A 230,686-nucleotide genomic window follows, 5' to 3' on the forward strand; every position below is an offset into this window, starting at 1 on the left:
TTGTGCTGTTATGCTGGCTGACAGCACTCGTAATCTGGGCAGCAGGAGGCGCACAGTGGTGGAATTAGACTGTGAACAGCATGGAACTGAAATACGGGATATTGTGTTTATCCGTCATGGTACAACGTCTTGGAATGTTGAAAAAAGATATCTCGGACATACCGATATCGGTCTTCTGCCGGATGCAGAGCGGGAACTGGCTTCGCTTCGCGAGTCGATCAGCGCGATCACTTGGGATGCGCTGTATTGCAGTGATCTGCTGCGCTGCCGTCAGACCATGCAACGAATCGCGCCTGTGCAAGCAGGACAAGCACAGCTTGATCCGCGTCTGCGTGAGATTGATTTTGGGCAATGGGAAGGGCTGACTTACGATCAGCTCAAGGACAACCCGCACTACCGGGATTGGATTGATGCACCGCAGGATGTGACGCCACCGGGCGGCGAGCCTTGGCAGGCTTTTACTGCGAGGATTGACTCCTTTCTGACGGATTGCCTGTTGTCCGCTTCGCCAGAGGTATATTCCGGAGAAAATATGGTTCCGGCGATAGCCGTGGTTACCCATGGCGGCGTAATTCGTTATGCGGTATCACGTCTCATACCGGAACTGGGATTCTGGGACACACAGGTTATTCCGGGGCAAGCGATTAAGGTTCGGCTGGAAAAAAGCAAAAACAGCTGGGTATCAAGCAGGGTGTCTTTTCCATGAATCGGGTTGTAAGGATGTGCAATATAACCTATAATCACAACAGAAGTGTGACTTCAGCATGGATACATCTTTGGTTATGCACATAAGTGCTAACGGATGCGATATGCTCACTTGAATGGTTACAATATCAGCGACCACGGGTCCCGTGTGCATGTATCAAATGTCATCGATTTTTATGAGCGATGAACGGCACAACGGGTGAAATAGGGAAGCCGGTGTGAATCCGGCACGGTCCCGCCACTGTAAATCAGGACGAGTAGTCCTGTAAGTCAGGTTACCTGCCCTGGACGTACAAACCGGTGTTCCTTCGAGGAAAGGACAGCGTTTCGGGCAGTTCTATGCGCATGTACAGTGGTTACGCTGAAGATGTGCAGATCGCCATATGCGAGACGTCATCCCTGATCCTGGCGTAAGGATCGGGGATTTTTTTGTTCATATAGGATGAACCGAAATATTCACACGTAACGAAGAGTGCAGAACCAATCTGGAGAAGCGTAGCGCTCGCCTTTATCCCCGGATTTTCACGTTAATAAGAGAGAATCAAAAAAAATCTGGGGATAACAGCGATCGGAAGATGGTACTGCAATCGTAGTGGCCTAGTGTGGTTTTCTAGGGTCATTTTATTTAGGAACACAAATTCAGGGGAAACGGTCAGGATCACTACTTAAGAGAGAACATAGAGAAGGGGAGAATGAACAACATGAATATCAAAAATTGGAAAAACGTAGCGTCACTGCTGAGTGCAGCGGCACTCGCACTGGCTTTGGCCGGATGTGGCAACGCAACAACTAACGAGGGCACAGGTGCTTCACAGCAGCCGGCACAGGAGCAATCCCAAGGCCAGGAGCAGACGGATCTCAAAACACAATATCCACTGACGGTAACCGATGCGACGGGTGAATCCTTTACGTTTGAGCAAGCGCCAGCCAAAATCGTATCCGTATCCCCGGCAGAAACCGAAACGCTGTTCGCACTCGGGCTGGACGAGCAGATTGTAGGGGTATCCGACTATGATGATTATCCTGAAGCCGCAACAACCAAAGCGAAAATGGGCGGCGTCTCGAAGCCAAACGAAGAGTCTATCATTGCTGCTGAAGCAGACATCGTATTTACAGGTATCTCAATGAGCGAAGATGCCGTGAAAAAGCTGCGTGAACTGGGTATCACCATTTTTAAAACCGATCCCAAATCGGTAGACGATGTAATGAACAACATCGAAACGTTTGGCAAAATCACGGATCATCAGGAGCAGGCACAGGAGCTCATCACCAAGATGAAACAGGATGTGGCGGACGTAACTGAAGCGGTGAAGGCTGTTAAGCCGGAAGAGAAGAAAAATGTTTACGTTGAATTCTCCCCAGGTTGGACGGTAGGTAAAGGTGAGTTCATGGACGAACTGATCACTGTTGCCGGTGGGATCAACGTTGCTTCCGACCTGGAAGGTTGGAATGAAATTAACGAAGAGAACATTATTGCTTCCAATCCGGATGTGATTTTGTACGCGAACGATGTCATTGATGAAAACTCCAAAACATTGGATCAAATCATCAAAGAGCGCAGCGGCTGGGATCAAATTACAGCTGTGAAAGACGACGCAGTCATTGGCCTGGATGCCAACCTGCTGAGCCGTCCGGGACCACGCGTAACGGAAGGTTTGAAAGCTGTAGCCAAAGCGATCTATCCTGATCTGTTCCAATGAGTAAAAAGCTGGCAGTGTACGGAACAGCCGGAATTCTGCTGCTTGTGCTGACCGTGCTGATCTGTACGGGCATCGGTTCGGTGGCTCTGCCTGTCCGTGACATTGCAGGCATTCTGCTTCATCACATGCCATGGATCGGAGACTGGATCACGCCCGACTGGAGTACGTCAGCCGAGCAGATTATATGGAAGGTTCGTTTCCCGCGCGTGCTGCTTGCCGTGCTTGTGGGTGCATCGCTGGCAATCGCCGGAGCGGGATTTCAAGGGGTTCTTCGTAACCCGCTGGCAGATCCGTTTACCCTGGGCGTATCGTCCGGTGCATCGGTGGGGGCAGCTTTTCTGATTTTCTTCGGATTGCAGTACGCACTGATCGGAATCTGGACCTTGCCGCTTGTTGCGTTTCTGACGGGCGTACTCACGTTGTGGTTTGTACTTGCCCTGGCTCGTGAAGGGCGCAAAATACCGACGCACAGCCTGATTCTGGCTGGTGTGGTGATGCAAAGTTTTCTGGGAGCGGTGGTCTCCTTCCTGTCGACCATGTCGAAACAGACGATTAATGAAATTATATACTGGACGATGGGAAGTCTGGCTCTGCGTGGGTGGTCGTATACGGCCATCCTTTTCCCGTATTTTCTGCTGGGCCTGATTTTCCTCTGGAGCCGTGCACGTTCATTGAATGTCCTTGCTCTGGGGGAACGGCAGGCTGCGCATATTGGGGTTGGAGTCGATCGGCTGAAGTTGTCCGTGCTTGCTGTGGGAACACTTCTTACCGCAGGAGCGGTCTCCGTATCCGGCGTTATTGGATTCGTTGGATTGGTGATTCCGCATATTCTTCGGCTGCTTGTGGGGCCTGACTATCGATTGCTGGTACCCTTGTCCGCCATTGGTGGAGCCATCTTCATGGTATGGGCTGATACGATTGCCCGCTCCTTGCTGGCACCGACCGAAATTCCGCTGGGTGTGGTGACGGCCTTTGTCGGTGCGCCTTTCTTCGCGTATTTGCTGCATCGGAACAAAAAGCTGCGAAAAGGGGTGATGCCATGAGTACGAGCATGGGTACAACCATGGATACAAGTGTTACCCCAGGAAAGCCGCTGATCGAGGTCGCGGGTGCAGATAAAATGTACGGTGACCACCGAGCCCTGCATGATGTGGACTGGCGTGTCACGGAAGGGGAATGGTGGGGTGTCGTTGGTCCAAACGGAAGCGGGAAATCAACGCTGCTCCAGCTCATCGCCGGAACGGAACAGCCCAATGCAGGCAGCATCCGGATTGCAGGGCGGGAGATTACCTCTTACAGTCGCAAAGACCTGTCACGTATGATTGCGGTATTGCAGCAGGACGGTCTGCCTGCCATTTCCTATCCCGTCAGGGATGTTGTGGAGATGGGGCGTTATCCTTATCAGAATTGGCTGGGCAGGGAAACCTCCGATGGGGCGGCAGTGGTAGACCGGGTCCTGGAAGAACTGGGCTTAACCGAAATGGCCGACAGGCCGCTGGATGCACTCAGCGGAGGACAGAGACAGCGGGTGGCACTCGCCAAAGTCATGGCACAGGAACCCAAGCTGTTATTGCTGGATGAACCGACGACTTTTCTGGATATCCGATATCAATTGCAATTCATGGAGCTGTTATCTTCCTGGCGCCAAAAAAACAAGATCACGATTGTGGCTGTGCTGCACGATCTGAACCTGGCTGCGCAATTTTGTGACCACATTCTGGCTCTTCGTGAGGGTATGTGTGTAAGCAGTGGGACACCGCAGTCGTTGATGACGGAAGAAAACATTCGGGATATTTTCCGGGTGAACCCAGCCATGGTGAATCATCCCGATCATGGTCTGCCGCAATTATTGCTGCGGCGGGAACAAGAATGAACGAAAAGGGGCAACCCCATATTTTGATGAAGGAAGTGCTGGCGGTATGAATAATGAACAGGTGTTGGAACAGTTAATTGGTCGGATCGTGGGTCCCAATGAAGAAGTTGCTGCAGAAGCCTCGGCGCATGTGGATGCATTGACAAAACCGCCCGGCAGTCTGGGCAAACTGGAACAGCTGGTTATTCGTCTTGCGGGGATAACCGGAGAGGCCCGGCCGTCCCTGGATCGCAGAGCTGTTATCGTTATGGCTGCCGATCATGGCGTGGTTGCGGAAGGCATCAGCGTTTTCCCGGCAGAAGTAACGCCGCAGATGGTCCATAACTTTCTCGCTGGAGGAGCGGCAGTCAATGTTCTGGCTCGTCATGCAGGCGCAGATGTCATCTGTGTGGACATTGGTGTGAATGCCGATCTGGAACATCCGGATCTGGTCTCCCGCAAAGTACGCAAAGGAACTGCCAACATGGCTCAAGGTGCAGCCATGAGTCGTGATGAAGCAATCCAGGCCATTCTTGCCGGGGCTGAGGTTGTGGCTGCTGAGGTTGCCAAGGGAACCAAGTTGTTCGTAACCGGGGAAATGGGAATCGGCAATACCACAGCGAGTGCTGCGGTCATGTGTGCCTTAACCGGGACAGCACCTGCTTCAGCGGTTGGCCGCGGAACCGGTATCGACGATGCAGGTCTGCAGCGCAAGGCTGCCGTGGTCAGCCGGGCACTGAGCGTGAATGCACCGGATGCAGACGATGCATTGGACGTGCTCGGCAAAGTGGGCGGATTGGAAATTGCCGGACTGACAGGTGTCATTCTCGCAGCTGCAGCCCATGGCTGCCCTGTTGTTGTGGATGGATTTATCTCCACTGCAGCGGCGCTGATTGCAAGACAGCTTGCTCCGGTCAGTGTGGAGTATATGATCGCTTCCCATACTTCACATGAAAGTGGACATGCCGCACTTCTGCGCGAACTTGGACTCAAACCGATGCTGGATCTGGACATGCGGCTGGGTGAGGGAACCGGAGGCGTGCTCAGCCTTCATTTAATTGATGCAGCTTGTCGTATATTGAACGAAATGGCCACATTCGCAAGCGCTGGCGTATCGGACGGCTCGAATGAGACTGGACGTACGGATGACTCATCGACAGCTGCCTCGGAGGTTCGGGGAGAGGTATCTCCATGAGTGTGCTTGTAACGGGCGGGGCGAGGAGCGGCAAAAGCTCCTTCGCCGAGCGTCTCTGCATGCAGCGTTCCTCCGAAGCCTGGTATGTGGCAACCGCGCAGGCATATGACGATGAGATGCGCGAGCGGATCCGCCTGCATCAGAACCAACGGGATGAAGCAGGGTACCTGTGGCACACGGTGGAGGAACCGCTGGCATTGCCTGAACTTATCACACGTATGGGAGAATCCCACACAGGAACGTCTGCACCAACCATTTTGGTGGATTGTCTGACACTCTGGTTAACGAATGTACTGCTTACACATGAGCATGAGCCTGAACAGGTTGTTTTGGAACATATGAATGCACTGGTATCTGCCATTGAGTCCTATCCCGGACTGCTTGTACTGGTTACGAATGAAGTGGGTGACGGTATCGTACCTGAGTATGCATTAGGCAGAAGGTATCGGGATCTGGCGGGTATATTGAATCAGCGGATCGCAGCTATTTGCCGTGAGGTGTTTCTGGTGACTGTGGGGATTGCCATTGAGCTGAAAAGCAAGGAGTATCGCTTATGAGTATTGACGGAAACGACAGCCAGCATGACCGGGAGAACACGAATGGTGAGGAAAACATGAATCAGGTGAATCAGGCTCCAGCTCAGGATACAGGTAAGGTAGGTAGTCTTGATCAAAAACATGCAGCTGCGGCCGCTTTTCAATTTTTGTCCCGTTTCCCGGTAAAAATGCAGATCGACTTCGTCCCGCCATTGCTGCGGGAGAGCGTGGTGTATTACCCGCTGGTCGGGGCGGCTATAGGTTTATGTGTCTGGCTCATTGGCGCGATAACAGGTGCACTGCTGCCATCGTTTCCGGCGGCCGTGTTGACCTTGACCCTGTGGGTATGGCTCACTGGCGGGCTGCATCTGGATGGCTGGATGGATACAGCGGATGGTCTGCTCAGCTATCGTACCCGAGAGCGGATGCTGGAGATTATGAAAGACAGCCGCGTCGGAGCAATGGGCGTGATCGCCTGCGTGCTGCTGCTTATGATGAAAGCGGCATTAATCGCTGATTTTATTGCACGTGGCAGCTGGCTGTATGGAGCACTGCTGATTTTGCCTATGATCTGGAGCCGCTGGTTCATGGTATACGCCATTTCGGCTTGGCCGAATGCCCGGGGAGACGATGGACTTGCAGTCCTGTTCAAGGGCCTTGGTGAACGGAAGGAAGTCCAGCGAGCACGAAGCTCCGCGATTGGGTTGACGATCCTGGCGGCCGTCATTACACTTGCCGCCGTGTGGATCTTCGAGCCGGACACCAGCATGGTTGGAGCGCTGGCTATAGAGAGTGGGCTGGGGACATTACCTTGGTGGCTGTACCCTATTGCGGCTGTGATTTTTGTACCGCTGGCTGCCTATCTCATCGGCAGGTTCGTTGCCGGACGCATCAGCGAAAGGCTGGGCGGGCTCACAGGAGATACATACGGTGCAATGAATGAGCTGCTGGAAGCCGCTCTGCTGACGGTGTTAAGTCTGCTGCAGGGATTGTTTTTGCTATAGGGAACGAACGGAACGAGTATGTGGAGCATAACACTGAGAGATGAGTGAGGTGAAGGAACGTGCAGGATACGCCTGTAGGGCAAGCGGCAGTATTGATGCTGCAAGGCACGGCATCGGATGTGGGGAAGAGCGTCATTACAACGGCGCTATGCCGGATATTCAAGCAGGACGGCTTCAGACCGGCCCCGTTTAAATCACAGAATATGGCACTGAACTCCTACGTAACCGAAGATGGCAAGGAGATTGGCAGAGCTCAGGGAGCGCAGGCAGAAGCGTGCGGTATTGAAGCGACAACGGATATGAATCCAATTTTGATCAAGCCTGTGCGGGATATGCACTCGCAGATTGTGGTGCACGGTGTGCCTTTTGCCCAGATGAGTGCTTCGGACTATCGTCAGCATTTCCTGCCGGAAGCCAAGAAGACAGTAATGGCTGCGCTGAACCGGCTGCGTGAGACGTATGATATGGTGCTGATGGAAGGTGCAGGCAGTCCGGCCGAGATCAACCTGAAGGATCGGGACATCGTCAATATGAATCTGGCAGGCTGGGCGGATGCGCCAGTCATTCTCATCTCGGATATTGATCGCGGAGGTGTGTTTGCTTCCATTGTAGGTACACTTGAACTGTTGGAGCCGCATGAGGTCCAGCGTGTAAAAGGATTTATCATTAACAAATTCCGCGGTGATCTGTCCCTGCTGCAGCCTGGACTGGATTGGCTGGAAGAGCGGACAGGCATCCCCGTATTGGGTGTACTGCCTTACATAAGAGATATTCAAATTGAAGCCGAAGATTCCGTAGTGCTGGACTCCATGCGCCATGGTAAATCAGGGAAACAGGAGCTGGATCTTGCTGTTATTCGTTATCCGCGGATCTCGAATTTTACGGATTTTGACTCGCTTTCCCGCGAACCGGATGTTAATGTGCGGTATGTGACTTCGCCGGAGGAACTGGGACAGCCGGATGCCATTTTGCTGCCGGGTACGAAGGATACGATTGGTGATCTGGAATTCCTGAGAGCGTCGGGTCTGGAGCAGGCCATTGCCAGTCAGACCGAACGCGATCATGTGCAGCTTGTGGGCATTTGCGGTGGATACCAGATGCTTGGGAAGCATCTGAAGGACCCATTTGCAGTGGAGGCCAATCAGGTTCAGGAAGCCCGAGGTCTGGGTTGGCTGCCGCTGTCTACGACTTTTCTGCAGCATAAGCAGACGGTAAGAGCTTCAGGGCGTGTACAGCAGCAGCATCCTATTCGTCTACATGGTGAGCGGGATTCGGTTGAATTCATGCCTGTGAACGGGTACGAGATTCATATGGGCGTGACCGAATGCCATGATCCGAAGCAAGTGTCTGGACTGTTTGAGATCGCACATCCCGGTGGCCAGCCATTTCAGGAAGGATGGGGGACGGTAGATGGAAAAGTATGGGGAACCTACTTGCATGGTCTGTTTGAAAGTGACCAGTTTCGCCGTACATGGCTTAATGGCCTTCGGGAAAAGAAAGGACTCGTTCCGCTTCAGGAAACCTATAGTGCTCATGAACGGAAGGAAATGGAGTTTGACCGAGTAGCGGAATCTCTGCGCTCTTCACTGGACATGAAGCGGGTATACGAAATTATGGGTGTCCAGGCCCCGTATCAACCGTAAATGAAAGACGTATAGGGACGTACTATGACCGCAATTTTAATAAGTAACAGAATACCCCCATGTATAACCACAGTACCGGAAACCGGTATGCTGTTATGCATGGGGGTATTTGAATGTCTTTGGTTTAATTGTGGTTCACATGTGGGAATGATGGTTTAATGTTATACCTGGCTGGCTTATTTTAATTGATTTTGAACTTCTTCATGGCAGACTGGAGCTCCATGGCTTGTTCATGCAGATGGCGGACGGTATCCGAGTGGGAATCCATCTCACTCAGCTGATGCTCGGCAGTCGAAGCGATCTGCTGCATGCTCTCCCGCGATCTGGAGGTAATCTGTGCGGTTTCTTCAACAGATGCACTGACTTCCTCTGCACCTGCAGAGACTTCCTCTGTCGAAGCCGATACAGTCTGGATGGTCAGATTGACGTTTTGGATTAATTCGTTAAGCTGCTGGAAAGCTGTTCCTGCCTGCTGAACCACATGGGTACCTGACCCAATTTCCTCTGTTACCCGGTTCATGGCACTCACCGAACGTTCAGCATCCTCACGAATGGTTCCGAGATAATCGGCAATTTCCTCCGTAGCTGTCTTGGATTGCTCCGCCAGTTTGCGTACTTCACCTGCTACAACAGCAAACCCGCGGCCATGTTCCCCAGCACGTGCTGCTTCAATGGAAGCATTAAGTGAAAGCATGTTGATCTGTTTTGTGATCTCAAAAATGGATGTAACAATGGTTCCTATCGCGATCGAACGTTCGTTCATCGTTTCAACATAACGCAGCGACTCGCTTGCGGTCTGACCAACGCGTTCCATCTGTTGAACAGCATCCTGCGCCAGACGGTTACCGTTGACGGCTTCATTCGCAGCTTCACCGATCTGTTCCGATACTTCGGCAGAGGAAGAAGCGATATGCATAATGCCCTGTGTAATTTCTTCCATGGCGCGTGCATTCTCGGCAGCGCTCGACGCGATGGTTATACTGCCTTTCTCGGCGTCTTCCGCAGAGCGGCTGGAGTTTTTGACCATACCGGACATCGACTCAACCCGTTTTAACAGATCATCAGAGCCTTCAACCACTTCATTGGAGGTGGACAATGCGCGGCTGATCATTTCTTTCAAATTGAGGGTCATGCTCTGGAAACTTGCTGCGAGTTGTGCGATCTCGTCCTTGCCCTTAATCTGAAGCTCGGCAGTCAGATCGCCTTGGGAAATCTTTTTACTATGTTGTACAAGCTGGATGATTGGTTTGGTTACTCTTTTGATCATGCTGGTGGAGATGAGCCAGCCAAGCACAAAGACCAATGCTGTGATACCCAGGCATAACCAGAAGATCTGGACATTTTTGTCCTGAATAAACTGGGCATCCATACTTACGGCCATGATCATGTTACTGCCAGCGATCGGAATAAAGGCTGCTTTATGTACGCCGAAGGAATCGGAATAGACTTCACTGATGACCATTTCTTTTGTCTCGACAGCCGTATTCATCGCGGACTGGACACTGATTTCATCTCCGGCTATCATTTCTGAGGCAGCATTCGCAATGACAACGGTGGCTTTACCTTCCTCGATGGATACCACGTAAGACGCATCGAGATTATGTTCTTTTGCTTTTTCAGCCAAATAGGATTCGACAGTCAGTGCGGCACCTTCAGCACCTGCCCCGCCACTTTGCACCTGCAAGATCTTGGAGGCTGAAATGTTTTTGTATATATCCTGAATAGACGTGTTTAGGACTTTGTCGAACTGCGGGAGCACGTAACTCTGCATGATATTCATGGACACAGCATAGAAACTGATACTAAACAACAGGGAGGCCACCAGCAGAACGAGGAACAGCGTGCCTCTGATTTTGCCGGCCACCGTACGATTACGAAACATAGGATCATCCTTTCACGTCATGTTCATTAACATTTGTCGCTTTTCCGTCCCTTAAGACTATGTACCAACGAAGAAAGGCCTAATTTTCACGTTGAGAAATCTTGGGAATAAGCGGATATACCTATATTACAAAATTAACCGGGGGTTGAATACAATAATTTTCATTAAACGGTGAATTTTTTTCAGAAATCCATGAATTTATTACATGCTTATTACATAATATCAATTAATACCTACCAGAATAGTTTGTTATATGATATATTGTTCAATATCGCTTCAAGCGAGTAGAAAAACCGATCAATCGGTATGCACATTTTGAGGAGGATTTACGAAATGGATACTTTTCTAGTCATTCTGAACGTAGTGATTATGCTCGTTCTTCTTGGCGTCCTGTATTGGATGCAAAAGAAACATATTTCCTTTACGAAGCGAGTATTCGCGGGTCTGGGAATCGGGGTTGTGTACGGCGTCATTCTTCAACTGATTTACTCTTCTAATTCCGACATTGTTACCAAGTCTGTTGATTGGTTTAATCTTGTCGGTTCGGGATATGTTCGATTGTTACAGATGGTCGTAATTCCACTGATCATGGTTTCCATTATTTCAGCTATCATGAATTTGAAAGGCAAGCAAAACCTCGGCAAAATGAGCTTTTCCATCATTGCGATTTTGCTCATTACGACTGCCATTGCCGCAAGTGTAAGTATCGTAACAAGTCTGAGCTTCAACCTGACTTCGATTGAGATCGAAGGTGGAGACAGAGAGCTCGCACAGGTACAGAAGGTCGAGGAACGTCTCGTTGATGTACAGGATCAGACGATTCCTCAGCAGGTGCTGGAATTTATTCCTTCGAATCCATTTGCAGACATGACCGGGGAACGCCGTTCGTCCACACTTGCTGTCGTTATATTCTCGGCGTTTATCGGTGTAGCAGTCCTTGGACTGGATCGCAAAAAGCCACAGCAGGCTGAAACATTCCGAAGCATGGTGAATGCGGTATATGCTGTAGTCATGCGGATTGTAACGTTGGTGCTCAGGCTGACGCCATATGGTATTCTGGCGCTCATTACGAAAGTAACGGCGACAACGAATCCGGAAGAGATCCTGAAGCTGATCAAGTTCGTCATTGCTTCCTACGTTGCGTTGATTGTGATGTTTATCATCCACCTGATTATTATCGCACTGTTTGGTTTCAATCCGCTGACGTATGTGAAAAAGGTTTTGCCAACGCTGGTATTTGCCTTCACTTCCCGTTCAAGTGCGGCTACAATCCCGCTTAACGTGGAGACACAGACGAAGAAACTTGGCGTATCGGATGGTATTGCGAACCTGTCGGCAAGCTTTGGGGCTACTATTGGTCAAAACGGCTGCGCCGGGATCTATCCGGCCATGCTGGCGGTCATGATTGCTCCTACGGTCGGCATCGATCCGATGAGCTGGGATTTCATCATTACCCTGATCCTGGTTGTCATGATCAGTTCCTTCGGTGTAGCTGGTGTAGGTGGCGGGGCAACCTTCGCTTCCCTGATCGTGTTGTCCACGATGAATCTGCCGGTTGCACTGGTAGGCCTGCTGATCTCGGTTGAGCCGCTGATCGACATGGGTCGTACGGCGCTGAACGTGAACGATTCAATGACGGCTGGTCTCGTATCCAGTAAAATTCTGAAAGAGAATGATCAGGATACATTCAATGATCAAAGCCGTGATCTGGATTCTGCGGTTCAAGCGTAACCCGGAATCAAATAAGCATATGGCTTATGAGCAGCAACAAGCCAGAATTAGCCGCCCTACGGGTTAACCCGTAGGGCGGCTTTTTGTATAAGACCAACAGATTGACGTTATTTAGTGCTGTTCAAAGGAAGGGAAATGTGATAGAGTATTCATGTTTTGGCCCGGTGCCAGACCGCGGTTCGTAACCATCCCGCGTAATCAAAACTAGGAAGGCAGTGTATGTGTTTATGTTTAATTTGGGTTGGGGAGCGCTTTTCGTTCTCGTAACGTATGGTTTTTTCCTATTGTGTTACCGCCTGTTCGGTAAAAAGGGTCTGTATGCCTGGATTGGTGTGGCTACGGTGATAGCCAACATTCAGGTGACCAAAACGATAGATATTATGGGGATCGTATTGACACTCGGCAACACGATGTATGTCAGCATGTATCTGACCAGTGATCTTCTCAATGAGAAGTACGGATCGGGTGAAGCGCGGAAGGCCGTATGGTTCGGATTTTTCACGCTGATCATGACGACGGTATTGATGCAGATGGTCATATTCTTTGAACCGGCACCAACGGACTTTGCTCAGGATTCCATGAAAACGTTGTTCGGTCTGCTGCCACGTCTGGCACTCGGAAGTCTGACAGCTTATTTCATTAGCCAATTCCTGGATGTGCGACTGTTCAGCATGCTGCGGAAGATGGCACCTGGACGCAATCAGTTATGGATCCGCACGAACGGCAGCTCGATCGTCAGTTCCTTTGTAGATACATTGGTGTTCTGCACGATTGCATTTGCTTTCATCTATCCATGGGATGTTTGGCTCGAAATCTTCCTGACAACGTACATTATCAAATTCGTGTTGACCGCGGTGGGTACGCCGTTTCTATATGCAGCGCGCAATTTTAAAATCAAGGATGAAGCCTAGTCAGGTTTAGTCTGCATTCGTAATCATAAGCAGTTGACTGCAAATAAAAAAGCTTGATAACGAAAATGACCCGCACAGCCACATGTTATGGCTAAGCGGGTCATTTTTAATTTCATACATGTAAGATTAATCCGTCAAAATTTGCAGCTCTTTTGGATAGGAAGTCAGCACCTCGACGCCGTTTTCTGTTACGAGAACATCGTCTTCAATTCGAACTCCGCCTGCACCCGTATAGATCCCTGGTTCAATTGTGAACACGGTGCCTTCCTGCAGAGTATCCATGTTCTGTCCGTGCAGAGAAGGGTACTCATGCACATCAATGCCCATCCCATGCCCCACGCGGTGCAGGAAACGCTCGCCGTATCCGGCGTCTTCCGTCACTTGACGTGCTGCACGATCAATATCGGCACAAGCCACGCCTGGCTTCACCGCACGGATGGCAGCTTCGTTTGCGGCAAGCACCGTGTTATAAATGGTCTTCAATTCAGGTGAAATGTCACCAAACGCAAATGTACGCGTAATATCAGATGCATACCCTGCAGCGTATACGCCCATATCGAACATCAACAAGTCGCCATGCTGCAGTTTGCGTTCACCCGGTGTACCATGCGGCAGACCTGTCTTGGGTCCGGTAAGCACCATGGTATCGAAGGAAGGGCCATCTGCACCCAGTTTCTTCATCTGATATTCCATTTCAGCTACCAGTTCAATCTCGGTAACACCTGTGCGTACATGAGACAGTCCCTGGCGAAGGGTCTCTTCAATGAGATGAATGGCATGGCGGATGCGGGCGACTTCGTCCGGTGTCTTCTTCACGCGCAGAGTGCGGAGCAGAGGACCGACATCTTCAAAGTTGACAGCACCCAGAGCAGCAGTCAGCTGCTCGTAACGCGCAACGGTGACGTATTCTTTTTCAAGGCCCATCCGGCCCAGACGTCCCTTATAACGTTCGAACAATGCATAGGGATTGTCGGTATCGGAATGAGTCGCGATATTGGTTACCGAGGAGGCCGCCGCAGCAGCTTCAGCATCCAGGGCAGGAACAATCAGCAAAGGTTCTTCGCCACGGGCGAGAACAAGACCGAGAAAACGTTCATGCGGGTTGCTTGCAAAACCGGTTAAATAGTAGATATGTTTCGGATCTGTAATCAGCATGGCGTCCAATCCTTGTGCAGACAGATCAGCTTCCAGACGGGATAAAGGGCTTTGATTCATGAGTGTATACGTCCACCTTTCAGTTCGTTCTATCCTTCTATTATAGAAGAATATTGAAAAATGCCAAAGGGGAAGGGCATGAGACCTGTATCGAATGCCGCCAATTTTCCGTTTAGGCGAGTGGAGGGAGGGGTAAATACAGGGCGAAACGACGTTGAGATAGTTAGCCGATCCCGATATAAGATACAGATACCGATGCAAATGCAAATACCGATACTGATACTGATACTGAGATCAGTTATCCTTGAACATACCGCAGCAGCATTTGGCAGATTCGAATTTGTTTATTGAATGTATGCCCAAACAATGCTCCATTACACTCCATCCAATAGAAGGAGATGAAAAGATGAATAACCGACTAAGTGTTCCGCTATACGCTTCGCTGTTAAGTATGTCTCTGCTGGCGGCCTGTACATCAGGCGATCCATCCACAGAATCTCAGCAGGTGTCACAAGGGCAAGGGATGGGTCAGGGACAGGCGGCTAGTGGAGGCAATAACAATACGAATACCGATGAGGGAGGTACGCAGGAAAATGCGGTCATCCCGTATCAGGCCTCGGTTTTGGTGACTGGACTGAATGCACCGTGGGAACTGGTGAGTGTGCCGGATGGACGGATGTTTGTTACGGAGCGTCCCGGAACCATTCGTGTTATTAAGGATGGAGAATTGCAAACTGAACCGCTCATTGCGTTTGAGGCTCCGTTCAATGAAGAGGGCGAAGGGGGATTGCTGGGCTTGGCTGCTGATCCGGACTTTGAGAATAACGGTTATCTCTACGCCTACCATTCCTATCTTGAAGGAGACGGGATTGCGAATCGGATATTGCGTTTGAAGGTGAATGAGAATGAAGCTGTGATCGACAAGGAGCTGCTGGGCAACATTCCAGGCGGGACGAATCATAACGGAGGCCGGATCAAAATTGGCCCGGACAACATGCTCTATATTACGACAGGTGAACGTTATGAACCGGAACTGGCACAGGACCAGGGCAGCTTGGGTGGCAAAATATTGCGGATTGGTCTCGATGGATCGATCCCTGAAGACAACCCGTGGCCGAACTCCCCCGTATACAGCATGGGACATCGGAATGCGCAGGGTCTTGCATGGAATCCGGATAACAAGTACCTTTATGCCACCGAGCATGGCCAGCGTAACTATGATGAGATTAACCGGATCGAAGCAGGTGAGAACTATGGCTGGCCTGAAGTTGAAGGGGACGAGGATGACAATGCTACCTATCAGGCCCCAATTGCTCATAGTGGTGACGATACATGGGCACCATCGGGTTTAGCTTTTATAGAGGAAGGACCGTGGGCGGGTTCACTGCTTGCGGCTAACCTGAGAGGCGAGCAATTGCTGCATATTACTCTGTCCAAGGATGGTACACAAGTGGAGAAGGTAGAACCTGTTTTTGAAGAGGAGTGGGGACGCATTCGTAACGTAACTGGCGGAGAAGACGGGAAATTATATATCCTGACGAACAATCGGGACGGACGCGGAACCCCGCGGGATGGGGATGACCAACTCATTGTGCTTACGCCAGAGAGCTGAGCTGTGTGTGGGAATTGTTCAATATTGAAGTTGTACCCATGCGTCTAATAGAACGCAGCCCGTTCGTTAAAATAGATAAAAGGGGCGTCCCGCCATGTCTATGGCTTTGGGACTGCCCCTTGATTTCTTTTATTATGAAAGCAGCATCAGATCATAGCCGTCAATTAATCCGCGCTCTCCGCAAGTTTGGCGATATGTTCAGCTGGTTCCTTCGTGTATTCTCCGCCGTGGTAACAGAGCACTTTGTTCAGTTTCAGGCCGGTCAGCCTTTTCAAACTTCTCAGCGCTTCAGGCATGTCCGGTGTTGCAGGTGGCGCAGGCCCAACCAGCTCATCGTCCACGACACGAAGTGCGTCAGCGGCAAGCAGGAATTGTGATTCACGGAAGTACAGGCAGATATGTCCCGGCGTGTGTCCCGGTGTATGGATGACCTGAATTCCGCCTTGAAGAGGCAGCATGTCCCCATCTTCCAGAATTCTGCTGATTTCAATCTCAGGCAGCTGGGAAAGGAGCTGATCGGCTTGCGCAAGCACTGGTGCGGGCAGCAGGGCTCTGCGTTCAGCTGTGAACTTTATCAAAGGCTTTTCACCTTTAATATAGGGAACTTCATCCGCATGTGCCCAGACCTCGAGTCCAGGTATCGCATCCAGAAGAGCGCCCAGATTACCGATATGGTCAATGTCCTGATGTGTCAAAATGATGCGTTTGACATCAGCCAGCTGTACGCCTTCCTGCTCCAGTGCGGACTCCAGACCGGCAAATTGGCCAATCATGCCTGTGTCCACGAGGGTGATGCCGTCTTCATCGCGAAGCATGACAGGGTAGATGGGGTTGTCTCCCGAAGGTGTGGGAATGCTGAGATGCAGCACCGTTAGGTCAGTTGTCTGATGATTCATAGGTTTCCGGATCAAGTCCGGTCCACCTCCTTTTAAATGTTTGGTAGGCGATTTTATTCAGGACGAAGATATTTTAAGTGTTTTCTGTACCTCTTGATTGTATCCAGCATGGCTTCAAAAGTTTGTTCTTCCTTCATGTCTTCCTTGACGATGGAGGCAAACGTAAAGTTTTCATGAATGAGCCTGTTCCTCGCCTGGAAGACCTGACTGAGAGCATGAGCCATGTTTTCCTTTCCGGATTTAAGAGTGATTTGTTGTTTGGTTAATTCAGCCTGGATCATCTCCATATTGGAGCGTGCACGGTAAGCAGGAATTTTCATCAGCTCGGTCGAATTAAAGCTTTTTTGATAGACGTTTTGATACAGCTGATTTAACATTTGTTCCATAATGGAGCATAACTCAATGACGAGTGAGGCGTATCTGCGATTTTTTCGTTGATCCGATTGTGATGAATCGAGTTTCTGTCCAATATCATGATACTCTTGTTCCAGTACTGCGATTTCAAGCTTTGCTTCTTTTTTGATCTTTTTAAAATCTTCTTTGGTGAGCATGCCTGTCCTCCCATCTAAACCGAGATATGATTACTCCATTATCTCATATTGTTACACGGAGTGCCTCTTTTCCATGGGGGCAGGATTGTGACTGTTATTCCATATTCGAACCCCAGGTTCAGAAGGGAAGGATCTGATGTCCATGAAAACAGCGATTGTAACAGGAGCAAATTCCGGCATGGGGCTCGCGACCACCATTCAACTTGCAAGGCAAGGGTACAGGGTCATTATGGCCTGTCGCAGCGAGAAGCGTGGACAGCAGGCCCTGCAGGATGCTTTGCGCGATTCCGGTTCTAACGCGATTGAACTGATACTGTGTGATTTGGGTTCAATCAAGAGCATCCGCCAATTTGCCCAAGCCTTCCGGGAACGATATAACACGCTAGATGTCCTGGTGAATAATGCTGGTGTGGTGATGCTGAAAAGACAGGAGACCTCGGATGGATTTGAACAGAGCATTGGCATTAACCATCTGGGTCATTTCCTGCTCACATTGCTCTTAATAGAGCCTTTGAAAGCTGCGGAGCAGGGACGAATCGTGAACGTGTCATCCGGTGCGTACAAAGCAGGCAAGATCCACTTTGACGACCCGCATCTGCACAAAGGCTATAATCCGATCAAAAGCTATGCGCAGTCCAAGCTCGCCAACGTGCTGTTCACCCGTGCTCTGGCCCGTAGAGTGGCGAGCAGCCGAGTCACGGTGAACTGCCTGCATCCAGGTGCGGTGGGCACAAGCATTGGTGTGGATCGCCATACCGGCTTTGGCACGCGTATCATGGCCTTTGTTGGCAAGCTTCCATTTTTCCTGTCTCCCGAGGACGGGGCACAAACGGCCATCTATCTGGCGACAAGTCCGGAGGTAGAGAAGTTGACAGGACGCTACTTTTATCAAAAGAAAGAGCAGAAGCTAAAAGCACATGCGATGGACGATGCTGTGGCTGAACGTTTCTGGACATGGAGCGAGCAGCAGGTTGGACTGAAGCCTGATGAGAAATTGTAATGGGCCAAAGCTGAAGTGCAGCACTGTGCTTCACTTCGGCAAATGACCCAAAATGGCGATTCACGTCAAGTCCAATGACGGATACCGTCAGGCTTTTGCTTTCACGGTCTGCTGTATCTGCCGGATAAATGCCTCAATGCTCTGGATGCCTTGATCTCCCTGACCGCATGCGCGGACAGAGGCGGATAAGGCATTTTTCTCATTTTCACCAAGTACGAGCGAGTAAGGCACTTTCTCCATCTGTGCTCCACGGATTTTGTACCCGAGCTTCTCGCTGCGCAGATCTGTTTCGACCCGGATTCCGGCTGCTCGCAGCTGACTCTGCACCTGCAGAGCATAGTCCACATAGTGATCGGAAACAGGCAGCAGCTTCACCTGCACCGGGGCAAGCCAGAGCGGAAATGCTCCTGCATAGTGTTCAGTCAGAATGCCAATGAAGCGATCGATTGAGCCATAGATGGCGCGATGAATCACGACAGGACGGTGTTTCAGGCTGTCCTCGCCAACATAAGTGAGATCGAATTTCTCCGGCATTTGAAAATCAAGCTGAATTGTTCCGCACTGCCAGCTGCGTTTTAGCGCATCAAGAATATGGAAGTCAATTTTCGGCCCGTAAAAGGCACCGTCTCCTTCATTAATGCGGTATTTCACACCGCGCCGATCCAGCACATTTTGCAGTGCACGTTCTGCCTGATCCCACAGTTCCTCCGATCCCATGGAATCTTCGGGACGAGTGGACAGCTCAATTGTGTATTCGAATCCAAAGATATCGTACATGCGCCCAATCAGGGATATTGCCTGGTTGATCTCATCCTCAATCTGTTCTGGCATGACATAGAGGTGAGCATCGTCCTGACAAAATGTCCGTACCCGCATCATGCCATTCAGTGCGCCCGAGAATTCATGGCGATGGACTTGACCGAATTCCATCATGCGGATGGGAAGCTCGCGATAGGAATGCAGTGTATTTTTGAAAATGAGCATATGACCTGGGCAGTTCATTGGCTTCAGTGCAAATGTAGCGTCGTCTACCTCTGAGAAATACATATTGTCCTTATAGTGCTCCCAATGACCGGATTGCTCCCACAGGCGATTGTTCATCATTAGAGGAGTGCGAACCTCCTGGTAACCTTCCTGCAGCTGCAGCTCGCGTGAGAATTGCTCCAGCTCTGTACGAATAGTCATGCCTTTGGGAAGATAGAAGGGCATGCCCGGTGCTTCCTCCGAAAACATGAACAGATCCAGTTCTTTGCCCAGTTTGCGGTGATCCCGTTTCTTCGCTTCCTCCAGCAGATGCAGATGTTCGTCCAGCTGGGCTTTGCTTGGGAAGGCAGTACCATAGATTCGCTGCAGCATTTTATTATCCGAATTGCCCCGCCAGTAGGCCCCTGCAACATTTAGCAGCTTGAAGGCTTTAATCCGTCCAGTGGATGGAAGATGGGGACCCCTGCACAGATCGAAAAACTCCCCTTGATCATAGATCGACAGTTCCGCATCCTGCGGCAAATCACGAATCAGCTCAAGTTTATAGGGGTCCTGAATCTCTTCGAACAGGCGAAGGGCTTCCTCACGGCTAACCACCCGGCGGCTAATCTTCACATTTTCCTGCACAATCTTGTTCATTTCCCGCTCGATGGCAGCCAGGTCACTAATGGACAAGGCATGCTCCAGATCCACATCGTAATAAAAGCCGTCTTCGATAACGGGGCCGATCCCCAGTTTAACTTGCTCCGCACCATAAATGCGTTTCAATGCCTGTGCAAGGACATGCGCTGTACTGTGGCGATAACGCTTCAAGCCTTCCTCGCTGTCCAGTGTAACGATGACAAGTTCACAGTTCCGTTCCAGTGCCATATCGAGATCCACGTTTACGCCGTCCACAATGCCTCCGATAGCCTGCTTGCCCAAGCTAGTGCTGATGGACGAGGCGACTTCTCCGACAGTAATGCCTGACTCGTAAGAACGAACTGCTTCGCCTTGAAGGCGAATTTCAATGGGGTTACCTTGTTGATTACTCATGCGAACCACTCTCCAATGTTTAAGTTTGAAGCGCAAAAAACACCCGTCCCGGAAAAGGGACGAGTGCGCTCAGCTCGTGGTTCCACCCTAATTTGGTTATGAATACCTCCTGTCGGCCAGCCGCCGAAAACAGAAAACATCATAACCCTCATTGGGATCCGTTATCGTGGATCAGACGGTGAGCTCTACTGACAACCAAGTTGGACGTCCATGGGAAGTCTGACCGGCTGGGGTTCGAGGCCACGGCTGCAGAGGGGTAATTCCGGTCCGTTCGCTGAAGAAGGTTTCACCAATCCCTTCTCTCTCTGGGCAGCACGCAAACGAAATCATGTCTCTGGTCATCGCCATATATACAAAGTTAATGTCATTCAAATTGGATTGAAAATGAACTCAAGGTCCATATCAATATATTGGAACAGGTGTTATTGAGTGTCGATTATATAGACTGAAAATGAAAAGGTCAAGCGGATATTTTTTAGACTTTGTCAGAATGACGGTCCCATATTAGGCGAATGACGGTTCCCTTCCCCAAAGCGGATTGAACCTCAATCCGGCCCTTCATGGCTTCAATCAGCCCTTTGGTTACCGCCATGCCGAGACCTGATCCGACATCGGATGTAGCGGTATCCGTGCCGCGATAGTATCGTTCGAACAGCTTCCATACGGTCTCCGGGTCCATCCCTCGTCCATCATCGGCAAATTGGACACAGAAATCACCTGTCTGCTCACCTGATTGTACACTTACGACGAGGGTAGTATTCGGTGGATTATGCAGCAGGGCGTTGGCGGTGAGATTATCCACGATTCGTTCAAATGATGGAATATGCACATGACCGTTCACCGGAACTGGGGCAGGTTGAAACGTGATGCGACCTCCCCCATAAGCAGGGTTGCGTTCGGCGCGGTGAACAAGATCCTCCAGTAGCGTATTTACGTCTGTTTGTTCCACGGGCGGCTGGTATCCACCGCTGCGCAGCCGATATGTCATGGCCAGATCGTTCACCAGCCGGTCCATGTACATGGACTTATCCAGCATAATGCCTGCGAATTCCCTCACTTCATCAGATGTCCAGTTGTATTTCTCTGCTTCAAGCATGTGCGCATAACCCTGAATGGAGGACAGAGGTGTCTTGAGGTCATGTGTGATTCCGGCGATCCATTCCTCGCGTAAGGACTCGGTCTGCTTGCGGAGTTCTTCATCACGTTTGAGTGTACTCGACAACGTCTGGATGGATCGCAATACTTCCGCATAGACCCGATATTTTTGACGCCATTTTCCGTTTCCCTTCTGGCTGCGTGGCTTGCCTCGAGGACCTGTCGGTTCCTCGTAGTGCCCGCGTTCGAGCCGCTGCAGCCATTGGAGCATATGCAGCATGGGATAGCCAAAACGGTTGGCATACCAGAGCGCAAGCAGCACAAGCAGGGTGATGATGGATATCAGAAGTGCAATTAGTGCAGGGCCGAATATAAAACGATAAGGGTTCTCATTTACCACAGCCGGGTTGCGGGCAAGCGGAACACTCAGCATCCAGGTAGACTGGTTCTGTTCATCATAGATGGTCACTGTAGTCATTCCATACCTGGTAGGGTATCGCGTACGCAAAATCAGGTCCTGAATGCTGTAGCTGTCTGGCGTGCCCATGGCGGGTTCATTGAACGAAGCAAGCACGCGTCCCTGTTGATCCAAAATTAGCAGATATGCGTCCGCCGAGCGAATAACTTCCTGCAGCTCTGATTGAAGCACAAGCTTGTCATTTGCATAACTACCGCCGCTGAAGGTTTGCTCCAGCATCGTTACGGCCTGATTGCTCTCCCCATATAACAGGGTGAAGTTGATTCCGTTTCTTTCCCGGATCAGCATGTAGAGTTGATAGGGGAAGGGCTTTCTCCCTTCCCAATAGGATATAAGCTCTCCGGGGTTATAGTGGTTCGGGACATCGGAAGGAGTGTGAAAAGCATCCACCACATGGCCTTGTTCATCGAGAACCTGAAGCCAACCGTTGTTCTCTTCTACACGCTTAAGCAGCTCTGGGTCATATCGAACCGTGCCATCGGGCAAAATCTCTGCCGTACTGATCAGTTGTTCGAGCCCCACAGAAGCAAAATCTTCAACAAGGCTGGCCTCATTCAGCTGCTGGATGACCCAATAGGCGATACCTCCGCCGAGCACCAAAATCAGGATTACAGCTCCGGCAAGTAGGCCGATGAAGCGTGTCATCAATCTGCGCCGTATACTCATTCGCCGGACTCCATATCGGACGGAATGAGTTTATATCCCAGACCGCGGACATTCACCAGCAGCTCAGGTCTCGAGGGATCGGCCTCAATGCGCTCACGAATCCGGTGGATATGAACCATGACGGTGTTGTCGTCGCTGATGGATTCCGATCCCCAGACCCGCTCATACAATTCGGATTTGGTGAAGATTCGATTGGGGTGTTTGCAGAAAAAGAGCAGCAGCTGATAAACCAGCGCCGGACAGCTGACCACCTGACCTTCTACCCGGAGTTCACCGGCTTGCTCCAATACTTGAAAACGACCGTAATCATAGACGCCTTCCTGCGGTGTAGCGGATGACGGAGTTACGTCATGGAGTGAGGGCAATCTGTTCGCTGCGGTCTGTTTAGGCAAATAACGTTTCAGCAGTGATTTAATCCGGGCGACCACTTCCAATGGATTAAAAGGTTTGACTACATAATCATCTCCGCCAACCGCGAAGCCGGTCAGTTTGTCATAATCGGTTGTTTTGGCGGTTAAAAAAAGAATGGGGGCATCCGTCAATTGACGCAGAAAAGGACAGATTTCCAGCCCGCTTCTGCCAGGAAGCATGACGTCCAGCACGATGCAATGATAGGTTTTGTTTTCGCATGCGCTAATCGCATCTTCTCCCGTGGTGACCGTGTCAATGTCTATGAACTGCTCTTTGAGCAGTACCGTTTTTAACATATGTAAAATCGCCTGTTCATCATCCACAAGCAGGATTGAAACTTCATTCATGACGTAAAAGATCCTCCCTGATTTTTAGGTGTAAATTGACCGTTCGTATGATCATTTCTATTGGTCTATCAGGTTTATCATACCATTCAGAAGGGCTGTGCAGTGTGCGGGCAACCTTAACAGAATCTTAATTATGAAGCGCAGACCTCCTCAGAGTTATGGTAGACGTAAGATGAGGTTAGGCGAAGGATAAGATTGATTCTGTACACTTAACTGGAAAGATATCGTTCTACAAGAAGGAGTGCAGGGAAGTGAACAGATTCAATAAGAAGAGTGACCAGCAGGATATGACGTTAATGCAGGGAAAGTACACTACGAAATCAGGATATGCTGTGCATGAAAAACTAAGGAGCAGGAGAGGCTGGCAGCTGCTTGTAGCAGCCATTGGATCGTGTGTAATACTATCTGCCTGCGGGAATTCGGAATCATCCAGCCAGGCGGAGCAACCATCGGCAGAACAAACAGCGGATGCAGCTCCAGCGGGAGCGGACACCAATCAGGAAGAGACTACGGCTGCCAAGGAGGGCGCGATGATTACACCTGACAATTTTATTGATACCTTAATGCATGGTTCGAAGGAGGACATATATAATCAGATGAGTCCGGAGCTCAAAGACACGTTAACACTGGAACAGTTCAAGGCGTCTGCGGACAGCTTCCTGGAAGGGGTCAATTCTTGGGATCCGGTTGTGGAAGTCAACCTGAATAACCTGTCTGAGCATTCCTGGAGAGATGAGACGGGAACCAAGGGGATTCAAGCTTATTTTACCGAAGAACATCAGATTGCCGGCCTATTGATCCAACCCCTTGAAAGGCATGAGGAGACGGACAAGAAGCTTACCAAAACCGAATTTCAGTTTCCTGTGAAGGGCGAATGGTTTGTGTTCTGGGGAGGAAACGATGTGATGTCCAACTATCATTATGCGCATGAAACGCAGCGTTACGCATTGGACATCGTTCGAACGCAGGAAAATTCAAGTTATCAAGGGGAGGCCACGGCGAACGAAAACTATTACGCTTTTGGTGAGCCGCTCTATGCTGCTGCTGATGGGAAGGTCGTCGAGATCAAAAACGACATTCCCGATAACACGCCTGGAGTGATGAATGCCGAAGAACCAGCAGGAAATTTTGTGGTCATTGATCATGGCAGTGGGGAATACAGCATCACGGCACATATCAAGGAAGGCAGTGTAGCGGTCAAAAAAGGGGATAAAGTCAAGCAAGGTGATCTGATTGGTGAGCTTGGAAATTCCGGTAACTCCAGTGAAGCCCACCTGCACTTTCAAGTCTCGGACGGACCTGATCTATTCACTTCCCGTTCGCTCCAAATCCGTTGGGCAGATCCGAGTCAGGTGCTAACGCGAGGAAATGTTTTTCAGGGACTTCCTGAATAGCCAAGTAAGTTTTATTGGCTGGATACATGGATGCGGTTAGCCAAGAGTTGAAATTGGAAGCATAAGTTAATTTTGAGTCCTGATAGAACGCAAAATGATCATTCAATTAGACAGTCGGCGAATTTCGTCGGCTGTCTTTGCGTTTAGCCAACGGTAGGTTAGTTTATAAGACGATCTCAACGTACCGAGAAACTTACATTAAAAAGTACATCTCTGTGCTAATCCAAATGGAACTAGAAACGAAGAAACGACAGCGTCTTGTAGAGAGATTGTCGTTTTTCACTAAAACTCTAAACTTGTATAATTTCTGCTATCTGTTCTTTTACTTGTACATCACATAATCCACCGTGATAACAAACGATGGATATAAGATCGAGATCGACGTACTTGTTCAGCGAGAGCCGTGCTGTATTCATATCAGGTGTAGTCGGTGCATGAATACCCCCTAGTTTTCCGTTTACACTGTACATGGAATCCCCAGCAATAAGAGTTTTACTTTCCCTCAGGTAAAAACTGAGATTGCCTGGTGTATGTCCAGGGGTGTGGATGACGCGGATTCCCCCGCAAAACGGTAGTTCCTGACCATCTGTTAAGGTTTTGTGTACCTTGCCCTTTGGAGGATTGACCAAATGACCATCTTTCAAGAGAGGCAGCTCCCCCTGAATATAAGGCTTATCCAATTCGTGTGCATAAACCCTAAATTCGCTACCACACGCCTGCATAATTTCTGGAAGATTTCCTATATGATCGAGATCCTGATGACTCAATATTACAGCTTTTAATTTGTCTAACGAGACACCAGCCTTCTTCATTGCCATACGTAAATCCTCGAATTGACCTGGAAAACCCGTATCTATTAGAATAGTCATTTCTTGGTCCTTAAGAAGAATGGGGTGTATGACATTCCCTTGGTAGTCCAGACGAAGCATTTCGATTCCCTTTGCAATTTCCATAAAGATTAGTCCTCCGTAGAATGAATTTTTAAATAAAGTATCTTCTTTCTGTAAACGATCCAGATCCGTATAAAGATACGGGGAATGATGCCATCACTTACTACTTTTATGGATTTAAATGCGTAGTAGGTGACACGCCTTAGTAAGTACTCCAAAAGATGATGGGACAGTATGAGATTTTCTCAAGTGAAGAACCGTTTGAGTAGGAGAAACGCAATGTTAAGCCTATCATCAATTAAAAAAGAAGTGGTGACCCAAGATTGGCAAGCAAAATCAAAGCAGCCCGCAGCGAAGGTATTCGCGGGGCTGCCATGTCTGTTGTGGTTAAAAGTTATAATCAATGCCTTCTCCAGCGCCTGTGCGGGCGTTTACGTATACGTGAGAAACACCTGCGATCCCTGTGACGGGAAATGTGTATACAAGCTTATTGTTGTGGATCTCCAGCTTTGGCTTACCCGAGACGTTTACTTTTGGGCCAAGCTTCGAGTAGGCTTGCTCCGCTGTCAGCTTCGGGTGAATGGGGAAGGTTTTATTGTAATGGGAAAAATAATTAGACGCATCAAAGCTCTTCAACACACCGGTATGGCGATCAAATTGCCATACGACTTTCATCTGCGGAATGGAAACTTGCTCCCGAACCGGAATATACGTGAGATAAATGGAGGTTTCTTTTATCTCTTTGGCTACTAATGTCAGACGTTCGTCAGACCAGCGAGCCATCCAGGTGTCCGCAACCGCAACAGCCTGCTTTAAGTCCATGGATTGCTCCACAGCTTCTTCTTTGGGGATCGAGCCGTGGCTTGTCACTTGGAGCACGTGTCCGCTTTTACTCAGTGTTGCAATATAGGAGCTGGTTTGTTTTCCATCGGTGTCCGATAACTTGAAATCCATGACTTCTCCGAATTGGGGGCTGCTCCCGCCGGAGACCATGTGGACGATTTGCTTACCTGCCCCTTTATTCCAAGCCTCGCCCATGAAGATTTTCGCTTTGGCAGCAAGCTCCGTAGCCTTATAAGTGGTTTCACCGGCGAAAACGGTTCCTGGCTTCGGAGGTATGTAAGGATTCTGGTTATACAGGAACTCGTTAAAGGCCTTATTGCCGTACGTGGAGACCGAGTCAAGTTGAGACAAGGCCACTTCCATCGCGGTCGATATCTGTTGTATATCTGATAAAGAGGAATTAACAGCTTTCTCTCTCATCTGATCGAGATACGGCAGGGCGGTCCTCGCGAATGTTCTCATACGCTGAATTTGTTCTAATTGATCCGGGTTGAGCGACCTTCCCTTCTCGCTGGCTGGATAGGCCAAGTAGCGGCTGCCTTCCGTGATAAACGACTCATATGACCAAGATTGAAAGTTCATTGTAACGGATCCGATCCTTACATATTGTAAGATAAAATTGGCATTTTCAATGGCAGATTGAAGTGCTGCTTGCCGATCTGCAATCGTAGATGCCGCAAGGGACTCCGCAAGCGCATAGTCAAAATCGCGCAAGTAGAAAGATTGCATATGTGACCAGTACTGCGTATTGCGCTGTTGCTGCTGCTCCCATTGCCGTTTATTCTGATGCTCTGTATAACTGAAATACGTGCCCGCTAATGTCGTCAAGCAAAGCAAGCCAATGATGGATTTGGTGCGAACGTTCATGTCTTTTAAAGCTCCCGTCTTTGTCTTCAGAATGCTTATCCACTTTAACAAAGATGAGAACACAGTTTAATGAGTAAATATTGCCAATTCAAAATGGCTACCTGTTAGGCTAATTCTGCACGTGGTATCTAGTGATTCACTCATATTGGACAATGAATGGAGGGTCTATGTACGAGCTGACTTATAAAAATCGGCTTGATCTACAAAAGAAAAGCAGGGCAACCGATATATATATGCTGCACCTAATCTTCACTTGCAACGGAAGAGTGGCATTATAACATCTCATGGAGGTCATCTGCTTGAAATTGCACAAAAAAGCGTCTTTATTTTTATCTGTTCTTCTGTTATCACCTATGGTATTGCCAACGACGAGTATCTACAATTTTAATGGGTCGGGAAACATTGCCTTTGCGGCTGAACCACAGGCTAATTCAATCTATATTATAGGACCAGGTGTATTTTCACCTAATCGTGAGTTACAACTGACTGCGAACGGTATGATGAGCGATAGCAGCATTACAGATATCAGTTCAACGGCTACTTGGAATTCTGACAACGAAGCAGTTGCTACTGTATCCCCAGGAGGAATTGTGACGGGGGTAACGGAGGGTAAGGCCAATATTACTGCATCACGTGATGGGAAAGTTTCTAGTACGTTCCCTGTCACAGTAACTTGGGCAACATACCAAAAGTTACAAGATACCAAGGATGCATTAGAACTACCATTTACCGGTGGTCAAACTGAGGATAATGTTACTTCAAAAATCAATTTACCTACTCAAATGGAGAATGTATTTTTGTCATGGTCTTCATCTGAACCAACGATTATTGCAAACGACGGTAACGTCAAACGTCCTCCATATGTTGGTGGAGATAAGCAGGTTACGCTTACGGCTACACTTCGAGCTGGAAGTGAAGCTCCAGTAACGAAGGAGTTTATCCTTAACGTTGTTAAAGCAGAACCTACACCAGAGGATAAGCTTCGTGAAGCTTTAGATGAGTTGCGGATTACTTATTATTATGGAGACACGGCCGAAGGGGTTAGAAGTTCAGAGGTAGGCTTACCTATTGGAGGGAAATATGGATCGTCCATATCTTGGGTATCAAGCGACCCTTCCATCATTAGTTCCGGCGGTAGAGTGTATCGGACGCTAGATGATATGGATCATGTAGTTAAATTGACTGGAAGAGTATATGTGGATGGTGTTTTTGAAACTCGTGATTTCTTCGTTAATGTTAGGTATATAAATAGAGATAAAATGATTACTTCGTTCGCTCTTGATGAGCATGTTGGAGTTATAGATGAAGATAACAAGACAATTACGTTCGATATACCTCGGGGTGCATCTGACAAATCCATGATTGTTACGTATACTGCAAAAGGATTACAGGTTCTCGATAATGGTATTATGATGACTAGTGGAGTATATAAACTATATCCATTCTTCGTTAAAAATTACAGTGTCACTGTTACAGATGAAATGCTGAATCCTGTACACTACAAGTTGGTATTTACAGGCGAATCTACAACACCAGGACCGACGCCAGTGCCAGCACCAACGCCAGCACCAGTGCCAACGCCAGTGCCATCACCAGTGCCAACGCCAACGCCATCACCAACGCCAACGCCAGCACCAACGCCATCACCATTGCCGACGCCAGCGCCATCACCAGCGCCGACGCCAACGCCATCACCATTGCCAGCACCTTCACCAACGCCAACACCAGTGCCGTCACCGACGCCAACACCAGTGCCGTCACCGATACCGGCACCGATACCGGCACCAACGCCGGTACCTACACCAACGCCGGTACCTACACCGACGACAACCGATAGTGGTTTTAACAAAGATATATTTAAGCCTGGAACTAGTGCTACTCAAATTCTAGAATCAAAAATTAACGATGCTTTAAAAAATCAAGGTAACGTGTTTAAACCGATTGATATTAAAAATCATTGGGCCGAACAAACCATTGATATTTTCACTAAGTTGAACATTATTAAAGGCTATGAAGACAAGACGATCCGACCTAATCAGGACATGTCCCGCGGAGAGTTCGTAGGAATACTGTCCCGCATTTTTGATGTTGGTGGAACCAAGCAAGTTGCTCTAAAAGATATTAAAGGTCATTGGGCCGAAGACGCCATTGTGCAGTTTACGCAAGCGGGTATTATTCGTGGAAACGGCAATGGAACATTCAAACCAAACAAGGCAATTACACGTGAAGAGATGGCCGTGATTCTATCCAAGATCGTTGATTTTCAAGGGGTAACCCAAAACAAGATGGATAATTCCAATCCGATTCAAATGGTAGCACAAGCGGGTGTTATTCAAGGTAATGGGAATGGGGACCTCAATGCTAAGGGCACAGCCTCAAGAGCGGAAGCATTGCAACTCATCCTTAACACCTTAAAGCTAAACTCCAAAATTAAAACGATGCTTGAACTTTTATAATTAAATTAAGAAGGACAAAAGGCGCCTCGATTAGTAGGCGCTTTTTTGTATTCTTCAATTAACGAGCAGGATAGCGTATCGCCTTTTATTTGATTGCTAGTCGTCGATGGAACTCGCCCAACCAATTGGGCGTACACATAGGGAACTTCATCGTTTGACTACCTTTATTTATATAGTATATTCATGCTGGCAATGGATAACGCTTAAGGTTAAATATATGTTACGCGGGAGGTATCGTTTCTTGAAATTTGAACTAGGGCGTTGCTTACTGAATGAACGTTTGAAGGAATCCGGAAAGTCAGCGGAATGGCTGGCAATAGACTTACTTTTTAAACCGGAACGAGTTTACGACTTTATTGAAAACAAAAGAGTGATGCCACTCAAAGTTGCCATATCGATCGCCGATTCCATTGGTTGTGATGTTCGTGACTTGTATGAATTAATTCCGAACGATATTGAAGTACAGGGAGTCTAATCGAATAAGTGGCAGGTCGCATTAAAGCTACAAATGTGATTCATGAACCTAACGAAAAAAAACAGGGTCAAAATAACAAAAAAAAGCAACCGCTCAATAAATAAACTGCACCTCATATGTTAGACATAACTAACCATGGGGTGCAGTTCATTAGTTATATCCGGCTGCTATTTATAGCAAAGTAATTGTGGATCAATTTATTATTTGATCTTAATACGATAATAGTAGTCTTCGGTCATTTGCTTTATAACGTCCTCACGCTTCATTTTAACGCTGTATGGAAGACGGTTTTTATCCCCGATGATGAAATCCTTATATGTACCAGCTTTGGTATTAAGCAATTTCGTTTCACTTGTTAGCACCGTATGGTCTTTAGTGAGCGTTTCCATCACGATGACTGGTGGTCTTGATACGTCTTTGGTCAGCGTATAGGTAAAGTCCAGATTGATGCCGCCTAGGAAGGACTTGCTATCCATGGAAGTAATATAATCATAGTTTGCCTCTGTGGTCAGGATTTCAACTGCATCGTTCTTAACAAGAGGGTAATCTTCTTCCGGATTTTTAATGGAAATCGTATTGTTTGCTCCATCCCACTTTACTTCATAACCAAGTGACTCACCGACCAGCCGAATCGGTACATAGGTTTTTCCATTATAGGAAATTGGAGCTTCTGAAGGCGTCCCGATCACTCGGCCCTCCAAGAGCATCATAATTTGCGGAGACAACTGGGCAGTAATCTGACTTCCCGCTGCCCAAACAGTAGTAGGAATAAGCAGTCCAGCTGCCAGGATCAGGCTCGTTTTCCATCGTTTCTTCATATGTATCCTCCTTGTTACATGTAGTAATATCTTATATTTTGGAGGGACGGTCATAGGAGTAGAAGAGACTTTTTCCCTAATTACGCTGAGAAAAACCGCGAACAGGACTAGTTAATGTCGAATGAAGGCGGAAAATTGTATCAATATTCTAATTTTGTACAAATGTTATTTACAATAATTAGAAACATATGTTCTAATGGTGGTATTCCTTTTCTAACTGGAGTATTTCTTCGTGTGACACAGAACGGGATTGTGTTTGTTGTCCGTGTTGGATAATAAATGTATTCAAGTCATTAAAGGAGGCAAATAGGATGAATAATAAATTATTAAGGGTAGGAACTACGTATATCCCGGTTTCAAATGTAGAACTTTCTTCTCAATGGTATGTAGACAAATTGGAGGCAGAGTTAAACTACAAAGACGAAGACAAAGCCATTCTTAATTTTGCCAACCAGAGTATTTTCCTTATCAGATCTAAAGAAGATCAAAGCTCCAATTTTATTGATGTAAACGGAGTTGAGCGTTTTTCTATCACTTTTGAAGTGAATGGAATACAGGCTCTAGAAGCAATACATAAAGATTTTAGTGATAAACATATTAGAGTGGGGGCAGTTGAAAACAGAGGTCATTCCGGAAGGAATTTTGTTTTCTTTGATTTGGATGGTAATCAATTTGATGTATGGAGTGAACTAAGTCCAATTTTCAAAGAGAAATACCTTCCTTCGCAATAGAGAAGACTGCTCACATAGGAATGTTTGGGGGATGACGCCTGCTTCCCTTCTCCGTTATAATATTCGTCATACTGGAGTTTGATCTGGAACAATGGGGGAGTAGACATGAAGCTGGATGGTGTACAGATTGAATATGCATCTCGGGAGGACTTGCCAAGGATTGTGGAAATTTATAACTCCACAATTGAGAGCCGGATGGTGACAGCAGATCTGGAGCCGGTGACGGTAGAGCAGCGCATTCCGTGGTTTGAAGAGCATTCGCCGGACCATCGTCCGCTCTGGGTGATGAGGCATGAAGGACAAGTTGTGGCCTGGGCCAGCTTGAGCTCATTTTACGGGCGTCCTGCATACAACGGCACAGTGGAAGTGAGTGTGTACGTTGATCAGCAATGCCGGGGAATCGGGGCTGGGGGACGCTTGCTGAACACGATTTTTGCTGCCTGTCCTGCGCTGGGAATTACGACGATCCTGGGATTTGTCTTTGGACATAATGAACCAAGTCTTGGTTTGCTGCGTAAGCATGGCTTCGAGCAATGGGGGTACTTTCCGGAAGTGGCTGTGTTGGACGGCGTAAACCGAGATTTGGCGATTCTGGGCAGAAAAATAACGTAAATTTGCTGTAACTAGGCCATGAGCTATGATCAGGATCAATTGCTAATGAACCCTGCTAACTGAAAACCTCCAATTCACGTTGACGTGGATTGGAGGTTTTTTTATGTTCTATTTTGGATGTGAATCGTTCTTATAACCCAAGCTTCTGCAGGATCTCCCTGATTTGTCCGAGATGGCGCTCTTCGTGATAGCTTGTAAAATTAATCCACTGAGCAATCCGGTGCCGAAACGAAATGCGGAAACTTGAACTTAAGCATAGAGGATTGGAATGGAAATTGCGAATGTGAGCAAATGGACATTGTTAAACGAACTTATTAAAACAGAAATAAAGCCGTTCATCAGGAACGACCTGTTTAGAAAAACAGCGATCTCCAAAAAAAGATTGACGGGTAGACCACGGCAAACTATAATCGGTAACAAGTAACTTGATATGTGAGGAGTCCTGACATGATATGTTAGTAATCGACGAGGTATATCACCATACAGCATTGCAAATATCATCGTCCGATTTATTGTACCTTATCGAACGGCTGAAGGTCAAAAAAGAAAATGAGATTGAAACTCTCAAACATAAAATTGAACAATTTGAGCAAAAGAAGCGTGCGGAAGAAGTGGCCTATCAATCTATGTCGACGGTACGCAAGTGGTTTGCAGGACGTCCTGCTTCTCATCACCAGGCGGTGGAGTATATGGTTCAGGTGAAGGAACGTTTTCGCAAGATGGAGCAGATCCGCCGCCGCATTCGTGAGTTGGATCGGATCGTTGAACGAATTGAGCACCCTCACAGCAAGGAAAGGGACGAGATCGAGCTTCCGCCCGATACGATCCGTGAGATCAGACAGCTTAGTGAAACGGAGGATGTACAAGCATGACTTTGGAGACGTTAAGCTCCGGGATCGATACGGTCTGGGTTGTACTGAGCGCGGCCATGATATTATTGATGGAGGGTGGATTCGCCCTGCTGGAGGCCGGGTTTGTACGCTATAAAAATAGTGTGAACATTATTATGAAGGTTTTTGCCGACATTACGATAGGCACATTACTGTTTTATGCCGTCGGATTCGGCTTGATGTACGGTTCTGATGCCGGAGGTTTTGCTGGGGTTACGGGATTTTTCCTGAATGGCGATTTGTCTCATATCGATGTGCCTGTATCGCTTGAAACGTTTTGGCTGTTCCAGGCTGCGTTCACGATTGCTGTAATATCCATCGTGTCAGGTGCTGTGGCTGAACGGATCAACTTCCGGGCCTATCTTTTGTACATCATCTTGATGACTGCGATTATATACCCAATTGGTGGTCACTGGGCATGGGGCGGCGGCTGGCTCAGTAAGCTGGGCATGCAGGATTTTGCCGGATCGGCTGTCATTCATGCGCTCGGCGGGTTCTCGGCCTTGGCTGCAGCGATCATTATCGGTCCACGCAAAGGCAAATACACTCCACATGGCGTAAGTGCGATTGCCCTTCCGAGCAACCTGCCGCTTGCCTCTGTAGGTGCATTTCTGCTGTGGTTTGGCTGGTTCGGTTTCAATGCAGGGAGCACGCTGAGTGCCACCGATGCTAGAATTGGTCATATTGCATTAGTCACCATGTTATCGGCTGCCTCGGGTGGAGCGGTTACGCTGTTATACACGCTGTTCCGCTTCAAGCGTTCAGATGCGCCATCGGTCATTAATGGGTCCCTTGCTGGTCTGGTCGGCATTACCGCAGGCTGTGCTTTTGTAGGCGATGTTGCTGCGATATTTATCGGGGCGGTTTCCGGACTGCTCATGATGGCAGCAACGAATTGGCTTGACCGTCGTCAGATCGATGATCCGGTCGGTGCTTTCCCGGTCCATGCTGCATCCGGGGTGTGGGGCACGATTGCCGTAGGGCTGTTTGCCACAGATGGTGGATTATTCATGGGTGGCGGATGGAGGCTGCTCGGTGTTCAGGCACTTGGGCTCGCTGCGCTTGTCATCTGGGGCTTTGTCATGACATGGCTCGGACTGAAGCTCATTGGCAAAATGGTTCCGGTTCGTTCCACGGAAGAAGAGGAAGAACTGGGACTGGATATTAGCTACCATGGTGTGATGGCTGCGCATCAGGCTCATGAGTTTCTTGATGGCGAAGAGCACATTCGGGCATTCCAGCGTGATCCGTCCGATCGGATTCGTTAAGAAAGGTAGGGGTTAAGAGACTGACAGATGCTTCTGTGGGTCTCTTTTTTTAACCTCAAGCAGGGAAAGAAGTCGGGACGGAAGAATATACAGGTGTGAACGTGAATATGTCTCACCATAGATGTATTGGCTGAAGGAGAGGATCTGAATGATTAAACCTGAACAATGTGAACGTCTGACCAGAAAAGCCCGCAAGACGCTTGAGGAGTATGGATTGGGCACTGCCGCTGATTTATTGGTGTCCTCAAGCCGCTGGGGGATCCGGCTTGATGTATCGACACTCGATGAATACCGCCGAACGGGAAATTCACGTGTGGGAGGGAATCCGGACCTGCCTGAGCACATCCAATGGCCCCTGACACAGGAGGGTGTGCCGATGACTTTTCTTGCCCAACTGAATCTCGTGGACTTGCTTCCTTATACCCCGAATGATGGACGCGTGAGCTTGCCTGAGCGAGGGATGCTGTACTTTTTCATCGGAGTGGATGAGCCAGCTTATAATATTGAACACCATGTGATCTATGAACCCGATTCTCATAACTTGACTAGACGTGAGCCTGACGGTGATACCGCTCTGGAAACAGAATTGGTTGCACATGCCGTAACGGTACTGCCTAATCTGGAGTTTCCTACATACGCTTACGTTGATGCCCAGGCGCTGAATGCATTATCTGTACAGCAGACGGGCGAGAACGACACTGCAGACCCGGAAGGTGGGCTGTATGAACGATATCTTGAATTTGAATCGGACTGGAATCACCCGAGTACCCAAAACTGGGGTGGCATGTTTGGATACCCTGACGGTCAACACCCGGATGCAGAGCATCAAGCCCTGTTACAGATCGTGCTCGGAGAGGAATACGAGTATGATGAACAAAAGTGTGAAAACAAACTGACCGCACATTATGGTGGAGATCCGGAACGTACACGGCAGGAACTTGATGATACCTTGCTGCTTCTGAAAATAGATACTCACGATGCCATCGGCTTTCAATGGTGGGACTGCGGGGAACTGCAATTCTTCATTCGTAAATCTGACTTGTTTGCCGGAAGGTTCGATCAAACGTATTGTTCGTTATACTCGAGTTAAGGCCCGGTTTGAACGTATATAAGCAACAAAACGTCCCTGATTCCGTCTATATGATGGAGGAGGGACTTTTTTTGTTCGTGAATGTTGGTTTTGGTGCATAGCTTGTTTATATATATAGGGGGTATGATCTTGGTTGAAACACGATCATATGTTCTGTATAATGGGATGAAAAGGAAGTGGTATCGGGTGATTCAATCCGCATTTAAACATATTGATGTGGCTGTGACGTCATTGATAGATATCTGTGATCAGCTGTCCGAACAGGATTTGACGTTGACTCCAATTGAGGGCGAGCCCCCGGTTGGTGAACTGCTCTCTCATCTGTCGATGATCTGTCGTGCGGATGTGTACATATCGGAAGGGGCATCGGAAGAGGAGATGGCTTCGTTTTACGAAGAAAATCAACCCCAAACCCTAAGTGAGATCAAGCAGGCACTGATTGAGAATCAGATGTATCTGTATCAACGGTACAGGCAGTTCAATACAGAGGAACTGCTTAAGGTGACTGATTCCTACTGGGGAGCATCCTATAGTCGTCTGGAGTGGCTGCTCGAGATTATGGGGCATGTTTATCATGACAGAGGACAATTGTATACGATGCTAACCTTAACGGGAAGAGAGACGAAGGTCCCATTGCTTAAATAGTTAACATATTGATATTCTCGGTGCTGCCTGAAGGAGTATCGATCTGATAGAATACATAGAAGCGTACAATCCGGTTCAGGCCAAGGTTAAAGGAGCAACTGACTGACGATACTATTCGTTAACAACGGAGGCTCAGGGTTGAAACAGAATCTTACATATCATGCGTTAATAGAAATGCTTCAGAACGTTCCTGAGTTGCCTCAGGCAACGGAGATCGAGCCTATTTTGAAGGGATAAAGAAGCTGGGATTCGCTGCCCAAAGCTGGGCCTATTTGCATCTGAGACGAGCATTCCATATTCGATGGGACAGATCCAGAGTTACTTTGGTGGTGGCGAGCCCGACGAGCTGTTCTGGAGGTTGTATTCTCTGTACACTGCAATGGCACTTGTGTCTTCCATGGTGTGGATTCAGCAGGTGAAGCCGGAAGAGACGGATGATATGGTGGACAAGATTGAGCTTGTCCGGGAAAATCATGATGATTTTCGCAGATTCATTCCCCGGTGGTATAATTTGAAGAATCAATGATTCATGGAATCGAAAGGAATAATGCCGTGGCACAGCCAGCTACCATTCTGCTTGTGGATGACGAGCAGGATATTATTAAACTGATGGAGATTTATTTTGGCAATGAAGGTTACCGGGTTCTTACGGCGAGTGACGGGATCGAGGCGCTTGAACAATTGAAGCAAGAGCCGATCGATCTGATTATCCTGGATGTCATGATGCCGAATATGGATGGGATTGAAGCTTGCATGAAGATTAGGGAAGAGCAGAAGATGCCGATCATTATGCTCTCCGCCAAAAGCATGGATATCGATAAAATAACGGGGCTGAGCATCGGTGCAGATGACTATGTGACCAAGCCGTTTAATCCCCTTGAACTCGTCGCCAGGGCCAAATCCCAGCTTCGCAGGTACCATACGTTTAATGAAGGGCGGGAGCAAAAGGAGCATGAGTGGGTTATCGATGATCTCGTCATTAATACCGATACGCATGAAGTCTGGGTGGATGAGCAGCCTGTTCGTCTGACTCCCCGTGAGTTTGCCGTGCTGGAGCTGCTTGCACGTCATCAAGGCTCTGTTTTAAGCATGGAGCAGATTTACAGACAGGTGTGGAAAGAAGAATTTATGGAATCGAATAATACGGTGATGGTTCATATCCGGAAGATTCGGGAGAAGATCGAAATCGACAGCAAACATCCGAAATTTATTCAAACGGTGTGGGGCGTAGGCTATAAAATGATTAAACCATAACAATAATACATTAACACAACGCCACAATAGATAAGCAGTTAAAGCGTATTCGCAGGGAGTCATGAAGATGAATTCAAAGTTAATTCATACGGTCCGTTGGAAATTTATCTATGCATTTCTGCTGAGTGGGGTTCTGACGGCGGCTATTCTGTATGGTGGCGGCAAGGTTGTGCAATCCATCTTGGCAGCCCAGGCTTATCCCAATTACTCCATTCCGGCCAGGGCAGTCCGGTGGCTGATTAACCATATTGGTTCTGTTCCGCTGATGATTATGATCGGCGTACTTGCTTTTGTGCTGTTCTTTTTCCTGTTTACACGCAGGGTGATGCTGGTCCTGGATGAGATTACGGCTGGAATTCAGGAAGTGGCCAAAGGCGAATTGGCTCATCGGATCGAAGTGAAGACCTCGGATGAATTTGGTGTTGTTGCTTCCAGCATCAATCAGATGGCCGAGCAATTACAGCAGTCACTGCAGGAAGAGCGAAATGCGGTAGCTGCCAAAAATGATCTGATCACGGGGATCTCTCACGATCTGAGAACGCCGCTGACTTCCATTCTTGGTTTTCTGGAGTACATCGAGAAGGACAGGTATCAGGACGAGATTGAGATGCGTTATTACGTCAGCATTGCATATGAGAAATCATTAACATTAAGGAAGCTGATCGACGATTTGTTTGAATATACACGAGTCAGTGGTGGAAGCCTCCCATTGTCTCTGACACCTCTCAATCTGAATCCGTTCCTGATGCAGCTGGCCGAAGAGTTTGCTCCAATGCTGGAAGAAGCGGGCATGACGTACAAATTCATTGGCGGTCAAGTGCCGCTGTGGATTATGGCAGCTCCGGGTGAGCTTGTCCGTGCGTACGAGAATCTGTTCAGCAATGCGATCCGGTATGGGGCGCAGGGAAAAGTGGTGGAAATTGCACTGTCCCTTGATCAGGGAGAAGCCGTGTTACGTATCAGTAATTATGGTGAACCCATTCCGGCACAGGATCTGCCCCGTTTATTTGAAAGGTTCTATCGGGTCGACAAATCCCGCTCACGCGACACGGGTGGAACGGGGCTTGGCCTGGCCATTGCAAAATCCATGATAGAATTGCATCATGGCAGTATAGCTGCATACAGCGAGAACGGCAGAACGGATTTTGTGACCCGTTTCCCGCTGGCCCCTGCTTCCGTTCACCATGATGCGGAGGAATGGTAACAGGTAACAGAAGCGGCGTTTGTTAAGAAAATGATAAGGAGTTGACCACTTCCTTATTAAGAAGTATTCGGTAAGCTTAACCTCAATCCACAGAGGATCTACACAATGGAGGAGGAGACCGAATATGAGAGGTTCATTACGTACAGTCAGATCAAGATACATATACATTTGTGGAGCAAGTGCGCTGCTTAGCGCCGTGCTCCTGTTTGTCGTTTCCCACATGTCACGTTTTGCTTACCATCACATCTGGTCTGAATCGACATGGGTGACTCGTTTCATCCACTGGGGAATCAACCATGTCGGAACAAGGCCGCTCATGATATTAATCGGAGGAGCCTTTTTTGCCTTGTTTTTCTGGATTCGTTCCCAAAAAATCTCGGATGATATGAACCGGATTGCAGCAGGAACACAAGAGTTGGCCTTGGGACAGGTGCCGGCTCCGATTGAGGTGTTAAATGGTGGAGAGCTGAGACAGATTGCCGTCAATCTGAATGAAATTGCGCATCGCATGCACGCGGGGAAGTTACGGGATCATGAAGGTTTGGCACAACTGTCCGGGAATATTCCAAGTCTGAGTCAGCTTTCTGAAGAGTTGCCGGAAGGAGAACGATTGGAGTGGGGTTCCATGCAAGCTGATCTGCCGATCAAGCTCACGCTGTACGGCGTTCGTTCAGCTCTGGAGGAGATTATGGGAGGACACTGTCGGGACGAAGCGGAGAATCAGCATTGGGTTAGGCTGGCCTATGAACAGACATTGCTGTTACAGCATGCGCTTGAGTCCGTGCATCTGAAATCACAGGAATATCCTGTTTCAGGAGAGCAGGCAGGCAAGGAGCAGGAATGTTGAGATTTCGGATTAAGCAGGGAATCTATCGAGTATTTGATGTATCGGTGGTTATCGTTGTTTTATTCGTCATGGGTTGTATCTATATCGTTACTTACGGCGAAGCTGTGCTCCGCAATAATCCGGAGGTGATAACAAAAGTCTCTTCGACGGTTATTAAAGATGCGGCGGGAGCTGAAATTACAAGATTGCGTACGCAGTCCAAAGGGTTCACAGAATATGCGGACCTGGAGGACATGCCGGATTTGTTGGTACAGGCGTTCTTGGCTACGGAAGATCGCCGCTTTTATGATCATGACGGGTTGGATTATATCGGTATTGGCCGGGCCGTCGCGCAGGATGTCATTCACATGGATTGGAGTCAGGGAGGAAGCTCCATTACACAGCAGTTAGCCAGAAACCTATATTTAAACGGAGAGAAAACGCTGGTACGCAAGGTGAATGAAATGTCGATTGCCCTTTCCCTTGAAAAGAGATTTAACAAGGATGAACTGCTGGAGATGTATCTGAATCATATCTATATGGGACGTCAGCAGTATGGTGTGAAAGCAGCTGCCTGGCGCTACTTCGGCAATGAAGATCTGCATCAGCTTGAACTATGGCAGATTGCTACCTTGGCGGGAATTCCAAAGGGACCTTCCATATACAATCCGGTGGATGATTATGAACGGTCCAAGCAAAGGCGATCCGTCATCCTTACGCTGATGCATGAACAGGGACTTGTTACCAAAGGGCAAATGCTGGAAGCGCGCCAGGTAGACTACACGCCGCCTGCAGCAGGCATGTCTGCTGCAGGCGAATATAATAAGCCGGATTATAGATCTGCGGTCGATGCCGTGATGCAGGAAGCCGCTCGTCTCACGGGCAAGCGTGAAACAGAGATTCAATCCGCCGGTTGGACTATTCACACTGGTCTCAACAGTCAGGCACAGCGTGCCATGGAGGAGACATTCCGTGAAACTTCGCGGTTTACGGACGATCGTGAAGACCAACAAGTACAGGCGAGTATGGTCATTGTGGATCAGCATAATGGTGAAGTGAAAGCGATGATGGGTGGACGTGACCCTGTGACAGGTGGCATCAACCGGGCAATCAAGGATGCCAGGCAGCCCGGTTCGGCATTTAAGCCTATTATTGCGTACGGCCCGGCTCTGGAATCCGGACGCTTCAGCCCGGAAAGCATGTTACCTGACAAACGAATATCCTATGGCAGCTATCAACCTAGCAATTTGGGAGGACAGTACAGAGGTTCAGTCAGCATGTCGCTGGCACTTCAGAAGTCCTTTAATGCCCCGGCAGTATGGCTGCTTAATCAGACAGGGCTGGAAGCAGCACATGTGTTTGCTGGCAGGTTAGGAATTGAACTGGGTCAGGAAGATCTCAACCTCTCGATTGCACTGGGAGGCGTACATAAGGGGATATCCCCGCTCAAAATGGCCCAGGCCTATTCCGTATTTGCCAATGATGGCAAGTACAATACGGCACATCTGATTCGTGAGATTACGGACGCAGATGGACAGATCATTTATGCGCATAAACCGGAAAACAAGCAAGTGATTGCATCCAGTACAGCGAATGCCATGACGAAGATGCTACGAAATGTGGTCAGCCAGGGAACAGGCAGTCGGGCGCAGCTGAGCCATGATCAGGTAGCGGGAAAAACGGGGACGACACAGGCAGCTGTGCCTGGAGTCGGGAGAGACGGTAATCGGGATCTGTGGTTTGTCGGATACACGAGCAAGTGGACTGCAGCCGTCTGGATGGGGTTTGACCATACGGATGCGGAACATTACATGCGCTCGGGCAGTGGAAACGCGGCAGATCTGTTCGCAACGGTAATGAGACGTGCGGCACAATAGGGCCGGAGATGTTCTGTTTTTTCAACGCTGGCAATACAAAATATGGATTATAAGGTATAATGTACGTTTTACATGTTTGAAAGGAGGATGAGATGGGAGATAGAGAAAGAATGACCCAGGTCGATACAAGTTCACTGTTTTCTGAACCGGGAACCAGAGTGGAGCTGCCTGGGATTTCCGGATTGGGTGGATGGCTCATTTTAATTCAGATTGGCTTATTTGCTTCGCTGCTGCTTCTGATCGTGGATTTGTCCCAGGTCGCTGTTATTATGGATCCGGCAAAATGGGGACTGATCAGCGATACTGAAAAGGATCTGTATTATCAAGTCATGAACCCGCTCCTGTGGTTTGGCATCATAAGTAACGTCATTCTTCTGATCATTGTCATTGTAAACCTGGTTCTGTTGTATATGAAAAAAAGGCAGTTTCCCCGCATGATGATCACGCTGTACATTGCTAACGTGCTTGCCGGGATCGGAACATGGATCATGATTGGACAGGCCGAGATTCCAGGAGCGCTAAACGGGTTTGATACCACACCAGCACGGAATTTAACCATACGATCCATACTGACATGCTGTATCTTTATTCCGTATTTTCTGAAATCAGTGCGGGTGAAGAATACGTTCGTAAAGTAATAGGATTAGCAAAAGACATACAGCCCCAAACAATGGCATGCTAAAAGGCCCGTTATGGTTCAGGTTTATCCTGCACGTAACGGGCTTTCTTAGTGAACGTCTGATGTATGAGAAGGAACGTAATTCATTATGATTTTGCCCTTAACGCCCTAGGCAAGCGGCGTATCATCTGATTCAGAACTTCAGACAACACCAGCCCGACAGCGATGGCCCCGGATAACATTAACGCCTTGGCAGCCATCTCCATGGCTGCACTGTAGTCATTTTGCACAAAGCTGCGCATGGCGTTGTACGCGAGACCACCAGGGACCAGTGGAATGATGCCAGCAACGCTGAAGATAATGACCGGTGCCCGGAACAGGCGGGAGAACATCTGGCTGATGACACCCACAGCAATGGTAGCTGCAAGCGTAGCGGGAACGGCATCTGCCGCGTATTCGAGCACAACATAGATAAGCCAGCCGATCATGCCAACGAAGCCGCCGTGAAGCAGCATGCGGCGTGGTGCATTAAATATAATTCCAAACGCAGCCGAAGCGACAAAGCTGGTCAGAGCCTGTTCTATAAAATGAAGCATAACCTGCATTCCTCCGTCTTACGTAAAAAGTGAAAATACAACCGCAATGCCTGTACCAATGGCAAACGCAGTCAGAAACGCCTCGGCTCCCTTGGATAACCCGGACACCAGATGCCCGGCCATCAGGTCACGCACAGCGTTGGTAATCAGGAGTCCTGGCACCAGAGGCATGACCGAGCCGATAATGATCTTGTCGCGTTCATGTCCTGCACCAATCGCGACAAGTAGAAAGGCCAGCAAACCAATGACAAAGGCTGCGCTCAGCTCCGCGAAAAACTTGACCAGCACAAGTCGGTGAAAAACAATGACTGCGGCATAACCGATACCCCCGCAGATCACGGCAGGCAGGAAGTCGTCCCAGCCCCCGCCGAACATAATGGTAAAACAGCCGCTCGAAAGTGCCGCAGCAAGGAGTTTTACACGTGCAGAATAGGAAGAGGGCTTGCCTTCAATCTGCAATAACAGGTCGTGCGCTTCCTGGACGGTTAATTCCCCTTGTCCTATGCGACGGGAGACGGCATTTACCTCGGACACCTTATCCAGATCCGTTGTGCGCTCAGAGATGCGGATCAGCTTGGCCGGTTCGGTCGCATCCACCGAGAAAAAGATGCCTGTCGGCACAACATAGCTATGTGAATGGGGGAGCCCCAGGGCGGCGGCCATCCGTTTCATCGTATCTTCCACACGGTAGGTTTCACCACCGCTTTGCAGCATGATTTTACCTGCCAACAAGCAGATGGCAATCACGCGGGACTGTTCTGTCGTATTCTTTTCAGTGATCTCCGTCCCCGTCTGAGCTGGGGGTGGAGGATCATGAGGGATGTATTTCAACGGGATCCTGCTCCGTTTCATATGAGATAAGGCCTGGGGCCGACACCATTGTATCATATTTCACACGTAAACACGGAAACATACCGCATGAGCACATAAAGTCATACACCGTTTACCCCATTCATTTTTGAAAAGAGCTTGTTCCAGCGCCAAAAAGGCCACGTTTCCAATACCTGAAGGGTACAGGAGCGAGGCCTTTGGTATGATATACGCTCCAGGTTACATTAACAGGGTAATGACCAGCAGCTCATACAGCACGAGGGGCAGAATGGTCGGTCCAAACAACGCGCGTGGCTCAGGATATCCATGCATCGGCGTAACCTGAAGATACAGAATTCCCCGATCTGCGCTGATGATGACCCCTTCCCATACCTGACCATCGATATTTTGGACCTGTACTTTCTGGCCCACATACTGCCGGGCTGTATGATGAAGCATATTCCGCACACTTTGTACGGATTGGAGCATCGGTTGATTGGCCTGATAAACGACGCGTGCGGACGGTGTGGATGTGGATTCAGACATGGTGCACAACCCTTCCTCGAAATAAGTTCTTACTTCAAGGTATGCATCTGCCTACAAAAGGTGATTACACCATTGACCTCTGAAGTGTTCCACTATCTTGCGCCGGAGAAAAAACCGCTAACGATAATTCGCTAGCGGTCAAGTAATCATACAATAGAAATAAGAGTTATCCGGAATATATGTCTACAATGAAGTATTACTTCAATTTCTCTAAGGACTCTTTAATAGCTGGACTCAGACTGTAAGTCTTTAAAATGGTTTCGATTGCTTCTGCTCGTGTTGCTCCGCTGTTCGGGTCAAACGTCTGCTCATTTTTACCCTCGAAGATTCCCAGAGCAGCTGCCTTCTTGATGGCATCTGCACCAAATGCCCCATCCAAATCCGTAAATTGTACATTGGATGTATCGATGTTTAGGATGAGTGAATTCAAAACACGTGTGATGATCAGGGCCATCTCCTGACGAGAAATGGTTTGTTCCGGACGGAGCGTACCGTCCTCGTATCCGTTCAGTACTCCAACAGATACCAGCTTTTTGAGGTTATTGGTGGACCAGCGATTATTAATGTCACTGAATCCTGCGAAATCCTCTTCATTAAGTGTTACTTTACGTGATGCCATATCTACAAAAGCACGATCAATCATTGCTGCAAATTCAGCACGAGTGATTTGTTCATCAGGCTCAAATCCACCATTAGGATATCCTTTGATAACGCCCAGTTTGGTCAGTTTTTCAATGGACGGAAACGCCCAGTGTTGTTGAACATCACCAAAATGTAGTGTTACGAAGGCACCACCTTTGCTGATGATCTCAGCCGTCTTAGCCTCCACACCAGCGATTACATTGCTATCTGCATTAACAACCCGGGTTCTGAAAATATCGTTAGGGTCTTGGTAATCCTCGGATTTTTCTGGTGTACTTGGTTGCTCCGATACTGGAGTTTCTGGTGTAGTTGTATCTTCCGGTTTTGGATCAACAGACACCGTTGGCGTTGTTACTGTACCAGTCGATGAACCGGATGTTGTGCTATTGTCACTGCTAGGAACGGATGGCGGACTGGATGGCGTTGTACCACCACCACTATCAGTACCATTTCCATTGCTTCCTTTGACAACTTGGACCATAACTTCAGAGGTACTATCAGCTACACCGTGTCTGGCATCCCCGAAATATTTAGCGGTAATGGGGTGATCTCCGATACTTAGATCGCTTGTTGTGAAATATGCTTTTGCCACACCGTTAGCCACACCATCCGGCCACATGGCAAGTGTAGCTAATTCTGTATCTCCATCCATAAGGACTACGGATCCAGCAATATCCCGGGATATTTGCGGGTTTGTTTCTGTCTTAACGTAAAAAGTCACCGGGTTTCCAAATTGGGATGGATTCAGGTAACTCGTAACCTTCGTTACCGTTGGATGTTCTGATGGAGACGTTGCTGTAGTTGATATCGTTTGAGTTAGCGGGGCTGAGGTACTGCCCTTAAATTGACTGTCCCCACTATACTCCGCAGTAATCTGATGGTCACCAGCACTAAGGTTTCTTACTGAGAAAAATGCTAGATCAGGTTTAGTCACGTCAGTGCCTAGTGTGGCGGTACCTAATACTGTATCGCCTTCCTTAAATGTTATCGTGCCTGTCGGAGTTTCGTAAGTATCCATATAATTTCTACTTACTGTCGCCATAAACGACACAGGCTCTCCTTCTGAGGCCGGGTTACGCGTGCTTTCAATATTAACGGACGTATTAACTAGATTTTCACTACCGTCTGGAGGGGATGTACTTTCACCATTTGGCGGTGTTGGTGTACTTGCACCACTTCCCTCTACAACTTGGATCATAATCTCAGAGGTACTATCAGCTACACCGTGTCTTGTGTCACCGTAATATTTAGCGGTAATGGGGTGATTTCCGATACTTAGATCACTTGTTGTATATGATGCTCTTGCGTGACCGTTAGAAACCCCTTTTGGCGACATCGGAAGCGTAGCTAGTTCAGTCTCACCATCCATGAGGACTACGGTGCCTGAAATATCTTTGTATATTTGTGGATCTGTTTTTGTACTTACGTCAAAAGTCACCGAGTTTCCAAATTGAGATGGATTCAGGTAACTGGTAACCACCGTTACACTTGGATGTTCTGAAGGAGATGCAGCTGCAGGGGATACCGTCTGTGTAATTGGATCAGAAATACTGCCGCTATAATTGCTGTCCCCACTGTATTCAGCTGTAATTTGATGTTCTCCAGCACTAAGGTTTTTCACGGAAATAAGCGCTTTACTAGGAATCGAATCATTTACTACATTTGCACTACCAATGAGGTTATCTCCATCCTTGAATGTTACCGTACCTGTTGGATCAGCATAAACATTAGACGTACCCTTCTTAATTACCGCCATAAACGTAACAGGATCAGTTTCTGAGGCCGGGTTACGTGTGCTCTGAATAGTAATGGAAGTACTAACAAGTGAGACACTTTCGCCTGGAGGAGTTGTGCCTTCTTCTGCGTAAACAGCAGTGGCAGAAGTAAACATCAAGGCGGTTACTAGCAAAGCGCTGACCTTTTTCTTGAACTTAAAGAACATATGCATGACTTCCCCTTCAAAATTTTAGTAGTGATCTGTGATCATGGAGTAATACAGGGTCACAGAAACAACAAAAGTAATATCGTCAGAATTTGTCGAAACTTTAATGTTTTTGTCGGAATATCGCATAACAATCTGTATTCAACCTTTTTTTGTTGGCCAACTGGGCCGTACCTGGTTACTTCTACTTAAATATAAAAATAAGGCCATTGACGGCATGGAGTATGCGGTCAATGACCTGTGCGGATGTGGATTCAGATAAGGTGTACATTCCTTACTCGAAATAAGTTCTTTCAGATCAGCATCAGCCCACAAAAAATGATTACACAAACGACATCTGAAGTGTCCCGCGTCCGGCCTGATAACCAACTCTGCCCAGTGCTCCATTCACAAAAGTGAGCTGCGGCGGAATGTGACCGAGGTCCACATCGTACAATACAGGGACATCCAGATCACCCAGTGCCGAGGACAGGGCATCGGTGAAGTTGAAATCTCCGGTATCTGAGTAACCCGCTGGTCTGCCGAACAAGAAGCCTTGCACTCCCGCAAACCAGCCGGCCTGCCTCATCTGCCACAAATGGCGATAGATATCCCCAGCATTCATCTCACAGCTCTCCATATACCAGATCGTGCCCTCATCTGCACAATACTGATCCAGGTACGATGCAACCGGAGCGTAGGGGGTTCCGATCAGGCAGGTGATCGTATCCATGCAGCCGCCAATGAGTCGCCCCGAGAACGTAACAGGGGAGTTCGCATCATCGGGTTGACCGAGTTGTTTCCAGCGGGAAGGGGTATCCAGGTTAAATCCGGGTAACTCTCTTTTCCAGGCCGATTGGTAATGAGTGGAGGAGGATTGCGTGAGTTGCCCTCCTTGCCCAGTCTGTAATACATCCATCCAGCGGGCGGTCACAGGATCAAGCTTGTTGGATCTGAGGTCCACGTAATTGGTGCCATGTGCTGTAGCTGTGCCTGTGAGCAGGGTATAGGCGAATAAAAAGGTGCTGATGTCCGAATAGCCCAAGACCCATTTCGGTGGTAACGTCCGAAGAGCTTCCCAATCCAGCAGGGGCAGGATATCCATCAGGAACTCCCCGCCCCACGGCGGGATGATGGCTTGAATCCCCGGATCATGGAAAAAGGCATTCATCTCTTCGGCACGGTTCTCTTTGGACGAACTTACACATTTCATATTTTGCCGCAGCCAGCGGCTCTCCTGAACGTGGAAACCAAGCTGTTTCATATTGCGCTTGCTCTCCTCTAAATAATGATGCAGGGATTGCTCCACACCACTGGACGGTGCAGCCACCCCAATAATGTCTCCCGGAGCAAGCGGCTGAGGATAGCGGATTGAACGGGTATTCATGTGTAAGCCTCCGTTTCTGGTGAAATATTACCCTAAACTTATATGTTTCTATTATATGGAATACTTCTGTTTATCACAGTCACTATTTAGCGATTAATTGTCTAACGGAATCTCAAGGGAAAAAGGTGCTTTGACTTTCATCGGATACGTGCTCAACTTCATTTGCAGATCGCCTTTCATTTTGGCTCCGTTTTCGACAGTAGAGTGGACGCTTGTAATCCCTGAAGAATCCACATCTTCAGTACGCCAACTGGAGGATGGAACTTCATAAGTCTTGCCGACCTCATCCTTTATTTCCGTAAAAGCCAGAGTGAACCCGCCATTGATGTCTGGAACAGAGAACTCCAGAATCCGGTCTTTGCCCACAACCTCGCTTCCCATAAACTTTATAGTAGAAGGACCTCCCGTTATGCGGCCGGATTCCAAATTAAGGGTGAAATCCAGTTCATCTTTTTCCAATCCGGAAAGGCCAGAACCCTGTAAAGTCAGCTTCTTCGGAATGGAGAAATACATACTCTCAAAGTAGATGGAACGTTCGTCATCGCCACCCATCGTTGTGTCTGTTCTCCATGCACGCCCTTGCTCATCAACCAATTGAAGATCGCTAAGCCCAAATACCTTTTTGGTATTCTTCGGATCAAATGTCACATCAAGCACGAGACGAGTCGGGTAAAGCGTAGCCTGTTTCACCTCAATACGCTGTCCATCTACCGTTAAGGTTTGATTCACTGGCAGGACTTTTTTCATGCCTTTGGTTAAATTCTTGTCTACCGGTAATGTCACCTTCCACTCACCAGACTGTGCTTTATCTCTGGGTTTGAACACTACACTCAACTCTTCAGGAGGCGAAGCTTCATCGGTAAAGATAACATCAATATAATTTTCATAGATATTCATGTCAGAAATCTCTCCAGGAGAAAAATAACTAAATGCGACAGGAAGATTTTTACCATTCTCATCAAGCAAATCGATATCATACTCACCCTTCTCGAGAGCTTTCATGCCTTTCATTGTATAAAAAATAACCATGCGTGACTCGTCGGTGATAATACCGTCAATGGTCACGGAAGCACCGTCATGTTCATCGGTGATACCAACCTTTTGCAGCAGGGACTGATCAATCGCCATCTGTAAGCCTTTATCCTGGCGAATCATACTGACGATACCTTCCATCCCAGGCCATTGTTCCACAAAGGACGCGAAGGCGGGGGAAACGCGGATACATCCGGTAAACAGCAGGATAATGGCCGCTGTCGAGATGGAGCTCATGTACCAGCGCACCCGCGATCTGCGCCTGCGGGCAGCTTGGCGGATTCCGGTCTGCACAGACTGATGCACAGCAGCGTCCGGTACCGGGATGGCATTGTATTCCACTTTGCGTCCATTCAGACGTTGTTCCAGTTCTTCAAATGGCTTCTGTTCATCGGTCATGATTCATGCATCTCCTTTCGATTCTAGTTGATCACGGAGCTGTCCAAGCGTCCGGTGAAGTCGGGATTTCACTGTACCGGTGGGGATTTCGAGAATCTCAGCGGTTTCAGTCAAGGAGAAACCTTCGAAATAGCTCAGAATGATAATCTGCTTGCAATCCCGGTCCAGTGCAGAGACAGCGGCGGCAAGATCCGGGTCCGCGGGTCGATCCCAACTGCTCGGCCCATGCATCTCCGTGACGGGGCTATACCGATTCTTGCGTTTGCGTTCGTCTGCACAGTAGTTAAGCAGGATGCGGATTAGCCAGGTGCCGAAGTATGAGGGCTCTTTAAGTTTTTTTAGTTTGCGGTATGCTCTATAGGTAGTCTCCTGTATGGCTTCCAGCGCATCGCCTTCGTTGTGGAGATAGGCGTAAGCGATCCGATATAGTCGGCTCTGATGCATCTCCATCAAGGCCGCAAAAGCCTCGGCATCCCCTTTTTGTGCGGCAACGGTGAGCTCTGTAGGGGTCACATGGGGCCTCCTTTCATGGCTGCGTTTCGTATTAGACCGTGTAAGAGGCCGATCGGTTCTTGTTTTTCAAAAAAATATGTATGCAATTGCCCAATTTCTCGTGCAGAGGCATTTAAACGAATACCAAACAACCGTCAGGACGTCTCTTGTACTCCAAGAAAATCCTGACGGTTGTCCATGTTGTTTCACAATGTATTCATTCATTATTGCTGTTTCGCCGCAGCCGCTTCTTGCAGGCAAGAAGCTGTAGAAGTGTTGCCACGTTCAAGTGCAATCTCCAGTGCGGTCTGACCCGCCGAATTCAGCGCGTTCGGGTCGGCATCATGCTGGAGCAGCAGGTGGATCAGTTCAGCCTGATCCGTATGGAATGCTGCGGAGTGGAGTGCATTCTGCCCATCACTATCCAGAATAGTCGTGGATGCTCCATGTTCCAGCAACAGGCGGATCACCTCGGGAGAACGCTCTCCTGCAAGCGATGCATGGAGTGCCGTGTTGGAAGGAATAAAAGAAATCCTGGAATGGGAAATGGCGTTTACTTCGGCTCCATGCTCCAGAAGAACACGTACCACGTCTGCTTGTCCATAATGTGAGGCATATCCCAGCGGGGTGAGCCCATCTTCATTTTCTGTGTTTGCCAGCTCGGGTAGGGAAGCAAGCAGAGATTGCGTATTCGCCACGTCTCCATGCTGTGCTGCCTGAAATAGTGCCTGAATTGATTCGGATTGTTTCATACGAATAACCTCCATTCTAATCCTCAAAATAAAGTCGCTTGGCTGCTTCTAGACCGGGAACGGCAAAACAGGCAAGGGGAGAAGGCAGATCATCCAGCGGGAACCAGCCGATTTCGCCAATCGCTCCGCCTTCTTCCAGGTTCCGGGCGATGCCGGAGATTACCTGGGCCGAGTAGAGGACCGATATCCAATGCTCGTCTCGTTCCGGGCGAATCGTCTCTGCAGTGCAGAGCAGGTTGTCGATGGCAACGTCCAAATCGACTTCTTCCTTAATCTCCCGAATGACCGCCGTCTCCAGTGATTCGTAAGGATCGACTTTCCCCCCAGGAATACTCCACGTGTATTGTTCCGGCTCACGATTGCGCCACACCAGAAGTACTTCGTTGCGTTCATTCAGGATGACGGCCCCTACACCAATCCGAGGTTGATCGGAAGAAGCTGCAACAGTTAGCGTAGACGCTGCATATTCGGATTTCTGTTTCGCTGATGTTGATGTGGATTGAAACGACAGCGGAAGTCCGGTCCGAGCTGCCCACTCCTCAGCCAAAATGCTCATCGAAATCAGGTCATAATGAGTTCCGTCCCGCAATACAGCGGACCGCTGCCGACCTTCCTCCCGGAATCCGGCTTTCAGATACGCCCGTCTGGCGGCTTCATTGTATTCGATCACTTCCAGCGCAATCCGGTTCAAGTTCAGCTCGTGAAAGCCATACCGAATAATGAGAGCGAGCGCATCACTCCCGTATCCCTGCCCACGATCCTTATCTTCACCAATCCCGATGGCAAGACGAGCCGAACGGTTATTCCATTCAATTCGGTATAGAGCGGTAAAACCAATAAATCGATTGTCCTCCAGCGTTCGCAGCGCAAATTCAAACCCATTGTCTCTTCGGACAGCAGATGAACCTGTCTCATCCGGGGTTAGCGGAACCGCAATGTCTGTATCCAGGTTGCGCAAATATTCGTAATTGTCCGTGTAACGTGCCAGACGCATGCAATCTTCCGGGCATGGGGCGGCGAGCCGGACTTTGGAGCCGTGAAAAGCATTGAAATGACGTGGAGCCATGCTGCGTGCACCTCTTTTGATTTATCATTTATTTTTTGGTTGTGTGATCTGAAAATGTCTCGTAATGTCATTATACTATGGATACCGGCCATCTGCCGAAAGACAGCAAAAAGGCTCTGCCGACCAGAGTGTCAGCAAAGCCCTGTTGTGGGGCACAAAGCCCGGTTATTATACTACAACGAATTGGTATCCTGTACAGAAGGGCGGTTTATATTTTTACCATAATAAATCTCGTCCATCTCCAGCTTCAGCCACTCCGTAATTTCATGCTGTTCAGCTCTGCTCAATTTCTCCTTGGTATAACCAAAGAGATAGTTGTCGAGATCAAACGCCTTCAGCTTGCATTTTGTATGGAAAATATTTTCCTGATACACGTTCACATCAATCATGTCGAAGCCGTTCTTGATCTCATCCGGAATATAATTCTGGATCGAACCGATCTCGTGGTCAATAAACAGCTTGCGTCCGCTCGTATCCCGCGTGAAGCCGCGTACCCGATAATCCATGATCATGATATCCGTATCAAACGAATGAATCAGATAATTCAGCGCCTTGAGCGGTGAGATTTCCCCACACGTAGAGACGTCGATATCCGCACGGAAGGTACTGATCCCTTCACTCGGGTGGAATTCGGGATACGTATGCACGGTGATATGGCTTTTGTCGAGCTGCATAACGACGTTGTCCGGGAGCGGGCCCGGGGATTCCTCGAAGGATTCCTCAGGTACCTCCACAATCGGTCCTTCCGAGACGAGCATCGTCACACTTGCTCCTTGGGGCACATAATCCTGCTGGGCAATATTCAGCACATGGGCACCGATGATATCAGCTACATTTTTCAGAATTTTGCTCAACCGGTCTGCATTGTACTGTTCATCGATATATTCAATATAAGCTTCCCGTTCTTCTTTGGTTTTGGTATAGCAGATATCGTACATGTTGAAGCTCAGCGACTTGGTCAGGTTGTTGAATCCATGCAGTTGAATGCGCTGCTCTGGCGTTAATGTCATGGCTGCAGTTCCCCTTTATCCATACGACATGGTAATCGCAGTTTTAATACTACTTATACCCAACCTGCCTCGAAAAAAAACATAAGTCCGGATTCAGCTTAATTAGCCGCCGTCAGAACGACGAGTCTTCATATTCACTTACACTGTTCATCCGCTCATCTTCGGCAATCGACTGAATATCCTCTGAAGTGACGCTGATGATGGTGTAATCCTCATTTTGCTGTTTTTTCACGGCTTTTTCCTTCATAAAACGGGGACTGCCTTCCGCGGCGTCTTCATCGTAAACCAGCAGGATACCATCACTTTTGCGCAGCAGCAGGTCATCCCGGGCAGTAAATTGCCATGGGCCGATATAAGGCTGCCGGCTTACCGCTCCGTAGTAATCCACACCCTGGAGAATGGTGCGATAATATTCCTGTTTATCTTCCTTCCACTGTTCCTCGGGGTTCTGAAAAGCCGTAATAATAGACAGCTTCAGATGTGGATACGTCTTCTTCAGCTCAAGTACCACTTCGCAGGCCCACAGGTCCACGCCATATTGCCCAGGCGTCAGCACCCATTCCAGCCCATCCTCCACAAGCGGCGTGAGGCGGGAGGAAATGGCCTTTTTGATGAAAGGAATTCCTTCATGTTTCTGTCCGAAAATCTGCAGTTCATGTGCACGATATCCGGTAATCAACAGGTTTTTCAATGTGGGTTCCTCCTTTCAGCAGGGCTTGTCTTCCTGAATCGATCCAAGAAACAAGGATTACTTCGCCGGCTGCGCATCCGTGCGGAAAGGGTACAGGAATTGTTTCGGTATCTCAGTCTCGAATTTCATGAGTTCATCCGTTGTGGGATGAATGAACGATAGCACGCGTGCATGGAGTCCAAGACGTCCAAGTGTTTTGGTGCGTGAACCATATTTTTTGTCACCTGCAATCGGATGACCGAGATCCTCCATGTGCACACGAATCTGGTTTTTGCGGCCGGTCTCCAGACGAACCTCGAGCAGGGAGAATTCACGATTGGATTGCAGTCGTTTGTAGTGTGTAATGGCATGCTGTCCATCATTGGGGCGTGGACTGGAATACATCTTCATGGTTTTGCTTTCCTTCAGCCACGAGGAGATGGTGCCCACGGGCTTGGCTACCTGGCCTTCGACGAGCGCCACGTAAACACGCTCCTGCACCTTATCTTTCCAATTGTCCTGCAGGTGATGCTTCACTTCCTCACTCTTTGCAAACATCATGACACCGGATGTATCGCGGTCGAGTCTGTGCACAACAAAAATCCGGTTCCGCGAATCCGTGCGGCGTACATGTTCGGTCAGCTGACGATACGCGGTAAGCTCATCACTGCGATCGGCCGCAATGGACAGCAGTCCGGCTTCCTTGCGAATAACAATGATATCATCGTCTTCATGCAGAATCGTAACTCCTGTCAGAGTAGGGGCGGCTACGGCGCCTTCCTTGCTGATCGATACGATCTGCCCCGGCGTCAGCGCATGGTTGAACTTGGTAACCACCTTCTGATCGACGGAAACTTGTCCGCGGCCCAAAATGGATTTGACGGCATTCCGGCCTGATTTCAAATGCTCGAGCAGGAAGTTCAACAGTTCATCCGGTTCCGTTACTTTATATTGGCGGAGTGGCTCCTGCTTGCGGTAATGGGCATTGCCTGCGCGTTTGGGTGAACCGCCTGAATGCTTGGGCTTGGCAGCCCCTGCAGACTTGGTTGAAAAATCTCGTTCTGGCTTCTGGGAGCGTGCTGCCGAAGCACCAGCTTGCCCTTTACCCTTGGCCGAAGGACGGCCTGTTGATCGTTTGCGTTTATTCATGAATACTAATCTCCTTCTGAACAGCCTGTACCGCTTGTGTGCATACGATCCGTTCATTTCGTTATGCAGTTCAATATACCATTAACCGGGGGCAAATAAAAATAGGTGGATCGAATCTGTTATGCATCCAAGCGAGCGAGAATCGAGTTTCATAGAATAACGTATCCCATAGCATTGGAGGTGTTACTCATGGGTGTATTCCTGGATATGAGAACTTCGATGAACTCGGGAACTGTAGGACAGCCCGGTTTATCCCTGGGTCCATCCCCGGATGCGTTCGGATCGATTGGCCTTCAGACCCTTGGTGTTCCGAATCCCATTATCACCTTGAATGGCACGGTTGGCGTAACCGGAGAACTTGGAGATACATTCGTTGTGGAAATCGTACGCGGTCACTTTTACGATCCATTCTTTGTAATCTATCGGGCTGAAGGCACGATTGGGCAGAACGGCGGGGCTGAATTCCACACGTTTACAGCACAGGATCTGTCACCGCCACCTGCTCTGGAAAGTGTATATACTTCGTTTATTTCCGGGGTGTCTACGGCAGTACGTACCGGACCAGAAATGTTCTATGGCATTGCAGCAACGACATAGATTTATTGGCATTCATTCATCCGAAAGCAGAGCGTCAGAAGAATGATTTACTGAACCAGCAGAGTTTGCGACATACCCGGAACAGACAAGTGTTGAGAAACAGGTTTGGCGCTCCAGGAAGGATTCCTCCGATTCAGATGTACAATGAGAAGCAAAAATCCCGGCTCCATGAGTCCGGGATTTTTGCTGTAGGTGCGTATGAGGTTAACATGTTGATCCGTCAGGTGCCATGCTCCTCCAGATCAGTTGGCACGGCCTTTGAGAATGATGTTATTGGCTTTGCCAAAGTCAATGGCGACTTTCCCGGCCAGTGCAGCTGTACGTTCAGCAAGCACAACCGCATTGACCCCACAGCAGAAGAGAGCCACATCGAAGGCATCCCGATTCGTTTGAATCCACTGAAGGGTTTCGTTCATTTGATCCCAGCTGTCAAAAGGCAGTGTGGCTGCAATATTCAGATGATAGGGCTCCTGAACAAGCATATTATGCAGCGCCTCAAGCTCACGGGTAACTAGCAGGACCCGTTTGCCTGCGAGCATTCCCCAGAAGCGTGGCATCTGGGCCAGTTCCCGATTCACACATGCATGGCAAGTGAGGGGGGGAGAGATGCCGAAATGCGCGAACAGCATATCGGTCAGCGGCCGTTTGAGGTGATCCGGGGCTTTAATTGAACTGTCACCGTAGGGAAGAACCCCTACGATATCCGCCCGCTGCAAGGAAGCGGCCACCTCATCCCGAAGCTGCAGGTTGGGAAGACGAAGCCCTTTTTGACCCAGATTCGCCTTGATGGCCCATCGCTCGAGCAGAACCTGCTCCGTCGTCCAGACGGTCTCCTGGGACATGACAATATTTTCGCCGTCGCCCACACGGACAAGAGAGAAGGGACGCTGTTCTCTTAGCGCCGCTTCGAGTTGATCTAACACACCATCAATTTCAAGATAGTTCGAATTCATAGCAGCATGCGGACCTCCTTTGAAAATTCAGGTTTCTCTATTCTATGTTCGTGCTTTGCCAGCGTGTTGTACGTTCAACCCGAAGAACCAATCTTGGGATGTATATCAATCTATTTATATAAGAACCAGTGCAAGCGTCCGTACCGGTTCTATCTTCCTTTCATACGCTATAGAGTCGACTGCCAAAAACTATGAAAGCGATCCGAGCTCCTGTGAACGAAGATTGGCAGATTCGGATGAGGAGGAATGTGATGTCCAGGAAAGTCGTGATTGAAATCAATTTCAACAACTATGGGATGGACCCACAGCGATTGACGAGAGAATGGCTGGAGCGGCGAATGGGTATTTTTCGCACCTTTACATTGCACTGTCTTAAAGCACAAACGAATCAGGATTTCCTGACGGTGGTGAAGCTGTCCAAAGAGTCGGGAGAACTGATGCAGGAGATTCTGGCGGAACAGGAGCCGCTGCCTGCCAACATTCGTTTTGGGACGAATATCGAGAGCGTGCGGGCGATTTTGGCATTTGCCGAAGGAGCGGAGCACATTTATATTGCCCGTCTGGATTCGGATGATCTGTACCACCGGACCTTTGTACAGCAGCTCTATGATGTGCAGCCACAGCCGCAGACGATGGCACTTATCAACCAGAACGGATATCTGTGGGACAGCGTCAATAACGAGATGGCACCGACGTTTCATCGTTCTCCGCAATTTTATGTCTACTTATACAAAACGGACGAGTACGCAGCAGGGTACCGCGTGAAGCTTCCAGGCAGAGGTACACATGGCAATGTCATTGACTTGCCCCATGAGCTGCTTGCTTCCCGGAATTATGTCAATATTGTTCATTCAAACAACACTTCGGTTAAAAAGGTACCGCCAAAAGACCGGTTAAGCCGGGACGAGATGGTACAGGTCTTACGCGAATTCATGATCTGATCAGGGAGGGATTCATCCATGATTAAAGGACAAACAATTCTGATCACTGGAGGAACAGGCTCCTGGGGTCAAAAGCTGACTGAGGTGCTGTTGGAACAGGACCCGGCCGAGATTCGCATCCTGTCCCGTAATGAATACGCCCAGATTACCATGGAGCGGGATTTCGGCCATGATGCGCGTCTGCGTTTTCTCATCGGGGATATTCGGGATTACCGGGCAGTGGAGGATGCGTGCAGGGGAGTGGATGTCCTCTTTCATCTGGCTGCACTGAAACATGTTCCGGTATGCGAGGACCAGCCGGACGAAGCATTTAAAACAAATGTCATCGGCACGCAGAATATTATTCGGGCTGCAATTCGCATGCAGATTCCCAAAGTCATCGATGTCTCGACCGATAAGGCGGTTGATCCGATTAATGTCTACGGTATGACGAAGGCTCTGGGTGAAAAAATGATGATCCGTGCCAATTGGCTGAGTGAACGTACCCGGTTTGTCTGCATCCGGGGTGGCAATGTGCTGGGTACAAGCGGCAGTGTGGTGCCATTATTCCGGCGACAGATTGATGAGGGCAAGATGCTGACAATTACCGATAAGGGTATGACCCGCTTTTTCCTGACCCGTACGGAAGCCATTCACTTGCTGCTTAAGGCGGCTGAGGCTGCGGTGGGCGGAGAGACGTTTGTGATGAAAATGAAAGCCTGCAAAATGACGGATCTGGCATCGGTCATGCTGGAACAGGCCGGACGCCCGGCAGGCGATTACAAGATAACAGGGATACGTCCAGGCGAGAAATTGCATGAAGTGCTGATCTCGCCCTTCGAGGCGCCGCGCACATACAAGTATGATGAACAATATTATGTGATTCTGCCGCAGGAACCGGACAAGCGCCTGGCAGATCCGTACAGCAGCCTGACACGTGTGACCTTCTCGGAATATCGTTCAGACAGTGCCGTGATGAACCGGCAAGCGATTGCCCAGTTTTTGCGTGCAGGCGGCTATATCGACTAATCAAAGGGAGGCGGAGCGTTTGGAGGTGGAACATATGCAAGACAGGATAAACAGCCGCTCCCTGAAAGCCGCCGTGATTGGTCTCGGCTATGTCGGACTGCCCATGGCGGTGGAGATGGCACAGGCGGGTTATCGTGTTCATGGGATCGATATTGATGAATTCAAGGTGGCGAGGTTGCGCAAGGGTGATTCGTATGTCATCGGGATCGAAGATGAGGCCATACAAACGCTTACCGAAGCCGGCTTGTTTGCAGCCGGTACAGATTATGCCGCAGTAGCGCAGGCAAATGTCATTGTCATCTGTGTACCCACGCCGCTGACGATGGATCACCAGCCGGATATTTCCTATATTGCGGCGGCAGTGGATGGCATGACTCCTTATTTGCAGGAGGGAAGCCTGGTTATTTTGGAAAGCACGACATACCCCGGCACAACCGAGGAGCGAGTGAAGCAGCCGATCGAAGCAGCCACAGGCTGGGCTGCAGGCGAGCAGTTTTATGTCTGTTATTCTCCCGAACGGGTGGACCCGGGCAGTGTCAACTACAGTGTAAAAAACACCCCGAAAATTATCGGAGGCTCGACCCCCGCCTGCCTATCCTATGGTAAAGCATTCTACGGCTCGTTCCTGAGCGAGATCGTTCCGGTCAGTTCAACGACCGTGGCTGAAACGGCAAAGTTGTTCGAGAACACGTTTCGCAGTGTGAACATTGCGCTGGTAAATGAGCTGACTCCTGCCTGTGAACAAATGGGTGTGAGCATCTGGGAAGTGCTGAATGCGGCTGCGACCAAGCCGTTTGGGTATATGCCGTTCTATCCCGGTCCAGGCATCGGCGGCCACTGTATTCCTATTGATCCGATCTATCTATCCTGGGCTGCAAGCCGTCAGGGATCGGATCTGCAATTCATCACGCTGGCGGACGCGACCAATCGGAAAATGCCGGAGCGTGTGGCCCAGCGTGCAGCAGCACTGCTGGAACAGAGCGGAACACCGATTCAGGGGGCACGCATAGTACTGGCAGGCATGGCTTACAAAAAGGATATCGACGACCTGCGCGAATCGCCAGCCCTGGATGTCTTCCGGCTGCTGAGCGCAGCAGGTGCAGAGGTCGTTTTCACGGATCCGATGGTGTCGGTCTTCCGCAAGGATGACGATACAGTGCTTCAGTCCCAGCCAGCAGTACCGGGCTTGTGGACGTGGGCCGATCTGGTGATCATCACAACCGACCACTCGGGCTTCAATTATCAGGAGATGGCGGACCATGCGAAGCTTATTTTTGATACACGCAATGCAACTGCCGGATGCCACGGGGGGAACATTGTGGTGCTTGGGCAGCCTAATCGACGTGATGCAGCAGCTGTGCAAAGTGTCCAGGAAGTGAATGATGTGCTAGTGGAACTAGAGGAACAACATGAACAGATGACGCAGAACGTAGAGCAAGCTCATGAGGTAGCAAAAGAAGAAGAAGTAGAAGTAGAAGTAGAAGAAGTCAAACATCAAGAGAAATCGGGGGATACCCATGGCGAATCATGATCGGGTGAGCGAACGTTATTATGGCGAGATTAACTCGGAAGAATCCCATGAAGCGACCAGGACCCGCATCCACTGGATGTGCCGCGAAGCCACAGGCAAACGAATTCTGGATGTGGGGTGCAGTCAGGGTATCACCTCCATTTTGCTGGCGAGGGAAGGGTTTCGTGTCACAGGAGTTGATCTGGAGGAAGAGAGTATCCGGTATGCACAAGGAGAACTTGCCAAAGAATCCAAACCTGTCCGGAACAATGTGGATTTTCGCATGTTGGACATTACGCAGTGGAAAGTAAAAACCCTCTTCGACACGGTGCTGCTCGGAGAAGTGCTGGAGCATTTTGCCCATCCGGAGACGTTATTGATCCAAATTCACCGTTTGCTGCAGGAAGAAGGAACCCTGATTGTGACCGTACCCTACGGATATCATCCGTTCTATGATCACAAGCAAACCTTCTATGCAGGAAACCTGGCGATGTGTCTGATGCCGTATTTTGAAGTCTTGAAACTGGAAGTTCATCATAAATATTTATGTTGTGTGGCCCGCAAGCGCCGGAAAACGCAGCTGCATATGTCGCCAACCTTGAAACAAGTGACGGAGTGGATGCAGCTGGATCATGTACATTTTGCTGAGGTTGAGCAGAATCACCTTCGATTGATGAAACTGCGCAAGAAAGCGCTGGACCAAGCGGTGGAGCAGGTGAAACGGCTTCGTCGTCAGGAGAATGTTGAAGGGTAACGGGATAAGGGAGATGCACCATGTGAGAAATGGGAGTGTGGGCAGTTTGTGCGATGAGTCGGTGGGGAGTTAGGGCAAACCCTGTGTAGGAAAAAATAGCATAGCTAGTAGACTGCAATACGCGTATGACAGGAAGGGGCTCGGAACGTGATCACCATCAGTCTGTGCATGATTGTGAAGAACGAGGAACGCACGCTTGCGCGCTGTCTGGGCTCGGTAGCCGGAATCGCAGACGAGATTGTCATTGTGGATACCGGTTCATCGGACCGAACAATGGACATTGCTGCGCAATATACCGACCGGGTCTACACGTATGAGTGGACGGATGATTTTGCGGCGGCGCGAAACTACTCATTCGACAAGGCCACGCAGGAGTATATCCTGTGGCTGGATGCGGATGATGTTCTGCTGCCTGCGGAAAGGGCGAAGCTGGAGCAGTTGAAGCAGCAGCTGCCGTCCGAGGGGGAGACGGCGGCTGTGATCTTGAACTATACGCTGGCCGAGGGGCCGGAGGGAAGTCCGCTCGTGACGGACCGACGATTGCGCCTGGTCAAGCGGGATGCCGGGTGCCGCTGGCATGGCCGGCTGCACGAGCAGCTCAGCTTCCCGCCGAGCGGGGTCATTTCGGCAGATATTGCCGTCACGCACCGCCGCGAGGCGGGCCATCATTCGGCGCGAAATGTGCGCATCCTGCGCAAATGGATCGCCGAAGAGGGCGCAGCCCAGGGTCGCCTGCTGTTCTATTATGCAGGCGAATGTTTTGACCACCAGCGCTATGCGGCGGCGGCCCGGGGGTACGCAAAGCTGCTGGAGCAGCCCAGCGGCTATCGTGAGGATCGGCTCATTGCCTGTGCACGGCTGGCGGAATGTTACGAGCGGCTTGGTCAGCCGGGACGTAAACTGGGCGCACTGCTGCAGTCGTTCCAGTATGACCTGCCGCATGCGGATTTCTGCTGTGCGATCGCGGCCTGCTTTCATGAACGGCAGGAGTTGGTCCCTGCGATCTACTGGTATTTGCAGGCAGTGGACGTGAGCAGCCGCGACACGGGTCTGCGTCCGGTTCCCGAGGCATGCCGCACCTGGCTGCCGCATGCTCGCCTATCCCTGTGTTATGCCCATCTGGGCAACTGGGAGCAGGCCATGATGCATAATAGGAAAGCCCGGGAGTACCTGCCAAACGATCCCAGCCTGCTTGATAATCGGCAGAAGCTGGAAGTCATTTTACGTAAAGAGATGCGGAACCGGAAAGAGCAGAATGAAGGATAGCCTCGAAAGTAGAGAGATAAATCTAGGTACTCATTTTGCAATCAACGCTTATTTAAAGCAATCGCTTGTCCAAACAGGGATGAGCGGTTGTTTTTATTTTGATGAAGAAGCTTCAAACGTTTTACAATAAAACGCGGTTGCTCATTCGGGGCTGGCCCGTTAAACTAAAGGGAGCGGCGTTTTGCTTGACGGACAAGTCATGAGAACGCCATTTTGTTGTCAAGGATGCGGCAATGGTGCCGTGTTCGGATGTCAGAATCGGATGGGACCAAGCTGGTGGAGGAACACCAGTGACAAGTAAGGAGTCTTTACATGAGTGTGCAAGCACCTACTTTAGAAGAAGCGCAGGGTCTCCTGCAAAAATATTATGGCTACCCCGACTTTCGCGAGGGTCAGAAAAAGATCGTGTCCAGCCTGCTTGAATACGAAGATACGCTGGGCATCATGCCTACCGGGGGCGGGAAGTCGATCTGTTATCAGATTCCTGCTCTGTTATATCCGGGGCTGACGCTGGTCGTCTCCCCGCTCATCTCGTTAATGAAGGATCAGGTCGATGCGCTCACGACCGCCGGCATTGCTGCCGCTTATATCAATAGTACGTTAAGCGGCAAAGAAGTGAATGATCGCATCCGCGCGGCGCAGCGCGGTGAGCTGAAGCTGCTCTATGTCGCGCCGGAGCGACTGGAGCTGGACTGGTTCCGCGATGAGATGGGGCAGCTGCCCATCTCCTGCGTTGCCGTGGATGAGGCCCACTGTGTGTCGCAGTGGGGGCATGATTTTCGGACAAGCTACCTGGCGGTAGCGCCGTTTGTGGACAGTTTGCCGGAGCGGCCGGTGGTTGCGGCCTTCACGGCGACGGCGACGCCCGAGGTCATGGGCGATATTCTGCGGCTGCTGCGTTTGCAGGACCCGCAGACCTATGTGACCGGACTTGGGCGGGATAATCTGGCGTTTAGCGTGCTGCGCGGTGAGAGCAAAAAGGACTTTGTCCTGAACTACGCGCGCGAGCATGCCAGCGAGCCAGGTATTGTATACGCCGCGACCCGTAAGGACGTGGACGATCTGCATCAGCGTTTGCTGCATGCCGGATTGCCCGCAGGACGGTACCATGCCGGGATGACGGATGATGAACGGGCCCAGAGCCAGGAAGCTTTTTTGTACGATGATATCCGGGTGATGGTGGCGACCAATGCATTTGGGATGGGGATCGATAAATCCAACGTGCGTTATGTGCTGCATTACAGCATGCCGAAGAACATGGAGGCGTATGTGCAGGAAGCCGGACGTGCGGGACGGGACGGAGAGCCAAGTCAATGCATTCTGCTGTTTGGGGCACAGGACATTATTACTCAGAAGTTCCTGATCGAGCAGAACCCGATGGAGGGCGATCGCAAACAGAACGATTACCGGAAGCTGCAGCAGATGGTCGATTACTGTTACACGACGCGTTGTCTGCGCAGTGCGCAGCTGGACTACTTCGGGGAGATACATGAGGACAACCCATGCGGCATTTGCAGTTCCTGTACGGACGACCGCGAGCTGGTGGATATGACAATTGATGCGCAGAAAATATTCAGCTGCATTCACCGCATGCGCGAACGGTACGGCGTATCCCTGGTGGCTTCGGTGCTCAAGGGCTCGCGTGCCAAAAAAGTGCTGGAATACGGCTTCGATTCCCTGCCGACCTACGGCGTGATGGGCAACCGCACGGAACGGGAAATTGCGGAGATCATCAACGTGATGGTATCGGAAGGCTATCTGATGTTGTCCGAGGGACAGTACCCGGTTGTGCGTTTGCAGCCTCTGGCGGTGGAAGTGCTCAAAGGCCAGCGTGAAGTGATGCAGCGGGTAGTGCGGAAGACGGCGGCAACGGCTTCGGGTACGAACTACGGTGGACGTCGTGGACGCGATGCGATGCCATCGGCGGTCAACGAGACAGTATTCGAGCAGCTGCGCCTGATCCGGCGCGATTTGGCGGCGAAGGAGCATGTGCCATCGTACATCATTTTCAATGATGCAACGCTTCGCGAGATGAGTGTGGTATGTCCGCAGACGGAACGTGACATGCTGAGTATCAAAGGGGTCGGTGAGGTCAAGTACCGCAAGTATGGGCTGCCTTTCCTGGAGTTCTTCCAGAAGCAATCGGGCGAAGAAGTGGATACGGATGATGATGCGTTTTACGAGTTTGAGTGAGAGCAAGAGGGAAATGATGAGGAGTGAGAGTGATTATCGGGTGCTGGCTTCGTGCTCTCGGTAAAGTGGCGTTTGATATGGATTATGACTCGTGTATTGCGAATCGTGGATCCTGGATGGAACTTGAATGCGGTCTTTTTCAGGTTAAAGTTGGGGCGGAGTGTCTCTGTATGGTGGACGAAATAAGCTGAATTGTCTTTCAAAAGGTGGACATTGCTGTTGGAGAAAGCAATTGTTGGCTCGCACAGGATATGGAGTCGATGAGTGATCCTAGGCCTATATATAGTAGATCAGAGGTTGGCGGAAGCGGATGTCTTTTTGAAAAGGATGTCCACCCTTTGAAAGACAAAAGTAGGATATGTCCATGAGACGTGGAATGGATATATATATAGATATAACAAGAACAGTATCCAAGACTGGGTGTTGACAATAGGTTTACATGAACAGCATCAGGGGATGGATGGCTGTGAAGCTTTACTTTTACCAAAAAATATGGTCTGGGTGTCCAGGCAAAGGTTGTGAACCATGAAGGTTATTCTTTCTACTTTGAATGCAAAGTACATCCATACCTCGCTGGCGTTGCGGTGTCTGAAGGCGTACAGTGAGAAGGATTTTGATATTGAGCTGGCGGAGTATACAATCAAGGACCCGGTCATGAATATTGTGTCCGATCTGTACCAGCGCGGCGCGGACGTGATTGGGTTCTCGTGTTACATCTGGAACATTGAAGAGACAATCAAGGTCATTGATAATCTGAAAAAGGTTATGCCTGACGTGAAAATTTTGCTGGGCGGGCCGGAAGTGTCCTATGACACGGAATATTGGATGAACCGGATTCCCAATGTCGATTTCATCGTCATGGGTGAAGGGGAAGAGACGCTGCATCAGCTCCTGACGGAGCTGGAGGGGAGCAAGAAGTTCCATTTTGTGTATGGACTCGCGTATCGCAAAGGGGAAGAGGTCATTCTCATGCCAGGACGACCGAAGGCGGATCTGAACGATCTTCCGTCACCGCACCGTTTTGAAGAGGATATTCCGGATCTCGGGAAACGCGTTGTTTATTTTGAAACCAGTCGGGGCTGTCCGTTCAGCTGTCAGTTCTGTCTGTCCAGTATTGAGGTCGGCGTACGTTATTACGATATTGAGCGGACGAAGTCGGACATTCTGTACCTGATTGAGAAGGGTGCGAAGCTGATCAAGTTTGTGGACCGGACATTCAATATCAAGCGCGATTACGCGATGGAGATGTTCAAATTCCTGATCGAGAATCATCAGGGGACGGTGTTCCAGTTCGAAATTACGGCGGACATCATGCGCCCTGAAGTACTCGATTATCTGGCAGAGAATGCGCCGCCGGGCACATTCCGGTTCGAGATCGGGGTACAGTCCACGAATGATCCGACGAATGAACTGGTGAAACGCCGTCAGAACTTTGCCAAGCTGAGCCGTACGGTGAACAAGGTCAAAGCCAGCGGCAAAATCGACCAGCATCTGGATCTCATCGCCGGACTGCCGGAGGAAGATTATAATACGTTCCGCAAGACGTTCAACGATGTGTTTGCTTTGGGGCCGGAAGAGCTTCAGCTCGGATTCCTCAAAATGCTGCGCGGTACCGGCCTGCGTCTGGATGCGGAAAAGTACAACTACACGTATATGGATCACGCGCCGTATGAAATTCTGGGCAGTGACGTGCTGCCGTTCAGCGACATCGTGCGCCTGAAACGGCTGGAGGATGTGCTGGAGAAATACTGGAACGCACACCGGATGGACCATACGCTCAAGTATCTGATGGAGCAGGAGTTCAACTCGCCGTTTGATTTCTTCCAGGCGTTCGGGGATTATTGGGAGGGTCAGGGATGGCAGAAGATCGGTCACCAGCTGGAGGATCTGTTCACCCGTCTGCACAGCTTCCTGGAATCGCGCAACACGCCGCATATGGATATCGTGCTCGGCCTGATGAAGCTGGACTATTTCCTCGGCCACAAGTACAAACCACGCAAAATCTGGTGGGAAGACGCGCTGGAGAAGGATCAGTGGGCGCTGTATATGAAAACGCTGGCTGAACGTCCGGAAGACGTTCGTCTGCCACGTGTTGCCGGTGCCTCAGGCTCGGCATGGCTGGAAAGCAGCGGCACGAGTGCGATTGCCGCTGCTGGGAATTCGACTGCTGCCGGGGAAGACTCTGCCGCGGATGCGGCGGGTGTGATCGGCAGCAGTGCCGGGGCTGCAGCGTCGCTCCCTGCGGGCGACGCAATTGGGTCCGCCGCGGATGGAGCGGCGGACGGTGTGGACGGCAACGCCTCGCGTGCGCTGCCGATGACCTCGGCCATGACCGCACAGACGGTCATGGGAGCCCGTGCTTTCGCCGACCTTGGTCTCGGCGAAAAGGAACTGCAGAAGCACGCTGTACTGGACGTGCTTCCGTTCCGGCTTGAGCGTGTGCTAGCTGGCGCCAGCCCGCTTGCCGCGAAAGGCCGGACGCTGCTGGTCGTGGTATACCAGCAGCATGAAGGGCAGCAGGCGCAGTATTACACGCTGCCGCTGGGAGAAGAAGCCGCTGCCATGTAGATGCAGCGGCAAGGAGGAAGCTGCATAGGCCGATTGGCGGCATGCAGCGGGAGAAGCGTCACGGCTTCGCGGTCGTGGCGCTTACCCATGAGGTACAGCACCCATTGGGTGCTGTACCTCATCCTTACGCGGCTTGCCACTACACAAGCCGCGCCCCGCTCTACCTTTTACCAAATGTATATGTTTCAAAAGCATCGGAAGGTCGTCTAATTCCCCATCTGGGAAGAAGAAGGCCTTTCTTTTGTTTTGGAGATTCCTCTGACCGAGTAACGGTGGCCCCATTCTCGTTCTACATGACCAGATATTGATCCATTCGTTCGCTGCTCTTTAGCTCGTTCATAGCCTGTGTTCCTTTTACCAGTTGGTGTGTTTATAGCTGGCCTTCCTCCTCCTTATACAAGGTTTTTTTTATTTGATTTAACTTATATCGTTGTTCTGAAATCGTTCATTCCTTTTTATAATTCGCTCAAAATTTGTCATTATTTAGAATAATATGTGATAAAAACTATCTTTTTCTTTTAAATTTAAAATATGAAAAAAAAGTGCTTTTCAAGAGTAACGTCTTAGTGTAACATAGTGGAAAATAAAACCTTTTTTTGAATATTAAACAAGAATTAAGTCTAAATGACGAAGTTTATGCAATGGAACAGAAACTTTCATTTTTTTGTAAAACCATCTTTAAATAACCTACCAGGACTACATGAAGTCAGAATAAGAGGGGGATAGGATAGACCCGGGAAGTCTATCGATAAAACATGAAGTATATCTGTATAAATTGTGAGACGGAGTATAGCGAATTCCGTTATACATGTACCTGCAATGGGATGCTGGATATTCAACAAGACTTTAGTGCAGTCGATACGGACGAATTAAAACATCGTTTTCATCAACGTTTGTCTGACCGCCGGTCCATATATGCCAGTGGTGTATGGAGGTATAAGGAGCTTATTTTTCCGGATGTGGAAGAAGAGATGGTTGTTTCGAAATATGAAGGGAATACAGGGTTGTACAGTCCGGAAACCGTGGAGCGATATGTGGGGGCAAGATCCGTATGGTTAAAAGCGCAAAGTGAAAACCCAAGTGGTTCCTTCAAAGATAATGGCATGACGGTTGCGGTTACACATGGTAAATCCATGGGATACAGCAGATTCACTTGTACCTCCACAGGAAATACATCCTCTTCATTAGCGATGTATGCAGCAATCGCACAAACAACGTCCTATGTTTTTGTGCCTAATAAAAATATTTCTTTAAATAAAGTACTGCAGACCTTGGCGTATGGTGCGAATATTTTCTCCTTCGAAGGTACATATGATAACGGAATAAAATTTTTAGAAGAACATAGTGAATCACTGGGCCTATATATCTGTAATTCGATTAACCCATTTCGGATTGAAGGTCAGAAAAGCATTGTGTATGAACTTGCACAAGACCTGAATTGGGAACTGCCAGATTGGATAGTGGTGCCAGGTGGAGCTCTGAGTAATGTATCGGCTTTAGGAAAAGGTCTTTCCGATCTGTTCGCCTTGGGTTTTATTGATAAATTGCCTAGAGTTGCTGTTATTCAGGCAGAAGGAGCCAGCCCCTTCTATAAGATGATTACTGCACAAAAACAAGTGCTTGAACCTGAGCCGCACCCATACACCTTAGCTTCAGCCCTTAATATTGGTGACCCACCAAGTTGGCGTAAAGCGATGCGTACGCTCAAGGAGACCAACGGTGCAGCCATGTCTGTCACGGATGAGGAAATTTTAAATGCTAAGGCCGTGGTAGATGCTTCTGGAATCGGTTGTGAACCTGCCTCAGCTGCAACGGTAGCCGGTGTCAAAAAGTTAATTCAAGCTAACATAATCGATAAGGACGAAACGGTTGCATGTATCTTGACAGGAAATATTTTGAAGGATACAGACGCGCTTCGTATGTATCACATTGAAAAAGACCACCCCTATTCCAATAAAATTATTTCATCTTCTCTTTCTATGGAAAGCATTATTGAGAAAGTAAGATAACGGTTTATACAAACTAACGTAGAGATGGAGATATTGTGAATGAGTAATGAAGCGTTAAGCATCACAAATGAATTATATGAACATGGCTACAATGCGTATACTGGAGTGCCATGTTCATTATTAAAGGGACTATTTAGGATTTTAGAAGATAAGGAGTATGTTGAAAAGAAAGAGATTGTCTATATGCCCGCAATTCGGGAGGATTCTGCATTAGGTGTTGCCGTAGGCATGCATTTAGGTGGCAGGAAATGTGCAATTTTAATGCAAAATTCAGGTCTGGGCTATTCGATGAATGTCCTGACATCCTTATATTCAATCTATCAAATTCCGGCTTTGTTAATCATCAGCTGGAGAGGGGCCTTTGAGAATGATGCAGTCGAACATGATCTCATTGGCGAGAGGCTTCTTCATGTGCTAGATGCTATTAAAATACCTTATGTGGAATTTGACAAAGAACATAGTGCAGCTTCTGTTAAAGCTTGTACTGAGCTTATTGAAAAGAATAGCATGCCGGTTGCTTTGTTGATTAAAGAGGCGATTTAAGGAGGCCATATGAGGAAAATAGAAGTTATAGAAAAATTGATTACAGATTATCCAGATGCTCATATCATATCAACTTGTGGATACATTACGCGAGATTTGTATAATGCCAGTGATAGGCCAGAACACTTTTATATGGTTGGTTCAATGGGAATGGCGGCACCTATTGCCTTGGGATTGGCCAAAACAAATCCTCATAACACATTTATTGTTCTGGATGGGGATGGGTCGTTTGTAATGAATTTTGGTATTACGCTTATGATTGCCGAGCACAAACCCTCCAATCTTATCCATATTGTTTTAGATAACGAAATGCATGAAAGTACAGGGGGACAACACACTGTTCCCATCTCAAACTCAAAAGCAATTATGGAAAATATAGGGTATAACAAGGTGCATGTTATTGAATCTCTGGATCAATTCCCGGAGATCGTGGAAGAAGGCCCCGTTATGATTCATTGCAAGGTAGAAGCTAATTCAGGGAAAATTGGAAAACGTGTAGAGTGGACACCACAAGAAATTGTAAAACGCTTTACGTCTACCTTGGCTGTGAGTGTCTCTTGATTTGTACCTGTGAAACGGAGGTTTGAAACATTAGCCAAATATCGTTGTTAGATTGCACATTGAGAGATGGCGGAAATCTGAACATGTGGATGTTTACACCTGAAGAGATTAAACTGCTGATCCATCAATTGGATCATGCGGGTGTTGAGATTATAGAAATTGGATATCGTGGTGGATCGGGGAGCAATCGATCCACTCAGGTTGGAAGCGTTGCCAAATGCGATGCTGAATTGATTCTTTCCCTTCCGCAACAACTCAGGTATTCACAGTATGCTGTCATGGTAATCCCTGAAGTCTGTGCACTTCGTCAACTTGAAGACTTGCGAGACTCATGTGTGACTTGGATTCGTATTGCTGCATACCCCCAACATGTGCAAAATGCATTAACCTATGTCTCTGTACTGAAAGACTGGGGTTTTAAAGTTTGTTTGAACTTGATGTCAGCGAGTTATATTGGTGCTGGTGAATTAGCCATGATTGCCCAAGAAGCCGAACATGCAGGCGCTGACGTCTTTTATTTTGCAGATTCTTACGGTGCTTTTCATCCTGACGATATTACAACCATTGTAAATACATTAAAGAATAAGACAGAGATACCGCTTGGGTTTCATGGACATAACAATCTTGGGTTGTCTTTTGCTAATACGCTGAGAGCTATGGATTTAGGGGTGTCTTATATTGACACATCCATATGCGGAATGGCTAGAGGGGCAGGTAATCTGGCTACTGAGCAATTCGCAGCGGTCATGAATAAGTGGAAGCGGTATGAAGTGGAATATGATTTAACGCCCATATTACAGCTTTCCGAGTATTTCCTTGAGAAAGTATTAACGGTGCCGATGAAAATTGCCCAGCCGGAAATAATCTGTGGACTAAATAACTTACATTACTATTATTATCAGCACATTGATCGTGTCAGCAAAGCCAATGGTCTTGATCCCATGTACCTTGGCTACCGAATTGGTCAGCTGATGCCGGTTGGAGTCGACGCGGATATCGTGGAAAGGACAGGAGAAATAATTCAGTTGGAACAAGGAAGTACCATTCCCAAAAAGTGAGGAGATTTATTGTGAAAGCACAAAAACTCAGAAGTTTGTTTGCCGGTGATCAAATTATCCAAATCGTTGGAGCGCATGATGGATTAAGTGCAAAGCTGGTAGAGGAAGCGGGTTTTGACGGAATATGGGCAAGTGGTCTGGAAATTTCCGCAGTAAATGCTGTGCCGGATGCGAATATCCTCACGATGACGCAATATTTACAAGCCGCTGCTTCAATGGATGCTGTAACCAACATTCCGGTGATCGCAGATTGTGATTCGGGTTATGGAAATGTAAATAATGTGATGCATTTGGTACGTGAATACGAACGTAATGGTATTGCTGCTGTCTGCATGGAAGATAAATTGTTTCCCAAGTTAAATAGTTTTGCTGGGGGAGAACAAAAGCTCGCTACCATTGAAGAGTTTTCCGGAAAAATACGAGCTGCTAAGGATACACAGCGCAACCCTGATTTTATGGTAATTGCTCGAATTGAAGCACTCATTGCGGGTGCTGGAATGGATGAGGCTGTAGCAAGAGCGGAGGCTTATGAAGAATCAGGAGCAGACGCTATATTAATTCATTCCAAGAAAAATGATCCCTCTGAAATTTTACATTTTTTAAGTCTCTATTCCAATAGATTACCCATCATCCTGGTACCCACAACCTATCCTCAGATTAGTGCCTCAGAGCTGCAAGAGTATGGAGTAAAAATGGTTATTTATGCAAATCATGGACTCAGAACTTCCATCCACGCGATCAGACAAACATTCCAGCAGATCAAATTGGCAGGGAATACCTTACAGATCGAAGATAAAATCGCATCGGTTCAAGATGTTTTTAAATTGCAAGGGCTTCAAGAAATGCTTGATGCCGAAGACTACTATACAGAACAAAGATATAAAAAGGTGGAAGTGCCGGTTATAAGTAAATAACGATAAAGGAGCTGTTTGCCTTGTTAACCACTGATCAGCTGCAATCCTATCATAAGGATGGATTCATTTTATTAAAGAATGTAATATCAGCCGAGGATTTAGATAGGTTAAGATCGGCAATAGAATTGGTTTATCAAAAAGTTAACAGTGATCCTTTACAGTTCAAGACCAGGTATACCCAAAAGGATGAGGACTATGATACATGGGGTGTTGCGGACATCTTATCTCCGGAACTTCGTCACCCTTCTTTTGACGAGTTGTTTGCTAATCCGAAAATGATGTCTTCTATATCTCAAATCATTGGTGATCAACTTCGATTTTGGACGATGCATTCATTCTGGGCTCCTCAAAAAGTGGATTACAATCTGGTTTGGCACCGTGATCAGCAAGATCCCTATGATTTTGATCAACAGGGACAAACTACGTTTCTGCTAGCCAATCTTTCCCTATATGAAGATGAAGCTTTTAAAGCAGTCCCTGGTACGCATATCAGAGCATTGAATGAACAAGAACTGCAAGCGATTCTAAACAGAGAATCGTCCCCCCTCCCTCATGAAGTCACACTGTATTGTGAACCTGGTGATCTAGTACTATTTAACGCTTTAATACTTCACCGTGGATCTACTAAAGCGGGTAGTGAAAGACGAACTGTCCATTTTAGCTTGCAAGCCAAGGACGAAACGAAGGGCGGATATACGTCACGTCCTTGGATGAAGGATAAAGCATATAGAGAAAGTCTTCACCCTGTAACCCAAGAACTCATTACTTCCTTAATTGAATGGGAAGATGCGCATCCGATAAAGAAATCGTTGGCCGGAATGCGAAGAGCCTATAGAGATCATAATCACATTACCAAGTAATTTCTAAATATCTGAATAGAGGTGTTTGAGATCAAAACGATTACACTTCATTTTCTGAATTCAAACGTTGTTATGTTGGTTGAAGATGGAGTTCAAATAGACAGGGTGATTGACTTCTTCAGCACACATTTTGTTATCCATGAACCACTGGATGATGCTTCTTCGTGTATAGCAACCATTCGTATACAAAAGGGAGCAGCAGATCCTGCAAATTATGCTGATAATCAGGGTTGGGAATCTGTATATATTCGAAAAAGTGCATCTGCATTTTTTACGATTCCGGCTGTGCGTCAGCAAATTGGAGAAAAAGAGTATTTATTCTGCGAGCATACAAATACGCTCTTAACGTTTGATGCTCCTAATAAATTCATTGACATTACAAGTGGCGACATAACCTCTGAAGCATTTAATTTGATTTTAATTGAGCTGATTAGAGATGTCGTGATTAAGAATGAAGAAAATGAAGGAACCGTAATTCTTCATGCTTCGTGTGCTTTCCGTAATGGCTTAGCCTACTTGATTACAGGGCCGAAAGGATCTGGGAAAACAACGACAATCATGGAATTGGTACATCGGTTCGGCTATCAATTAATGAGCGGAGATAAGACGTTTCTATTTGAAGAAAATGGTGTTCTGATGGCCAGTGGTTGGCCAGATTACCCCCATATCGGCATAGGAACACTTACCAAATACCCGGAAGTGATCAAGAAAGTAAATATAAACATGAATGCGGAAGAAATTAAGGATATTTGGTCGCCTAAACATAAGGTAGCCATTGATCCCCAGTTATTCAGAGAACTAATGCCATCATCTGAACCAGGAGTACAATGCCCGGTGGCGTATATTTTTTATCCAACCGTTTCATCTTCTCCCCATTGCTTCATTGAATCGTTATCCAATCATCAAGATAGAATAGGAGAAAATATTGAAACGATACCCGAGAACAGCGACAGTTCCTGGAATCATTATATAGAAGTTAATCATGACAAGCTTCAATTATCTGTCAGCAAAATTACAGAAATGTTAGAGCAAGTGCAAGCGTTCCGAATCATCGGTTCAGGGGTACTGCCGGAACATGAGAGTATTTCATTACCACTGCATTTAGGAGGATAAAATGAACGAAAATATACAGCTTCAAGATCATGAAAGGCTTCTACTGCTCTGCTCACGTATTGAGATGACAGTAGAAAACGAAGAAGAAGCTAAAGTAATTATTGATAAGGGATTTGATATCGATACATTGGTTTCTTTGGCGAATCGTCACAAGGTGCTTCAGCTGATCGGCGGCCACTTACTTCGATTGGATCAATCAGGAAAAATTAAAAACATGTATAAGCGATTATTCAATTCCTACTATATCAGTAATAAACATCGTAATGAACTGATGTTTGCCGAAGGGCTGCAGGTCTTACAGGCATTTGATCAACAATCGATCAAAGCGATCCCTCTCAAAGGCTTTGTGCTTCTTCCAAAAGTATATAAAGATATGGGTCTTCGAATATGTAATGATTTGGACTTCTTGATTGATTTATCGGATCGAAACAAAGTTTCTCAGGTGCTTAAATCACTTGGGTATGTGATTGGTGATTATGATTGGTCCAGTAACACGATAAACCAAGTATCGAGACAAGAGGAAATGCTTTGGAAAATGCATATTGGCAACATTTATCCGCATGTAAAACTTTCTGAGGACCCGCTCGTAAGGCATATCGATATCGATTTTTCTTACGATGTTGATCTAAAGAAAAATTATCAAGCATCAAAAGAATTACTGGAGAATGCAGTACAAACTAATTTAGAAGATACACCTGCTTATTTACTTGAAGAAATGGATTTTTTGATTCATATCGCCATCCATTTATATAAAGAAGCAACCAACGTTCAATGGGTATTACTGCATGCCGATTTAAATTTGATTAAATTTTGTGATTTGCGGGAATGTACGCTGAACCTGCTGAAAAGCGGTCGATTGGATTGGAATTTACTCGCAAAACGAGCCAAGGACCTGCTTGCAACTGAAGCGTTGTTCTACTCTTTTTACTATTTGGATTACTTGTATGATGAACATTATTCAGACGAACTCCAACCGATTTTAAATATTAGAGATGAAACATTTCTCGAAAAGTACGGAGAGCTGGATTATGGCAGCGCCGTGAAATGGAAGAAATCATTTGTCGAGCGCTTCTTCTCCCTTTCGAATGCGGATGAATTAGAAGGAACCTCAAGACTGGAACAATTTAAAGAAAAAATGACATGAAAAGTAGGTGGAATTATGGATAATGAGTTGAAGCAAAAAGTAATCGAAATTGTCATGACAGTGACAAAGCTCGAAAAAACACCTGCGGAGCAAGAGATTTTGCCGATTGATTCCTTTGCATCCGTAGCCATTATTGTTAAGTTGGAGGATGATTTTAGCATCATGTTTGAAGACAAGGATCTAGTTCTCGATAACTTTTTATCCATCGGCTCCATTGTCAATATGGTGACTGAAAAGAAATCATTAGTTAGCTAAATTTACGAACGTAGGAGAGCGCGATGTTAAAAGAAATAAAAATATCTTCGAAAGGCTCTGATCATTCCTATGATATTACAGAGCAAATTGAATGCTGCCTGGGAGATATGGAAAAAGGCAGTGGGATCGTACATGTATGTGCAGTTGGAAGTACGATTGGCTTAACCGTCATGCGTTATGAGCCCGGTGCGGTTCAAGATCTGTTACAGATGTTAAATGAAATAGCACCCCATGAAAAAAAATATGAATACCAACATTTTCGTACGACTGGTGATATGAATGGAAGTTCCCACATCAAGAGTTCCATTCTAGGAACAAGTCTCTCGCTTCCTGTAAGCAATTATAAATTAGCAATGTCTCCCACCCATCGTGTTGTCTTATTTGATTTTGATTTGCAGGAAGCAACCCGTACCCTTTTTATTGATTTATAGAGAGGAAAATATAACTATGAAACTTCGTATGGCAACTCCGGGACCAACGCAGGTTCCCAATGAAATTTTAATGGCTGGTGCAAAGGAAGTCATTCATCACCGTTCGCCACAAATGCAGACATTGATTGAGGAAATTAATCAGGAGCTTCCCAAATGGTTTCGGACACAAAACGATGTTTACATTTTACTTTCATCAGGGACCGGAGCGATGGAGGCGGCAATTTCTAATAGCTTAAATATTGGCGACAAGGCAATCGTAGTGTCCAATGGGTATTTCGGTGAGCGATTTGTAGATATTTGCCGCATTCAGGGTGTCGAAGTGGTAGAGATCCGCACTCCATGGGGAACATCTGCCTCCATGGAATCCATTGCGGCAACGTACGAACTGCACCCGGATGCGAAGGCCATCTTAGTGGTCTATAGCGAGACTTCTACAGGAGTTAAGAACGATATCCAAAGTATTGGGCAGTATTTTAAGGATAAGGATACGCTCGTTATTGTGGATGCAATCAGTGGTTTGTTATCTCATGCGCTAGAGATGGACGAGTGGGGGCTGGATATCGTACTCGCTGCGTCACATAAAGGATTTATGATGCCACCTGGACTCGCTTTTGTTAGTGTGTCCGCAAAAGCATGGAATGCCATTGATCGGGTGAAGCCGCGCAGTTATTATTTTTCTTTTGCACGTTATCGCAAATTTTACCCAATGGCTCCTTCAAGCCCAGGTGTATCTCTGCTTCAAGCTCTGCAGGTATCTTTACAATTATTAAATCATGAAGGTTACGATGCTTGTGTACGGAGGCATCAAGGGATTGCTAAGGCGGCAGGAGCTGCACTTGAAGCATTAGGTTTTGAATTGTTCGTTCAGGATCCGAAGGTAAGAAGTAATACGGTTACCGTTGCTAAAGCACCTGGTGGTATGTCAGCAAAAATGTTACTTCAAATCCTCAGTAACAAATTTGGGCTTACCGTAACAGGCGGACAAGGTGAATTAAAAGATACCGGTATTCGAATTGGTCATGTCGGTGCAGTTGATGTAATCGACATAATGGGTATTTTCGGTGCTATTGAAATGAGTTTAAGCGAAATGGGCTATACCTTTGATCGAGGAAGTAGTCTGCAAGCCATTCAAAATTCATTAGCGGAGGAATCAGTCTATGTTTAAGTTATACCAAAGAGAAAAATGTCCCTATTGTAAGCCTGTGAGGGAACTGTTAACCGACCTGGGTGTTTCTTACATCAATATCAATGTTACGAAAGAAAGATCCGAAAGAACAGAACTGATTGAGCTTACGGGTGTACCTTTTGTCCCGGCTCTGCATGATGGAGATCATATTCTTGCGGGCCGCTTAGAAGATAACCAGCATATTCTTGAATACATTCAACAGCATTTTTCCAAAGTAGAACAGGACGTTAGTGCGAAATGAAGATTGCTTTAATTGGCGATATTCATAGTCGGTTTGCTCAAGCGGAACAAGTGGTAACCAAAATACGTACAGATCAAACTGAAGCGGAAATCATATGTATGGGTGATGTTTTTGAAGTGGAGAAAAAACCCGTATATTCAGCGGATGAAACTGCGATAGAACCGATGCCATTATCCGACTATGTTATGAATTCAACGCATTCATTTATCCATACGCTTAATACGTTTTCAGGCGTTATCGGTAATCAGGAAGAAAAACTGATGAAGCTCATGCCTTCAACGCAAATACCTGAAAATATCGCTATCTTTTTAGGTTATCCAAGAGAAATTACCAAAGGGGATCTGCTCTTTATCCATGGTCATCAGCTGTCATGGGTAGAGAGGGACCCCGATGTGTTCCATCCGTTAATTGAAAATGCAATGTTAACTTATCGGCTTTTTTTTTATGGTCATAATCATGATCAAAGATTATTTGGTGTCAATCAGGTCGATGGAGAGATGCTTTATGAAGAAATCCCCATTCAGTTGGGGAGTCCGATACCTTTGGACAAGTATGAAAAATACCTTATTAATGTTGGAGATATAAAGAGCACACCTTCAAAATGGGCGATTTATTGTAGTGATGCGGATACCATAACCTTTTATGAGTTATCCCCTGCCAAAGTATAGAGAGGAGTATCTCATTGTGGCTATTTTAATAATCAATCGAAGAGATCATGCCATCACACCCTATGAAAGCTGGTTAATCTCAACAAAACAAAAACTAGTGATGTTGTCTTCCTCCGAATACCAGTTAAGTTATAATCACGTTGTAAATAACTATGAACACATGGAATGGTTCGATCATTTTTCGGTCAATGGTAATGTCGAGAAGCGAGCTATTGCTCTACATAAAATATACAAGTTCACTGCCATTATTGCTATTTCTGAATCAGATCTGATTCGTGCAGCGGAATTACGGGACTATTTAGGCATTCCAGGCCAAACGATGGAGAGTGCTTTAGCATTTCGCAATAAAGTGATGATGAAAGACAAACTAAAACATTCAGACATTCAGCTGTCGCCTTATTGCAAGGTAACTTCTAGTCTGGACTTATTGAAGTTTGTTGCATCTCATTCCTATCCAATCGTAGTGAAGAAAGTAGACGGGACAGGCTCCAAAGAAGTAGCGATCATTCATACAGAATCAGAACTGGAGCACAGATTAGAAGAAGGCTTCAAGGGAGAATGGATCGCAGAGAAATTTGTATCGGGACGAATTTATCATATTGATGGTCTTGCCATGAAGGGGGAGCTTTTATTTTGCTGGCCTTCTGTATACATTAATTCTTGTCTCGCTTATATGGATGCGAAACCATCAGGAAGTTACATTCTAGAAGCTGATAATCCACTTGTTAAGCGGTTGAATGAGATGGTAAACCAGATTTTATCCTATCTACCATGCCCGGAGATTATTGCATTCCACGCGGAGGTTTTCCACACAGAGGATGATGAATTAATATTGTGTGAGATTGCCAGTCGTGTAGGTGGTTCGAAGATCGGTATAACATTAAAAACGGCCTTTAATATTGATTTAATGAAAACATGGGTTCAAATGCAATGTGGTATCCCGATATCCTGGGAATCCGTTGAGAGAGAGCCGCGGACGATCAGTGGTAATGTGCTTGTCCATCCAGGGAAAGGTACGTTTTTAGGCCCCCCAGAAACGGAGTACCCGGATGAGATAATCGATTTTGAGCTTCTTGCATCCTCTAACCAACACTTTAACTATGGTCGTAACTGCAATGATTGTCTGGCTTCCTTTGTATTAATTGCCAATAGTGAACAGGATATAGAAGAACGATTACTGGCAGCAGTGGATTGGTTTCAAACGTCAATGAAATGGGACAATGGAGAAATCATTCAACATGCATAATCCTTCAGTCATATTTCGTTCATTGCCATCTAAAGATCAGCTGCGCTTATTTGTTAAAGATCGGATTGGAACAGTGGGTTCACTAAAGGTGGTGCCTGTTTTCGAAGAAAATCAAGAAAGCATCTTTGCTTTTCTGGAAAAAGAAGATTGCGCACATCTATTCTCGGAAAGCCCATACATACCCGTTGCTTCTGAGATCCATTGTACAGACTCCATCGAAGAATTGATTGCACAGCATAATGCTGCTCTGCCCTCTACCTGCCGCGAAGTTTGTCTGTGGGTGGAGAGTTCAACGTGGGGGGTGGAAGAATCCCTTTTTGCGTTATTATATGCTATTTATTTTAGCAAGAAAGTGGTAAGCCTGAATAGCTTGGATGAGTTCACCCAAAATAAAGGGCTAAGTGTCAGAGGCCACGATGACTCTTGGTTTTTTATTATGCCTTACTCACTCCTAGATGGAGAAAGTAATCTTAAACTAGCTCATTTTGCAAAGCCCATGGGATTTCTTCCTTTTACCGATTACACTACTTTAAGTTTGTATTTGTTGAAGCGTATCGTGCTAGAGGACAAGTTAAATAGCAGTATTCGGATGAATTCTGTGCTGGCCAATCGGATTAAACTCCGAGAGGATGAGGCCATACAGGCCGTCGCGGGTCAGATGGAAACCCATTACCTACCTCGAGATCATTGTTCCCTGGAAAGCACATCAGACTTCATGTTCCGACAAAGCAGGCTGCTCGAGTTTAACTACATGTCACATTGTCGCGAATGTGCGATCGTAATGAATGATTATTTGTTTTGTAGTGTGCAGGCAGGTGAACCCGATAATGATAACAACACTGAAGAATGCAATAAATTTGCACCACGCTGCCTGCTGCATACAGACCAATGCTGTATCGAAAATCGCAAACGGCTTTCCATCAAGGACCTGTATGCCAAATTTCTGTTTTTGAATGGCTGCAACCTTGGTGACGGAGCACAGAGCTTTATTCCATACCGTCATACGATCGTTAGAAACCTTATAGAAGGGCATGCACTAAGCGTCATTACAACGCCAAGTATTAAAATCGGTGATGTTTCTGAGAATATTCTGGCCCATAATATATCGAAATACGGGTATACCGAAGGGGTCAAAACACAGTTTATCAATGAATTCCTTAGGTATAGCGGTATTGAAAACAACTATTACTATCAAATTGGAGATCCCAACTTGATCTATGGGGGTCTTAAAGTCAAGAAGACTTGTGTGTCCATGACTGATGCATCAAAGGTCGAAGTCACCCTGTCTGATATAGCTCAAGAAACATATGCTGAGGTTGATATTCAGGTGGGAGAATCGAGTTTGCATGGGTTGGATATTGTGAAAATATCCCTTATGGACTCTGATCATAGACAAATACCTTTACATCAGAAGAAACTTTACTTCGCTTTTATTAAAAGTGATGCTTCCAGTGTGAAATTGCTTTTGTTCTCAAACCAACCGTTTGAAAGTGATGAGATTCATGTGGTCATAACCGTACAAAATAATGTGGAAGAAGCGATGAAGCGAATTGAAATCTATCAAGATAGCCTGGACTTTTTTAGGGAATGTGTTTCCATAGGCAGCCAATTAAAAGGGAAAATAGAGGATGTCTATAACTACTGGAAGTCCATCCCTTATTTATATCGTCGATATCGCTACTGCTTACAATCGAGGAGCAAGCTGGAAAATACGCTTCGCAAATTGGAACAGAAATATTTGAATTTGAGTCATGAAATATATAGTCAGATGGTTTCCTATACAAGGAGCAAGAGGGATATATTTTTTGAAAAGATAAGCGAAAAGCGTACGAATATCACTGCGCTTGCCTTTACTTCTACTTGTTATGATTGTGGTTATGCAAGTGCAAGATTTGAATCTTCGATTATGACAGGTCCAGGGAAGTCAGTGAAACGAATAAGTTATAAATGTTTTCAGTGTGGATGCATTTCTGATTTTCCTGAGGCTGCATTGTCGATCAAAGGGAATCCATATCTCCGTTTTGGGAGAGAGGGTTTAGAGGCGAAATTGTATGAGATAAGTAATCAGCAAAATGTGCCTCTCGAAATAAACATTGCAGGGATTAGCATTGATAGCGAACTTATTGATGTGGAGATTGATCAGGATAAATTGGAAATTCAGCCGGGGGAAAGTTCATCCATATTTATTAAGTTGAAGCCAAGCTCGGAATTAAAGCAAGGTGTTTACTTGTTCTCTTTTTACATCTTGGTAAACAGCCAATTCTATTACTTATCCAAAACATTTGGATATGAAGAAAAGTAATAAATACAATTAGTGAGCAGGCAGTCACTCCAATATAAGTGGCGTATTAGAATTCATATTGGATTGCAATTATTAGTGAAATGGAGTGGAGCTTGTGCGAACGGTTATCATAAATAGGTTTTCTCCGAATACAGTCAATTACGAAGAGTGGCTCAGTGGTATTAATAGTGAATTCATAATCTTTTCGAAGCATAAACATATCGAGCATTTTGGTGATTTCTTCGATGAGAAAATTGGATATGAGAATGTCGATACTGACGAAAGAGTCTATTCCGCAATTGTGCAGCTTCATCAAACAAAGAAAATTGATTGGATCATTGCTGCTCACGAATTTGATTTATTGAAAGCTGGACAGCTTAGAGAATATCTAAATATTAAAGGGCAAACTGCGGAAAGTGCACTTGCTTTCAGGGATAAAGTTGTTATGAAAGAGAAGGTTTCCGAAGTAGCTAATGTACCTGCGTTCGTAAGAATAAATCATGTATTTGATTTAATAGAGTTCAAAAAGAAACATGGTCTTCCTATTGTGATCAAGCCGGTGGATAGCGCGGCTTCTGTAGGTGTAAAAATCGTCCGTGATGAAACCGATTTTGAGCGTCTTCTAGCTAACGGTCTCGACAAGAATCTGGAGGCTGAATGTTTTGTTGATGGAGACATGTATCATATCGATGGATTATACGAAAAAAATAAAATTTTATTGTATAGCCCTTCCCGCTATATCAATGGATGTCTAGCTTTTCAGGATAATAACTATTTGGGCTCCGTGATGTTAGATAAAGAAGACTTGCTATATGAAAGACTTCAGCAAACATTGCTATCCGTATTAAATGCACTCCCCGTACCCGACCATCCTATTGCATTTCATGCAGAGTTTTTTCATACTGCTAATGATCAAATATTATTATGTGAAGTCGCCTGTCGTGTGGGTGGAGGGGAAATTAATGAAGGTGTAAAGTTTGCGACCGGAATTGATATATTGCAAGAATCTATAAGATCCCAATGCGGTCAAACCATAGAATTAAACCAGACCTCGAATAGACTAACGGGTTGGATGTTGGTACCTCCTCAAAACGGGAAGTTATTATCTGTAGATTCTAATCTGCCCTTTGAATGGGTACTAAAGTGCACCATTAAAGAAGAAAACATCGGAAAATCATTTAATGGTGCCGAATCAAGCGTAGATGCCATTGCTTCACTATTAATATATGGAGATAGTCAGACAGAGATAGAAGATCGACTGCATATGTTGTATTTATGGTTCCAGGAAAACACCGTGTGGGAATACCGCACTGAACCCGTCATCATAGGAAATTCTCATGAGTGAATTTTTTCAATTGCATCGAAATGTAAGATTGAGGGTTATTATTATTTTTTTTAGTACCCTTACATCCAACATGATCTTTCCTTTTATGTCTATCTATTTCGCCAGATTTATCGGAATTAGTGCAACAAGTTTAATTCTCTCCATAGCCATTTTGTGTAACATGGCTGCAGGTATGTTGGGAGGATATTTCTCGGATCGAATAGGGCGTAAGAAATTGATGATTTTATCAGAGGGCTTACGTGTAATCACGTATCTCATGTTATTGTTATCAAACTTACCCGGTAACGCTTTTCCTTATATAACCATCGTTTTTTTTGTGATGAATAGTATATGCTCCGGATTATATGGTCCCGCCTCAGAAGCCATGCTCCTTGATGTAACTAATTCAGCACAGAGAAAATTAATGTACAGTATATTGTATTGGGCAACCAACCTGTCCATTGCTTTGGGGGGCACGCTTGGAGCGTTACTATTCAATAACCATTTATTCTTTTTATTCATGTTGTTATTATTCTCTTCCATATGCTCGTTCATCATTACTTACAAATTTATTGTAGAAACAAACATGCCCCAAGAGGAGCAAAACAAAAAGAAAAATGTATTTAAGGATCTATTTCTTAATTATAGGACTGTAATGAAAGATTCTCTGTTTATCCTTTTCATCCTAGCTAGTATGTTGTTATTTTCGATTGAAAGCCATTTGGCAAATTTTATAGCCATTCGCTTAGAAAATAACATTCAGGATTTTGTACTGTCACCTCTAAATTGGACGTTAGATGGAATACAGGTTTACGGTTATTTGAGAACAGAGAACACGATACTTGTCATTATTCTTTCAATTATTTTCACGCAATTCATAAAAACATGGCCTGAAAAAAGAACGATGTTTATAGGGTTTTTGATGTATATTTTTGGTTATGTCATTTTATCATACAGCAATCAAGCGTGGATTTTATTCGGGATAATGGTAATAGCGGTTCTAGGTGAAGTGCTTTTTGTACCTATTTATGAATCCCTTCTAGGAGATCTTGCCCCTGATCATTTGCGAGGTTCTTATTTGGCACTTAACAAAATTGCCACTAAAGGTGCTAGTTTGATTGGTGCAATAGGGGTTTATTTAGCACATGTTTTATCACCAATAGGGATTACCATTTTTGTTGGTCTATCTGGCGTGATCGCGATCCTATTGTTATATATGATTATGCCCGCAATTTATGAGCGTCGTAAACAAATCAATGAAATATAGTATGTATTGAATTAGGAGCAGGACTTCCCTAGATCATTCTGAGAGTCCTGCTTGATTTTGTTTTGATTCATTATGTTACGCTCTTCAATGCTTTGTATAGTTTCAATCCGAAGGAGGTAATTAATCATGTCTATACAGGTTCCTGTTACAGGGGTGCTAAATGAAAAACAAGCACACGCACTCACTTTAAAATTGGCCTATAGTATGGAGGGAATAAGTGCATGTACATACGACGAAATCAATAGAGAGATCATTATTGAAAGTGAGAACGAATCCAATACGGAATATTTGCTTGGTATCGTCCACAAAATGATCCTTGAAGAAAAAGAAATAAGAGCAATGGGATCTCGCTTGATTAAAACGCAAAATCCACAAAAGCAAACCTATCCTAAAATTGATCAAACTGAGATAGCGAATTATTTTGATTTGAATGGAACAATGAAAAAAGAACTTGCAGTAGAACTGTATTCCATATTTGATTTGATTTTTCAAAGCATCAGCCAAAACTACAACGCAAAAAACAGAAAATATTCAGCTCTTATTCAACGTGAGGTAATGGATGTATGTAAATATGTAAATTACTTCCCTCAAAATGCATACTTTGTAGCTGAATTGCCTCATGACTATTACGCACTCAAACAAGTTAAAATTGAAAATGATATTGAAAATTCCGTTAGGTTGAATGAATTTATGCTTTCGCCTGCTGTATGTTTTCATTGTTACCAGGAGCTAAAGAATCAAGAAATAAAGGATTCGATCGTTTTTACGGCTGAAGGAAGCTGTTTTAGACACGAAGCAGCCTGGAGAGTTGGCCAACATCGAATGAATGAATTTTCAATGAGAGAAATTATTTATTTTGGACAACCAGAGTTTGTTTGCCAGATACGTAATGATATTTTAGAGGAGATCTGGGATCTGTTCAATGAATTAGGTTTTTGCGGTAGAATAGAAACAGCGCACGACCCGTTTTATTTCCCTCAGGATTCCCCACGAGCACAACATCAGATGCTTGCAGATATGAAATACGAATTAGTTGTGGAGATTCCCAATTCAGATATTTCCTTTTCCATCGCCTCATTTAATAATGTCAAAGATACGTTATGCAGGGAATTTGATATAACGTCCTCAATGGATAAAAAACACCTGCACTCTGGTTGTGCAGCATTTGGTATTGATCGTTGGGTCTACGCCTTAATGTCCACTTTTGGGTTGGATTTCCAATGTTACCCGCAAAAAATCCGTGAATATTACAGGAGATCAACACTGTGAATTTACTTTAGCGTGTATAAAAATGATACAAGTATAATATGAATGTCCGAAAAATTCGTTAGCTCCTAAAAAATATCCATATTGAATGAAAGCATCTAAAGGAGGCCTGTATGAAGACAATTATCTATATGGTTAGGCATGCAGAATCACCATACAATGAAGGAAATGAAAGAACAAGAGGGCTTACCCCAAAAGGAAAGATTGATATTGAAAAAGTAACGAAATTACTTATAGGTGAAGGAATAGACATAATTATATCAAGTCCTTATACTCGAGCAATTCTTAGTGTTGAGGGATTGGCCGTGCACTTAAAGTTAGATATTAAAGTATATGAAGATCTTAGAGAACGTCATTTTGCATCTTATATGATTGAAAATGCAGAGTTAATGTCTAGTATCAGAGAGAGTTTTAAAGACCCTGATTATACGATGCAGGGTGGAGAGTCTAATGCTGATTGTCAAAAAAGAGCAATCTCAGTTCTAGAACCCATATTAAAAGAGCACAGAGGGAAGACAATAGCAATCGGAACTCATGGTCTTGTAATGACTTTGATGATGAATCATTTTGATCCAGCTTTTGGTTTGGAGTTTTTGAATCATTTAAAGAAACCAGATGTATACAAAATGCAATTCGAGAACTTAGAATTAGAAGAAGTAACAAGAATGTGGAATGATTAGATTTTATAAGGTTTATCGAAGCCGGGATTCGCAAGGATCAGCGGGTATTAAGTCTGTGCCGAAGAGACTTCGGTCCCCGGATAAGCATAAGTGGATATGAAGTTGATTTACATATTACTGCATCAATGATACGGTTATCGGTTCGAGAAAATGGTACAGTTGAAAAAATGATCAGTTTTATCAAAGCTTGACGGCTGTACTTAGGGATGTGATCTTAAGGGATATGATGATGTGAACAACATTTGAAGATGAACGGGATTAAAATAGCACTAAAAGCAGGCCCAGAAGAATATTTATTGAAGTCGCCATCAATCCAAGACAGAACTCAACTCATTCGAATGTTAAAAAAGGCTCAACGGAATGGCTGCTGATGTATAAACAACGATCATGGAACCAGGCAGAGAAACACTAAGAAACAGGAGGGTTCATATGAAAGCTGTGATTTGCACCAATTACGGACCGCCAGAAGTGCTACAGATTAAAGAGATGGAAAAGCCTAAACCGAAAGACCATGAGGTTTTAATTAAAGTTTTTGCAGCCACTGCACATATTGGCGATACCCGTATTCGAAGAGCTGATCCATTCTTGGTGAGGCTTGTATTCGGCATGCTCAAGCCAAGGAAAAATTTAATACTTGGCCTGGAAATATCCGGTGTGATTGAGTCGGTAGGAAAGGACGTACAAACCTTTAAGAAAGGAGACAAGGTTTTTGGGCTTACAGGGTTTCGTGGGGGGTATGCCGAATACATTTGTTTACCTGGAAAAGTGAAAAACGGAACCGGCGAAAAAAAAGGGATGGTTGCAATAAAGCCCAACCATTTATCCTACGAAGAAGCTGCAGTCGTTCCATCCGGAGCACTTACAGCTTTGAAAAATTTCCAAAAAGCAAAAATCAGACCAGGTCAGAAAATATTGATCAATGGAGCATCCGGTAGCCTTGGGACGTATGCGATTCAACTTGCGAGATATTATGGAGCAGAAGTCACAGCGGTGTGCAGTAAAAGTAATTTTGGATTGGTAGAATCAATAGGAGCGGATAAAGTAATCGATTATACCGAAGAAGATTTTACGCAATCAGAAACGAAATACGATATCGTTTATGATGCTGTAATAAAAGCCCAACCCTCAAAATGCCAAAAAATCCTAACACCAAATGGTGTTTTTCTAAACAACAGTCGACTTCCGAAAATGGAAGAAGCCGATTTACTCTTCCTCAAAGAGTTGATCGAGGAAAACAAACTAAAACCGATCATCGATCGAACCTATGCTTTGGATGAAATTGTGGAGGCCCACCGATATGTGGATACCGGGCGTAAGAAAGGCAATGTGGCAATAACGGTCAGATAGAATGAAGGATGTATATAGAAATCAGCTTTACGCTGAGGCCATGTTTTAAGGAAAAGATGCTTGAAGATCGGCTGCGGAAACGGTCAATCCCTGCGGTATCACGGGGAGCGTAAAGCCGCTGATCTATGGGGATGGATCATATGCAGCGTGAAGGGCAGCAGGCGCAGTTCTACATGCTGCCGCTGGGAGAAGAAGCCGCTGCCATGTAGGTGCAGCGGCAGATTAGGGCAGGAGAGCTATAGATATGGATGATTTTACTAAGAAGCGGATTCAAAAGATTATGGATAATTACACCCAAAATGCAGTACCCGAGCACGTGAAAAGTCAGATGAAGATTAGTTATAAAATCAGAGGAAATCTTGTGACGTTGATTGAAGAAAGACAAGCCTTTCGAAGCGAGCAATGGGTACAGATGCCGGTAGCACAGTTCAGATTAGATGAGAAGGCATGGAAAATCTATTGGCAGGACAGTAAGGGCAGATGGCATTTCATTGATGATATTGAACCGAATGAAGATTTTGAAACACAGCTAAAGATCGTGGACGAAGGTCATAACGGAATGTTCTGGGGTTAACCGAAATACAGAGGAATGGACGACTTAGAAATATATGAAATGATGGAGAGATTCATTGATACACTATAGACAGAATGCCGGTAAACGTACTGCCAATCTTATAGATAAGGGTGATGAATGTGGAACGAGGACTCATTATATTTTTGAACGGTACGTCAAGTTCGGGAAAGACGAGCATCGCGGTGGAAATGAAAAAGCAGGGAGACATTCCGTTACATCATTTGTCTGTAGATCAATTTTTCCAAAATTATGACCAGTTTATCGACAATACATATCCAGATATGAAACCAACAAGAGAATTAGAAGCGAATGTGATGACAGATATCCTTTTCGATCCGATTGTCTCATTGTACTATTCAACCATTAAACTGTTTTCGGAGATGGGTTTGAATGTCATCGTGGATACGGTCATCACCAATGACAAGTGGTTTAACGGTTTTTATGATTTGCTTTCAGATTATCCGATAATGTTTGTAGGCGTACATTGCTCCAAAGAAGAGCTCACCAGAAGAGAGCAGAGCAGGGGAGATCGCGCAATTGGACTTGCTCATTCCCAATTCGACTATATATACTCCTATGATGAATATGATCTGGAAGTGAATTCGGAAGAACTAAGTTCAGCAGCATGTGCGGAAAAAATATTAGATTATATGAAGTCTGGTCAGGAATACTCGGCATTTAAAAAGTTAAGCAGAAAAGAGGTTAAAACATCGTAAAAGAATTGAATTCAAGACCAAGGCTGGTAAGCTGGCATTTTGATGATGAGGTGAGATCGGATCAACCGGGAGAATGGAATTGGATAGAGATCACAATGGTTTTCACAGACGGTTCCAGAAGGTGGAGCAGCTTATATACACCAGAACGTCTACTAAATAACTTGTCACGACCGGACATTGACCCACCAGGTCTTCATATGCAGCAGCTGATTGTTGTTAGAAGCTATGATGTGAATGACATTGAGAGAGTCCTAAACGTTTTTGATGAGGAAGATGAATTGATCGAGGCCTCAAGGGAATATCCAGAGTAGCTTCGAAATGATGAGTTCTATATCAGATGTGTTAATACATGTTTCAGGTTTCGAAAAGAAGAAGGGAAGGTTGTCTGATTCTCTATGGAATAGAGAAGGGCCTTCCTTTTTTTGTACAGGTTGAAATGGCTGCAGAGGGGAGCCAACGCTATGAATCCAGAAGATCATATCCAACAAATGTTACAGGTGATTATTGAAAAAACACGATCTATCATGAACGATAAACGTAAGCAATCCTTCGGCTCTTTGGAATATCTCTTGGAGCACATTATAGAGTATCGGGATGAACGTCAATACATGTCAAACGAGTGGCATATCCGTACACCGCGCTGGCTTGGAGAGTATGGGAATACGCCGGAGGAAGAAGAACTTCTTTCAGACATCTACCAACTGCAAGCGTATATTGCTGAAAATGTGGGCGGATAAGCGGCACATGATGTCGCATTAGTCCGGCTGAAATGTCGCAAAAGTACATGGTAACGCGATGCGGGGATCGTTTATACTCTCTTTATGTTTCGATAATGAAAATCATTATCAGTATAATACATAAGGGGGATTCATCATGAATCAAGGAACAAAGGGGCAAATGGCAGGTAGTAAGGGCTATGCTGCTCACAAATCACGATTACTCATGGGCTTAATGCTGGTCCTCATTCTTGTCCTGACGGCTTGCGGTGCCGGAGCAGGTACAGATAGCGGCAAACCGTCTGCGGCAACGCCAGCAGAGACACCTGCGAATGAAGAAACCCAGACTGCTGGAGCTTACCCTGTTACGATCACGCACATGAAGGGTGAGCTGACGCTAAACGAGAAGCCAAAGACCATTGCTGTACTTGATGTCAAATTTCTGGATCAATTGTTAGCGGTTGGCGAGCAGGCAGCAGGTAGTGTTATCGCTGGAGGGAATACCACATTTCCAGAATACTTAAGCGATCAGCTGGGGGATGTACAGGTTCTAGGTACAAGGGACGAGCCCAATCTGGAAGCGATTGTAGCATTGGATCCGGATCTGATATTGATGACTGATTTCCAAGAGAAAGAGTATGAAAATGTTAGTAAAATTGCACCCACAATCGTACTCGACTTCTACGAGGATTGGCGCGATACGTTAGCCACGGTCGCTAAGATTACAGATAAGCAGGACGAGGCAGAGACGGTACGTAAAGCTTATGAGGAAAAAGTCGCAGGTCTGAAGACAAAGCTGTCCGAGAAAATGGGAGATGAAACGGTAGCACTTATTCGTCCGAGAAAGGAAGGCATTCGTGTTCATGGTCTTGAGCATCGGACAGGCGGCATTCTGTATGAGGATTTGGACTTAAAGGCTCCTGCACTTGTTCAGGAGATCAAAGATGACACCTCTGTTGAGATTTCGATGGAGAAAGTTCCTGATATTGGAGCGGATCGCTATTTCCTACTGTCTGATGAACTGTTTGCTGCAGAGGCTGAGGTTTTGGAGAGCAGCCCGGTATGGAAATCTCTTGATGCCGTCAAAAATAACCGTGCATATGATGTGAATGCAACACTCTGGATCGCTTACTATGGACCATTAGCCATTAATATTATTGTAGACCAGGCATCGGAAGCACTGTTGGGATCGAATTAAAATGGACCATTATCTATCGACAGACTTATGGAAACAAATGGTGGAAGAACATTCCATATGGCTTGGTGAGCCGCCTGAAAATAGTGTCCGTACCATTGCTTTGAGTGAGCTGAATGAAGAAGTGGCATGTCGGGAGTATATAAGCTGGTTTCAGCAGTATATCAATGCTCCAGACATGAAGGTGGCCGCTTCAATGTTAGCCAAGCGGATTGGCTATCTGTGGACAGCTCCACTGGTGACCGCGATGACTTTTCATCATCGGCATGTTTCTTTTCAGCTGGAGAACAGCTTCCTCTATCATCCAGCGCTCTCAGCTAATGAGGGCGGTACACGATTTCCTTTTCTAGCGGTGAACGGGCTTCAGGCAGAAGCACTGACGGGAGACAGGGAACTGTGGCGGGAAAAGGTGCTAGAGGAGATGTTTGCGGTACAGCTTACACCGCTGTTAAAGACATTTGCTGCGATTGCGCCTCTTTCGATGAGTATTCTCTGGGAGAATATCATGGTCCGCATTGGCTCGCTGTATACGCCTGATGCAGACGATGCTGGGCAGGAAAGCCAGCACATCCGGACTGATTTTTCATATCTGACGCAAGGTGCGCCAGGGCAGGTGTTCGGTGTAAAACGTAATCCGTTTATCCGATTTACAGAAAATAAGGGCAACGTTCCTGTTGCGAAAAACAAGCGTATCACGTGCTGCTTTTATTATCAGATGTCGGGGGAATATTGCAGAAAATGTCCGAAAATTGACAATGAGAATGAATCTCAATTAAAATGACAGCAGCAACAACCTTACCTTTGCTATTGTCAGGAGATGAGAGAAATGCCGCTGCAAGAACAGACAAGTCTATGGAGCGATACGACGGTCAAGTTGCTTGACGTGCATAGCGGTACGTTGCAGCCAGGCAGTATTCTTAGCGAAACCGAATTAACATCGAATCTGTTGCTGCTGGCAGGCGGCGGAGAAGGGGAGCTTGCAATGAATGGTGAACTTTGCCACATTGGAGCTTCTTTTGCTGCTCATGTGATTCAGGGATCTTCCTTTACGCTGACTGCCAGCTTAGGCAACATGGATTATATCGTAATCATGTACAAGGCATCCTCCATAGAGGGAGACTCCCTTGTTTTGCCTTCGCATCGCAAGCACCCGCTGCGCACTTCGTTTGTTGAGCACACTGGAACCCAGGCAGAATGGGTACAGAATGCGGAAAAAATTGCAGTGAAATGGGGGAGAGGCGAAGGGCTGGAACGTTTTCACGCCAATGCGCTCCTGCAGGGGATGCTCTACGAACTAATTGTGGAGTATGAACGTGGTCAAGGTGGAACAGAGTCCGACATGGTGGATGTTGTCGCTGCGTATATAGCGGGGCATTATCGTCAGAATCTGGAGCTCAAAGAGCTGGCAGCACTTGCTGGATGCAGCGTAAGACAGCTGCAGCGACGGTTTAAACAAGAAAAGCAGCTCGGACCGATGGAGTACGTCATCCAGCTGCGGATGGAGAGTGCATCGCGGATGCTGCGTCATACGGGTGCTCCCATCGGCGAAATTGCTGACAGAATGGGCTATCGTGACATGTATTATTTCAGCAGGGCGTTTAAGAAATATCATGGAGTACCTCCGCAGTTCTATAGGCAAACTGCTGCTTCGAGAGCCAGCGCTCTCTCTGTGTATTCCTTGCCGCAGAATCGCATGGCATCTTGGTATGAGTCGTCACATGGCCCCGTAATTTGCCATATGCGAGGTCAATATAATGTCACCATGTCACCAAGGCGTATCGCCGTACTCGATGTTCAATATGCGGATCATTTGCTCGCGCTTGGGATGTCCCCGGCAGGAAGTGTAGGAGCGGGAAGTGCAGCGTTCCATTTCCCTCAATATATTCGGGCAAGACTTCAGAATACCGAATTTCTCGGAACGTATGAGTACCCCGATCTGCCAGCTGTGGAACGACTGTCTCCGGATCTGATTATATGTACCGAGGTGCATGAACCACACTATGAACGGTTAAGCCGAATAGCTCCAGTTCTCATGTTTAAGCGCAATGAGAGCTGGCAAACCATTCTGAGCCTGTTCGGTGAATTGACAGGCAAGCGAGCAGATGCCAAGCGGATACTTGCGGATTATGATCGACGAACCGCATTGCTGTCAGAAGAACTTGCACCAGTACTGGCAGGCAAGAGCGTTGCATTGATCCGTCCGTTTGAGTCCATGGTTCGGGTACATACAGCCTCTCACCGTACAGGTGCTGTGCTGTATCGCGACCTGGGTCTGCCTGCCCCATTATTTGTAGCCGATCCTTCCGACACGGCTTATCATATTTCAGTCGACAGACTGCCGGCTGTACATGCCAGCCACTACTTTTTGCTTAGCAGCGAAATCAAGCAGCAGGGAATGTCAGAGACAGAGCAAAGTGTCTGGGGGATGCTGGATATGAATGAGCGACAGCATATATACTCGGTAGATGCCGCGACATGGATTGGCTGTTATGGACCCACAGGCATCAATGGCATTATCGATCAGATTGCTCAGGCTTTGTTGGCTTGAGAGGGGTTTATTTTTGAGGAGAAGCATCCAGTTATTTGCGAGCTGTCCCGTAAGTGGTAAATGAAAAGGTTCAGCCCTATAACAGTATCTATATTTGGAAGTATCGGGAGGCCTTCTTATTGCCTATTGGGGATGATGAAGGTCTACTTTTTTGTTCTTCAGAAATTCGAAGAAAACAATTTGAATAGAATTTACGGTCATTCAAGCATGAATGGTTAGCACATTACGAAAACGCTTTATTTTGTAATAAAATTACTGTTATACTAAATGAAAGATTGAAGTGATACATATTTCTAAAAATGTTTTAGTCAGCTTAATAATCGTGATGGAATTCACAAAGAACTACTTTATAGACTTACTTAGAATTTAGGAGTTGCGGAAAGGTGAGTTAGATTGGATCTTATTTGATGCTGAAGGAGAGTAGCTGATGCAGAGAAATCGCCAGAAAGTTCGTAGTTATCAGACTGTAAACAAAGTAATCGCTTGTGTTTTGTCACTTGTATTCGTCCTTGTCGCATGTGCAGTACCTGTCTACGCTGAAGAAGGACAAATTGAGACTACACCATCCAGAATTCCTTTAACAGAGTTAGAGGACACGATTGATTCTTATGTGGCTACGAATCAGAAAAATACCGCTGCTGTTTCAATTGTGGCTATCAAGAATGGCGAAACGATTTTTAAGAAGGCCTATGGATATGCAGATATTGAACAACAGATAAAGGCGGATCGCTCTACTGTTTTTGAATGGGGTTCAGTCACTAAACTATTGGTCTGGACAAGTGTCATGCAGCTTGTCGAGCAGGGAAAGCTTGATTTGGATACCGATATTAAGGAATATCTGCCGAAAGGATTTTTAAAGAAGCTGGAATATGATGCCCCCATTACGCTATTAGACCTCATGAATCACCAAGCGGGTTGGGAAGATAAAATGATTGATTTATGGTATCTATCCGAGAATCAAGTTATGGGTCTAGGAGAAACGTTGCAAAAATTCGAACCTAAACAGATCTATGAACCGAGGAGCGTATTGGCTTATTCAAACTATGGTGTTGCTATGGCTGCCTACATTGTAGAAGTGCAAAGCGGACAACCTTTTTACGAATATGTTAATGAACATATATTCAAACCACTCGATATGAAAGAAACTACAATTCATCCGTCACATCAAGATCGACCAGACCTCATGCTGAGAAGAGATCAGGTTCAAGGGTATACGGCTAATGTGGAACTCATCCCCAAGACCAAAGTTTATATGAACATATATCCTGCAGGAGGTGCCATGGGCACAGCAGAAGATGCAGCGAAATTCCTTGCAGCCCTGATGCCGATCAATCATGGTCATTTATTATTCAAGAACAAAGAAACCTTAAAGGAAATGCTGTCAACCAGTCTATATTATGATGGAACTTCTATCCCTCGAATCGCTCATGGTTTCATTGAGGTAGAGTACTGGACACCTGCACTGGAACACGGTGGAAATACATTGGGTTTTTCGAATAAATTGGTTTTTGACCCCAAATCTAATTTTGGATTAGTTGTGATGACCAACCAGTTTGAAGAAGAGGTTTATTGTTTTGGTCTTGTCCAGAAATTGTTCGGAAATAATTACAGAACTAGCACTGTTACCTCTGGAAACGATGGATATTATCTCACTACACGACGTTCCGGTTCTGGATTTACTAAGTTCTATGCGTATCTTTTAATGGAAAAGTACTCCACATTTGAGCTTAGTAACTTCACCAATGTTGTTGAGAAGGATGGTATCGTTGAGAAAGTCTCTTTTACATACAATGATTATGTACGTGTAACAAGTTCAACGTTGCTCTTGATCATTGCCACCTTCATAGCTCTTGCAGTAGCCATCGTATTCAATTTGAGAGCTATTATTGGCTATTTGTTCCGGTTATCCAAATACAAATCAAAAAAATGGGAAAGACCCGGGACAGGGTTTGATAAATATCATGTTGCCATTAATGTTGCTGGTCTGGCATTCGTGCTGAATACTGCAGTTCTATACATGAGAGCAGTGAGTTTAGACTCCTCCTATTCTTCATTACGTATCCATCTTATCTTCAATCTAATATATGTGATTCTAGCTTTAGCATATCTTGTCTTGCTCATCTACAAACTTTGGAAGATAAGTTACAGCAAGAAGAGGAAGGCTGTATACATCATGTCTGGCGTGTCAGCTTTACTATTTGCTGCTTTCATTGTGGGATGGGAGTTATATTTTTAAAGTGCAAGCGCTGATAAAAAATTTATTTATTACAGTGGAGGGATCTCTCGATTAATCGAGGCTTTCATTGGTATGTTGATCGGATACAGAAGAGTATTTACTCCGAAGTGGAGCGAAGAGTTTCGTCACTCCAAAATTGATAGGTGAAATCATTGATTGGTGCCTCTTGAAAGATAAAGAAATAAAAATGGTTTTAATAGATACATGTAACTTTTTTGAGAACGCATACAAGAAAGCCGTAACAAAAGCTTATCATGATTTGGTAAGCTATCAAGGATCCATTGGAGGATTATGAAGCATGAATTATATGAAGTGGGTCACGACTGGAACTGTTCTAATTATGATCGTTGGTTCAATTCTTCTCGGATTATCACAAGTTCAGGCGCCTAATGTCGCAGATCAGCACGAACCCTTAGATGCTTTCTCTGCTGAGCGTGCGATGACAAAAGTAAAACAAATTGCGCAGGAGCCTCACCCTATTATGACGGAGGAACATGATCAGGTACGTGATTACCTCATAGCTGAGCTTGAAAGTCTTGGATTAACGCCCGAAGTGCAATGGGGTATGGTCAACTCCAAGTATTATTCTTCAAAAGGAGTTGTCGAGAATATCATTACACGAATTCCGGGAGCGGATAACAGTAAAGCCGTAATGATTGCCGCTCACTACGATTCGGTTGTCACCAGTCCAGGTGCGGCTGACGATGCTTCGGGCATCGCCGCCATGCTGGAAACGATACGCGCGATACGTGAATCAGGCCCACTTCAGAATGATCTAATACTCCTCATGACGGACGGTGAGGAGATGGGCTTGCTGGGTGCGCAGGAATTCATTCAAGGGCACCCGTGGGCGAAGGATGTTGGGGTTGTGCTGAACTTTGAAGCCCGCGGTAATCAAGGTCCTTCTTTCATGTTTGAAACAAGCAATGCTAATGGTTGGTTGATTAAAGAATTCATTGATGCTACGCCGTACCCGTTGGCTAACTCGCTTCTTTCGGATGCCTACAAGCTGCTCCCCAACGATACGGACTTTACGGTTTTTCGAGACGGTGGAATGGCAGGTTTGAATTTCGCCTTCGGTATGGGTCTTGATGCATACCACACGGAGCTCGACACTCCGGAAAACCTGGATCGGGGCAGTCTTCAACACCATGGGGAATATATGCTGAGCTTGACCAGGCACTTCGGCAACTTGGACTTAAGTGATATTGCGGAAGAGGATTACATATATTTCAACGCTATTCGCAACTGGATGGTTCACTATCCGCAATCTTGGGCTATCGGGATTGCTCTTATCGGTATTTTAGCTTATATCATCACTGTATGGCACGGTATGCACCGCAATCAATTACGTGTGAAAGGCATGATCGGCGGGTTTCTAGTATCATTGCTTAGCATCGCAGTTGTTGGACTGATCATTACTCTTGTATGGTGGGCCGTTAAAACCGTCGTTTCACAGAAGCAGTACGAACATATCGTGATGAATTCGTCGGCAAGCTTTCCTTACCTGATCGGGTTATTCTTGGTCATGGCACTGGTTATCTATCTCCTTAATCAATGGGTGTTACGCCGAGTTCAGGCCTTTTATCTGTGGGCAGGGATTTTATGCTTGTGGCTGCTGTTCACAATCGCGTCATCCATCTTTTTACCCGGAGGAAGCTATTTGTTCGTATGGCCGCTGCTGTTCAGTATCATTGGATTTAACCTGTCTTTTTATTTACACGCAGGCTATTGGAGATGGTTTGCTACACTGTCTGCTGTACCAGCTTTTCTGCTGTTCGCGCCGATCTGTTACATCCTTCTTATGATGTTGACCTTGAATGCAGCGAGTGTGTTGTTTGTACTTATCACATTTACATTCACGATCATTTTTCCGGTGCTGTCATCGAATCGGCCAGTTAGCAGTAGCTCCCATGTAACGAACTCGTATGACTATGAAAAGCCCAATGCAGGATTATAAAGTCGCTCTGCTCTAATATTTCTAATTCATAATGAGATTAACGCAGTTATTTTCCATATAAGGAGAAGCTAATGCAGATGAATCGTAGTTATCACACGGTAAACAAAGTTATCGCTTGTGTTTTGTCACTTGTATTCCTCATTATCGCATGTGCGGTACCTGTCTTCGCGGAAGAAGGACAGGTTGAGACTACACCATCCAAGATTCCTTTAACAGAGTTAGAGGAAACGATTGATTCTTATGTTGCTTCGTATCAGAAATATACCGCTGCCGTTTCTGTTGTGGCTATCAAAGATGGGGAGTTTATAGTGAATAAGGCATATGGCCTGGCGAATATCGAGGATCAGCGAAAGGCGGATACATCTACTGTATTTGAATGGGCTTCCATCTCTAAACTGTTAGTCTATACGAGTGTGATGCAGCTTGTTGAACAAGGAAAGCTTGATCTGGAAACGGATATCAGAGAATATCTGCCAGAAGGATTTTTCAAGAAACTGAAATACGATGAACCGATTACCCTGATGAACCTGATGCATCACAATGCGGGTTGGGAAGATCAAACAGCGACCGAAGTGTATTATTACGACGAGAATGAAGATTATGATTTAGGAGAAACGCTGCGTAAAAATGAGCCGAAACAGATATACAAACCGAATAGCGTCGTCGGTTATTCGAACTATGGCGTTGGTCTAGGCGGTTACATCGTGGAATTGGTAAGTGGCCAACCTTATTATGAATATGTTAATCAACATATTTTTGAACCGCTTCATATGAACGACACTACGGTTAATCCAACGGGGCAGGATCGTCCAGACCTTGTGCAAAGAAGGAATGAGGTTGAAGGGTATACGAAAGATTTGGAACGGATCCCAGAGAACAGAGTATACGTAACGTTTTATCCTACAGGGGCAGCCATGGGTACAGCAGAAGATTTAGGGAAATTCCTTGCAGCGCTGATGCCTGTGGATGATAACAGTGTATTGTTTGCTAAGAGGGATACATTAGACGAAATGTTGTCAACCAGTTTGTATTATGACGAGACTTCGATTCCACGATTTGCACATGGGTTCGCTGAGATGGAATATTGGGTACCTACACTGCTTCATGAGGGGAATTTAAAAGGGTTTTCAAGCAAAGTTGTCTTTGATCCAGTATCCAAATTTGGAATGGTGGTCATGACAAACATTGCGTTTGAGGAAGTCTATTATTATGGACTTATTAGCAAGATTTTCGGTAACAGCACATACGTTAATTCGGTTACTTCTGAGGGGGGAGGATATTTTCAATCCGCACGACGGCCCGCCTCTCGATTTACCGATTTATTTAGGCAGCTGGATATAACCAAATTTTCAAAAGCGGAGTTAAGTAGTCTTTATAATGTGGTCGAGCATAATGGCGTTGTTGAGAAAATTTCCTACACTCCTTACATGGATTACTTGCCTGTATCGAGTCTAAAGGTGTACTTGATTACAATATCTCTTATTCCCGTTGCGCTAGCTATCATTTTCAGCTTAGTTGCTTTGATCGGTTACATAATCCGGATGCTTCTTTACAAACTTAAAAAACGAGGAAATCCTCCAACTCATTTTGATAAATATTATCTAGCTATTAATTTCGTAGGTGTGTTGCTCCTTCTGAATCTTTTTATCATCCTTACCAGACTTCCAAGTTATCCCGCTTATTCTTCGATACGCATTAATTTAGGGTTCAACTTACTTTATGTAGTTCTGGCAGTGGTGTATTTTGGCTTTCTTATTTACAAACTGCGGAAGAGCAGTTACGGCAAAAAGCAAAAGGTAATGTATATCCTGTCTGGCATCTCGGCTTTCATCTTGGCTGCTTTTGTTGTGGGATGGAATTTGTATGTTTAGATAAGCGGGAAGGGATAAATGGATGACTTAAGCATTATTGAGAGGTGCCATGGTTAGATTTCGTAATGACGATCTCAGGATGCAGGATGTCAAAGGTGAGCTATTCATAGATCAGGGATAGGGTGGTCAAAGAATGGAAACTAAAATGTTGTTTGGCGTTGGATTAGTCTTTGAAACACCTGAATTCAGAATCATCGTTATGGGAGCCAACGAAGAGTTGGATGAACTACTTCCTTCAACAATCAAAGAGATGATCGGTGAACAGATTATCATCAAAAAAACGGATGGGGAAGAGCAAATATTTGAAGTTGTTTCTACTCAAATTAATCATTCTATAGCCGACAAGAAGAATATCGGTATATGTTTGGGGAAAGAAATTTCCCCAGACGAAGTACCAGCTGGTTCAGTCGTCTACTGTTATTCATCAGGACAAATTGATCAGTAGTGCAGGCTTGAGTAGATGCTATGGAGTAGAGGTTTGTCATCGAACTGGCTGTGCTCATCTTTACTTTTACAACATCATAAATGTTCCGAAAGGATCGGAAGGTCATCTGATTCCCTATTTGGGATGAAGAGAGCCTTCCTTTTTTATTTTTTAGAATTTCGAGGAAAACATAACTATGCAAATAAGGGAGAGTTTCCGATGAGTGAGCATGCTAAATATGAAGAGAAGATTACTATAACGAAAGGTTCCACAGACTCACTGCACATTCGCATCCCATACAACCCAGCATATATTCAGCGTATTCGCCAGATTACGGGCAGACAGTGGGAATCCAAACTGAAAGTATGGATCATCCCCTACACTATCGCTGCTGTTCAGGAGTTCATAAATCAGTTCGATCCAAATGATGTTCAGATTCCCCCGGAGTTGTGGGTTGAGAATGAAGAACTGCAGCAATGGAAAGCTAGTAGGGGAAACAACCAGTGGAGCAAAGAACCGTTACAGAAGGCGCTAAAGTTACGAGGATACAGCCGCAAAACGATTAAAGCGTATTGTAATCAGGTCGAACGTTTTCTGAGTAGCTTTCCACTTAAAAGTATGGATGTGACTACATCCAATGTTCAGACGTATTGTTTAGGTTTGCTTGAGCAAGGAATCTCCCATTCAAGTGTGAATCAGACGATTAGCGCGCTCCGCTTCTATTGCAAACATGTGCTCCTTCAACCTACGGATATCCAGTATATTCGTCCCAAGAAGCAGACCAAGCTTCCAAAAGTGCTGTCCGAAAAGGAAGTTGCTCAATTACTCAAATCCGTAACCAACCCTAAACATAAGGCCATATTGTTTCTGACCTATTCTTCCGGGCTTCGAGTAGGTGAAGTTGTGCATCTGCGTTGCAGTGATCTGGATATTGAAAGGAAAACAATCATCGTGAGACAGGGGAAGGGACACAAGGATCGGAGGACGCTTCTTTCAAATCTTGCCTGGGATATCGTGCAGAAATACATAGCTGAATATAGACCTAATCGTTGGCTGTTTCCAGGGCAATCTTCTGATCGACATCTTACCGAGCGGAGCGTGCAGAAGGTGTTTGAAGAAGCAAGGCGACGTTCAGGAATTGAGAAAAAGGTAAGTATTCATGCTCTGAGACACTCCTTCGCCACTCATTTGCTAGAAAACGGGACAGACCTGCGCTACATTCAGGAGCTACTTGGTCATACGAGTGCACGTACAACTCAGCGATATACGCATGTAAGTACGAAAAATATCCAGCGTATTCAGAGCCCGCTGGATCGGATGGATTTGGGGGATTGAGGGCTACTCTAAGTCTCCCTTTATCTCCAAACTTTTCTACGCAAATGTAACATTTTGGGTTATCATAGACGTAGTTCGGATAACGTACAGGATGTGTGGTATTCACGAAGTACATAAATTAGATGTTATGTGAAATACCAAATTACTAGGGGGAGAATAATGCAAACTTGTGCATTATGTAAGAATAAAACAACACTTAAAGAAAGTCATATAATCCCAAAATTTGTGACAGAATGGATTAAGAAAACTGGGATTACAGGATTCTTAAGAAAGAGTGAGAATGAATACAAAAGAAGAGAACAAGATGGGTTTAAGAAATATCTATTGTGTGAGAATTGTGAAGGTCTGTTCTCAAAATCTGAAAAAAAATTCGCAGAAAACATTTTTATTCCCTACTTAAGGGATAACAAAGAGGAGTTTGAATACCAGGAATGGCTTAATTATTTTATTACTTCTGTTAATTGGAGACTATTGTATTTAGAGTTAATTGATTATCTAAATAAAGAAGTTGACATTACACAGAATAATATAGAGGAAATAACCAAGGCTGCTCAAGAGCTTGGAGAATACTTATTGGGAAAAAGAAGTTTTCCAAATAATGTGGAGTCTCATATTTATTTTTTAAATGATTTAGCTTTTGTCCGACATGCTCACTTAAGGCCGATATCTTTTTTTAGGCGAAGTATTTTTGGGTTTCTCTTAGAGAATAATGAACCCTTTGAATATAGTTACGTATATTCAAATCTATCAGGAATTCTAATTGTGACTGCAATTAAAAAGACTAAATTTGATATGTGGACTAATACTTTAATTGAAGATCAAGGTAAATTAACAATAAATCAACTAATGGGAAGCCCTGTTTTAGGTGATTTGATTTCCGTTCTTGAACATGCTAATGAAGGATCTGTACCCGAACATCAAGCACAGAGAATCTTGGAACAGCTTAAAAAAAATGAAAATAACATTGAAAACAGCAAATTCCTTGAAGAATTTATAAAGGACCAAGATTTACAAGAGTTATATCGTAAGTTGTTCGAAGAAGAGTAATTTGGTACATCACATAACAATGCATTCACGCTGTGGGCCTTGCCGGCCCCTTGGTCTGCAGAAGCTAAGACAGTGAGGTTATGGCTGCAGACAACCCTGCGAGGCCTAAGTCTTCGACCCGGCAGCTACGCGCCTTAAGCCTCTCGGGTTCGTGAATACAAGAACGTTATGTGAAACCAGCGAAAACTCTGATAAAGGAGTCATTATAATGATTGAATACAACCTTATTACAACAAAGAATAGTGTTAAGCCGAATTATGATATTAGCAATAAAGATTTTTATTTTGAGATATATGTTAGCCCTGGTGAAGAATTATGCCTATTGGGAAAAATAGATAATAACTATATTTGCTGGTGTTCGATAACCAAGGTCACACAATTAAATACTAATGAAGAAATAATCAATTACTTGCTATCACAATCCACTGAGCGACTGTATTCAAGCCACTATCAAGTGTTAGGATCTCGTTATGAAGAAATTCGAAAGTGGCACTCTTTTATTGTTACAAAGCATTGGCACAAAGGTCAGTACTGGTATAGGTCTCCTGTAAGTAATTGCTTTTTCGGTCCCTATAATAATGGTTCGTTTTTGGCGAGAGAAATACAGAAATTCTTCCTGATGGAGCTCAGTAAGTGTCAATATCGACTTATTGATAATGTTTATGTAAAGGTACTTAGTAGATATAAAGATATCTTAATGAAGGAGAATAGCCCGGAATATTATCTTGAGATGTTACCCATCAAAGAGATCATAAATTCAGAAAGTTATCTAAAGTTATGCTCTAATGATGAAATCAGAATTTTATATCTGGAATGTTTTGACCAATGTACTAATTTATATAATTTGTATATGACTGCTTCACGTTAAACCCATAAGTAATTCGAGGAAGTCGTTGGAATCACATAACAACATGTTCACGCATCGGGGCATTCGCCCCTCGGTCCGGCAGATGTAGTTGGCAGGGAAGCAGTGGCAGCCGGAAACACTCGACTTCGTCGAGCGTCGTGAATACACAAACGTTAAACGAAACCGCCAAAGCCTTAACATGAATGATTAAGAGCAGAGTGCATAAAAAGATATGGAGAAGAAAATATTTAATAGATCAAAGCTTTTAAGATGTAAATTATGGTGATATGGGAGAATCTATCGTGATCATTGAAATTGATGGTTACTACATACAGTGTGTATTGGCTAGTGACCGGGATGTTAGTCACCAAGAACTATCGGAAAGCTATGTAAAAGCAAAAGAAAGGTGTTCTACAACAAAAGACATACCAATGAAATTAAAAGAATATTTAAACCTTAAAGAAGTACAACAGACTGAAAGTCTTGAAATAGATTATGTGATAGACACGGATACAGATCGGATTTATAAACCCGTTAAATAAAAGAAAGAGTAGTTAATTAAGAAAAGTATGATTTGTTATAATACTCAAAGAAGTCAGCAGCATCGGATAACATAATATTCAAGCAGCGGCTCCTAAAGGAGCCTTGGTCTGCCAGATGAATTTCCAGGAGGCAGTTCAGCAGACAACCCCTGTGGGGTTCATGAATACAGGAACGTTAGGTGAAATTCACAAGAGAATTATATTTTGGAGGCATTTTCATGGGAGAATTGTTTAAGAGAAATTCGGACATTAACAAGAACGCTTATCCTAACTGGAGAAGAAGCGATTATTCAAGTTGGGAATTCAAAACTTATTCTGAGATGTATAAGAAAAGTGGAGATCTATTAATAAGTTCTATTGGAAGTAATATTACAAAGCAAGCTGATGAAGTAATTATTCCAAGTATTTTTCTATACCGTCATTCAACGGAGCTGATCTTGAAGGCGATTCTTTTGACACATTATTTAATGGATCAGAGTATGACAAGAGAGAAAATTCAAGAAAAAAATAAAAGGACATAGTTTAAAATCTTTGTGGAATAAAACAGAAAATATACTTCATGAATATTTGAGCGAAGCTATTAAAAAAGATAAATCCCCACTTGTAACGATGAAGACGGCTATTGAAGACTTAGATAACATCGATTCATCTTCTATGATGTTTAGATACCCTTTTGATGATAAATATGAGAATGCACAAATGATAGGAGATAAAGAACACAATTATGGTATTGATTATGAACATCTAAAACTAACTTTTAATGAAGCTTATAACTATTTTGAAGGCTGTTTTTATACTATTTTCAACAAGTATGAGAATTTAGATACTATACCAATCCTGTAAGTATGCTCGTAGGAGTGTGAACATCACCTAACATAATATTCACGCTGCGGGCATACGCCCTTGGCTCGGCATTCGCCGGACACCCAACATACGTCGGGTCGTGAATAGAGGAACGTTATGTGAAATCAATGAGAAATTTAGTAAGAGGATGAGGAAATTGAATTTAATACAACTTAAGATTCCAGCAGGCTATGCAGTAGTCTATAACAAATTTTATGATATAGAACCTATTCTTAGCCAAGACAGTGATTATTTCATTGAGAATTGGGGTTTCTTCACAGAAGATTTACTACAAATAGTTAAATTGAAAATTAAAAAAGGGAAATGGTATGTGCCCGAAAGAGAAGATACGATACTCTTCGATATAGGATGGTATCCTGATTCAAATATTAATGGAGAGTATAGTTTACAACTTGTAGATGGGAACTGGAATGAAATTAAAAGCATGTCTTCTAAAGATCGTTTTGTAATAAAAGAGGCACTTGAAAAATGGCTGGAAGAACAACAAAGAATGTAAATAGAAATTTATTGTGTAACTCAAAGAGGACATTGACTTCACATAACATAATATTCACGCTGCGGGCATACGCCCTGGGTCCGGCGTTCGCCGGACACCCGACATACGTCGGGTCGTGAATACAGGAACGTTATAAGAAATCGATGGATATAGCGGAGGAAAAGTAATGACAAGAATGAGTCATGCAATTTTTAATAAACAAACAGAAAATTTAGTATGTGCGCTTGATGTGGATAGCGAATATTACAAGTATCAAGACAAAAGAGATAAATTCAGTTGCAAATTCTGCGGTGTTCAGGTGCAGTTTACAAGAGGAAAAGATCATAATGATCCCCATTTCAAGAACTGGCCATTAAAAAATCATCTAAGTAAATGTGCCATTCCTAATATTGAGAAGCAAAAAGAGAAATTTGAAAATTACGGGGAGATTGAGCAGTTAGTATCTACAATATTACCTAGATCACAAAGGTTAAAGGATGACAATTCTACTATAAATATCAATAGGGCAAATAGAGCAAAAGAATTTGGAGGAAGAAGAAGCAGAAAGTTTATTTATTCTCTTGTAAACTTATTAGATAGTAGAAACTATTTTAATCTCAAGAAGGACTATGAAGAGTTAGAACTACTGACTGAAGATGGAAATATAATAAAGTTAAGAGACTTAGTAGGCTCACAGGATGATATTATTCAAAGAATTGATACTACAAATGGGGAAGGGGTTATCTGTATTTTAAGAGGCAATACTAGAAAAGCTAAGACAATTAAAAACAACATAGTGATCCCATTAACCAGAGGTAAAAACCCTGCATATAAGAATACAAAAGATTTTTCCTTATTTATCAGATGGGATTATGTTGAAAAAAACAAAGAGTTTATTGAATCAATAGAGAATGCATTAGTTATTTGTTATGGGGAAGCGAAAACAACTCAATATGGTACTGAATTAGAGATTTTTTCAATTAAGAGTCAAATTGTAGTGTTGAAAAAATATGATAACTAGATCTGTGCGGGGATAATCAGGAGGTCATCGACATCTGATAACATCATATCCACGCATCGGAGCCTGGCGGCTCCTTGGTCCACCCGAGGGGGATCAGCATGGAAGCAGAATCAGGCGGACACATCCGCACCGACTAAGCGCATCGCGCCCGGCTGCTGTCGCAGCCTTAAGTCGGTGGGACGTCGTGGATACACGATCGTTATACGTAATTAGCAAAAAATAAAATAGTAGGGGAACAGATATATGAATGAATTTGACAAAATCAAAAAAATATTCGACTTTCTTACCCAGCATCTTGAAGATCTTGAGGAAGATTCTTCTAGTGGGTACGGATTTAATATGCCAGACTATGATTTATATGCTAGAGATTATTTAGAGTTTGCAGAGAATCAGTTAATTGAAGGAACACCCGAGGCTTTAATAAACTGTATCTCAAATTTAAAACGAGCTGTAGATTGTCAGACTGATACCTTTTTATATACTCTTTCTTTGTTTGATACTTTTAGAAGGCGAAATTTGAAGTTTGAAAAAAAGCTTGAATTGATCAGTTCAATTGGTGTGTTCAATTCAACTTCGCTAGCTAAATTAAATAAAATTAGAAATAAGATGGAGCATGAATACGCTCTTCCACAGATTGACGAAATTGATTTATATTTCGATCTCGTTTCAGCATTTGTATCAAATCTCGAATCCGTGATAACTGTATTGCAATGGGATGAGATAAATTTGTATGCCAGAGACAATGAAGATGGATTCGACACTAATTTCAGATTGAGACTAGATAGATCATTAGAACCTAAAATGATAGCAACATGGAGTTTACCACATAGTAATGAAGATATTATAGAAATAACTTTCAATGAGTATAAAGGTTTTGCTTTTTATCTAAGATGTCTTTATATGCTTAATATTAAAAAAGCTTTTGCAAGTAACAGTTATGTTAAAAGAAATATTGAAAAAGCGTTTAACAAACTACAGATTGATTTGGAAGAGAATTCAGGAAGACGGTAACAACGTATAACATAATATTCACGCTGCGGGCATACGCCCTTGGTCAGGCGTGCACCGGACACCCAGCATACGCTGGGTCGTGAATACAGGAACGTTAACTGAAATTGCCGGAATAGATACTAAATCAATAGTTGGAGGTCTATTATGACAGGAAGACTTATAGATATTTTCGAGGAAGCAAATGGGAAATTCCTTAGAAGTGACAATGAATTGTTAAAGTCAAAAGTATCTGAGCGGACACTGTGTGGCGCACTGATGATTCACTTAAATGATTGTATTCGGAATTCTGAATTTGCTGGATACAAAGTAGACGTTGAATACAATCGTAATAAAAACGGTAAAGTAAAGACTCATATAAAAACAATCAATGGTCCTAATGATGTTGTAGTGAAGATAAATTGTGATCTGATCGTACATAGTCGTGGAAACAATATTATTCAAGATAATTTAATAGCAATTGAAATGAAAAAATCTAATAGGAAGCAAGAAGAAAAAGATAATGATAGATTAAGATTAGTTGCTCTAACAAAAGATAGTTATGATGATATTTGGTCTTTTGATGGAAAGACCTTGCCTGAGCATGTTTGTAGATATGCATTAGGAATCTATTATGAAGTGAATTATCAAAATCGAGTTATACTTCTTGAATACTATAAAAAGGGAAATAAATTTGATATGAAAAACATAAACTTTTAAAGATTTGTATGTAGTTCTAGATGCCAGCAACTTCAGTTAACATTATATTCTCGCTTCGGAGTCTGACGGCTCCACGGGCCGCCCGAAGAGATTAACAGTGAAGTTTAATCAGGCGGACACACCTGCGAGGCTAAGTCCGTCGGACCCGGCAGCTTCGCTGCCTTAAGCCTCTCGGCGTCGTGGATACGGGAACGTTATAGGAAATCAGCGCAAATCAATAAAAATAAAGGATGTAATTAAATGCTTGATTACATATGGATTGATGACGAAACATCAATATTAAATCAGGTCAAAGGTCAATATAAATACGCTTTAATCATTACTAATCCTTTTATTCAAATGCCGCAAGGCTGGTACAACAATAAAAAAATTAGTGGCCTTGAATATACATACCCAACAAATGAGGAAATAATTGAGTATGGTAAACCTGTTTTGTGGAGTCAAATATTAAAGCTAACTGAACTTGAAGATTTAAGAAGTTTAGCTTTAGCGATGAAAACATACATATCAGCATTAAATAAATTCTATGCAAGGTCTGATTTAATGGAGAAACTTAAACTAGGGTTGCAAGAAGACGTATATTTGCCTAACGAAGATAAGATCTCTCAGTTCTTAATTCCAACAATAATTGAAGTGTTTAAATCAAGGGGAATTACAAAAATTCAATACTCAGAGCCGATATTTGATACAAGTGGCGAAATACTAATAGATGATATTACAATTCAAAACTTTTATGAAATGGCACCTTCAGAAATTATTGTAACAGACGAAACTAATGATACAGCATTTTTAAGTGTTTATGATTCATTTATTACACTCATGTTAACCAATGATATAAACACGAAGGAAACAATTCTTAGTGCAGGTTGGGAAGCGATTGAATGTAATGAAGATACAATGATTAATTGGTATCTTAAGTAAATAAACTTCGATATGTAGATGATTCAAAGAAGTCACTGACATCCTATAACATAGTATCTACGCTGGGGCTACGCCCTTGGTTCGCAAGAAGTAATAGCAGAGAAGTGGAATCAGCTCACAACCCTACGAGGCTAAGTCCGTCGGACCCAGTCACTACGCTCCTTTAAGCCTCTCGGGTTCGCAGATACAGAGACGTTAGCTGAAATTATTGCAAGTTAAACAAGGGGGAGTTAATCATGGGAGATTTTATTATCAGTAGTCGTACTATTGATGTTTTTTTTAATATATTGTCTTCTAAATCTACTGTTAATGAAATATCTGAATTATTTGAAAGCGAAGGTATATACGAAAAACCTAATTTTTCATCGAAACATTCTGGAGCAAGAAAATCAACTGCTGATGCATATGTCAGTAATCTTGATTTGGGCAATAAGACTGACGTACAAAAGTTAATAAGGGTGATTGAAACCTATTTAATAAAGAATGATAACGAATATTTTAATATTAGTGAAGATATTCGATTTACTCAATTAATAAGATTATTGAATAACGATGGATTTGATTATTCAAATGGAAAGATACTTCCAGTGAATGGTGTATTTGTTAGTCAACCAGAATCAATGTTTGATACCTATAGTTTAGAGCACGTAAAGAAAGACTGGGATAGAGCAATTAAAGAGAGTAATACTGATCCAGAGGATGCTATTACTGCAGCGAGATCTATGCTAGAGAGTACTTGTAAGTGGCTAATGAATAGAATGGAAATATCATATACAGAACGTGATGATTTGCCACAACTTTATAAGAAAGTTGCTGATAAATTAGAGTACTTTCCTGATATAGATGGCGAGAGGATTGTTAAACAATTTACTGGATCAATGTCTGGAATAGTTTCGGCTGTTGCAGAGTTTAGAAATAAGTACGGAGATTCACATGGAAAGAATGAACATTATATACCTCCGACATCAAGTCATTCTGTACTAACCGTCAATCTCAGTGGAGCGTTATGTACTTTTCTTTTTGAAACATATATGACAAATAAGTATATCAAAGAAGGCAATAACATCAGCTAACATAATATTCACGCTGCGGACATTCGTCCTGGGTCCGGCATTTGCCGGACACCCAGCATACGCTGGTTCGTGAATACGGGAACGTTATAGGAAATCAGCGCTACTACATATAGTGAATCTAGGAAAATTATGATGATAAGGAGCATGATGCATGAATATTGAACTGGTTAGAGCGCAAGTAGCTGATGCTCAGAAGATATGGAGTATGCAGAAAGAAGCTTTTGATGAGCTTTTAAAGAAGTATCAAGATTTTGATACTAATCCAGCAAATGAGTCATTAGAGAAAGTAAAATATCGTTTAGAACAAGATGATACATATTACTATTTTATTCGAATAAATGACGAAGTTATTGGAGCAGTGAGAGTTGTTGATAAAAACGATAGTAGTAATAAAAAGATCAGTCCCATATTCATACTTCCGAGGTTTCAAAATAATGGATACGGGCAGTTTGCAATGAAATCAGTAGAAGAAATTCATGGTGAACATGGTTGGGAATTAGCTACGGTTTTACAAGAGTCCAGAGATTGTTACTTTTACGAGAAAATGGGGTATAGCCGTACAGGAGCACAAATAATAATTAACGAAAAAATGACTATTGTGGGCTATGCAAAATAATAAGTGATTAGAAGAATCATTTATGATAATTATTGAAACGACGCCTGGAAGACTCCTTCAGCAGATATGTAAAATCAAAGCGGGTGGGGATGGAATACTTGATTTAGTAACTCGAAGAAGGCACTGTAATCCTATAACATAACATTCAACGCTTCGGCCGCTTCGTCGACCTTCGGTCCCGGAAGCAGAATTCGAGGAAGCGATTGCCGGGACACATCCACCATTGGTGGACGTCGTGAATGCGGAACGTTATAGGAAATCAGCCAAAAACTCAAGAATGTAAAACATTTATAATCAAAGGAGCTTGTGTATATGATCTCTACATACGTTCGACGCATTCAAGAAGTATACCCAAATTTACATATTCAAGATGTTAAACAAAATGAGATCGGTCAGAATAATGACGTATTTATTCTTAATCAATCTCTCGTCTTTAGGTTTCCAAAGTATAAGCAAGGATTAGAAAAATTAAAGCGAGAAACGGAGTTGTTAGAAACTATTAGAAAGACTGTAACAATGCAGATTCCCTATCCAGCCTATAAATCATTTGACGAGCTGGAGGTGGGGAAGACTTTCATGGGTTACAAGCTGATTGAAGGTGCTCCTTTTTGGAAGGAAGAATTATTAACTATCAAAAGCCAAAACCATATAGATACAATTGCCTCACAACTTGTTACTTTTCTTATTGAACTCCATTCTATGGACATATCGAGAGCAGTTGTTTCTCAAAAACAACATGAAAGTGTACATAGAATTATAGAAGATCTGTTTATTAGAATAAGAGGGAAACTCTTTCCATTTATGCGAGTGGATGCGCAAGAAAAAGTAGTAGATAAGTTTAATACATTTTTAAATAATACTCATAATCAGAATTTAGAGAAAACCTTTATTCATGGAGACTTTGGAGCAGGCAATATCATATGGAATCGAAAAGAAAACAGAATTGCAGGAGTTATTGACTTCGGTGGCTCAGGACTTGGGGACCCAGCATATGATTTCGCAGGAATTCTTTCTAGTTACGGAGAAGAGTTTTTTGAAATATGCATTAATCTATACCCGGACGGAAGACAAATTTCAGAAAGAGTTCATTTTTATAGAAGCACCTTTGCTTTACAGGAAGCTCTACACGGGATAGATCATAATGACCCGAAAGCTTTTGAAGATGGAATTAAAGAATTTAGATAAAACAACTTAATTATTCGTTTTAGTGAAATAACTCAGTAAGAGTGATTAGTATTGAGTGTTTCAAAGAAGGGCCGACATCCTATAACATTGTATCTACGCTGCGGGCTTTGCCCTTGGTTCGCAAGAAGAGGTGAGCTAAGAAGTGGATTCAGCTCACAACCCTGCGAGGCTAAGTCCGTCGGACCCGGTCACGTTGCTCCCTTAAGCCTCTCGGGTTCGTAGATACACAAACGTTATCTGAAAGATACTTAAAGCTAGGGAATAATTATAGAAAACAATAACAGACTTATTCTTGAAGGAGTCCTATGGAGAAGTGGGAAAAACTTATTGAAATATTGCTAGATGAAAGTGCTTCAGATGCCGAGCGAGACGACGCAGCCATGGATCTAAGTGAATATAATCATAAAAATGTAATGAAGGCCTTAATGATAACGGCAGAACATGATAAAACTGACAACATGATAAAAGCGAGCTGTGGTGAATCCCTAGCCATGATTTTTATACAGAATGATCGATTTGAAAAAGAGATTTATAAAAAACTAAGAGGCATAACGAAGACAGAATTTGAAAGCAACATCAATTCAAAAAGAAACGATTGGAAGAAATACTTAGACATAGAGACATAAGGAGTAAGAAGAATCGGAGACGACGTATCCATCAGATAACATAATATTCAAGCAGCGACTCCTTCGGAGTCTTGGTCTGCGGAAGGAATACGGAGAGGAAGTTCAGCAGACAACCCCTTTGGGGTTCATGAACACAACAACGTTATCGGAAATTCCTTAAATCTTTATATGAAAAGAGGATCAATATTGAGAACTAAAAAAAACGATAACAATGGCATTGAATGGACATATAGAGAGATATGAAATGGTCGATAGTTGTACTAGTTGCAATCATTATATTGATACTATCTTTACGAATCAGCGCAGATCAAAACGTCACTAATATTTTATCTATAGGCGGAAGCCTAGTGTCAATCATACTCGGGATTGTAGCTATATTAATTTCAGTTATACAAAATAACAGCTCTGCAAGATTAGATGGGCATGTCTCAACAACTTTAGCTTTAATTAATCAAAAATTAGAATCAATAGACAGTCAAATTAATAAGATGGAACCATATTCTAAAGAAACATTAGAAGCATCAGAAGTAGAAACTCAAGGAGAAAAAACCACACGGATAAATGGCATCTATAGTACTAATAAGGAATGGGGAGGGCCTGAGTTTGTAAGAGAAATAAAAAAAGAATTATCTCAAATAAACGAAGAATATCAATTGATAGATTATAGTATTATACCGTTGAGAATAGGACAAGATAACGTATTTAAATTCTCAACTAGCATAAGTTTATTGTTTAAAGGACATATTAAAGAAAATATATTGGAACAGATTATTCAAAGTACTCTGAGTAATATGGGAATCAATAGCTATCATAGCGAAGTATATATAAACGATAATTTGTAGTTGAATCTTTGAAGAAGGAACATCCGATAACATAATATTCACGCTGCGGGCATGCGCCCTTGGCCCGGCTTTGGCCGGACACCCGACATACGTTGGGTTCATGAATACAAGAACGTTATAAGATATTGGCGAAACCCATATAGAAATACTTTTGGGGGTGTTCGATGAAGAATTTGAAAACATGTAACGGAAAAATTATATGTCCGTGGTGTAACGGGAACGGCCTGATCTACAAAGCAATAATTAAAGGACTGGAAAGGATATTATTTGTCTGTAATGAATGTGAAGCAACCTGGGAAAGCTATGAAACTATTGAAGTCGATACGCGAATAGACTTAAGAACATATTTAGAATCAAGCGGAGTTAAATATGATGAAGTGAGTTCATTAGACAAAGATTATAATTGGATAAATGACTTGGAATTGAAGGTAAATGAAAACTATTATGATTGCCCTCTGCTGAATATAATGATTTGGTTAGGAGATTGTTACGATATAAATGCGGTAAGACATGTGATGGTCAAAAAATCAATATTAAAGGCATTAGAAGAAGAATTATCAGTCCCAATATCTATAGAAACAGCGGAAAAAATCTGTGTTGAATGTAAATATTCTTTTTAGTGATTTTAAGAAGACGCCAACATCTTATAACATAATATTCACGCTGCGGCTCCTTTCGAGCCAGCATTGGAGCATTCGCTTCATTTAATCAACCATCGCCCTCGGAAATGTCTGGGCTGGAAAACCGCTCACGAATCTTTCACAGAGGAACTGTCGCACTTGGTTTGACAATCTACCACATAAAAACGGTAGGTGAAATTAATGCAAATAAGATGAAGGTGGATAAGATTTACAATTTAATCCGGTTCGAGGAAACAAAACAACTGGTGGCGTATGCAGGATCTATAAGTATCAAAAACCCGACATAAATTGCGGGTTTTTGATACTTTATTGTTGGGAGATGAAAGGCGCTACCCAGTAAATTCCTGGACCCATGTGTTGTTATAATAAGCAATACCGATATGAGTATAACTATTATTCAGTATATTTGCTTTGTGGCCAGGGCTATTCATCCACTCCTTCATAACCTGGGTAGGGGTGGTTTGCCCTTTTGCGATGTTTTCTCCAGCGGTATTATATGTGATCCCGAATTCCTTCATCATATCGAAGGGGGATCCATGTGTTGGCGAATTATGATCAAAGTAACTGTGGTTGTACATGTCCTGTGCCTTGACCATAGCCACATTTGACAATTCTTCATTCCTACTCAAGGAACTTAATCCCATTTTGGCCCTTTCTTGATTGACCAAATCCAGAACCTGCTGCTCAAAATCTGTTTTATCCGTAGTATTTTTTTTACCTTCCTGTACTTGTCCTGTTGGCTCCTTATTTTCAGGATTTCCTGCAGGTGCCTGGTTTACTGGATTTCCATCCGGTGTTTGAATCAGATCCAACAAATCCAATGGAATTCCATTTTGGGCTTCTTTTGTTGTAATAGATCTCTCTTGCCAAGATGTAGCTGTTGATGATGCCTGTGTGAGGACAGAGTTTGGTGCAGCAGCATGATCATGAATTGAAATTTGTTTTTGCTCAGGAGTCACTTGTTTTTGCATCATATTGTTATGGGACGAACAGCCTGCCACCAATAATAATATTGTTAAAACGAAAAACTTTGCCATTTCCAACCTCCTAGATCCGTTAGTTAATAAAGTTCCCGGATTTATGTTCTCCTGTATGCCATTTACTTATTCCTAATATGGTTCTCTCCTTATCCAGTACTTTTTTATGATCAATACCATTTAGATCGCCTTGTCTTTTTTTGTGTCTCGAGGAAAGCAAAGCGTGTTGCGAATGGTTATGGATAAAGAAGGCCATATCGGGTCATAAATGCATCACGGGATGAATGTTATCTATTTCAACGGGATTCCTGATGATTGGAGTATTTCGATGGATAATAGGGAGAATCTATTCAAACTAATTTCACTCATTCATTATTGCCGCGAGATACAGTGTACTTTTCGAAGTCCTGCTTAACTAAACGCTCCGTTGGTGGGATAGACAATTTTATAGCGTATAAACCATATGCTGCATCATATAAAACAAACTGAAAGCTAGTATTTGATAATTCGTTGAAGTCAACAAATGCGTTTAACACAGTATTCAAGCTGCGGGGCTATCGCCCCTTGATTGACAGATGTATAATCATGGAAGAAATCTCAGTCAACAAACGCCCCAGCCTAAGATAAGAGCTATCTAAGGCCGGGGCGTTTCGTGAATACAAGAAAATTATGAGAAATCATCGTAAATAAATTACAAGATAGGAACTGTATAATGCTACTCATTATATACAGTTATGGCTAAGTGATTGAGATATTCGTTTTAACTAATCCTATGAGGTGGTTATATTATGCAAATAAGAAAAGCAACGATTAATGATGCAGAAGGCATTGCAAAAGTTCATGTGGATAGTTGGAGAACAACTTACAAAGGTATCATTCCAGATGAATTCTTATATAATCTATCATATAAAAAAGAACTGAATTATTGATCAAAAATATTGAAAGAGAAGATAATTTTGTAGTTATAGCAGAAAACCCAGAAGGAGAAATTATTGGATTTGCAGATTCTTGGAAGAGAGAAACAAATATAGTAGCCAATCCTAGTGATTTAACATCTATTACATACATAAGGAATATCACGGAAGAGGTTTAGGGAAAGAATTACTTAAACAACTGTTTCTACAATTTAAATTTTTAGGCTATCAAAAGATATTTGTTGAAGTTCTAGAAGATAATAAGACACGATATTTCTATGAACATTATGGAGCTAAATTATGTAAATCAATTCAAATAATAATCGGGGGAAAAGTTCTAAATGAATTAATTTATGAATGGGATAACATTAGCGAAATTATAAGTTTATTAAACTTTAATTGAAATAAAACCACATTTAATAATATTCTTGTATTTCATTGGAGTCGATGACATCTCATAACATTATATTCACGCTGCGGGCCTGGTAAGGCCATGGGTCGACCGGAACAAGAGAAGCAGATTCATAACGAGGCGAAATTCAGTAGAAAGGAAGCGGACTCAGGCGACAACCACTGAGAGGCAAGTCCTGACGGACCCAGTCGCTACGCTCCTTTAAGCCTCTCGGATTCGTGAATACAGCAACGATATCTGAAATCAGGACAAATATGTAATATCAAAACCTAGGAGTGTGATTCGACTTGGAGAACTCAAATTTAAAAGATCTTATTGAAAAATACCTGAGCGCATATAATACGTTTAACATTGATGGAATGATAGGAGTTTTGAATGAAAATATTCATTTTCGAAACATTTCTAAAGGTGAAGTGAATTCGGAAACAAAGGGGATTCAGGAATTTCGCACATTAGCAGAGCAGTCAATTCAGGTATTTTCTCAAAGGCGTCAAGTAATAAAGAACATTATTTTCGCAGGAGATAAAGCAGAGGTTGACATTGATTATGAGGGAATATTGTCCAGTGATCTCCCTAATGGAATGAAGGCAGGAGAAACATTAAAACTTCAAGGGAAATCAATATTTCAAATGAAAGATAAGAAGTTAATACTGATTGAAGATCATAGTTGAAACATTATTGAAAGTTATTCATAGATTACCCTGAAATCAGATAACAATATATTCATTCATCGAGCATACGCCCTCGGTCCGGCAGAAGCATTTCAGGGAAGCAGAGGCTGCCGGACATATTTGGCATACGCCAAGCGTCGTGAATGCGGGAACGTTAGCCGAAGTAAGTTCTTAGTTTAGGAGGAGTCTATATGATACTTGAAAAAGTTATAAATAGAATTGAAATACAAAGTGAATATAAGGATTTGGTTGATAAGTATATAGGTCAGATCCTTACCGAATTTAAAGGTAAGATTCATAGCGTTTATATGTGTGGCTCGATTCCAAAAGGTACCGCTAAACCTTTTAAGTCAGATGCGGACTTTACTATTGTCTGTGTAAATCCCAAAGATATTGATTACGAAAGATTGACAATTATTAAAGACAGGCTTTTGAAAGAATATCCCTTCGTCACTAAGATTGATACGATCATTTGCTCGATTGACGATGTATTAAGTAAACCGAATGAGTGGGGTTTTTGGGTTAAGATCATTTGTGTTTGCGTATATGGTGATGATATTGGTGAAAAAGTACCACCGATCGTTATTTCTCCAGCGTTCATTCTAGACTTAAATACAGAGACCAAGGAAGAAGTAGATCGTGTACGTCGTTCACTTTCTACTGCTAGTGATCACACGATGCAAACTAGATATATTAAAGGGTATTCGAAGAGATTAATTCGTGCATTATACTCTTTGGTTATAGTAGATACAGGTGTATGGCAAGATGACATTATTGAGATGAAGAATGACATAATAAACTATTGCGAGATTGACCCCGCTTTAGTTGAGTATCTGTATGCTTGTTACTTGGATAGTGATGTACTAGTTGAAGAGTTTCTGGGAATTGCAGATGAAGTATATAGCTATTTTGAGAATGCCTTAAATACTATGAGAAAATCATAAAGCAGTTTAAAAATTGCGATATCAGTACGGCTCGATACTCGACTCAGTATCTTAGTGGACTAAGCCGAGTATGCACTAAATTTCATAGTTGGCCAGGAACTCACTTGGTTACTTATCATAGCGAGGGTTATACTAGTATATAATGTTAGCTATCTTAGGCTGCTTCGTTATGCCGCGCATCATAGCCTGGTTTTAACAAGCTCCTATGAAGAGAAGCTCCTTCTGGATGAAATGATCTATTATAGATACAGATTACGTACAGATTGAACAATAGGAGCAGCTTGAATCGAACAAAAAAGTGGTGGTTGAATTGGGGTAACCGTTAAAGATTTACTGCAGCTTCCTTCATTTAGAGGAGCACAGGTGGTCACTGGAACAAGTAGGCTTCATCAGACCGTTTCCTCTTTATCTGTGTTGGAAGTGGCGGATGTCAATTTCTTCTCGCAAATTATTCAAACCGTTCAAGAAGAATGGTATGCTGAAGAGCTGGTCATCAGCTCTTTTTATTCGATTAAGGACAGCGTGGAGCAGCAATGTAAAACAGTTCAATACTTGCATGACCTTGGTGAAATGGGATTGATTTTGTACTATGTTGGCATTGTATTGCCGGATATCTCCGATGAAGTGCTTGAGCTGGCAGAATCGCTGAATTTTATTATCATTTGCATGCCGAGAAACGATTACTCGCTTAGGTATAATGAAGTCATTTATGAAGCCATGGAGGCAATCGTAAGCAATCAGAAGGTGAATGAGCATTTCGTGAATGAATCACTGGAAAAGGTCTCGCTGCTGCCGGAACATTTGCGGAGTGTGGAAATTACCCTTAAACTGCTGTCGGACCGGATGAAAGCGAACATCGTTCTGACAAACAGCAACCTGGATATCATCAATCGTGTCATGTGGCCGCGCAATTCATCGCTTGATGTGACGAGTCTGATCCGGTCCATGGCTCCTTCCATTTTGAACGGCAGAATGGGAGAAGGCGAGCTGGATTCGTCCTGCTTTGTTGAATACAAACGTGTTCATCAAAAAAACGGGGAGGTCCTTTACCTGTTTCTCATTAAAGAGAATACGAAGCTGCCTCCGAAGACGATGGATCAAATCAGCGAAGTGGTGCAGGTGGCCATTAATTTGTGGGGAGATAAGCATAATGAGGTCAGCGAGTACGCTTTGGTTAAAGCCATCGTGAATGATGAAAGCGAAAAAATGCGCAGATTGGCCAGTTTGCTCTATATTGACGTTTCCGGGATTCAAATGATGTGGCTCGTGTACATTCGGGATTTGTCGGAGGAAAGAAGGGTAAGGGAAGACTTAAAAGTGCATCTCTTGCAATATTACAAAACCGCGGTCATTCAAACGATCGATCACTGCGTTGTCGTGTTGCTAGGGAATTGTTCCTCTAAATACAATGAGTTTGAAATCGCAGCGGAATATATCGAGACGACGAGTCTCATCGCTGACATATCAAGCATCGTTTATTCTCCGAGAATGCGCAACACACAGGACGTACGCCGAATGTATCAGCTCGTAAACGGAGTCTCTAAAGAGGTTCACCGCATTTATCATCACCGCAAACTATACACCGCGGCTGAAGTTCGTTCTATGAAACGAGCCATAGACCTCAGTAAGCAAGGGGAAGAAATCACTGAAGAATGCTTGTCCGTCATGGAGCCAATTATGGACGACCCTGACGCATTGCAAACCCTGATGACTTTTCTGCTGGATGCGAAGGGGAATATGGATGATTGCAGCAAGCTGTTGTTCGTCCACAAAAATACGGTGAAATATCGCATTAAAAAAATTTGCGAGCTCATCGGATATGATGTGACCATCAATTCCGAATCGTACGATGTTTATACCGCCTGCATGGTCTACCGTCTCATTCATGACTAAAAAGTTCCGATGTTTTGTCCAATAAGACAAAAACATCGGATTTTTTTTTGTTTTCTGAAAAAGACGCTGACCTACTTCATCTTTTACAATAAGAAAACAATATTCGAACGAACAGGATTGGAGGGATCATATGAAAGCCGTTAAAGAGCATCAATCCTGGTTCAGTCTCGGGATCATCTGGGCTGGCGCAGTCATCAGCATCCCGAGTTTGTTGGTAGGGAATGCGCTGATTGCTGGCATGGGAGTATCAAAGGTATTGCTTGTCACGTTAGCAGGTTACTCCATTATTGTGCTGCTCATGATTTTGCAGGGGATTCAAAGCACGGATTTGGGAAGGCCGACGGTTCAGGTCGCAGGCCAGGTGTTTGGCAAAACAGGTTCTCGAACGATTTTGTCCATTATCCTCGCTATTGCGTGTCTTGGATGGTTCGGGATCCAGGCGAATGTATGCGGGGAAGCTTTGGCCAATCTGCTAGCCGAGATCGGTATAAATATTCCTGTACCGCTGGCATCACTCATCTGCGGTCTCGTGATGGTCGTTTCGGCCATGTACGGCATTAAAGTGCTGCGGGTGATCAGTTATATCGCCGTCCCTTTATTGATCGGAATCAGCGTGTACGGTCTGATTGAAGCATTGACTGGGGACTCTCTGCAGATCATCCAAAATTATAAGCCTGCTGCCGTTATGAATTTTACCGACGGACTGGCAGTAACCCTAGGTTCATTTGCGCTGGGGGCAGTCATCGCGGGAGATTATTCGCAATTTTCGAGAAAACGGTCTGATGTCCTGAAAGCCGCGCTATTCGGGATTGTTCCGGCAGGCTTGCTGATGATCGGTGCAGGAGCCGTCCTGACGATTGCTTACCAAGCCAGCGATATCACAGCAACCTTTTTGAGCATCATGACGCCGTTTGTTGGCGGTGTGATTTTGATTTTGGCTACATGGAAAACGAATCTTGTGAATGTGATTTCAGGTGGTTTTGCCTTAATTAACGTGTTCAACGTTTCGAAAGAGAAAGAAAAGTGGGCTGTCGGCATTGCGGGAACCCTTGGGACCGTACTCGCTGTCCTTGGCATACTTAACTATTTTACTCCGATCATGTCCATTCTGTCGGCTATGATTCCGCCAGTGGCAGGCGTGATGATTGCTTCGTATTGGGTGCTTGGCAAAGGGGATAAGAGACGCTGGCAAGAGGTTGAGGGTGTGAATGTGCTGGGCGTTGTCTCATGGCTTGTGGGCGCAATCATAGCCTGCACGCCTGTCGTGTTATCCTTGTTCCCAAGCCTGCCGCAGGTACCGAATCAGCCGTTGACCGGAATTGTCATTTCTTTTGTCGTATATTATATCGGCTATCGTTTATTTGCTCAGAAGACTGTTATATTGGAGGAATCATAAATGAGATATTTAGATGAAACAGCTGTTGAACATATTGCCGTCGGAGCAGCATTTCTGGGAACGGGTGGAGGTGGAGACCCTTATATCGGAAAATTGATGGCTCTCTCGGCCATTAAGAAGTTTGGACCTGTCAAACTATATTCCGTGGACGAGATTGGGGATGAGGACTTTTTCATTCCAGCCGCGATGATGGGGGCGCCTTCCGTATTAGTGGAGAAATTCCCTCGTGGGGACGAGTTTGTGAAGGTTTTTCAGAAATTAGCGAATTATTTAGGAAAAGACAAGATTGCGGGTACGTTTCCGATGGAAGCCGGGGGCGTCAATTCCATGATTCCGATTGTTGTTGCGGCACAGCTGGGACTGCCTCTGATCGACTGTGACGGTATGGGCCGGGCGTTTCCGGAGCTTCAGATGGTGACGTTTAACCTGGACGGTATTCCAGCGACACCGATGGCCATAACGGATGAGAAAGGGAATATTGGCATCTTTGAGACCATCGACAACAAATGGACAGAACGGCTCGCCAGGGTAGCTACAGTCGAAATGGGGGCCAGCTCTTTAGTCAGCCTGTATCCGGCAACGGGTGCGCAAATGAAGCAGAGTGGTGTCCATCATATCGTAACCCTGTCCGAACAGATCGGAGCAATCATTACCTCGAAGAACCGAGATGCCAAGGACAAGCTTCAAGAGCTGTTGAAACGGGTATCCGGCTATGAGCTATTTCAAGGAAAAATTGTGGATGTCATCCGGGAAACCAAGGGCGGATTTAATCTCGGCTGCATGCATCTTGAAGGCATTGAGGCGTTTAAAGCCGGGGAGATGAAGGTTCATTTTCAAAATGAAAACCTGATTGCCAAAAAGAACGGTCAGGTGGTAGCGATGACGCCCGATTTGATCTGTCTGGTTGATTACGAAACGTTGCTGCCTGTGACCACAGAGAGCCTGAAATACGGTAAACGCGTACGGGTTATTGGATTGCCCGCTCATGAAAAGTGGAGAACGGATAAGGGAATCCAAACCGCAGGTCCAAGATACTTCGGCTATGATTACGATTATGTACCACTTGAGGAAATGGTGAAAAAGGCGGTGGCTGACAATGTATAGAATCGGGATCGATGTAGGCGGCACCAACACAGATGCCATCATTTTGAACGAGAATCATCAGTTGATCCATGCGGTGAAATCCCCAACAACCTTGGATATTCGCACAGGGATTGAAACCTCGCTCCGGCAGCTGCTGCAGGGGGCGAATATTGATAAAAATCAAATCACACATGCCATGTTAGGCACAACCCAATGCACCAATGCCATTGTTGAACGAAAAAAGCTTGCCCAAGTCGGTGTCATTCGTCTGGGGTACCCGGCAACGGCTTCTGTTGCTCCGTACACGTCCTGGCCTGAGGACATGGTTCAAAAGCTATCGGGTAAATATGCTCTCGTACAGGGCGGATATGAATACGATGGCCAATTGCTTGGAGAAGTCGACGAAGGCGAAATAACGACTCTTCTGGAGGAGTGGCGCGGTAGTATTGAATCCATAGCGGTCATCGGCGTATTTTCATCCCTTAAAAATGACCAGGAGTTCCAGGTTCGCGATCTCATCCATCAAATGTATGGACCCGAATTTCCTGTTTCCTGTTCCTCATTGATTGGTTCGGTTGGTTTAATCGAACGGGAAAATGCGACCATCCTCAATGCGGCATTGTGCAAGGTCATTGAAACGACAACCGAGGGGTTTGTGCAGGCATTAGAAGAAGAAGGCATATTGGATGCAGCGGTGTTTTTATGCCAAAATGACGGTACCTTAATGTCAGTAGATTACGCTAAACAGTTTCCAATCCTGACCATTGCCTGTGGACCTACGAACAGCATACGCGGTGCCTCTTACTTGGCAAAAATCAAAGATACGATGGTTCTTGACGTGGGCGGCACGACTTCGGACATCGGCGTTTTGCAGGACGGCTTCCCGAGGGAATCGTCGGTTGCAGTCGAGGTTGGCGATATCCGCACGAATTTCCGCATGCCGGATATTATCTCAGTGGGACTGGGCGGCGGAAGTATCGTGCGCTCGGAGAATGGCAAAATTACAGTTGGCCCGGACAGCGTAGGATACAGGATCGGACAAGAGGCGCTTGTCTTTGGCGGGAATACGCTCACAACAACGGACATTGCCGTTCGACTGGGTCTTGCAGATGTCGGCGATCAGAGCCTGGTAGAGCATCTGGATGAAGAATTTGCTAAACAGGTGCAGGACGAAATCGCAGCCATCATAGAACAGACCATTGATAAAATGAAGACATCTTCAGGTGATGTTGAGCTTGTGTTGGTAGGCGGAGGCAGTGTCGTGATTCCGGACACCATTCGCGGGGTATCCCATATGATTAAGCCTGAGAACGGGGGCGTGGCTAATGCCATTGGTGCGTGTATTGCCCAAATCAGCGGACAATATGAGCAGATTTACATCTATTCTACAGAGCCCCGTGAGGCAGCATTAAGAGATGCTCGGGAAAAAGCCGTGAAACAGGCGGTACTTGCTGGCGCCGATCCTGCGACGGTTGAGCTCGTGGAAGTGGAGGAAACCCCGCTCGCTTATCACCCGGGAAATGCGACGAGGCTTCGAGTGAAAGTCGTAGGAAACATGAAGTAGAAGAGGGGCTTCACATGAGTTTATACAACTTGTGTGGGGCTTTTTTTTGTTATCGATGAGGTGCAAGTTGATGAGCGGAAAAGCCTGAGCAGCGAAGCAAAGCCCGCTGGATCGTATGGACATGGGAAATACGTATTATGCTAACAGTACCTTTTTTACAGAATTTTCTTTCGTTATTATATACGTAGTTCGGATAATGGATAGGATGAGTGGCAATTCACGAAGTACATTAATTAGATGTTAGATGAAACACTACGGAATAGATTATAAGAAAAGAGGATATTGATAGAGATGTATGAGTATTTACCAACTTTAAATAAAACAGCAGAAAAGTATCGTACTAAAGCACAAAGAGAACTAAAATACTGCGTTACTTGTCAGCCTTATGATGGTGGCAGTTATGTTTGGATAATGGGAGAAGAAACAACTGTAGAAGAGATTTTTGACAGTATTGATTGTCCAGAAAGATATAGAGATGATATTGTAGAACATCTCGGATGCCCTAATTGTGGAAATAGTTCGTTTGATCGTTATGATACTGTTGGTACAGAGGACAACTATAGAATACGGGTTGAAAGTCATTACAACAAGGCACTCAGTAAATATAATAATAAGATCCAAAGCTTTAGAGAGCATCTTGAACAATTCCCCTCATTAGCAGGATCCCATCCTCTAGGTAGAAAAATTTTTAAAGAAATAAGAGAAAAGAAAGTAGACTCGATAAATGTTGGAGTTACTTCATGGTATAGAGCACGTGGTGTAGACCACTCAAAAGTGTTTGATAGTAAGGATTTGCATGCCCCCCCAGTAGGGAAATCTTCTGGAGGAAGATTTCATCATTCAGGACAAAGTGTATTATATCTTGCTGATAGTAAGGACTTAGCTATGACGGAAGCACTCGAAGATCCATCTGTCCCTTCGATTATTTGGATACAAGAATACAAGTTGATAGAAACGATCGATAATGTATTGGATTTAAGATATGACTGGGATAATTTTGGTCAATTATCTAATCTGACAATGGCAGCATTACTTGCTTCAGGATGCATTTTTGAACGTGTTCAAGATAGAAATAATAAATGGAAACCACAATACTTCATCACTAGTTTTATTGCTGATTGTGCAAGATCAGCAGGTTACAGTGGGATACTTTACTCCTCAAGCAGAGATAGTGGTTTTAATTTGGTACTGTTTAATAATAATGACAACATACAACCAGTAGGTAAGCCAAATATATTTATTTATGAAGGAAGAGGCAGTGTTAATTTCTTTGATGATAGTTTTATAGATTTTTAGTATTTCTATGAAGTCGTGGTGCATCATCTAACATCATATCCACGTATCGGAGCCTGACGGCTTCTCGGTCCGCCCTAAGGGGATTGGCAGGGAAGTGGAATCAGGCGGACACATCTGCACCGACTAACCGCATCGCAACTGGCTCCTGGCGGTGTCTTAAGTCGGTGAGACGTCGTGGATACAGGAACGTTAGCAGAAATCGGTAAAATGACAAATTATTTATCTGGGGTGTTTCGGTGAAGTATACACATTTAAAAAATCTGATTCATGCTGATTTAGTTGAATATAAAGAAGTAGAAGGTATGAAACTTATTTTACGTTTTAGAATTCATAGAGACTCAAATGAACAAAATTATTCTGAATTGATTGATGTTAAAGGTGGTTCATTAATTGACCAAGACGATGAAAGATTTCCGTTAATTGAAATTGAATTTGATTCTTATATAGGTTTTTCAATAAGGAATGAAAGTTACACATTAAAAGATGAATATGAAGAGTTTGAAGGGAAGATTTTCAGAACTTTCAAGAGATCCAGATATTTAGATTACATTAAATTAGCGACATTTGCATCAGATGAACACCCGGGTCCATATAAACATTATGGAGTTGCTGGATTAAATCATATTGTTGACATTATATCCTCTGATGTACCTTACATAAGAATATAATCAGTAGGTATTTCTAGGGAGTCACGGAATTAGATAACAATGTATTCACGCATCGAGTCGACTTCGTCGACCCTCGGTCCGCCAGATGAATTTCGAGGAAGTGGAATCAGGCAGACACACTTACGAGGCTAACAGCGCTGGCGCGCAGCTGGCTCCACCGGAGCCTTAAGCCTCTCAGCATCGTGAATACGGGAACGATATAAGAAATCCCTAAAAGAATAAAAAGGATGGTAGCTTAATGAATTCAGTGCATGATAACGAAGTGATTTCTTATGAAGTGAATTTAAAGAACGAGTATATTGTTGTACATACAGAAAACAGAGACGAGGCAGTAAAGATTAAATTCTATAATGTGATGGCCCACCTATTTGAAGATCATTTATGTGGCAGTATTCTATTGGACATTACAGATTATGAAATTAACCGATTTGTAGATGAAAGTAAGGAGATATTTGAAAAGCACAAACCGTATGGCTGGCCGATCAGTTACGAGAGCATAGATGAATTGAAAGAGGTACTGATCCAAGGGCAGTATAAGTGCTATATAATCTCCTCTTCATACGGATTTAACGGATGGATACTGGCTAAAGAACTAAGTATAACTAAGGGCAAGGAATGAAAGTCTAAGAAAACAATTAAAGGTAGGGACATCTTATAACATAATATTCACGCTGCGGACATTCGTCCTGGGTCCGGCATTCGCCGGACACCCAGCATACGCTGGGTCGTGAATACAGAACGTTATTGGGAAATCAACACAAAGGTTTAAAGCATAAAGCTGAAAAAGCTACTCCTAAAGCTTAAAGAATAGAGGCTTAGAATGATGAAAAACAGTAGAATAAGAATGCTGATAATATTATTTTTTGGAATAACATTCATTGTTTCTGCTGGAGCAATTCTTTATGTATTGAAGAAGGATAAAAATAGCATGGATTTAGGGCTATTACTGACTATTAATTCATTCTCATTTTTAATTGTAGGTCTAAACCTCATTGTCCTAATTACAAGAAGAATTCAAGGGCAGATGAAAACTGGTGAATAAAAAAAGAGTAACTCTTGGTATTGTAGTCGATTCAAAAAGGAGGCTGACATCCTACAACAACATATTCACGCATGGAGGCTTATTGCCCTTCGGTTGTCAGATGTATAATCATAGAAGGGGCTCAGACAACAAACGCCCTGCCTAAGATAAGAGCTATCTAAGGCTGTGGCGTTTCGTAAATGCAGAGACGTTAGATTAAATTTGGCGAAGTGCGAAAGTGAAATTTAAAGAGGAGTAATTTATGATAATAGAAACTGAAATGACAATCAAAACATTAAAAGAGCTTGTTAGTTCAGGGGAAAAGCATTTTAAACGAGTCGAAATAACGGAGTACGGAAAAATTCGGAATTTTATTTTAGTGAAGTGATATTTGAAGAATGCATATTGTCATTAGATTTTACTGGTTCTTCATTTAGAAGTGCCAAGTTTATTAATTCAAACATTAAAGCTTCAATTTTTAGTGAAACAGATCTATCTAATTCGGAATTTATTAATAATAGTATTGATGCTTGTGTGTTTAGGAATGCAAATATAGAAGGAATTATTTTTTTGAAAAACACTCAATACTCAAGTGAAAATACAATTGAAGATTTAAAAGAAATGGTGAAAAAATAAGAGAATTAAGGTGATAGTAATTCAAGAAGGCCCAACATCATCTATGAGAACAAGGTAAGCTATTTTCAGGAGCATTATGGTGCTCACTTATGTAAATCAGTTCAAATTAAAATTGGAGGAAAAGTCCTTAATGAATTGATTTATGAATGGGATTCTAGGTTAAGCGTTTCAGCAGCAAGGAAGGAATTCAGCCGGACACATCCACACCGAAATAGGTGTTTTGCACCCGAGGCTTTGCCCTTAAGTCGGTGAGACGTCATGAACACAGGAACGTTATACGTAATATTTCGAAAGCAGGAATAGTATGAAAATAAACAAGGCGATGAAAAATTTATTGAATGGGTTAGCTCAGCCAAACGAATTGATAAGTTTGAATCTATTCAACCCCGATTTTTGTGTATGGGATAATTGCATTGTAATTGATGCTTCAAGTTTAAGAGAGAGAGGTTCTATTGAAGAAACCATTTATCATGATCGAACGGATTTGGAAGCCTCAATTAATCATTACCATCTAGACAACCTAAGAACTGGAATAAAACTCATTTCTAATTGGGAAGAGAATTTAAAGTTGAGCTATCCAGAAAGGGACTTTATTTTAATTTTAAGTTCTACAATTGAAGGAGAAGATGTCGTTATTAGGTTCTATCAATTCAGAGATAATGAACCTGAATGGATTAGATTAAACGATCTTGAAGGATATAAAGAAGAAGCCATTTTAGTAATTGAGATTTTGAATAAAGTTCAATGATGCGGATTGCTTTGTATAACATAATTTTTACGCAGCGGACATTCGTTCTTGATCCGGCATACACCGGATACTCAGCATTGGCTGAATCGTTAATACAGGAGCGTTATGCGCCATTACCTGTAAATATTAAAGATAATATTTAAGGAGATAACTTATGAAAACTAAGATACTCTTATTATTTTTTATGACGATAATGTGTTCATCTTGTCAAGATAGTAGTCAACCGACTACTTTAAACAGCGAAACTAATTCAAAAATGAATATTGAACTGCCTCCTGACGTAGTGAGTACAAGTGATGGAACAGAATCAAAAGAGATAACGAAAGGTCGATTAGATCCTTCTAATAATACAGGGTTACCCATGAGCATTGGGAAACTTGATTCGAAAGGAGAATTTTATGATGAAATGCTTCGTAACCCTATAGATCATGATTATGAAGTGGAATTTGATGAATTTCAAAATTCCAAAGAGATTATTACAACATTGGAATGGGGGGCATTTGAAAGCAAATATACAGAGATTTGGGACAAAGAGTTGAATCAAATATATAAAACGCTTCTTTCTAAGTTGGATAGAGAACAAAGAGAAGCACTAATTGAATCGCAGAAAGAATGGTTACAATATCACTTAAGGGAAACAAAATTTGTAGAGGAGACATTTATTTATAATGGTTATCTTGGATCAACAGGACCAGTAAGCCTAACCAAAGTTATATGGGAGAGAATTAGGGAAAGAACAATGCGATTATTTGAATATCGATATTTGCTAGATGGTGAAGTTGAGTTTGTATACCAAAGTGAAAAATAAAGTTGGAATCTTGATCAAAGGATTTTAGGTGAGGCTTCGAATGCAGTAACGGCGTATATCTCTGTATTCAAGCTGCGCGATACCACCCTTTGGTTTTAGATGTATAATCATGGAATAATAGTCAGACAATATATGACCTGGCCTAAGATAAGTGTTATCTAAAGCTGGGTCGTTTCGTGGATACAAGAGCGTTATGAGAAATCTTCGTAAAATAATTACGCAAGGAGCATTCCAATGAAGATTCAAAAACAAGTGATTATTGAAGGATACAATAATGAATGGCCAAGAGCGTTCAATATAATAGAATCGATTATATCTAACAAATTAAATAGACTGGTATTACGAATTGAACACGTTGGAAGTACGTCAATCCCGAGTCTTTCAGCCAAACCAATTATTGATATAGATGTAGTAATTGAATCTATGGACTGCCTGCCACAGGTAATCAAAAAACTAGAAGAATTGGGATATATTCATGAAGGTGATTTGGGGATTAAAAGCAGAGAAGCATTTGCAAGAAGGGACGTTTATGTACCCTACACTAGTGAAGGCAATGAGAAGCACGAACATCATCTATACGTATGCAATAGGGAAAGTGAAGAATTGAAAAGACATATAATGTTTAGAAATATACTAAGAAAGCATCCTTTATTAGTATCTGAGTATGAGGAGTTAAAGTTCCAACTAGCTAATAAATACAGAAACAATCGCCAAGCCTATACTACTGGAAAGACAGAATTTATTACGAGAATAATGAATGAATACCAAGATATTTAAGTGTATTTCAGGTATACGGTTACATCTGATAACAAAGCTTCTTCGCTGCAGTCCATTCGGCCCTTGATTTGCAAGCTGAGGTAACCAGAGAAGCGGATTCATCTTATCACCCTACGGGGCTAAGTCTGTCGCTTCTTAAAGTCTCTTTGGTTCGTAGATAAAGTAACGTTAGCTAAATTCCCTAAACTACCTATTTAGAGGTGTACATTCAGAGATGTCTTATACAAAACCGGTTATTAGAGAACCTTATTATGATTGTCCAAAGTGGTTTGATAATGATGTGTATCGTTCTGAGTATCTTACGCTCTCGGGCAAGTGCACATCTTCTGAAGTTGAACTCTTTTTAATACACTTATTTGGATATAGCAATACAAACATAGATCAATCAATGGAAGATACTTTTAATGAACTACTTGCGAATGAATCTGTAGCTATTTTGGGTGGTATTGCTTTTTATGAAAGTGAAGAAAAATGTATTATGCCAAGTTGTTGTTGTGGTCTAGAACAATTTAAGGAGATTTATAGTTCTATTCTTAATAGAGAGAGTCCCTGGCTTGGACATGATCCTTCACCGGAAATAACTTTTAAGGATAACATGGCCATCGTCTGGTCTAATGATCCAGATTCTAATGGTAGATCGGACGTTTTCCATATTGATTTTAAGTTTGAAGAAATTTTATCATGTCTTGAGCAATCTAAATATGACTTGAAAGATTTTATTGATAAACCGCTCTTTGAATGGATTTATCGAAGAGATCAAGCTACAGCTAATAAAATGAAAGATAGAATGTATGAGTGGTTTCTTTAGGAATTGTAATTATTAGTATTTCTAAGAAGGTAGAAACAGCAGCTATCATTATATTCACCTACGGATCGGCTGTAGCTGCCATAAAATTTTCGGGTTGGTGAACACATAAAGTTATCCAGTCCCGAATCTTTTAAAAAATAACCGACGCAAAGGAAGATGAGAAATATGGATAAAGGGAGAATTATATTTTTAAATGGTGTAACAAGTTCAGGTAAAACCTCAATAGTAGAAGCTATGCAAACTTACTCTGAACCGTTTTTTTATGTTGTGGCCAATGATCTTTTTGAAAATACGATTGGTGATAAACACCTACAAGATAATTACTAGAAGCATCTAAGTGAAGCAATAATAATGATGTATCACACAGCAACATTATTTTCGGATCGTGGAAAGAATATCTTAATCGATGGCATACTTGTTGAAAGACCTGAGTTAAAGCCACATTACGATAAGGTCATGGAAATTTTTAATGGGTACCCTTTGGATATCGTCGAAGTGTATTGTCCTTTAGATATCTGTCGTAAGAGAAATGTAGAACGTGGTGACAGAAGGGAAGATCAATCTGATGAGCAAAACAAAATAATGTCGCAAAACATTCGCTATAGTTGCTCAGTTGATACAAGTTTAAATTCACCAGAAGAATGTGCGGACATTATTATTACATCATTATTTCAAAAAAATAAATAATCTCAAACATTTTATTAATTCCAAAGATCAGAGCTATCTAACGGGGAATTGACATCAGGAACAGAGGAACGTTATACGAAATTAGCGTAAATCAGAAACCTTGGAGGCGATTTCATGAAAGTACATAAGATTGAGTTAGCTCAAGGTAATCTAATTGGATCATTTACTAATGAAGTGTCTCCCATTTTTAAAGCAACCTCAGGAGATTCCATCCGATTCGAAACGCTTGACGCTGGTTGGGGAATGGGAGCGAGTAATTCTGAACGAAAAAAACCTTTCTCGAGAAGGGAAAAGATAGATGGGGGACACGCATTAATAGGCCCTATTTTAATAGAAAATGCAAAACAAGGAATGACACTAGAGATAATATTTAATGATATTATACCTGGTCATTATGGATTCACAGCTGCTGGACAATACCCTAATTGGCAGAACCAAAAGTTACACTTAACTGAGTACCAGGAAATTAGCCTTGACTGGAAACTTGATAACAAATTGATGGTGGGAAATTGCGATATTAATGGGAAAACATTCACAGTATCATTAAAGCCGTTCATGGGTGTCATTGGAATGCCGCCAGAATCAGGCGGAGTACATTCCACGTGGCCACCACGATATTGTGGAGGTAACATAGACTGCAAGGAGTTAGTAAAAGGCAGTAAGTTGTATTTACCGATATCTGTTGATGGAGCTTACCTCGCAATTGGTGATGGCCATGCCCTACAAGGAGATGGCGAGGTGAGTTGCCAAGCAATTGAATGCCCAATGGAAGTTGTTGATATAACGGTTAACGTAATTGAAAACATGAGTTTGTCAAATCCAAGAGCGAATACACCAGCTGGATGGATCACATTCGGATTTCACGAGGACTTGAACGAAGCGACGGTTCAGGCGCTTGATGGTATGCTCAATTTATTGGGTGAATTATATGGATTGAATCGTGTGGAAGCTATTGCATTAGGAAGTTCAATTGTAGACTTGCGAATTACGCAAATCGTCAATGGGGTTAAAGGGGTGCATGCTTGTTTACCTCATGGAATTTTAAAGTAACTCAAAGGGGACGCAAAATTCTTAGAACTCCAAATTCACGCATTGAGCCTATCGTCCCTTGGTCCGGCAGAGGGATATCAAAAAGAGGAAGCGGTTGAGAAAAGAGCTATCTAATCTTCAAGAAGGTGCAAAATGAATAAATGGATCGTAATCTTAGTTTGTTTCCTTCTATTTGCAACAGGTTGCAGTACTACATACAGTATAAATACCGGTACAACCAAAGAATTAACTAAAAACTTGAAGGATCTTTCTCCGTCGATCGAAAGAGTCCAATTTACATTTACCCGTCCAAACCTTTCTTGCAGAATAGATATGAGCACCGAACCGAGTAAAGAGGAACTGGAGTTCATTCTTATGGAAATGGACGAATTTTCAACTGTAGATAACATCAACGAAATTGCTCGCAGTGTCAAATGGGGGTTGGAAATATCCAATATCTATCTGGATATCAATACGGATAACAATAAAAAGACAATTGAACATGCGTATTATGCTAGGTATTTCAAGACATCCGACGCCAGTGACCACTCAGATACAAACATTGAGGGGTACGAGACGTGGTATGAGTTGACCGAACAATAGAAATGGGTATACTTCTTAAAACCACCCAGAGGTTCTAAAAACCAATGGGTGGTGATCCTAATTTTGAACGAATAAAACAAGCCGAAGCGGCAGAAATATACGCTTCGGCTTATTTTTGTTTGTTTACTTTTTACCAAAACCCTAACCCAATCTTACTTCCCACTTACCGACTTAAACCAATCATTCACTTCTTGCGTGATCTGATCTCCGCCGTTGGATTTCCAGTTGGCGACGAATTGGTCAAAGGCATCGATCGGCAGTTTGCCGTAGATGATTTTGTTGAAGGTTTCCATCTCGGACTGGCGAAGCAGGTTCCACTTGGAGACCATGGTTGGTGTGGCTGCGCCGGTGAAGTAGTTCTGTTTGCGAATGTCGAGCTGCGACATCACGACTTTGGCAGCGGCCCAGTTTTCAGGTTTGCGGAACTCGGCCATTTGTTTCTCGTAAGGGGTTTCTGGTTTCTCGCCGTCAGCCAGCTTCACGAGGGTTTTCATATACAGATCTGGAATACGAGCCGGACCAGTCAGGAACGGGAACTCGTTGGAGAAGTCTTTGATCTTCTCTTTGTCACTGGTCGGTTGACCGTCTACGATATCCCAGTCGTATCCTTTGGCAAAGCCGTACTCATATGGACTGCCCGCTGCCGGGTTGGCCAGGTTATCGAGCAGGTAGTTGTAGTACAGGAAAATCGCTTCCGGATGTTTGGCATCCTTGTTGATCATGATACTGGCGTTGACGCCAGAGTTCTGCCACTTCGTACCGATTTTGCCGTCTGGCCCAGCCGGAATAGGGTAGGCTTTGTATTTCGCGCCAGGTACGTTCTTGAGCAGGTCCGGTGCAGGCCAGTCGGGTACCCAGTTTGCGCCAGGCAGGATGCCTGCGGTGCCAGCGGTCCAGCTTTCGGCGGATTTACCTTCATCCCACAGGGCAGAGTCTGTATGGATATACCCTTTGTTCATCCATTCATTCAGCTTGGCAAGGGCTTGTTTGGCACCGGGATTAATGGAGCCGTACTCCAGATTGCCATTCGCGTCTTTGTTCCATTGTTCCTGGATCGTGCCGTAAGCGCCGAACAACCAGTCGAGCGAGCCCATCCAGGTGTTGGTGTTATTTTTCAGCGAGATCGCGAGTGGGAATACTTTATCCGGAGACAGGCCGTCCGGGTTCTCGTTTTTGAATTTGTCCATGATATTCTCAAGATCTGCGATGGTCTTTGGTGCTTCAAGATTCAGCTTCTCCATCCAGTCTTCTCTGAGCCAGAGCAGGGTATCGTCGTTATCGGTGTACTCCAGGATTGGCATGTTGTATTTCTTGCCGTCCTTGGTGAACGGGTACCAAAGCTCGGGATGTGCTGCTGCGTGATCTTTTAGAATTTTGTTGGCGTACTTGTCGAAGAGTTCATCGATGGCGATGAATTGACCAGAGTCGATCAGTTGATTGGTAAGTACCGCGTTCGTCGGAACGGATACGAAATCAGGCAGCTTCTCGCCTGAAGCAATCGCCAGCTGCAGCTTCTGTCTGTATTGATCGTCATTGGCCGGATACCACGAATCCTTATGCTTCATACCCAGCGTTTCGAGCATCCAGCGATCGTGTACGTTGTTTTCTTTGGTGTCACCTTGCACATATTTCTTCGGCATACGCACCGAACTGAACTCAATGGGTGGGTCGTATTTTCCTTTGGCAAAGGCAGCTTCAGCCTCGGCTGAGCCGACAGTCGCCGGTGTATCGTCGGTACCATTCTCACTGGCTGAGTCGCCACTGCCGCACGCAGTGATAGTGATGAGTGCGATGACCATGAGCAAGGACCACCATGTTTTGAATTTGATCATTGTTCAATCCCCCTACGGTGTATGATCTTTACAAGTGTAACTGTACCAATTCGGGCGGGAGGGCATCTATATGAGTTTGTTAGTTTCGATAGGACTCTATTAGTGAAAGTTCAAAAAGATCGGTTTTCAGTACCGAGAAGATGGGATAAAGCTAGAAATGGAGTAGCGGAGCGTAGGAAGCTACGTGAGCAACTACAATGTTTCCAAAGGAAACATACTTCGTAAGCCTCCCGCTTATTTCGGCTGAATCCCATATTCGACGCTGATGATGCCGTGAGGCATCCCTCGTAATCAAAAGCGGACTTTTTGAACAACCTCTTTAAGCTGTTTAATGCTGGTCTCGATATTCCTGAGGGGTGACGCCGAACTGGCGCTTGAACACTTTGATAAAATACGCCGGGTCCATATAGCCAATCTCCAGGCTGATTTCATATACTTTTTTGGTGGTCGTGACCAGCTTGTGACAGGCCCGATCCATACGCAGGCGTGAAATATAATCACTGATGCCTTCGCCTGTTTCGATCTTGTAAATCTTGGACAGATGGGTAGGATGCAGGTTCACATGGTCGGCGAGTACACGCAAAGACACATCCAGATGCAGGTTTTTATCCGTAAACTCCTGAATCTTCTTCACATATTCGGACCGGGTATCCTTGACCTCATTGGACGTGCCTTCCTTGAGTTTGGCGAGTACACCAAGTGACCATTTGCGCAATTTGCTGATAGTGGAGAAGGCTTCGCCGCTCTGAAGGTACTCGATATCACTTCCCATAAGGTTCGTCAGTGTCAGCTTGTTCCGGTGGGCAAGATTGGTGAACGAAGCGGTAATGAGAAAACCGGCCTCCATGCAATGCTCCCACGATTCGGACCATTTCTCGTCCAGTTCCGTGCAGACGGCACGTATTTTCTCCTCGGCGGCATCCCATTGTCCGCTCTCCAGCAGATGAATGAAGGTCGGCGGGGTGTAAAGCACGTCCAGTGGACCTTGGGCCGCAGCCGTCTCCACATCGCTGACCCGCATCACGAATTCGCGTTCGTCTCCGACGATCTGCCGGAAATAGGCGGATGCCTGACGGAAGCGATCATAGAGCTGATCCGGAAAGGTGAACCACTCGGTAATGACAATGGAGAGGGAGCCTTTCAGAAACTGTTTCACTTTGGATTGAAGCTGAATGGACAGCTTTTCCAGAATGGTCTCTTTGCCAATATCGTCATTCCGTTCTTTCAGCTGCAGCAAAAACACCACATATCCGTGCTCCTCCTTCACACCCCACACGTGCATAAACTCACCCATAATCTCCTCCGCCATGTTGATAATGGCATACTCGATCAGGGTCTGATCATGGCTGTCATAGTGTCCGAATTCTTCATCCAACCGAACGAGCATGAGCGAGGCGTCCCCGGCGTGAAAAGGGAGATCGTAATTGGCGAGTTTCCGCTCCCATTCGCTGGATGAAAACCGATGTCCCTGCAAAGCTTCCAGAAGCAGTCGCCCGCGCAAGTGTGGCAGGTTTTCTCGTAAAGTAAACTGGGTTCGACTCAGTGAACTGACGAGTTCCCATTCGTTGTTTAATTGGTCGATGGCCTTCTGCACGGCGCCCATTAATTCATCGTCTGTCGGCGGTTTGAGCAGGTAGTCTACGGCCTCGTACTGGATGGCTTTTTTGGCGTAATCGAATTCGGAATACCCGGATAACAGAATGCATTTTATTTTTTTGTCCCGGATCCGGATGCGTTCAATCAGTTCAATGCCTGTCATTTCCGGCATCTGAATGTCCGAGATCACGATATCGATGGGGTGGGTGTCAATCAGTTGTAAGGCTTCATGCGCGGAGTACGCTCTATGTACCTGTTCGATCCCCAGCGTGTGCCAGGGCTTGGTCATGGATAGGTTATCGACCCAGTGTGCTTCGTCGTCTACGATCATCATTTGCATATTCTTTCGTCTCCCTTGGTGGTGTAAATATAAGGCCTAGAATGAAAATCAATGGATACTCCTTGTGAACCCGAAGTCGCTACGGATTCGAAGGGTTCTTTCGATCGCTGTTCAAGCCCCATTTCCGGATTAGATGATGGTAAGGTTGAAATGGGGCTTGAAAGGCGAACACTTCGTTTCTACAGAATCCCTTCAATCCTTCGCTTTGGTCCACATAACGTTTAACCCTTTATTTATAAACAAGGCCCTATATAAAGATGGAATTGTAATAAAAGTGCAGCGTATGCTTCTTTCCAATGAAGCTTTCCTGTAGCAATCCTTTAGCTTCGCTCTTCAGATTTTTTCTGTCCTCTACGTTCACGTGTCAATGTTTTGTTCAAATGAAATGGCTCAACTTATATTAATGTCGGTGTCACGCTCAGAATCTGTATCTTCCCTGGGTATCTCCCAGACGATTTCGGTTCGGAATCCGCCGAGTGGGGAGGGACCGAATAGAAGATAGGACTGACTGCCGAACAGGTGCATGATTCGTTGGTTCGTATTCCAGAGGCCGCAGCCCATTTCCTCCTGCAGTGGCTCCTGCATTTTCAGGTTCAGCGCTTCGTACTGTTCCGGGCTTAGGCCGGGGCCGTCGTCATCGATATAGATTTTGCCAAAACCATTCGAGCTCTCCCCGGTAATGCGAATTTCCCCGGATGAATAGGACTTCGCCACACCATGTATAACGGAATTCTCAACCATAGGCTGAAGCATTAATCGCGGTACAGTCTGGGCAAGCATGTCCTCAGGGATATCGATGTGATACTCAATTCGCCCATTGCGCAGCTTCTGGATATCCAGATAGTTGATCAGCAGCTTAATCTCTTCCTGGAGTGAAGACGTCTCCCGTTCCATGCGGGTGGTGTAGCGATAATATGCACTTAGGTTATGCGCCATGGAGACAACAGCTTGTTCGTCCTTCATCTGGGCCATGTTGATGATATAGCCTAGACAGTTATATAGAAAATGGGGATTGATCTGCGCCTGCAGCTGCTTAAGCGTCGCTTCTTTGGCTCTAATTTTTTCGTGAAATACATTCTCGATCAGGTCTTGAATCTGGTGGGACATATCATTGAATCGATGGAATAGGAATGAGAACTCATTCTGATCCTTGCTATGAAGACGTACGGAATAATCACCGCGCTGTACGCGGCGTAAGCCCTGGATTAATTTTTTGATCGGATATTGAATGTTTCTGTACAGCAGAATGGAAGCGGAAATGCCCACTACAAACAGTAAAGTCATAAAGAGATAGAACAAATTCCGGCTGAGTGAAATCGGCTGCAAAATCTGATACAACGGGACCACGTCGACCAAATGCCAATCCAGGTAGGAGGATTTTACAGCGCTAACCAGATACTTTTTGCCGTTCAGATTCACAACATCCTGTGTAGTATCCTCCGGGGAATGTGTATCCAGATAACGAATAAGTTCCTCCGATAACTGCTTGTCTGCACTGCGATTCATAATGGGGTCATTCCCCTTGTGATAAAGGAAAGGATCTCCCTGCCCACCTGCCTTGTATGTATCCAGCATGTTCTGAATGTTCTCATAACTGAAGCTGGCCTCAATGACGAGATTGCTGCCAGTCAACATCCCCGGTTGAGCCAAGGAATCGGTGTAAAACCAGTAAAAGGACTGCATGCCCTCCTGCGAATCCGCCCCTTGATCCCCGTATGTCCATTGTCCGCTCATATTGCGTTTCAAATAATCCTCGTCATACCCGGACGAGCGATTGTAGTTGGCAATAACATCCTTGTTCTGCTGTGAGTATACGGCATATCGAGTGTTCCATATATCTGTGACGCCGGATTGGAGCACCATCTTTTCCTGGATGGCATAGCGGGTCTGCATCTGATCGTATCGGTCATCCCATATGTTCAAGCCGTTAAAAGCCCGGACATTGGGATCTCTTGACAGGATCAGACTGAAATCCATCATCTGATTAATACGGGAATCGATCTGACTGGCTAGAAACGTGAGCTGTTTCGTATTTGAAATCTGCAGTTCTTTGCTGACCACGTTATAGGTGACGTTGTTCGAGTAGGTGTACATGATAATAATGGGGATGAACAACAACACGATTAAGCAGTTGATTTTGGCAAACAGGCTAAACCGGGAACGGGCACTTCTTTCGAATAATATAAAGCGCTTCCATATATGCATGAAAAGTCTCCTTTAATTTCGTTTTCAAAAAGGCTGGTAATCACGAGATCCCTAACAAAACCCTATCCGGCCTAACAATGTTATATAGTCAGAGCTCAGAATGGCCTGATACTATTTATAGCAGAGAACCCCATTACACACAAAAACTTTTTTTGGGAACAGGAGAAGGCACTATGGAGGCTAAATTGGAGGGTCAACGGGTCCCACAGGCGAATGTGGGGAACAAGCTGGAACAGAAGAAAAAGAAACGCTACAAACAGCCGTGGGTACTGCACTTCATGGTGCTGCCGGCGGCGATTATGGTTTTTATTTTTTCTTATATTCCGATGTCGGGTATATTGATGGCATTTCAGGATTACAAGCCTGCGCTTGGATTCGCGGGTTCGGAATGGGTGGGACTGAAGCACTTCAGGTATATGTGGGAAAATGATTATTTCCTGCAAATTACGTGGAACACGCTGTTCTTTGCCTGCTCCAAAATCATCATGAATCTGATTATACCGTTTGTCTTCGCGTTATTGCTTAATGAGGTACGGAAGATGGCGCTCAAAAGAACCATTCAGACACTCGTGTATCTGCCACACTTCTTGTCTTGGGTAACGCTGTCCGGTATCCTGATCGACATTTTGGCACAGACGGGCATTCTCAATCAGTTCCTTGTCTCGGTGTTCGGCATTAAGCCGATTTTCTTCCTGGGAGATGGCAACTGGTTCCGATTTACGATCATTGCGAGTGATGTTTGGAAAGAGTTTGGTTTCAACACGATTATCTTTCTTGCGGCATTGTCCGGCATTAACCCGTCACTGTATGAAGCAGCCGAAGTGGATGGGGCGGGACGTTGGAAGCAGACGATCTATATCACCATTCCGGCGCTGATTCCTATCGGAATTGTAATCGCAACCTTGGCACTGGGTAATGTGCTTAACGCCAACTTTGACCAAATCTTCAACTTATATAGTCCATTAATTTACCAGCAAGCGGATATTATCGATACGTTCGTGTATCGTGAAGGTCTGCTGAGTGGGCAGTTCAGTTTCGCTACCGCGGTGAATCTGTTCAAATCGGTCATCAGTCTGATCCTCATCGTGATCTCTTACCGACTGGCCTACCGATTCGCCGGATACCGAATTTTCTAGAAAGGATGATGACGAGCCATGTATCATAAAACGTTACCCTATCGCATTTTCAGCATCTTCAACAATGTGTTCCTGACCATCCTTTCGGTGCTCTGTCTGCTGCCTCTATATCACTTGTTGATGGTATCGCTTAGCGCGTCCGCACCTGCGAATGCCGGTCTGGTGACGTTCTGGCCGATTGGATTTACGCTCGAAGCATACGCCAAGACGTTCGATAACGCCAATTTTCTGTCCTCCCTGTGGGTGTCCGTGGAGCGGACGGTGCTGGGAACAGGGCTTGCACTCATCGTGAATACAATTGCTGCCTATGCTCTCTCCAAGGAGACGCGCGTGTTCCGCGCACGCAACATCTATCTCTGGTATTTTGTTGTCACGATGCTGTTCAGCGGGGGTCTCATTCCGGGGTATATCCTCATTCTGAAGCTGGGGCTGATGAATACGTTATGGGCACTCATTCTGCCGGGACTAGTGGCGGTGTTCAACATCATTCTGCTGCTGAATTTCTTCCGCACGGTGCCGAAGGATCTGGAGGAGGCCGCTTTTATCGATGGGGCAGGGCATTTTCAGTCGTTTATCAAAATCTATCTGCCCGTTTCCGTGCCTGTTATCGCCACCGTCTCTTTGTTTATGATGGTTGGACATTGGAACGCATATTTTGACGGGATCATCTATATCCGTGATTCGGAAAAGCTGCCACTCGCGACATTTATGCAAACGATCATCGTGCAGGCCGACATGACGAAGCTTGATCCGGAAGCGATTGCGAACCTGTCGCAGCGGACGATTCGAGCGTCCCAGATTTTTATTAGCGCGCTGCCAATCCTGCTCGTATATCCGTTCCTGCAACGTTATTTTGTGACCGGGATTGTGGTTGGGGCTGTGAAGGAGTAGCCGCGTGGAGCGGAATGAATAGGGTTGTGAAAAAGGAGCTGTTGAACTGGCCTAAGGCCAGGGAGGGGGCTCTTTTTTCGAAGTCTCTTGGAAAGCGAGGGGAAATAAGAGTGGAAAATGCTTTTAACCTTTGATGGAAAAGGAGGCTATTGTTTGAGTAGTCCAAACCCAGCTTTTGAATCTCGATTTAACCAATGACAACCTTGCTATGAAAAAGAAAATAGAATGGCTTATTGTTTTAGATATTACCTGTATCATATTTTTTCAAAAAAACACTGGTTTGAGCCTCCAGGTCCTTAAATAAATTAGCCCAATTCAACTCATTGATAGTTAAATTGTTCCCGTTTCTAAAACTAATTTCCCCATTCTCCTTAACTATAAGGAGCTCACTCTGTTCGATTATTTTTAGCCATTCAGAATTTAAAGAATAATATTTTTCCAAAGCAACTTTGGTTTTTGAGTCGATTGGAGCATCACTGTTGACTAATTCTTGTAAATAGTTCATCTGTTCTAGAGCAGAACTTGAAAAATTCTTGATATTCAAAGAGTTAGATTCTTTAAAACCCTGAAATTGATTGTACATTAAAGAATAAGTATCAGCTATGGGACCTATTGATCTATAGTTGTTGTAAAGCACATTGAGTCCATTATGATAAGAATTTGAAGTTGGATTTGTCTGTAATATTTGTTCATATATCTTATTATTAGTCTGAATGGCCTGTGCCAGCGAGATGATATCATGGGATAAGTTTTGTGATAAATAATCTTTATACAAAGTTTGAAGTTTGTATTGATGAATAGAGAACACAGTTAAAATAATTAGACATAATGTTAATGACACATTAATTATAATGGAGATATTCCTTTGTAATCTCATCTTAGGCCCTCACAATAATTATTATTTTGTTTATTCATACAGTAATAAAATATGAGATAAGTGAATTTGTAAGGAGAAGTGGTGCATTTTATATGGTGTATAATGCCCACTTCTCCTTCTGAATTCTATTCTTTAATAAAGTTCAAAATGCTTAGTTATTTACTCTATATTGGAACTCAAGCGTTTTTTCACCTGAATTATATTTTGAACCATTAAAATAAACATCCCAGCTAACATACATTACACCATTGGCAGCAGAGGAGGATTGCCCCGAATTTCCATTAAACTGTACATCACTTTGAAGTGTCAAGTAGTGCCCGGTATTACTACCTGTATTTTTATGAAGGGTATAACTGTCTGAAGAAATACCAGAAATAGCCGCTGGACTGGTGTTTAATCTGACATTTGTGCTACCTAAAGTAACATTTTTACTAGTTAGTGCTTGGTTTGATGCAGTAATCCAGCTTTTTATGTTACTTAACGAAGGAAGACCAACAACATTAATTTTGGACCAAAGTGTTTCAGCAATTTTCATTGCTAAAGCTGATCCAGATCCTTTTCCGACCATACTCCCATCAATGAATGATCTATCAATGGAAGAATATGCCCCAACCCCGGTAGTAAGTTTAACATTTTTGTATGTGAATAGGTTTTGAGCATTTGTAGTCTTTCCATTAACCGTAACATGCTCGGCTATTTTAAAGCTATTTATCCAAGTAGAGGATGGTGTTACATTTAATGATTTCCACGAACCATATGGAAGTGAAAAGTTTTTGATTTCATCGCCTGCTACATAATATGTGTTGGTATAAGTTGTTGGATGCACCCAATCTGTAAAACTACCAACTGCTGAAGGAGATACGAGACTTTTTTCGTTTTCAGCTATTATGTTGAGCATGGTCTCATCTACCGGAATCTCTTTTTGTTCAGTTGGACTTACTACACTGACAAACCAAAACAAATCGTGTTGTGCATCAGATGGAGTTAAGTTATTTGTTTCAATATTGAGTAAAGATTCTGGAATTTTAAATTCAAACAGCAAGATATTTGATTCCCTATCAGTTAGATATAATTTAACATGTGGTTGAGTTTCAAGATCTTTATTCACTAAATTTTTTGTCAGATGATTGTCGTTATAAATCTCAAAAAGTAGAATGTCAAAATCATTACTTTGATCAACCATTTCTCCGATTACACTGTTAATGCCTTCTTCTTGCTTGTAACTACTACGTAAATTACCTTCCGCATTTAATAGCTTGGTAGAGTTGTTATACTCAATTTTAGCATTAAAGCTAATGTTATCTTGATCAATGATTATATCCCCAAGAGATAGTGATGCACCTGAACTTTTTAAATCATTTACATGAGAAACACTATTTTTGTTACCATAGACTTCATCGAATTGTTTAATTGGCATATAGGTTCCAAAGTGTTTTGTGAGTGCACTATCATTACTACTTTCGGCATAAACAGGAATACTTAACATTAGAAATAAAGAAAAAGACAAAAGGATACTTGTTACTTTTCTCATAGATTTAAATCCTCCTTAGATAATAGTTTGAATCTTTTTTATCCCTCTTACCTCCTTTATAGGGAAATATATCCATAATTATATAGTGTTTACGCCTACCATTCAATAATTTTTATGGAATAATGTGTTAAAATATATCGAAGGATAGTGAAATGAATGAAAATTTCCATATATAGAAACATATCTGTCGAGATTGTTACTAGAAAAGATATCAATTAGGTCCAATAAATACGGAATAGGAGAGAGCTTAAGGAAATATCAGAACAAAAATCGATGCCAGCTAACAGGTATCTATTTTTTTCGCATTAGGGTACATAGCGGAGCCTAAGATTAGAGGGAAAGAAAATCAAGAATTTATAGATGAGGTCGCTGTGATTATTCCTGTAAGCGGTGTAGAAGCCACCCGAGAATTCTTAAATATATGATTAAAACCTTAATCTATCATACTTCCAAGGACCAATTTATTGTTAAGGTACAGAATATTTTAAGTTAAAGGGGCTATACCTTGCTTTACAGGATGAAGTAGACAGTATTGCAATTGTAGTTGAGGTAGAGAATGAGATCATAACAAATTCATATAGATTCAGAGAACTTTAGACTTTGTCATTTGTGAACCTAAGATTTGTACATATGTTCTGAAAAGTGCAGATCGAAACGAAGCCCGTTGCCCATACACTCCCAATCCTGTTATAATTCCGGTATATCTATTGCATTGGGGGTTATACCGTGGCAATATTGGCAGTGCCGGATTGCTCGTTCGCTAGAACGGCCTTACGCAAAGCCTGAATAGGGGCGGACTTTGTGTAGGGCGCGACGACAATAAAATCGATCGCCCTGAAAGCATCATTATGTTTCACCCTGCAGGCTTTGCACCTTATTTGTTTGTCCAATAAAAATAAGGGGCTGAACGCCATGCAAACACCATTTATTCAAAATCATCAATTTAATTTTATTCAAAAACAAGCTGATTTCCTGCTTAAAACGCTACGCTCGGTCGTGGATCGAAAAGTATTGGAGACCGTCCGTTATACAGTCGGTACGAATGCAGTTGGCAGCTTCAACGAACTCACTCCGGATCAGAAGGAGCTGCTGGAGCAGTTATCCACGTATGATAAGCCGCATGACGTGCAATTGTACATGAACCAGCTTGAGGAATATCTGATTCCATTTCCGGAAGTGTCAGCGAAGCAGATTCAGAAGCTGTTTCCGAAGGCCAAAAAGCTCAAATTGCCCGATCTGGAATCCATGGATTATGCACACACGACCTATCTGAGATGGATCGACATTGCGACGAGCCGCTTGTTCATTGTGTATCCACACGAAGGCAAGTTTCTCGGGATTGAGGGACGGATTACAGCCACGAACAAGAAGGGGTACTGCATGTTCTGCCATCGCCATCAGGAACTTGGGTTCTTCAACGTAAAGATGAAGGGGCATTCGGCGGATAACTTTGCATCGATCGGCCAGTATGTATGCATGGATAACAAGGCTTGTAACGATAGCATCACCGATATCACCATGCTGGAGAAGTTTCTTTTCTCGACAGTAAAATAATTTCTAAGTACAGAACAGGGTCGCTCTCCGGAGCGACCTTTTTGCTTGGATAATGGAAATTCAATTCTCATGCCATTCTTGTTAGTGTTTAGCATGATATAAGGTTGACCCATTTTCTCAATAGCACTCAGGAATAGACTCGAATCAGACTCTTGATACCCCATCTTGGAGCGTATGGTTCTTGGCATAATTCAGACCCAACTGATGCGCTTGGTTGAGCAGCATCTCATAATGCTCAGGCTTGGCATCCAACGTCTCATATAAAAATTCAACGCTGGAATGAGACACACCACAGTAATCGGCAATACCGACATTGAGCAGATTCGTGATCGATTCGCCATAGTTGCGCTTCTGCATCTGTTCTTCGGTAACTCCCGCAAGTGCGATCCACAATATCTGCTGATGGTGCAGTTTGTTCGTACCGTAAGCAAAACCATTGTTCATGACACGATCCACATACCCTTTCAGCATGGCTGGCAGATGCCACCACCAGAGAGGAAACACAAAAGCCACGGCATCATGCTTCTTCAATCGCTCCATCTCCGTTTCAATCTCAGGGGAGAACACCTGATGTTCTTGGGTATAGTCTGGTTCATCCATGCCTCGAAGAACAGGGTCGAAGCTGACCTCGTGCAAATCCAATATCTCATAACCGTGACCAGCCTCGGTAAGACCCTGCACAAAACGATCGGTAACCTGAAAGGTCAGGGAATTTTTTCTCGGATGCGACACAACCACTAATACGTTCATAATGTATTTCACTACCTTTCTACAACGCTGTTTGGTAGCCATGGCTCCATGGCTGATGCTATTATAAACAGGTATGAAATAATCTGGAAGTACGCACTTTGATGTTTTATAGGAAGAATGAAGTGCCATAGGAACATGAAAGTACCCTAAATTGATGCCTCAAAGTTGGCTTAAATAAAGAAATGAAAAAAGTAAGAGGGGTATGTATTTTCTCAGACATAGCCAGATCTTGGAGGGATACAAAATGTCGGAACATGGAACGAACACTCCCAAAAAATATAAAGTGGGTGTGGAGGCGGCCTTGGAGGTCATGGGCGGAAAATGGAAGCCTTTGATTATCTATCACTTGATGACTGGACGGAAACGCACGTCAGAGCTTAGAAAGTTAATACCTGAAATTACGCAGAAGATGCTGACAACTCAGCTAAGAGGTTTGGAAAAAGACGAGATTGTGCAAAGGAAGGTGTATTCGGAGGTTCCCCCTAGAGTGGAGTATGAGTTAACGGCCTACGGCTGGGGATTAAAGCCTGCCCTAGACCATTTGTGTTACTGGGGGGAAGAGCATCTGGAAAAGGTGTACGGAGACAAGTCTAAGGTGTTGGAGGATTTTTCAGAAGGTAGCGAATAAGAGCTTGTGTGTTTCAAGAACAGACAAGAATCAAAATTATAAAGAGGGTGAGGAGTTAATGACAAACAGATATAAAATTATCAGTATAGCGATCATACTGATTCTAGTTCTAACGAATATTTTAACCTTTACGAATTACAGGGACGTTAGACAAGCAGAAACAGAAACCTATCGTTTGTTAGTTAATCGATTTTATTCATATGGGATATTACTTAGTTACGACTACACACATTTAATTAATGAAAGAATCAAGAATGAAACAATGGATGAAGAAGGGATAAGAGTCTGGCTTAATGAAGTTGTCACTAATATGAAAATAGCTGAAGAAACATCATCGATTGCGGCTACTCATTGGAATAATACCACAGGAGATCAAAATCGATATGATTCGGTAAGTGAAATTTCACATTTTTATAAAAGTATTCACACTAATTTACTTGATATTATTAACACAGAAAATGATTACTCTGTACTTGTTAAGAATGTAATGGAGTTAGAAGAGATATTAGAAATTATTAAAAATAATACTAGTGAGCAGAGAATAGTTGATGCTGATTATAATGAAATTAAAAAACAGTGGAGAGAGCTGATGGATTTGGTTTATGAAGAAAAAGCAGATTCACGATTGCTAAAATCATACTTTTCTACTTATTATTCAAACGAGTCATAGTGTTTGAAGGACACATGTTTTCTAAATATGCCTAATGAAGCAGGTTAAAAAGACCAATAAAATCAATAACGGAGGTCGGTATCTTATGAAAAGTCCAATAATAAATAGAATGGACACAATATTCGTGCCGTATCAGATCTAGAGAAATCAGTTGAATGGTATGGCAAACTTCTTGGTGTAAATTTAAAGGTAGGTCCGTAGATCCAGATGGAAATATGGTTATGATATGTACTTGTTTTAGTTAAGCCGAGAACATGAAAGGATCTAAAACCATGAGCGACCTCCATACTCTCTTACCAAGAGATAAACATGATTTTGAAAGAGTAAATGATTTAAAGAATATAGATCAACTAGACCTTATAAAACTAATACCAGAATTATTAGAGTGGCTGCAGGACATCAACTGGCCAATTGCTATAGAAATATCAAAATTACTATTAACTGTCCCTCAGGAAACAATACCGTATATAAGAAATGTTATTGCTGGTGGGATGATATCTGGAAAGAATGGTGTTTAAGATATTTTGTAATGGAATTACCAACTGAATTAATACAGAGCTTACAAGAAGATATTGAGAGAATTGCATACAGACCAACGAAAGGAGAAGAACTTGAAGAAGTAAATATAACTGCTCAAGAGTTATTAAAATAATTGGATTTTGCAAGCGCAGTCAGTACAACTGATTCTACTCTTTTACTTATTGGGCTTCCTTTATTATGGACAAATTCATAAACAACTCATAAGAAAATAACTGCCAGTGTAACAAACCTTTTAGAGGAGGTCATCAGGATGAACAAGCACAGTGTTTATGAAACAAACAGCCACTATTGGGATACGATACCAAAGGAAAGGACTTTTTAAAATCAATCGTACTTCCCTTATATGGAGCATTCACCTCAGAAGAGAAGTGCCAACTTTTTGGTGATGTTTCAGGGAAAAAGCTTTTGATTTTGTCTATTCGATCTATGCCATAGGCTGGACAACCGATCTTGAAGGTACGTTCTGCCGGATTGCTTCTTATTTAAAAAAAGACGGCGTATTTATCTTTAGTTGGTCTCATCCTATACATAAATGTATTGTGGAAGAAAATAATAGATTTGTTTTTACCAAGTCTTATTTCGATGAATCCTGGTATTCGGTATCTCCTGAGTTTGTTCAAGGCGAGCTAACCTTATCTGATCGTAAATTATCCACCTACATCAATGAATTGGCCAGAGCAGGATTTGTTATAGAGCAGATGATTGAAGAAACCGACAATGACATATTACAACTGCATGATGAAAATAATAATAATCTATTAAAAAGAGCGAGGATGTTTCCCGTAACCTTCGTTATTAAAGCAAGAAAACTTTAAACTCTAAGAGGCCTTGGGTCCGTAAGTTAATGACACGAAACAGCAACGTATCTGCCCTGCGCCAGGCATCAAGTGCATTATAACTTTCGTGAAACACCAGAAAATAATTATTTAGGAGCGGGAAAGCATGGGGCCAATCGATTTAACGAGAACCCTCGACGAATTGGAAGGAGAAAGTTGGGGTGAACCGAATTTTAAATCTAGATTAGTGATTCGTGCACATGCATTAAGAAAGAAACCACTCTGTGAGTTCAGTAATGAAGATTTGAGACTTTTAATACGACAACAGATCAGCTTGGATTTTCTTTTACCTCTAGCGCTGGAGCGGTTAGGGGAGAATCCGTTGGAATCAGGAGATTTATATGTTGGTGATTTATTTTGCTCCATCCTTGAAGTAGATAAGGATTACTGGGATAGCAACATAGAATTAAAAAACGAATTAAATGAAGTCATAGGGATATATGAAGAAGCCAGAGAAATAGTAGAAAAACATATTAACAAATACAGAAGCAGTGGCCGGTAAGTATATTTTATGAAGCCCGGTATATCTGATACATTACATTCACGCATCGAGCATTCGCACTAAAAATTGAATATATAGGAGGACGAATCATGTTCGAATTTGAAATAGATAATTCTCTACACTTATCCTTACTGGAGATTAAAGATGCAGATGAATTGTTTCATCTGATCGACAGAAACAGGGAGCATATCGGGGAGTGGCTGAAGTTTCCCAGTATGACTGTAGAAGTGGCTGATTCTAGGGCCTTTATAGAAAGAACTCGCATAAGATACGCCAAGGATGAAGGTTACTGGTTAGGAATATGGAGTGGGGATCATCTAGTGGGTTCTATTGGATACTTATATTTAGATCAAGAGAATAAGAAAACGGAAATTGGATATTGGCTAGGTCAAGAATACGTGGGAAAAGGGATCATTAAGAGGTCCATTAAAGTACTTATTGATTACGCTTTTGACGAACTTCAATTCAATAAAATTGAAATCGGAGCGGCCACAGATCATGCCAAGAGCCGTGCGATCCCTGAGAAATTAGGGTTTACACTTGAGGGCCAAATAAGAGATTACGAGTACATTAATGGAAGGTTTCTGGACCGAGTAATCTATGGATTAAAAGCTGCTGAATGGAGAGCGAAATAGCACTTCTGGATGGAAAAGTACGCACTTGCAAATTAATCTCAAAATAACTGCCGAGGGAGAGAACTAAATGAGAAGAGTTGACGTGTCCTATGCGTTAATCCTGGATGATACCAATTCCAAAATCTTAATGGTCAAGAATAAAGGCAATGCCAGTTGGTCGCTACCTGGTGGTGCGGTGGAAAGAGAGGAAACATTGGATCAAGCAGCAATCAGAGAAGCCAAAGAAGAGACAGGACTTGATGTAAGAGTCCATGGGATCGTTGCCATCAATGAATGTATATTCGAGAAAAAGCAGGAGCATGCCATGTTCTTCACTTTTAGATCTGAGGTCATTGGAGGAACCCTAGAGATTATAAGGCCTAATGAAATATCTGAAATTGCCTGGATGGATTTGGACAGAGCCGATGAGCTAATGCCCTATTATAAAAATGGAGTACGAAGTCTAATCGAAGGAAACGAGATCCCTCATTATGATCAAGGGAGAATATAATTGAAGTGACACATCTCCTCATTTAAGCCAATAAAGTCAATGACGGAGGTCGGTATCTCATGAAAAGTCCAATAAGCGTCCATCGTTATGTATTACATAAGGAGTACGAGTGGATATTACCACAAGCTATTGAACTAAGTTAGTCAAAAAAGAAAGTAGTTGACCAACCTGATCAGATGCATTAGTGCAACTAACGGACAGGTTGGTTTGCTATAGACATTTCAGATGGTCCCATCTAATTATATTAAAAAATGATCGGTTACAGAGACTGATCGCCTAAAATGAACGTATGAACGATGGAGGTAATATGAAAAAAACAGACTGGATTAAAGTACTCCTCGTGGTGTCACTGTTCGGAAATTTGGCGTTTTTTCAAAATCATGAACGTGCAAGCAGGAAACAAGATATTAAATATGAATTATTGAATTCAAACATTTACAGAGATTTAGCTCAACTGGAAGAGACTATACAGTACCAGATAGATAATAATTGGAAGAACGAGCCTCTTGTTACACAGAAGCTTGATGATGCCATTGATTCAATTCTCTTGAGCCATGTAATGGAGGAAGACAAGAATAAAGAAGATATCCTCTGGGAATTGCACGAGTACTTGTATAAGTTTAAGTATAGTGAAGAAACTTTTGATGTTATTTTAAACGATGAACAACGCTTTAATTTCATTTATTTAGGCGATAAACTCCGTTCAAGTGGGTGGAACTATGGGGTAGGGGATGATTTAAAATGGAGTGTTTTTAAATCAAAAGTAAAGGAACTAGTAGCGGAAACATAAAAAAATAATTCCATATGAATTAGGATTTAACTGATGCGGAAAAACTATAAATCTATAACGTTGGTACCTCTGTTAATTAAACTGAAGACCACACAACACCACCGATCATATATTTACCCATAAGAATATTTGGAGATTCGTGATATTTTAAATGTATTTAGAAGCATAAGTTTGCCGTGAGTCCCGATTATGACGATGTATGATAATTAAATTTAGACAGCCAGCAAGTTGATCGGCTGTCTTTTTCGTTAAACTAACAGGCAGGTTAATGTAAATAGAACTTCACTTCTTCGCTTGCAACCTTTCCCTGTAATAAACGTTTTATTAAAAACTAGGGTGATTGGGAAGGAAGATGAAATATGAATTTTTTTATTTATCTAGGGATCATTCTCATTTTTGTTTCTGGACTTTGCATTGGAGCATGGACGACTGGTTACCAACAAAGAGGTAATTTTTATTCAGAGTCTAAGGAAGACCGTAAAATAAAGAAGAAAGTTGCGACATGGTCTGCTTTAGCAGGTGTCTGCTCGTTTGCAGTTGCTGGATTGATGTATTTACTCAGCTAACGGGCAGGTTAGTTCAACAAAATGTAGGAAAATAAATATGCTTATCTTAATTTGCAGAATCTTCGAATACTGTAAGGAGTGAAAGCAGATTGTCTAGAAATAAATGTTTCAAGATAGGAATTAAGCTCGAGATCAAAACCAGATAAAAGTGAAAGCGTGTAAAAATTCCATATAATTACAAATAAAAAAGATGTCATGTATACTTAGTGTTAAATATCTGATATGTGTAACTGGCGTAAACGTGGAGTGAACCGGGGTGGCACATATTTTATATGCCGTACGCCTGGGCGAAGTGTTTGATCTCTTGATCAAACACTTTATTTATTATTCAAGGAATGAAAGGAATGGTGGCGGCAATGAAAATGGCGTTTGTGTTATTCGATGGAATGACAAGCATGGACTTTGCTGGATTTTATGAAGCGGTGACTTGGCTAGTGATTCTAAAAACGAAGGAAAACGTATCATGGACATTCTGTGCAGACAAGGATGAAATTACAGATGATCGGGGGTTGAAAATGAAATCCGACGAAGTGTTACCTGATCTAGGTGATTTTGATCTAGTGTTTTTCCCGGTGGATTATCAACTAGAACGCTTCGATTTGATGAGGATTTCTTGGGCTGGGTCCGAACGGCAGAGTACGTACCGTATAAGATTTCTATTTGTACAGGGGCTTTGCTATTGGGCGCAGCAGGTTTCCCGGCAGAAGTGGGGAAATCCACAACTTCAAAAATGCTAGTTCAAGCCCTGAATAAAAATGCGTATATTTCTGAAGATGATGTTAGTCATCTTCCAGTTAAAGGACGAGGTAAACCCTGGTTAGATAAAGAAACAAACGACTTGACCTGGAAAAACATATTCAGTTTGACAAAGAATTTGATGGATTCTGGCTATGATGTAGTTGTTGACTACGTGGCTTTTCCAGAAGACATTAATAAAAGAATTAGCAGATTATGATGTGAGAATAATTTATGCGGGTATTAATGGTGTATCGTCTACCCATTATGTATAGCGACGGTTTAAGAGCTGCAGAAAATCAAATGAAAGAAATACGCCAAATCTACTCTGGTATATTCATGAAAATTCAACTAATTTCTTCTGGTAACAACAGCACTACCCATGACGCACATGCGTCATGGGTAGTTTTTAATCATTTTCATATGTTCAGGAGGGGGCCGTGGTGAAATAGCGATGTCCTAATCACTTCGCTGGACAGACAGAGTGGAAAGACAGAGTTTTGTGTAAAAATGGCCACCGACCGGGAACGGCCATTCTTCGTATACATTTCCGAACCGACTTACTTGACCGGCCCCATCCAGGTTGAAATCGTCTTCTGCTGGTGCGGCAACGGCGGTTTCAACTTCCCGTTATCGATCAAATGCTTCAAAATATAAGCGACCAGCCGGCCTCCGCCGGTGTTGCCTCTCACCATGTAAGCAAGCTGCGGCTCCAAATGCTTCGGCTGATTTTGCAGGAACAGGTTGAGCATTTTGTCGTAGAGCTTGCCGACAGCAGGCGCATACAGAGCGGACAAATCCGGCATTGCCTTGTTCAACCGATCCAACGTTTGCGGAGAGTCGATCCAAACCGCATTGAACTTGTACCCCTCCTCCGTCTTGCGGATGTACCCCTTCTCCAGCAGGAACGAGTATTGCTCGGCGTTCTCTTCGTTGTCGGGCAGTTCCCCTTGTTGGAACGCATGACAAATCTCGACATTCCGGTATTCCAGGAAACGCCAATCCATCTGGCGGTCGCTCCAGTAAGTATTGAATTGCCACAAGTATAAGGGAGTGTCTTCGACGTAGCGGAGCGACGGACCGAAGGTGACGTAACTACTCAAATCAAAACCCGGATCGGCATTGTGGCTCCGGTTTAACGCCGCATAGGCAATATACTGACCTCCGTCCTTTCGCATTGGTGCGACCGCATCGAAGCTTTCGCCCGCCGGCATGCTCCGCCAAGATTGCTCCTCGACGTTCTTGGGCAGCAAGGTCCAGAGCAGGAAGTTATAGTCGCCGTCCGGAACGTACACTCCGCTATCCTCGACTTGCCGGCGAACTTCCATTAACGCGTCAAAATGAACATCGGCCACTTCGGCGGCGCAATCTTGCCAGAATTGATGACCGGCTACGGCCAACTCGAAGAGGTCCCATACGATGGTATTGCTTTGATATTTGCCGGGAGAGGTTTGGATGAGAAAATTATAATCGGCCAGGTGCCGGACTTCGCCTTCCAATAAAGACGGCGGCATTCCGAGCTCCTCCGCGATTTGATGTACGGTACGCGCCTTGTGATAAGCCGCGTAAACGATATTTTGCGCCAAGGCGCGTCCAAGAAAATCGTTGGTTTCGCCCAGTCTGCCGGCCGAACCGGAATGGCCCATTTCCCCCATGCTGACCGGATTCACACTTAAAGTTCCTGTTGCACGCATACGTTTCATCCCTTTCCGTAACTTCTTTTTAGCCTCGCTCAAATGCCACTTCACCGTTCCTTCAGGAATGTTCAGAGCAATCGCAATATCGCCGATTTTAAGCTCGTCGTAGTAATGCATGACCACGATCCGGCGATGGATGTCGGACAGAAACGCGACTTCTCGGCGCAGCTCGCGGTAAGCTTCGGTTACCAGCAGCCGGTCAAGCGGCTCCCGGGAAGGGGCGGCAGACAGTTCGGACATGCCGTTGATTTCGATCGCTTGGGGAGCGTGCGCACGCTTTTTCAACCAATTCACCCAAGTGTATCGGGCAACCGTCCAGACGTAAGCGTCAAGGCTTCTAATGTCCCGCACCCCGGAGAAGGATTTCAACAACTGCAGCATAATCTCCTGAGCCAGATCCTCTGCCTCGGCCCGCTGCTTGACCCTGTTTAACGCAAAACCGAAAATCGGTTTGACATAGCTCCGAATCGCTTCCGCTGCGTCCTTTCCGTTTTTACCAATTGAATCCATTTTATGCCTCCATAGTTGCATCTGTAATTCCTGACAATTATATAGTGTGCCAGGCGAAATAAAGGTTGGGATTATTTCAAAAAAATTTGGACGTCCTACCAGATCACTCATACATGTATAATTACAAACATCATGAGTAGGTCATTTAAATGGTTAAAGAGACGTTATGAACTTATTGTTAAACAAGATGAAGATTACTTTAGATGTAAAGGTCTCACTTTTAGTATATAAAGATACTTCTTTTCCGTTCAACTATGGGAGGATACAAACTAGGAGCAGGAGCCGAAGTTCTTCTTTGGGTACTTGGGGTACTCCTTCGTTCCGTAGTTAACCAGGAGTGGTCTGGATTAGTTATTCAAATGCATAATAGAGGTTCATTCAACTAACGGGAAACGATAGCGTAATAGACCTAAGAAAGCAGCCGACCAATCTGATCTTCTGCTTTTTTCATCTAACGGGCAGGATTGCTCAATGTTCTGTTGAATACCCTTCATTGCAGGTGCTACAGATATTGAGGGGGTTATAGAATTGTTCGGAGTAGTTGCTCATTTTGACCAGAATACAGAGCTCTATATAAAGCAGGTTTGGAAAGAGTTGAGCGATAATGAAGTTTCTAAATATGCAGAGGAAGTACAAGATAGACGACCTCACATTACGATAGCGGGTTATAACTCATACGTAGAAATCGAGCAATTCATAAGCGATTTTGACTGCTTTTATGAATCTAAAAAACAACTTTCAATCACAATGAACTCGTTAGGAACTTTCTTGAACACTGGGATTTTATTCCTCACGCCTGTTCCTTCCAAAGAGTTTTTAACGCTTCATGATAATCATCACAGTTTCTTTGAAAAATATCGAATGAAAGCTGAGTCTCAATATCTTCCGGGTAACTGGATACCTCACTGTACACTAGCAAACAGATTAAACGATGAGAAATTAAAAGAAGCGATGTCTTTCTGCACGAAAAGAATCGAAAGAATAAGTGCTACAATCGTTGAAGTATCAGTAATCAAAGCCACATACGAAAATAATAAATGTATAAAGTCACCATCAATTCATACGAAAGCTTTGGGCATTGTCTAAATTACAATATAAGTCTCACGACTCAGAGTAAGTTAGCTAACGAAATCGTAGAAATCATATTGAAGAGGATAAACCAAGATACTAACCTTACCTAGCTAACTGATAAAAGTGAAGAATGGTGGTGTGAGTCTAGTTGCTCAACCTACAGAAATCGAACAATAAAACATTCAATGAACTGAATGATTATGTTTTGCGGGTTAAGAATGTGTTAACTGCTACAGCAGCTGCGACCTGTATTATTCATCATGACCAAATCGTGAATGAATGGTATTCAGGCGTACATAACGATTCGCAAGGTAGTCGATTAGTGGATGAGGAATCACAATTTCATGTGGCTTCGATTCGAAAGACCTATTTGGGACTTGTCATCAGTCTTGCATTATATGAGGGGAAGATCAGCAGCATAGATGATGTTGTTGCCGACTACTTGGATGATACGGATACGAAGGTATTAGGCGATACAACGATACGGCATCTGCTAACTCATACTCATGGTTTAGGTGATCTGCATCATCGATTGTTCCTTCCAGGGACAGACTGGAAATACAATAATGTTGGAGTCAATTTGCTCATTAAGATCATCCGGAAATTGTATCATATGCCGTTATCACAATTACTTGAAGAACGTGTATTCTCACCTATGGGTTTTAGCCAAACAGGATGGAGAAAAGAACGGAATGAAAAGTTAATATGGCTCAATGAACAATATAACGATGATCAAGGCGATGAAGCCAACTTATTTGTGAGTACCAGGGAATTGGCCTACTGGGGTTATTTGCATTTGAAAAAGGGAGTCATTCACGGCAAGCAAATACTGCCCAGAGAAGTATTTGAACAAGCAACAACAATCATAAGTCCTCCAGATCTGGAACAACCATTACCGAGAAACGGTTTCTTTTGGTTTGTGCAAGATGAGCCGCGTGCTCGAACAGAATTAGGTGATGATCTTCCAACCGGTTCTTTTCAATCCTTGGGTGTCACTGGTTGTGCCTGCCTTGTCATTCCTAAGTATAGAACTGTAGCCGTAAGAATGTATAATCAAACCGGACCCAATCCAGTAGGATATGATTATCTAGAGGATATCAAAACATTTGGAAACCTGGTTAGTAAATATGTGGAAGATCTATAACCCTTGAAAGGTGATCTACCTACGTATGAAAAATGTAAACCAGTGATCAAAGGAGGAGAGCTCACTTATGGAAAATGTTTCGGAACGACATCAATTGCAATCCATACAATCCCTCCAATCTACAATCCGCAAATCCGAAAATGCCTTGACTCAGATGACTCAGAAAGGTGCAAATACGACCTTAATAGAGAAGAGACTCAGGGCTCTTCATTTGGCTTATCCATGCTGGAGAATGTGTGGCATCAAAAGCCTCATTCATATACCCAGGGAGATCTTACCGAAGCTCGCAATGTTCTTACTGGTTTAATGCCATCAATTGAAAATGCATTTGCTAAGTCAAAGGAAGGTGGTCCTCAAAAAACTCTTTTGAAAAGGAGAATTCAAGCATTGGAACTGGCTGTGCATGCGATTGACGATTTATTGCAAGATAACTGATTCTGACTTAAAGTCTGGCGAGCGGAAAAAGAAAGGTTTTATAAAAAAACATGGAGGATAACCAGTGAACAGCTATTATGGAGAACTTTGCACAAAAATATATGAAAGCGATAAATCGTTAGCAGAAGGGAAGGAATTGGATTTTTACCTTTCGATTGCTGACAGAAAAGATATACATGTGCTTGAGCCCATGTGTGGAAACGGAAGAATGCTGATCCCTTTTATGCAGCGTGAAATACAAATAGAGGGATTCGATGTTAAAAGGGAATGACATTGAAGAGATCCCCGAATGGAGAGAAACGGATCGAAAGGTTGTTAACAATGAATTAGATCGAAAGGTTGTTAACAATGAATTAATTGTTCTATATAAAAAAGTTCAATATCACAAAGAGCAATCCATGCTTGTAACGGAGCTGAAGTATGAGTCAGTTAAAGAAGACAAAATTGAAAAGACAGAGGTTATGGATTTTCCTCTTCGTCTGTATGATATGAAGGAGTTTGAAGACGTTCTTAGAACTAATGGTTTCAACATATTCATTTGCATGAAGTGAAGGATGGATATGGGAAAGGTACTTATTTTCATGTTTTCGAATGTTCCTTATCGGATCTAAGCTAGGGAGTAACTTAATTGACATAAGCCCAATATTCGTGATGAAAAAATGTAAGTTCTTTAACATGATAAGGAGGTATTACATTGTCAGTTCCTAATTTGCTCGTTCGTGAAGCTGTGAAAGAAGATGTACCGTTTTTGATAGAATTGAATGATCAATTTAATGGAGTTCGCCGAAGTCAGGAAGAGGTGGAAACGGACCTATTGAATGGAAGAGAAGTTATTGTAGTAGCTGTAATGGAAGAGAAAGTTGTAGGGTTTGCATGTGGACAGATCTATAAATCGTTTTGCTATGCTGAGCATCAGGCTGAGATTACTGAAATGTACATACAAGAATCTGCACGAAGAAATGGATTGGCTACAATGATGATCGAACAACTGGAAGAAACATTTAAAAATTCTGGAGTGAAACACATAAAAATTTTGACAGGAATAAAGAATACAAATGCTATTAAGACATATGAAAAAGCAGGCTATAACCAGGAAGAGGAGCTAGTATTTGATAAAGATTTGTTATGTTAAAAACCTTTCATTGTTGAACATTCAAGAGATGAGTTGTGCAGGAAACTTAAATCCATCTTCGAGGGGAGGAATTGACGATAGAAACGTTTGGTAGAGGTTGCCTTTGGCTTATTATTGGTTTTACTTATCCAGAAATCAAACGTATGAAGATTAGATCGTTGATAAAATGTGTTATGTGGAACGGCAACGAGATGAGTTGGGCAGTAGTGTTAATAGAAAATAAGAAATCTTCAGGCAGCGATGAAATTTCGGACAAAAAGAAACCAAGTTAAAGCGAATATCATACGCTCTAGCTTGGTTTCTTTGGTTTTTACTACGATATTACCATTAGAAATGGTCGACATTTTAATTTTGGTTTTAGTTGCAAAAAGCTGCAGCACTTAATTACGGTATATCAGAATAAGATTTAGTTTGCGATATAGATAGCAATGACCTCAAGCATTTCCGAATTCCTTTCGCTTCTTTGCATACTCCGCGGTTGCCGTAAACAATACATCTGACGAGGAGTTCAGAGCCGTTTCGGCAGAGTCCTGCAGCACCCCGATGATAAAGCCAATTCCAACGACTTGGATCGCAACTTCGTTCGGAATACCGAACAAGCTGCAAGCGAGTGGAATGAGCAAAAGTGAGCCGCCGGCAACACCGGAGGCGCCTGCTGCGGAAACAGCAGATAATAGAGAGAGGACAATCGCCGTACCAAAATCCACTTCAATGCCAAGGGTGTGAACGGCAGCCAAAGTCAAAACTGAAATGGTCACTGCAGCGCCACCCATATTAATCGTTGCACCTAAAGGAATGGATACAGAATAGGTATCAGGATTAAGATTCATCTTTTCACACATCTTCATGTTAATCGGAATATTTGCAGCGGAACTGCGTGTGAAGAATGCAGTGACCCCGCTTTCTCTCAGGCAGCTGAAGACGAGTGGATATGGATTGCGGCGAATAGCGACGTATACAATCACCGGGTTTACCACTAGAGCAATAAACAACATGCATCCAATAAGAACAAGTAGTAACTTTCCATAATCAAGCAGTGATTGAAGTCCATTAGCTGTAATGGATTCATATACCAATCCCATAATGCCAATCGGTGCGAGGTTAATGACCCACTTGACGATCATGGATACCGCATCCGAGAGATTGGATATCGTAGTTTTGGTGCTGTCCTTGGCACTTTTCAAAGCAACTCCCAGAAGAATCCCCCAGGCAAGAATCCCGATATAGTTGGCATTCATCAGGGCACTAATCGGATTATCGACCACATTAAGCAGCAACGTTTGAAGAACTTCGGCAATCCCTCCGGGCGGAGTCAGATCTTCGGTGCCTTCTATAAGTGACAACTGAACTGGAAAGAGAAAGCTTGCCACAACAGCAGTTAGACCTGCCAAAAAGGTGCTTACAGCATAGAGAAGAATAACTGATTTCATGTTCGTTGGACTGCCCTTTTTATGCTGTGAGATAGCCGAAATAACGAGGAGGAATACTAGTATGGGTGCAACTGCCTTTAACGCAGATACAAACACGGAACCAAAAATGCTGAGTCCGGCAGCACGGGGAAAGACCAAAGCAAGAAGTACCCCTACTATAATTCCTACTAGTATTCGTTTAACCAAACTTAACCGGTTCCATTTGTGTAGCAATGTAAGCATGATTTCCCTCCAGGATTTAAAAATGGAAAAACTTGTGCGCTTCACAGTAATGAAGCATTTTCGTAATAAAAATTAGTTTACCATGAAAATCTCCCATTGCAATATAAAATATTGGGCATCGCCATACGACTGAATAAGATCATGAATCATATTCACTTCATACATATTGTATACATAAAAGAGGAATTAACCTGTTAATTCCTTTCGATCATTTTAATTCCATAAAAGGTGTCGTCTGAGTTAAAATAGATGTAGTTAAGATACTAATCCTGAATGCTTGTGTTCTCTTGGTTTAAAAGAGACTTTTCGGAGTAATGGAGTCAGCAGAGCAAACTTTTATTATGAAAGAAGGATAAACATATGATTACAATTCGATTTGTAGCAGGTGAGGATATCCCACACATTCAGGCTATAGCTCATGAAACGTGGACTTTCACATATGGAGCCATTTACTCCAAAGAGTACATTCACAATTTTTTAGGAAGAGCCTATTCTACTGAAAATTTAAATCGATCTGTAGAGAGAGATCTTCAAAGCAACAAACGAAATTTTTTAATCGCTGAATTTAATGATGAAGTTGTTGGATATGCTCAAACAAATCAAGTGAATGAAGAAGAATATGAATTACTGAGAATCTATGTGCGACCTGAATATCATAAATTGGGAATAGGAAAAGGTTTCATACAGGAGTTTATTCGAGTTTTAAAGCCGATAAAGAAAATTTTTGCTTGGGTAGGAAAAGAGAATGAGATCGGAAGATCTTTTTATGAGAAAAGGGGATTTAAAGAAGCAGAGGAAATGACTGAAAGCATAGAAGGGCAAAGTAAAACACAAATTAAATATGAATTGGAAATTTCCCATGAATAGGGTATGAGTAGTTCAACTAGCCAATTTAAAAATCGTCAAATTCAATTGGTAGTTGCAGCATTTAATGAAAGGGCAGTTAAGGTGTATGAACGAACGGGATTTATGAAAGGAATAAGTTTTAAGAGCAAGGTTGAAGAAACGGAAATTGAATTTATTTAAATGAATTATATTAACAAGATTTGATAATTAAGAAGAGAAGTATGCTGACTAAACGAAAAAGGGAGATGGAAGCTATCTATTCTTATAGATCTCTAAAGAAGGAGGATTTAAAAGAAATATGTACTTTTCCTCAATCAGATGAAGAATTATTCTATGTTAGTCCGCAGTTCAAATATCCATTGACACCAGATCAGATATTAAAGGTTCTTGAGAATCGCTATGAGCCTACAGTTGTTGTTGATGAGGAGTCAGGACAAGTTATAGCCTATGCCAATTTATATGAGTACAAAGACGATGTATGTTGGCTTGGCAACGTTATTGTATCTGAGAGTTTTAGAGGACAAGGAGCTTCTAAGTATTTGTTAGAGACAATGGTAATGAAGGCAAAATCGATTTATAGAGTAAGCAGTTTATTATTATCATGTCATAACACGAATTCAAGTGGCCTAGCATTTTATCACAAGCATGGATTTAAACCTATTGATATGCGAATAACAAAACTAGATGATCAAAAAAGAATAATAACTATACAGATGGAGCTAGAGATTTGAAAGTCTCTTCAAGAAAAAAATGTTGCTGATGGGGCTTTTGCATAGCCAATATAAGGATCGTCAAATTGTAATTCAAAAAAATAAAACCTCAATGATGCAAAAAAAGGAAGTGATTCAATGTTGAGCTATACCAATACCACTAAAGAACTTTTTGAAAGCGGTATCGATACGGCCATTATCTCTGCCGGAGCTACCGAACAGTTTGGTCCATATTTGCCGATGCACTTAGATACTTTAATTGCTGAAAGATATGCTGAAGAATATGGAAAAACTCTAAATGCATACGTTCTTCCCACAATCCCCTTTAATACCTCTGAAGAGCATGCAAACTTTAAAGGCACGATTACAATTAGTCCTACCTTAGTAGCAACAATGCTAGAAGAAATAATTACAGGATTAATGAGACAGGGATTCAAGAAATTCGTTAATTGTTCTGGTCATGGTGGCTCCTATTGGGAGGGAGCATTTATCAAGCACATGAACTATAAGTATCCAGAAATCATCGTTATTCATCCGCACCATAATCATGATGCGTGGTTGGTTGCCGTTCAAGCAGCAGGGTTAGAGGGAATAGATGAAATGCACGGTGGATTGTTGTCGGTGTGTACTGCAATGTGGTTATGCCCTGATCATGTGAAAATCGAATCCATGGGATCCAACATACCTAGTGAAAACAAAAAGTATGCTGATTTTATGGGATGGGATAAGCTTACATCTGACGGATGTTGGGGAAGTTTTCAGCCCGGAATGTACACCAATGAAGAGTTAGCTCACAAGGGAAAGGTTTTTTGGAGTACTTTGATGAAAAGAAAAGCGGAAGGTCTAAAGGAATTATTAGATGAAGCATATATGAGAAAGACTTGTAATAGAGGCAATCATAACATTCACAATGTTTTTAGCAAGATGCAAGAAGAAAACTAAAAAGTTCTATACTTAAGAGTTTCTAACTTTTATTATTACGGGAGGTTATTTATGGTAGAGGTAAAATTACATACAGAGAAACCTATCGCCCCATCTCAACTAAAGAATCTTTATCAAGTTGCTGGTTGGTGGCCCGATCGGGATGAGGACGGAATTTTAAAATTACTTACTTGTGGTGTTGCGGTAGGAGCTTGGGAAGATGATGTGTTAGTTGGCTTCTGTAGATCGATTACAGACGGAATGTACCGAGCTTATATTGAAGATGTTGTTGTATTAAGTAGTTACAGAAATAAAGGAACAGGAAAACTAATGATTGAAAGGATTTTAAGTGAACTGAAAAATATTGATGTCATTAGTTTGTTTTGTACAGATGATTTGGTTGGTTTTTACGAAGGATCAGGATTTAAAAAGACAAAGCAAATTGTGATGCACTATAAAAATTAAAAATTTTATAATTGAGCGGGAACAGTGTGAATGATCATATCGGAGTGACATTAAGAACGGAACAGGATCAGGTTATAACGGCAGAAGGTAACTTCAATAACAAAACAGGAATATTTCGAAGAACTCCAGATCAAATAAACGGATATATACGAATCAACAATGAGTATGAATAGATTTTAAAAGTGTGCATATTGAAAGTTAAAACTTCACATAACAAATTATTCGCGCTGCGGGCTGTTGCCAAAAGATTAATGGGGGATGACAATGTTACCTTTTCAAGTAAATGAATCGATTTTAATAAAACTAATTCGACTGCAAGAAAGAGATGAATTATATACGTTAATTGATGAGAACAGAGCACATCTTCGAGAGTGGTTGCTTTGGGTAGATAAACGACAATCACCAATAGACTTAGATCCAATCCTAGCGATGTGGATACAAAATTATGAAGATAGAAACGGCTTTGATGCCGGTGTGTGGCGTGATGGTAAACTGGTTGGAATGATAGGCCTTCACTACATTGATTGGAAGAATAAAGTAACAAGTATTGGATATTTTTTGGCTGAATCAGCTGAGGGTAAAGGGATTATTACAAAATCAATCACAAGACTACTTGAAATCTTATTCAGTGAGTTGAAATTAAATCGAGTAATCATACAGTGTGCAGAAACTAACCTTAAAAGCAGGTCTGTACCAGAACGTATTGGTTTTATAAATGAGGGTATTTCGAGAGAAGCACAATGGCTTTATGATCATTACGAAAATATTGTGACATATAGCATGTTATCAAGTGATTGGAATACTTAAATGCTGCAAATTCGCATATAACACATTATTCAATCACGGCTCCATGGGGTTGGTTTTATAAGATGGGTTCCGGAGAGGGTAATATCTTCGGGCCTATGAATGGGAATGTTAGCTGAATTTAATGTAAAGGTGGTCAACACATGAATCCAATTCTCAAACCATACGTAATGAATGTGAAATTATCTAATGATTTAAGGAAAAATATTCACTCTTTCTTTGAAGCCCATCATGATCAGGAAACTTTACAACATACATTAACCGTCGCCACCGAAGCTAAGCGCGTAGCAGGATTATTTGGTGCCGACCCTCAAAAGGCAGAACAAGCGGGATTATTACATGATATTAGCAACGTGGTTCCAGTAAATGAAATGCTGAATTTAGCCAATGGATTGTTGATAGAAATCTTGGATGAAGAAAATAAAAACGATAGAATCATCCACCAAAAGTTATCTAGAGCTATGGCAAAAGAAATATTTAATATCAACGATCAAGAAATACTAAATGCAATTGAATGTCATACCACTCTTAAACCACAATCAAGTTTATTAGATAAAGTTCTTTTCATTTCCGACAAAATATCATGGGACTTACCAGGAGAACATAACTATCTGGAAGAGATAAGAGATAAAGTGAATGAGTACCAACTTAATGAAGGAATACTTATCTATCTCAACCAAGTGTGGGAACAACGCAATAAACTTAAATTAGTACATCCTTGGCTTATTGAAGCGAGAGACGAACTGTTGAAAGTGAAATAATGAGAGCGTTAACATTGTTAACGCATTCTAAACCATCTTGGTTCATGTATGAATACGAGAGAGGTGAGAAGATGATATATCGGAGGAAAGCTTAGAAATAAGTGTTACATGCATAAACAATTCTGGAGGTTATTATGAGAGAAATAGATTATACGGATTATTATTGGCAAGATAAAAAGGTAAGATTGCGAGCAATACAGGAGGAGGACTGGGAAAGTTGCTACGTAAGTGATTTTGACACTCCCGCTCGAATTTTATTGGAATGTGCTATTGAGTTACCGACTACCCTGTCAGGAGCAAAAAAATTCGTAGAAGCAAATGCGAACTTCTCTTCTACGAATGGACGAATCATGTTCACGATTGAAAACTTGGATGGCGATAGCGTGGGAGGTATCAATTTAAACAGCATCGACGAGAGAAATGGGACATTTAGTATAGGAATTGTAGTTGACAAAGAGTACCGAGGTATGGGATATGGAACAAGTGCTATGAAAATTTTATTAAAATACGCATTCCTGGAACGGAGACTTCATAAGTTCAATGACTATGTTCTTGAAGGTAATGAAGGCTCAGCGAAGATGATGAGGAAGCTCGGCTGTGTGCAAGAAGGTGTCCGACGCCAAGTCGTGTATATCAATGGAAAACATTTAGATTTTATCTTGTTTGGGCTAACGAAAGATGAATTTATGGAAACGTTATCCAAAGAGACTTAGAACCAATATTTCCAAATAAATTAATTTGTTGTAAGATAGAACCAATCAATTTCGGTCAGTACCTCTTGTTGATCCAGTATGGGTGGTTGTCTTACCAAAACGTAGGAGAGAAGAAATTCTCTCCTTTTCTTGTACAGGAGTGATAGTTGCAAATCTTTCAGAAGAGGAGGATGAATATTTTCAAGGCTTATTGGAGGTATTTCCTATATGTAGTAGATCATAAATTAAATGTCCTCATAGAATGCTGGAAAGCAGGATTATACTATCAGGGATTAAAGCATGATATGTCCAAATTTTCCCCGAACGAATTCATTCCTTATGCTCGAAAGTTTTATTCCGATCAAAAAAGTGAAGAGATTGAAAAGAAATGGAGATATGCATGGTTGCATCATCAACACCATAATAAGCATCATTGGGAGTACTGGGTAGTAAATCAATATGAAAGAAAAGCTTTGCCGATGCCGAGGAAGTACCTCATTGAGATGGTGTGTGATTGGAAGTCGTTTTCAAGAAAATGGGGACGTAAAGTAAAGGAAAGTAATCTGGCAGAAAGAATGATGTCATCAGACAAAATCATCCTGCATGAAGATACAAGAAAAGAGCTTCAGGAGTTATTAACTAAATCAAAAGAAAAGAAGCAGAAATGAAACATCGTAAACGAGAGCATATATCACATATGTGTTTCGCATGTGTTAGTTTAACACCATTGGTTTGCCCGCGATCATCGCGCAGATTGGATAAACCCATGAAAGGAGAAAAAATATGCCTCAATTCCCCGTCTTTACATAACCGAGGTGACTCAGAAGATCATTGAATTTGGATTTAATCATCTTGAATTAAACCGGATTGAGGCATTTGTAGAACCAGAGAATGTGGGGTCAAGAAAGGTACTTGAGAAAATTGGCTTCAGAGAAGAAGGGATTTTGAAAGAACACTATTATTGGAAAAATCGATTTGTTGATACGGCCATTTATGCTTTAATTAAGAAGGATTATAAAGTGCGTTAAGGAATGGGTTCAATCATCAAAGCTTTCAATTAGCTAACATGTATAGCGGAAGATATTTATTTATGAGGTGAAGATATGGCTTGGAATATTGGATTACTTTGTATCAAAACAGAACTAAGCAAAGTGGATGATATTCTAGATGTCTTTTACAAATCGGAAGATGGGTTACATTTTGAAGACGTTACTTCCTTTTCAATGGAAGATGCTCTTGGGGTTGGGGAACAGCAGCCCTGGATAATAATTGTTGATACACAAGGTCGATTTATCAATGACGTGAGTTTTCCACTGCAGTTATCAAAACAGTATAAAGTTAAAACGTTTTGGATCTCGGAGAAGCTCATTTATAGAGATTATTATTTCAATTTCTTGAAAAAAGGCGGATTAAAAAGCGAAGTTGTTGGTATAGATGGAGGACTAAAATATCTAAATTCTAAGGGCATTCAGGCAATAGATAAATGGGGAGAAACCATAATATTTCAAATCATAGAGAATGAGATCTTCAATAGAAAGACTACGAAATATGGTACGAGCCTTAATGAAATAAGATACCTGAAGTATGAATTATGAATTAGTTCAGGGTGGTACGGTGAGAGCTGGATGATCAGTAACCCATAAGGAATTTAATCAGAAAGGAGTAAGCCATGACTAAACAAAATGTAGACGTTCAAGCGGTCTTTATGGATAGAGATGGGACGATTGGGGGTACAGGTCACTTTATCCATCCCAGGGATTTCAAGTTATACCCGAATGCTCAGGAAGCTATAACTCTTTTAAAGAAAAATGGAATCAAGGTGTTTGCAGTTACGAATCAGTATAGAATTTCACGTGGAGAGGCTACTGTTCAAGATTTCGAAGAACAATTTAGTGAATATGGATTCGACCAATCCTATATATGCCCCCATGAACAAGAATGCGGTTGTAGAAAACCGAAACCTGGCATGTTGTTAGAAGCGGCAGAGCAGCACCATTTAGACTTATCGAGGTGTATCGTTATTGGTGACGTGGGGGATACCGACATGCTGGCTGCATACGCAGTAGGAGCGAAAAAGATCATGGTAAGAACAGGTTGGGGAGAATCCTCATTAACAACATACAGAAATAAGTGGATAGAGACGGAGCCTGATTACATAGCAGAAGATATTTTAGATGCAGTACACTGGATCATTAATGAAAGCAATCTTTAAAGCTTTTAAAAGAGGGAACATCATATAACAACAATAGCAGACAAACGGTAATTTAAGCCAAATATTTGAGATAGGAGAGGGTGCTCATGAAATATCTTACAAAGGAATGGTATGAATTATGCCAACAGATCAGCCTGCACTCTGGTATGAGAGTACATAGCGGAGCTCATCAACTGGATGAAGCTCTTTATTTGCGACTGTATAAAAGAAAAGAAAAAGAGCATGTAAAGTTTCAACGAGATGTTTATAATGTCGACCCCCGTTACATGCTGGAGCAGGATGGTGCGGTTCTTGTGCGTGCGGAGAAATTTATTAGCGGGGATGAGGTAACGGAAGAGGATACGATGGTTTATCATATGCCGCCTGAAGAAAGAGAGCATATAGAGAAATTAATTGCAGATTATGATGCGAGGCCGCCTTTTGATGAGTTGAGCAGCAGGCAAGAGTTTAAAAGTAACCTGGAATGGAATTGCGAAAACAAGATTGCACGATTACCGAAAGAGATCTATGACCAAATTGCGGATATACGTGTATTTGGCCTAGGTTATTGCACTAGAGAGGTTATGCGCCAGTTGAAAAAACAGAGCAAAATAAATGAAGCACAAATGCAGCTTATCTCAAAAGAATATAGGGAGGCGCAGCTAGCTGAACCTATTCCCGAACATATTCGCAATCAAGTCCATTTCCATGATTGCACTGTGACGGAGTTGGTCTCGGATACGGACTTGGTCATTCGATTCGATACACGTGGAGGCTTCACTAATTTGAATAAAGTCACGTTTGTTGCACCCGAGATCATCAAGCAAGAGGAGCACATTGTCCGTAGTTACTGGCTTTATCATGAAATGTATCGTATCGAGAATGGATATGAAGTACATATGCTTTTTGATGGTGCAGAGATGTCAGAACTGATCATTCAGTGCCAGGATATTGTTGTAGAAGAAGAGTGAACGGCAGAACGAAGTGTGATCGTTGCAAGCTGCAGTAATTTTTATTAACTCTATTGAAAGGGAGGTACTACTAAATGGGGATGTCTGATTACTATAAAAACCTTAGGCAAAAGATCGGAAACGAGCTCATATTTATGCCAGGTGTGGCTGCAATTATTCGAAATGAACAAGGAGAGATCCTGTTCGTGCGTAAACACAATGAATCAACTTGGGGGTTAATTGCAGGAGCAATTGAGATTGGAGAAACACCAGCTCAAGCGGTGGTCAGAGAAGCATTCGAGGAGACGGGGCTTTTCATTGTACCGGATAAGATTATTGGAGTCTACGGCGGTGAAGATCAACGTTTTACATATCATAATGGTCATCAGGTTGAATACTTAACTATTGTATTTGAATGCAGCATTCAATCAGGACAACTAAGATCAAATAATGAAGAGATGAAGGATTTGCAATTCTTCTCTGTGTATAAGCTTCCAGTCATAACCAACCATTACCCGGATTACATTTTCAGTTCCAATCAAGAAGAACGTGCGCATTTTATCAAATAATCCAATGTATATATATGGGAAGAAACTTGATGGTATCGACATGGAATGGACCACCAGTACATTTGGTTATTTGTCCATTCCGGTATTTGTGATGGGTATTGCGTTTTGAAGAAAACTTGCCGAACACAGAAATCCCTAAGTCTATAGAAGTGATTTTAAAAGTATTAGGGTGCACTATGGTGATACTAGGGATCATTTGGTTCTGGTTTTCAGAAGAATTTTATCGATATTGGTTTGAATCGGAATAGTACAGATCATATAAGCAGGAGTGAAATCAATGAAAGCATGGTTGTTAGATTATTATCCACCGAATAATACGATTGAGTTTAGCGACTCCGAGGAGTTGGATCAGATTTACGAGGCATTAGGAAGTGAAAATCCATTAATTCAGGAATGGTCTACGCCTACAGTTGAATTTAACGATGTGGGAAAACCAGCTGATATTTTAAACAGATACTCGGGAGCACTGGTTATTAGTAACAAAGTGAAAAATTTATTGGAACAGAATCATATCAAACATATTGAATTTCTTCCTCTCTCAACATCTACAAGTGAGGAATATTATATTCTTCACGTATTGAGCATCATTGATTGTATAGATCCGGAGAACTCTAAAGTTAGAACGTATTATGACGGCATTCCAGAGTTCGATGAATATTCACTCGTTCTGGATCAAGCAGCATTACAGGGACAACACATATTCAGAATCAAACTTCCAAATGGGGATAGAAAATTACCTTACATATATGTTTCAGATTCATTGCAAGAAATATTAAGTCAATCCATCGTGGGTTATCAATTAGTTGAGATATGGGACTCCGAATTTTCATGGAAAGCCAAAGAAGAAGAGCATGAACGGATGAGTAAAGAAATTGATAACTCCCTTCTAGAAGTGTTTGATTTTGACAAAGCTAAGAAGTTTGCTCGCAAAAATAAAGGTCATGTGGTGTATTCGGGTAAGTGGGCAATCAAGGCAGATAAGGATAAGCGAATTTGGCTTGGAGACCTACAACTGGACGGGAGCTATTCATGGATAATGCCGATCTATTACCCACCGATTTTGTTAGGACTTCAGTGGGGAATAACGGAAAAAGGAAAATCGATGTTTAGTCGACTGAAAGAGAGTATGGGTGTTATATAACAAGCGTTTGAAGAATACTGATCGGCTTGCATCAATAAAGTATAAGAAGAAACTACATTATAAATGCTGGGATGTGAGTAGGTGGTAGTATTGTCTTCGATATTGTTTTCCGTCCTGATTCTGATTGTCATTCTATTTCAAGTTGCACTCGCTGCAGGTATGCCGTGGGGAGAGGCTGCCATGGGAGGCAAGTTTCCCGGGAAATATCCCCCATCTATGCGTTATGCCTGTTTGCTCCAGATTACCATCCTTGTATTCATTGGTTTAGTTGTCCTGAGTAAAGCGGGGGTGCTATTGCCTCAGTGGTCTGCGTTTGCAGATACAGCGATCTGGTTTATCGTTGCGTATTTGGTGCTGGGAACAATATTAAATCTTATAACGAGAAGCGTATGGGAACGAAGAATCTGGGCGCCCGTAACGATACTGCTGCTTATCACAAGTATAATTATTGCTGCTTCATAAATAACGATTCTATTCATTGATATAAAGGGGTGATTCCATTGGTAAAACAATAAAATGAGAAAAATCCATCGTTTAAAACTATAATGACATGCGATTTTTCTCTTAGTATCAAAATTATAAATAGAGGAGAATTGACATGTTAAATAAATTAAGTGAATCCATCTATTACTTATCTAACCAAAATGATAAAGATAGACCGACATTAGGGTTAGTTTGCGGGGATCAGTACAGTCTTGTGATTGATGGTGGGAATTCCGTTCAACATGCTAAAGACTTTTTGCAGGAAATAAGCCGGTTTAATGTACCACCCGTTAAATACTTGGCCATTACACATGCTCATTGGGATCATTTTTTAGGAATGAATGAATTCAATGCGACGATCATTGTTAATAGACTAACCCTTCAATTGATCAATGTTTGGAGAAACTATTCGTATGATGACTATTCACTCAATGAATATGTAAAGTCAAACAAGATGAGTTCACATTGTATGGAGATCATACAAAATGAAATACCGATGAGAGACTCGTTTAAATTAAATGCTCCTGATATCATTTTTGAACATTCTCTCCAGATTGATTTGGGGAATAAAATTTGTATTCTTGAGAGAATTCGAAGTACGCATACGGATGACTCAACCATTGTGTACATTCCAGATGAAAAAACCATTTTCCTGGGAGATAGCGCGTATGGAACAACTACAAATTCACTATTTCATTTCAAGCAAGCTCTGTTGCTGCCCATGATACAGGACATCCAAAAGTATGATGCCGATCATTTCTTACTTGGGCATGAATCCATTTGTGATCTGGATGAGATGGACGTGTTTTGGAGAGAACTTATCTCCTGTAGTAGAGCTGTGACATCCACATCATTAGATTGCGCAATAGAAACCTTTGAAAAAGATCATCAGCGGACTCCCAATGAAAATGAGATGTTCTATTTAAAAGCGTTTGTTAACGATCAACGATTGAAGTCAAAGCAAGGATAGACAGTTTAACGTGCATATGTAATATCCATGCTGCATGGCGTGCGCTTCTTGAAGTAACCTTTAAACCAAGAGCCCTGACATTTATGTCAAAGGGCTCTTTTAATCATTGCCGGTCGTCAATTATACTAATGGGAGTTTACCCCATACATAGAAAACGATCAACGGAGAGGAGAGGCTCTACTATGCCTATCTACTACTACATCGCAGCAATTTTATTGGTCATTGCAGTATATTTGATTCGGCGTAAAATCAGAATTTTCCGTCCAGCAGGGAGTCGCAGGAGGCACACGAAAGTTACGTATCGACGCAAAAAGTTACCTTTGAATCTTGGACTGCGTGATGAAATTCCCTATGAGCAAACCATTCAACAATTGGAGAAAAGCTTTAATAAACATTATTCGAATAAACTTAAGCTCCGTATCGAGCAGGAATATCCTCACATCAGAAAGCTGGAGTATCGATGGAAACTGCTGGAGTTAAAAAGATATTTCGTTATGGCTTCTTTGCTTAAGCAGGTACCCATGTTCAGTGAAGAGGTAGACGAGTTTTGGCATGAAATGCTGATGTTTACGAAGTCCTACACTGACTTTTGTGCTGAATTTATGGGTTCCACGGTACATCATGAGCCGGCAGTTACCCGTCGTGAGAGTCCAGGAGCACGGGCATGGTTTGACTGGGTTTACTGTCAATTATTCGAATTCACTCCCTATAGTTCCGCGATCTGGGGTGATTTCTTCAGTTATCCGTTATCTGGTGATATGAAGAAGTTGATCACACAAGGGGATCAATCTGAACTGGTGAATCAACTCTTTCATACCAGACGTATGCAGGAGAATCCTGAAGCCGCGCAGGTTATTACTTATTTAATTGAAAAACTCCAAAGATCGGCAAGTCTAAACGAAAATGAGCTATCCCTCGAATCCTCGGGTACGGTTGATGTGGCTCTCATTATGGCGAGTGCCATGGTGTATCACTCCATGCATCATGAAGCAACATACGGGGTGCACATGGGTCGTCTGGAGCAGGAAATTCTTCCACAGGAAAAGGCAGCCGCCTCCGGGGCTTCGTCAAGCAGCAGTTGTTCGAGCAGTTCCAGCTGTTATGCGGATATTTGCACAGACAGCAGTGGTTCCTCGGGAGGTTCCGGATCATCCTCAGGATCTTCCGATTCTTCTTGCAGCTCATCCAGCTGTTCGTCCTGTGGCGGTGGTGGAGATTAATGAAGGAGGATAAAGTATGACCGGGAGATTTCATTTAGAGCGTATTGGCGCAGAAGACCCCTCAGATGAGAACCGGATGTCCGGATATGGTCTGCTTAATTTGTTCCATTGCGAGGTTGAGTATCGGTTTAATACGGAAGACATGAGTTTGGAAGAAGCAGAGCTATATATCCGGGACGTGCTGAATCGCTTGCCGGATGGAACGATTAACGACATATGCAAGCTAGCATATGAATGGAAAACCGAGAAAATATTGAGTGATACAGTGGAATATGCTGCTGGTTTGGCTGAAGCTGAGGGCAGGGACATATTGGAGTTCATGTCAGTTGGCGAAGTTGAACTTTTTCGGAATCCTTATGATCAGAACGATGATATTTTGGGAGCGATTCTGGGTGGTGGTACCGAATGGGACGCTGAAAATGGCATGGAAATCGTGGTACGTGGTGATAAAGTTCTTGAAGTCCGTGAGTATTTGGGGTACGGAGCATTTGCCATCTGGACGGAATCGGATGAAAACGAGTAAGGTTAGTTAAGGGGTGAGACAGCATGGCGAACACGATATCCATGCCTCATGGTGTAGAGTCCGATATTGAATCCTTAGGCATGACTAATGGGTTAACGTCCGTCTTTATAGAGGTGCTATCCATCAGTGGCTCGATGCTGGCCAAGACGAACCGGGAGAGAGAAATGACGATCTGGTTGGCGCAGCAGGATCAGTCTATCGTAGGGATCGGGACGGTTGGTTTTGATATCGATGAGATGCCTTGGACCGTAGACACCTTTGATGATGAGAAAGATTTTATGCTGCGCATGATTGCACATGCAATCGCTGAATCTGCCTGGGAGAAGTTAAGTTATGAACCACGCAAAGAGGCGGTTATATACTGTTTGGAGCAATTTCGGATAATGATTCAAGCCTTCATGAAACAACACGTTAATCTGAGCAACTACCTGGAGTGGTCCGAGATTGAAGAGGATGATGATCGACCGACGATCCCGCCAGGATATCCGAAATGCGCAAAACATGAAGTGTACCTGTCATGCCATGGTTGCATTTTATGTAACAATGGAAGTTAGAGACCTTCTTAAATGTAGGCTCAAGCCAAAAGATTCAAAAACAAGCTGCATGATCAACATCAGTTTTATTACATCCTCTTGTTCCAGCTTGGTTATGTCATTATGAACCGAAATGAAGTAGATATTTAGTTTTCTTACCAGTCTTTAAGATTTCAAAATAGGAAAGTTACATAATCATTGGGAGGAATTGTATTGAAAGTATTATCGACCATTGGGATCGTGTTGTTCACATTAACGTTTTTTATGATACTCGGTTTAGGGCCTGAAGATCCAGATAACGCGGCATTCTTGGCGTTATTAACCATGTTGTACGCAATACCTTTTTCAATTGTTGTTTTGGTTAGAGCTAATAAGTTAAAGAAGCCGCCTGTTAATGTTCATGAACAACTTTTGCAATTAGGTGAGTTGAAGGAAAAAAATATCATTACTGACTTTGAATTTGATCAAAAGAAACAGAAACTGCTCTCTAAGATGAAGTAGTCAAGGAGTTTCGGAAAGTTAAAGATTTAACCAACCTGATAAAAGATCGTTAATTTACAAAAATGAAAAACAGGGCCTTCCCTTATCGGGAATAAGCCCTGTTTTTTTTGATATCCAGCCACAACATACAGTTCTCAATGGTGATGATGATGTGCGTGCGCATCGGGAGCATCGCCTTTAACGGTGCATAAAACGGAACTGTCATGTAGGTGCTTTTCTGACTCCACCTGCAAGGTGACATGCTTGATATCTTTATGCTCCAGCATATGTTCGATCTTCTGGACGAGCGTTTCGGCTTCATAAATACTCAATGTTCCATCGACCACGATATGAGCGGTCAGTGCATTCAGGTTACTTGTAATGGACCACACATGCACATCGTGAACGCCATGGACACCGTCTACCTTTTTAATGGTTTGTACGAGGTCGTTGACATCCACATTCGCCGGGGTGCCTTCCATCAAAATATGCAGGGAGGATTTCGTTACGAAGAAACCGCTTCGCAACACAAGCACCGCCACAATTACGCTTGCGAGTGGATCCGCCCAGCCCCAGCCGAAGAACATCATCAGCAATGCTGCGAAAATCGCACCGATGGACCCTAACATATCACTGATGACATGGAGGTAGGCACCTCGCATATTGAGGTTATTCTCCGTGTCGCTGCCGCGCATCATGATCCAGGCGACGAGAATGTTCACGAGCAATCCGATGATGCTGATGATCAGCATGCCTACCGTTGCAACTTCCGGCGGATGGATGAAGCGGCCGATCGCTTCGTAAAAGATGTACAGTGAGATGGCGATCAAGGTGACTCCGTTTAAGGTAGCAGCCAAAATCTCAAACCGTCTGTACCCGTACGTTTTGCCTGTATTGACCGCTTTCTCACCAAAGGTAAACGCCAGTAACGCAATCCCCAGAGCAACGGCATCGGACAGCATGTGGCCTGCATCGGAGATAAGAGCCAGACTGTTGGTAATGAAACCGCCAACGGCTTCAACGATCATATAAACTGTAATAATGATGAAGGAAAACAAGAGTACTTTCTTATTATTGGGATGAGTATGATGGTGTCCATGGTCGTGATTGTGGTGATGTCCGGACATACGAGATCCTCTCCTTTGGAGCATTGCTCCGTTATGTAAGTATGATTCCTATTGTAAATTAGGGTACTTCACTACATTTCATTTTAAAAGATGAATATATGAGCGCTCGTTCATATGTTATGGTTTTATTATAGTTGCGCCTAATAATAGTGTCAACCAGATTCGAGAAGATGTAAACATGGCTGCGTCATAAGCGCATGTGTGTTGGCAAATGACTTTGCTTTTGTGCTACCATCTGTGCAGGATCCATGTGCGGAAGTATCCGTAATAACATATTTGAACTTTTAAAAAAGGGGCGGACAACAATATGAAGCATCTGCTTCTGGCGGACGATGACGCCAACATTAGAGCACTCCTGCGGCATGTCATGACCAAGGAAGGGTATCGGGTGCACGAAGCGCAGGACGGCCTGGAAGCGATCAAGGTGATGAAAGAAACGCCGATCGATCTGGCGATCCTGGACGTGATGATGCCAGGTATGGACGGTCTGGAGCTATGTGATTTCATTCGGCAGCATTATGATATTCCGATTATGCTTCTAACGGCACGGGATCAGTTATCCGACAAGAGGGAGGGCTATCTGAAAGGCACGGACGAATATGTGACGAAGCCGTTTGAACCCGAAGAGTTGATCTACCGGGTCAAGGCGCTGTTTCGCCGTTACCATCGTACGTCCAGTGACATCATACGCATGAACCGCATCGTGATTGACCGGAACAATGTGGAGGTATCCGACGGTCATTCCATTCTGTTTTTACCGATGAAAGAGTTCGAACTGCTCTCCCAGCTGGCACAGTATCCAGGTCGTTTATTCTCGCGGGAGGAACTGATTCGACTTGTCTGGGGAGCAGACTATGAAGGAGATGACCGTACTGTGGATGTGCACATCAAGCGGTTACGCGATCGGTTTGCCGATTATGCGGATGATTTCGTTATTCAGACAGTGCGGGGGATTGGTTACAAGATGGAGGTGAAAGCGCAGTGAGGACCTTGTATGTTCGGGTGTTCCTCATTACGGTTGCGGTAATTGTGGTCAGCGGCATGCTGGGTTTTCTTTTATCAAACATCTACTATCATGCGAAGCTCAAGTCGTTCAATGACGAGAAGCTGGTGGGCATCGCCACAGAGATGAAGCAATTTGTGGAGCAGGAACCGGACACGATGAAACAGTACCTGAACAATGCCGCAGCCCTCGGGTACGAAATCTATGTGACGGATGGAAAAGGGAATGATCAATTCTACGGCAGCGAGTTCCGCGGGAAGGAGCTGGACAAGCAAGCTGTAGATCTGGTGCTGAGTGGGGAGGTTTACCATGGCGTTGCCCAGTTTCCAAGCAAACCCTTCATTACAGGCTTTTTCGATAATCAATTAAGCAATACCGTCGGCGTTCAACTGCAGATGGAGAATGCACGTTATGCCCTGTTTATGCGGCCAGATGTGATCTTGCAATTCGGTGAGCTGCGTATCTTCTTTGCGCTGATTGGAGCACTTACGGTGGGTATAAGTATCTTGATCTTTCTGATAAGTACGCGCTATCTGGTTAATCCGATTGAACGTCTGTCGGAGGCGACCAAGCGAATTGCCCAAGGGAACTATAATCTGAAACTGCCCACTACGCGGCGCGATGAGATTGGACAGCTGGCCCAGCATTTCATGACCATGAGTCGTGAATTGGAGCGGGTAGACCAGGCACGTCAGCAGTTTGTATCGAACGTATCGCATGAGATTCAATCTCCGCTGACATCCATTCAGGGGTTTGCCCAACTGGTCGCGGATCGGGACCTGCCAGAACAAGAACGGGAGCACTACGCCTCCATTATTGAGGAGGAGAGCCGTCATCTCTCGCTGCTCAGTAAACAGCTGCTTCTTCTGTCATCCCTTGAACAAGGTCATGAGGATCTGACCAAATCAAAATTCTCTCTGCGGGATCAGTTCCGCCAAGCCGTTCAGGTGCTGCAATGGCAGCTGGAAGAAAAGGAGTTACTGCTCCGGATTTCGGTACCCGAAACGATCCAGCTGGTTGGCAATGAAGTGCTGCTTATGCAAGTGTGGATGAATTTGCTGGGCAATGCGGTGAATCATCTTCCGCAGGGAAGAAGCATCGAGATTCATGCCGAACAGACAGATGCCCACTGTGTGATTCATATTCGGGATACAGGAGACGGGATTGCTGCGGAACATCTGCCATTCCTGTTCGATCGTTTCTACCGGGTGGACCGTGCCCGAGAGCGTTCATCCGGACGAACCGGGCTTGGACTTGCCATTGTGCAGAAAATTATCCGGATCCATGACGGGACGATCGAGGTCTCGAGTTCAGCCGAAGGAACGGTCTTTACCGTGACGCTCCCGCAGATGTAATCTGTTATTCATTTGCCGTTCATTTTCGCCTCCTATACTTGGGTTATCAAGAGGAGGTCAGAGAACATGTATTTGGCTATTAGAGAAATGAGGTTTGCCAAAGGGCGGTATGCGTTAATTGCTACAATCATGGTGTTGGTATCATTTCTGGTTTTGTTTGTCACAGGTCTGGCACAGGGGCTGGCGTATGACAACGCGGCTTCGATCAAAAATATGGCAGCATCCCATTTTGTTCTGGAGCAGGACTCGAATCATCGGTTTACCCGTTCCCAGGTGGGTCAGGATCAGCTTGAGCAGACACGCTCTGTTGTGGGGCAAGAGAATGCCGAACCGCTGGGTGTGAAAATGACAACGGTCAGTCCAGCTGGCGACACGAAGAAGATGGATGTAACGCTATTCATGGTGAACCCGGAAAGCTGGCTGGCTCCAACCGTAACCGAAGGATCTCCAATCACGGATCAGAAGAACGGCCAGGTTGTGGTCGATCAAAAGCTGTCTGAATCCGGCGTGACAATTGGTACGGTACTGGTGGATCAAGCCTCCGGGACGGAATGGACAGTGGGTGGATTTGTGGAAAATGAGTCCTTCAGTCACTCACCGGTTGTGTTTATGAATGAACAGGAATGGCTGGCCATTCAAGGAGGTTCCCGTACTTCGCAAGGAACAGCAGACGCTAATGCTCAGGTATACAATGCGATTGCCATTAAGGATGCAGGTGAGAAGGTAGACAGCCTCAGTACCACTTTGCCAAATACGGAAGTGATTACGAAGTCCGATGCGGTATCGGCCATTCCCGGGTACAAGGAAGAGCAGGGCTCGCTGCTCATGATGATTGCCTTTTTGTTTGTCATCTCGGCGTTTGTACTTGCGGTATTTTTCTACGTCATCACCATTCAGAAAACGAGTCAATTTGGTATTTTGAAAGCCATCGGGACGCGCAATGCGTATCTGGCTGGCAGTGTTTCAATACAAGTATTGCTTCTGTCCGTTGGAAGTTTGGTGATCAGTGTTCTCCTGGTTCAGTTATTTGAATCCATCCTGCCAGCTTCGATGCCGTTTCAATTAGGCTTGTCCACCCTAGCACTGACCTGTGTGTTATTCGTAATGATGTCTATGGCGGGTTCGTTATTTTCGGTGTGGAAGGTTGCCAAAATTGATGCACTTGATGCGATTGGGAGGACAGCAGCGTGAGAAACCGACTGGTATTACAAGGAATTACACAGACTTTTGAAGATGGTGCTGTCAAACGGACGATACTGGATAAGCTGGATCTTGAGGTGGCCGAAGGAGAACTTGTCGCGGTCATGGGACCTTCCGGTTCGGGTAAAAGTACATTTCTGTCCATCGCAGGTGCACTCCTTGAACCGACGGAAGGACAGGTTCTGCTGGATGGCGCATCGATTATGGGCAAAAACAAGCAGGACATCTCAAATGTGCGGCTTCAGCAGCTGGGATTTATTTTTCAAAGCGCCAATCTCATTCCGTATCTGAAAGTGGAAGAACAACTAATGGTGGTTGCGAAGCTCGCTGGAATGGACAAGAACTTGGCAACGAAACGAGTGGATGAGCTCCTGGAAACGGTTGGGTTAACTCATCGGCGTAAGGCATATGCCGAGAAGCTATCCGGCGGAGAACGCCAGCGGGTTGCCATTGCGAGGGCATTGATGAATGATCCAGCCGTCCTGCTAGCGGATGAACCCACAGCCAGTCTGGATGCGGAACGTGGGCTGGATATTGTGGGCATGATTGCAAAGCTGGTTGCGGAGCAGGGCAAGAGTGCGGTGATGGTTACGCATGATGAGCGGATTTTGCCGCTATGTGATCGGGTTCTCTTTTTGGAAAACGGAAAGCTGATACACAAATAAGTCGTCTTTCATAGAATGGCGCTAGCCTGTTTTCGTTAAAATCAGAAGGTCACGTATTTCCCGACATGGGAAGGTGGCCTTCTTTCTTCGTTATCATCTATAATGAGAGAAAGAATGAGATGGAAGATTTTACTTTTTCCTAGAGAGGTCGGATAGAGGATGAAAAGTTTGAATAAAGAACAATTTCCGGCGCTGAGTACGTCGATTCATTGGGGAACGATTGAGGCGGATTTCAGGTTGAACGATATCGTGGACGAAGCGCTAGTGAGCAACGTTAGCATTATTCCGTTCGTCGGGAATCAATGTGTTGTTTTTCAACTGGACAATGGAAAATGGGAGCTGCCGGGTGGGACATTGGAACCTGGAGAACGCTATCCGGATGGGTTAAAACGAGAGGTGATGGAGGAGCTGGGCGCGGAACTGCAGTCGTATCAGATTTTCGGTCAATTCCATTGCACATCAAGTGCCTTGGAACCGTATAGACCACATATTCCGCATCCTCATTTTGTAAGACTGATTGGATATGGAGATATTGAAATTGTCGGTAGTCCGCTGAATCCGGTGGATGGAGAGCAGGTTGTTGCCGTAGAGACGGTAGAGATCGATGAAGCCGTTCGGAGATTCCAGGAGCAAAATAGAAGTGATATTGCGGAGATGTACCAATTGGCTTATGTTCTGCGGGAAGAAGGTAGACGGTAAGGAACAGGATAATGGTCCAGGTCCAAGACACACCTAATTTAATTCCAAACGGAGGTCGCAATGATTCGGGAACAAATCAATAAGATGTTAGACGTTTTGCCTGAAAGTGAACTGAATGTGGCGTACTCGCGGATCGAGCTAGTGTACCTTAAGTATATGTTCGAGAAAAATTTGGAGGATAAGGGCGTCCAGGTGACAGAGCTATGCGAGGAATCCGAGGGCATTGCTGAGCAGTGGGATAACGTATTCGCAAGCAATATGGATGACGAGGCAAAAGAAGCTATCTACTACAGCGAATATAAATGGCATATGTTTAGTTATAAGAAACAAGAGTGTTTAACGGGCGATACAGCACGAGATGCCTTTGATGCCGAACTCAAAAATGACTTGTATGTGATGTATCAACACACGCCTTTCATCCAGGGATATGAGAATGCGAATGCAGTCGTTGCAGCGGACTTTGATTCGGAACAGGATATCTATATTTTCGACCGAGAGTTTACCTGGACCTACGTACATACTCACGAAGACATGTGTGGCCCTTATTTTTATAAAGTAAGCAAACCATGACTAACCGTTAACCAGCTGAATTCAATTCAAACGAATCAATGTGCAAAAGGAGACATCCCAATGCGTAAGCAGCTCGTTAAAGTAACTAAACGCTTCATGGTCGTGGTTCTGCTCATTGCAATACTCTCTCTGATATTTCCGACATGGACTCCTGGTATTAAAGGTGAGAATAGCATCAGCACATTAGGACAAGTTGAGATCAACGGTGCCGATCATGAGGTGATGATTCGGGGAACGGATCGGGACAACCCCATCCTGATCTTTGTACACGGTGGTCCGGGCTGCTCCGAAATTCCTTATGTGAGGAAGTACCAAGAGGAGCTGGAAGAGCATTTCACCATTGTTCATTATGATCAACGCGGGAGTGGGAAGTCTTATCATTTTTTTGAGGATTATTCGGGTTTGACGACGGATGTGCTCGTAGATGATTTATTGGCTTTAACCGAATATGTGACTATCAAGCTTGGACAAGAGAAGGTCAGTTTGGTGGGTCATTCATTTGGTACATACATAGGGACTAAGGCTGCCGCCAAGGCACCGGACAAATTCAATGCTTACATCGGTATTGGGCAAGTAGCGGATAACGCGCAGAGTGAGTTGGACAGTCTGGATTATACGATTGCACAAGCGAAGAAGGCTGGGAATTCAGAGGACGCGGCAAGTCTGGAACGCTTACGAAGTTCGATTGAGCGAGGGGATGAGCATACGCCAAGGAATATGGTTCGCAAATACGGCGGTGCAGCAAGACAAATTGATGAAAATCAGGATTATATATTCGGTTTTCTGTTCGGTCCTGAATACAATGCACTTGATGTCATTCGCTATTCCATGGGGATTCAGGCTACACAGGAAATCCTTTTGAATGAAGAATCCGGCCAACGCTTACCCGATATCGTAAAAGAGCTGGAGATCCCGACTTACTTTGTTATGGGAAAATACGATTATATGACATCCGTGAATGCGGCGCGGAACTATTTCGCTGTACTGGAGGCGCCAATCAAAGATTTTGTGGTATTTGAACATTCGGCCCATTATCCGCAGTTTGAGGAGAAGGAGCAGTTCGCTGCATGGTTGATGGAGATGTATGGGTCTCTCTAAAGATTAAGATATTAGGGGGCTAGTTCGTGGGGGGAATTGACGATCACATTTGGAGACTCATTCTTAGATTAAATTCCAAGGATGTATTGCCCGTATATGGACTTAGAAGAAATTCTACACACTATCACTTAATAACAGCAATAAATCATTCCATTGGCCTATTAATTAGTGGTTCGTATGGCAATATCGCTGTGTTACTAAATAGAGCATACAAAGAATTGGAAGTTAGAGATTTTGTGGAGACAGACTATATTACGACATGCAAAGAATATCTGGCGTCACTAACCACCTATTTAGTAGAGAATAAATTATTGACTTACGAGGAGCAAGAACTATTAAGGGGACGAATATGATGAAGTCGATTCAGGAAAAACATTCTAAAGTTTATGTGAGAACAAATTCGTACGACCTGTGGTGGGGAGTATATGGACTGAGTCATCTTACAGGCTGGGAGGATATTCGGATCTACAGTGATGCAAACGGCGAGAATAGGATAGGATTTGTATGTATATGTACCAAGAATTATCTTGAACACGGACTAGAGGATATGGAAAGTGATCCGGAGGAGCTTCATTTTGTGAACAGTATCAGAACGTATCTAGCAGATGATCAAATTCACTTTCATTACTACTACGATAATCCATCGGATGAAGACTTTTATGAGTTACCATACACCGATCTTCCTACAAATGAATTAGGAGTAAAACCAAGAGGTTTGGAGATGTGGCATCCGAATCGAGGAATTGATATCAGCGTTATAGAAGAATGTGTAACCTTATTTTGTCGCAAGTTTCTAGATATGGAAGTCGGCGAGATACACTTCAAGGAACCCATTGACCTCAATGAAGCGGTTCAATCATACACAAAACATATGGAGACTTTTAATGGAAATATCGCCTTTTCAGATGATCTGGTTAAGAACATGATGGGGCAATTATCCAAAAGCGAAGAAGAAGTAATGAACATACTAAATCGTAGTGTGGGAAAATAATTTGCAGCATATTTACGATATGCTTTCCTAATAAGCAAACATGGCGAGGGATTATGAAGAGAACAAATGAACATATTATCGCTGGAGTACCTTGCGGAAGGTATGTAACGTTATGAGCGATATTCAGTATAATCTGAATTTTGAGAAAATATGCGATCAGTTGCACCTTGGTGAGTTGATAAGCACGCCCAAACCGATATCCGGTGGACACTTACATCGGATGTACGTCATGGAGACAAGAAAAGATAAATATGCAATTAAAGCATTGAATCCACAGATTATGACTAGGCCTGAAGCCATGCAAAATTATATCAATTCAGAAAGAATAGCAAACGTGGCAGCAAACCATATCCCTGGACAACCGGCAAATAGGATTAATAACTCTTCGATCCATAACATAGATAATCAATTCTATCTGATATTTGATTGGATTGATGGTCGAAGTCTAGATCATAGTGAAGTTACCAACGTGCATTGTGATCTAATGGGAACGATTCTTGCGGATATCCACAAGATCAATTTTTCACAACTAAATGTGGATAAGACTCAGATAGATTATTCAAAAGACACCGATTGGGCGTTTTATCTGGACAAAGGGAAAGAAGAGAGTCTGGAATGGTATGAGCTTTTAGATTCAACTATCCAACAGTTGTATGAGTGGAGTGCTAAGGCAAAGAGATCATCGCTACTCCTAACTTCAGATGCAGTGATTAGTCACAGAGATTTGGAACCCAAGAATGTGATGTGGAAGCGGAATAACCCTATTATTATTGATTGGGAATCGGCGGGTTATATAAATCCGATGCATGATCTAGTGGAAACAGCAATTTATTGGTCTATAAATAGTACCGGAAACATAGACAAAGGAAGGTTCTTGGCCTTTATAAATGGATATCGAAAGCACGTGAGTAGATTAAGTGCCAATTGGAGGCTCGTCTTGGAAAATGGACTTATTGGAAAGTTAAACTGGCTGGAATATAGCCTGAAACGTTCGTTGTGGATTGAATGTACAGATCAGGATGAACAGCGAATGGGAACAGCACAAGTCACTTGGACTATAAAGGCTTTAAAACAATATGATAGTATAATCCCAGAGGTTGAGAGTTGGATGGATATCTAATTCAGAAAGGAGTGCCCACATGGTTAACGATAAAGGAAGATCCCGAACCTGTGAACATGGACATACGCACTACAAAAAAAGTGACTGTCCAACTTGTCCCATCTGCGAATCCGAACGGAAACCGAAAGAGGGATTTTTGGCCTTGTTGTCTGCTCCTGCCAGACGTGCCTTGGAGAATGAAGGGATTACGACATTGCAAAAACTTTCGGAGTACACGGAGAAAGAGATCCTGAAGCTGCACGGCATAGGGCCATCAGCAATTCCCAAGCTTAGACAGGCACTTGAGGGAGAGGGATTGTCATTTACGAGATAATCCCCTCCACTCAAAATGACCCACTAATCCAGACGTGAAACCATTTCCTCGATGGTCACCTCATACAATAAATTCCCTTCACTCAGGAGCTCTTGCCGAGCCTGCTTGAATGGCTTATTGAACTCATTGACCCACTCAATCTTCCTCCCTTCGTCAGTCGTCTAGATTTCTTTCTTGAGAACAAACGTCCCTTTTTGCCCCAACTGCATATGAAGTTGGTTGTTAAATTCTATATCCCATTGTTTACTCTCATAGTATAATAAGGAAGCTGTGTGAATTTTTATGACCGAGGAAGGTGAGATATGCAGCTATATGGAAAACGCCAACATACATAGAACGTACGATAAGTAATGGAGAGAAGCGGCCGTAGAATTTGTGAAATACGTGGAATGATTCATCTCAGAATGACAAAACAGTATAAGGAAGTGTTATCCGTGGAACCACCTATTGAAGAGCAGAAGAGAGACTATCGACCATTGGGCGTATCAGGACTAGGAGGATGGCTGATTCTCATCCAGCTTGGTCTTTTTCTTACGATTATTCTGCTCGTAGTGCAATTGATCCAACAAATCCTGCCTATGTTTACGACAGAAACATGGGAATTGCTGACTTCGAAGCAATCTGATTATTATCATCCGTTATGGGGACCAGTCCTCATTTTTGAAATGGTGTATAACGTGTTATTCCTATTGTTTAGTTTGTATACGGTTTTTGCGTTTTACAATAAAAAAGCGATTTTGCCACGTCTTATGATTATCTTCTATAGTGTCAGTTTGGTCGTTGGCATCATTGATTATCTGTTGTTACTTCAGATTCCGATGGCGAGAGATCTTGAAGATGGAAGTTCGATGAGAGAAATTGCGAAGTCAGTTCTTACTTGTGCGATCTGGATTCCATATTTTATCAAGTCAGTACGAGTTCATAATACTTTTGTAAAATAAATTGTTGTAAGAGCCCCGATCTTGGAATAAAAACCATCTGAGGTCGGGGTTTGTTTTACGAATTCAATCGAAGTTGGCGCGTGGAAAACTGGAGAAAGTGATGGATCCATTCTTGTCTCCTTACATACCAGTGGTTGAGGATCTATACGATCCGTCTAGAGATGATTGAAATACAGATTTAAGGAGGAATGATCTTGAAAATTTTCCTGGTAAGGCATGGTATGGACGAGGAAGGATATCGAGGCGGATGGAGCCAGCGAGGACTCACGGAACAAGGAATTATTCAATCGGGAAAACTGGGCAATTATCTACATCAGCATGCTAAGGAATATGCTATCGATACGATCCTAAGCAGTGATCTTCCTCGTGCAGTACAGACTACAAGGGAGATTGAGAGGAAATTAAATATCCCGGGCAGCTTTGTGAAAGATTGGCGAGAGATGAATAACGGAGTTTTGGCAGGTATGCTCCACGAGGAGGCTGAAGTGAATTACCCAGGAGTTTATTTCAACTCTCTTGAGATGGATTCTCCTTTTCCAGGAGGAGAAAGCCCAAGAAACTTTTATAACAGAATCTGTACATCTTTCGAAATGCTATGCAGAGATATTGAGGAGCAAAAGATAAAGTCCAACGTTCTGTTGGTTACGCACGGTGGAGTGATTAACATCCTCTATTATCTGCTTGATAAGCGGGAATGGAGCAATACATCGAGCTTTCATCCTATGGACCATACCAGTGTGCACACGATTGAGAAGGGATTGGAAGGTTGGAGATTTAGCAGCATGAATGTGGTAAGTCATTTGGATTGATTTCTACAAACCATATTGAAGAGGTCTGGAGATCAATAATAGAGCTTAGTTAAAGATGACTAATTTCTTTGGGCCGTTAAAGGAAATTCATTTATCCACTAACCATTTTGAGTTATTATTTGAAAATACAGTCATTCTGTTTAAAATACGAATTTTTTGAAAAACTAAAAGTCACATGAAATGAATAGCATTGATAAATAACATATGTTGGATGGTGTAACAATGTTCACTTATAAAGAATATGGAGAGATAATACAAAGACTCAGAGATACAGGGCTTCCTTTTTTAGATTACAAAGAGATTACTGAAGAGACAAAATCTTTTGTTATTCTCAGACATGATGTTGAATTCTCTTTATCTAGAGCACATAAACTAGCCTATTTTGAGTCGAATCACCTTGATATTAAGTCTTCATATTTCATTCAAATATCGAATAATTGTTATAACCCCTTTTCTGAAGAGAACATAAAAATAATAAGGGATATCCTTCGTATGGGTCATCGAGTTGGATTACACTATCATTTACCAAAGAATAGCACCCATAATATTGTAGAAGGAATAAAAAAAGAAATAGGTATTTTCTCCAATTTTATTGAGACCACGGTAGACCGTTTTTCGTTCCACAGACCCACTAAGGTAGTTTTGTCTTTAGATATAAAAATAGACAACTTAATAAACAGCTATGCTAGCAGATATTTTAACTACTGCTCTGACAATAATTTAATTAATACCAACAAGTCAAAAATATTTTATCTATCGGATTCTCAACATAAGTGGAAATTCGGGTATCCTAACACAGAGATGCTAGAAGGTGTAGAACGTGTTCAAATTTTAACTCATCCCTACTCTTGGAGTGAGATGGGAGGGGGTTCAGATGATAACTTTGAGAACCTTTTCGTGGAGAAAAAGCAAGAGCTTATGAATTCTATGAATGAGGAATGCAGTCATTTTCCTTATGAAAGGATAAAATTATATGAGAATTTAAAATGATTGATTTCAGGGGATTCAACTAACGGAAAACATGACTTAATATGAGCAACGATCATTGTACAGGCAGTATACTTCCAAGTCGTATCAACAAAAACTTGTTCATTTTTGCTAATTAGACAGTGTCATTAACGTAGAATGGGTCATGTGACGTAGAGGTGGAGTGTGATGAAGTCAAAAAAAGTTAACTTAGTATTCTCAATACTATTCTTAATAGTATTCTTACCTATTATGATCGCTTATTTTGTAATCTATATTAAATTGTTTATTGATACGAATCGGATTGATTCTAGCCCCCAAGCTGCAATAGAAGAATATCTAAGCTATGAGACCGATGAATATAAGATCCTTAATCTGACTCTGAAAGAAGAAGAGTTTAGACAATGGATTTATGATCATTGATGAAACTATAGGTGGATATATGAATAAAGTATTACCGAGTAATGATGGGGCAGATCTTCATCGATATTTGCCAATAGTGATTGCTGTGTTAATTCACTAGTTCTTCATTTGAAAAAACAAAGAGATCTTCTTTAAAAAGTCTTATTCAGTAGTCTTTATATTTTCATAGCAGTACTAAGCTTTATTTATCTCTTATCAATTTATTGATGGTTCAATTTCCGATTGATGTATTAATTGTTCATTAAGCTAATGGGAAACGTTAACTCAATACAATTAAGGAACCAGCTGACCAATATGACCGGCTGCTTTATTCAACTAACTGACAGGTTACATTATTGTACATAAGCAAAAATATATACTTGACTCTAAAGTACTATAGTGGGTATTATTTCCATATGTTGATGAATAGGAGAATAGACGATGTTAATTTTAGAATTCAAACAATCTCACCATCATGGAAAGCGTTAATCCATTTCTAAAAAAATTTGGGATGGGTTAACGCTATTCGCGCTTCCCATCCTGCGATATATGAACGCGCAGGACTTAGGTCTAGCGCGTTTTTTTATTTTTGTAACAAAAGAAATGGAGGAGTAAAAATGGAAATCATGACAGATTCAAGAGGTAACATTTTTTTGGATTTTATTCGTATCGAGTATGATAAGGTCATTACAAGCACACTGGATGCTCCGCTAACACATGCTCTAATTGTCGTGAAATGCCAAGAAAAGTACCTATTTATGCATAATAAATGGAGAAACAACTGGGAACTTCCAGGAGGGATTATTGAAGCTGGAGAGAATGCTCAACAATGTGTAATTAGAGAATTGTTTGAAGAAACCAATCAAAATATTAACACGGCTGAATTCAAAGGGCTAATGAAGTTTAGACTCCAGCCAAGTTTTCATGGACCTGAACGGACAGAGTATGGAGCTCTGTTCATGAGTGAACTGTACCAACTTGATGATTTTATTGAAAACGATGAAGCTTCTTCAATTATTCTTTGGGATGGTACATCGGAGATCGGTGATATCGCAGAAATAGATAGGAAGTTAATTGAATTCGTGTGATCTGTGTCGTTTAGCAAATGGTTCGGCATCAGTTTCTGTGGATATTAGCAATAAGGCCCAATTGATTGATATAGGGAGTGAAAGTTGTGTTTCCAGTATTAAGTCCAATAACAAAAGAATATCAAGGTAGATTATTTGTTTTTGAGGGTGTCGATGGCTCTGGAAAGACCACAATGATTGAGATGCTTGCTGGTAAGTTTCGAAACGAAGGTAGAGAAGTTCTCATAACTATGCAGCCAACGCCAGAAATGAGGCAGCTGCATATTTTTAAAACTTTTATTTATAAACCGGACAAACGACATCTTGTCGACTATAATGCGCTGCAGATGTATATGATAGCAGATCGTATTCAACATTATAAAGAAGTCATAGAGCCTGCTCTCCGTAAAGGGGGTTATGTCATTAGTGATCGTTATATTTTTACAATGCTTGCAACAATGGTAGCACGTGGAAATTCGCCAGAACCATGGTTAAATGAGATACTTCCATCCATCCGTCAACCCCATGCTTCATTTCTTATGGATGTTGATTTAGAAACTAGTATAGCGCGGATAAAACAACGTAAAAGCTTTGAAGATTCCTACGTTGAGCGCGAACACTTGGAGAAGAGTTTGACCAGCTATCGGAGGGTAGGCGAGTGTTACAATATGCATGTGATTTCTTCAGCAGATTTAGGAATTGAGGATGCATTTTCTAAAATAGCTTCTATTGTAGATCAGCTAGAGGTGATTAACTATTGATCGCCTGAGGGAAAGCTACATTCCTTCACATAAAAAGGCCCTTTAACCCATTTTCTTTTTCTTGATTTCACCTTGCAAGAAAAGCGAACATGGATAAAGGGCCTTTATGTTTGTCAGATGACATCATCACAGAATAAGTGATTTGATACATTTGGATCGCTGGCGTTGCTCTCAGAGCTTATTTTTCTACGGGGTCACAGGCTGTACTGTTTAAGTCCGGATTTACAAGGAACTCGTTATAATTGTTAATTTTGTAATCAATAATCTTTTGTGTCTCCAGTAATCGGTCAATTTCATCCTGAATTTTATTCTTATGTTCGATCAGAATGGAGACTCTCTGAGGGATTGAGGATGTTCCCATTTCGTAAAGCTTTTGGAAATGCTTCATTTCGTTTATTGTCATTCCGGTTGATTTGAGCCTTCGTAAAAAGACCATGCCTATTAATTGATGTTTACTATACCTTCTGTGGCCGTTTGCTTCGCGATCGGCATACGGAAGCAAGCCGATTTTCTCATAATAGCGGATGGTATCTTCTGACAGACCCGTGAATTCAGCGGCCTGTTTAATTGAGCTTGCGTTTTCGGGAATGTCGATCACTTTGCTGCACCTCCTAGTCTATTACCACGGTATCACTCCGTTTTCATCAAAGAAACCACCAGTCGGACCATTATTGAGAAGTGTGGCGAGTTTCACGACAATAGAAGCTCCCTGTTCAACGGTACGATAACCCGTATGCCCATTCAAATCCGTAGCAGTGAACCCTGGATCAGCTGAATTTATCTTGATCGGCGTATCTTTTAATTCTTTGGCAAGCTAGACAGTCAGTGCATTGACAGCCGTTTTCGAACTCATGTAGGCGAGCAAATTTACTCCATATTTTTCGGCATCGGATTCCGGGTCATTATTTAAGGTCAAGGAAGACAATCCACTTGAAAGGTTTACAATTCTGCCAGCAGGCGATTTTTTAATCAGAGGAAGCATAGCCTTAGTGACAGAGAACATGCCGAAAACATTTGTCTCATAAGTATTTCTTAGAACGGTCAATTCCAGTTGACTCGGAGGAAGACCCCTATCCAAGCTCACTCCAGCGTTATTAATCAGAACATCAAGCGCTCCATACTGATCTTCAATTCGACTAGCAGCAGATTGAGTTGTTTCCAGGTCTGTAACGTCAAGCGTTATTGCCTCAGCATTTATGTTCTCATTCTTCAGCGAAGCAGCTGCTTCCTGCCCTTTGGATTGATCCCTTGAACCAATTAAAATTGTGAATCCCATCTTGCCCAATTGTCTGGCACTCTCGAACCCGATACCTTTATTTCCACCCGTTATCAAAACAGTCTTTTGGTTCATGATTAAGTCTCCTTGAGGTAATATTTACTTGCTGAAGATCACGATACATCTTGGAGTACACTCCAAGTCAAGAGCAAAATTTTAGACCGACGGATAGGAGTAAGTATGTATTTTGACAACTGATCAGTCTAATGACATTAATCAATGGTATAGATGTCCCAATCTCCTTGTTCATTCTGCCGGATCGCATACATCATTTTTACTTCTTCAACCGAATTGGTTGTTGTATCCAGACGTTCACCAAGAACCGTAATATGCACCTGTTTTTTAATAGACGCACTTTTCTCAATGCTTTCAATGCTTGAAAACGTATATTGGAACTGCTCACCATAATAAAAATCCATGGCATCGGCCAGTTGATCATCGACAAAACCGGATCGGTACAGTTTGTGATCATGCTGCACGAGAGCGGTCAGGTTCTTTTCGAGTACATCCAGCGCGGGGCGCTCGTTTTCGTTCAACGTATTTTCAGCTGATTCTAAGTCAATTGCCAATTCAGCTTTAAAGCTGGTATTCGACGATGGTTTGGCACTCGTATCTTGCGGTTTTGTTGTATCGGTAGCTGCATTCTGAGTCGGTATATTTGTCGATGTGCTTGGTTCATCTTTTGGCAGACTTTCTCCACTACATGCCATCAAAAAAATTAGAGAGATTAATAGTGTAGTCATTACATATGTTTTTATCACTATATCCCACCTTATTAAATATTTATAGATTAGACGCTAGGAAGTATGAAAGAGTTACATTAATAAATTTTACACCTATGGACAGTACAATGGGGATCAAGACCAAGTTCCCCCGTTCACCGTGATGATGCTGTATACATTACGGGATCTCCAGAATTTTGAAGGGAAAATGGGTTTGGATATGGAAGTAAACGAAAGTACAATTGAATAAAATCACATGGTGATTTCTACGATTTCGTTACTCCTCTCTTCTTCGGTGTTGTTACAATAGATGGAAGGTCTATCCAGCTAGGTGAAGGATAGCTTCTTAAGAAAACAAAAGAGTACAAAAAATCGACTTGAGGTGGTAATGATAACTAGCATAAAGGACGTTCTACTCGATCAATTGGCAGCTTGTCATGATGATGAAAGTTGGTTTAAATCGTCTAAAACCATTTTAGATGATATATCAGTTGCGGAGGCAACTTGGAAACCTGAGGGTAATTCACATTCCATCTGGGAGATCGCGAATCATCTTATATACTGGAATGAGATGTGGCTAGCACGTTTTAGGAACGAAGACATATTTGAAATTAGTATTATAAATAATGAAGAAACTTTTGAAATGGATCGCCTGAAGCTGGATGAAGAAAGTTGGCGTAAAACCATTCGACGGTTGAGTAATGGCTTTTCCGAATGGCGTGACAGCATTACTAATTGTGAGATATCAAAACTGGAAGGAAGAATACCTTCCTACTTCAATGCTCAGTGGTGGAATGTTGTTTCAAATTTGTGTATCCATAATGCACATCATATTGGACAAATGATGTTTTTGAAAAAGCTAGTAAGGCTAAACGAGACGGACGTACTTGGGTAACTTATTCAACTAATTTGAAACGTTAGTTGAACTACAGTTAAAAATTGAGGAGGCAACAATTATATTATGGCCGATGACCTATACCGAAAACTTGTTCCTTTCTTCCTGAAGAAAGATCTGGTTCAGGTAGCAGCTCAGTTTTTTATTTCAGGGATAATCGGAGTTATCTATGGATGTATGTTAATTGACGAAACTATAGGTGGAACTATTAACAAAGTTTTGCCGAGTAGTGATGGTCCGGATCTTCACCTATATTTGCCCGTTGTGATTATTGTGTTAATCTACACATATTTCATTCAAAAAAAAGAAAGAATTTTCCTGGAAAAAATCTCATTCAGTTGTCTTCATATTATCATTGCAATAATAAGCTGTTTTTCCTCTTGTGTAGTTCTACTTTTAATTTAATTCAAATTGGTGTTGCGCTAACAGGAAACGATAGCGCTCAATACAACTAAGCAAGCAGCTGACCAAATGAACTGCATCCCAATTGTTAGACAGTGTCTGGCAAATGGAGGTGCAGTTCATTTTTGATCGGCTGCTTTTGTTCAACTAATGGGAACGAAACTTTCAATTTCAAATTATAGTAAAGTGGAACTTTTAAACTGCTAGAACTACACTCTTGAGGGAGTGTAGTTTGGATATTCGAGGATATGGGACTACGTTTTATTCGATATTTTGAGATAATACGGAAACTTCCTCTAAGTAAATGCGTATGTAAACCCATATCCAGGAAATAGAAAACTTGGGCATAAGTTGGGGAGATAACACGAGCGGAGGTTGGTACTGCACTCAGTGTGATTGGTTAGTGCGGTTTATATAGCTAAAGAATCGCGCATTTCTACCGAGGAGGATAAACCAATGAATTTAATCGTCAAGTGGATGCGAGAATTCAAAGACCGTGATACCCGGCAGCAGTTGAAAGGCTATCGAGACAAAGTGGAACTCATCAGGAAGCGGAATTTGGAAGCTTGGGGCGATCAGCAGCTTCAAGAGGAATCTCTCCGCCTTAAAGAAAAAGCAAAGTGGGGGACGCCTTTAGATGAGCTTCTTGTCGATGCCTATGCGTTAGTCTGCGAGGTAGCGAAGAGAAAGCTCGGTTTACAGCCCTATGATGTGCAGATCATGGCTGCTATCGCTCTGCATGAGAGATTTTTGGTCGAGCAGCATACTGGTGAAGGGAAAACACTCTCTGCTGTTATGCCTGCTTATCTAAATGCGCTGACTGGCCAAGGCGTTCATGTGCTAACGTTTAACGATTATTTGGCAAATCGAGATGCCGAGTGGATGGGCCCGATCTATCGTTTTCTCGGGTTAAGCGTAAACTCGGTTCAAGCGGGCATGAGCCTGTACGAGAAAAAGGAAGCTTACGCCAAAGATATAACTTATGTGACGGCTAAAGAAGCGGGATTTGATTATTTACGCGACACGATCACATTAAATGAAGCTGATATGGTGCATCGCCCGTTCCACTACGTTATTGTCGATGAAGCGGATTCACTGCTCCTCGACGAAGCGCGGGTGCCGCTAGTCATCAGCGGAGAGTCGAGCGCCTCCAAGAGCGACGATATTCGTTTCGCAGAAGTGGCTCGGCAGCTCAAACAAGCAGAGCATTACGAATTCGACGAGTTCCAGCGGAACGTGTACTTGAATGAAGCAGGGGCTGCGAAGGTGGAATTGCTGCTCGGATGCGGTAATCTGTACGACAGCCAAAATAGTCATTTGCTAACATCAGTAAATTGTGCGCTGCATGTGGAAACGTTACTTAAAGAAGATGTTGATTACATCGTACGGGACGGTGTAATCGAGTTAATTGATGAATATACCGGCCGTGTAGCGGAGAACAGGTATTTGCCGGACGGGCTGCAAGCCGCGCTTGTGGCCAAAGAAGGACTGCAGTGGACGGCAGGCGGGAAAATTCTCGGGACGATCACCATTCAACACTTCATTAGCCTGTATCCGGGAATTTGCGGAATGACGGCTACGGCGCAAGCTTCAACAATGGAATTCGAACATATCTATGCGCTGCGAGTCGTGCAAATTCCGCCGAACCAGCCAAATATACGGATTGATCACCCGCACCGGATTTATACCCATAAAGAAGCCAAACTGAAGGCGCTTGTACAAGAAATTTCGTCTGTCCATGCAACGGGACGTCCGATTCTCATCGGGACGTCTAGCGTCGAGGAGTCTGACAAGCTGGCGGAGGCGCTGGCAAACGCTAACGTACATTGCCATGTTCTGAATGCAAAAAATGACGCAAAAGAAGCCGAAATCATCGCTAAAGCAGGAGAAATCGGCGCCGTAACGGTGTCTACCAATATGGCAGGACGCGGCGTAGACATTCGGCTCGGCGGCAGCAACCCTGAGCAGGCAGAAGTTGTCGCCAAGCTGGGAGGATTATACGTGGTGGGTACATATGTGAACGAAAGCCTGCGGATTGATGAACAGTTACGTGGCCGTTCCGGCCGCCAGGGCGACCCTGGAGCTTCCGTATTTTTCCTCAGCTTGGAAGACGAGTTGATGCTTCAGTTCGGTATCCATAAAGTGGTTCGCGCTCCTAAGCAGGATGAGGCTCTCGAGGATTCGGTGCTCCGCAGTAAAATCGAGCATATTCAGCGCATTATTATGGGCCAAAACTTCGATATCCACCAGGAACTAAACGGTTATTCTGATATGGTGGAGGACCAGAGGCGAATTCTATATGCGGAGAGGCTCCGAGTTTTGAAAGGCGAGCAGCGGATGAGCCCTTCGGAGCAGCGGGTACGGCTTTTTTATATCGACGAGTTCTGGGCTGAACATTTGGCATACGTTTCTTACCTTCGCGAAAGCATCCACTTGGAGAGCATTGCCAGCCGCAATCCAATTGACGAATTCCATACAAAAATCTCCCAAGCCTACGAGCAAATTCCGGCTAAAATCAACAAGAAGTCTACGAATATGCTTGAAAGGCTTGGGGGTACAAATGATCCAGCGGAGTGGGAAAAGTTCGGTCTGAAAAGCCCTATTTCCACCCGGACCTATATTATCAACGACCAGTATAGCGAGAATAATCGTAGCTCATGGACAGGAACGACCGTATTGGCTTTTTGGGGCCGCAAGATGTTGAGGTTGGCACTGTGGCCGGTATATAAGCTGTCTAAACAGTGATACTGAGTAGATTTTAAGGATAATCGGGTAAGATCCTCTTTAGAGATCGAACAAATAGTATAAAAATCTTTGGAGAATAGTTTAGTTAGGAGATGAGATTGACACTGTGACACTATTTTATTATATTGCTGAAAGCCATGGGCTTCCAACAGGGGAACGAAAGCTCAATAAATCAAGGAGTCAGCCAATCAGCATGATTGGCTGACTTTGTTCAACTAACGGGCAGGTTAGTTTAGTAAGACAGGAGAAATTCTCAAGAATCTACACTGTTTGGAGGTAACCTTACGTTTGCGTCTTATTATATAAAGATTATAAAACTTAGGAGGTTTTCCAAATGAAGAAGTTAGTATTATTTTCTTTTGCTTTTCTATGTTCTTCGCTTTTGGTAATTCCAACCAATGATGCAGCTGCAATAGTACAAGGTCCAAAAGGAACGCAAGTTGTTGTGAATAATAATGACTTAGATTCAAAAGACATTCTCAACAAGAACAACCAGGTATTTTTTAGCCTGACTTCACTCAAAAGTTTAGGTGGCTTAACGTTTGCCTGGAATAATACTACTAAGCAAGTGACAGTGAAGGGGAGCGATACAAACTTGCAGTTGACGATGAATAAAAAAGTAGCACAAAAAAATGGAAATTCAGTTTCATTAAGTACTGCTCCATTTATTCATAACGATAAAACAATGATTCCCTTACGTTTTGTTGCAGAAGCGTTGGACGGTTCAGTAACTTGGAATCAAAAGACCCAAACTGCATTTGTTTCGAAACCAAGCACGAAACTGCTTACTGATATTAAGAGCAGTGAATTAAGCACAGCAAGAAATGCTGCGATTAATCTTCCTAGAGTTTCACAGCTCACAGAGGACTTTGAAGCATCTGTGGAAGCAGCCAGCCTTCAATATTATTTTCCGGAAAATACAAAAGACCGATTCATTGAGGTCAATAATAATGTAATCCGTTATTATCAAATTACGAAGAACACAGCTTATCTTAAGTGGCAAGCTTTTATTAGCGAAAAGGCCGCCAAGCAGGATAATCTTTATTTCCTAAACCGCTCCTTTACAAAAGAGAATGGTTCCTTACCAAATTTTAAAGATACGACATTCGCCAACTTTCGCTGGATGCCTCATATTACTTCTACTGGATATGGTTTAATCAATAAGGAAAATTGGAATGATGTTGTTTTTAAAGAAGCTGAAGTGCCTGAATCTGATGTGAAAGAAAACTATATTATTGTTGATATTCCAGAAGATTGATTTGAAATGAAATTTCAAAATGGGTTGATTAGAATTCCTCAACTAAGGCAATACCGTGAATGTTTATTTCCGCACGTTGCTAGTCCGTTAGCGATGAATCATTGGTGAGCACGGTCAAGCGCTTTGTCCAGCCTGATATCAATCTTCACATAATGCAAATTTGAATTATTCGGAGCAATCATGCTGATCTGCCGGTCCCTCAACGCCCATCCATCATAGAACGGACAGACAAAAGCTGTGGTGCCATACACTTCGGAAATCCCTCAATGTCAGGCAATACATCTTTCATACCTGTGGCAAACAAGAGCTTGCGACTGTGAGCCGTCGCTTTCTAGCTCTCCAACTGAAGGCGAAAATCACCGTCACCTCCAGTAAAGATTGGAATAGGACCGAAGGGTACTTCACAATATCTGTTCCCTTGCAATCCGCCGGAATTCAGATGGCGTAATCCCATCACGTGTCAAGAAGCCATGAGATTCTTTTGTCACATGGTTTCTTGGTATCTCCATATATTTCGGCCTCAGTCTCCGGTCATCTTCCTTCTACCTCCCTGATCAACATCACAATCTTCAAAAGCTATTGGCAAGCCAAGTTTGCACGGATTCGGCCTCAGGCTTCCAGCCAAGCAAGTTTCGAGCATGCACAGAGCGAATTCGGGAATTCGTCGCCAGTGTATATTGAGCCAGAAGGCCAAATTCAGCAACCGCTTCTTCCAGAGACCAGCTCATCGTACGTCCCTCATATCCAAGCGCCTCACTCACGTAACGGCTTAGATCACGGAACGATTCCTCGCCATTTTCTGCGAAAAAGTAAGAGGAGGATGGCGCTTTGTCTAGCGCAAGAAGATACAATTGGGCCAAGTCACGAATATGGACGTTCGACCATCTGTTCAGACCTTTACCAATATAGACTCCGGCCTTCATTTCTTTCGATTTCTGTACAATCATTGGAAGCTGAATGCTGTCTCTTGGAAGTCCGAGAGACGTTCCATATACCATGGAAGGTACGATGACAATGCCTCGCACTCCTTGATCGACCCCTGCTTTACGCACCAGCTCATTGACTCGAATCGATTCTAAGTCCCTTGTTACAGGTGTTTCTTCGTTATAGATTTGCTCGCTCTGGAATTCGCCCTTGGCATCATCCCCAACGTTGCCTGAACCGGATGTGTGAATCAACGGCTTTCCTGTACCGCGCAAAGCGCTAATAAACGTCTCAATAGCCTTGCGGTGAGCAACGTCAGCTGTATGAATCACTCCATCGCTCCGTTTTGCGTAATCAGCCAGTATTTCCGTATCTCCAAGTGTGCCCACGACAGACTCCACCCCTAGCTCTTTCAGCTCGTTTATTTGGCTGGTGCTCCGGGTCAGACCATAGATAGAATGCCCTGCATCGAGCAATACTTTAGCCACAGAACTTCCAATATATCCGGTAACGCCTGTCATAAATATTTTCATCGTTCGTCATCTCCCTAAATTAAGTTCTTACAAGTAAAGTGATACGATCTGTCACTGTCTCCTATTAATTAATAATAAGATATTATAGACACTCTATGTCTATAATAGGGGTAAAAAAAAGGTGCGCGATTCAGCTTGCATTCATACAAAGAACCCACTCCTTTGATCGCATGGACATGAAGTGCATAGTCGAGTTAAGAATAATTCATTTGCGCTCCTATTATCGACTCATCGAGTCCATAATCGACTGACTTAGCTCATTTTAGGGCTACGGATTACATATGTCAAGTACCTGGCTCGCCTAAACCGACATAAACCATTGGAATCTTAAACTTGTTGCTCTTAGCATTCCGTATTAGACGACGGATTGCATAGCAACGTACTCCACATGCTAGAACTGCCAAGCGTACATGAAGAATGAAAATATCTGGTCATAGACTCTGTCGAAATCAACTGGCAGTGGTTAAATAATTCAAAAATTTTAAAACGATTATTCAAAGCTGTTCGCAATTTCTTTGTTAGTTATTTCAATAAATTTCTACTTCGGTTTCCTTTTGAAAAAATGAAGCAATTGCTGATCTCCTAGCTGTAAAGGATATTGAACTAACGGGAAACGATAGTTCAAGCATGGGCAATCTGCAGGTTGGGCAGATTGCTTCTTTTTTTCACTCTAAAAATCACTGTTTCCAGTACATTACAATTACGCTACAATGGAATGAATTGGAAGGTGGGGTGAAGATATGAGCATTGTACCGAGCGAACTGCTGCGCAGTTTGCAATCATTATCTGGACCGTTCCCTTCTTGGGATATGGAGTATTTGCCGGATCGTCCTGGAAGGCTTTTTTTGGATTGGTTGCGAGTGGCGATCGATTCTGATGTGAAGGAACCTCATGCGATGACGATCTCGACTGTGGACCAGGATGGTCATCCTGATGCGCGTGTATTGATTTTGAAGAATGTTGTGGATGACTCGTTTTACTTTGCATCCAGTGCCGAGAGCCGAAAGGGACAGCAGTTGAAAGATAACCCTCACGTAGCACTGACGTTTTACTGGCCTGCGCTTGGAAGACAGATTCGCATTAAGGGAACAGCAGAGGATATGGGAGATGAAGCAGGAGCTGATGATTTCCGGAAACGCTCGGCTGGAGCACGCGCAGTTGCCATGACAGGGCACCAGAGTCAGGAACTGGGGAGCGAGGAAGTACTGGATAGCTCCATTGAAGCCCAGATGGAACGGATTCAACGTGACCCCGATGTCGTATCACCTCAATGGCGATTATACGCGGTGAACGCAGAAGAGGTGGAGTTTTGGCAGGGAGATCCAGAGCGGAAGCATACACGAATTCGGTACCAGCTGCGAGACGGGCAGTGGAAGCAGCACAGATTGTGGCCTTGATACTACAACATAAGGACAGGACAATACTGAACGAGTTAAAGTGTGTTTTTTAATAATCCCAGGGAGGGACATGTATGAAGACGATTGAAAGCTTTTTTGATCCATTTCCCGTATTGGAAACCGAACGAACCTTGCTCCGGCCCCTCACCTATGATGATCTGGATGATATGTATAGTTACTGCGCAGTCCCTGCCGTTTCGGAATTTACTACATGGGACACGCATCAGAGTAAGGAAGATACCAAAGGTTTTATTGATTTTGTCATGAACCGCTATGAGATGGACAAGCTCGGACCTTGGGGGATTGAGGATAAACGGACCAAAAGGCTGATTGGCAGCTGCAATTATTTAGGCTGTGACAGCAGCAGTATGAGGGTGGAACTGGGTTATGTATTGTCCGATCGGTACTGGAATCAAGGGATCATGACGGAAGTGGTGAACGAAATCATTCAATTTGGATTCGAAGAAGTCGGATTGGAACGAATTCAAGCCAGATGTATGGTGGACAATACAGGTTCGGCCAAGGTGATGGAGAAGGTAGGCATGAAATTCGAGGGTGTCCTGCGAAATTACATGAGAGTCAAAAATGAGCTTCGGGACTTGAAGATGTATGCCATTCTAAAAGAAGATTTTATTCGTCATAAGTAAATGAGTGTTTGAGAGGGTTGTTATCGTTGAGCAAAGGAATGCTGTATTTTGTTTTATTTATCACTTTACTGAATAACACATATGTATAGGGCCGCTTCCCAAGGGCAAGGCGTCATATTTAATATTATCTAAATCATATGTACATACAATAAACTGGCCCACTTCCGATGATCGGAGAGTTGGGTTTTTATCTCATTCCTAACTTACTCGGCGTGCATAATGTCATATCCGAATTCTGCATCATTCCGCTATAATCTCCAAGTTGTATTAACATGAGATGAAGGAACCAGGAGGTATATGGAATTGACCGCAAAAAACAGATATAAATCACTCGAACTTGAAACACACGATGTGGTTGAGTTGGAAGGGCTGGAGGTCGGGGTGACCTCCAATTGCAATTTCAAGTGTGATTATTGCTGCGCTTACAATCGGGACGATGGACAGTGCATGGATGCCCAGGAAGTTATCCGCATTATAAGTGAACTTCCCAGATTGAAACGTGTCCGATTGTCTGGGGGAGAAGTGACGCTGAAGTATCAGGATTGTCTGGAGATCGTAACCTATTGTGCAGCACATGGGATCGACACGCAATTGAATACGAATGCCAGCCTGCTGACCGAAGAACGCATTCATGCGTTGCGTAATGCAGGGTTGTCCAACATTCATATTTCATTCAATTATACCGATGCGGAAGCCTATTCCACCTACTACCGTGTTCACCCGCGCATGTACGAGAGACTGGAACGCAATATCCGATTGTGTACGGAAGCCGGACTGGAGACAGTACTGGAAACGCTGCTGTTTGAAGGCACACAATCGAACATGCTGGCCATTAGCGAGAAGGTCTATGATCTGGGTGTACGGATTCATGAGATTCAGAATAGTATTGTGATGCCTCACAGCAAGTGGAGCAAAATAGCTTCCAAAGAATCTCTCATTCGCTCTGTAAACGAGCTGATTAAACACAAGAAGGACGACACAACCCTATATTTTACCTGTATGGATCGCTTCGCCGATCAATTGGGATTGCATGAGCAGCCAGGTGTATATTTCTCCAATTGTGTGGATGGAACGAAACAGCTGCACTTGCACGGCAACGGGGACATCCTCATCTGTGAGCTGTGTCACCCGGTAGTGATTGGAAACATCTATCAAGGCACGTCATTGAACGAAATTTATGCCAAGCAGCCACCCGCGTTAGCGGACTTTTTGGAAAAACGGCCTTGCCCCGCGTACGATGCACTTTTTGCAGGTGAGTAGTGAAAAAAGGGATACCGTATCGTATCCCACTGGTTGAAGATGAACCTAAGCACGACCTCGTTTATACCAGCCCTATTCTGAAGTCGTTCATAAGGATATATCCATTGGTTTGAAGGTTACCTGATTCCCCCGAGGGAGAGGTGGCCTTCTTTTTTTGTCTTTGTACATGTTTCAGATTCATTTAAGCTACCCCGCCTATCATGGCCTTAAGAACTTAGATGATGAAGAGGTGGCTTCAATGATGAGAATGTATGATAAACCCAATCCGAAAGAACCACATAGAAAAGCAAACCCCAATAAAAGGCGAAAGTGGCTGATGGTTACGCTTGTTGTTGTCCTTGCGATCGGTGGCATTATTTACAGTCTTGCTGACCGTTACCTGATTCGGCATGTGGAAGTGGTCGTAGCGGATGACAATACAGCATCAGCCAGCAGTTCGAATGATGCGGCAGCCACAGAGACGGAGGTCAATGCAACCTCAGATGACTGGAACTATTCAAGTGATGATATGCAGGTCAGCATTGAAAAGGTGCAGACAGGCTCCGGTTCGGATCAGATTACGTATTACGTCGCAGATGTACAGTTGACGGATGCAAGCAGTCTGCGCTCGGCTTTGGCGGATAACAGCTTTGGCACGAATATTACCGAAAACACGTCAGAGATCGCTGCGGCCAACAATGCCATATTCGCCATTAATGGGGATTACTACGGTTTCCGTGATGATGGCGTGATTATCCGCAACGGTACGGTATACCGGGATGATCCGGTTCGTGATGCGATGGCACTCTTCAGTGACGGGACGATGAAGACGTATAACGAGACGGAAGTTTCCTCCTCGGAGCTGCTGGCCGAAGGTGCCACCAATACGCTGTCGTTTGGACCGATCCTGATCCAGGACGGCGAGATTGTAAGTGATTTTAGCAGTGTGAAAATCGACAACAACTTCGGCAACCGTTCCATCCAGGACGCGAACCCGAGAACGGCAATCGGCATGATTGCCCCGAATCATTATGTATTCGTCGTGGTGGACGGAAGGCAGAACGACAGCCGGGGCATGACGCTGGCAGAGCTGGCGGACGTGATGCAAGGTTTGGGAGCAACAGAAGCCTATAACTTGGACGGCGGCGGCTCATCCACCATGTATTTTATGGGCCGGGTCGTGAATAATCCACTGGGCAGAAATCAGGAACGCGGCGTAAGTGACATCCTTTACCTCAAGGAGGGACAATGATCATGACCATATTAATTCCATCCTACGAACCGGACGTTCGTTTGTTAAATCTGGTGCTGCAGCTGCAGACGTTTCAATTAGGGCCCATTGTCATTGTGGATGATGGCAGTGGGGCGGAGTATCGCGGGATATTTGAGACAGCTGAAGCATACGGCTGCACCGTTCTGACCCATCCGATCAATCTGGGCAAGGGACGTGCGCTGAAGACTGGATTCCAGCATATCAAGGAATTTGGCCCACAGGGTGGTGTCGTATGTGCAGACAGTGACGGGCAGCATCTGCCGCATGATATCCGGCGTATCTTCGATGTGCTGCTGGAGCAGACCACCCCAGGGATCGTACTCGGCAGCCGCCGGTTTAGCGGAACGATTCCTGCACGCAGTCGTTTTGGAAACACAGTTACCCGGGCGGTCTTTTCCATCACAACGGGTACCAAAGTATATGACACTCAAACGGGCTTGCGTGGTTTTCCATATTCCATGCTGGACTGGCTCTGTCAGATTCCGGGTGATCGGTTTGAGTACGAGATGAACATGCTGCTAACCGCGAACAAGGAAGGATACGAAATCACGGAGGAGTTTATTGACACGGTATATCTGGATCATAACAAATCCTCCCATTTCCGCCCGCTGGTAGACTCGTTCCGCATTTATATGCCGATCCTGATGTTCAGTACGTCTTCGGTGCTGTCCGCCTTGATCGATTTTGGATTACTGTTCGTCATCCAGTATTTCACGCATAATCTGTTTCTGTCTGTCGTCACTGCGAGGCTGTGCAGCTCTGTCTTCAACTATACGATCAATCGGAAATATGTGTTTTCAGCCGGGGGCCAAACGTCGAAGGTGCGCCATTCCTTACCTAAATACTTCTCGCTGGTTATTCTGGTGCTCCTGTTGAATTACGGACTCCTGTACTTCTATAACGAAAAACTGATCATCCCCCTCATCGCGGCCAAGGTGCTGACGGAGGTATCCATCTTCCTGTTCAGCTACTGGGCGCAGCGCAAGTTTGTCTATTAACACAGAGAGAGTGAGTATATAGCTTGCTCTCTTTTTTCAATCATCACCGTTTCAAAAGAATATCCTGTGCTTCTTGGTTAACAAAAAAAGGCCGAGAACAGGGTAGCCTACCCTTGTTCTCGACCTTTTAAACTCAAAGGAGGACGAGCGTTACATCAGCCTCTTAATCTCATCCTTAAGGATTTCGGACTGGGTGCCGAAGATGACCTGCACAGCTCCGCCACCGAGCCTCATGACGCCGGAAGCGCCAAGCTGTTTGAGCGCCTGGTCGTTGACGGCTTTGTCGTCCCTAACAACTAGCCGGAGGCGAGTGATGCATGCGTCGATGCTCTCGATATTGTCTGCGCCACCGATCTCCGCGAGCACTTTGCCAGCCTTGGTGTCGGCAGACGGCGCTGCCACGGCGGAAGCATTAGTGGGGGCATCGGCATCATTAGCGTCATCCTCGCGCCCCGGCGTTTTCAGGTTGAACTTGACAATCATGAACCGGAAAAGGAAATAATAGACGACCGCAAATGCGAGTCCGACCGGGATCATGAGCAGCGGATTGGTTGACAGCTTCATGTTCACGAGGTAATCGATCAGACCTGCCGAGAAGGCGAAGCCCAGCTTAACATTCAGCAGGTACATGATCAGGGCCGCTGCACCGGTAAGAATAGCATGTGCCACATACAGCAGAGGCGCCGCGAACATGAAGGAGAACTCGAGCGGCTCGGTAATACCCGTTAAGAACGAAGCCACCGCTGCGCCGATAAAGATCGAAGCGACCATTTTGCGCTTTTCAGGCCGGGCTGTATGAATCAAGGCAAGCGCCGCCGCCGGAAGAGCGAACATCATAATCGGGAAGAAGCCAGACATGAACATGCCTGCCGTAGGGTCTCCGTTGAAGAAGCGTGTCAGGTCGCCGTGCACGACTTCCCCGGCTGCATTGGTATAATCTCCGATCTGGAACCAGGCGATGGAGTTGAGGACATGATGCAGACCGAGCGGGATGAGCAGGCGGTTGGCGATCATGAACACCATGGAGCCAACGCCTTCAAAGCCTACAATCCAGGTGCCGAAAGCGCCGATGGCATCCTGAATCGGGCTCCAGACCATGCCGAACAGGATGGCCAACACCAGCATGGAGCCGGCGGTGACCATCGGCACAAAGCGTTTGCCGGAGAAGAAGCCGAGCCAGTCAGGAAGCTTGATATTATGGTATTTTTTATACATATAGGCTGCAAGCAGTCCGGCAAATATCCCGCCCAATACGCCCATATCCAGCTTGACATCGTCAGGAATATAGCCGAATACACCTGGAACGGCTCCCAGAATCCGCGTCAGCACCATATAAGCGATCAGGGCGGAGAGCGCGGCGACCGCATCCCCCGCCAGTCCGATTGCCACCCCAATGGCGAAGATGAGCGCAAGGTTGCCGAAGATCGCCCCCGCTCCCTCATTCAGGAATGGAACTACATACTGATTAAGAAATCCCCCAATCACGGGACCGAGCGGAATGTCCTTTTCATAATCAAGAAGGCCGAGGCCTTGAAGAATACCTGCCGCAGGCAGGGTTGCTACAGGAAGCATCAAGGATCTTCCCAGCTTTTGCAGTGCTTTCAGCATATTGTTCTTCCTTTCTTTTTTTGATTTAGGTTATTTGGACAAGCTGACTTTCATGATAGTTCCCATGCCTGCTTCTACGCTGCCATACTCCGGGCGCGACTCCCACGGCTGTTCAGCAGCATTCGCAATGATGACAGGGGTGATGACCGGATAACCGGCCGAAGTGATCGCATTCAGGTCAAATTCAATCAGGGTCTGACCGATAGTGACCTGATCCCCTGTCTGCACTTGGGGTGTGAAGCCATGTCCTTTCAGGCTGACAGTATTCATACCGATATGCAGCAGCAGCTGCAGCCCGGAAGCATGCTCAATCATTACGGCATGGTGCGATTTGATCAGGTGCACCACAGTGCCGTCGATAGGGGCGACCAGCCTGCCCTCCTGGGGAATCACTGCAACTCCCGGTCCCATAAGTCCTTGCGCGAACGCTTCGTCAGACACTTCTTCCAAACTGACGCAGGTTCCGGTAAGCGGGGAGGAGACGGATATTATTTCAGATGTTTTGGCAGATTTGTTGTTTTTCCATTTCCAGATCATTGTGTGTTGTCCTTTCTGCTGTTGGTTTTGGCATGAGTTTGAAAAAGCCGATATAAATGCATGGCGAGAAAAGCCGTTTCTTCCTCGGGTACCTCTGTACCCAAATCCTCGGCCATAACAGCGCTCAGTTTTCTGGCCAGCTGGTATTCGGACGGGTATTCATTTTTCACATATTGTGCGAAGGTGGGGGCCGTCATCGGCTGCTGATACAGGCGTTCCATGGAGAAGCGCAGGTGTATCAAGAGTCTTGCCTGGCTAAGGCTGGCCTGCTCAAAGCGAACGCCACCCTCCTCTTCAATCATGGACTGAAGCTTGCTGATCACATTGGATACCTTAACCAGCTGTCCGACAGGGACGTGATTTACGGAGGAGTACACATGGTATGTCAGGAACCCGGCCTCATCCTCCGGTACCTCTACGCCAAAGGCCTCTCCGATCATGGCAGCCGCTTCCGAGGCGAGTTCGAATTCTTTCGGAAAGCTGAGCTTTGTCTCCGTAAGGAAAGGATTCAGAATCTCCATCCCGTTGCGGATACGATATAAGGTGAACTGAATATGACTCGGAAGAGCAAGGTAGATCTTGTCATTCAGCTTGCCGGGAAACTGATCAGCGATAAGACGGATAATTCGGTCAGAGATGTTAATGACATTGGGGTCCAAGTCTTTCATCAGCTCCTGCGCCTGCCCCCATTCCTCCCGGTCTTCCAGCCGGAACCTTTTCTCAATCCGCGGATCATCGGCCTGAACGGTGCTTTCCACCTTGAATGCAAATCCCAACCCTTTGCCAATCAGTACATACTCCTTGGTATTCTGGTGCGACCGGGCCAGAACAATATTGCTGCCGACGACCCGCTCCACCTGCAGCATCATTCCTTTACTCACGGTTCACCGCCTCCTCGTCTCTAAAGTTAACGCTTTCAGGCCTCCGGAACGCAAAAAGAGCCAAGAAGCGAATATAGTCTCATGTTCGCTTCTTGGCTCATGCCCTCTGGGGTGGTAACACGCCAATTCATTTTATGTTTTATGCAGAACGTTCTTCCTACATAATATAGAACCTGATCTGCCACCGTCAACCATAATTTTTGTCATCCATCTGTTCGTCGTTTAATATAGGGAATGTGTAAACGAAAAGGTATCTGTCGTAGTTGACAAGTAAGGAGCCATGATCATCTTTTAAGGTGAAATGAGCCTAATCCGTTGTTGATCATGTTCGGGTAGATGGAGCCAAATCTAATATGAATAGGAGGATGAACATGTATCTTAGAAGTGTGCAGTTCATGAAGGAAAAGGTAGAGAATGCGAGACAATATCCGTTTAATATACCCGCTATACAGTCCCTGCAGAGATTGGAATTCAGGAATAACATTACTTTTTTTGTAGGTGAAAATGGATCAGGTAAGTCCACCCTGCTGGAAGGCATCGCTCACCAATGTGGATTCAATACAGCCGGGGGCGGCAGAAATAACGTCTTTGAGATGCATGCTTCGGAATCCTCATTAGGGGATTATCTGCGACTGGCCTGGTTGCCAAAGATTACGAATGGTTTCTTCATGCGCTCCGAGTCCTTCTATCAATTCGCATCCCATGTTGATGAGATGGGTACCCTTGAATACTATGGCGGGCGTTCATTACATGAGCAATCCCATGGGGAGTCTTTTCTCAATCTGTTTGTGAACCGCTTCAGCTCCAAAGGCATCTACCTGCTCGATGAGCCCGAAGCAGCACTATCTCCTGCCAGACAATTATCCTTACTGCGCATACTCCATGACCTGTCTGGAACTTCTCAATTTATTATCGCGACGCATTCGCCCATTCTGCTGGGTTATCCCGATGCGGATATTTTAAATTTTGACGACAATAGCATTCAAAAAATGGCTTATGAAGATACGGAACATTACCAGATCACCCGCAGTTTTCTGGAGAATCGCCATCGTATGCTGGATGAGTTGTTTAAGGACTGACCTTGGTTTGCATAGTTAAAAAAGGTGGAGGGATGACATGTATAAGTCTGTCGCCATTATTTCAGATATTCACAGTAATCACTTGGCCCTGGAGGCCGTGTTGCAGGATATTGCTGCCCGGAACATTGAACTTACCGTCAATTTGGGGGATAGTTTGTTTGGCCCGGTTGATCCGCTGGCGACAGCACGAGTATTAATGGACCATGAGAATATAATTCACGTGATGGGAAATTGTGACGAGATTCTATGGCAAAAAGAAAGCCCGTCGGAAACCTTTCAATTTGTAAAACCCCTGCTTGATCAGGGAATCGAGAATTGGATCAGATCATGTAATCATACGTGGGCGTACGAGGAGCTTTTATTTTGCCATGGAACGCCATGGGTGAATGATCGGTATTTGCTGGAAGAAGTGACAGCGGAAGGTGTTCAATATAAAGACACGATTCAATTGGCGAACGAACTTCTGGAGGTACCGCAGCGTTATATTTTTTGCGGACACAGTCATGTGTTTCAAACGAAATATTTGCCCGGAAGTAAGGTAATTGTGAACGTAGGCAGTGTCGGTTTGCCTGCTTATCATGATGAATTGCCCTATCCGCATGTAAGGGAATCCAGCTCGCCTTACGCCGATTATGCAATTGCTTATCGTAATGCGCAAGGGAACTGGAACATAGAACACGTTATGGTTGAGTATGATTGGGAGAAGGCCAGCTCGATTGCCCAGGCAAATGGACGAGAGGATTATGCTTTTGCGATCAGGACGGGGAATTTAGTTTATTGATTTACCTTCAACAGGTGAAGAAAGTCTGATTAACGTAGACGGTTGTCCGAATGACATGGAAGCATCAATAAAGTTTTCCAAAGATTGAACGGAATCAGTCAAGACCTTGATTAAATAATTGTATGATCCAGCTAGCCGATGACACTCAATGACACTAGGGTGATTTTTGCAAAATTCTGCAAACGGTTCACATTTTGTATTGTCATATAGGATAAAAGCCATGATAGGTTTATCTATTTTTTCCGGATTAATGATTGCCTTATAGCCAACGATGATCTCTTTTTCTTCAAGTTTCTTAACTCTTTCATTAACGGCGGGGGTAGATAAGCCCACTTTTCTTCCTAATTCTGCAAAGGAATATCGGGCATTTTCTTGCAAGTGTAATAATATGTCTTTATCGATCTCATCCATCTTTTTGGATCTCCTCACAAAAATGTTAAGTTAAACAGCATTTTTTCAGTTAAAAAGAAAGGTATTTTATAAAATTACAATAAGATTAATATGTAAAGTTAGCAACCTATTTATTAGAATTAGAGCATCAGAAAACTACAAAAAAGAATAAAAACTATAGGAGGTCAATACGATGGCTTTAGAAATGAGAAGTAAATGCGAAAAATGCGAAAGTGGACTCCATAAGCATTCTGTAGCGTATATTTGTACACATGAATGTATGTTTTGCAATGAGTGTGCAGCGGAGGCGAATTATGTATGCCCTAACTGTGGAGGCGAACTTGTGAAAAGACCAAGAAGTGAAAATTCATTGAGTTGTCCTATTAGTTAGTCAAAACCTTCAGGATGTACTTGATTAGAGGAGTGCCGCCTGTAAACCCGAATACATATATTTGAAGCATTGATTTAGATTTATAGCATGCCGTTAAGACATTAAATCATATTTTGAGGAGTGTTTGGATGAAAATTGGCTTTTTAATCGTGGATATGCAAGAAGTCATCGTGCGGGATCGACTGGAGAAAAGAGTGCTGGACCATGCATGTGAATATATCAACCATGTGGCAGACGTGCTGCGTTCCAACAATCATGTTGTAATCCATGTTCAGGATGTGGAGGGCATGGAGGAATCGAATCGGGAAGCGTATCGGTTTATACCCGAGATTGACATACACGAGCAGGATTACACGATCACCAAGGAAAGCTCTAATGCATTCTGGCAGACCAACCTGGAGGAAGTTTTACGCAGTCTTGGTGTCGAGCTGCTGATCATTTCCGGTTTTGCCGCAGAAGAATGTGTCCTGTTTACCTATAACGGGGCGAGCGAGCGTGGGTTCAAACCGGTTATGCTGCAAAATGGAATTCTCAGTACACATCACGAAGCGGTGACATCAACGTACAGGGACCGAAATGTTATCTCTTATCCTGTCGTTGATTATTTGATCCAATAAGCGAGGGGAGCTAAAGTGTTCATCGTTATCGCTGCTGGAGCAGTTCCACAATAATCTAAAAGAAGATCCTGATATCGCCTTAGAAGGAGGCCATACCGGGGTCTTTTTCAATTGAATTGATGTAGCATCGGGGAGCAGGAATAGGAAGTTTGAACGTGAAACAACTTCGCAATTTCCAAAACATGGGTTATGATGAATGGGAAAGGAAGCGAAAACAAATTCAATAGTGTGGGGGAGCAATATATGCCGATGATCCATAACTTTGTTATTGAAAATATATCGGATATAAGCGAAGTTATCCATACTTCCTACTCAAGGGATAGACACGGGAAAATACATAAAGGTGGACTCTCACCAGACAACCAAGCTCACTTGGATGACGACTTTATTTCGTATATACAGGATTCCCTTCAATGGTTAGAGACCGGAAATCCGTCTACGGGCGAGAGAACAAGCGGATTAAACTATTATGGCATTACTGTTATTGAAGATAAACAAGTGTTGCAAAGGCTTCATCATATCATGCATGCATGGATTGATTTATTCAGTTCAGCACCTGATCCGATCATACTTAGAGGGAATTACTGTATTGTTGGTGGTGAGAACAAAGGTTACTACGAGAAATTGGTGTATACCAAAACTGACCTGATCACTAAATTAAAAAAGCTTGCCATGATGGCAAAACATGCTGATGAGCATGGAAAGTGTATCGTGCATTTTGGTATTTAACAGTAAGTTATCTCATATTCAATGACGAGAGAAGGGCGGCGGAGATGACAGGTCGAATTGTGGTTACAGGCGGGGCCATTATTAGAGATGATGGTGGGAGAATTCTACTGCAGCGAAGGTCTGATTATGGGGACTGGGGATTGCCTGGTGGGGGTATGGAGCCCGGAGAGCGTATTGAAGAGACTTGAAGACGAACACCAGGAGTCGTTGCAATTGATTTTTACAAGCTTGGATGAAGTCGATATCGATAGGATTAATAAGGTACAGAAGCCTGTATTCATGGATTTGCTTCAAGAGAAGCAGGGGATTCTGCGTTAGTAAGGCTATAAATTAACGAAAATGGAGTGATTTCAATGCCTTGGCCCATGGTTCATTTTGCGATTGCATCCGAATTTATATCTAATCCATCCCCGGAATTCCTACTGGGAAGTCTTGCTCCTGACTCCATCCATGTGAGAAGCAATGTGCGCAGTGAAAAGGCCAAAACACATCTGATGATCGAAGAAGGCAGGTTCGCGACAGATGAAGAACTGCGGGCATTTGTGGAGTCCAATAGGCTGCAGGCGGAGCATGATCCTGCATTTTTACAGTATTTGTGCGGTTACATCGCCCATGTTTATACGGATCGCGTGTGGACCTTCAACATCTATCCTGCATATGAGGAACACACCGATGGAAGAAGTATATATACGCATGACGTGACGAAATTGGAATTTATGATTTTGCGGAAACACTCTGGAGCCTACGATCTACTGAATAAACTGGGTACTGGTAAAGCTTATGATTTGGGTGGTTTGCTGGAACAGGAGGTGTATCAGTATAGGAAGGAGAAGGTTGATTTTTTAAACAATCCTGCCCATGAGCCGCTAGGAGATTTGAGGATTTTGTCCATGGAAGTTCTGGAAGGATTCATTCATGCAACTGCCAAGGAACTGAAACAGCTATTGGCCGGATGGATCGACCAAATTGAAAATAGAGGTGAGCCCCTATGGAAAAGTTGATTCATCTCACCATGTATCATGAACGATATGATGAAGCATTAGCTCGTTTTTCACTGACGGGGGAACAGTCTACGTTTACGGCACTGCCTGCAGAAGTCATTGAGGAGGCCATTTCGAACCCCGACAAGTTTCCCATTGTTATTCTAAAAGAGGAGACGCCGGTGGGCTTCTTTATTTCACATAAAAATTCGGAATACGCTGAAGGAAAAAGATATTCCAGTGCCATCTTAATACGAGCTCTATCTATTACACTGGAGCATCAGGGTAAAGGATATGCGCTGGCTGCCATGAATGCACTTACCCCATTGCTTCAGCAAATTGACCCCGAAATGAAGGAAGTCATACTCGCTGTAAATGAACAGAATGTTGCAGCACAGAGCCTGTATTTGAAAGCAGGTTTTCGGGACACGGGAATTCGCAGGATTGGTGCACATGGTCTCCAGTTCGTTTTTCATCGAAAGGTGGATTAAGGAAGACCTGATGAAGAGCGAAGCCATTCAAATGGCCGGCAATATCAAGTTTGTTGAACTGGAAACCAGGACCAAGTTGTCTGAAAAAGGAGACGTGACGTGGGGAATATTCATAAGGGAAGACATACGGCTGAGATTGATGGAGAGTTTGTTGTTTTTATCATTGGTATGCGAATAAACCGCCTATGGGCCGTACATAAGTGGTTGCCTGTATTTAAGGCAATGGGGCCGATGATCAGAGAACTGTACATGAATCCAGATACTGGATTTCTGGGGACGGAATATTTTATAAGCTGGCGGGGTGTCACCCTTCTGCAGTACTGGAGATCTTATGATGAACTGGAGAAATACGCACGTGGCGGTCTGCACCTGGAGGCATGGAAACGATTTAATAAGTCGATTGGTTCAGATGGAAGTGTTGGGATCTATCATGAAACGTACAAGGCTGGGCCAGGTTCCTATGAATCCATCTATGCCAACATGCCGAAATTTGGTTTAGCCAAAGTATCCAACCATGTTCCCGCGACAGGCAGAATGGAGACATCCAGGCGCAGAATGGGGGGCGAGAACGAACCGGCTGTGCAGACACCTGATCATGAAAAGTAAGGATTCTAGTAATTGTGTTACATTCATTGGTGAGAAGAGAGGAGCATGTTATGAGGGCAAAAATCAAACAAGCAGACCTGGGATCAACGCAACTTAGCTGGTTGTGTGTTCAGCCGATGCTAATTTCTGTTCGAGGTAAAGATGTTGCAGCCAAAACAGAGATGTACCGTCAGTTAAATGAAGGCCAACAAGCATTATTTCTGTTTTATTCCTATCATAACCATACGAAAAGTCTGGCGGAGTTTTATTGGTTTTCGGCCTACAATATCATTGAGATGAAGAGTTGGAGCGGCATAAAGAACGGAATGTTTTATTTTAATCAAGATGAAATGGCAGCTCTGCTAAACGAAATCGAACGTGTTATTACAGAGAAAAATAGAGTCGGGGAAGAATGGCAAGAGTTTTCGCCAACGGATTTAGAGCAAGATCCACACTTGTTCCAATTAATCGAAGATCTGTTCATTCGATATCGAGCGAAGGCTCAGGAAGTCATTGCAAGGATGAATGAGAAGATCCAGCAAAATCAGGAGATGTATGTTGAAATCAAGGAAGAGTAGCGGCTCCGACTATATAGATAGAGATTGTGGTAATACAACGGGGAATATTGAATATTCCCCGTTTGGTGTCCTTGAAGAGTTTGATATCTGATAATTAATTCTCATAACAACGCGAGAAATGTGTATCGATTTATGTGCGAATTATCTACTTCTTGTACGAGAACTAGCTGAGTGCAACAAACCTGCAATTTCTTGCAACAAAACGCAATTCAGTATGCCAGGTTCAAGTTTGCCTGTAATATGAGTTGTGAGAGGAGGACAACACGTGAAAGTGATTTTTGAAACAGATTCATCCATGGAACGAAGGATCGCCAAGGTCGTTACCAACCCTTCGGAACAACTGCATTGGGAGGGGATCGATGAAGCAATCAGTCAATTGGAAAGAAAGCTGGTCGTCATCAATCCGAAGAATAACCGGAATGTCCAGATTCAGCCAAGTTCAATCCTTGCCATTGAGTCCGAGGACCGAATGTGCAATGTACGTTTGATTTCGGGAGAGCGCTATCTGCTGGGCAAACGTCTTAAATTTGTGGAAAAAGATATGGATTCGTCCCACTTTCTGAAGATAAACAACTCGACGATCATCAACACGAAACACATTAAGGCGTTCGCCGCAACAGGCCATGCCAGAATTCAAGTTGAACTTGCAGATGGTTCAAGCTACTACGTCAGTCGATACTATATCAAAAATTTCAGGGGGAAATTATTATGATCGCAAATCTCAGACATTCGTTTTTTCAGGTATTTACAGTAACTTCGTTATGGGTGACGCTGCTGCTAACCTTATTCTTCAAAGATCATACACTCCAGATGGGGTATCTATGGAACTTGGCCGGAATTGCGTTTATAGCAGCCGTGGTATTTGGAGTCATGTACAATGCGCTGTGGAACTACTTTACGTTGAAACCGATTTGGAATATTGCGATCTCGTCCACATTTAATATTCTCGGAGGCATGGCAGGTGTGTGGTTGTTTTCAGAGGAAATGTTCCAGCTTATTGCACCGTGGTTCCCTGGCATGTGGCTTTTATCGATTGTGCTGCACACGATTGCCTTTTATTTTTATGCTAGAATAGATAGCAAGAAAAAAGCGGAAGAATTAAACAAAATACTGAAGTAGACAAGAGGAATCCATATGAACGAAGAAGAGGCGCTTCAGGAGTTCGGCTTGGAGCCGGGCTCCGGGGACAGGGAGCGCATTCGCAGACTGCTGCAGCAAGAGATCGACAATACAAGTGCGGAGGACAACGATTATCTCAAAACTTTATGTATTATGCTGTTTGCGATCGGTCACGTAGAGGACACTCAGCTAATCTGGCAGGCCAAAAGAAAGAACCAGGATACGGGCAGTTATGTGGATGTTCAATTACTATGCGGTGCTGGCTTTGAGGACACGATAATGTATCTGGAACAAAAGAGCGGGCAGCAAACAGAAGAACAGTTACAATATCTCAGGAAGTGTGAGCCATATGATTTTGTAGACTTCTCCAAAGAGGAATGGATCTCAAACTATAAGCAGTATTATGAAATTTAGGCTGAAAGATAGCTTGTTGTCCCATTCATTTTTTCTAGAAAAAGGAGATTCAGATGGGAACAACATTAGATAGTGCAAAAACTCCTCAAGATAAATTGACAGTACAATTTCATATTGAAATTAAACATGAATTTCAAAATATATCAAAGCACAAACGGGTACGTATGCCTGTAGTTAAATGTTCCATGCCTCTCTATATTAACGGATCACTTTTAGATGAGAGAGAGGTCTTTGTAGAGAGCGTGTTTTTTCAGTCCTTACTCCAGCCTGGGAAATTCCCCATGTTTACTTTCACATGCGGCATATTTGGCTGCGGAGGTTATTATGTGGATGTACTGCACAATGATACTACGGTAACATGGATTACAGAGCAGTCTCCGTTTATGGATGCTTCCGATGAGAGTTCGAATGTGTTTATCTTTTCTTGGAGTAATCTGCTGAATTTTGCTGAAGAGCTCATTCGGGGATACGAAGAAATAGCGAGGGTAAGGTTGGCTCATAACTTACAATATAACAATGATCTTGAACTGTATCGTAATATCATTCATCGGAAGAGAATTGAGGTTGATCGAGCATGATAAATGCTGCTTCTAACCAGGAACAGATGCAGACTTGCAGAAAATATAATGCCGACTATATGTCGAGTGAATCGCATCATAAGATCGGAATCGCCTGGAATGTTAAAGTGAAGCTGCAGCCCATTCATGGACTGCGCTTAGAACACGCTGGTTATACAACCGGATGGTATATTTAGGCGGATGAGTACTCAGATGCAGATGACTTTTTCTCTACCTCTACATAAAGCACACGTGGATGAATGGGACCCTGAAATCAAGAAATACCTAGGGCTCGCTCCAGGTTGGCGATCGGTGATCGCAGAAGACGATAAGGATGCTTGGTTTGACGAACAATTGCTAGACAGGGAATAATTAATTTAGAGCAGGTGAATAACGATACCATCCAAGGAGAAAACATCATGAATAGCCCCACTATCGATATAAAAGAGTACTCTTCCAAGTATCAATCCCAAGTCCTTGATTTGATTTTGCAGATTCAACAGCAGGAATACCATGTTCCCATTACCAGAGAGGACCAACCGGATCTGCTTGAAATCGAAACCTTTTATCAAAAAGGGAACGGGAACTTCTGGGTCGCTGTTGCCAATGACGAAGTGGTGGGTACGATTGCTTTGCTTGATATTGGAGGAGCGAATGTAGCGCTTAGAAAGATGTTTGTGGCTGAAAATTATAGAGGCAAGATACTGCAAGTATCGAGCCGACTCCTGCATCAGGCATTTCAGTGGGCCCGGGAAAACAGTGTGAATGACATCTATCTTGGAACAACTCAGCAGTTCGTGGCAGCGCATCGATTTTATGAGAAAAATGGATTTGTTTCGGTTACACGTGAGGAATTACCGGATGCTTTTCCGTTGATGAAAGTAGATACAAAATTCTATCACCACACCACGCCCTTTGCATGAGGCAAGTCATGCAGAGCGGCGTGTTTTTTTATTCGAGAGAGTTAGGGAAATGAAAAGATAGCTTACTTGGATCATTCGCAAATTCCACATTATGGGTTATGATGTAACCAAAGAGAAAATGTAACATACATAGGAAGTTTGAAACGTAACGTTTTTGGAATTTTTTAATGATTGGGGAGGAAGCGGGATGAAAGCCATTTTCCTTGATTTTTACGGGACGGTTGTACACGAAGATGACGAGATTCTTCCGGTGATATACGAACAAGTACAGGCTACGGCGCGTGTTGAATGTACGGCAGATGAAATAGGCGATTATTGGTGGAAGGCATTTTCAGAAATGTTTTATGAAAGCCACGGCAGTCAGTTTACTACGCAAAGAGTTCTTAATGTGCTGTCCTTGGCAGAAACGATTAGGCATTTTCAATCGGATGCTGTCGCAGCGCTGCTGAATCAGGAGCAGTTGGCTCACTGGCGTAATCCGGGGCTATTTGAGGATTCCATTCCCTTTTTGCAATCGGTGGAGATCCCCGTGTATATCCTCTCCAATATCGATACAGATGATGTAAGAGCGGCAATGAAGAAGCATGGCATCATGGCAGAAGGTGTGATTACCAGTGAAGATGTTCGATCTTACAAACCGAGACCCGAGATGTTTAATGAAGCATTAGCCAAATATGATTTATCCCGAAACGATGTCATTCATATAGGAGATTCGCTGACAAGTGACGTTCAGGGAGCACAAAATGCAGGAATCCAGGCTGTCTGGTTAAATCGAAAAGGTAAATCCAAACCTGGGCATATCCATCCGGAATATGTGTGTAGGGATCTGATAGAGGTCCTGAACATCTTGTAGTGATTCGGGTATTGGATAAAGTCATATTGGGGACGGTGCTATCCATGGATGAGTTGAAAAAGCAGTTGGCAACGCATCATGCAGGGCAGGTGTTGGAGGTTGGTACAGGATCAGGGAAATTTATACCTACCCTACTTGAGATTTTAAGTCGTATCGAACAGATCACGGGCATTGATACCGACACGGATTCTTTACGCAAGGCAGCCGCTGCATATGCGATCAACGATAAGATCCAGTTTAAGCCAATGAACGCATCAAAGATGGAGTTTGCAGATCAAACTTTTGATACTGTCTGTATTTCGAACGCATTGCATCATTTACCCCCTTACGCAAACGTCATAAAAGAGATGAAGCGCGTGGTGAAGAGCAGCGGTCTAATTCTCATTAATGAGCTGGTCAGTGATGATCCCAATGAAGCCCAGCTGACGCACATCATGTATCACCACTTTAGTGCCGATATAGATCAGCGTTTGGGAATTTATCATCGTCATACGTATACACGTCAGGAAGTTAAAGATATCGTAACTTGTGGAGGAATAAGCATCCGTTGGACTTACGAATATAACGAGCCAAAACAGGATGTCATGGCAGAACAAGACATTCGGTTGGTATCCGAGGCCTGTAAGAAGCACATGGAAAGGGCAACAGCGTTCGAAGATTATGCAGCGTTTGCTGAACGCGGTAATTCCATCATGGAGCGTCTGAAGACCGTTGGTATCCAGCGACCAACACAGATCATGATCTTGGGTGTTTGAAAGAATAATAGAAGCAGGAATGTGAGGGATAGGACTGTGAAAAAGTTAACCATAATGCTTGGTCTATTTCTATTCTTAATCGCCTGTCAGGATAAAACCAATCATGAAGATGCACAGAAACCGACGGAGCCTGTATCGGAAAGTGTCACTGCAGAAGAAACGCAAAAGAAGGGAGAAGGTTTGACATCTGAAGAAGACGAAGACATCCCGCCTGTATACATCGATGAAACGAAATATACAGGTGATGAACTGGAAATCGTCAAACTTATGAACACCCGCTTACGTTACTTATGGGAAGAGGATGAAAAGGGGTACATGAGCCTTATTGATCCACAATCGCCCGTATCGGGCATGAGCCGAACCAAAGTCCGCAAGGTTATCTCCATGAGCGACATTACCATTCAGGAACAAAAGAAACTCTACGAGGGGGTAGTAGAGGTTACTGAACTAAAGGAGAACGACGTTGAATCCAGCAGCATAATGGTTTTTTGGAAAAAGAAAGAAGATGGGGATTCGGCACAATGGATTATTGCAGATATTGATTAACAATAGGTCATGATCATTAAAATCTAGCAAATTTAAAATGAAGTTAAGGGTGATGACATAATGGCAAGACGATTAATACTTGTTGAAGGGTTACCAGGTTCAGGAAAGTCCACGATTGCCAAGATGGTTTCCGACATTCTGATCCAGCAAGGGCTGCAGGTGCAGCTTTTCCAAGAAGGTAATCTGGATCATCCCGCTGATTATGAAGGTGTTGCTTTTTATGCAGCAGAAGAATTTGAGGATTTATTGAGTACTCATGAGGCATGCAGAGGCATATTGGAGAGCGGAGCCACAACTTATCATAATGGTTATCTGATTCCTTATCGGAAAATAAAAGAGGAACGTGGACAGGATTTTCCCGACGATGTGGTGCAAGAGATATTCAGCCGGGATATTTACGAGTTACCTTTTGAACAAAATGTAGACCTAATCACCGCAAAATGGCGGAGCTTCGCTGAAAGTGTGTTAAGCGCTCCGGATGATTCTGTCACGATATTTGAATGTTGTTTTATTCAGAATCCACTAACAATAGGTTTGGTCAAATGCAATCAATCGAGAGAAGATAACATGCAGTATGTATTGGATTTGGAACGCATCACTGCGCCATTAAATCCGCTATTAATCTATATTCATCAGCAGGATATCGCCTATACCTTTGACAAAGCGGTGAAGGAACGGCCCAAGGAATGGTCCGATGGTTTCATACACTATTACACGAATCAAGGGCTGGGAAATTCAAAAGGGTATCAGGGAATTGAAGGCACGGTGGAGGCTCTTCAGGCAAGAAAAGAGTTGGAAACCGAGATTTATCATATGCTGAAGATCGATAAACACTGGCTGGATAATTCGGATTATAATCTGGTTGCTTGCCGGGAGGAGTTGGAGGGAATTTTAAGAGAGGCGTTTTAAAATACGGAAGGAGAACAGTGTAAGAAATGGGGAAGACGTTATTTGAGCTTGTTAACGAAGTCGAGAGTGAAGCGACTTTTATGGATTTTTTACTAGAATTAAGCAAGGACCGTGAAGAGCAAACCGATGAATGGCAAAATGATTCGATAGAATCGTTTCTGGAAGCGGCTGCCCGGTGGGGACAGGATTCGGTGGATGGATTACGACATTACGAGAAGTCTGACAACCCATGGGAGAGGTGTGCTCAGATTCTGTATATGGGCAAGATTTATGAGTAGCATGGTTCCGTCAGTTTTTGCAATTTAGAAAGGAGGAAAGCCGAAGCATGATTGAAATGCCAATACATAACGGAGGTTCAGATTTATGACATTTGTTGAGGTAGTACTAATCGCAACAACCGCCCTATTGTTGATCATAGGTGTGAGGGGCAAACGAAGATCAGTTCTCATATGGGGGATCGTCAGTTTCATAGCATTGCTTGTCCTCATTATTCCTTCGTTCATGAACGGATTCGTAGATGGATTTTCCGATGGGTGGTCAGAGAGATGACAAATTCAGATATCAATAACATATCGTATGAGCGAAACAACAACAAATTCAACTTCCGCGTGGCAGGCATTGTGATGGATGCGGGAAGAGTTCTTTTGCATACGACGGAACAGGACGATTTCTGGAATCTGCCCGGAGGACGGGTCGAATTGAACGAGACGACAGAAGCGGCCCTTGTTCGAGAGATGACAGAGGAACTAGGCATCCATGTTGAAGTGAAAAGACTTGCATTTGTTAGTGAGGATTTCTTTGAGTATGATGGCCTGAAGGTTCATGAGATTGGATTTTACTATGTCATTACGTCACCGGAAGCTCATAAGCTCTATAGTGAAATTGAATTCAAAGGGCTGGAGGATAACGGCAAGTTAATATTCCGTTGGTTCTCCTTAGAGGAGCTTGAGCAGATGGAGGTCTACCCAGTCTTTTTGAAAAAGGAACTGAGTAACCTGCATGATGCGAAGAGCATCCAACACTACATTCAGAAATAGAGGGTCTATGGACATTACATTTATTCGTCATGGTCACGCTGAGCATTTGCTTGATTACCCGAACCAATTAAATTGGCTTCATCCGGGTCTCACTGAATTGGGAAAAAGTCAGGTGACAGCGTTGTGGAAACAGGTGAAGCTTGAGCCCGAAGACGTCATTTTGGTGAGCCCAACGAAACGTACCATTGAAACAGCACTTCTTCTAACTGCAAGAGAAAATCTGATGATCTGTCCACTTGTTGGCCCAAGAATGTTTCCTCAGAATCCGGAGTTCGTTCCTTTAGTCTGCGATCAAATCTATTCAAAAGATGAACTTCATGCTCAGTTTGCCGGTATACGATTGGTTGACTTGGGATTGAATTGTTGGGATGGAGGTATTAATCGGATGGAGGAACATCGATTTGAAGTTTATGCCGAACAGCTGCTTCAATGGTGCAGGGAACAGGATGGCAATACCGTTATCATTTCACATGATGGCACGATAACCAACTACAGGATTTTTCTCGGAGAAAGAGGGTTAACCAGAAGCGATTTTCTTGGTGAGGCGGGGCAGTACACAATCAGGAACTTCTAACGAAGGAAGGGAGTTCCGTTATGATTCATTTTCCAAAAATAGAGACTGAGCGATTGATTCTGAGGGAGCTAACCTTAGCAGACAGTGAAGCTGTGCTTATCCATTTTGCTAATCCGGAAGTCACGCGATTTATGGATATTGAGCCTTGCCGCAGCATCAAGGAAGCAGAAGAAATAATACAGTTCCATATGGATGATTCGGGTTGCAGATATGGTCTGTTTGATAAAACCAAAGGTGGTCTCATTGGAACAGCAGGGTTTCACTGTTGGGCTCCAGAGTCACCGTCCAGTGCGGAGATTGGATTTGATTTATCCCCTTCATATTGGGGACAGGGCTTAATGCAAGAAGCTTTGAATGAAGTGATTAAGCTCGGATGGCATGTGATGAATCTGGAATATATCGAAGCGACGGTGGAACCGGAGAATGTTCGACCACAACACTTGCTTCACAAGCTGCATTTTCTGAAATCTGTTGAATTAAAAGACAATCTGTTCTACTACACATTAAAGAAGGAAGACTTTATTTGTGATTGATATCAGTTTTCTAATAGGGGGAGTATATGAAATCCATTCCAATCTCAATTCTGATTGCTAGTACTATTTTAGGAATTTCATTTATTATTGGCTGTCTATTACTATCGAACCAGGAGAGTGCCAACGAGCCGACTCAAGTGGCACAAGAAGAAGTTACAAGCGATAAAGCGTTAATGACGATTCATGAAACAGCGGAGTATCTGAGTATGACTGAAGAACAGGTGATGAGCATTATACGGGCCGAACAACAAAGTTTTACTATAGCAGGCTCCTTTGACGGCAAAATGTTTCCATTCATTAAGGTTCAGGATGAGCTTTTTGTTAGTAGAATCGAATTGGAGCTGTGGGTTCAGAATGCCTCTACATATCATAGAAGATACATTAACGGACAGATGCAGTGATCTGCTTGTATTTCAGATGTAGTCAAAGGGGATAGAATGTCATGGAATGGGTAGGAGAGAAGGTAAGACTAGCAACAGTTACAGGGCAGGAGGAACAACGATGGCCAAGTTGGTTTTGTTAAGTGACGTATACTTTAAAACAAATGAGGAACTGGATCAGAAAATATTGAATTTGCTGGATTGTGACGAGCCTTCCATAGGTTATATTCCTTCCTGTTCCGACCCTGATCGGAAATATTTTGAGCATACCGTGCGTTACTACAATCAACTGGGTATTGAAAGCATTCATTATTATGATCTGGACTTGGAATATGACCAAAGTACATTTGAGCGGATTTTTGAAGCCGATGCGATTCATTTATCAGGGGGAAATACATTTTATTTTCTAAGTCTATTACAGAAGAGAAATGTACTAGGATTATTGCGTTCCTATGTGAAGAGAGGCGGTATTCTGATCGGGGTTAGCGCAGGCAGTATTCTAACTACACCAACCATTGAAATAGCTGAATATGGCCAAGATGCAGACGAGAACCATGTGGACCTTCATGACAAAAAGGCTCTTGGACTCGTTGACTTCGAGTTTGCACCGCACTGGGACGGAGAGGAAGCCAGTCTCGATTCGCTCAGAGACTATGCAGATGCTAACGCTGCAAAAGTCTATGCCTGCCAAGACGGTGATGGGATTGTGATCGATGGAGAAGAAGTAGAGCTATATGGGGATGTGCGTCTACTTAATCACAGAGAGGGCGGTTCTAATTATGAGTGAGGTTACGGTCTATCATTATGATGCATTCTCCACCATTCCGGGCCAAGGTAATCCGGCAGGAGTGGTCTTCCATGCTGATGATTTAAGTGAGACGGTGATGCAGCAGATTGCGCATAAGGTTGGTTTTAATGAAACGGTGTTTGTGCTCAGCTCCGAAGCAGCCGACGTGAGACTGCGTTATTTTACGCCAGGCCATGAGATTAATCTGTGCGGACATGCGACGATGGCATCGCTGTATGGTTTGAAGACAAGAGGTCTGTTGGAGGGCAAAGAGTCAATCACAATCCAAACCAATGTAGGCATACTACCTATTCGATTTGAGCAGGATGGCGATACGATCAACATGGAGATGAAGCAGGACCAACCGCGTTTTGTGCCGTTCCAGGGTGATATCCAGAAACTGGCGAGTGCCATTAATCTAACTCTGGACGACCTGGATCTGTCCACGCCTATCGTTTATGGAAGTACCGGAACCTGGACATTATTAATACCCATTCGTAAACTGAATTCTTTTACAAAAATGAAACCGGATACTTCCCGATTCCCTGATATTTTACTTGAAAACCCCAAGGCTTCCCTACATCCGTTTACCTTTGAAACCCGTGATTCCGATGCGATGATGCATGCCAGACATTTCTCTTCACCATACTCAGGTACCACGGAAGATCCCGTGACAGGAACAGCCTCCGGGGTGATGGGCGCCTATTATTTAACGTATGTGAACCGTGAGGTTGATCAGGTGCAATTGGTCGTGGAGCAGGGACATGAGATCGGAAGAGATGGAAAGGTTGAAGTGAGTGTGACTCAGAATGGGCAGGACATGGATGTAAGAATTAAAGGGACGGCTGTTTTTGTTCGTGAAATGAACATTGAATTAGATAACTAATACATATCTGAAAGGGTGTCTGTCGTGGATGAACAGGTAATTTTACAACCCGTTATTCATTTGTTAAAAGAAGAATTATCGGATTCCCTGATGGGAATCTATCTGCACGGCTCCATGGCCATGGGATGCTTCCATCCGAATCAGAGCGATATCGATATATTGATAGTATGCCGGGATAAACAATCTGCTGAGACCTATCGAAGCATTGCTCAAAAGTTAATGCATATCGAAGAGGAGATGCACATTACGAAAGGTTTTGAGATCAGTATTGTATTGGAATCCACGATTGCGAACTTGGCATACCCGACTCCTTTCGAATTTCATTATTCAGCCTATCACCGGGAAAAGTATAGAACGGATGAACAATATCTCTGCGGCGGATATGAAGATCCGGATTTGGTAGCACACATGGCTGTCATTTATGACAGGGGTGTAGTCTTATATGGCAAGCCCATTAAGGATGTATTCAATATTGTACCTCGTGAATATATGGTTGCGTCCATTACATCAGATGTGGGAGCAGCTTTGGAAGAGATTGCAGACAACCCTGTCTACTATGTACTGAATTTGTCACGTGTTTTGTTGTATGTGAGAGATTCGGTGATTTATTCCAAGAGGGAGGCAGGAGAACGCGCCCTTACAGAGCTTCCGTCTAAGTACAAGGGCGTCATCTCGCAATGTCTTGCAAAGTATAATGGTGAACTGGAAAAATTAGATCTCAGTAAAACGTTACTTCTGAAATATGCAGAATATATGTTGAGTGAGATTAATATCTGGACGGAGAAACCAGCTCAATAGTCTTCGTATATTGGTATTGTGCATTATTGATTTTACACATATTGAAAATTAAAAAAAATTTGAAGGAGACACCAAGATGACCATAACAACAGAAGATATGGAACTGATTGAAGCAGCGAAGAACGTAATCAAGCGGTTATACAGAGAGGGTAAACATCACATCGGTGCAGCAGTACGAACGCAATCTGGAAGGATATATACTGCGGTTCATTTGGAAGCCTACATTGGTCGTGTTTCGGTATGCGCGGAAGCTATTGCGATTGGCAAAGCCATTTCAGAAGGTGAAACTGAATTTGCAATCATTGTTGCTGTTCGGCATCCAGAGATCGATCCGGACGATTCAACGGAAACTTCTGACCTGCAGTTGGATGTGGTATCACCGTGTGGCATTTGTAGAGAATTGATCAGTGATTATGGGAAGGACACACAGGTTATTTTGCAAGGGGAAGAGGGTTATACCAAAACAATGATTGGGCATTTGCTGCCACAAAAATATACAAGGACATAGTGAAGAAAGGAAGGTCATGATGTTCGAAATTGCTGATATTCGGCAAAAGCCGGACATGCTGCAGGCAGCTGTTCAATATTTTTGGAATAGCCGACAGGATCTCTTTCCTTGGTTTGCATGCCTTCACGTGGAGCCGGAGTACCGGGGCCAAAATCTGGGCGGACAATTACAAAATCACGCGATGAACGAGGCAAAGGCGAAGGGCTATGACAAGCTCTATTTGTGTACGGGTTTAACGGACTATTATGAGAAACATAACTGGGCGTACATTGGCAAAGGTTATTTGCTTGATGATGCGGAGACACGAATCTATGAACTGCAAATTTGATGAGGAATGATTCTATGATCACCGAGCTTAACCAATAGGATTGAATCCGGACGGATCTATGTGAAATTGGTATCGAATTTAAAGGAGGCTGTAATATGAACGAATCATTACAAGATCAGATACAATTTCTCGTTGAGATTGATAAACTGAAAACGATTGAACGGAGAACAAGAATTATCCATGGCGAGAGACGTGAAAATGATGCGGAGCATTCATGGCATCTGGCCATGATGGCGTTGGTTTTGAAGAGTCATGCGAGCAAGGATGTGGATATCCTTAAAGTCATTAAGATGCTTCTTGTTCATGATCTGGTCGAGATCGATGCCGGAGATACCTTTGCTTATGATACGGTTGGGTACACGGATAAATACGATCGCGAGATCAAGGCGGCTCATCGGCTGTTTGGTATGCTGCCTGAGGCACAGGCTGAAGAACTGCTGAATCTGTGGTTAGAGTTTGAGGCGAAGGAGACGGATGAGGCACAATTCGCTTCGTCTCTGGATCGGTTACAGCCTTTGATTCACAATTATCAGAATGAAGGAGATACGTGGCAGAAATACAACATAACAAGTGAACAGGTCTTAAACCGAAATCGTGAAATAGCGAACGCTTCCGATACATTGTGGACGTATGCACAGCAGATCATTCAACATGCTGTGGATCAGGGAATCCTGACCAAATCATAAGAATGCAGTGGAACTTATCCGTTAAGAGAAGAGGAAGGAGCTAATATGGGGTACATAATGGAACTTCGAAAACTGGTTGGTTCGCGACCGTTAATCATGGCTGGTTCGTGTGTGCTGGTGTTCAATGAACAGGGACATCTGCTGCTGCAAAGACGTACAGACAGTCTGGATTGGGGAACACTCGGTGGTTCGCTTGAACCCGGCGAGTCGCTGGAAGAGGCTGCTGCACGTGAACTCTATGAGGAGGCAGGATTGAAGGCAGAAGCGTACAGACTCATTACTGTTTTCTCAGGACCAGACATGTATTACAAATATCCGCATGGGGACGAAGTGTATAATGTGATGGCTGTTTATGAAGCTAAGGGGATCACGGGTACTCCAACGGTCATGGACGATGAAGGGCTCGAGCTCCGATACTTTGATCTGAACCAGCCGGTCCCAGAGATCAATCCGTTTACGGAATATGTGTTAAAAAAGGCAGGGTACATTCAATCCCAGTAAAGAAAGGATGATGTGCATTGACACAGGATTTTTATTGTGACGAAGTGCTCAGTGGCAAAACAAAAGTGGTAATTGTCATGGAGACGGATACAGTGCTGGCCTACCACCACACCCGGCCATACTACGAACATCATATTGTCGTTATTCCTAAGATTCATATTCAATCACTCATTTCCGAAGAAGAAGAGAACAACGATGAGTTGCTACTTGAAATCATGAGGGTTATTAAAAAGATTTCTGCCGGTCTGGTGGAACAGACGGGCGCTGCCAAAATTGTGACTAACCTTGGCCGGTACCAGGATTCGAAGCATCAGCATTGGCATGTAGTCAGTGGTGATCGGATTATGAATGATTAAATGATTAAAGGTCTGTTAGAAATCTTCCCTTTCCCTTTATGTGGGATGGGGATTTTTTATTTTTTCGGTACCCGCAGGCTATAACGAGGTTACTCAATGATCTACCAGAAAGTAAATTAAGGGAAAATATGCTAGAATAGGAACAATAACTAAAAATAATAATGACCGCCTGTAGCTTTGCTGTTCTACAAATGTAGCAGGTTGATTAGGAGGAATAAGTGTGTTTTCTATCGTTTCTATATTTGCAATTATATTTAACTTGGTGTTATACGGATTGGGGTTTTATGCACTAATCTTATTTATAAAATTGGCTCAACGTGGCATTCAAGCGCTTGATATTTACTTGAGTGAAAAACGCGGAGAACGATTCTAAAACTCGTAAAATGAATCAACCATAAGATTATCATTTTTCTCTCAGTGTTTTATTTTTTCTGTTTTAGTATGATTAACACATTATTTAAGTGAAGAGAGGGCGAGTGACATGGTGGATACTTTTTTAGAGCAAATCAATGAGTTGAACGAGCTTCAAAAGGATTTGGTTACCATACATCCTTTATTTGCAGAGCATTATCCCGTGGTTGTCGCATTTGAGTCCCTATTATATATATATGATTACTCCGCAGAGAAAGGGCAATATGAATGGGTGAAAACCGTTCCGGATGATCTTCACATCCCTGACGAGTGCCTGGCAGCCATGCCAGTGCCTCATATGGACGAACGAATGTGTGCCATTGTGACGGACTCAGCCTTCCAAAATTTTGAGCAGAAAGTGTACCTGTTTCACGAGTATGTTCATTGTTACATCTATGAGAAGTATGAGCAGATCAGGAATCGTCTTCAGATTAAACATACCATGGAGAAAATTAAACGTGTGACATGGGAGCTGGATTACGAATTCCCTTATGAGGATGAGAATGTGGTCCAGCGGATCAATTCGCTGTTGTCTATCTTAAAGAGCGGAGACTTAATCCAGGTACAAACTGCAAGAAAAGCATTGTTCAGTTCCTTAACTGAAGAACAAGGGGAGTACTGGAACTGGCTGGAATGGAACGAAGGTTATGCGAGATATATCGAGAATCGGATACGAGAAAAATACGAGCTTGAACTGAATCATTGGGGAGATACTGCCCCATATAATCGTCTGGTTTTCTATGAGTGCGGATCGGAGTACATAAGTCTGTTGGTTCGCGAACAGCCGGCTCTTCATACGGATTTGGAACAGTTGTTTAATACATTTGTGGTGGAACGAGTGCAGGGATGATCTTGCTGTCCCTTGGCTAAATGCTGTTAAGTCACGATTCCAGTCGCTTCTAAGAGCAGCAGACTCTTATATAAAGGAGAGAGAACCATGCCACTGCCTATGGTTCACTTACATGTAGCTGTGCTATTTGCTAATGCTTGTCCAGAACATGTCGAACGAGGTTCATTCTATCTTGGGAATATCGCACCGGATTCGATCCATATGCGTGACCCTGAGCTACAGCGTCTGGATGCGAACCTGGGAAGCTAGGGAGGTGTCTACGGATGAAAAAGGCAGCGATCCTCTTATGTATATTCGCTGTTTTCCTTGCGAGTTGTACTCATACGAATACTTCTGGTTCAGATGAAAATCTTCCTTCGCTCATTACCTTAACTTGCAATCCGGATTTCACATATGAACCCTGCCAAGATGTTCAGTTCGATGAGCATGACGAGATTTGGATAATCATGGGTGCGATAGAAAACGCGGAACTTATACCCGGAAATCTTAATTATGGAGCGCAATACAAGATGAGCATAACGAATACGGATCGTTCTGTGACTAAATATGATTTTTCAATAGGAACTGATCCTGAAATGAATGCCCTCTTGGTAGACGGGATCGACACCACCACGGGATATAGCATACCGCTAGAGGATTCAAATCAACTAAGATCATTAATCGAGAGACGCACAAATTAATCAGACATCGTGAAATGGAGAGGCAGTTATATATGGATCAACCCATTATCATTCAGCCCTTAACTTCATCGGATGTGGAGAGTGCCTACCTGGTGTTTGAACGTTCCATTACAGAGGCGTTTAATCAGGAGGGGCTGGGTTCGCTTCATGATGATATCAGGGACGAAATTGAACACAAGAAGGCACTGCTTCAATCCACATTGCATCCCGACAAGTCCAATAATTCCGATTCTTTTTTTCTGCTGGCTAAATGGGGAAATAGCGTCGTTGGGACGATTTCATATGCGCCCTGCGGTGAGGAGATCCGGATTCTGAGTGAAAATCGACTGAATCATATCGGTGAATTGGGCAGCTTATACATTCTGCCGGAAGCTCAAGGACAGGGAATTGGTTCCATGCTCATTCAGGCGCTTGCAACCGAACTTCAGAAGCGAGGCATTCAGCAATTTTGCCTGGATAGCGGTTACCGGACAGCGCAGAAGAAATGGCAGCGAAAGTTTGGACAACCCTACGCTGTTGCGCAGAATTATTGGGGCGAGGGAACAGACCATATGGTGTGGTTATGTGATGTGAAGGATTTTGCTGCAAACTAGAAACGTACAAAAAGGGATGACAACCTGGCTCAAACAGGAGTCATCTCTTTTACTAAGTTGTGATTTTTATAGCAGATCATGAAGGTCATGCAAATGACCAAGAGTAAAGGAGGAGAAACATCTGATTAGAATCATATTTTTCGATGTAGACGGTACTTTGTTAAGCGAAACGGATCGTCGTTTATCGTCGGCCACGGCGGAGTCCATTCGTGAATTGATACGTAAAGGCATTCGAATCGTGCTTGTCACAGGCAGGCCCTATAGTTTGTGTAAGGAATTCAGTGATTTGGGGATCGATACCATTATTTCAGCCAACGGGGCATTGATCAAAATCGGTGATGAAGTCATACATAAGTCCGTACTGTCGGCACAGATGGTCCATGAATTTAGTGGATTTGCCGAGTTGAACGGTCACAGCATTTCGTATTTTACAGAGTCGTTTGCGACGAATGGATTATGCGCCACGGATATCCGCGTGAGCGATGCCTTGCGGGAAACTCTTGGAGTAACGGATCCTGCGCAGAAAATGGATTCTTTGGAGCAGGAGGTGGTTTGCATTTGCTTATATGCGGATGACTCAGAGACTGAGAAGTTTCAAACCAGATTTCCCGCATTACGATTCGTGAGATTTCATCCGTATGTCTGCAACGTCCTGGAAGAAAACGAAGTGTCCAAATCATTAGCTGCAGCAAGAGTACTTGACTACCTGAAGATACCCAGAGAGGAAGCCATGGCCTTCGGCGATGGAGAGAATGATATCGATCTGCTGGAGTATGTGGGCCTTGGCATCGCCATGGGAAACGGAGGAGAACAGCTTAAACAAAGGGCAGATTACGTTACTCTAAGAGCAAGTGAGGATGGAGTGACCCATGCTTTGAGGAAGTTTAAGTTGATATGAGGGTCTTTCATGGGGTGTGAAGGATATCCCAATTATGGATTTTAATATAAAATGATGGATATAGGTACGTGACAAGTTTTTTGACAATTTGGAATTAGGGTGCCGGAGATAAATAAAGCCATATGTAGAGGTGAGAGAGATACTGGGATTAATTAGTTTCATATGTATCTTAATTATGACAATCACATTACTTAGCATCGAAGTGAAAACCAAAAAAATAATGCAGGAGCAAGCCCGAATGAATCGGAAGCTGGAGCAGCTTATGGAAAAAGACACGTAACGGTGGCCAGAGACGAATTTGATTAAAAGGGTAGGGTGATGAAGCACGATGGATCAGATTAAAGCGGTTATTTTTGACTTGGACAATACCATTTTGAACAGAACGCGAACTTTCGAAGGATTTACTGAAAGCCTGATTAAGACGTATTTCAGTCACATGGAGACCACTGCTGATATCCGTCAGCGAATTATAGAACTTGATCAGGACGGTTATAAGGATAAACCACTTCTATTCAATGAGCTGCTGCATGAACTGCCTTGGGCCGTTTCCCCACCGCATGCAGAGCTTATGGAATTCTATGGCACGGAGTATGTGAGAAGTGCGGTGCTGATGGAAGAGGCGCGAGAAGTTGTACAACAACTTCGAAGCAAATATCAAACGGGATTAATCACCAATGGAAAAACAGATATACAGTATGGCAAAATCGATCAGCTCGGAATTCGTGATGATTTTGACTGCATTATTGTTTCTGAAGAGGCAGGGGTGAAGAAGCCAGATCCTCGGATATTCCAGCTTGCACTGGATCATTTCTGCCTATCACCTGAGCAATGCATTTACATAGGAGATCATCCGGTGAACGATGTGGAAGGCGCTGCCAAAGTAGGCATGAACACCATCTGGATGGAGGTCAACCAGCCTTGGCATGAAAGCATCACAGCTCGCCCTTTGCATGCCATTACGCATCTGCGAGAGTTGGTAGCATTGCTCTAGTGAAAAAGTAGACCGGCAAAATCGGCTATTTCTGTTCTCGAAACCACACTGATCACAACTCTTAGATGAGGTTGTTGTAGAGAGTGAGGAGGCTTGCCGCATCCTCACTCCTTTTTGCATATCCTGAGTAACTGCAAAGCTTAAACGTTCAAAATGCTTTGCCAAAGGACTAGATGATCAGGCAGTAATGATTCGAGACTTTGAGCGTCTGCTGCGGTTCTCAATCGCTTCTTCATAATCCCCGATCAATCCGTCAAAAATATGCTCCCAGGACCGCTGCAGAGCCAGCTTCCTGCCTTCCAGACCCATCAGCCGCAATTGATCCATGTGATTGCCCCAGAGACATATTTCACGGATCAAGGCCTCAGGATTGCCTGGCTCAAACAGAACACCACTGCGGTGATGTGCCACGAGATCCTTCACACCTCCAGCATTCGCTGCGAGAACAGGGAGTCCCGATGCCATGGCTTCCAACACCACATTTCCAAAGGTCTCTGTGCAGGAAGGAAATACAAACCAATCGGCCGAAGCATACATGGCCGCAAGCTCTTCACCATGCATATAACCGGTATAGGTCACATTTGGCGGGCATTGAGAACGCATTTTGGGAAGTAGAGGTCCGTCTCCGACAATGAGCCAGTGCACTTGGGATTGCATATGTTCGGGCAGGTGCTGCATGGCAACAGTGAGCGTAGCCATATCTTTTTCGGGGGCAATTCTTCCAACGTAGAGTAAAATAAGAGGGGCCGTTATATTGTAGCGAGTGCGAATCGCAGCACTTCGTTTATCTGGTGTGTACAGATTGCAATCAATTCCGCGTGACCACAGCTTAAGCCGCTGAATGCCTTGCAATTGTAGTGTGTTTAAAGTCTCCTGAGACGGTGTTAGAGTTGCATCACAGGCTCGGTGGAACCACTTGATGTATTTCCAATAGAGAGGGATCATGCTTTTTAATTTGTAGTATTCGAGGTAGCGATCGAAATGGGTATGGTAGGAGATCACATGCGGAAGTTGATGTTTGAGTGCATACTTGAGACCAAGAAGG

The 230,686-nt window shown here is 43.8% G+C and carries 245 protein-coding genes, 7 pseudogenes and 2 riboswitches (2 of these 254 only partly in view); of the genes and pseudogenes, 209 read left to right on the plus strand and 43 right to left on the minus strand.

Annotated features, from left to right (window positions below; all coding sequences use genetic code 11):
* The 9 genes from cbiB to AAIH57_RS12030 form a co-directional block, all read left to right on the plus strand.
* Positions 1 to 68, plus strand: partial view of an adenosylcobinamide-phosphate synthase CbiB gene (cbiB, locus tag AAIH57_RS11990; RefSeq protein WP_430022134.1) — the 3' end only. Its footprint begins 913 nt before the window's first position; 68 of the gene's 981 nt are visible here — the last part of the coding sequence; its start codon lies beyond the left edge, outside the window; its stop codon occupies positions 66 to 68.
* Positions 59 to 706 (plus strand): histidine phosphatase family protein, encoded by a 648-nt coding sequence (locus AAIH57_RS11995; protein WP_430021746.1) that lies wholly within the window; start codon positions 59 to 61, stop codon positions 704 to 706. The genes cbiB and AAIH57_RS11995 overlap by 10 nt, the downstream gene beginning before the upstream one ends.
* Before the next feature lie 169 nt (positions 707 to 875).
* Positions 876 to 1,006, plus strand: a riboswitch (cobalamin riboswitch).
* Between the two features lie 400 nt (positions 1,007 to 1,406).
* The gene (locus tag AAIH57_RS12000) at positions 1,407 to 2,405 is read left to right on the plus strand and encodes an ABC transporter substrate-binding protein (protein ID WP_175398296.1); all 999 of its coding nucleotides are present in this window, start codon (positions 1,407 to 1,409) and stop codon (positions 2,403 to 2,405) included.
* On the plus strand, positions 2,402 to 3,448 hold the full coding sequence (locus AAIH57_RS12005) for a FecCD family ABC transporter permease (RefSeq protein ID WP_175398297.1): 1,047 nt from the start codon (positions 2,402 to 2,404) through the stop codon (positions 3,446 to 3,448). Before AAIH57_RS12000 ends, AAIH57_RS12005 begins: the two co-directional genes overlap by 4 nt.
* A complete protein-coding gene (locus AAIH57_RS12010) occupies positions 3,445 to 4,278 on the plus strand; it encodes an ABC transporter ATP-binding protein (protein WP_246311054.1) in 834 nt (277 codons plus the stop codon). The genes AAIH57_RS12005 and AAIH57_RS12010 overlap by 4 nt, the downstream gene beginning before the upstream one ends.
* Positions 4,279 to 4,324: 46 nt before the next feature.
* Positions 4,325 to 5,452, plus strand: a complete 1,128-nt coding sequence (gene cobT / locus AAIH57_RS12015) for a nicotinate-nucleotide--dimethylbenzimidazole phosphoribosyltransferase (RefSeq protein ID WP_175398298.1) — start codon at positions 4,325 to 4,327, stop codon at positions 5,450 to 5,452.
* A complete protein-coding gene (gene cobU / locus AAIH57_RS12020; RefSeq protein ID WP_413034594.1) occupies positions 5,449 to 6,009 on the plus strand; it encodes a bifunctional adenosylcobinamide kinase/adenosylcobinamide-phosphate guanylyltransferase in 561 nt (186 codons plus the stop codon). Before cobT ends, cobU begins: the two co-directional genes overlap by 4 nt.
* 56 nt (positions 6,010 to 6,065) lie before the next feature.
* Positions 6,066 to 6,992, plus strand: coding sequence for an adenosylcobinamide-GDP ribazoletransferase (locus AAIH57_RS12025; RefSeq protein ID WP_430022136.1), 927 nt, complete (start codon positions 6,066 to 6,068; stop codon positions 6,990 to 6,992).
* A gap of 95 nt (positions 6,993 to 7,087) precedes the next feature.
* On the plus strand, positions 7,088 to 8,635 hold the full coding sequence (locus AAIH57_RS12030) for a cobyric acid synthase (RefSeq protein WP_430022138.1): 1,548 nt from the start codon (positions 7,088 to 7,090) through the stop codon (positions 8,633 to 8,635).
* Positions 8,636 to 8,816: 181 nt separating this feature from the next.
* Here AAIH57_RS12030 and AAIH57_RS12035 read toward each other — a convergent pair whose 3' ends face one another.
* Positions 8,817 to 10,517 (minus strand): methyl-accepting chemotaxis protein, encoded by a 1,701-nt coding sequence (locus AAIH57_RS12035; RefSeq protein ID WP_430021748.1) that lies wholly within the window; start codon positions 10,515 to 10,517, stop codon positions 8,817 to 8,819.
* A gap of 333 nt (positions 10,518 to 10,850) precedes the next feature.
* On the opposite strand from AAIH57_RS12035, the gene AAIH57_RS12040 reads away from it, so the two are divergent.
* A complete protein-coding gene (locus AAIH57_RS12040) occupies positions 10,851 to 12,248 on the plus strand; it encodes an L-cystine transporter (RefSeq protein ID WP_175398301.1) in 1,398 nt (465 codons plus the stop codon).
* A gap of 227 nt (positions 12,249 to 12,475) precedes the next feature.
* Positions 12,476 to 13,159: a queuosine precursor transporter gene (locus AAIH57_RS12045; RefSeq protein ID WP_175398439.1), complete on the plus strand. Its 684-nt coding sequence runs from the start codon at positions 12,476 to 12,478 to the stop codon at positions 13,157 to 13,159.
* Between the two features lie 126 nt (positions 13,160 to 13,285).
* On the opposite strand, the gene AAIH57_RS12050 is transcribed toward AAIH57_RS12045, so the two are convergent.
* A complete protein-coding gene (locus tag AAIH57_RS12050; protein ID WP_430021749.1) occupies positions 13,286 to 14,374 on the minus strand; it encodes a M24 family metallopeptidase in 1,089 nt (362 codons plus the stop codon).
* Between the two features lie 346 nt (positions 14,375 to 14,720).
* Here AAIH57_RS12050 and AAIH57_RS12055 point away from each other — a divergent pair, with 346 nt between their 5' ends.
* On the plus strand, positions 14,721 to 15,926 hold the full coding sequence (locus AAIH57_RS12055) for a PQQ-dependent sugar dehydrogenase (RefSeq protein WP_430021750.1): 1,206 nt from the start codon (positions 14,721 to 14,723) through the stop codon (positions 15,924 to 15,926).
* Positions 15,927 to 16,090: 164 nt separating this feature from the next.
* Here the strand turns inward: AAIH57_RS12055 and AAIH57_RS12060 are convergent, their stop codons facing one another.
* Positions 16,091 to 16,837, minus strand: a complete 747-nt coding sequence (locus AAIH57_RS12060; protein ID WP_430021751.1) for an MBL fold metallo-hydrolase — start codon at positions 16,835 to 16,837, stop codon at positions 16,091 to 16,093.
* Between the two features lie 38 nt (positions 16,838 to 16,875).
* On the minus strand, positions 16,876 to 17,373 hold the full coding sequence (locus AAIH57_RS12065) for a hypothetical protein (protein ID WP_175398304.1): 498 nt from the start codon (positions 17,371 to 17,373) through the stop codon (positions 16,876 to 16,878).
* A gap of 136 nt (positions 17,374 to 17,509) precedes the next feature.
* On the opposite strand from AAIH57_RS12065, the gene AAIH57_RS12070 reads away from it, so the two are divergent.
* Positions 17,510 to 18,373 carry an SDR family oxidoreductase gene (locus tag AAIH57_RS12070; protein WP_430021752.1) on the plus strand — a complete coding sequence of 288 codons (864 nt, stop codon included), beginning with the start codon at positions 17,510 to 17,512 and terminating at the stop codon, positions 18,371 to 18,373.
* Between the two features lie 87 nt (positions 18,374 to 18,460).
* Here AAIH57_RS12070 and thrS read toward each other — a convergent pair whose 3' ends face one another.
* The 3 genes from thrS to AAIH57_RS12085 all read right to left on the minus strand — a co-directional run bounded on the left by thrS (position 18,461) and on the right by AAIH57_RS12085 (position 23,389).
* The gene (gene thrS, locus AAIH57_RS12075) at positions 18,461 to 20,392 is read right to left on the minus strand and encodes a threonine--tRNA ligase (RefSeq protein WP_430021753.1); all 1,932 of its coding nucleotides are present in this window, start codon (positions 20,390 to 20,392) and stop codon (positions 18,461 to 18,463) included.
* Between the two features lie 475 nt (positions 20,393 to 20,867).
* Positions 20,868 to 22,631 carry a sensor histidine kinase gene (locus AAIH57_RS12080; protein ID WP_175398307.1) on the minus strand — a complete coding sequence of 588 codons (1,764 nt, stop codon included), beginning with the start codon at positions 22,629 to 22,631 and terminating at the stop codon, positions 20,868 to 20,870.
* On the minus strand, positions 22,628 to 23,389 hold the full coding sequence (locus AAIH57_RS12085) for a response regulator transcription factor (protein ID WP_175398308.1): 762 nt from the start codon (positions 23,387 to 23,389) through the stop codon (positions 22,628 to 22,630). Before AAIH57_RS12085 ends, AAIH57_RS12080 begins: the two co-directional genes overlap by 4 nt.
* Before the next feature lie 251 nt (positions 23,390 to 23,640).
* Between AAIH57_RS12085 and AAIH57_RS12090 the strand changes: the two genes are divergently transcribed.
* Positions 23,641 to 24,783 carry a M23 family metallopeptidase gene (locus tag AAIH57_RS12090; RefSeq protein ID WP_312884345.1) on the plus strand — a complete coding sequence of 381 codons (1,143 nt, stop codon included), beginning with the start codon at positions 23,641 to 23,643 and terminating at the stop codon, positions 24,781 to 24,783.
* 290 nt (positions 24,784 to 25,073) lie between these two features.
* Here the strand turns inward: AAIH57_RS12090 and AAIH57_RS12095 are convergent, their stop codons facing one another.
* Both AAIH57_RS12095 and AAIH57_RS12100 read right to left on the minus strand, forming a co-directional pair.
* On the minus strand, positions 25,074 to 25,736 hold the full coding sequence (locus tag AAIH57_RS12095; protein ID WP_175398309.1) for an MBL fold metallo-hydrolase: 663 nt from the start codon (positions 25,734 to 25,736) through the stop codon (positions 25,074 to 25,076).
* Between the two features lie 324 nt (positions 25,737 to 26,060).
* On the minus strand, positions 26,061 to 27,383 hold the full coding sequence (locus AAIH57_RS12100) for a hypothetical protein (protein ID WP_430021754.1): 1,323 nt from the start codon (positions 27,381 to 27,383) through the stop codon (positions 26,061 to 26,063).
* A 299-nt stretch (positions 27,384 to 27,682) separates the two neighbouring features.
* On the opposite strand from AAIH57_RS12100, the gene AAIH57_RS12105 reads away from it, so the two are divergent.
* Together AAIH57_RS12105 and AAIH57_RS12110 are read left to right on the plus strand one after the other, a co-directional pair.
* Complete coding sequence (locus AAIH57_RS12105) at positions 27,683 to 29,839, plus strand: immunoglobulin-like domain-containing protein (RefSeq protein ID WP_430021755.1); 2,157 nt, start codon at positions 27,683 to 27,685, stop codon at positions 29,837 to 29,839.
* 241 nt (positions 29,840 to 30,080) lie between these two features.
* Positions 30,081 to 30,314, plus strand: coding sequence for an XRE family transcriptional regulator (locus AAIH57_RS12110; RefSeq protein ID WP_430021756.1), 234 nt, complete (start codon positions 30,081 to 30,083; stop codon positions 30,312 to 30,314).
* 200 nt (positions 30,315 to 30,514) lie between these two features.
* Here the strand turns inward: AAIH57_RS12110 and AAIH57_RS12115 are convergent, their stop codons facing one another.
* Complete coding sequence (locus AAIH57_RS12115; protein ID WP_430021757.1) at positions 30,515 to 31,132, minus strand: stalk domain-containing protein; 618 nt, start codon at positions 31,130 to 31,132, stop codon at positions 30,515 to 30,517.
* Positions 31,133 to 31,443: 311 nt separating this feature from the next.
* On the opposite strand from AAIH57_RS12115, the gene AAIH57_RS12120 reads away from it, so the two are divergent.
* From AAIH57_RS12120 to AAIH57_RS12175, 12 genes are all read left to right on the plus strand, one after another.
* Positions 31,444 to 31,863: a VOC family protein gene (locus AAIH57_RS12120; RefSeq protein WP_175398314.1), complete on the plus strand. Its 420-nt coding sequence runs from the start codon at positions 31,444 to 31,446 to the stop codon at positions 31,861 to 31,863.
* A 105-nt stretch (positions 31,864 to 31,968) separates the two neighbouring features.
* The gene (locus tag AAIH57_RS12125) at positions 31,969 to 32,475 is read left to right on the plus strand and encodes an N-acetyltransferase family protein (protein ID WP_430021758.1); all 507 of its coding nucleotides are present in this window, start codon (positions 31,969 to 31,971) and stop codon (positions 32,473 to 32,475) included.
* A 452-nt stretch (positions 32,476 to 32,927) separates the two neighbouring features.
* A complete protein-coding gene (locus tag AAIH57_RS12130; protein WP_175398316.1) occupies positions 32,928 to 33,347 on the plus strand; it encodes a hypothetical protein in 420 nt (139 codons plus the stop codon).
* Positions 33,344 to 34,633 (plus strand): ammonium transporter, encoded by a 1,290-nt coding sequence (locus AAIH57_RS12135; RefSeq protein WP_430021759.1) that lies wholly within the window; start codon positions 33,344 to 33,346, stop codon positions 34,631 to 34,633. Before AAIH57_RS12130 ends, AAIH57_RS12135 begins: the two co-directional genes overlap by 4 nt.
* A gap of 148 nt (positions 34,634 to 34,781) precedes the next feature.
* Entirely contained in the window at positions 34,782 to 35,723 is a 942-nt protein-coding gene (locus AAIH57_RS12140) for a DUF1963 domain-containing protein (RefSeq protein WP_430021760.1), read from the plus strand.
* Positions 35,724 to 35,852: 129 nt separating this feature from the next.
* Positions 35,853 to 36,368 (plus strand): DinB family protein, encoded by a 516-nt coding sequence (locus tag AAIH57_RS12145; protein WP_430021761.1) that lies wholly within the window; start codon positions 35,853 to 35,855, stop codon positions 36,366 to 36,368.
* A 301-nt stretch (positions 36,369 to 36,669) separates the two neighbouring features.
* Positions 36,670 to 36,894, plus strand: a complete 225-nt coding sequence (locus AAIH57_RS12150; RefSeq protein ID WP_430021762.1) for a hypothetical protein — start codon at positions 36,670 to 36,672, stop codon at positions 36,892 to 36,894.
* On the plus strand, positions 36,891 to 37,622 hold the full coding sequence (locus tag AAIH57_RS12155; protein WP_430021763.1) for a response regulator transcription factor: 732 nt from the start codon (positions 36,891 to 36,893) through the stop codon (positions 37,620 to 37,622). The genes AAIH57_RS12150 and AAIH57_RS12155 overlap by 4 nt, the downstream gene beginning before the upstream one ends.
* A gap of 67 nt (positions 37,623 to 37,689) precedes the next feature.
* Complete coding sequence (locus AAIH57_RS12160; RefSeq protein WP_430021764.1) at positions 37,690 to 38,826, plus strand: sensor histidine kinase; 1,137 nt, start codon at positions 37,690 to 37,692, stop codon at positions 38,824 to 38,826.
* Positions 38,827 to 38,950: 124 nt separating this feature from the next.
* On the plus strand, positions 38,951 to 39,673 hold the full coding sequence (locus tag AAIH57_RS12165; RefSeq protein WP_430021765.1) for a HAMP domain-containing protein: 723 nt from the start codon (positions 38,951 to 38,953) through the stop codon (positions 39,671 to 39,673).
* Positions 39,667 to 41,529 (plus strand): transglycosylase domain-containing protein, encoded by a 1,863-nt coding sequence (locus AAIH57_RS12170; RefSeq protein ID WP_430021766.1) that lies wholly within the window; start codon positions 39,667 to 39,669, stop codon positions 41,527 to 41,529. Before AAIH57_RS12165 ends, AAIH57_RS12170 begins: the two co-directional genes overlap by 7 nt.
* Positions 41,530 to 41,621: 92 nt before the next feature.
* Positions 41,622 to 42,167, plus strand: a complete 546-nt coding sequence (locus AAIH57_RS12175) for a DUF2569 domain-containing protein (RefSeq protein WP_430021767.1) — start codon at positions 41,622 to 41,624, stop codon at positions 42,165 to 42,167.
* Positions 42,168 to 42,294: 127 nt separating this feature from the next.
* Here the strand turns inward: AAIH57_RS12175 and AAIH57_RS12180 are convergent, their stop codons facing one another.
* From AAIH57_RS12180 to AAIH57_RS12240, 13 genes and pseudogenes are all read right to left on the minus strand, one after another.
* Entirely contained in the window at positions 42,295 to 42,744 is a 450-nt protein-coding gene (locus tag AAIH57_RS12180; protein ID WP_430021768.1) for a threonine/serine exporter family protein, read from the minus strand.
* Between the two features lie 18 nt (positions 42,745 to 42,762).
* On the minus strand, positions 42,763 to 43,524 hold the full coding sequence (locus AAIH57_RS12185) for a threonine/serine exporter family protein (protein WP_312884351.1): 762 nt from the start codon (positions 43,522 to 43,524) through the stop codon (positions 42,763 to 42,765).
* A gap of 270 nt (positions 43,525 to 43,794) precedes the next feature.
* The gene (locus AAIH57_RS12190) at positions 43,795 to 44,100 is read right to left on the minus strand and encodes a hypothetical protein (protein ID WP_095289295.1); all 306 of its coding nucleotides are present in this window, start codon (positions 44,098 to 44,100) and stop codon (positions 43,795 to 43,797) included.
* Between the two features lie 196 nt (positions 44,101 to 44,296).
* Positions 44,297 to 46,684 (minus strand): Ig-like domain repeat protein, encoded by a 2,388-nt coding sequence (locus AAIH57_RS12195; protein WP_430021769.1) that lies wholly within the window; start codon positions 46,682 to 46,684, stop codon positions 44,297 to 44,299.
* Between the two features lie 322 nt (positions 46,685 to 47,006).
* Positions 47,007 to 48,050, minus strand: coding sequence for a S66 family peptidase (locus tag AAIH57_RS12200; protein ID WP_430021770.1), 1,044 nt, complete (start codon positions 48,048 to 48,050; stop codon positions 47,007 to 47,009).
* Between the two features lie 93 nt (positions 48,051 to 48,143).
* The gene (locus AAIH57_RS12205; protein WP_430021771.1) at positions 48,144 to 49,481 is read right to left on the minus strand and encodes a DUF4179 domain-containing protein; all 1,338 of its coding nucleotides are present in this window, start codon (positions 49,479 to 49,481) and stop codon (positions 48,144 to 48,146) included.
* A 3-nt stretch (positions 49,482 to 49,484) separates the two neighbouring features.
* Positions 49,485 to 49,994: a sigma-70 family RNA polymerase sigma factor gene (locus tag AAIH57_RS12210; protein ID WP_430021772.1), complete on the minus strand. Its 510-nt coding sequence runs from the start codon at positions 49,992 to 49,994 to the stop codon at positions 49,485 to 49,487.
* 203 nt (positions 49,995 to 50,197) lie between these two features.
* On the minus strand, positions 50,198 to 50,725 hold the full coding sequence (locus tag AAIH57_RS12215) for an ankyrin repeat domain-containing protein (RefSeq protein WP_175398330.1): 528 nt from the start codon (positions 50,723 to 50,725) through the stop codon (positions 50,198 to 50,200).
* A 16-nt stretch (positions 50,726 to 50,741) separates the two neighbouring features.
* On the minus strand, positions 50,742 to 51,143 hold the full coding sequence (locus tag AAIH57_RS12220; RefSeq protein ID WP_430022141.1) for an NUDIX domain-containing protein: 402 nt from the start codon (positions 51,141 to 51,143) through the stop codon (positions 50,742 to 50,744).
* Between the two features lie 156 nt (positions 51,144 to 51,299).
* Positions 51,300 to 51,791, minus strand: a pseudogene (locus tag AAIH57_RS12225) (GNAT family N-acetyltransferase); the annotation flags it as partial.
* A gap of 173 nt (positions 51,792 to 51,964) precedes the next feature.
* Complete coding sequence (gene speD, locus AAIH57_RS12230) at positions 51,965 to 52,801, minus strand: adenosylmethionine decarboxylase (RefSeq protein ID WP_430021773.1); 837 nt, start codon at positions 52,799 to 52,801, stop codon at positions 51,965 to 51,967.
* Between the two features lie 112 nt (positions 52,802 to 52,913).
* Positions 52,914 to 53,492 carry a DUF1273 domain-containing protein gene (locus tag AAIH57_RS12235; protein ID WP_175398332.1) on the minus strand — a complete coding sequence of 193 codons (579 nt, stop codon included), beginning with the start codon at positions 53,490 to 53,492 and terminating at the stop codon, positions 52,914 to 52,916.
* Positions 53,493 to 53,549: 57 nt separating this feature from the next.
* Entirely contained in the window at positions 53,550 to 54,620 is a 1,071-nt protein-coding gene (locus tag AAIH57_RS12240; protein WP_175398333.1) for an RluA family pseudouridine synthase, read from the minus strand.
* A gap of 189 nt (positions 54,621 to 54,809) precedes the next feature.
* On the opposite strand from AAIH57_RS12240, the gene AAIH57_RS12245 reads away from it, so the two are divergent.
* A complete protein-coding gene (locus AAIH57_RS12245) occupies positions 54,810 to 55,217 on the plus strand; it encodes a hypothetical protein (RefSeq protein ID WP_175398334.1) in 408 nt (135 codons plus the stop codon).
* A gap of 242 nt (positions 55,218 to 55,459) precedes the next feature.
* Here AAIH57_RS12245 and AAIH57_RS12250 read toward each other — a convergent pair whose 3' ends face one another.
* Entirely contained in the window at positions 55,460 to 56,170 is a 711-nt protein-coding gene (locus AAIH57_RS12250) for a GT-D fold domain-containing glycosyltransferase (protein WP_175398335.1), read from the minus strand.
* A gap of 251 nt (positions 56,171 to 56,421) precedes the next feature.
* Between AAIH57_RS12250 and AAIH57_RS12255 the strand changes: the two genes are divergently transcribed.
* The 55 genes and pseudogenes from AAIH57_RS12255 to AAIH57_RS12525 form a co-directional block, all read left to right on the plus strand.
* Entirely contained in the window at positions 56,422 to 57,111 is a 690-nt protein-coding gene (locus AAIH57_RS12255) for a glycosyltransferase (protein ID WP_430021774.1), read from the plus strand.
* An 18-nt stretch (positions 57,112 to 57,129) separates the two neighbouring features.
* Entirely contained in the window at positions 57,130 to 58,119 is a 990-nt protein-coding gene (locus AAIH57_RS12260) for a polysaccharide biosynthesis protein (protein WP_430021775.1), read from the plus strand.
* Positions 58,120 to 58,153: 34 nt separating this feature from the next.
* Positions 58,154 to 59,650, plus strand: a complete 1,497-nt coding sequence (locus AAIH57_RS12265; RefSeq protein ID WP_430021776.1) for a nucleotide sugar dehydrogenase — start codon at positions 58,154 to 58,156, stop codon at positions 59,648 to 59,650.
* The gene (locus tag AAIH57_RS12270) at positions 59,637 to 60,383 is read left to right on the plus strand and encodes a class I SAM-dependent methyltransferase (protein WP_430021777.1); all 747 of its coding nucleotides are present in this window, start codon (positions 59,637 to 59,639) and stop codon (positions 60,381 to 60,383) included. The genes AAIH57_RS12265 and AAIH57_RS12270 overlap by 14 nt, the downstream gene beginning before the upstream one ends.
* A 147-nt stretch (positions 60,384 to 60,530) precedes the next feature.
* Complete coding sequence (locus tag AAIH57_RS12275; protein ID WP_430021778.1) at positions 60,531 to 61,649, plus strand: glycosyltransferase; 1,119 nt, start codon at positions 60,531 to 60,533, stop codon at positions 61,647 to 61,649.
* A 312-nt stretch (positions 61,650 to 61,961) separates the two neighbouring features.
* Complete coding sequence (recQ, locus tag AAIH57_RS12280; protein ID WP_175398339.1) at positions 61,962 to 63,842, plus strand: DNA helicase RecQ; 1,881 nt, start codon at positions 61,962 to 61,964, stop codon at positions 63,840 to 63,842.
* 525 nt (positions 63,843 to 64,367) lie between these two features.
* Positions 64,368 to 66,410, plus strand: coding sequence for a B12-binding domain-containing radical SAM protein (locus tag AAIH57_RS12285; protein WP_175398340.1), 2,043 nt, complete (start codon positions 64,368 to 64,370; stop codon positions 66,408 to 66,410).
* 755 nt (positions 66,411 to 67,165) lie between these two features.
* Entirely contained in the window at positions 67,166 to 68,419 is a 1,254-nt protein-coding gene (gene thrC / locus AAIH57_RS12290) for a threonine synthase (protein ID WP_430021779.1), read from the plus strand.
* Between the two features lie 39 nt (positions 68,420 to 68,458).
* Positions 68,459 to 68,962: a hypothetical protein gene (locus AAIH57_RS12295; protein ID WP_175398342.1), complete on the plus strand. Its 504-nt coding sequence runs from the start codon at positions 68,459 to 68,461 to the stop codon at positions 68,960 to 68,962.
* Positions 68,963 to 68,971: 9 nt separating this feature from the next.
* Positions 68,972 to 69,523 carry a thiamine pyrophosphate-dependent enzyme gene (locus AAIH57_RS12300; protein WP_430021780.1) on the plus strand — a complete coding sequence of 184 codons (552 nt, stop codon included), beginning with the start codon at positions 68,972 to 68,974 and terminating at the stop codon, positions 69,521 to 69,523.
* A gap of 44 nt (positions 69,524 to 69,567) precedes the next feature.
* Complete coding sequence (locus AAIH57_RS12305; RefSeq protein ID WP_430021781.1) at positions 69,568 to 70,581, plus strand: aldolase; 1,014 nt, start codon at positions 69,568 to 69,570, stop codon at positions 70,579 to 70,581.
* Between the two features lie 11 nt (positions 70,582 to 70,592).
* Positions 70,593 to 71,495, plus strand: a complete 903-nt coding sequence (aepX, locus tag AAIH57_RS12310; protein WP_175398345.1) for a phosphoenolpyruvate mutase — start codon at positions 70,593 to 70,595, stop codon at positions 71,493 to 71,495.
* Between the two features lie 20 nt (positions 71,496 to 71,515).
* On the plus strand, positions 71,516 to 72,355 hold the full coding sequence (locus AAIH57_RS12315) for a phytanoyl-CoA dioxygenase family protein (protein ID WP_430021782.1): 840 nt from the start codon (positions 71,516 to 71,518) through the stop codon (positions 72,353 to 72,355).
* 21 nt (positions 72,356 to 72,376) lie between these two features.
* Positions 72,377 to 73,468, plus strand: a complete 1,092-nt coding sequence (locus AAIH57_RS12320; RefSeq protein WP_430021783.1) for a hypothetical protein — start codon at positions 72,377 to 72,379, stop codon at positions 73,466 to 73,468.
* A gap of 1 nt (position 73,469) precedes the next feature.
* A complete protein-coding gene (locus AAIH57_RS12325; protein ID WP_430021784.1) occupies positions 73,470 to 74,612 on the plus strand; it encodes a nucleotidyltransferase domain-containing protein in 1,143 nt (380 codons plus the stop codon).
* A 15-nt stretch (positions 74,613 to 74,627) separates the two neighbouring features.
* Positions 74,628 to 74,867, plus strand: a complete 240-nt coding sequence (locus AAIH57_RS12330; RefSeq protein ID WP_109998201.1) for a hypothetical protein — start codon at positions 74,628 to 74,630, stop codon at positions 74,865 to 74,867.
* 23 nt (positions 74,868 to 74,890) lie between these two features.
* A complete protein-coding gene (locus tag AAIH57_RS12335; RefSeq protein ID WP_413034542.1) occupies positions 74,891 to 75,298 on the plus strand; it encodes a YjbQ family protein in 408 nt (135 codons plus the stop codon).
* 16 nt (positions 75,299 to 75,314) lie between these two features.
* Positions 75,315 to 76,463, plus strand: a complete 1,149-nt coding sequence (locus AAIH57_RS12340; RefSeq protein WP_430021785.1) for a pyridoxal-phosphate-dependent aminotransferase family protein — start codon at positions 75,315 to 75,317, stop codon at positions 76,461 to 76,463.
* Complete coding sequence (locus tag AAIH57_RS12345; RefSeq protein ID WP_175398350.1) at positions 76,456 to 76,725, plus strand: glutaredoxin family protein; 270 nt, start codon at positions 76,456 to 76,458, stop codon at positions 76,723 to 76,725. The genes AAIH57_RS12340 and AAIH57_RS12345 overlap by 8 nt, the downstream gene beginning before the upstream one ends.
* Positions 76,722 to 77,393 carry a metallophosphoesterase family protein gene (locus tag AAIH57_RS12350; RefSeq protein WP_430021786.1) on the plus strand — a complete coding sequence of 224 codons (672 nt, stop codon included), beginning with the start codon at positions 76,722 to 76,724 and terminating at the stop codon, positions 77,391 to 77,393. The genes AAIH57_RS12345 and AAIH57_RS12350 overlap by 4 nt, the downstream gene beginning before the upstream one ends.
* A gap of 16 nt (positions 77,394 to 77,409) precedes the next feature.
* Positions 77,410 to 78,639: an ATP-grasp domain-containing protein gene (locus tag AAIH57_RS12355; protein WP_430021787.1), complete on the plus strand. Its 1,230-nt coding sequence runs from the start codon at positions 77,410 to 77,412 to the stop codon at positions 78,637 to 78,639.
* The gene (locus tag AAIH57_RS12360; RefSeq protein ID WP_430021788.1) at positions 78,632 to 80,941 is read left to right on the plus strand and encodes a hypothetical protein; all 2,310 of its coding nucleotides are present in this window, start codon (positions 78,632 to 78,634) and stop codon (positions 80,939 to 80,941) included. Before AAIH57_RS12355 ends, AAIH57_RS12360 begins: the two co-directional genes overlap by 8 nt.
* Before the next feature lie 94 nt (positions 80,942 to 81,035).
* Entirely contained in the window at positions 81,036 to 82,265 is a 1,230-nt protein-coding gene (locus AAIH57_RS12365) for an ATP-grasp domain-containing protein (RefSeq protein ID WP_430021789.1), read from the plus strand.
* Entirely contained in the window at positions 82,258 to 83,511 is a 1,254-nt protein-coding gene (locus AAIH57_RS12370; protein WP_430021790.1) for an MFS transporter, read from the plus strand. Before AAIH57_RS12365 ends, AAIH57_RS12370 begins: the two co-directional genes overlap by 8 nt.
* Before the next feature lie 126 nt (positions 83,512 to 83,637).
* Entirely contained in the window at positions 83,638 to 84,780 is a 1,143-nt protein-coding gene (locus AAIH57_RS12375; protein ID WP_430021791.1) for an aminoacyl--tRNA ligase-related protein, read from the plus strand.
* Between the two features lie 110 nt (positions 84,781 to 84,890).
* Positions 84,891 to 85,457, plus strand: a complete 567-nt coding sequence (locus AAIH57_RS12380) for a histidine phosphatase family protein (protein ID WP_430021792.1) — start codon at positions 84,891 to 84,893, stop codon at positions 85,455 to 85,457.
* 429 nt (positions 85,458 to 85,886) lie between these two features.
* Positions 85,887 to 86,804 (plus strand): NAD(P)-dependent alcohol dehydrogenase, encoded by a 918-nt coding sequence (locus AAIH57_RS12385; RefSeq protein ID WP_430021793.1) that lies wholly within the window; start codon positions 85,887 to 85,889, stop codon positions 86,802 to 86,804.
* Positions 86,805 to 87,048: 244 nt separating this feature from the next.
* Positions 87,049 to 87,378, plus strand: a complete 330-nt coding sequence (locus tag AAIH57_RS12390; RefSeq protein ID WP_430021794.1) for a DUF3024 domain-containing protein — start codon at positions 87,049 to 87,051, stop codon at positions 87,376 to 87,378.
* 119 nt (positions 87,379 to 87,497) lie between these two features.
* On the plus strand, positions 87,498 to 88,094 hold the full coding sequence (locus AAIH57_RS12395) for a chloramphenicol phosphotransferase CPT family protein (protein ID WP_430021795.1): 597 nt from the start codon (positions 87,498 to 87,500) through the stop codon (positions 88,092 to 88,094).
* A gap of 461 nt (positions 88,095 to 88,555) precedes the next feature.
* Positions 88,556 to 88,831 (plus strand): hypothetical protein, encoded by a 276-nt coding sequence (locus tag AAIH57_RS12400; RefSeq protein WP_430021796.1) that lies wholly within the window; start codon positions 88,556 to 88,558, stop codon positions 88,829 to 88,831.
* Positions 88,832 to 88,967: 136 nt separating this feature from the next.
* A complete protein-coding gene (locus AAIH57_RS12405) occupies positions 88,968 to 90,008 on the plus strand; it encodes an ABC transporter substrate-binding protein (protein WP_430021797.1) in 1,041 nt (346 codons plus the stop codon).
* Between the two features lies 1 nt (position 90,009).
* Complete coding sequence (locus AAIH57_RS12410; RefSeq protein WP_430021798.1) at positions 90,010 to 90,786, plus strand: (2Fe-2S)-binding protein; 777 nt, start codon at positions 90,010 to 90,012, stop codon at positions 90,784 to 90,786.
* 45 nt (positions 90,787 to 90,831) lie between these two features.
* Entirely contained in the window at positions 90,832 to 92,553 is a 1,722-nt protein-coding gene (locus tag AAIH57_RS12415) for a helix-turn-helix domain-containing protein (RefSeq protein ID WP_430021799.1), read from the plus strand.
* A gap of 427 nt (positions 92,554 to 92,980) precedes the next feature.
* Positions 92,981 to 94,789 carry a serine hydrolase domain-containing protein gene (locus AAIH57_RS12420; RefSeq protein ID WP_430021800.1) on the plus strand — a complete coding sequence of 603 codons (1,809 nt, stop codon included), beginning with the start codon at positions 92,981 to 92,983 and terminating at the stop codon, positions 94,787 to 94,789.
* A gap of 298 nt (positions 94,790 to 95,087) precedes the next feature.
* Positions 95,088 to 96,749, plus strand: coding sequence for a M20/M25/M40 family metallo-hydrolase (locus tag AAIH57_RS12425; protein WP_430021801.1), 1,662 nt, complete (start codon positions 95,088 to 95,090; stop codon positions 96,747 to 96,749).
* Between the two features lie 77 nt (positions 96,750 to 96,826).
* On the plus strand, positions 96,827 to 98,620 hold the full coding sequence (locus tag AAIH57_RS12430; RefSeq protein WP_430021802.1) for a serine hydrolase domain-containing protein: 1,794 nt from the start codon (positions 96,827 to 96,829) through the stop codon (positions 98,618 to 98,620).
* A 133-nt stretch (positions 98,621 to 98,753) separates the two neighbouring features.
* Positions 98,754 to 99,065 (plus strand): hypothetical protein, encoded by a 312-nt coding sequence (locus tag AAIH57_RS12435; RefSeq protein WP_430021803.1) that lies wholly within the window; start codon positions 98,754 to 98,756, stop codon positions 99,063 to 99,065.
* 198 nt (positions 99,066 to 99,263) lie between these two features.
* Positions 99,264 to 100,379 (plus strand): site-specific tyrosine recombinase/integron integrase, encoded by a 1,116-nt coding sequence (gene xerA, locus AAIH57_RS12440; RefSeq protein WP_430021804.1) that lies wholly within the window; start codon positions 99,264 to 99,266, stop codon positions 100,377 to 100,379.
* Positions 100,380 to 100,538: 159 nt separating this feature from the next.
* Entirely contained in the window at positions 100,539 to 101,426 is an 888-nt protein-coding gene (locus AAIH57_RS12445) for a hypothetical protein (RefSeq protein ID WP_430021805.1), read from the plus strand.
* Positions 101,427 to 101,634: 208 nt separating this feature from the next.
* Positions 101,635 to 102,294, plus strand: a complete 660-nt coding sequence (locus AAIH57_RS12450) for a hypothetical protein (RefSeq protein WP_430021806.1) — start codon at positions 101,635 to 101,637, stop codon at positions 102,292 to 102,294.
* A gap of 281 nt (positions 102,295 to 102,575) precedes the next feature.
* Complete coding sequence (locus AAIH57_RS12455; RefSeq protein ID WP_413034520.1) at positions 102,576 to 102,815, plus strand: hypothetical protein; 240 nt, start codon at positions 102,576 to 102,578, stop codon at positions 102,813 to 102,815.
* Positions 102,816 to 103,033: 218 nt separating this feature from the next.
* Positions 103,034 to 103,336: a hypothetical protein gene (locus tag AAIH57_RS12460; RefSeq protein WP_430021807.1), complete on the plus strand. Its 303-nt coding sequence runs from the start codon at positions 103,034 to 103,036 to the stop codon at positions 103,334 to 103,336.
* Positions 103,337 to 103,346: 10 nt separating this feature from the next.
* The gene (locus AAIH57_RS12465; RefSeq protein ID WP_430021808.1) at positions 103,347 to 103,658 is read left to right on the plus strand and encodes a hypothetical protein; all 312 of its coding nucleotides are present in this window, start codon (positions 103,347 to 103,349) and stop codon (positions 103,656 to 103,658) included.
* 148 nt (positions 103,659 to 103,806) lie between these two features.
* Positions 103,807 to 104,175, plus strand: coding sequence for a hypothetical protein (locus tag AAIH57_RS12470; RefSeq protein ID WP_430021809.1), 369 nt, complete (start codon positions 103,807 to 103,809; stop codon positions 104,173 to 104,175).
* Positions 104,176 to 104,341: 166 nt separating this feature from the next.
* Positions 104,342 to 105,175 carry a hypothetical protein gene (locus AAIH57_RS12475; protein WP_430021810.1) on the plus strand — a complete coding sequence of 278 codons (834 nt, stop codon included), beginning with the start codon at positions 104,342 to 104,344 and terminating at the stop codon, positions 105,173 to 105,175.
* Between the two features lie 243 nt (positions 105,176 to 105,418).
* Positions 105,419 to 106,186 (plus strand): hypothetical protein, encoded by a 768-nt coding sequence (locus tag AAIH57_RS12480; RefSeq protein WP_430021811.1) that lies wholly within the window; start codon positions 105,419 to 105,421, stop codon positions 106,184 to 106,186.
* Positions 106,187 to 106,330: 144 nt separating this feature from the next.
* Entirely contained in the window at positions 106,331 to 106,882 is a 552-nt protein-coding gene (locus tag AAIH57_RS12485) for a hypothetical protein (protein ID WP_430021812.1), read from the plus strand.
* 240 nt (positions 106,883 to 107,122) lie between these two features.
* Positions 107,123 to 107,803, plus strand: coding sequence for a DUF2711 family protein (locus tag AAIH57_RS12490; RefSeq protein WP_413034519.1), 681 nt, complete (start codon positions 107,123 to 107,125; stop codon positions 107,801 to 107,803).
* Between the two features lie 236 nt (positions 107,804 to 108,039).
* Positions 108,040 to 108,876: an abortive infection family protein gene (locus AAIH57_RS12495; protein WP_430021813.1), complete on the plus strand. Its 837-nt coding sequence runs from the start codon at positions 108,040 to 108,042 to the stop codon at positions 108,874 to 108,876.
* Between the two features lie 151 nt (positions 108,877 to 109,027).
* Positions 109,028 to 109,492: a GNAT family N-acetyltransferase gene (locus AAIH57_RS12500; protein WP_430021814.1), complete on the plus strand. Its 465-nt coding sequence runs from the start codon at positions 109,028 to 109,030 to the stop codon at positions 109,490 to 109,492.
* Positions 109,493 to 109,804: 312 nt separating this feature from the next.
* The gene (locus AAIH57_RS12505) at positions 109,805 to 110,677 is read left to right on the plus strand and encodes a phosphotransferase family protein (protein WP_430021815.1); all 873 of its coding nucleotides are present in this window, start codon (positions 109,805 to 109,807) and stop codon (positions 110,675 to 110,677) included.
* Between the two features lie 305 nt (positions 110,678 to 110,982).
* Entirely contained in the window at positions 110,983 to 111,303 is a 321-nt protein-coding gene (locus AAIH57_RS12510; RefSeq protein WP_430021816.1) for a hypothetical protein, read from the plus strand.
* Positions 111,304 to 111,650: 347 nt separating this feature from the next.
* Positions 111,651 to 112,145, plus strand: coding sequence for a hypothetical protein (locus AAIH57_RS12515; RefSeq protein ID WP_430021817.1), 495 nt, complete (start codon positions 111,651 to 111,653; stop codon positions 112,143 to 112,145).
* Positions 112,146 to 112,309: 164 nt separating this feature from the next.
* Positions 112,310 to 112,765, plus strand: coding sequence for a hypothetical protein (locus tag AAIH57_RS12520; protein WP_430021818.1), 456 nt, complete (start codon positions 112,310 to 112,312; stop codon positions 112,763 to 112,765).
* A 57-nt stretch (positions 112,766 to 112,822) separates the two neighbouring features.
* Positions 112,823 to 112,933: pseudogene (locus tag AAIH57_RS12525) on the plus strand (IS30 family transposase); the annotation flags it as partial.
* Between the two features lie 182 nt (positions 112,934 to 113,115).
* Here AAIH57_RS12525 and AAIH57_RS12530 read toward each other — a convergent pair.
* Positions 113,116 to 113,823 carry a CAP domain-containing protein gene (locus tag AAIH57_RS12530; protein ID WP_430021819.1) on the minus strand — a complete coding sequence of 236 codons (708 nt, stop codon included), beginning with the start codon at positions 113,821 to 113,823 and terminating at the stop codon, positions 113,116 to 113,118.
* 728 nt (positions 113,824 to 114,551) lie between these two features.
* Here AAIH57_RS12530 and AAIH57_RS12535 point away from each other — a divergent pair.
* From AAIH57_RS12535 to AAIH57_RS12635, 21 genes and pseudogenes are all read left to right on the plus strand, one after another.
* Complete coding sequence (locus AAIH57_RS12535) at positions 114,552 to 114,692, plus strand: hypothetical protein (RefSeq protein WP_430021820.1); 141 nt, start codon at positions 114,552 to 114,554, stop codon at positions 114,690 to 114,692.
* The gene (locus AAIH57_RS12540; protein ID WP_430021821.1) at positions 114,689 to 114,856 is read left to right on the plus strand and encodes a hypothetical protein; all 168 of its coding nucleotides are present in this window, start codon (positions 114,689 to 114,691) and stop codon (positions 114,854 to 114,856) included. The genes AAIH57_RS12535 and AAIH57_RS12540 overlap by 4 nt, the downstream gene beginning before the upstream one ends.
* Positions 114,857 to 114,876: 20 nt before the next feature.
* Complete coding sequence (locus tag AAIH57_RS12545) at positions 114,877 to 115,080, plus strand: hypothetical protein (protein ID WP_430022143.1); 204 nt, start codon at positions 114,877 to 114,879, stop codon at positions 115,078 to 115,080.
* Positions 115,081 to 115,376: 296 nt separating this feature from the next.
* Complete coding sequence (locus AAIH57_RS12550; RefSeq protein WP_076290123.1) at positions 115,377 to 115,760, plus strand: nuclear transport factor 2 family protein; 384 nt, start codon at positions 115,377 to 115,379, stop codon at positions 115,758 to 115,760.
* 191 nt (positions 115,761 to 115,951) lie between these two features.
* Positions 115,952 to 116,704: a nucleotidyltransferase domain-containing protein gene (locus tag AAIH57_RS12555; RefSeq protein WP_175398371.1), complete on the plus strand. Its 753-nt coding sequence runs from the start codon at positions 115,952 to 115,954 to the stop codon at positions 116,702 to 116,704.
* Positions 116,705 to 117,067: 363 nt separating this feature from the next.
* A complete protein-coding gene (locus AAIH57_RS12560; RefSeq protein ID WP_430021822.1) occupies positions 117,068 to 118,597 on the plus strand; it encodes a PucR family transcriptional regulator in 1,530 nt (509 codons plus the stop codon).
* 130 nt (positions 118,598 to 118,727) lie between these two features.
* Positions 118,728 to 119,993 (plus strand): cytosine permease, encoded by a 1,266-nt coding sequence (locus tag AAIH57_RS12565; RefSeq protein WP_430021823.1) that lies wholly within the window; start codon positions 118,728 to 118,730, stop codon positions 119,991 to 119,993.
* Entirely contained in the window at positions 119,994 to 121,097 is a 1,104-nt protein-coding gene (locus AAIH57_RS12570) for a DUF917 domain-containing protein (protein WP_430021824.1), read from the plus strand.
* Positions 121,090 to 122,640: a hydantoinase/oxoprolinase family protein gene (locus AAIH57_RS12575; protein WP_430021825.1), complete on the plus strand. Its 1,551-nt coding sequence runs from the start codon at positions 121,090 to 121,092 to the stop codon at positions 122,638 to 122,640. Before AAIH57_RS12570 ends, AAIH57_RS12575 begins: the two co-directional genes overlap by 8 nt.
* Positions 122,641 to 122,931: 291 nt before the next feature.
* Complete coding sequence (locus AAIH57_RS12580; RefSeq protein ID WP_175398375.1) at positions 122,932 to 123,936, plus strand: RES family NAD+ phosphorylase; 1,005 nt, start codon at positions 122,932 to 122,934, stop codon at positions 123,934 to 123,936.
* A 236-nt stretch (positions 123,937 to 124,172) separates the two neighbouring features.
* The gene (locus AAIH57_RS12585) at positions 124,173 to 124,604 is read left to right on the plus strand and encodes a hypothetical protein (protein WP_430021826.1); all 432 of its coding nucleotides are present in this window, start codon (positions 124,173 to 124,175) and stop codon (positions 124,602 to 124,604) included.
* A 238-nt stretch (positions 124,605 to 124,842) separates the two neighbouring features.
* Complete coding sequence (locus AAIH57_RS12590; RefSeq protein ID WP_175398377.1) at positions 124,843 to 125,223, plus strand: hypothetical protein; 381 nt, start codon at positions 124,843 to 124,845, stop codon at positions 125,221 to 125,223.
* 201 nt (positions 125,224 to 125,424) lie between these two features.
* Entirely contained in the window at positions 125,425 to 125,646 is a 222-nt protein-coding gene (locus tag AAIH57_RS12595; protein ID WP_175398378.1) for a hypothetical protein, read from the plus strand.
* A gap of 384 nt (positions 125,647 to 126,030) precedes the next feature.
* Positions 126,031 to 126,261, plus strand: a complete 231-nt coding sequence (locus tag AAIH57_RS12600; RefSeq protein ID WP_175398379.1) for a pentapeptide repeat-containing protein — start codon at positions 126,031 to 126,033, stop codon at positions 126,259 to 126,261.
* A 304-nt stretch (positions 126,262 to 126,565) separates the two neighbouring features.
* On the plus strand, positions 126,566 to 127,009 hold the full coding sequence (locus AAIH57_RS12605; RefSeq protein WP_430021827.1) for a hypothetical protein: 444 nt from the start codon (positions 126,566 to 126,568) through the stop codon (positions 127,007 to 127,009).
* 154 nt (positions 127,010 to 127,163) lie between these two features.
* Positions 127,164 to 127,817, plus strand: a complete 654-nt coding sequence (locus tag AAIH57_RS12610) for a lysozyme inhibitor LprI family protein (RefSeq protein ID WP_430021828.1) — start codon at positions 127,164 to 127,166, stop codon at positions 127,815 to 127,817.
* Positions 127,818 to 128,051: 234 nt separating this feature from the next.
* Positions 128,052 to 128,594, plus strand: a complete 543-nt coding sequence (locus AAIH57_RS12615; RefSeq protein ID WP_175398382.1) for a GrpB family protein — start codon at positions 128,052 to 128,054, stop codon at positions 128,592 to 128,594.
* A gap of 214 nt (positions 128,595 to 128,808) precedes the next feature.
* A complete protein-coding gene (locus tag AAIH57_RS12620) occupies positions 128,809 to 129,402 on the plus strand; it encodes a hypothetical protein (protein WP_175398383.1) in 594 nt (197 codons plus the stop codon).
* Between the two features lie 165 nt (positions 129,403 to 129,567).
* Positions 129,568 to 130,089 (plus strand): annotated as a pseudogene (locus tag AAIH57_RS12625) (phosphotransferase-like protein).
* A gap of 114 nt (positions 130,090 to 130,203) precedes the next feature.
* Positions 130,204 to 131,139 (plus strand): acetamidase/formamidase family protein, encoded by a 936-nt coding sequence (locus AAIH57_RS12630; RefSeq protein WP_430021829.1) that lies wholly within the window; start codon positions 130,204 to 130,206, stop codon positions 131,137 to 131,139.
* Between the two features lie 312 nt (positions 131,140 to 131,451).
* A complete protein-coding gene (locus AAIH57_RS12635; RefSeq protein ID WP_430021830.1) occupies positions 131,452 to 131,721 on the plus strand; it encodes a hypothetical protein in 270 nt (89 codons plus the stop codon).
* A gap of 152 nt (positions 131,722 to 131,873) precedes the next feature.
* Here AAIH57_RS12635 and AAIH57_RS12640 read toward each other — a convergent pair whose 3' ends face one another.
* The 3 genes from AAIH57_RS12640 to AAIH57_RS12650 all read right to left on the minus strand — a co-directional run bounded on the left by AAIH57_RS12640 (position 131,874) and on the right by AAIH57_RS12650 (position 137,694).
* Positions 131,874 to 133,553 (minus strand): ABC transporter substrate-binding protein, encoded by a 1,680-nt coding sequence (locus tag AAIH57_RS12640; protein WP_430021831.1) that lies wholly within the window; start codon positions 133,551 to 133,553, stop codon positions 131,874 to 131,876.
* Between the two features lie 328 nt (positions 133,554 to 133,881).
* Positions 133,882 to 135,489 carry a response regulator transcription factor gene (locus AAIH57_RS12645; protein WP_430021832.1) on the minus strand — a complete coding sequence of 536 codons (1,608 nt, stop codon included), beginning with the start codon at positions 135,487 to 135,489 and terminating at the stop codon, positions 133,882 to 133,884.
* 390 nt (positions 135,490 to 135,879) lie between these two features.
* The gene (locus AAIH57_RS12650) at positions 135,880 to 137,694 is read right to left on the minus strand and encodes a cache domain-containing sensor histidine kinase (RefSeq protein ID WP_430021833.1); all 1,815 of its coding nucleotides are present in this window, start codon (positions 137,692 to 137,694) and stop codon (positions 135,880 to 135,882) included.
* 278 nt (positions 137,695 to 137,972) lie between these two features.
* Between AAIH57_RS12650 and AAIH57_RS12655 the strand changes: the two genes are divergently transcribed.
* Positions 137,973 to 138,830 (plus strand): ABC transporter permease, encoded by an 858-nt coding sequence (locus tag AAIH57_RS12655; protein ID WP_236146791.1) that lies wholly within the window; start codon positions 137,973 to 137,975, stop codon positions 138,828 to 138,830.
* An 18-nt stretch (positions 138,831 to 138,848) separates the two neighbouring features.
* Entirely contained in the window at positions 138,849 to 139,721 is an 873-nt protein-coding gene (locus AAIH57_RS12660) for a carbohydrate ABC transporter permease (protein WP_127539550.1), read from the plus strand.
* Positions 139,722 to 139,959: 238 nt separating this feature from the next.
* Here the strand turns inward: AAIH57_RS12660 and AAIH57_RS12665 are convergent, their stop codons facing one another.
* Complete coding sequence (locus AAIH57_RS12665; RefSeq protein ID WP_175398388.1) at positions 139,960 to 140,598, minus strand: hypothetical protein; 639 nt, start codon at positions 140,596 to 140,598, stop codon at positions 139,960 to 139,962.
* A gap of 151 nt (positions 140,599 to 140,749) precedes the next feature.
* The gene (locus tag AAIH57_RS12670; RefSeq protein WP_175398389.1) at positions 140,750 to 142,129 is read right to left on the minus strand and encodes a hypothetical protein; all 1,380 of its coding nucleotides are present in this window, start codon (positions 142,127 to 142,129) and stop codon (positions 140,750 to 140,752) included.
* Positions 142,130 to 143,041: 912 nt separating this feature from the next.
* Between AAIH57_RS12670 and AAIH57_RS12675 the strand changes: the two genes are divergently transcribed.
* Entirely contained in the window at positions 143,042 to 143,683 is a 642-nt protein-coding gene (locus AAIH57_RS12675; protein ID WP_430021834.1) for a FusB/FusC family EF-G-binding protein, read from the plus strand.
* A 144-nt stretch (positions 143,684 to 143,827) separates the two neighbouring features.
* Here the strand turns inward: AAIH57_RS12675 and AAIH57_RS12680 are convergent, their stop codons facing one another.
* Positions 143,828 to 144,433, minus strand: a complete 606-nt coding sequence (locus AAIH57_RS12680; protein WP_430021835.1) for an NAD(P)H oxidoreductase — start codon at positions 144,431 to 144,433, stop codon at positions 143,828 to 143,830.
* A 244-nt stretch (positions 144,434 to 144,677) separates the two neighbouring features.
* Here AAIH57_RS12680 and AAIH57_RS12685 point away from each other — a divergent pair, with 244 nt between their 5' ends.
* The 11 genes and pseudogenes from AAIH57_RS12685 to AAIH57_RS12735 all read left to right on the plus strand — a co-directional run bounded on the left by AAIH57_RS12685 (position 144,678) and on the right by AAIH57_RS12735 (position 151,045).
* The gene (locus AAIH57_RS12685; protein ID WP_430021836.1) at positions 144,678 to 145,061 is read left to right on the plus strand and encodes a winged helix-turn-helix transcriptional regulator; all 384 of its coding nucleotides are present in this window, start codon (positions 144,678 to 144,680) and stop codon (positions 145,059 to 145,061) included.
* A gap of 58 nt (positions 145,062 to 145,119) precedes the next feature.
* Positions 145,120 to 145,731, plus strand: coding sequence for a hypothetical protein (locus tag AAIH57_RS12690; RefSeq protein WP_430021837.1), 612 nt, complete (start codon positions 145,120 to 145,122; stop codon positions 145,729 to 145,731).
* A 272-nt stretch (positions 145,732 to 146,003) separates the two neighbouring features.
* Positions 146,004 to 146,249, plus strand: coding sequence for a DUF5071 domain-containing protein (locus AAIH57_RS12695; RefSeq protein WP_430021838.1), 246 nt, complete (start codon positions 146,004 to 146,006; stop codon positions 146,247 to 146,249).
* 11 nt (positions 146,250 to 146,260) lie between these two features.
* On the plus strand, positions 146,261 to 146,383 hold the full coding sequence (locus AAIH57_RS12700; protein ID WP_430021839.1) for a hypothetical protein: 123 nt from the start codon (positions 146,261 to 146,263) through the stop codon (positions 146,381 to 146,383).
* Positions 146,384 to 146,521: 138 nt separating this feature from the next.
* A pseudogene (locus AAIH57_RS12705) lies at positions 146,522 to 147,086 on the plus strand (hypothetical protein).
* 127 nt (positions 147,087 to 147,213) lie between these two features.
* The gene (locus AAIH57_RS12710; protein ID WP_430021840.1) at positions 147,214 to 147,609 is read left to right on the plus strand and encodes a contact-dependent growth inhibition system immunity protein; all 396 of its coding nucleotides are present in this window, start codon (positions 147,214 to 147,216) and stop codon (positions 147,607 to 147,609) included.
* 89 nt (positions 147,610 to 147,698) lie between these two features.
* Positions 147,699 to 148,244: a GNAT family N-acetyltransferase gene (locus tag AAIH57_RS12715; protein WP_430021841.1), complete on the plus strand. Its 546-nt coding sequence runs from the start codon at positions 147,699 to 147,701 to the stop codon at positions 148,242 to 148,244.
* A gap of 67 nt (positions 148,245 to 148,311) precedes the next feature.
* Positions 148,312 to 148,734, plus strand: a complete 423-nt coding sequence (locus AAIH57_RS12720; RefSeq protein WP_430021842.1) for an NUDIX hydrolase — start codon at positions 148,312 to 148,314, stop codon at positions 148,732 to 148,734.
* 307 nt (positions 148,735 to 149,041) lie between these two features.
* Entirely contained in the window at positions 149,042 to 149,524 is a 483-nt protein-coding gene (locus tag AAIH57_RS12725; protein ID WP_430021843.1) for a hypothetical protein, read from the plus strand.
* Between the two features lie 359 nt (positions 149,525 to 149,883).
* Positions 149,884 to 150,090: a DUF5316 family protein gene (locus AAIH57_RS12730; protein WP_175398399.1), complete on the plus strand. Its 207-nt coding sequence runs from the start codon at positions 149,884 to 149,886 to the stop codon at positions 150,088 to 150,090.
* A 216-nt stretch (positions 150,091 to 150,306) separates the two neighbouring features.
* Positions 150,307 to 150,386, plus strand: a riboswitch (ZMP/ZTP riboswitch).
* A gap of 383 nt (positions 150,387 to 150,769) precedes the next feature.
* Positions 150,770 to 151,045: a hypothetical protein gene (locus AAIH57_RS12735; RefSeq protein ID WP_430021844.1), complete on the plus strand. Its 276-nt coding sequence runs from the start codon at positions 150,770 to 150,772 to the stop codon at positions 151,043 to 151,045.
* 340 nt (positions 151,046 to 151,385) lie between these two features.
* Here AAIH57_RS12735 and AAIH57_RS12740 read toward each other — a convergent pair whose 3' ends face one another.
* Complete coding sequence (locus AAIH57_RS12740) at positions 151,386 to 153,032, minus strand: RNA polymerase sigma factor (RefSeq protein ID WP_430021845.1); 1,647 nt, start codon at positions 153,030 to 153,032, stop codon at positions 151,386 to 151,388.
* 528 nt (positions 153,033 to 153,560) lie between these two features.
* Here AAIH57_RS12740 and AAIH57_RS12745 point away from each other — a divergent pair.
* The 5 genes and pseudogenes from AAIH57_RS12745 (at position 153,561) to AAIH57_RS12765 (ending at position 156,814) form a co-directional block, all read left to right on the plus strand.
* Complete coding sequence (locus AAIH57_RS12745) at positions 153,561 to 154,118, plus strand: 2'-5' RNA ligase family protein (RefSeq protein ID WP_430021846.1); 558 nt, start codon at positions 153,561 to 153,563, stop codon at positions 154,116 to 154,118.
* A gap of 205 nt (positions 154,119 to 154,323) precedes the next feature.
* A complete protein-coding gene (locus AAIH57_RS12750; protein WP_430021847.1) occupies positions 154,324 to 155,247 on the plus strand; it encodes a serine hydrolase domain-containing protein in 924 nt (307 codons plus the stop codon).
* Positions 155,248 to 155,314: 67 nt separating this feature from the next.
* Positions 155,315 to 155,682 (plus strand): annotated as a pseudogene (locus AAIH57_RS12755) (hypothetical protein).
* 64 nt (positions 155,683 to 155,746) lie between these two features.
* A pseudogene (locus tag AAIH57_RS12760) lies at positions 155,747 to 156,298 on the plus strand (SAM-dependent methyltransferase).
* 78 nt (positions 156,299 to 156,376) lie between these two features.
* Positions 156,377 to 156,814, plus strand: a complete 438-nt coding sequence (locus AAIH57_RS12765) for a GNAT family N-acetyltransferase (RefSeq protein WP_246311146.1) — start codon at positions 156,377 to 156,379, stop codon at positions 156,812 to 156,814.
* Positions 156,815 to 157,248: 434 nt separating this feature from the next.
* Here AAIH57_RS12765 and sstT read toward each other — a convergent pair whose 3' ends face one another.
* Positions 157,249 to 158,466 (minus strand): serine/threonine transporter SstT, encoded by a 1,218-nt coding sequence (sstT, locus tag AAIH57_RS12770; RefSeq protein ID WP_430021848.1) that lies wholly within the window; start codon positions 158,464 to 158,466, stop codon positions 157,249 to 157,251.
* Positions 158,467 to 158,826: 360 nt separating this feature from the next.
* Here sstT and AAIH57_RS12775 point away from each other — a divergent pair, with 360 nt between their 5' ends.
* From AAIH57_RS12775 to AAIH57_RS12870, 20 genes are all read left to right on the plus strand, one after another.
* A complete protein-coding gene (locus tag AAIH57_RS12775; RefSeq protein ID WP_430021849.1) occupies positions 158,827 to 159,333 on the plus strand; it encodes an N-acetyltransferase family protein in 507 nt (168 codons plus the stop codon).
* Between the two features lie 200 nt (positions 159,334 to 159,533).
* Positions 159,534 to 160,043: a GNAT family N-acetyltransferase gene (locus tag AAIH57_RS12780; protein ID WP_430021850.1), complete on the plus strand. Its 510-nt coding sequence runs from the start codon at positions 159,534 to 159,536 to the stop codon at positions 160,041 to 160,043.
* Between the two features lie 117 nt (positions 160,044 to 160,160).
* Entirely contained in the window at positions 160,161 to 160,964 is an 804-nt protein-coding gene (locus AAIH57_RS12785) for a creatininase family protein (protein WP_430021851.1), read from the plus strand.
* Positions 160,965 to 161,015: 51 nt separating this feature from the next.
* The gene (locus tag AAIH57_RS12790) at positions 161,016 to 161,408 is read left to right on the plus strand and encodes a GNAT family N-acetyltransferase (RefSeq protein WP_430021852.1); all 393 of its coding nucleotides are present in this window, start codon (positions 161,016 to 161,018) and stop codon (positions 161,406 to 161,408) included.
* Between the two features lie 264 nt (positions 161,409 to 161,672).
* Positions 161,673 to 162,215, plus strand: coding sequence for a GNAT family N-acetyltransferase (locus AAIH57_RS12795; RefSeq protein ID WP_430021853.1), 543 nt, complete (start codon positions 161,673 to 161,675; stop codon positions 162,213 to 162,215).
* Positions 162,216 to 162,355: 140 nt separating this feature from the next.
* Positions 162,356 to 162,973, plus strand: coding sequence for a bis(5'-nucleosyl)-tetraphosphatase (symmetrical) YqeK (gene yqeK, locus AAIH57_RS12800; RefSeq protein WP_430021854.1), 618 nt, complete (start codon positions 162,356 to 162,358; stop codon positions 162,971 to 162,973).
* A gap of 134 nt (positions 162,974 to 163,107) precedes the next feature.
* Positions 163,108 to 163,686 carry a GNAT family N-acetyltransferase gene (locus AAIH57_RS12805; RefSeq protein WP_430021855.1) on the plus strand — a complete coding sequence of 193 codons (579 nt, stop codon included), beginning with the start codon at positions 163,108 to 163,110 and terminating at the stop codon, positions 163,684 to 163,686.
* A gap of 170 nt (positions 163,687 to 163,856) precedes the next feature.
* The gene (locus tag AAIH57_RS12810) at positions 163,857 to 164,333 is read left to right on the plus strand and encodes a DUF5662 family protein (RefSeq protein ID WP_430021856.1); all 477 of its coding nucleotides are present in this window, start codon (positions 163,857 to 163,859) and stop codon (positions 164,331 to 164,333) included.
* A 138-nt stretch (positions 164,334 to 164,471) separates the two neighbouring features.
* A complete protein-coding gene (locus AAIH57_RS12815) occupies positions 164,472 to 164,693 on the plus strand; it encodes a GNAT family N-acetyltransferase (protein ID WP_430022144.1) in 222 nt (73 codons plus the stop codon).
* Between the two features lie 75 nt (positions 164,694 to 164,768).
* Positions 164,769 to 165,260, plus strand: a complete 492-nt coding sequence (locus AAIH57_RS12820) for a hypothetical protein (RefSeq protein WP_430021857.1) — start codon at positions 164,769 to 164,771, stop codon at positions 165,258 to 165,260.
* 74 nt (positions 165,261 to 165,334) lie between these two features.
* Complete coding sequence (locus AAIH57_RS12825; RefSeq protein ID WP_175399339.1) at positions 165,335 to 165,877, plus strand: HAD-IIIA family hydrolase; 543 nt, start codon at positions 165,335 to 165,337, stop codon at positions 165,875 to 165,877.
* A gap of 86 nt (positions 165,878 to 165,963) precedes the next feature.
* Complete coding sequence (locus tag AAIH57_RS12830) at positions 165,964 to 166,827, plus strand: DUF4085 family protein (protein WP_175399340.1); 864 nt, start codon at positions 165,964 to 165,966, stop codon at positions 166,825 to 166,827.
* A 74-nt stretch (positions 166,828 to 166,901) separates the two neighbouring features.
* Positions 166,902 to 167,375, plus strand: a complete 474-nt coding sequence (locus tag AAIH57_RS12835; protein WP_430021858.1) for an NUDIX domain-containing protein — start codon at positions 166,902 to 166,904, stop codon at positions 167,373 to 167,375.
* A 277-nt stretch (positions 167,376 to 167,652) separates the two neighbouring features.
* Complete coding sequence (locus AAIH57_RS12840; RefSeq protein ID WP_430021860.1) at positions 167,653 to 168,516, plus strand: imm11 family protein; 864 nt, start codon at positions 167,653 to 167,655, stop codon at positions 168,514 to 168,516.
* Positions 168,517 to 168,597: 81 nt separating this feature from the next.
* Entirely contained in the window at positions 168,598 to 168,978 is a 381-nt protein-coding gene (locus tag AAIH57_RS12845; RefSeq protein WP_430021861.1) for a hypothetical protein, read from the plus strand.
* Positions 168,979 to 169,114: 136 nt separating this feature from the next.
* Entirely contained in the window at positions 169,115 to 169,969 is an 855-nt protein-coding gene (locus AAIH57_RS12850; RefSeq protein ID WP_430021862.1) for an MBL fold metallo-hydrolase, read from the plus strand.
* Between the two features lie 182 nt (positions 169,970 to 170,151).
* Positions 170,152 to 171,189, plus strand: a complete 1,038-nt coding sequence (locus tag AAIH57_RS12855) for a hypothetical protein (RefSeq protein ID WP_430021863.1) — start codon at positions 170,152 to 170,154, stop codon at positions 171,187 to 171,189.
* A gap of 16 nt (positions 171,190 to 171,205) precedes the next feature.
* A complete protein-coding gene (locus tag AAIH57_RS12860) occupies positions 171,206 to 171,712 on the plus strand; it encodes a DUF6985 domain-containing protein (RefSeq protein ID WP_175399346.1) in 507 nt (168 codons plus the stop codon).
* A 23-nt stretch (positions 171,713 to 171,735) separates the two neighbouring features.
* Positions 171,736 to 172,266 (plus strand): hypothetical protein, encoded by a 531-nt coding sequence (locus tag AAIH57_RS12865; protein ID WP_430021864.1) that lies wholly within the window; start codon positions 171,736 to 171,738, stop codon positions 172,264 to 172,266.
* Positions 172,267 to 172,458: 192 nt separating this feature from the next.
* On the plus strand, positions 172,459 to 172,746 hold the full coding sequence (locus AAIH57_RS12870) for an SHOCT domain-containing protein (protein ID WP_430021865.1): 288 nt from the start codon (positions 172,459 to 172,461) through the stop codon (positions 172,744 to 172,746).
* A 134-nt stretch (positions 172,747 to 172,880) separates the two neighbouring features.
* Here AAIH57_RS12870 and AAIH57_RS12875 read toward each other — a convergent pair whose 3' ends face one another.
* On the minus strand, positions 172,881 to 173,852 hold the full coding sequence (locus AAIH57_RS12875; protein WP_430021866.1) for a cation diffusion facilitator family transporter: 972 nt from the start codon (positions 173,850 to 173,852) through the stop codon (positions 172,881 to 172,883).
* A 307-nt stretch (positions 173,853 to 174,159) separates the two neighbouring features.
* Here AAIH57_RS12875 and AAIH57_RS12880 point away from each other — a divergent pair, with 307 nt between their 5' ends.
* From AAIH57_RS12880 to tmk, 16 genes are all read left to right on the plus strand, one after another.
* Positions 174,160 to 174,837: a response regulator transcription factor gene (locus tag AAIH57_RS12880; RefSeq protein ID WP_430021867.1), complete on the plus strand. Its 678-nt coding sequence runs from the start codon at positions 174,160 to 174,162 to the stop codon at positions 174,835 to 174,837.
* Positions 174,834 to 176,210, plus strand: coding sequence for an ATP-binding protein (locus AAIH57_RS12885; RefSeq protein ID WP_430021868.1), 1,377 nt, complete (start codon positions 174,834 to 174,836; stop codon positions 176,208 to 176,210). Before AAIH57_RS12880 ends, AAIH57_RS12885 begins: the two co-directional genes overlap by 4 nt.
* Before the next feature lie 66 nt (positions 176,211 to 176,276).
* Entirely contained in the window at positions 176,277 to 177,401 is a 1,125-nt protein-coding gene (locus AAIH57_RS12890) for an ABC transporter permease (RefSeq protein WP_430021869.1), read from the plus strand.
* Positions 177,398 to 178,075 (plus strand): ABC transporter ATP-binding protein, encoded by a 678-nt coding sequence (locus tag AAIH57_RS12895; RefSeq protein WP_430021870.1) that lies wholly within the window; start codon positions 177,398 to 177,400, stop codon positions 178,073 to 178,075. Before AAIH57_RS12890 ends, AAIH57_RS12895 begins: the two co-directional genes overlap by 4 nt.
* A 159-nt stretch (positions 178,076 to 178,234) precedes the next feature.
* Positions 178,235 to 178,774, plus strand: coding sequence for an NUDIX hydrolase (locus AAIH57_RS12900; protein ID WP_430021871.1), 540 nt, complete (start codon positions 178,235 to 178,237; stop codon positions 178,772 to 178,774).
* A 60-nt stretch (positions 178,775 to 178,834) separates the two neighbouring features.
* Positions 178,835 to 179,344, plus strand: coding sequence for a DUF4275 family protein (locus AAIH57_RS12905; RefSeq protein ID WP_175399358.1), 510 nt, complete (start codon positions 178,835 to 178,837; stop codon positions 179,342 to 179,344).
* A 60-nt stretch (positions 179,345 to 179,404) separates the two neighbouring features.
* A complete protein-coding gene (locus AAIH57_RS12910) occupies positions 179,405 to 180,442 on the plus strand; it encodes an alpha/beta fold hydrolase (RefSeq protein WP_430021872.1) in 1,038 nt (345 codons plus the stop codon).
* Between the two features lie 26 nt (positions 180,443 to 180,468).
* Positions 180,469 to 180,795 (plus strand): hypothetical protein, encoded by a 327-nt coding sequence (locus AAIH57_RS12915; protein WP_430021873.1) that lies wholly within the window; start codon positions 180,469 to 180,471, stop codon positions 180,793 to 180,795.
* Entirely contained in the window at positions 180,792 to 181,433 is a 642-nt protein-coding gene (locus tag AAIH57_RS12920) for a hypothetical protein (protein WP_430021874.1), read from the plus strand. Before AAIH57_RS12915 ends, AAIH57_RS12920 begins: the two co-directional genes overlap by 4 nt.
* A 112-nt stretch (positions 181,434 to 181,545) precedes the next feature.
* Entirely contained in the window at positions 181,546 to 182,553 is a 1,008-nt protein-coding gene (locus AAIH57_RS12925) for a phosphotransferase (protein ID WP_175399363.1), read from the plus strand.
* Between the two features lie 19 nt (positions 182,554 to 182,572).
* Positions 182,573 to 182,866, plus strand: a complete 294-nt coding sequence (locus AAIH57_RS12930; protein ID WP_430021875.1) for an RNA polymerase alpha subunit C-terminal domain-containing protein — start codon at positions 182,573 to 182,575, stop codon at positions 182,864 to 182,866.
* Positions 182,867 to 183,300: 434 nt separating this feature from the next.
* Complete coding sequence (locus tag AAIH57_RS12935) at positions 183,301 to 183,807, plus strand: DUF2569 domain-containing protein (RefSeq protein ID WP_175399365.1); 507 nt, start codon at positions 183,301 to 183,303, stop codon at positions 183,805 to 183,807.
* Between the two features lie 188 nt (positions 183,808 to 183,995).
* Positions 183,996 to 184,616, plus strand: coding sequence for a histidine phosphatase family protein (locus AAIH57_RS12940; RefSeq protein ID WP_430021876.1), 621 nt, complete (start codon positions 183,996 to 183,998; stop codon positions 184,614 to 184,616).
* Between the two features lie 222 nt (positions 184,617 to 184,838).
* Complete coding sequence (locus AAIH57_RS12945) at positions 184,839 to 185,606, plus strand: hypothetical protein (RefSeq protein WP_430021877.1); 768 nt, start codon at positions 184,839 to 184,841, stop codon at positions 185,604 to 185,606.
* Positions 185,607 to 186,601: 995 nt separating this feature from the next.
* A complete protein-coding gene (locus AAIH57_RS12950) occupies positions 186,602 to 187,072 on the plus strand; it encodes an NUDIX domain-containing protein (protein WP_430021878.1) in 471 nt (156 codons plus the stop codon).
* 86 nt (positions 187,073 to 187,158) lie between these two features.
* Positions 187,159 to 187,812, plus strand: coding sequence for a dTMP kinase (gene tmk / locus AAIH57_RS12955; RefSeq protein ID WP_430021879.1), 654 nt, complete (start codon positions 187,159 to 187,161; stop codon positions 187,810 to 187,812).
* A gap of 178 nt (positions 187,813 to 187,990) precedes the next feature.
* On the opposite strand, the gene AAIH57_RS12960 is transcribed toward tmk, so the two are convergent.
* From AAIH57_RS12960 to AAIH57_RS12970, 3 genes and pseudogenes are all read right to left on the minus strand, one after another.
* Positions 187,991 to 188,410: a MerR family transcriptional regulator gene (locus AAIH57_RS12960; protein ID WP_430021880.1), complete on the minus strand. Its 420-nt coding sequence runs from the start codon at positions 188,408 to 188,410 to the stop codon at positions 187,991 to 187,993.
* 21 nt (positions 188,411 to 188,431) lie between these two features.
* Positions 188,432 to 189,163 (minus strand): annotated as a pseudogene (locus tag AAIH57_RS12965) (SDR family oxidoreductase).
* 137 nt (positions 189,164 to 189,300) lie between these two features.
* On the minus strand, positions 189,301 to 189,849 hold the full coding sequence (locus tag AAIH57_RS12970) for a hypothetical protein (RefSeq protein WP_430021881.1): 549 nt from the start codon (positions 189,847 to 189,849) through the stop codon (positions 189,301 to 189,303).
* 292 nt (positions 189,850 to 190,141) lie between these two features.
* Between AAIH57_RS12970 and AAIH57_RS12975 the strand changes: the two genes are divergently transcribed.
* The 4 genes from AAIH57_RS12975 to AAIH57_RS12990 all read left to right on the plus strand — a co-directional run bounded on the left by AAIH57_RS12975 (position 190,142) and on the right by AAIH57_RS12990 (position 195,110).
* Positions 190,142 to 190,705, plus strand: a complete 564-nt coding sequence (locus tag AAIH57_RS12975; protein WP_430021882.1) for a DinB family protein — start codon at positions 190,142 to 190,144, stop codon at positions 190,703 to 190,705.
* Between the two features lie 66 nt (positions 190,706 to 190,771).
* The gene (locus tag AAIH57_RS12980; RefSeq protein WP_430021883.1) at positions 190,772 to 191,110 is read left to right on the plus strand and encodes a hypothetical protein; all 339 of its coding nucleotides are present in this window, start codon (positions 190,772 to 190,774) and stop codon (positions 191,108 to 191,110) included.
* A 453-nt stretch (positions 191,111 to 191,563) separates the two neighbouring features.
* Positions 191,564 to 193,852, plus strand: coding sequence for a DEAD/DEAH box helicase (locus tag AAIH57_RS12985; protein ID WP_430021884.1), 2,289 nt, complete (start codon positions 191,564 to 191,566; stop codon positions 193,850 to 193,852).
* A 334-nt stretch (positions 193,853 to 194,186) separates the two neighbouring features.
* Positions 194,187 to 195,110 (plus strand): copper amine oxidase N-terminal domain-containing protein, encoded by a 924-nt coding sequence (locus AAIH57_RS12990; RefSeq protein WP_430021885.1) that lies wholly within the window; start codon positions 194,187 to 194,189, stop codon positions 195,108 to 195,110.
* Positions 195,111 to 195,679: 569 nt separating this feature from the next.
* Here the strand turns inward: AAIH57_RS12990 and AAIH57_RS12995 are convergent.
* On the minus strand, positions 195,680 to 196,567 hold the full coding sequence (locus AAIH57_RS12995; protein WP_430021886.1) for an NAD-dependent epimerase/dehydratase family protein: 888 nt from the start codon (positions 196,565 to 196,567) through the stop codon (positions 195,680 to 195,682).
* A 740-nt stretch (positions 196,568 to 197,307) separates the two neighbouring features.
* On the opposite strand from AAIH57_RS12995, the gene AAIH57_RS13000 reads away from it, so the two are divergent.
* From AAIH57_RS13000 to AAIH57_RS13020, 5 genes are all read left to right on the plus strand, one after another.
* Positions 197,308 to 197,964 (plus strand): pyridoxine/pyridoxamine 5'-phosphate oxidase, encoded by a 657-nt coding sequence (locus AAIH57_RS13000; protein ID WP_430021887.1) that lies wholly within the window; start codon positions 197,308 to 197,310, stop codon positions 197,962 to 197,964.
* 74 nt (positions 197,965 to 198,038) lie between these two features.
* On the plus strand, positions 198,039 to 198,611 hold the full coding sequence (locus tag AAIH57_RS13005) for a GNAT family N-acetyltransferase (protein ID WP_430021888.1): 573 nt from the start codon (positions 198,039 to 198,041) through the stop codon (positions 198,609 to 198,611).
* Between the two features lie 303 nt (positions 198,612 to 198,914).
* The gene (locus tag AAIH57_RS13010) at positions 198,915 to 199,871 is read left to right on the plus strand and encodes a radical SAM protein (protein ID WP_430021889.1); all 957 of its coding nucleotides are present in this window, start codon (positions 198,915 to 198,917) and stop codon (positions 199,869 to 199,871) included.
* Between the two features lie 238 nt (positions 199,872 to 200,109).
* The gene (locus AAIH57_RS13015; RefSeq protein ID WP_430021890.1) at positions 200,110 to 201,102 is read left to right on the plus strand and encodes a phosphodiester glycosidase family protein; all 993 of its coding nucleotides are present in this window, start codon (positions 200,110 to 200,112) and stop codon (positions 201,100 to 201,102) included.
* A 2-nt stretch (positions 201,103 to 201,104) separates the two neighbouring features.
* A complete protein-coding gene (locus AAIH57_RS13020) occupies positions 201,105 to 202,121 on the plus strand; it encodes a bifunctional glycosyltransferase family 2/GtrA family protein (RefSeq protein ID WP_175399381.1) in 1,017 nt (338 codons plus the stop codon).
* A gap of 150 nt (positions 202,122 to 202,271) precedes the next feature.
* Here the strand turns inward: AAIH57_RS13020 and AAIH57_RS13025 are convergent, their stop codons facing one another.
* Genes AAIH57_RS13025 through AAIH57_RS13035 form a run of 3 tightly spaced genes read right to left on the minus strand, consistent with a single transcriptional unit; the run spans position 202,272 to position 205,147 of the window.
* Positions 202,272 to 203,729 carry a PTS transporter subunit EIIC gene (locus tag AAIH57_RS13025; RefSeq protein WP_430021891.1) on the minus strand — a complete coding sequence of 486 codons (1,458 nt, stop codon included), beginning with the start codon at positions 203,727 to 203,729 and terminating at the stop codon, positions 202,272 to 202,274.
* 30 nt (positions 203,730 to 203,759) lie between these two features.
* On the minus strand, positions 203,760 to 204,266 hold the full coding sequence (locus AAIH57_RS13030; RefSeq protein ID WP_430021892.1) for a PTS sugar transporter subunit IIA: 507 nt from the start codon (positions 204,264 to 204,266) through the stop codon (positions 203,760 to 203,762).
* Positions 204,263 to 205,147, minus strand: a complete 885-nt coding sequence (locus tag AAIH57_RS13035; protein ID WP_430021893.1) for a PRD domain-containing protein — start codon at positions 205,145 to 205,147, stop codon at positions 204,263 to 204,265. Before AAIH57_RS13035 ends, AAIH57_RS13030 begins: the two co-directional genes overlap by 4 nt.
* A gap of 371 nt (positions 205,148 to 205,518) precedes the next feature.
* On the opposite strand from AAIH57_RS13035, the gene AAIH57_RS13040 reads away from it, so the two are divergent.
* Both AAIH57_RS13040 and AAIH57_RS13045 read left to right on the plus strand, forming a co-directional pair.
* Positions 205,519 to 206,226, plus strand: coding sequence for an AAA family ATPase (locus AAIH57_RS13040; RefSeq protein WP_430021894.1), 708 nt, complete (start codon positions 205,519 to 205,521; stop codon positions 206,224 to 206,226).
* A 37-nt stretch (positions 206,227 to 206,263) separates the two neighbouring features.
* Positions 206,264 to 207,007: a metallophosphoesterase family protein gene (locus tag AAIH57_RS13045; protein ID WP_430021895.1), complete on the plus strand. Its 744-nt coding sequence runs from the start codon at positions 206,264 to 206,266 to the stop codon at positions 207,005 to 207,007.
* Here the strand turns inward: AAIH57_RS13045 and AAIH57_RS13050 are convergent.
* Positions 206,996 to 207,418: an Lrp/AsnC family transcriptional regulator gene (locus tag AAIH57_RS13050; protein ID WP_175399385.1), complete on the minus strand. Its 423-nt coding sequence runs from the start codon at positions 207,416 to 207,418 to the stop codon at positions 206,996 to 206,998. The two genes, AAIH57_RS13045 and AAIH57_RS13050, sit on opposite strands and share 12 nt — an antisense overlap.
* A 172-nt stretch (positions 207,419 to 207,590) precedes the next feature.
* On the opposite strand from AAIH57_RS13050, the gene AAIH57_RS13055 reads away from it, so the two are divergent.
* The 38 genes from AAIH57_RS13055 (at position 207,591) to AAIH57_RS13240 (ending at position 229,641) form a co-directional block, all read left to right on the plus strand.
* Positions 207,591 to 207,788, plus strand: a complete 198-nt coding sequence (locus AAIH57_RS13055) for a DUF1272 domain-containing protein (RefSeq protein WP_430021896.1) — start codon at positions 207,591 to 207,593, stop codon at positions 207,786 to 207,788.
* A 128-nt stretch (positions 207,789 to 207,916) separates the two neighbouring features.
* Positions 207,917 to 208,405, plus strand: a complete 489-nt coding sequence (locus AAIH57_RS13060) for a cysteine hydrolase family protein (protein WP_430021897.1) — start codon at positions 207,917 to 207,919, stop codon at positions 208,403 to 208,405.
* Between the two features lie 243 nt (positions 208,406 to 208,648).
* Positions 208,649 to 209,134, plus strand: a complete 486-nt coding sequence (locus tag AAIH57_RS13065; RefSeq protein WP_430021898.1) for a hypothetical protein — start codon at positions 208,649 to 208,651, stop codon at positions 209,132 to 209,134.
* A 44-nt stretch (positions 209,135 to 209,178) separates the two neighbouring features.
* Positions 209,179 to 209,322, plus strand: coding sequence for an NUDIX domain-containing protein (locus AAIH57_RS13070; RefSeq protein WP_430021899.1), 144 nt, complete (start codon positions 209,179 to 209,181; stop codon positions 209,320 to 209,322).
* A 165-nt stretch (positions 209,323 to 209,487) separates the two neighbouring features.
* A complete protein-coding gene (locus AAIH57_RS13075; RefSeq protein WP_430021900.1) occupies positions 209,488 to 210,135 on the plus strand; it encodes a hypothetical protein in 648 nt (215 codons plus the stop codon).
* Positions 210,123 to 210,605 carry a GNAT family N-acetyltransferase gene (locus AAIH57_RS13080; RefSeq protein ID WP_430021901.1) on the plus strand — a complete coding sequence of 161 codons (483 nt, stop codon included), beginning with the start codon at positions 210,123 to 210,125 and terminating at the stop codon, positions 210,603 to 210,605. Before AAIH57_RS13075 ends, AAIH57_RS13080 begins: the two co-directional genes overlap by 13 nt.
* A gap of 99 nt (positions 210,606 to 210,704) precedes the next feature.
* Positions 210,705 to 211,211, plus strand: a complete 507-nt coding sequence (locus tag AAIH57_RS13085) for a DUF4188 domain-containing protein (RefSeq protein WP_175399391.1) — start codon at positions 210,705 to 210,707, stop codon at positions 211,209 to 211,211.
* A 50-nt stretch (positions 211,212 to 211,261) separates the two neighbouring features.
* Complete coding sequence (locus tag AAIH57_RS13090) at positions 211,262 to 211,768, plus strand: hypothetical protein (RefSeq protein ID WP_430021902.1); 507 nt, start codon at positions 211,262 to 211,264, stop codon at positions 211,766 to 211,768.
* Positions 211,769 to 212,033: 265 nt separating this feature from the next.
* Positions 212,034 to 212,480: a LytTR family DNA-binding domain-containing protein gene (locus AAIH57_RS13095; protein WP_430021903.1), complete on the plus strand. Its 447-nt coding sequence runs from the start codon at positions 212,034 to 212,036 to the stop codon at positions 212,478 to 212,480.
* Positions 212,477 to 212,887: a hypothetical protein gene (locus AAIH57_RS13100; RefSeq protein ID WP_430021904.1), complete on the plus strand. Its 411-nt coding sequence runs from the start codon at positions 212,477 to 212,479 to the stop codon at positions 212,885 to 212,887. Before AAIH57_RS13095 ends, AAIH57_RS13100 begins: the two co-directional genes overlap by 4 nt.
* Before the next feature lie 15 nt (positions 212,888 to 212,902).
* On the plus strand, positions 212,903 to 213,301 hold the full coding sequence (locus AAIH57_RS13105) for a hypothetical protein (RefSeq protein ID WP_430021905.1): 399 nt from the start codon (positions 212,903 to 212,905) through the stop codon (positions 213,299 to 213,301).
* A gap of 53 nt (positions 213,302 to 213,354) precedes the next feature.
* Entirely contained in the window at positions 213,355 to 213,879 is a 525-nt protein-coding gene (locus AAIH57_RS13110) for a hypothetical protein (protein WP_430021906.1), read from the plus strand.
* A complete protein-coding gene (locus AAIH57_RS13115) occupies positions 213,876 to 214,055 on the plus strand; it encodes an immunity protein Imm33 domain-containing protein (RefSeq protein WP_430021907.1) in 180 nt (59 codons plus the stop codon). The genes AAIH57_RS13110 and AAIH57_RS13115 overlap by 4 nt, the downstream gene beginning before the upstream one ends.
* Before the next feature lie 22 nt (positions 214,056 to 214,077).
* The gene (locus tag AAIH57_RS13120) at positions 214,078 to 214,230 is read left to right on the plus strand and encodes an immunity protein Imm33 domain-containing protein (protein ID WP_430022145.1); all 153 of its coding nucleotides are present in this window, start codon (positions 214,078 to 214,080) and stop codon (positions 214,228 to 214,230) included.
* A 47-nt stretch (positions 214,231 to 214,277) separates the two neighbouring features.
* Positions 214,278 to 214,781 (plus strand): GNAT family N-acetyltransferase, encoded by a 504-nt coding sequence (locus tag AAIH57_RS13125; RefSeq protein WP_430021908.1) that lies wholly within the window; start codon positions 214,278 to 214,280, stop codon positions 214,779 to 214,781.
* Between the two features lie 187 nt (positions 214,782 to 214,968).
* On the plus strand, positions 214,969 to 215,634 hold the full coding sequence (locus tag AAIH57_RS13130) for an HAD family hydrolase (protein ID WP_430021909.1): 666 nt from the start codon (positions 214,969 to 214,971) through the stop codon (positions 215,632 to 215,634).
* Between the two features lie 44 nt (positions 215,635 to 215,678).
* Entirely contained in the window at positions 215,679 to 216,389 is a 711-nt protein-coding gene (locus AAIH57_RS13135) for a class I SAM-dependent methyltransferase (protein ID WP_175399398.1), read from the plus strand.
* Between the two features lie 36 nt (positions 216,390 to 216,425).
* A complete protein-coding gene (locus AAIH57_RS13140; RefSeq protein ID WP_175399399.1) occupies positions 216,426 to 216,935 on the plus strand; it encodes a hypothetical protein in 510 nt (169 codons plus the stop codon).
* A gap of 60 nt (positions 216,936 to 216,995) precedes the next feature.
* Positions 216,996 to 217,844 carry an adenylyl-sulfate kinase gene (locus AAIH57_RS13145; protein ID WP_430021910.1) on the plus strand — a complete coding sequence of 283 codons (849 nt, stop codon included), beginning with the start codon at positions 216,996 to 216,998 and terminating at the stop codon, positions 217,842 to 217,844.
* A 26-nt stretch (positions 217,845 to 217,870) separates the two neighbouring features.
* Positions 217,871 to 218,122 (plus strand): DUF7660 family protein, encoded by a 252-nt coding sequence (locus AAIH57_RS13150; protein ID WP_175399401.1) that lies wholly within the window; start codon positions 217,871 to 217,873, stop codon positions 218,120 to 218,122.
* A gap of 267 nt (positions 218,123 to 218,389) precedes the next feature.
* A complete protein-coding gene (locus AAIH57_RS13155; protein ID WP_175399402.1) occupies positions 218,390 to 218,881 on the plus strand; it encodes an NUDIX hydrolase in 492 nt (163 codons plus the stop codon).
* A 7-nt stretch (positions 218,882 to 218,888) separates the two neighbouring features.
* Positions 218,889 to 219,455, plus strand: a complete 567-nt coding sequence (locus AAIH57_RS13160; RefSeq protein WP_430021911.1) for a histidine phosphatase family protein — start codon at positions 218,889 to 218,891, stop codon at positions 219,453 to 219,455.
* A 20-nt stretch (positions 219,456 to 219,475) separates the two neighbouring features.
* Complete coding sequence (locus AAIH57_RS13165; RefSeq protein WP_430021912.1) at positions 219,476 to 219,988, plus strand: GNAT family N-acetyltransferase; 513 nt, start codon at positions 219,476 to 219,478, stop codon at positions 219,986 to 219,988.
* A 26-nt stretch (positions 219,989 to 220,014) separates the two neighbouring features.
* Positions 220,015 to 220,389, plus strand: a complete 375-nt coding sequence (locus tag AAIH57_RS13170; protein WP_430021913.1) for a hypothetical protein — start codon at positions 220,015 to 220,017, stop codon at positions 220,387 to 220,389.
* Between the two features lie 100 nt (positions 220,390 to 220,489).
* On the plus strand, positions 220,490 to 221,155 hold the full coding sequence (locus AAIH57_RS13175) for a Type 1 glutamine amidotransferase-like domain-containing protein (RefSeq protein WP_175399406.1): 666 nt from the start codon (positions 220,490 to 220,492) through the stop codon (positions 221,153 to 221,155).
* Positions 221,148 to 222,041 carry a PhzF family phenazine biosynthesis protein gene (locus AAIH57_RS13180; protein ID WP_430021914.1) on the plus strand — a complete coding sequence of 298 codons (894 nt, stop codon included), beginning with the start codon at positions 221,148 to 221,150 and terminating at the stop codon, positions 222,039 to 222,041. The genes AAIH57_RS13175 and AAIH57_RS13180 overlap by 8 nt, the downstream gene beginning before the upstream one ends.
* A 24-nt stretch (positions 222,042 to 222,065) precedes the next feature.
* On the plus strand, positions 222,066 to 222,839 hold the full coding sequence (locus AAIH57_RS13185; RefSeq protein WP_430021915.1) for an aminoglycoside adenylyltransferase domain-containing protein: 774 nt from the start codon (positions 222,066 to 222,068) through the stop codon (positions 222,837 to 222,839).
* A gap of 76 nt (positions 222,840 to 222,915) precedes the next feature.
* Positions 222,916 to 223,347, plus strand: a complete 432-nt coding sequence (locus AAIH57_RS13190; RefSeq protein ID WP_430021916.1) for a cytidine deaminase — start codon at positions 222,916 to 222,918, stop codon at positions 223,345 to 223,347.
* Between the two features lie 16 nt (positions 223,348 to 223,363).
* On the plus strand, positions 223,364 to 223,675 hold the full coding sequence (locus AAIH57_RS13195) for a GNAT family N-acetyltransferase (RefSeq protein ID WP_430021917.1): 312 nt from the start codon (positions 223,364 to 223,366) through the stop codon (positions 223,673 to 223,675).
* A 95-nt stretch (positions 223,676 to 223,770) separates the two neighbouring features.
* Entirely contained in the window at positions 223,771 to 224,361 is a 591-nt protein-coding gene (locus tag AAIH57_RS13200) for an HD domain-containing protein (protein WP_430021918.1), read from the plus strand.
* A 45-nt stretch (positions 224,362 to 224,406) separates the two neighbouring features.
* Positions 224,407 to 224,862: an NUDIX hydrolase gene (locus AAIH57_RS13205; RefSeq protein ID WP_430021919.1), complete on the plus strand. Its 456-nt coding sequence runs from the start codon at positions 224,407 to 224,409 to the stop codon at positions 224,860 to 224,862.
* A 17-nt stretch (positions 224,863 to 224,879) separates the two neighbouring features.
* Positions 224,880 to 225,218: an HIT family protein gene (locus AAIH57_RS13210; protein ID WP_430021920.1), complete on the plus strand. Its 339-nt coding sequence runs from the start codon at positions 224,880 to 224,882 to the stop codon at positions 225,216 to 225,218.
* Between the two features lie 481 nt (positions 225,219 to 225,699).
* Complete coding sequence (locus AAIH57_RS13215; RefSeq protein WP_430021921.1) at positions 225,700 to 226,479, plus strand: hypothetical protein; 780 nt, start codon at positions 225,700 to 225,702, stop codon at positions 226,477 to 226,479.
* 87 nt (positions 226,480 to 226,566) lie between these two features.
* Complete coding sequence (locus AAIH57_RS13220; RefSeq protein WP_430021922.1) at positions 226,567 to 226,728, plus strand: hypothetical protein; 162 nt, start codon at positions 226,567 to 226,569, stop codon at positions 226,726 to 226,728.
* 14 nt (positions 226,729 to 226,742) lie between these two features.
* Complete coding sequence (locus AAIH57_RS13225; protein ID WP_430021923.1) at positions 226,743 to 227,159, plus strand: hypothetical protein; 417 nt, start codon at positions 226,743 to 226,745, stop codon at positions 227,157 to 227,159.
* A 32-nt stretch (positions 227,160 to 227,191) separates the two neighbouring features.
* The gene (locus AAIH57_RS13230; protein ID WP_430021924.1) at positions 227,192 to 227,752 is read left to right on the plus strand and encodes a GNAT family N-acetyltransferase; all 561 of its coding nucleotides are present in this window, start codon (positions 227,192 to 227,194) and stop codon (positions 227,750 to 227,752) included.
* A 121-nt stretch (positions 227,753 to 227,873) separates the two neighbouring features.
* Entirely contained in the window at positions 227,874 to 228,650 is a 777-nt protein-coding gene (locus tag AAIH57_RS13235; RefSeq protein ID WP_430022147.1) for a Cof-type HAD-IIB family hydrolase, read from the plus strand.
* Positions 228,651 to 228,978: 328 nt separating this feature from the next.
* On the plus strand, positions 228,979 to 229,641 hold the full coding sequence (locus tag AAIH57_RS13240; RefSeq protein WP_430021925.1) for an HAD family hydrolase: 663 nt from the start codon (positions 228,979 to 228,981) through the stop codon (positions 229,639 to 229,641).
* Positions 229,642 to 229,818: 177 nt separating this feature from the next.
* On the opposite strand, the gene AAIH57_RS13245 is transcribed toward AAIH57_RS13240, so the two are convergent.
* On the minus strand, positions 229,819 to 230,686 hold the 3' portion of the coding sequence (locus AAIH57_RS13245) for a glycosyltransferase family 4 protein (protein ID WP_430021926.1). 293 nt of this gene lie beyond the right edge of the window; 868 of the gene's 1,161 nt are visible here — the last part of the coding sequence; its start codon lies off the right edge, out of view; it ends in the stop codon at positions 229,819 to 229,821.

This window comes from Paenibacillus sp. MABNR03 (genome assembly GCF_050455445.1).
GTDB classification, from domain to species: Bacteria; Bacillota; Bacilli; order Paenibacillales; family Paenibacillaceae; genus Paenibacillus; species Paenibacillus xylanilyticus.

Bases quoted from the DNA above. Each gene is read 5' to 3' on its own strand.
- AAIH57_RS13005 (WP_430021888.1), top strand. From the start codon at position 198,039: ATGAAGACGATTGAAAGCTTTTTTGATCCATTTCCCGTATTGGAAACC.
- AAIH57_RS12655 (WP_236146791.1), top strand. From the start codon at position 137,973: ATGGTGCTGCCGGCGGCGATTATGGTTTTTATTTTTTCTTATATTCCG.
- AAIH57_RS12825 (WP_175399339.1), top strand. From the start codon at position 165,335: ATGACTAAACAAAATGTAGACGTTCAAGCGGTCTTTATGGATAGAGAT.
- AAIH57_RS12980 (WP_430021883.1), top strand. From the start codon at position 190,772: ATGGCCGATGACCTATACCGAAAACTTGTTCCTTTCTTCCTGAAGAAA.
- AAIH57_RS12820 (WP_430021857.1), top strand. From the start codon at position 164,769: ATGGCTTGGAATATTGGATTACTTTGTATCAAAACAGAACTAAGCAAA.
- AAIH57_RS12295 (WP_175398342.1), top strand. From the start codon at position 68,459: ATGAGTAATGAAGCGTTAAGCATCACAAATGAATTATATGAACATGGC.
- AAIH57_RS13145 (WP_430021910.1), top strand. From the start codon at position 216,996: ATGGCAAGACGATTAATACTTGTTGAAGGGTTACCAGGTTCAGGAAAG.
- AAIH57_RS12205 (WP_430021771.1), bottom strand. From the start codon at position 49,481: ATGACCGATGAACAGAAGCCATTTGAAGAACTGGAACAACGTCTGAAT.
- AAIH57_RS12920 (WP_430021874.1), top strand. From the start codon at position 180,792: ATGATGAAGTCGATTCAGGAAAAACATTCTAAAGTTTATGTGAGAACA.
- AAIH57_RS13070 (WP_430021899.1), top strand. From the start codon at position 209,179: ATGACAGGTCGAATTGTGGTTACAGGCGGGGCCATTATTAGAGATGAT.
- AAIH57_RS12470 (WP_430021809.1), top strand. From the start codon at position 103,807: ATGAGGAAATTGAATTTAATACAACTTAAGATTCCAGCAGGCTATGCA.
- thrC (WP_430021779.1), top strand. From the start codon at position 67,166: ATGAAGTATATCTGTATAAATTGTGAGACGGAGTATAGCGAATTCCGT.
- AAIH57_RS12850 (WP_430021862.1), top strand. From the start codon at position 169,115: ATGTTAAATAAATTAAGTGAATCCATCTATTACTTATCTAACCAAAAT.
- AAIH57_RS13000 (WP_430021887.1), top strand. From the start codon at position 197,308: ATGAGCATTGTACCGAGCGAACTGCTGCGCAGTTTGCAATCATTATCT.
- recQ (WP_175398339.1), top strand. From the start codon at position 61,962: ATGAGTGTGCAAGCACCTACTTTAGAAGAAGCGCAGGGTCTCCTGCAA.
- AAIH57_RS12325 (WP_430021784.1), top strand. From the start codon at position 73,470: ATGAACGAAAATATACAGCTTCAAGATCATGAAAGGCTTCTACTGCTC.
- AAIH57_RS12240 (WP_175398333.1), bottom strand. From the start codon at position 54,620: ATGAATAAACGCAAACGATCAACAGGCCGTCCTTCGGCCAAGGGTAAA.
- AAIH57_RS12565 (WP_430021823.1), top strand. From the start codon at position 118,728: ATGAAAGCCGTTAAAGAGCATCAATCCTGGTTCAGTCTCGGGATCATC.
- AAIH57_RS12840 (WP_430021860.1), top strand. From the start codon at position 167,653: ATGAAAGCATGGTTGTTAGATTATTATCCACCGAATAATACGATTGAG.
- AAIH57_RS12460 (WP_430021807.1), top strand. From the start codon at position 103,034: ATGGGAGAATTGTTTAAGAGAAATTCGGACATTAACAAGAACGCTTAT.
- AAIH57_RS12180 (WP_430021768.1), bottom strand. From the start codon at position 42,744: ATGCTTCATTTTATAGAACAGGCTCTGACCAGCTTTGTCGCTTCGGCT.
- AAIH57_RS12480 (WP_430021811.1), top strand. From the start codon at position 105,419: ATGAATGAATTTGACAAAATCAAAAAAATATTCGACTTTCTTACCCAG.
- AAIH57_RS12335 (WP_413034542.1), top strand. From the start codon at position 74,891: ATGTTAAAAGAAATAAAAATATCTTCGAAAGGCTCTGATCATTCCTAT.
- AAIH57_RS12730 (WP_175398399.1), top strand. From the start codon at position 149,884: ATGAATTTTTTTATTTATCTAGGGATCATTCTCATTTTTGTTTCTGGA.
- AAIH57_RS12330 (WP_109998201.1), top strand. From the start codon at position 74,628: ATGGATAATGAGTTGAAGCAAAAAGTAATCGAAATTGTCATGACAGTG.
- AAIH57_RS12810 (WP_430021856.1), top strand. From the start codon at position 163,857: ATGAATATTTTCAAGGCTTATTGGAGGTATTTCCTATATGTAGTAGAT.
- AAIH57_RS12640 (WP_430021831.1), bottom strand. From the start codon at position 133,553: ATGATCAAATTCAAAACATGGTGGTCCTTGCTCATGGTCATCGCACTC.
- AAIH57_RS12390 (WP_430021794.1), top strand. From the start codon at position 87,049: ATGGATGATTTTACTAAGAAGCGGATTCAAAAGATTATGGATAATTAC.
- AAIH57_RS12430 (WP_430021802.1), top strand. From the start codon at position 96,827: ATGAATCGTAGTTATCACACGGTAAACAAAGTTATCGCTTGTGTTTTG.
- AAIH57_RS13090 (WP_430021902.1), top strand. From the start codon at position 211,262: ATGAGGGCAAAAATCAAACAAGCAGACCTGGGATCAACGCAACTTAGC.
- AAIH57_RS12050 (WP_430021749.1), bottom strand. From the start codon at position 14,374: ATGAATCAAAGCCCTTTATCCCGTCTGGAAGCTGATCTGTCTGCACAA.
- AAIH57_RS12590 (WP_175398377.1), top strand. From the start codon at position 124,843: ATGAATTCAGTGCATGATAACGAAGTGATTTCTTATGAAGTGAATTTA.
- AAIH57_RS12835 (WP_430021858.1), top strand. From the start codon at position 166,902: ATGGGGATGTCTGATTACTATAAAAACCTTAGGCAAAAGATCGGAAAC.
- AAIH57_RS12345 (WP_175398350.1), top strand. From the start codon at position 76,456: ATGTTTAAGTTATACCAAAGAGAAAAATGTCCCTATTGTAAGCCTGTG.
- AAIH57_RS12505 (WP_430021815.1), top strand. From the start codon at position 109,805: ATGATCTCTACATACGTTCGACGCATTCAAGAAGTATACCCAAATTTA.
- AAIH57_RS12785 (WP_430021851.1), top strand. From the start codon at position 160,161: ATGTTGAGCTATACCAATACCACTAAAGAACTTTTTGAAAGCGGTATC.
- AAIH57_RS12115 (WP_430021757.1), bottom strand. From the start codon at position 31,132: ATGAAGAAACGATGGAAAACGAGCCTGATCCTGGCAGCTGGACTGCTT.
- AAIH57_RS12495 (WP_430021813.1), top strand. From the start codon at position 108,040: ATGGGAGATTTTATTATCAGTAGTCGTACTATTGATGTTTTTTTTAAT.
- AAIH57_RS12740 (WP_430021845.1), bottom strand. From the start codon at position 153,032: ATGGATTCAATTGGTAAAAACGGAAAGGACGCAGCGGAAGCGATTCGG.
- AAIH57_RS12000 (WP_175398296.1), top strand. From the start codon at position 1,407: ATGAATATCAAAAATTGGAAAAACGTAGCGTCACTGCTGAGTGCAGCG.
- AAIH57_RS12140 (WP_430021760.1), top strand. From the start codon at position 34,782: ATGATTAAACCTGAACAATGTGAACGTCTGACCAGAAAAGCCCGCAAG.
- AAIH57_RS13105 (WP_430021905.1), top strand. From the start codon at position 212,903: ATGAACGAAGAAGAGGCGCTTCAGGAGTTCGGCTTGGAGCCGGGCTCC.
- AAIH57_RS12925 (WP_175399363.1), top strand. From the start codon at position 181,546: ATGAGCGATATTCAGTATAATCTGAATTTTGAGAAAATATGCGATCAG.
- AAIH57_RS12360 (WP_430021788.1), top strand. From the start codon at position 78,632: ATGCATAATCCTTCAGTCATATTTCGTTCATTGCCATCTAAAGATCAG.
- AAIH57_RS13030 (WP_430021892.1), bottom strand. From the start codon at position 204,266: ATGATCTGGAAATGGAAAAACAACAAATCTGCCAAAACATCTGAAATA.
- AAIH57_RS12435 (WP_430021803.1), top strand. From the start codon at position 98,754: ATGGAAACTAAAATGTTGTTTGGCGTTGGATTAGTCTTTGAAACACCT.
- AAIH57_RS12085 (WP_175398308.1), bottom strand. From the start codon at position 23,389: ATGAATGAAGTTTCAATCCTGCTTGTGGATGATGAACAGGCGATTTTA.
- AAIH57_RS12595 (WP_175398378.1), top strand. From the start codon at position 125,425: ATGATGAAAAACAGTAGAATAAGAATGCTGATAATATTATTTTTTGGA.
- AAIH57_RS12510 (WP_430021816.1), top strand. From the start codon at position 110,983: ATGGAGAAGTGGGAAAAACTTATTGAAATATTGCTAGATGAAAGTGCT.
- AAIH57_RS13015 (WP_430021890.1), top strand. From the start codon at position 200,110: ATGATGAGAATGTATGATAAACCCAATCCGAAAGAACCACATAGAAAA.
- AAIH57_RS13155 (WP_175399402.1), top strand. From the start codon at position 218,390: ATGACAAATTCAGATATCAATAACATATCGTATGAGCGAAACAACAAC.
- AAIH57_RS13125 (WP_430021908.1), top strand. From the start codon at position 214,278: ATGAATAGCCCCACTATCGATATAAAAGAGTACTCTTCCAAGTATCAA.
- AAIH57_RS12265 (WP_430021776.1), top strand. From the start codon at position 58,154: ATGCAAGACAGGATAAACAGCCGCTCCCTGAAAGCCGCCGTGATTGGT.
- AAIH57_RS12125 (WP_430021758.1), top strand. From the start codon at position 31,969: ATGAAGCTGGATGGTGTACAGATTGAATATGCATCTCGGGAGGACTTG.
- AAIH57_RS12795 (WP_430021853.1), top strand. From the start codon at position 161,673: ATGTTACCTTTTCAAGTAAATGAATCGATTTTAATAAAACTAATTCGA.
- AAIH57_RS12580 (WP_175398375.1), top strand. From the start codon at position 122,932: ATGTATGAGTATTTACCAACTTTAAATAAAACAGCAGAAAAGTATCGT.
- AAIH57_RS13190 (WP_430021916.1), top strand. From the start codon at position 222,916: ATGACCATAACAACAGAAGATATGGAACTGATTGAAGCAGCGAAGAAC.
- AAIH57_RS12400 (WP_430021796.1), top strand. From the start codon at position 88,556: ATGAATCCAGAAGATCATATCCAACAAATGTTACAGGTGATTATTGAA.
- AAIH57_RS12880 (WP_430021867.1), top strand. From the start codon at position 174,160: ATGAAGCATCTGCTTCTGGCGGACGATGACGCCAACATTAGAGCACTC.
- xerA (WP_430021804.1), top strand. From the start codon at position 99,264: ATGAGTGAGCATGCTAAATATGAAGAGAAGATTACTATAACGAAAGGT.
- AAIH57_RS12635 (WP_430021830.1), top strand. From the start codon at position 131,452: ATGAGCACCGAACCGAGTAAAGAGGAACTGGAGTTCATTCTTATGGAA.
- AAIH57_RS12700 (WP_430021839.1), top strand. From the start codon at position 146,261: ATGGAATTACCAACTGAATTAATACAGAGCTTACAAGAAGATATTGAG.
- speD (WP_430021773.1), bottom strand. From the start codon at position 52,801: ATGACATTAACGCCAGAGCAGCGCATTCAACTGCATGGATTCAACAAC.
- AAIH57_RS13110 (WP_430021906.1), top strand. From the start codon at position 213,355: ATGGGAACAACATTAGATAGTGCAAAAACTCCTCAAGATAAATTGACA.
- AAIH57_RS13025 (WP_430021891.1), bottom strand. From the start codon at position 203,729: ATGCTGAAAGCACTGCAAAAGCTGGGAAGATCCTTGATGCTTCCTGTA.
- AAIH57_RS13040 (WP_430021894.1), top strand. From the start codon at position 205,519: ATGTATCTTAGAAGTGTGCAGTTCATGAAGGAAAAGGTAGAGAATGCG.
- AAIH57_RS12445 (WP_430021805.1), top strand. From the start codon at position 100,539: ATGCAAACTTGTGCATTATGTAAGAATAAAACAACACTTAAAGAAAGT.
- AAIH57_RS13080 (WP_430021901.1), top strand. From the start codon at position 210,123: ATGGAAAAGTTGATTCATCTCACCATGTATCATGAACGATATGATGAA.
- AAIH57_RS12380 (WP_430021792.1), top strand. From the start codon at position 84,891: ATGAAGACAATTATCTATATGGTTAGGCATGCAGAATCACCATACAAT.
- AAIH57_RS13045 (WP_430021895.1), top strand. From the start codon at position 206,264: ATGTATAAGTCTGTCGCCATTATTTCAGATATTCACAGTAATCACTTG.
- AAIH57_RS12865 (WP_430021864.1), top strand. From the start codon at position 171,736: ATGGCGAACACGATATCCATGCCTCATGGTGTAGAGTCCGATATTGAA.
- AAIH57_RS12720 (WP_430021842.1), top strand. From the start codon at position 148,312: ATGAGAAGAGTTGACGTGTCCTATGCGTTAATCCTGGATGATACCAAT.
- AAIH57_RS12215 (WP_175398330.1), bottom strand. From the start codon at position 50,725: ATGAAACAATCCGAATCAATTCAGGCACTATTTCAGGCAGCACAGCAT.
- AAIH57_RS12370 (WP_430021790.1), top strand. From the start codon at position 82,258: ATGAGTGAATTTTTTCAATTGCATCGAAATGTAAGATTGAGGGTTATT.
- AAIH57_RS12405 (WP_430021797.1), top strand. From the start codon at position 88,968: ATGAATCAAGGAACAAAGGGGCAAATGGCAGGTAGTAAGGGCTATGCT.
- AAIH57_RS12995 (WP_430021886.1), bottom strand. From the start codon at position 196,567: ATGAAAATATTTATGACAGGCGTTACCGGATATATTGGAAGTTCTGTG.
- AAIH57_RS12260 (WP_430021775.1), top strand. From the start codon at position 57,130: ATGATTAAAGGACAAACAATTCTGATCACTGGAGGAACAGGCTCCTGG.
- AAIH57_RS13055 (WP_430021896.1), top strand. From the start codon at position 207,591: ATGGCTTTAGAAATGAGAAGTAAATGCGAAAAATGCGAAAGTGGACTC.
- AAIH57_RS12245 (WP_175398334.1), top strand. From the start codon at position 54,810: ATGGGTGTATTCCTGGATATGAGAACTTCGATGAACTCGGGAACTGTA.
- AAIH57_RS12155 (WP_430021763.1), top strand. From the start codon at position 36,891: ATGATTCATGGAATCGAAAGGAATAATGCCGTGGCACAGCCAGCTACC.
- AAIH57_RS12120 (WP_175398314.1), top strand. From the start codon at position 31,444: ATGAATAATAAATTATTAAGGGTAGGAACTACGTATATCCCGGTTTCA.
- AAIH57_RS12660 (WP_127539550.1), top strand. From the start codon at position 138,849: ATGTATCATAAAACGTTACCCTATCGCATTTTCAGCATCTTCAACAAT.
- AAIH57_RS12500 (WP_430021814.1), top strand. From the start codon at position 109,028: ATGAATATTGAACTGGTTAGAGCGCAAGTAGCTGATGCTCAGAAGATA.
- AAIH57_RS13120 (WP_430022145.1), top strand. From the start codon at position 214,078: ATGACTTTTTCTCTACCTCTACATAAAGCACACGTGGATGAATGGGAC.
- AAIH57_RS12875 (WP_430021866.1), bottom strand. From the start codon at position 173,852: ATGTCCGGACATCACCACAATCACGACCATGGACACCATCATACTCAT.
- AAIH57_RS12530 (WP_430021819.1), bottom strand. From the start codon at position 113,823: ATGGCAAAGTTTTTCGTTTTAACAATATTATTATTGGTGGCAGGCTGT.
- AAIH57_RS12080 (WP_175398307.1), bottom strand. From the start codon at position 22,631: ATGAGTATACGGCGCAGATTGATGACACGCTTCATCGGCCTACTTGCC.
- AAIH57_RS12930 (WP_430021875.1), top strand. From the start codon at position 182,573: ATGGTTAACGATAAAGGAAGATCCCGAACCTGTGAACATGGACATACG.
- AAIH57_RS13075 (WP_430021900.1), top strand. From the start codon at position 209,488: ATGCCTTGGCCCATGGTTCATTTTGCGATTGCATCCGAATTTATATCT.
- AAIH57_RS12415 (WP_430021799.1), top strand. From the start codon at position 90,832: ATGCCGCTGCAAGAACAGACAAGTCTATGGAGCGATACGACGGTCAAG.
- AAIH57_RS12940 (WP_430021876.1), top strand. From the start codon at position 183,996: ATGATCTTGAAAATTTTCCTGGTAAGGCATGGTATGGACGAGGAAGGA.
- AAIH57_RS12150 (WP_430021762.1), top strand. From the start codon at position 36,670: ATGGGACAGATCCAGAGTTACTTTGGTGGTGGCGAGCCCGACGAGCTG.
- AAIH57_RS12830 (WP_175399340.1), top strand. From the start codon at position 165,964: ATGAAATATCTTACAAAGGAATGGTATGAATTATGCCAACAGATCAGC.
- AAIH57_RS13020 (WP_175399381.1), top strand. From the start codon at position 201,105: ATGACCATATTAATTCCATCCTACGAACCGGACGTTCGTTTGTTAAAT.
- AAIH57_RS12130 (WP_175398316.1), top strand. From the start codon at position 32,928: ATGTTAGTAATCGACGAGGTATATCACCATACAGCATTGCAAATATCA.
- AAIH57_RS12340 (WP_430021785.1), top strand. From the start codon at position 75,315: ATGAAACTTCGTATGGCAACTCCGGGACCAACGCAGGTTCCCAATGAA.
- AAIH57_RS13230 (WP_430021924.1), top strand. From the start codon at position 227,192: ATGGATCAACCCATTATCATTCAGCCCTTAACTTCATCGGATGTGGAG.
- AAIH57_RS13200 (WP_430021918.1), top strand. From the start codon at position 223,771: ATGAACGAATCATTACAAGATCAGATACAATTTCTCGTTGAGATTGAT.
- AAIH57_RS12620 (WP_175398383.1), top strand. From the start codon at position 128,809: ATGTCTTATACAAAACCGGTTATTAGAGAACCTTATTATGATTGTCCA.
- AAIH57_RS13050 (WP_175399385.1), bottom strand. From the start codon at position 207,418: ATGGATGAGATCGATAAAGACATATTATTACACTTGCAAGAAAATGCC.
- AAIH57_RS13180 (WP_430021914.1), top strand. From the start codon at position 221,148: ATGAGTGAGGTTACGGTCTATCATTATGATGCATTCTCCACCATTCCG.
- AAIH57_RS12065 (WP_175398304.1), bottom strand. From the start codon at position 17,373: ATGCTCACCAAAGAAGATTTTAAAAAGATCAAAAAAGAAGCAAAGCTT.
- AAIH57_RS12420 (WP_430021800.1), top strand. From the start codon at position 92,981: ATGCAGAGAAATCGCCAGAAAGTTCGTAGTTATCAGACTGTAAACAAA.
- AAIH57_RS12070 (WP_430021752.1), top strand. From the start codon at position 17,510: ATGTCCATGAAAACAGCGATTGTAACAGGAGCAAATTCCGGCATGGGG.
- AAIH57_RS12250 (WP_175398335.1), bottom strand. From the start codon at position 56,170: ATGAATTCGAACTATCTTGAAATTGATGGTGTGTTAGATCAACTCGAA.
- AAIH57_RS12555 (WP_175398371.1), top strand. From the start codon at position 115,952: ATGATACTTGAAAAAGTTATAAATAGAATTGAAATACAAAGTGAATAT.
- AAIH57_RS12985 (WP_430021884.1), top strand. From the start codon at position 191,564: ATGAATTTAATCGTCAAGTGGATGCGAGAATTCAAAGACCGTGATACC.
- AAIH57_RS12385 (WP_430021793.1), top strand. From the start codon at position 85,887: ATGAAAGCTGTGATTTGCACCAATTACGGACCGCCAGAAGTGCTACAG.
- AAIH57_RS13135 (WP_175399398.1), top strand. From the start codon at position 215,679: ATGGATGAGTTGAAAAAGCAGTTGGCAACGCATCATGCAGGGCAGGTG.
- AAIH57_RS12710 (WP_430021840.1), top strand. From the start codon at position 147,214: ATGGGGCCAATCGATTTAACGAGAACCCTCGACGAATTGGAAGGAGAA.
- AAIH57_RS12285 (WP_175398340.1), top strand. From the start codon at position 64,368: ATGAAGGTTATTCTTTCTACTTTGAATGCAAAGTACATCCATACCTCG.
- AAIH57_RS12690 (WP_430021837.1), top strand. From the start codon at position 145,120: ATGACAAACAGATATAAAATTATCAGTATAGCGATCATACTGATTCTA.
- AAIH57_RS12030 (WP_430022138.1), top strand. From the start codon at position 7,088: ATGCTGCAAGGCACGGCATCGGATGTGGGGAAGAGCGTCATTACAACG.
- AAIH57_RS12900 (WP_430021871.1), top strand. From the start codon at position 178,235: ATGAAAAGTTTGAATAAAGAACAATTTCCGGCGCTGAGTACGTCGATT.
- AAIH57_RS13130 (WP_430021909.1), top strand. From the start codon at position 214,969: ATGAAAGCCATTTTCCTTGATTTTTACGGGACGGTTGTACACGAAGAT.
- AAIH57_RS12695 (WP_430021838.1), top strand. From the start codon at position 146,004: ATGAGCGACCTCCATACTCTCTTACCAAGAGATAAACATGATTTTGAA.
- AAIH57_RS12005 (WP_175398297.1), top strand. From the start codon at position 2,402: ATGAGTAAAAAGCTGGCAGTGTACGGAACAGCCGGAATTCTGCTGCTT.
- AAIH57_RS12990 (WP_430021885.1), top strand. From the start codon at position 194,187: ATGAAGAAGTTAGTATTATTTTCTTTTGCTTTTCTATGTTCTTCGCTT.
- AAIH57_RS13150 (WP_175399401.1), top strand. From the start codon at position 217,871: ATGGGGAAGACGTTATTTGAGCTTGTTAACGAAGTCGAGAGTGAAGCG.
- AAIH57_RS13160 (WP_430021911.1), top strand. From the start codon at position 218,889: ATGGACATTACATTTATTCGTCATGGTCACGCTGAGCATTTGCTTGAT.
- AAIH57_RS12780 (WP_430021850.1), top strand. From the start codon at position 159,534: ATGCTGACTAAACGAAAAAGGGAGATGGAAGCTATCTATTCTTATAGA.
- AAIH57_RS12300 (WP_430021780.1), top strand. From the start codon at position 68,972: ATGAGGAAAATAGAAGTTATAGAAAAATTGATTACAGATTATCCAGAT.
- AAIH57_RS12905 (WP_175399358.1), top strand. From the start codon at position 178,835: ATGATTCGGGAACAAATCAATAAGATGTTAGACGTTTTGCCTGAAAGT.
- AAIH57_RS12610 (WP_430021828.1), top strand. From the start codon at position 127,164: ATGAAAACTAAGATACTCTTATTATTTTTTATGACGATAATGTGTTCA.
- AAIH57_RS13175 (WP_175399406.1), top strand. From the start codon at position 220,490: ATGGCCAAGTTGGTTTTGTTAAGTGACGTATACTTTAAAACAAATGAG.
- AAIH57_RS12135 (WP_430021759.1), top strand. From the start codon at position 33,344: ATGACTTTGGAGACGTTAAGCTCCGGGATCGATACGGTCTGGGTTGTA.
- AAIH57_RS12475 (WP_430021810.1), top strand. From the start codon at position 104,342: ATGACAAGAATGAGTCATGCAATTTTTAATAAACAAACAGAAAATTTA.
- AAIH57_RS12715 (WP_430021841.1), top strand. From the start codon at position 147,699: ATGTTCGAATTTGAAATAGATAATTCTCTACACTTATCCTTACTGGAG.
- AAIH57_RS12570 (WP_430021824.1), top strand. From the start codon at position 119,994: ATGAGATATTTAGATGAAACAGCTGTTGAACATATTGCCGTCGGAGCA.
- AAIH57_RS13195 (WP_430021917.1), top strand. From the start codon at position 223,364: ATGATGTTCGAAATTGCTGATATTCGGCAAAAGCCGGACATGCTGCAG.
- AAIH57_RS12175 (WP_430021767.1), top strand. From the start codon at position 41,622: ATGGGAGATAGAGAAAGAATGACCCAGGTCGATACAAGTTCACTGTTT.
- AAIH57_RS12350 (WP_430021786.1), top strand. From the start codon at position 76,722: ATGAAGATTGCTTTAATTGGCGATATTCATAGTCGGTTTGCTCAAGCG.
- AAIH57_RS12675 (WP_430021834.1), top strand. From the start codon at position 143,042: ATGCAAACACCATTTATTCAAAATCATCAATTTAATTTTATTCAAAAA.
- AAIH57_RS13220 (WP_430021922.1), top strand. From the start codon at position 226,567: ATGCCACTGCCTATGGTTCACTTACATGTAGCTGTGCTATTTGCTAAT.
- AAIH57_RS12375 (WP_430021791.1), top strand. From the start codon at position 83,638: ATGTCTATACAGGTTCCTGTTACAGGGGTGCTAAATGAAAAACAAGCA.
- AAIH57_RS13065 (WP_430021898.1), top strand. From the start codon at position 208,649: ATGCCGATGATCCATAACTTTGTTATTGAAAATATATCGGATATAAGC.
- AAIH57_RS12040 (WP_175398301.1), top strand. From the start codon at position 10,851: ATGGATACTTTTCTAGTCATTCTGAACGTAGTGATTATGCTCGTTCTT.
- AAIH57_RS12485 (WP_430021812.1), top strand. From the start codon at position 106,331: ATGACAGGAAGACTTATAGATATTTTCGAGGAAGCAAATGGGAAATTC.
- AAIH57_RS12680 (WP_430021835.1), bottom strand. From the start codon at position 144,433: ATGAACGTATTAGTGGTTGTGTCGCATCCGAGAAAAAATTCCCTGACC.
- AAIH57_RS12790 (WP_430021852.1), top strand. From the start codon at position 161,016: ATGGTAGAGGTAAAATTACATACAGAGAAACCTATCGCCCCATCTCAA.
- AAIH57_RS12910 (WP_430021872.1), top strand. From the start codon at position 179,405: ATGCGTAAGCAGCTCGTTAAAGTAACTAAACGCTTCATGGTCGTGGTT.
- AAIH57_RS12195 (WP_430021769.1), bottom strand. From the start codon at position 46,684: ATGTTCTTTAAGTTCAAGAAAAAGGTCAGCGCTTTGCTAGTAACCGCC.
- AAIH57_RS12190 (WP_095289295.1), bottom strand. From the start codon at position 44,100: ATGTCTGAATCCACATCCACACCGTCCGCACGCGTCGTTTATCAGGCC.
- AAIH57_RS12170 (WP_430021766.1), top strand. From the start codon at position 39,667: ATGTTGAGATTTCGGATTAAGCAGGGAATCTATCGAGTATTTGATGTA.
- cobT (WP_175398298.1), top strand. From the start codon at position 4,325: ATGAATAATGAACAGGTGTTGGAACAGTTAATTGGTCGGATCGTGGGT.
- AAIH57_RS12095 (WP_175398309.1), bottom strand. From the start codon at position 25,736: ATGGAAATTGCAAAGGGAATCGAAATGCTTCGTCTGGACTACCAAGGG.
- AAIH57_RS12055 (WP_430021750.1), top strand. From the start codon at position 14,721: ATGAATAACCGACTAAGTGTTCCGCTATACGCTTCGCTGTTAAGTATG.
- AAIH57_RS13225 (WP_430021923.1), top strand. From the start codon at position 226,743: ATGAAAAAGGCAGCGATCCTCTTATGTATATTCGCTGTTTTCCTTGCG.
- AAIH57_RS13115 (WP_430021907.1), top strand. From the start codon at position 213,876: ATGATAAATGCTGCTTCTAACCAGGAACAGATGCAGACTTGCAGAAAA.
- AAIH57_RS12100 (WP_430021754.1), bottom strand. From the start codon at position 27,383: ATGAACGTTCGCACCAAATCCATCATTGGCTTGCTTTGCTTGACGACA.
- AAIH57_RS12520 (WP_430021818.1), top strand. From the start codon at position 112,310: ATGAAGAATTTGAAAACATGTAACGGAAAAATTATATGTCCGTGGTGT.
- thrS (WP_430021753.1), bottom strand. From the start codon at position 20,392: ATGAGTAATCAACAAGGTAACCCCATTGAAATTCGCCTTCAAGGCGAA.
- AAIH57_RS12035 (WP_430021748.1), bottom strand. From the start codon at position 10,517: ATGTTTCGTAATCGTACGGTGGCCGGCAAAATCAGAGGCACGCTGTTC.
- AAIH57_RS12645 (WP_430021832.1), bottom strand. From the start codon at position 135,489: ATGCAAATGATGATCGTAGACGACGAAGCACACTGGGTCGATAACCTA.
- AAIH57_RS12860 (WP_175399346.1), top strand. From the start codon at position 171,206: ATGACCGGGAGATTTCATTTAGAGCGTATTGGCGCAGAAGACCCCTCA.
- AAIH57_RS13170 (WP_430021913.1), top strand. From the start codon at position 220,015: ATGAAATCCATTCCAATCTCAATTCTGATTGCTAGTACTATTTTAGGA.
- AAIH57_RS13205 (WP_430021919.1), top strand. From the start codon at position 224,407: ATGGGGTACATAATGGAACTTCGAAAACTGGTTGGTTCGCGACCGTTA.
- AAIH57_RS12670 (WP_175398389.1), bottom strand. From the start codon at position 142,129: ATGAGAAAAGTAACAAGTATCCTTTTGTCTTTTTCTTTATTTCTAATG.
- AAIH57_RS12630 (WP_430021829.1), top strand. From the start codon at position 130,204: ATGAAAGTACATAAGATTGAGTTAGCTCAAGGTAATCTAATTGGATCA.
- AAIH57_RS12805 (WP_430021855.1), top strand. From the start codon at position 163,108: ATGAGAGAAATAGATTATACGGATTATTATTGGCAAGATAAAAAGGTA.
- AAIH57_RS12945 (WP_430021877.1), top strand. From the start codon at position 184,839: ATGTTCACTTATAAAGAATATGGAGAGATAATACAAAGACTCAGAGAT.
- AAIH57_RS12535 (WP_430021820.1), top strand. From the start codon at position 114,552: ATGCAAATAAGAAAAGCAACGATTAATGATGCAGAAGGCATTGCAAAA.
- AAIH57_RS12160 (WP_430021764.1), top strand. From the start codon at position 37,690: ATGAATTCAAAGTTAATTCATACGGTCCGTTGGAAATTTATCTATGCA.
- AAIH57_RS12045 (WP_175398439.1), top strand. From the start codon at position 12,476: ATGTTTAATTTGGGTTGGGGAGCGCTTTTCGTTCTCGTAACGTATGGT.
- AAIH57_RS12255 (WP_430021774.1), top strand. From the start codon at position 56,422: ATGTCCAGGAAAGTCGTGATTGAAATCAATTTCAACAACTATGGGATG.
- cobU (WP_413034594.1), top strand. From the start codon at position 5,449: ATGAGTGTGCTTGTAACGGGCGGGGCGAGGAGCGGCAAAAGCTCCTTC.
- AAIH57_RS12685 (WP_430021836.1), top strand. From the start codon at position 144,678: ATGTCGGAACATGGAACGAACACTCCCAAAAAATATAAAGTGGGTGTG.
- AAIH57_RS13100 (WP_430021904.1), top strand. From the start codon at position 212,477: ATGATCGCAAATCTCAGACATTCGTTTTTTCAGGTATTTACAGTAACT.
- AAIH57_RS12200 (WP_430021770.1), bottom strand. From the start codon at position 48,050: ATGAATACCCGTTCAATCCGCTATCCTCAGCCGCTTGCTCCGGGAGAC.
- AAIH57_RS12165 (WP_430021765.1), top strand. From the start codon at position 38,951: ATGAGAGGTTCATTACGTACAGTCAGATCAAGATACATATACATTTGT.
- AAIH57_RS12855 (WP_430021863.1), top strand. From the start codon at position 170,152: ATGCCTATCTACTACTACATCGCAGCAATTTTATTGGTCATTGCAGTA.
- AAIH57_RS12450 (WP_430021806.1), top strand. From the start codon at position 101,635: ATGATTGAATACAACCTTATTACAACAAAGAATAGTGTTAAGCCGAAT.
- AAIH57_RS12575 (WP_430021825.1), top strand. From the start codon at position 121,090: ATGTATAGAATCGGGATCGATGTAGGCGGCACCAACACAGATGCCATC.
- AAIH57_RS12025 (WP_430022136.1), top strand. From the start codon at position 6,066: ATGAATCAGGTGAATCAGGCTCCAGCTCAGGATACAGGTAAGGTAGGT.
- sstT (WP_430021848.1), bottom strand. From the start codon at position 158,466: ATGCTTACATTGCTACACAAATGGAACCGGTTAAGTTTGGTTAAACGA.
- AAIH57_RS12890 (WP_430021869.1), top strand. From the start codon at position 176,277: ATGTATTTGGCTATTAGAGAAATGAGGTTTGCCAAAGGGCGGTATGCG.
- AAIH57_RS12410 (WP_430021798.1), top strand. From the start codon at position 90,010: ATGGACCATTATCTATCGACAGACTTATGGAAACAAATGGTGGAAGAA.
- AAIH57_RS12650 (WP_430021833.1), bottom strand. From the start codon at position 137,694: ATGCATATATGGAAGCGCTTTATATTATTCGAAAGAAGTGCCCGTTCC.
- AAIH57_RS12425 (WP_430021801.1), top strand. From the start codon at position 95,088: ATGAATTATATGAAGTGGGTCACGACTGGAACTGTTCTAATTATGATC.
- yqeK (WP_430021854.1), top strand. From the start codon at position 162,356: ATGAATCCAATTCTCAAACCATACGTAATGAATGTGAAATTATCTAAT.
- AAIH57_RS13215 (WP_430021921.1), top strand. From the start codon at position 225,700: ATGGTGGATACTTTTTTAGAGCAAATCAATGAGTTGAACGAGCTTCAA.
- AAIH57_RS12665 (WP_175398388.1), bottom strand. From the start codon at position 140,598: ATGAGATTACAAAGGAATATCTCCATTATAATTAATGTGTCATTAACA.
- AAIH57_RS13240 (WP_430021925.1), top strand. From the start codon at position 228,979: ATGGATCAGATTAAAGCGGTTATTTTTGACTTGGACAATACCATTTTG.
- AAIH57_RS13060 (WP_430021897.1), top strand. From the start codon at position 207,917: ATGAAAATTGGCTTTTTAATCGTGGATATGCAAGAAGTCATCGTGCGG.
- AAIH57_RS12725 (WP_430021843.1), top strand. From the start codon at position 149,042: ATGAAAAAAACAGACTGGATTAAAGTACTCCTCGTGGTGTCACTGTTC.
- AAIH57_RS12010 (WP_246311054.1), top strand. From the start codon at position 3,445: ATGAGTACGAGCATGGGTACAACCATGGATACAAGTGTTACCCCAGGA.
- AAIH57_RS12490 (WP_413034519.1), top strand. From the start codon at position 107,123: ATGCTTGATTACATATGGATTGATGACGAAACATCAATATTAAATCAG.
- AAIH57_RS12950 (WP_430021878.1), top strand. From the start codon at position 186,602: ATGGAAATCATGACAGATTCAAGAGGTAACATTTTTTTGGATTTTATT.
- AAIH57_RS12270 (WP_430021777.1), top strand. From the start codon at position 59,637: ATGGCGAATCATGATCGGGTGAGCGAACGTTATTATGGCGAGATTAAC.
- AAIH57_RS12615 (WP_175398382.1), top strand. From the start codon at position 128,052: ATGAAGATTCAAAAACAAGTGATTATTGAAGGATACAATAATGAATGG.
- AAIH57_RS12605 (WP_430021827.1), top strand. From the start codon at position 126,566: ATGAAAATAAACAAGGCGATGAAAAATTTATTGAATGGGTTAGCTCAG.
- AAIH57_RS13165 (WP_430021912.1), top strand. From the start codon at position 219,476: ATGATTCATTTTCCAAAAATAGAGACTGAGCGATTGATTCTGAGGGAG.
- AAIH57_RS12775 (WP_430021849.1), top strand. From the start codon at position 158,827: ATGATTACAATTCGATTTGTAGCAGGTGAGGATATCCCACACATTCAG.